The 164672-nt window shown below is 73.4% G+C and carries 134 protein-coding genes, 3 tRNA genes and 1 pseudogene; 95 read left to right on the forward strand and 43 right to left on the reverse strand.

Translation table 11 applies throughout. The features are described 5' to 3' along the window. Window positions 1-129, forward strand: a pseudogene (locus PUR56_RS42400) (IS5/IS1182 family transposase); the annotation flags it as partial. Window positions 130-138: 9 nt separating this feature from the next. On the opposite strand, the gene PUR56_RS42405 reads toward PUR56_RS42400, so the two are convergent. Then, window positions 139-804: a DUF4097 family beta strand repeat-containing protein gene (locus PUR56_RS42405; RefSeq protein WP_329952933.1), complete on the reverse strand. Its 666-nt coding sequence runs from the start codon at window positions 802-804 to the stop codon at window positions 139-141. Window positions 805-1025: 221 nt separating this feature from the next. Between PUR56_RS42405 and PUR56_RS42410 the strand changes: the two genes are divergently transcribed. After that, window positions 1026-1760: a GbsR/MarR family transcriptional regulator gene (locus tag PUR56_RS42410; protein WP_329952934.1), complete on the forward strand. Its 735-nt coding sequence runs from the start codon at window positions 1026-1028 to the stop codon at window positions 1758-1760. Window positions 1761-1969: 209 nt separating this feature from the next. Here the strand turns inward: PUR56_RS42410 and PUR56_RS42415 are convergent, their stop codons facing one another. Continuing rightward, on the reverse strand, window positions 1970-2419 hold the full coding sequence (locus PUR56_RS42415) for a VOC family protein (protein WP_329952935.1): 450 nt from the start codon (window positions 2417-2419) through the stop codon (window positions 1970-1972). A 132-nt stretch (window positions 2420-2551) separates the two neighbouring features. Here PUR56_RS42415 and PUR56_RS42420 point away from each other — a divergent pair, with 132 nt between their 5' ends. Further along, window positions 2552-3475, forward strand: coding sequence for a DUF4231 domain-containing protein (locus PUR56_RS42420; protein WP_329883247.1), 924 nt, complete (start codon window positions 2552-2554; stop codon window positions 3473-3475). A gap of 135 nt (window positions 3476-3610) precedes the next feature. Here the strand turns inward: PUR56_RS42420 and PUR56_RS42425 are convergent, their stop codons facing one another. After that, a complete protein-coding gene (locus PUR56_RS42425) occupies window positions 3611-4009 on the reverse strand; it encodes a VOC family protein (RefSeq protein WP_329952936.1) in 399 nt (132 codons plus the stop codon). A 176-nt stretch (window positions 4010-4185) separates the two neighbouring features. On the opposite strand from PUR56_RS42425, the gene PUR56_RS42430 reads away from it, so the two are divergent. Beyond that, the gene (locus PUR56_RS42430) at window positions 4186-4620 is read left to right on the forward strand and encodes a MarR family winged helix-turn-helix transcriptional regulator (RefSeq protein ID WP_329883249.1); all 435 of its coding nucleotides are present in this window, start codon (window positions 4186-4188) and stop codon (window positions 4618-4620) included. An 86-nt stretch (window positions 4621-4706) separates the two neighbouring features. After that, complete coding sequence (locus tag PUR56_RS42435) at window positions 4707-6338, forward strand: MFS transporter (protein WP_380362759.1); 1632 nt, start codon at window positions 4707-4709, stop codon at window positions 6336-6338. Window positions 6339-6452: 114 nt separating this feature from the next. Here the strand turns inward: PUR56_RS42435 and PUR56_RS42440 are convergent, their stop codons facing one another. Continuing rightward, a complete protein-coding gene (locus PUR56_RS42440) occupies window positions 6453-6971 on the reverse strand; it encodes a GNAT family N-acetyltransferase (protein WP_329952937.1) in 519 nt (172 codons plus the stop codon). A 45-nt stretch (window positions 6972-7016) separates the two neighbouring features. Between PUR56_RS42440 and thpR the strand changes: the two genes are divergently transcribed. After that, entirely contained in the window at window positions 7017-7604 is a 588-nt protein-coding gene (thpR, locus tag PUR56_RS42445; protein ID WP_329952938.1) for an RNA 2',3'-cyclic phosphodiesterase, read from the forward strand. Between the two features lie 105 nt (window positions 7605-7709). Here the strand turns inward: thpR and PUR56_RS42450 are convergent, their stop codons facing one another. Beyond that, window positions 7710-8375 carry a TetR/AcrR family transcriptional regulator gene (locus tag PUR56_RS42450; protein ID WP_329952939.1) on the reverse strand — a complete coding sequence of 222 codons (666 nt, stop codon included), beginning with the start codon at window positions 8373-8375 and terminating at the stop codon, window positions 7710-7712. Between the two features lie 84 nt (window positions 8376-8459). On the opposite strand from PUR56_RS42450, the gene PUR56_RS42455 reads away from it, so the two are divergent. After that, window positions 8460-9284: an SDR family oxidoreductase gene (locus PUR56_RS42455; RefSeq protein ID WP_329952940.1), complete on the forward strand. Its 825-nt coding sequence runs from the start codon at window positions 8460-8462 to the stop codon at window positions 9282-9284. A gap of 218 nt (window positions 9285-9502) precedes the next feature. Here PUR56_RS42455 and serC read toward each other — a convergent pair whose 3' ends face one another. Both serC and PUR56_RS42465 read right to left on the reverse strand, forming a co-directional pair. Next, window positions 9503-10621 (reverse strand): phosphoserine transaminase, encoded by a 1119-nt coding sequence (gene serC / locus PUR56_RS42460; protein WP_329883254.1) that lies wholly within the window; start codon window positions 10619-10621, stop codon window positions 9503-9505. Between the two features lie 300 nt (window positions 10622-10921). Then, complete coding sequence (locus PUR56_RS42465) at window positions 10922-12022, reverse strand: citrate synthase 2 (RefSeq protein ID WP_329952941.1); 1101 nt, start codon at window positions 12020-12022, stop codon at window positions 10922-10924. A 416-nt stretch (window positions 12023-12438) separates the two neighbouring features. Here PUR56_RS42465 and pdxH point away from each other — a divergent pair, with 416 nt between their 5' ends. The 9 genes from pdxH (at window position 12439) to PUR56_RS42510 (ending at window position 25414) form a co-directional block, all read left to right on the forward strand. Beyond that, a complete protein-coding gene (gene pdxH, locus PUR56_RS42470; RefSeq protein WP_329883362.1) occupies window positions 12439-13071 on the forward strand; it encodes a pyridoxamine 5'-phosphate oxidase in 633 nt (210 codons plus the stop codon). A 125-nt stretch (window positions 13072-13196) separates the two neighbouring features. Next, a complete protein-coding gene (fxsA, locus tag PUR56_RS42475) occupies window positions 13197-13382 on the forward strand; it encodes an FxSxx-COOH cyclophane-containing RiPP peptide (RefSeq protein WP_329952942.1) in 186 nt (61 codons plus the stop codon). Between the two features lie 135 nt (window positions 13383-13517). Continuing rightward, complete coding sequence (locus tag PUR56_RS42480; RefSeq protein WP_329952943.1) at window positions 13518-14921, forward strand: TIR-like protein FxsC; 1404 nt, start codon at window positions 13518-13520, stop codon at window positions 14919-14921. Continuing rightward, window positions 14911-18921, forward strand: a complete 4011-nt coding sequence (gene fxsT, locus PUR56_RS42485) for an FxSxx-COOH system tetratricopeptide repeat protein (RefSeq protein WP_329952944.1) — start codon at window positions 14911-14913, stop codon at window positions 18919-18921. Before PUR56_RS42480 ends, fxsT (PUR56_RS42485) begins: the two co-directional genes overlap by 11 nt. A gap of 54 nt (window positions 18922-18975) precedes the next feature. Then, window positions 18976-20199, forward strand: coding sequence for an FxsB family cyclophane-forming radical SAM/SPASM peptide maturase (locus tag PUR56_RS42490; RefSeq protein WP_329952945.1), 1224 nt, complete (start codon window positions 18976-18978; stop codon window positions 20197-20199). After that, window positions 20199-21305: an aKG-HExxH-type peptide beta-hydroxylase gene (locus PUR56_RS42495; RefSeq protein WP_329952946.1), complete on the forward strand. Its 1107-nt coding sequence runs from the start codon at window positions 20199-20201 to the stop codon at window positions 21303-21305. Before PUR56_RS42490 ends, PUR56_RS42495 begins: the two co-directional genes overlap by 1 nt. Before the next feature lie 321 nt (window positions 21306-21626). Next, on the forward strand, window positions 21627-21776 hold the full coding sequence (gene fxsA / locus PUR56_RS42500) for an FxSxx-COOH cyclophane-containing RiPP peptide (protein WP_329952947.1): 150 nt from the start codon (window positions 21627-21629) through the stop codon (window positions 21774-21776). A 54-nt stretch (window positions 21777-21830) separates the two neighbouring features. Beyond that, window positions 21831-24284, forward strand: coding sequence for an FxsB family cyclophane-forming radical SAM/SPASM peptide maturase (locus tag PUR56_RS42505; RefSeq protein ID WP_329952948.1), 2454 nt, complete (start codon window positions 21831-21833; stop codon window positions 24282-24284). A gap of 224 nt (window positions 24285-24508) precedes the next feature. Next, a complete protein-coding gene (locus PUR56_RS42510; RefSeq protein WP_329952949.1) occupies window positions 24509-25414 on the forward strand; it encodes an aminoglycoside N(3)-acetyltransferase in 906 nt (301 codons plus the stop codon). 128 nt (window positions 25415-25542) lie between these two features. Here PUR56_RS42510 and aspS read toward each other — a convergent pair whose 3' ends face one another. Further along, window positions 25543-26820 carry an aspartate--tRNA(Asn) ligase gene (gene aspS, locus PUR56_RS42515; protein WP_329952950.1) on the reverse strand — a complete coding sequence of 426 codons (1278 nt, stop codon included), beginning with the start codon at window positions 26818-26820 and terminating at the stop codon, window positions 25543-25545. Between the two features lie 640 nt (window positions 26821-27460). Here aspS and PUR56_RS42520 point away from each other — a divergent pair. The 3 genes from PUR56_RS42520 (at window position 27461) to PUR56_RS42530 (ending at window position 33949) form a co-directional block, all read left to right on the forward strand. Beyond that, window positions 27461-28852 carry a TIR-like protein FxsC gene (locus PUR56_RS42520; RefSeq protein ID WP_329952951.1) on the forward strand — a complete coding sequence of 464 codons (1392 nt, stop codon included), beginning with the start codon at window positions 27461-27463 and terminating at the stop codon, window positions 28850-28852. Further along, window positions 28849-32841 (forward strand): FxSxx-COOH system tetratricopeptide repeat protein, encoded by a 3993-nt coding sequence (fxsT, locus tag PUR56_RS42525; protein ID WP_380357513.1) that lies wholly within the window; start codon window positions 28849-28851, stop codon window positions 32839-32841. The genes PUR56_RS42520 and fxsT (PUR56_RS42525) overlap by 4 nt, the downstream gene beginning before the upstream one ends. A 133-nt stretch (window positions 32842-32974) precedes the next feature. Further along, on the forward strand, window positions 32975-33949 hold the full coding sequence (locus tag PUR56_RS42530; RefSeq protein WP_329952952.1) for a 2-hydroxyacid dehydrogenase: 975 nt from the start codon (window positions 32975-32977) through the stop codon (window positions 33947-33949). Between the two features lie 6 nt (window positions 33950-33955). Here the strand turns inward: PUR56_RS42530 and PUR56_RS42535 are convergent, their stop codons facing one another. The 3 genes from PUR56_RS42535 to PUR56_RS42545 all read right to left on the reverse strand — a co-directional run bounded on the left by PUR56_RS42535 (window position 33956) and on the right by PUR56_RS42545 (window position 36920). Next, window positions 33956-34825, reverse strand: coding sequence for an alpha/beta fold hydrolase (locus PUR56_RS42535; protein ID WP_329953014.1), 870 nt, complete (start codon window positions 34823-34825; stop codon window positions 33956-33958). Between the two features lie 149 nt (window positions 34826-34974). Then, window positions 34975-35919, reverse strand: coding sequence for a DUF4231 domain-containing protein (locus PUR56_RS42540; protein ID WP_329952953.1), 945 nt, complete (start codon window positions 35917-35919; stop codon window positions 34975-34977). A 236-nt stretch (window positions 35920-36155) separates the two neighbouring features. Beyond that, complete coding sequence (locus tag PUR56_RS42545) at window positions 36156-36920, reverse strand: SIS domain-containing protein (RefSeq protein WP_329952954.1); 765 nt, start codon at window positions 36918-36920, stop codon at window positions 36156-36158. A gap of 220 nt (window positions 36921-37140) precedes the next feature. Here PUR56_RS42545 and PUR56_RS42550 point away from each other — a divergent pair, with 220 nt between their 5' ends. Next, window positions 37141-37833 (forward strand): metal-dependent transcriptional regulator, encoded by a 693-nt coding sequence (locus PUR56_RS42550; protein WP_329883267.1) that lies wholly within the window; start codon window positions 37141-37143, stop codon window positions 37831-37833. Between the two features lie 499 nt (window positions 37834-38332). On the opposite strand, the gene PUR56_RS42555 is transcribed toward PUR56_RS42550, so the two are convergent. After that, a complete protein-coding gene (locus tag PUR56_RS42555; RefSeq protein ID WP_329883268.1) occupies window positions 38333-39040 on the reverse strand; it encodes a bifunctional DNA primase/polymerase in 708 nt (235 codons plus the stop codon). Between the two features lie 317 nt (window positions 39041-39357). Here PUR56_RS42555 and PUR56_RS42560 point away from each other — a divergent pair, with 317 nt between their 5' ends. Further along, entirely contained in the window at window positions 39358-40734 is a 1377-nt protein-coding gene (locus PUR56_RS42560) for a transcriptional regulator (protein WP_329952955.1), read from the forward strand. A gap of 174 nt (window positions 40735-40908) precedes the next feature. After that, window positions 40909-42084, forward strand: a complete 1176-nt coding sequence (locus tag PUR56_RS42565; protein ID WP_329952956.1) for a hypothetical protein — start codon at window positions 40909-40911, stop codon at window positions 42082-42084. Window positions 42085-42189: 105 nt separating this feature from the next. On the opposite strand, the gene PUR56_RS42570 is transcribed toward PUR56_RS42565, so the two are convergent. Then, window positions 42190-43491, reverse strand: coding sequence for an ABC transporter substrate-binding protein (locus PUR56_RS42570; RefSeq protein ID WP_329952957.1), 1302 nt, complete (start codon window positions 43489-43491; stop codon window positions 42190-42192). Window positions 43492-43664: 173 nt separating this feature from the next. Here PUR56_RS42570 and PUR56_RS42575 point away from each other — a divergent pair, with 173 nt between their 5' ends. Beyond that, a complete protein-coding gene (locus PUR56_RS42575; protein ID WP_329883271.1) occupies window positions 43665-44180 on the forward strand; it encodes an SCO4402 family protein in 516 nt (171 codons plus the stop codon). A gap of 157 nt (window positions 44181-44337) precedes the next feature. After that, entirely contained in the window at window positions 44338-45204 is an 867-nt protein-coding gene (gene purU, locus PUR56_RS42580) for a formyltetrahydrofolate deformylase (protein WP_329883272.1), read from the forward strand. A gap of 52 nt (window positions 45205-45256) precedes the next feature. Here the strand turns inward: purU and PUR56_RS42585 are convergent, their stop codons facing one another. Together PUR56_RS42585 and PUR56_RS42590 are read right to left on the reverse strand one after the other, a co-directional pair. Beyond that, on the reverse strand, window positions 45257-46459 hold the full coding sequence (locus tag PUR56_RS42585; RefSeq protein ID WP_329952958.1) for a zf-HC2 domain-containing protein: 1203 nt from the start codon (window positions 46457-46459) through the stop codon (window positions 45257-45259). Continuing rightward, window positions 46456-47097 carry a sigma-70 family RNA polymerase sigma factor gene (locus tag PUR56_RS42590; RefSeq protein WP_329952959.1) on the reverse strand — a complete coding sequence of 214 codons (642 nt, stop codon included), beginning with the start codon at window positions 47095-47097 and terminating at the stop codon, window positions 46456-46458. Before PUR56_RS42590 ends, PUR56_RS42585 begins: the two co-directional genes overlap by 4 nt. A gap of 586 nt (window positions 47098-47683) precedes the next feature. Here PUR56_RS42590 and PUR56_RS42595 point away from each other — a divergent pair. The 6 genes from PUR56_RS42595 to PUR56_RS42620 all read left to right on the forward strand — a co-directional run bounded on the left by PUR56_RS42595 (window position 47684) and on the right by PUR56_RS42620 (window position 55898). Continuing rightward, the gene (locus tag PUR56_RS42595) at window positions 47684-48184 is read left to right on the forward strand and encodes an ATP-binding protein (protein WP_329952960.1); all 501 of its coding nucleotides are present in this window, start codon (window positions 47684-47686) and stop codon (window positions 48182-48184) included. Between the two features lie 578 nt (window positions 48185-48762). Then, a complete protein-coding gene (locus PUR56_RS42600; RefSeq protein ID WP_443034637.1) occupies window positions 48763-50088 on the forward strand; it encodes an MFS transporter in 1326 nt (441 codons plus the stop codon). A 139-nt stretch (window positions 50089-50227) separates the two neighbouring features. Then, complete coding sequence (locus PUR56_RS42605; protein WP_329883276.1) at window positions 50228-50755, forward strand: GNAT family N-acetyltransferase; 528 nt, start codon at window positions 50228-50230, stop codon at window positions 50753-50755. A gap of 119 nt (window positions 50756-50874) precedes the next feature. Further along, window positions 50875-51240, forward strand: coding sequence for a DUF4229 domain-containing protein (locus PUR56_RS42610; RefSeq protein ID WP_329883277.1), 366 nt, complete (start codon window positions 50875-50877; stop codon window positions 51238-51240). Window positions 51241-51254: 14 nt separating this feature from the next. Further along, entirely contained in the window at window positions 51255-52430 is a 1176-nt protein-coding gene (locus tag PUR56_RS42615; protein WP_329952961.1) for a LacI family DNA-binding transcriptional regulator, read from the forward strand. A 114-nt stretch (window positions 52431-52544) separates the two neighbouring features. Continuing rightward, entirely contained in the window at window positions 52545-55898 is a 3354-nt protein-coding gene (locus tag PUR56_RS42620) for an SdrD B-like domain-containing protein (RefSeq protein ID WP_329952962.1), read from the forward strand. 80 nt (window positions 55899-55978) lie between these two features. Here PUR56_RS42620 and PUR56_RS42625 read toward each other — a convergent pair whose 3' ends face one another. Beyond that, the gene (locus PUR56_RS42625; RefSeq protein ID WP_329952963.1) at window positions 55979-57223 is read right to left on the reverse strand and encodes an MFS transporter; all 1245 of its coding nucleotides are present in this window, start codon (window positions 57221-57223) and stop codon (window positions 55979-55981) included. A 443-nt stretch (window positions 57224-57666) separates the two neighbouring features. Here PUR56_RS42625 and PUR56_RS42630 point away from each other — a divergent pair, with 443 nt between their 5' ends. Next, window positions 57667-59013, forward strand: coding sequence for a dicarboxylate/amino acid:cation symporter (locus PUR56_RS42630; RefSeq protein ID WP_329952964.1), 1347 nt, complete (start codon window positions 57667-57669; stop codon window positions 59011-59013). A gap of 211 nt (window positions 59014-59224) precedes the next feature. On the opposite strand, the gene PUR56_RS42635 is transcribed toward PUR56_RS42630, so the two are convergent. Then, on the reverse strand, window positions 59225-59428 hold the full coding sequence (locus tag PUR56_RS42635; RefSeq protein WP_329883282.1) for a cold-shock protein: 204 nt from the start codon (window positions 59426-59428) through the stop codon (window positions 59225-59227). A 447-nt stretch (window positions 59429-59875) separates the two neighbouring features. On the opposite strand from PUR56_RS42635, the gene PUR56_RS42640 reads away from it, so the two are divergent. The 7 genes from PUR56_RS42640 (at window position 59876) to PUR56_RS42670 (ending at window position 67848) form a co-directional block, all read left to right on the forward strand. Continuing rightward, the gene (locus PUR56_RS42640) at window positions 59876-60775 is read left to right on the forward strand and encodes a menaquinone biosynthetic enzyme MqnA/MqnD family protein (RefSeq protein WP_329883283.1); all 900 of its coding nucleotides are present in this window, start codon (window positions 59876-59878) and stop codon (window positions 60773-60775) included. 146 nt (window positions 60776-60921) lie between these two features. Further along, window positions 60922-62625 (forward strand): serine/threonine-protein kinase, encoded by a 1704-nt coding sequence (locus PUR56_RS42645; RefSeq protein WP_329952965.1) that lies wholly within the window; start codon window positions 60922-60924, stop codon window positions 62623-62625. Window positions 62626-62785: 160 nt separating this feature from the next. Continuing rightward, window positions 62786-64009 (forward strand): cyclic dehypoxanthinyl futalosine synthase, encoded by a 1224-nt coding sequence (mqnC, locus tag PUR56_RS42650; protein WP_329952966.1) that lies wholly within the window; start codon window positions 62786-62788, stop codon window positions 64007-64009. 14 nt (window positions 64010-64023) lie between these two features. Next, complete coding sequence (locus tag PUR56_RS42655; RefSeq protein ID WP_443034638.1) at window positions 64024-64653, forward strand: amidohydrolase family protein; 630 nt, start codon at window positions 64024-64026, stop codon at window positions 64651-64653. A gap of 312 nt (window positions 64654-64965) precedes the next feature. Beyond that, a complete protein-coding gene (locus PUR56_RS42660) occupies window positions 64966-65553 on the forward strand; it encodes a hypothetical protein (RefSeq protein WP_329883286.1) in 588 nt (195 codons plus the stop codon). Window positions 65554-65711: 158 nt separating this feature from the next. Then, window positions 65712-66404: a demethylmenaquinone methyltransferase gene (locus tag PUR56_RS42665; RefSeq protein ID WP_329952967.1), complete on the forward strand. Its 693-nt coding sequence runs from the start codon at window positions 65712-65714 to the stop codon at window positions 66402-66404. 160 nt (window positions 66405-66564) lie between these two features. Next, window positions 66565-67848, forward strand: a complete 1284-nt coding sequence (locus tag PUR56_RS42670; protein WP_329953017.1) for a geranylgeranyl reductase family protein — start codon at window positions 66565-66567, stop codon at window positions 67846-67848. A gap of 110 nt (window positions 67849-67958) precedes the next feature. Here PUR56_RS42670 and PUR56_RS42675 read toward each other — a convergent pair whose 3' ends face one another. Further along, on the reverse strand, window positions 67959-68360 hold the full coding sequence (locus tag PUR56_RS42675; RefSeq protein WP_329883288.1) for a MazG-like family protein: 402 nt from the start codon (window positions 68358-68360) through the stop codon (window positions 67959-67961). A 122-nt stretch (window positions 68361-68482) separates the two neighbouring features. After that, entirely contained in the window at window positions 68483-69193 is a 711-nt protein-coding gene (locus tag PUR56_RS42680) for a peptidylprolyl isomerase (RefSeq protein ID WP_329952968.1), read from the reverse strand. Between the two features lie 214 nt (window positions 69194-69407). Here PUR56_RS42680 and PUR56_RS42685 point away from each other — a divergent pair, with 214 nt between their 5' ends. From PUR56_RS42685 to PUR56_RS42775, 19 genes are all read left to right on the forward strand, one after another. Further along, window positions 69408-70409, forward strand: coding sequence for a DMT family transporter (locus tag PUR56_RS42685; RefSeq protein WP_329952969.1), 1002 nt, complete (start codon window positions 69408-69410; stop codon window positions 70407-70409). Between the two features lie 578 nt (window positions 70410-70987). Next, window positions 70988-71347 (forward strand): NADH-quinone oxidoreductase subunit A, encoded by a 360-nt coding sequence (locus PUR56_RS42690; protein ID WP_014137597.1) that lies wholly within the window; start codon window positions 70988-70990, stop codon window positions 71345-71347. A 108-nt stretch (window positions 71348-71455) separates the two neighbouring features. After that, window positions 71456-72010: a NuoB/complex I 20 kDa subunit family protein gene (locus tag PUR56_RS42695; RefSeq protein ID WP_266271098.1), complete on the forward strand. Its 555-nt coding sequence runs from the start codon at window positions 71456-71458 to the stop codon at window positions 72008-72010. Beyond that, window positions 72007-72720, forward strand: coding sequence for an NADH-quinone oxidoreductase subunit C (locus tag PUR56_RS42700; RefSeq protein WP_329952970.1), 714 nt, complete (start codon window positions 72007-72009; stop codon window positions 72718-72720). Before PUR56_RS42695 ends, PUR56_RS42700 begins: the two co-directional genes overlap by 4 nt. After that, the gene (locus PUR56_RS42705) at window positions 72720-74072 is read left to right on the forward strand and encodes an NADH-quinone oxidoreductase subunit D (RefSeq protein WP_329883292.1); all 1353 of its coding nucleotides are present in this window, start codon (window positions 72720-72722) and stop codon (window positions 74070-74072) included. Before PUR56_RS42700 ends, PUR56_RS42705 begins: the two co-directional genes overlap by 1 nt. Further along, window positions 74069-74809: an NADH-quinone oxidoreductase subunit NuoE gene (nuoE, locus tag PUR56_RS42710; RefSeq protein ID WP_329883293.1), complete on the forward strand. Its 741-nt coding sequence runs from the start codon at window positions 74069-74071 to the stop codon at window positions 74807-74809. Before PUR56_RS42705 ends, nuoE begins: the two co-directional genes overlap by 4 nt. Then, window positions 74809-76170, forward strand: coding sequence for an NADH-quinone oxidoreductase subunit NuoF (nuoF, locus tag PUR56_RS42715; protein ID WP_329883294.1), 1362 nt, complete (start codon window positions 74809-74811; stop codon window positions 76168-76170). Before nuoE ends, nuoF begins: the two co-directional genes overlap by 1 nt. After that, complete coding sequence (locus tag PUR56_RS42720; RefSeq protein ID WP_329952971.1) at window positions 76167-78644, forward strand: NADH-quinone oxidoreductase subunit G; 2478 nt, start codon at window positions 76167-76169, stop codon at window positions 78642-78644. Before nuoF ends, PUR56_RS42720 begins: the two co-directional genes overlap by 4 nt. 44 nt (window positions 78645-78688) lie before the next feature. Next, on the forward strand, window positions 78689-80059 hold the full coding sequence (gene nuoH / locus PUR56_RS42725; protein WP_443034640.1) for an NADH-quinone oxidoreductase subunit NuoH: 1371 nt from the start codon (window positions 78689-78691) through the stop codon (window positions 80057-80059). 6 nt (window positions 80060-80065) lie between these two features. Continuing rightward, the gene (gene nuoI / locus PUR56_RS42730; RefSeq protein ID WP_329883297.1) at window positions 80066-80677 is read left to right on the forward strand and encodes an NADH-quinone oxidoreductase subunit NuoI; all 612 of its coding nucleotides are present in this window, start codon (window positions 80066-80068) and stop codon (window positions 80675-80677) included. Further along, a complete protein-coding gene (locus PUR56_RS42735; RefSeq protein WP_329952973.1) occupies window positions 80674-81612 on the forward strand; it encodes an NADH-quinone oxidoreductase subunit J in 939 nt (312 codons plus the stop codon). Before nuoI ends, PUR56_RS42735 begins: the two co-directional genes overlap by 4 nt. Next, window positions 81609-81908, forward strand: coding sequence for an NADH-quinone oxidoreductase subunit NuoK (nuoK, locus tag PUR56_RS42740; RefSeq protein WP_329883299.1), 300 nt, complete (start codon window positions 81609-81611; stop codon window positions 81906-81908). The genes PUR56_RS42735 and nuoK overlap by 4 nt, the downstream gene beginning before the upstream one ends. 14 nt (window positions 81909-81922) lie before the next feature. Then, complete coding sequence (nuoL, locus tag PUR56_RS42745; protein ID WP_329883300.1) at window positions 81923-83818, forward strand: NADH-quinone oxidoreductase subunit L; 1896 nt, start codon at window positions 81923-81925, stop codon at window positions 83816-83818. A gap of 37 nt (window positions 83819-83855) precedes the next feature. Beyond that, complete coding sequence (locus PUR56_RS42750) at window positions 83856-85532, forward strand: NADH-quinone oxidoreductase subunit M (RefSeq protein ID WP_329952974.1); 1677 nt, start codon at window positions 83856-83858, stop codon at window positions 85530-85532. After that, window positions 85529-87166 (forward strand): NADH-quinone oxidoreductase subunit NuoN, encoded by a 1638-nt coding sequence (gene nuoN, locus PUR56_RS42755; protein WP_329952975.1) that lies wholly within the window; start codon window positions 85529-85531, stop codon window positions 87164-87166. Before PUR56_RS42750 ends, nuoN begins: the two co-directional genes overlap by 4 nt. Before the next feature lie 221 nt (window positions 87167-87387). Further along, window positions 87388-88401, forward strand: a complete 1014-nt coding sequence (locus PUR56_RS42760; RefSeq protein WP_329883303.1) for a polyprenyl synthetase family protein — start codon at window positions 87388-87390, stop codon at window positions 88399-88401. A gap of 146 nt (window positions 88402-88547) precedes the next feature. Then, complete coding sequence (locus PUR56_RS42765; RefSeq protein WP_329952976.1) at window positions 88548-89210, forward strand: response regulator transcription factor; 663 nt, start codon at window positions 88548-88550, stop codon at window positions 89208-89210. Window positions 89211-89454: 244 nt separating this feature from the next. After that, window positions 89455-91434, forward strand: coding sequence for a 2-oxoacid:acceptor oxidoreductase subunit alpha (locus PUR56_RS42770; protein WP_329883305.1), 1980 nt, complete (start codon window positions 89455-89457; stop codon window positions 91432-91434). Further along, complete coding sequence (locus tag PUR56_RS42775) at window positions 91431-92483, forward strand: thiamine pyrophosphate-dependent enzyme (protein ID WP_329883306.1); 1053 nt, start codon at window positions 91431-91433, stop codon at window positions 92481-92483. Before PUR56_RS42770 ends, PUR56_RS42775 begins: the two co-directional genes overlap by 4 nt. An 82-nt stretch (window positions 92484-92565) precedes the next feature. Here PUR56_RS42775 and PUR56_RS42780 read toward each other — a convergent pair whose 3' ends face one another. Then, window positions 92566-92949: a VOC family protein gene (locus PUR56_RS42780; protein ID WP_329883307.1), complete on the reverse strand. Its 384-nt coding sequence runs from the start codon at window positions 92947-92949 to the stop codon at window positions 92566-92568. 196 nt (window positions 92950-93145) lie between these two features. Then, window positions 93146-93367: a DUF6011 domain-containing protein gene (locus tag PUR56_RS42785; protein ID WP_329883308.1), complete on the reverse strand. Its 222-nt coding sequence runs from the start codon at window positions 93365-93367 to the stop codon at window positions 93146-93148. A gap of 52 nt (window positions 93368-93419) precedes the next feature. Here PUR56_RS42785 and PUR56_RS42790 point away from each other — a divergent pair, with 52 nt between their 5' ends. Next, a complete protein-coding gene (locus tag PUR56_RS42790; RefSeq protein ID WP_329952977.1) occupies window positions 93420-94196 on the forward strand; it encodes a TetR/AcrR family transcriptional regulator C-terminal domain-containing protein in 777 nt (258 codons plus the stop codon). Window positions 94197-94206: 10 nt separating this feature from the next. On the opposite strand, the gene PUR56_RS42795 is transcribed toward PUR56_RS42790, so the two are convergent. Next, the gene (locus PUR56_RS42795) at window positions 94207-94542 is read right to left on the reverse strand and encodes a winged helix-turn-helix transcriptional regulator (RefSeq protein WP_329883368.1); all 336 of its coding nucleotides are present in this window, start codon (window positions 94540-94542) and stop codon (window positions 94207-94209) included. Window positions 94543-94774: 232 nt separating this feature from the next. On the opposite strand from PUR56_RS42795, the gene PUR56_RS42800 reads away from it, so the two are divergent. Further along, window positions 94775-95626 (forward strand): SDR family oxidoreductase, encoded by an 852-nt coding sequence (locus PUR56_RS42800; RefSeq protein ID WP_329883369.1) that lies wholly within the window; start codon window positions 94775-94777, stop codon window positions 95624-95626. A 197-nt stretch (window positions 95627-95823) separates the two neighbouring features. Next, window positions 95824-96861, forward strand: coding sequence for an EamA family transporter RarD (gene rarD / locus PUR56_RS42805; protein WP_329952978.1), 1038 nt, complete (start codon window positions 95824-95826; stop codon window positions 96859-96861). A gap of 163 nt (window positions 96862-97024) precedes the next feature. On the opposite strand, the gene PUR56_RS42810 is transcribed toward rarD, so the two are convergent. The 3 genes from PUR56_RS42810 to PUR56_RS42820 all read right to left on the reverse strand — a co-directional run bounded on the left by PUR56_RS42810 (window position 97025) and on the right by PUR56_RS42820 (window position 100358). Beyond that, entirely contained in the window at window positions 97025-97972 is a 948-nt protein-coding gene (locus tag PUR56_RS42810; protein WP_443034639.1) for an ABC transporter permease, read from the reverse strand. Beyond that, window positions 97959-98891: an ABC transporter ATP-binding protein gene (locus tag PUR56_RS42815; protein WP_329883312.1), complete on the reverse strand. Its 933-nt coding sequence runs from the start codon at window positions 98889-98891 to the stop codon at window positions 97959-97961. Before PUR56_RS42815 ends, PUR56_RS42810 begins: the two co-directional genes overlap by 14 nt. A 153-nt stretch (window positions 98892-99044) precedes the next feature. After that, window positions 99045-100358 carry a LolA family protein gene (locus PUR56_RS42820; protein ID WP_329952979.1) on the reverse strand — a complete coding sequence of 438 codons (1314 nt, stop codon included), beginning with the start codon at window positions 100356-100358 and terminating at the stop codon, window positions 99045-99047. 190 nt (window positions 100359-100548) lie between these two features. On the opposite strand from PUR56_RS42820, the gene PUR56_RS42825 reads away from it, so the two are divergent. Then, window positions 100549-103134, forward strand: coding sequence for a bifunctional FO biosynthesis protein CofGH (locus PUR56_RS42825; protein WP_329883314.1), 2586 nt, complete (start codon window positions 100549-100551; stop codon window positions 103132-103134). 117 nt (window positions 103135-103251) lie between these two features. Here the strand turns inward: PUR56_RS42825 and PUR56_RS42830 are convergent, their stop codons facing one another. Then, complete coding sequence (locus tag PUR56_RS42830) at window positions 103252-104376, reverse strand: tyrosine-protein phosphatase (protein ID WP_329952980.1); 1125 nt, start codon at window positions 104374-104376, stop codon at window positions 103252-103254. 191 nt (window positions 104377-104567) lie between these two features. Between PUR56_RS42830 and PUR56_RS42835 the strand changes: the two genes are divergently transcribed. After that, window positions 104568-105683: an ADP-ribosylglycohydrolase family protein gene (locus PUR56_RS42835; RefSeq protein WP_329952981.1), complete on the forward strand. Its 1116-nt coding sequence runs from the start codon at window positions 104568-104570 to the stop codon at window positions 105681-105683. A gap of 170 nt (window positions 105684-105853) precedes the next feature. Here the strand turns inward: PUR56_RS42835 and PUR56_RS42840 are convergent, their stop codons facing one another. The 3 genes from PUR56_RS42840 to PUR56_RS42850 form a co-directional block, all read right to left on the reverse strand. Then, the gene (locus tag PUR56_RS42840; RefSeq protein WP_329952982.1) at window positions 105854-106063 is read right to left on the reverse strand and encodes a DUF397 domain-containing protein; all 210 of its coding nucleotides are present in this window, start codon (window positions 106061-106063) and stop codon (window positions 105854-105856) included. Then, window positions 106060-106923 (reverse strand): helix-turn-helix domain-containing protein, encoded by an 864-nt coding sequence (locus tag PUR56_RS42845; RefSeq protein WP_329883318.1) that lies wholly within the window; start codon window positions 106921-106923, stop codon window positions 106060-106062. Before PUR56_RS42845 ends, PUR56_RS42840 begins: the two co-directional genes overlap by 4 nt. 567 nt (window positions 106924-107490) lie before the next feature. Further along, a complete protein-coding gene (locus PUR56_RS42850; RefSeq protein ID WP_329883319.1) occupies window positions 107491-108246 on the reverse strand; it encodes a GOLPH3/VPS74 family protein in 756 nt (251 codons plus the stop codon). A gap of 299 nt (window positions 108247-108545) precedes the next feature. Between PUR56_RS42850 and PUR56_RS42855 the strand changes: the two genes are divergently transcribed. Continuing rightward, entirely contained in the window at window positions 108546-110882 is a 2337-nt protein-coding gene (locus PUR56_RS42855; protein ID WP_329952983.1) for a hypothetical protein, read from the forward strand. A 44-nt stretch (window positions 110883-110926) separates the two neighbouring features. On the opposite strand, the gene PUR56_RS42860 is transcribed toward PUR56_RS42855, so the two are convergent. Next, a complete protein-coding gene (locus PUR56_RS42860) occupies window positions 110927-111841 on the reverse strand; it encodes a YhjD/YihY/BrkB family envelope integrity protein (RefSeq protein WP_329883321.1) in 915 nt (304 codons plus the stop codon). A gap of 212 nt (window positions 111842-112053) precedes the next feature. Continuing rightward, a complete protein-coding gene (locus PUR56_RS42865) occupies window positions 112054-113598 on the reverse strand; it encodes a glycosyltransferase family 39 protein (RefSeq protein WP_329952984.1) in 1545 nt (514 codons plus the stop codon). A gap of 247 nt (window positions 113599-113845) precedes the next feature. On the opposite strand from PUR56_RS42865, the gene PUR56_RS42870 reads away from it, so the two are divergent. After that, window positions 113846-113918, forward strand: a tRNA-Arg gene (locus PUR56_RS42870). 265 nt (window positions 113919-114183) lie between these two features. Here PUR56_RS42870 and PUR56_RS42875 read toward each other — a convergent pair. Continuing rightward, window positions 114184-114984, reverse strand: coding sequence for a phosphatase PAP2 family protein (locus PUR56_RS42875; protein ID WP_329883323.1), 801 nt, complete (start codon window positions 114982-114984; stop codon window positions 114184-114186). A 442-nt stretch (window positions 114985-115426) separates the two neighbouring features. Here PUR56_RS42875 and PUR56_RS42880 point away from each other — a divergent pair, with 442 nt between their 5' ends. Together PUR56_RS42880 and PUR56_RS42885 are read left to right on the forward strand one after the other, a co-directional pair. Beyond that, a complete protein-coding gene (locus tag PUR56_RS42880; RefSeq protein WP_329883324.1) occupies window positions 115427-116398 on the forward strand; it encodes a sigma-70 family RNA polymerase sigma factor in 972 nt (323 codons plus the stop codon). 139 nt (window positions 116399-116537) lie between these two features. Next, window positions 116538-116825, forward strand: a complete 288-nt coding sequence (locus PUR56_RS42885) for a hypothetical protein (protein ID WP_329952985.1) — start codon at window positions 116538-116540, stop codon at window positions 116823-116825. 23 nt (window positions 116826-116848) lie between these two features. On the opposite strand, the gene mscL is transcribed toward PUR56_RS42885, so the two are convergent. The 4 genes from mscL to PUR56_RS42905 all read right to left on the reverse strand — a co-directional run bounded on the left by mscL (window position 116849) and on the right by PUR56_RS42905 (window position 121592). After that, a complete protein-coding gene (gene mscL / locus PUR56_RS42890; RefSeq protein WP_329952986.1) occupies window positions 116849-117268 on the reverse strand; it encodes a large conductance mechanosensitive channel protein MscL in 420 nt (139 codons plus the stop codon). Between the two features lie 638 nt (window positions 117269-117906). After that, window positions 117907-118203: an FmdB family zinc ribbon protein gene (locus PUR56_RS42895; RefSeq protein ID WP_329952987.1), complete on the reverse strand. Its 297-nt coding sequence runs from the start codon at window positions 118201-118203 to the stop codon at window positions 117907-117909. 138 nt (window positions 118204-118341) lie between these two features. Further along, a complete protein-coding gene (locus PUR56_RS42900) occupies window positions 118342-119688 on the reverse strand; it encodes an MFS transporter (protein WP_329953018.1) in 1347 nt (448 codons plus the stop codon). A gap of 416 nt (window positions 119689-120104) precedes the next feature. Next, complete coding sequence (locus PUR56_RS42905) at window positions 120105-121592, reverse strand: potassium/proton antiporter (protein WP_329952988.1); 1488 nt, start codon at window positions 121590-121592, stop codon at window positions 120105-120107. Window positions 121593-121907: 315 nt separating this feature from the next. On the opposite strand from PUR56_RS42905, the gene PUR56_RS42910 reads away from it, so the two are divergent. Then, window positions 121908-124631 carry a penicillin acylase family protein gene (locus PUR56_RS42910; protein WP_329952989.1) on the forward strand — a complete coding sequence of 908 codons (2724 nt, stop codon included), beginning with the start codon at window positions 121908-121910 and terminating at the stop codon, window positions 124629-124631. Between the two features lie 89 nt (window positions 124632-124720). On the opposite strand, the gene PUR56_RS42915 is transcribed toward PUR56_RS42910, so the two are convergent. Further along, window positions 124721-125296, reverse strand: a complete 576-nt coding sequence (locus tag PUR56_RS42915) for a 5-formyltetrahydrofolate cyclo-ligase (RefSeq protein WP_329952990.1) — start codon at window positions 125294-125296, stop codon at window positions 124721-124723. 107 nt (window positions 125297-125403) lie between these two features. Between PUR56_RS42915 and PUR56_RS42920 the strand changes: the two genes are divergently transcribed. The 8 genes from PUR56_RS42920 (at window position 125404) to PUR56_RS42955 (ending at window position 131993) form a co-directional block, all read left to right on the forward strand. Then, on the forward strand, window positions 125404-126513 hold the full coding sequence (locus PUR56_RS42920) for a GGDEF domain-containing protein (RefSeq protein WP_329952991.1): 1110 nt from the start codon (window positions 125404-125406) through the stop codon (window positions 126511-126513). A gap of 12 nt (window positions 126514-126525) precedes the next feature. Beyond that, on the forward strand, window positions 126526-127446 hold the full coding sequence (gene galU / locus PUR56_RS42925) for a UTP--glucose-1-phosphate uridylyltransferase GalU (protein WP_329883332.1): 921 nt from the start codon (window positions 126526-126528) through the stop codon (window positions 127444-127446). Between the two features lie 26 nt (window positions 127447-127472). After that, complete coding sequence (gene glp / locus PUR56_RS42930) at window positions 127473-128837, forward strand: molybdotransferase-like divisome protein Glp (protein WP_329952992.1); 1365 nt, start codon at window positions 127473-127475, stop codon at window positions 128835-128837. 201 nt (window positions 128838-129038) lie between these two features. Then, the gene (gene moaC / locus PUR56_RS42935; RefSeq protein WP_380358372.1) at window positions 129039-129479 is read left to right on the forward strand and encodes a cyclic pyranopterin monophosphate synthase MoaC; all 441 of its coding nucleotides are present in this window, start codon (window positions 129039-129041) and stop codon (window positions 129477-129479) included. Beyond that, window positions 129476-129979, forward strand: coding sequence for a MogA/MoaB family molybdenum cofactor biosynthesis protein (locus tag PUR56_RS42940; RefSeq protein ID WP_329883335.1), 504 nt, complete (start codon window positions 129476-129478; stop codon window positions 129977-129979). The genes moaC and PUR56_RS42940 overlap by 4 nt, the downstream gene beginning before the upstream one ends. Then, window positions 129976-130602, forward strand: a complete 627-nt coding sequence (locus PUR56_RS42945; protein WP_329953019.1) for a GNAT family N-acetyltransferase — start codon at window positions 129976-129978, stop codon at window positions 130600-130602. The genes PUR56_RS42940 and PUR56_RS42945 overlap by 4 nt, the downstream gene beginning before the upstream one ends. 151 nt (window positions 130603-130753) lie before the next feature. Then, complete coding sequence (sepX, locus tag PUR56_RS42950) at window positions 130754-131827, forward strand: divisome protein SepX/GlpR (protein ID WP_329952994.1); 1074 nt, start codon at window positions 130754-130756, stop codon at window positions 131825-131827. Window positions 131828-131919: 92 nt separating this feature from the next. Beyond that, window positions 131920-131993 (forward strand) — tRNA-Ala (locus PUR56_RS42955). Between the two features lie 222 nt (window positions 131994-132215). On the opposite strand, the gene PUR56_RS42960 is transcribed toward PUR56_RS42955, so the two are convergent. The 3 genes from PUR56_RS42960 to PUR56_RS42970 form a co-directional block, all read right to left on the reverse strand. Continuing rightward, window positions 132216-132653: a universal stress protein gene (locus PUR56_RS42960; protein ID WP_329952995.1), complete on the reverse strand. Its 438-nt coding sequence runs from the start codon at window positions 132651-132653 to the stop codon at window positions 132216-132218. Between the two features lie 89 nt (window positions 132654-132742). Next, window positions 132743-133627 (reverse strand): peptidase, encoded by an 885-nt coding sequence (locus PUR56_RS42965; RefSeq protein ID WP_329883338.1) that lies wholly within the window; start codon window positions 133625-133627, stop codon window positions 132743-132745. Window positions 133628-133629: 2 nt separating this feature from the next. Next, a complete protein-coding gene (locus PUR56_RS42970) occupies window positions 133630-134946 on the reverse strand; it encodes a VWA domain-containing protein (RefSeq protein WP_329883339.1) in 1317 nt (438 codons plus the stop codon). 288 nt (window positions 134947-135234) lie between these two features. On the opposite strand from PUR56_RS42970, the gene PUR56_RS42975 reads away from it, so the two are divergent. The 5 genes from PUR56_RS42975 to PUR56_RS42995 all read left to right on the forward strand — a co-directional run bounded on the left by PUR56_RS42975 (window position 135235) and on the right by PUR56_RS42995 (window position 142143). After that, window positions 135235-135747: a DUF1269 domain-containing protein gene (locus tag PUR56_RS42975; protein ID WP_329952996.1), complete on the forward strand. Its 513-nt coding sequence runs from the start codon at window positions 135235-135237 to the stop codon at window positions 135745-135747. 198 nt (window positions 135748-135945) lie between these two features. Continuing rightward, on the forward strand, window positions 135946-137274 hold the full coding sequence (locus tag PUR56_RS42980) for an FtsW/RodA/SpoVE family cell cycle protein (protein WP_329952997.1): 1329 nt from the start codon (window positions 135946-135948) through the stop codon (window positions 137272-137274). Beyond that, window positions 137274-138824, forward strand: a complete 1551-nt coding sequence (locus PUR56_RS42985) for a penicillin-binding transpeptidase domain-containing protein (RefSeq protein ID WP_329952998.1) — start codon at window positions 137274-137276, stop codon at window positions 138822-138824. Before PUR56_RS42980 ends, PUR56_RS42985 begins: the two co-directional genes overlap by 1 nt. Window positions 138825-139109: 285 nt before the next feature. Then, window positions 139110-140609, forward strand: a complete 1500-nt coding sequence (locus PUR56_RS42990; RefSeq protein ID WP_329952999.1) for an amino acid permease — start codon at window positions 139110-139112, stop codon at window positions 140607-140609. A 124-nt stretch (window positions 140610-140733) separates the two neighbouring features. Continuing rightward, window positions 140734-142143 (forward strand): glycosyltransferase 87 family protein, encoded by a 1410-nt coding sequence (locus PUR56_RS42995; protein WP_329953000.1) that lies wholly within the window; start codon window positions 140734-140736, stop codon window positions 142141-142143. Window positions 142144-142248: 105 nt separating this feature from the next. Here the strand turns inward: PUR56_RS42995 and PUR56_RS43000 are convergent, their stop codons facing one another. Together PUR56_RS43000 and PUR56_RS43005 are read right to left on the reverse strand one after the other, a co-directional pair. Next, complete coding sequence (locus tag PUR56_RS43000) at window positions 142249-144027, reverse strand: penicillin-binding transpeptidase domain-containing protein (protein ID WP_329953001.1); 1779 nt, start codon at window positions 144025-144027, stop codon at window positions 142249-142251. A 179-nt stretch (window positions 144028-144206) separates the two neighbouring features. Then, on the reverse strand, window positions 144207-145973 hold the full coding sequence (locus PUR56_RS43005) for a dolichyl-phosphate-mannose--protein mannosyltransferase (RefSeq protein WP_443034641.1): 1767 nt from the start codon (window positions 145971-145973) through the stop codon (window positions 144207-144209). 289 nt (window positions 145974-146262) lie between these two features. Here PUR56_RS43005 and rsmI point away from each other — a divergent pair, with 289 nt between their 5' ends. The 7 genes from rsmI (at window position 146263) to PUR56_RS43040 (ending at window position 154843) form a co-directional block, all read left to right on the forward strand. Beyond that, window positions 146263-147129, forward strand: a complete 867-nt coding sequence (rsmI, locus tag PUR56_RS43010) for a 16S rRNA (cytidine(1402)-2'-O)-methyltransferase (RefSeq protein ID WP_329883347.1) — start codon at window positions 146263-146265, stop codon at window positions 147127-147129. 369 nt (window positions 147130-147498) lie between these two features. After that, window positions 147499-147966, forward strand: coding sequence for a hypothetical protein (locus tag PUR56_RS43015; protein ID WP_329953003.1), 468 nt, complete (start codon window positions 147499-147501; stop codon window positions 147964-147966). 276 nt (window positions 147967-148242) lie between these two features. Beyond that, window positions 148243-149868 carry a methionine--tRNA ligase gene (gene metG / locus PUR56_RS43020; protein ID WP_329883349.1) on the forward strand — a complete coding sequence of 542 codons (1626 nt, stop codon included), beginning with the start codon at window positions 148243-148245 and terminating at the stop codon, window positions 149866-149868. 37 nt (window positions 149869-149905) lie between these two features. After that, entirely contained in the window at window positions 149906-150784 is an 879-nt protein-coding gene (locus PUR56_RS43025; RefSeq protein ID WP_329953004.1) for a TatD family hydrolase, read from the forward strand. Window positions 150785-151051: 267 nt separating this feature from the next. Beyond that, window positions 151052-151921 (forward strand): 16S rRNA (adenine(1518)-N(6)/adenine(1519)-N(6))-dimethyltransferase RsmA, encoded by an 870-nt coding sequence (gene rsmA / locus PUR56_RS43030; RefSeq protein ID WP_329883351.1) that lies wholly within the window; start codon window positions 151052-151054, stop codon window positions 151919-151921. Between the two features lie 9 nt (window positions 151922-151930). Beyond that, complete coding sequence (locus PUR56_RS43035) at window positions 151931-152863, forward strand: 4-(cytidine 5'-diphospho)-2-C-methyl-D-erythritol kinase (protein ID WP_329953005.1); 933 nt, start codon at window positions 151931-151933, stop codon at window positions 152861-152863. A 165-nt stretch (window positions 152864-153028) separates the two neighbouring features. Continuing rightward, a complete protein-coding gene (locus PUR56_RS43040) occupies window positions 153029-154843 on the forward strand; it encodes an ABC-F family ATP-binding cassette domain-containing protein (RefSeq protein WP_329883353.1) in 1815 nt (604 codons plus the stop codon). A 169-nt stretch (window positions 154844-155012) separates the two neighbouring features. Here the strand turns inward: PUR56_RS43040 and PUR56_RS43045 are convergent, their stop codons facing one another. After that, window positions 155013-157019, reverse strand: coding sequence for an FUSC family protein (locus PUR56_RS43045; RefSeq protein WP_329953006.1), 2007 nt, complete (start codon window positions 157017-157019; stop codon window positions 155013-155015). 386 nt (window positions 157020-157405) lie between these two features. On the opposite strand from PUR56_RS43045, the gene PUR56_RS43050 reads away from it, so the two are divergent. The 8 genes from PUR56_RS43050 to PUR56_RS43085 form a co-directional block, all read left to right on the forward strand. Further along, a complete protein-coding gene (locus tag PUR56_RS43050; RefSeq protein ID WP_329953007.1) occupies window positions 157406-157957 on the forward strand; it encodes a hypothetical protein in 552 nt (183 codons plus the stop codon). A gap of 44 nt (window positions 157958-158001) precedes the next feature. Continuing rightward, window positions 158002-159633 (forward strand): WXG100 family type VII secretion target, encoded by a 1632-nt coding sequence (locus PUR56_RS43055; RefSeq protein ID WP_329953008.1) that lies wholly within the window; start codon window positions 158002-158004, stop codon window positions 159631-159633. A 218-nt stretch (window positions 159634-159851) separates the two neighbouring features. Then, entirely contained in the window at window positions 159852-161021 is a 1170-nt protein-coding gene (mycP, locus tag PUR56_RS43060; protein WP_329953009.1) for a type VII secretion-associated serine protease mycosin, read from the forward strand. Between the two features lie 158 nt (window positions 161022-161179). Then, window positions 161180-162520, forward strand: a complete 1341-nt coding sequence (locus PUR56_RS43065; protein ID WP_329953010.1) for an MFS transporter — start codon at window positions 161180-161182, stop codon at window positions 162518-162520. A 228-nt stretch (window positions 162521-162748) separates the two neighbouring features. Then, window positions 162749-163159, forward strand: a complete 411-nt coding sequence (locus tag PUR56_RS43070; protein ID WP_329953011.1) for a winged helix-turn-helix transcriptional regulator — start codon at window positions 162749-162751, stop codon at window positions 163157-163159. Between the two features lie 109 nt (window positions 163160-163268). Further along, window positions 163269-163341, forward strand: a tRNA-Thr gene (locus tag PUR56_RS43075). A 169-nt stretch (window positions 163342-163510) separates the two neighbouring features. Then, window positions 163511-164179, forward strand: coding sequence for a response regulator transcription factor (locus PUR56_RS43080; RefSeq protein WP_329883360.1), 669 nt, complete (start codon window positions 163511-163513; stop codon window positions 164177-164179). 344 nt (window positions 164180-164523) lie between these two features. Next, a partial coding sequence (locus tag PUR56_RS43085; RefSeq protein WP_329883372.1) for an NAD-dependent epimerase/dehydratase family protein occupies window positions 164524-164672 on the forward strand: 149 nt, incomplete at its 3' end.

The raw sequence follows: 164672 nt of genomic DNA on the forward strand, positions 1-164672 counted from the left end.
GAGCGCACCGTCGCCTGGCTCGGCGGCTTCCGCCGGCTGCACCGCCGCTACGAACGCAAGGCCGACCACTTCGCAGCCTTCGCCAGCATCGCCGCAGCCCTCATCTGCACCCGACGGCTATCCAAATGAGATGTCTTCTTAGAGGCTGCGGGCGGTGATGTCGCCGTGGCCGGTGGTCGCGTGGACGGTCAGGTCGGCGGCGCCGTCGGCGTTCCGGAGTGCGTTGTGGATCCGGCCGTGGCCGGTGCCGGCGTTCAGGGCGGCGGAGACTCCGCGGGCGGCGCCGACCTCGATCCCGCCGGCCTCGGTGCGCAGCGTGACGGTGCCCTGGACGGCCTCGGTGATCCGGATGTCGCCCTTGCGGGTGCTGATCTCGGCGGGGCCGCCGAGGCGGGTGACCGAGATGTCGCCGGCGAGGAGGGTGAGGTGGGCGCCGGCGGTCTCGTCGAGTTCGACCGAGCCGTGGGAGAGCTCGACGGTGACGTCGCCGAGGCGTCCGGTGCTGCGGAGTTCGGCGGTGGCGGCCTTGGCGTCGACGCGGGAGCCGGCGGGCAGGTGAACGGTCACCTCGACGTGGCCGGAGGAGCCGAGGAGCCGGTTGTCGGCCGAGGTCCGGATCCGCAGGGCGCCGTCGGCGTACTCGACGGTGGTCTGCTCGGCGGCCTTCACGTCGCGGCTCTTCGAGGGGTCGGCGGGGAGGATCGCGACCGTGGTGTCGGCCCGGTCGGCGGCGATGAGCCGGATGCGTCCTGCGGGGATGTCGAGGACGGTGGCGACCGGGGCGGGGGTGTCGAACTTCTGCATGATGCTGTCCTTCGGCTTGTCGTTTCTGACGATGGAAAAGCTACGTTGCTTTCCAAGTCTCGGCAACAAGCTCGTTGCGCAGAAATCCTATTGATGCAGATAGAAGGCTTGAGATCGTTGCGAAGGCTTCGAATCAAATGCAACGATCACCAGCGGGTGCGTTGCAATGATTTGGATGTGAACGCTATGCTGGGGCATCACCGACCATGAAGGAGGCCGCGATGCCGGGAGGCAGGCTCACCCAGCAGGAACGCCAGCAGATCGCGTCGGGGGTGGCCGACGGGCTTGCCTACGCGGAGATCGCCAGGCGCCTCGACCGCCCTACCTCGACCGTCACGCGCGAGGTGATGCGCAACGGCGGCCCCACCGCCTACCGGGCCGACCTGGCCCACCGCGCCACCGAACGCCGGGCCCACCGGCGCACGCCGACCGCCCCCCGGGGCGCGCAGGAGCCCGCGCAGGCCCACGGCCGCGACGCCGAGGCGGTGCGCGAGTACGAGGAGACGTTCACCACCGTCCTGATGGCTTCGGGCATGCCCAAGATGATGTCGCGGGTGATGGCCTGTCTCACCCTCACCGACACGGGCAGCCTCACCGCGTCCGAACTCGCCCAGCGCCTCCAGGTCAGCCCGGCGTCCGTCTCCAAGGCGGTCACGTTCCTCGACAGCCAGGGCCTCGTCCGCCGGGAGCGCGACGAACGCCGGCGCGAGCGCTACGTCGTCGACGACGACGTCTGGTACCAGACGATGATCGCCAGCGCCCGCGCCACCGCCCAACTCGTCGAGATCGCACGGCAGGGTGTCGGCATCCTCGGCGCCGACACCCCGGCCGCGGCGCGCCTGGAGAACATCGCCCGCTTCGTCGACTTCGTCAGCGAGAGCATCACCCGGGCCGCCGAGCAGGCCCGCGAGATCCTCCACACGCGGGTCGAGCCGGGGGCGGGCGGTACGACCTGAGGGCCCGGCCCGCGCCGCACGGCTCGGCCGGTGTCGAGCGGGCCGGCCGGTCGGCCCTCGGTGAACCGCACGGAACGCGGAGAGCCGCAGCCGGCCGGCGGTGCGCCTGCGGCTCTCGTCCGGTCCCGGTCCGACGCTCCCGCGGCAGGGCCGGCGGGGCGGGCGGATCGCCCCTGCGGCCGCACCGGAGCTCGCCCGGCGGACAGGCTCTAGTGGACGCAGAACTCGTTGCCCTCGGGGTCCTGCATGACGACCCACGAACCGGCCGGCTCGTCGACGCGGGTGAGGACGGTGGCGCCGAGGGCCCGGAGGCGCTCGACGGCGTCGTCGCGGGTGCCGGGCTCCGGATGCACGTCGAGGTGCAGGCGGTTCTTGCCCTGCTTCGGTTCGGGGACCTGCTGGAAGAGGAGGCGGCGGCCGAGCCCGGTGTCGGTGGCCGGGTCGTGCGGGTCCTCGGGGTGGCGGACGGCGGCCAGGGTGCGCCAGGCGTGGCGGCCCCCGACCTCGGTGACGAGGTCGGGGCCGGCGGCTCCGGCGGCCAGCAGGCGGTCGATCAGGGCGCTGTGGTCCTCGACCGTGTAGTCGAGGGCGGCGGCCCAGAAGGCGGCCTGGCGGTGCGGGTCGGCACAGTCGATGACGAGCTTCCAGTGCAGTGGCATGTAACCGGTTATACCGGTAATCATGGGTGACGGGCAATCACCGTTCGGCGCGGGGTGTCAAAAAGGTGGCCGTGTAGGGCAGTTGGTGGAGGGAATACTGGCTGGACGGAGAGCGGGGAGGGGGATCGGCTGATGGTGCGAGAAGACCCGCCGGCGGGGGTGGAGGCGCAGTTGCTGCCGGAGCTGTTCCGGACGGCGGACCGGGCGTCCCTGGAGGGGCAGCAGCAGACACTGCGCTGGTACCGGGGCCTGATCGGGATGCTGGTGCTCGCGGCCGCGGTCGGGGCGCTGCCCGGTCCGGACGATCCGGACGAGGGCAGCCTCGTCCCGCTCTTCTCGGTGGTGGCGTTCCTGATCGCGGGCTATTTCTGGTCACGGCTTCGCCGAAGCAACCCGCAGGGGCGGTGGTACGAGGCGCGGGCGGCGGCCGAGTCGGTGAAGACGCTGGCCTGGAAGTACTCCGTACGGGCCGGGCCGTTCGAGGGTGACGCGGATTCGGCCGACGTCGACCGGGGCTACCTGCTCCAGATGGAGGACGTGCTGCGGGCGTTCGAGGACCCGGAGATCGTGCCGCCGGGGACGGCGGCCGAGATCACGCCGGAGATGCGCCGGGTGCGGGCGGAGTCGCTGACGGCCCGGCGGACGCTGTACCTGCGCACCCGGGTGGAGGGGCAGCGGACGTGGTACCGCTCGCGGGCCGAGTCCTGCGAGTCGCAGGCGGTCACCTGGGGGCTGGGCATCGCGACGCTGATCATCATCGGCGCCGCCGCGGCGATCGCGCAGGCGACCGGCGCACTGCAGGTGCACGTCTTCGGGGCGAGCTCGGCGGCGGCCGCGTCGATCATCGCCTGGACCCAGCTGAAGCAGCTCCGCCCGCTGGCGGCCGCGTACCAGCTGGCGGCGCGCGAGCTGGAGAACGTCGGCAACCAGCTCTCCGACCTCGACGTGCGGGCTCCGGACGCCGAGCAGCGCTGGGCCCGGCTGGCGGCCGAGGCGGAGGACGCGGTGTCGCGCGAGCACACCACCTGGCGTGCGCGCCGGGCCTTCCCGCGCTGACGGGGCCGCCGGCCGGACGGATGCGGGAGGCGCGGGAGGCGCGGGAGGCAGGAGAAGGGCGAGGGGCCCGGCCGCGTCGGCGGCGGGCCCCGTCGGCGTGCGCGGGCGGCGGTCCGGCGGGGGTCGCCGGCGCGGTCAGGAGTCCAGGGGCGCTAGACCGAACGGGTGGCCGGCCGGGTCGATCAGGACCTTGAGCGTCCGGCCGTGCTGGTACGTGGGCTCGGTCGCGCCGAGGGCCAGCGCGCGGGCGGTGGTCGCCTCCAGGTCGTCGACGTAGAAGTCCAGGTGGAAGTGCTTGCCGCCGTCCGGCTCGGTCCAGGGCTCCGGCCGGTAGCCGTTGACGCGCCCGAAGCCGAGCGGGCTGCCGCCCTCCGGGTTGTCCAGGATCGCGAACCGCTCGTCCGCGTGCCGCGTCTCCCACCCGAGCAGCTCACCGTAGAAGGCGGCCAGCGCGACCGGGTCGGCGCAGTCGATGGTGACCATGGCGAGCCGGGCGAAGCCGGTGTCGTTCTGCTCGGTGGCGAGGTCGGACATGGTCTGGTCGGCCCTTCTCCTGAGGGATGGGTGGGTACCCGTGCTTCCAGCATCGCGCTCGGCGCGGCCCACGGCACGGCGGGCCGGACCGCGAGCCGGCCCCGGGCGGGGTGGTGGACGGCAGGAGGGCGGGAAACCGGTTTTCTTTAGCGAGAGTAATGACGTAGGCTAAGGACATGCCCGAGATGTCCGAGCAGGACCTCGTAGCCATCAGTCAGCTGCGATCGTCCGCCATGCGCCTCTCCCGTCGCCTGCGTCACCAGCGGGTCGAGGAGTCGCTCAGCCCTACCGAGATCGGAGTGCTGGGCACCCTCGCACGGTGCGGGAAGGCCACACCGGGTGAGCTCGCCCGGAAGGAGCACGTACAGCCGCCCTCGATGACCAGGATCGTCGCGATGCTGGAGGAGAAGGGCCTCGTGCGGCGAGAGCCGCACCCGGAGGACCGCCGTCAGGTGGTCGTCAGCAGTACCGAACAGGCCGAGACGATCCTGGCGGAGAGCCGAAGCCGCCGGAACGCCTGGCTCGCCGAGCTCGCCGAGGGGCTCGACGAGGAGGAATGGGCCGTCCTGCGCGAGGCCGCGCCCGTGCTCTACAAGCTCGCACACCTCTAGGCACCGCCGTTCCGGTCAGCCGCCGGAGGACGAAGGAGAACCGCATCACCGCAGGACCGACCACCGAAACCAGGAGCGCGACGGCCATGCCACGGGCCGTCGCGCCGCGAGGGGAGACCACCGTGACACCGCCGGCCGCAGCCAGCGCCGCCATCCGCACCGACGACCACCGGACCGCCGACCCCGCCGCAGCGGGCGCCGCGGCAGCCGACGCCGAGGCGCCCGCCCCGACGGGGCTGCCGGGCAACGGCGACGACGACCCCGACGAACGCACCGCGGCGGAGGACCCCGCCGCTCCCGGACGCGCCCACCCGGCGCCCGCCGCCACCCCTCCCGCGGCGCGCCCCGCGCGGCCCCTCTCCGAGGCCACGCCTCCCACGGCGGAGGCCGACGCACCGGCCGGTGCCCGTTTCACCCGGCCCGGGGGGATGTTCTCCTCCCTGCGCGTCCGCAACTACCGCTACTACTTCGCCGGTCAGGTGGTGTCCAACACCGGTACCTGGATGCAGCGGATCGCCCAGGACTGGCTGGTGCTCAGCCTCACCGGCAGCCCGCTCGCCGTCGGCATCACCACCGCCATGCAGTTCCTGCCGATGCTGCTGCTCGGCCTGTTCGGCGGGGTGCTCGCGGACCGGATGCCCAAGCGCCGGCTGCTGATCTTCACCCAGGGGGCGATGGGCCTGCTCGCCGCCGGCCTCGCCGTGCTGACCGTCGGCGGCGTCGTGACCCCGTACTACGTGTACGTCTTCGCGCTGCTGCTCGGCCTGGTCACCGTGGTGGACAACCCGACCCGGCAGGCCTTCGTCTCCGAGATGGTCGGCCCGAAGGACCTCGCCAACGCGGTCAGCCTGAACGCCGCCAACTTCCAGACCGCCCGGCTGGTCGGCCCCGCCGTGGCGGGCCTGCTGATCGCCGCGGTCGGCAGCGGCTGGGCGTTCGCGGTGAACGCGCTCTCCTTCGCCGCCGTGATCGGCGGGCTGCTCGCCATGCGGCCGGGCGAACTGCGCCCGACCGCGCCGATCGCCCGTGAGAAGGGCCAGCTGCGCGAGGGCCTGCGGTACGTGAAGGAGCGGCCGGAACTGCTCTGGCCCATGGTGCTGGCCGGGTTCATCGGCACCTTCGGATTCAACTTCCCGACGCTGCTCTCCGGCTTCGCGACCGACACCTTCCACGTCGGCGCCGGGCAGTACGGCCTGCTGAACACCGCGATGGCGGTCGGCTCGCTGACCGGCGCGCTGATCGCGGCCCGGCGCGGCGCGCCCAGGCTGCGCCGGCTGGTGGGCGCCGCGCTGGCCTTCGGCCTGCTGGAGGTGGTGGCCGCGTTCGCGCCCGGCTACTGGACCTTCGCCGCGCTGCTCACCCTGATCGGCGTGTTCGGGCTGAGCTTCAACACCTCGGTCAACGCCGCGCTCCAGCTGGCCACCGAGCCCGCGATGCGCGGCCGGGTGATGGGCCTGCTGGTGCTGGTGTTCACCGGTGGCACGCCGATCGGCGCGCCGATCGTCGGCTGGGTCACCGCCTCGTACGGGCCCAGGCTCGGGCTGCTGGCCTGTGGACTGGTCTCGGCCCTGGCGGCCGGTGTGGTCGGCCTGGTGCTGGCCCGCAGCGCCGACCTGCGGCTCCGCTTCGCCCTGCACCCGGGGCACGGCGGCCGGGTGGTGGCCCTCGTGCCGCGCACCGCGGCGCCGGCCAAGTCCGAGCTCGCCGCCGCCTGCTGACGCCGCACCGGCCCGGACCCCGCGGAGGGGGCCGGGCCGGCGGCGGACTGGGCCGGGCGGAGGGGGCCGGACCGGGGCGGGCGCCGTCCGGCGGGCTCGTGCCGGGCCGGCGGCTCAGACCCTGATCGCGAGGATCTGGCCCTGCCAGGGGCCGGCCGGCTGCTCGACCTCGAAGGACTCCGTCTCGGTGAAGCCGAGCGCCCGGTACTGGCCGACCAGCTTGCGGTCGCCCCCGGCGAAGCAGTCCACCCGGAGCAGGCCGATGCCCCGGCGGCGGGTCTCCTCGATCGCGTCGGCGATCAGCGCGGCGCCGATCCCCGAGCCCTTCCGGGACCGGTCGGTCACCAGGTTGCGGATGTACACCTCGGGCTCGTCCACCGGGGTGGCGTAGTCGGGCCGCTCCTCGGAGAGGACGCAGGAGCCGACCGCCCGGCCGTCGTCGGCCACCGCGAGCCGGATCAGGTACGGCTCGGCGCCGTACTTCGCGATGTGCTCCACCCTGGCCTGGGTGCCGCTGAACGAGTGACTGCCCCACTGCCGCGTCCGGCCCTGGGAGGCGAGCCAGGCGACGGCGCCGTCGAGCAGGGCGAGGATGTCGGGGATGTCCTCGGGACCCCCGTTGCGGATCTTCATGAAAACCGTTCTAGCCCAAACCGTCGTGCGCGGGAAGATGGCCCCATGAGGCTCTTTGTGGCGGTGCTGCCGCCGGTGGAGGCATTGCAGGGGCTGGTCGACGCGGTGGCGCCGGTGCGCGAGCTGCCCGGGGCCGACCGGCTCCGCTGGACGGCGGTCGAGGGCTGGCACCTGACGCTGGCGTTCCTCGGTGAGGTGCCGGTCGAGCGGGTGCCGGAGCTCGAAACGGGTCTGGCCGGGGTGGCCGAGGTGCACGCGGCGCACCCGCTGCGGCTGGCCGGCGCCGGCCGGTTCGGGGACCGGGTGCTCTGGGCCGGGGTGGAGGGCCGGACCTGGGCGCTGCGCCGGCTGGCCGAAGCGGTGAACGACGCCACCGCCGGGGTGGTGGGTGAGGTGGACGCGTTCAGCTTCCACCCGCATCTGACCCTGGCCCGGGCCGGCTCGACGCGCGGGCACCGGCGGGCGGTGCAGCGGGCGGCGGCGGCGGAGCTGGACGGGCTGGCACTGGCGCTCGGGGAGTACCGGGGGCCGGAGTGGGAGGCCGCCGAGCTGCACCTGATGAAGAGCGAGCAGGACGGCGGGTTCGCGCACTACGAGACGGTCCGCTCCTGGCCGCTGGCCCGCTGGAGCTGAGAGCCGGACGGCGGGCCCGGTTCCCGCAGGCCCGGTTCCCGCGGGCCGGGTTCCCGCGGGCCGGGGCAGGCCGGAACCGGGCGGGCCGGGGCCGAGGGGGCCCGGTCAGGGCCACACGCGCATCGCGTCGGCGGCGACCCGCTCCAGCTCGGCGCGGGTCGCGCCGTCGCGGGCGCGCTGCGACATGCCCTGGACCACGGTCGCGGTGAACTGGGCCAGCGCCGCCGGGTCGGCCCCGGCGGGCTCGTGCCCGGCCGCGACGTCGGCCCGGATCAGCGACTCCAGGGCCCGGACGTTGGCGTTGCGCAGCGCCCGGACGGCCTCGACCACCTCCGGCGAGGTGCAGTTGACCGTCGAGCTGATCAGCAGGCAGCCCCACGGGTGGTCGGGGTCGGTGGCCTCGGCGGCGGCCTCGCGCAGCATCCGGGCCACCCCCGCCCGGGCGGTGGGCTCCTCGGCGAGCGCGCGGGCGGAGTAGGCGCCGTGGCTCTCCCGGTAGCGGGCGACCACCTCGTCGAAGAGCGCGCGCTTGTCGCCGAAGGCGGCGTAGAGGCTCGGCGGGCGGATGCCCATGACGGCGGTGAGGTCGGCGACCGAGGTCGCCTCGTAGCCGCGTTCCCAGAACAGCCGCAACGCCTGCTCCAGGGCGGCCTCGCGGTCGAAGGAGCGGGGCCGGCCGCGCTGCGCGGCGCCGGCCCGGGCGCCGGCGGTCGGTGCGGCGCCCGCTCCCGTCGTGGTGGTGCCGCTCTTCGCGCTGCTCGTCGTCGCCATGGGGTGATTCTATATCGACCACTACAGAAGGCGTGCTACGGTTCCTTTCATTAGCGACCGCTACATAAATGGGAGGGCGTAGCCATGGGGACGTCGACGGGCAGGCTGGCGGGGAGGACGGCGCTGGTCACGGGCGGCAGCCGGGGCATCGGGCGGGGGATCGCCGAGCGGCTGGGGCGGGACGGCGCCCTGGTCGCCGTCCACTACGGACGGAACGCGGCGGCGGCCGAGGAGGTCGTCAAGACGATCGAGCACGCCGGCGGCCGGGCCTTCGCGGTCGGTGCCGAGCTGGGCGTCCCCGGCGACGCCGAAGCGCTCTGGGCAGCCTTCGACGCGGGGCTGGCAGGGCAGAGGGCGGCGGGGGAAGGGGCAGAAGGCCGGGGGCCGGCCGGGCAGGGGGCGGCGGGCAGCCTGGACATCCTGGTCAACAACGCCGGGATCGGCCAGTACGGGCGGATCCACGAGGTGGCCGAGGCCGACTTCGACAAGGTGTTCGCGGTCAACGCGCGGGCGCCGTTCTTCGTCGTCCGGCACGGCCTGGAGCGGCTGCGCGACGGCGGCCGGATCGTCAACGTCTCCTCCGGCGTCACCCGGGTGGCGTTCCCGACGGCGATCGCCTACGCGATGACCAAGGGAGCGCTGAACACCCTGACGCTCACCCTCGCCGAGGAGCTGGGACCGCGCGGGATCACCGTCAACGCGGTGCTGCCGGGCGTGGTCGCCACGGACGTCAACCCCTGGCTGGACGACCCGCGGGCGCGCGCCCGGGTCGCCGCCTACTCGGCCTTCGACCGGGTCGGCGAGGCGTCCGACGTGGCGGACGTCGTCGCGTTCCTCGCCTCCGACGACGCCCGCTGGGTCACCGGCCAGAACCTGGACGCGAGCGGGGGGTCCAACCTCGGCGTCTGACCGCCGGCGGGCCGGGGGTACGCTCGTTGACCGTGGATCCCAAGACTCGTATGCGTATCGTGACCGGAGCCCTGGTGCTGCTGCTGGTCGTCGTGCTGATCAGCTCACTGGTCGGCCAGTAGCGTCCCCGGCGAGGGGGCCGCAGACGTCCCCGGAGAACGGGAAGGGCCACCGCCCGGAGGCGGTGGCCCTTCGTCCGTCGTGCCGACCGGTCGGGATCAGAGCTGTCCGACCACGTAGTCGATGCAGGCGGTGAGCGCCTCGACGTCGGCCGGGTCGACGGCCGGGAACATCGCGACGCGCAGCTGGTTGCGGCCCAGCTTGCGGTACGGCTCGGTGTCGACGATGCCGTTGGCACGCAGTGCCTTGGCGACGGCGGCGGCATCCACGGCGTCGTCGAAGTCGATCGTGCCGACCACCTGCGAACGCTCGTCCGGGTTCGCCACGAACGGGCTGGCGAACGAGGACTTCTCGGCCCAGCCGTACAGGCGGGACGAGGAATCAGCCGTACGGGCGACGGCCCAGTCGAGCCCGCCGTTGCCGTTGAGCCACTCCAGCTGGTCGGCCAGGAGGAACAGGGTGGCGATCGACGGGGTGTTGTACGTCTGGTCCTTCGACGAGTTGTCGATGGCCGTCGGCAGGTCGAAGAACGGCGGGATGTAGCGGCCGGAGCCGGCGATCTCGGCGGCGCGCTCCAGCGCGGCCGGGGAGAAGGTCGCCAGCCAGAGGCCGCCCTCGGCGGCGAAGGACTTCTGCGGGGCGAAGTAGTAGACGTCGGTCTCGGTGATGTCCACCGGCAGGCCGCCGGCACCCGAGGTGGCGTCCACCAGGACCAGCGAGCCCTGGTCGCCGCCGGCCGGACGCGCGATGGGCATCGCGACACCGGTCGAGGTCTCGTTGTGGGTGAGCGCGTAGACGTCCACGCCCGCCTCGGCGACCGGCAGCGGGTGGGTGCCCGGGGCGGTCTTGATCACGCTCGGCTCGGCGAGCCACGGCGCGGCCTTGACCGAGGAGGCGAACTTGGAGGAGAACTCACCGAAGTCGAGGTGCTGGGACTTCTCCCGCACCAGGCCGAAAGCCGCGATGTCCCAGAAGGCGGTGGACCCGCCGTTGCCGAGGACCACCTCGTACCCCTCGGGGAGGGAGAAGAGGCTGCTCACGCCCTCGCGCACGCGCTTGACCAGGTTCTTGACCGGGGCCTGGCGGTGCGAGGTGCCGAGCAGGGAGGTCTCGGTGGCGGCGAGGGCACTCAGGGCCTCGGGGCGCACCTTGGACGGGCCGCAGCCGAAACGGCCGTCTGCGGGCTTGATGTCAGCGGGGATCTGGATCTGAGCCACGGGCGGCAGCCTACCGGCCGGGTCGACCGGGAATCGACGGGAGTCCGCCCGCTGAGATGCGATCTTCCCGGCCGCGAGCTGCGGAAACAGCGGGTCCGGTCGGTACCGGACCCGCTGTTTCGCAGGGGCTCAGTTCAGGGCGGTCGGGGTGGCCGGGGGGCGTGCAGGGCGCGCGGTGCACGCGGGGCGCGGAGTGCCCCGCGCCGTGAGCGGCGAAATCAGCCGGCTCGGCGGCTCGGCGGCCCGGCGGCCTGGTGACCTGGTGGCCCGGCGGCCTGGTGGCCCGGCGGCCCGGTGGACTCAGCGGGCGATGGCCTCGTAGCCCTCGATGTCGTGGGGGCTGCGCGGGTTGGGGCCGATGTAGCGCGCAGCGGGGCGCACGAGCCGGCCCGTGCGCTTCTGCTCCAGGATGTGCGCCGACCAGCCGGCGGTCCGGGCACAGGTGAACATCGAGGTGAACATGTGTGCGGGGACCTCGGCGAAGTCCAGCATGATGGCGGCCCAGAACTCGACGTTGGTGGCCAGCACACGGTCCGGACGGCGGTTGTGCAGCTCCTCCAGCGCGGCCTTCTCCAGCGCCTCGGCGACCTCGAAGCGCGGCGCGCCGAGCTCCTTGGCGGTGCGGCGCAGCACGCGGGCACGCGGGTCCTCGGCGCGGTAGACGCGGTGGCCGAAGCCCATCAGGCGCTCGCCCTTGTCCAGCGCGTTCTTGACCCAGGTGGTGGCGTCGCCGGTGCGCTCGATCTCCTCGATCATGCCGAGCACCCGGGACGGCGCGCCGCCGTGCAGCGGGCCGGACATCGCGCCGACCGCGCCGGAGAGGGCGGCCGCGACGTCGGCGCCGGTGGAGGCGATGACGCGGGCGGTGAAGGTGGAGGCGTTCATGCCGTGCTCGGCGGCGGACGTCCAGTAGGCGTCGATGGCCTTGACGTGCTTCGGGTCGGGCTCGCCCCGCCAGCGGATCATGAACCGCTCGACGACCGTCTCGGCCTTGTCGATCTCGCTCTGCGGGACCATCGGCAGACCCTGGCCGCGGGCGGACTGGGCCACGTAGGAGAGGGCCATGACGGCGGCGCGCGCGAGGTCGTCGCGGGCCTGCGCGGCGTCGATGTCCAGCAGCGGCTTGAGGCCCCAGACCGGGGCGAGCATGGCGAGGGCGGACTGCACGTCCACCCGGATGTCGCCGGAGTGGACGGGGATCGGGAAGGGTTCGGCGGCCGGCAGGCCGGGGTTGAACTTGCCGTCGACCAGCAGGCCCCAGACATGGCCGAAGGAGACGTGGCCGACCAGGTCGTCGATGTCGACGCCTCGGTACCGCAGGGCGCCGCCTTCACGGTCGGGTTCGGCGATCTCGCTCTCGAAAGCGACGACACCTTCGAGCCCGGGTACGAAGTCGGACATGCACGGCTCCTTCAGTTCTGCGATCGGCGGGCCGCCGTGGTGGGGAGGCACGCCTGTGACCGAATGGTGGTTGGCACTCGGTGCCAGGGTGACAGGCACGGGGTGCATTACGCCATACACCACCGTGCTGATGTTTTCCGGGGGCCCGCTTGACTTTTCGCCCGAAGACCGGTCGTGTCCGGCGAATCTCCGGAACCGCGGCCCAGATTCCGGACAAATCACCGTACGACGGGCGGCCGAACGGTGGCGAGTCACCTTATCTCCCACCGGGGTTTGTCCGGAGGTAGCGGTGCCGGTTGCTTGTCGTACGGGATGATGTTGACGTGCAGACCCCGGACCGCGCCCAGTCGACGCCCCTGACCCCCGTCACCCGGATCCTGGCCGACGAGGCCCGCCCCGGACCGGACCTCACCGTGATGCGCAAGCACTACGCGCACGAGGGACTGGTCGAGGAGCGGCTCGCCGCGGAGCCGGTCGCCCAGTTCACCCGGTGGTTCCACGACGCGGACGAGGCCGGGGTGGTGGAGCCCAACGCCATGGTGCTCTCCACCGCCGACGCCGAGGGGCGGCCCGGCTCGCGGACGGTCCTGCTCAAGGGCTTCGACGCCCGCGGCTTCGTCTTCTTCACCAACTACGGCTCGCGCAAGGGCACCGAGCTGGCCGCCAATCCGCACGCGGCGCTGCTCTTCCCGTGGATCGCGCTGGCCCGCCAGGTGATCGTCCAGGGCCGGGTGGAGAAGGTCGGCCGGGACGAGACCGCCGCCTACTTCCGGACGCGCCCGCACGGCTCGCAGCTCGGCGCCTGGGCCAGCGAGCAGTCCAGCCCGGTCGCCTCCCGCGAGGTGCTGGAGCAGCGGTACGCGGAGCTGGAGCGGCGCTACCCGGAGGGCGAGGGGGTGCCGGTGCCGCCGTTCTGGGGCGGCTACCGGGTGGTGCCGGAGATCGTCGAGTTCTGGCAGGGCCGGGAGAACCGGCTGCACGACCGGCTGCGCTACCTGGCCGACCCGGCCGCGCCGACCGGCTGGCGGGTGGAGCGGCTCTGCCCGTGAAGCCTGGCGCGGCGCCCGCAGCGGAACTGATGGCCCGTCAAGATCAGGTGTAGGATGCGCGTCGCAGGCCGGGCCTCCGGCCCGGCCGCCGGCCCCCCGGGCCGAGACGATCGAGTGAGGGACTGATGGGCGTCACCGGCGCGGAAACCGCCTCTGGGCTCGGCTCTGACCTGGTCGACGTCACCGCCCTGCCGCTCGGCGAGCTCGACGCGCTGCCCGACACCGTGCTCGGCGAACTCCTGCGCCGGGTCGTCGCGGATGCCCTGGCCCCCGGTGCGGAGCCCTTCGCGGCCTTCCAATCCGCGCTGTAGCCGTCCCGGTTCCCGCCGCGGCCGTCCCGTTCCTCGCGGTCGGGTTTGCCGACTCGCCCGCGCGACCGGTGGAGTTCGCGACATGCTGGGTATGACACCAGCGCAGGCGCGGCACAGTCAGGTCCGGGGGATGTCATGCGACCGTACTTCTTCTTCAGCTACGCGCGTCGCGACTACGAGGCCGAGGACGCCTTCGTCGACCAGTTCTTCAACGACCTGAGGGACGAGCTCGGCCTGATCGAGCCCGCCGCCGGCGCCGACGAGATCGCCTACCGGGACACCGAGCGGCTGCGCCTCGGCGACAACTGGGAGCAGCAGCTGGCCCGCATGCTGGCCCGCTGCCGGACCATGGTGGCGCTCTACTCCCCGGCCTACTTCGCGAGCCTCTACTGCGGCAAGGAGTGGACGGCCTTCCGCGGCCGGGTCCGCCGGCACGAGGAGCTGGCCGGTGACGTCGTCCCGGCGCTCGTCCCGGTGCTCTGGGAGTCCCTGCCGGACGCGCTGCCCGACGAGGTCCTGAAGATTCAGTACGTCCAGCAGGGCATGGGCGAGACCTACGTCCGCTCGGGCCTTCGCGACCTGCTGCGCACGGACCCGCTCGGCGCCGAGTACCGGCAGGTGGTGCGGGTGGTGGCCGAGCGGATCAGGGACGCCGCCGCCCGCCGGCTCACCGAGCTGCCCGACTTCGACCTCGGCGCCGTCCGCGGCTACTTCCCGGTGGCGCCCCCCGTGCGGCCCGCGCCCACGGCCGGGATGGTCCGGCTCTTCGTCGCCGCGGGGCGGGCCTCCGACCCGCCGCCCGGCCGGGGCGCGGAACGGGCGCCCGACGGCGCGGTCCCCGGCCAGGCCGGGCCCGGTGCCGTCCCCGCCCAGCCCGGACCCGCCCGCCGGGGCGGCTGGTACGGCGCCAAACCCTGGCACTGGGCCCCGTACCATCCGCCGACCCACCCGTCGCTGGTGGTCCGGGCCCAGCAGGTGATCACCGCGGCCGGGCACACCACCACCCTGGAGGAGGTCGCCCCCGGCCTCGGCGAGTGGCTCGACCGGGCCCGTGAGGACAACCAGGTGAGCGTGCTGCTGGTGGACCCGTGGGTGGCCGGCAGCGACGCCTACCGGACGGCGCTGCGCGAGTACGACGAGCAGAACCACCCGGTCACCGGGGTGATGGTCCCGGTCGGCAGCGGCGACCCGGCCGCCGGCCCGGAGCGCGACGCGCTCTGGGCCGGCGTGCGCGGAGTGTTCCGCCGGAGCTGGCTGCGCCGGAGCGACCCGGAGCAGTTGTTCCGCGTCGCGGTGCCCCGGGAGAGCTTCGACAACCAGCTCACCATCATGGTGACGATCGCTCAGAACAAGCTCATGGACGACAACTTCGATTGGGGGGACGATGGCGACGGTGCCGTCTTCGGCCTCGGTCCGGGCGGTGCGGAAGCCGGTCCGGCGATGCCCGGGCTGGCCGTTCCGGCGTGGCCACCGGGCCCGCGCCGCAGCCCGGACGGCGCGGCAGTGCCGCTGAAGGGGGATCAGGACGATGTTCGCTGAGCCCGGCCTGGAGCCGGAGCGGACCGGACCGGGAACGGTCGTCACCTTCTACTCCTTCAAGGGCGGCACCGGCAGAACCATGGCCCTGGCCAACGTCGGCTGGATCCTCGCCAGCCGCGGCCTGCGCGTCCTCGTGGTCGACTGGGACCTGGAGGCGCCCGGCCTGCACCGCTACTACCACCCGCTGCTGGTCGACCCGGAGCTGCACGCCACCGACGGCCTGATCGACCTGCTGCGCGCCTACGTCAAGCAGGCGCTGCCCTCCGCGGTGGGGCCGGCCGGCCTCGCCCCCGGTGCCTGGCTGGACGAGCCGGGCCGGCTCGACGCCTACATCTGCGGACTCGCGCTCGACCTGCCGGACGGCGGTCGCCTCGACTTCCTGCCCGCCGGCCGGCAGAACGCCGCGTACCCCGCCGCCGTGACCAGCTTCAACTGGCGCAGCTTCTACCACGGCCGGGACATCCGGGGCGGAGAGTTCCTGCGCGAGCTGCGCGAACGCTGGGCGCTGGCCTACGACTACGTGCTGATCGACAGCCGCACCGGGGTCAGCGACACCTCCGGCATCTGCACCGTGCTGATGCCCGACACCGTCGTCGACTGCTTCACCTTCAGTGCCCAGAACATCCGCGGCGGGGTCGACGCCGCGCGCACCATCGCCGAGGCCGAGGAGCGGGCGATCCGGGTCCTGCCCGTCCCGATGCGGGTCGAGGACGCCGAACAGGAGCGGCTGGAGGCCGGCCGGGACTACGCCCGCGAGGCCTTCGCCCCCTACCTCGGCCGCTGGCTCCCGGCCGACCGCCGGGTCGGCTACTGGAGCGACGTCGAAGTCCCCTACAAGCCCTTCTACGCGTACGAGGAGGTGCCCGCCACCGTCGCCGACCGACCGCAGGAGGCGCGCAGCCTGCTCAACGCCTTCGAACGGCTGGCCGCCTGGATCACCGACGGCCGGGTCCGCGCGCTGCGCCCGCTCACCGGCGAGGCCCGCCGCCGGCTGTACGGCGCCTACCTGCGCTCCACCCGCACCACGCCCCGCCAGGTGTACGTCAGCTACGCCCCCGAGGACCGGATGTGGGCCGAGTGGGCCGCGGCCACCCTCACCGGCTTCGGCTACCAGACCTCGCTGCACAACGCCGCGGAGACGCACACCGGGCCGCCCCCGGAGGCCGCCGGCCCGCTGGACGGGCAGGGCCGGATGCTCGCCCTGCTCTCGCCCGAGTACACCGCGCTGGCCCGCGCCGCCGAGGCCTGGCAGCTGCTCGGCGGGCGCGATCCGGTCAGCGGTTCACCGCTGCTGGTCGCGCTGCGGCTCCAGGGCTCGGACGAGCCGGTGCCCCGCCCGTTCGTCGGCCCGGCCGCGCCCGACCTCGTCCGCTCCTCCGCCCTGCTCGCGGAGTCCCAGCTCTACAACGAGCTCGGTCCGCCGCCCGGGTCGAGCCGTCAACCGGACACCGACAGCGGCGAGTTCGCCACTCCTGCGCGCTTCCCCGGGGCCGCGCCGCGGATCCAGGAGGTGCCCTCGCGCAACGCCTCCTTCACCGGTCGCGGCCGGCTCCTCGAACTGCTCCGCAACCGCTTCACCGCCGGGTCCGCCGCCGTCCTCAGCCAGGTGCTGTACGGCTTCGGCGGCGCGGGCAAGTCGCAGATCGCGGCCGAGTACGCGCACCGCTTCAAGGCCGCCTACGACGTCGTCTGGTGGGTGCCCGCCGAGGAACCCGCCAACATCCCGCAGAAGCTCGCCGAGCTGGCGCCCCGGCTCGGGGTGGAGAGCAGCGACGACGTCGCGCACACCGCCGCCGCCGTGCTCGACGCGCTGCGCCGCGGCCAGCCCCACGGGCGCTGGCTGCTGGTCTACGACAACGCCGGCACCCCCGACGAGCTCGCGCCCTGGCTGCCGGCCGGCCCCTCCGGCGGCCACGTGCTGATCACCTCCCGCAACCAGGGCTGGTCCAAGCACGCCGGGCTGGCGGAGGTCGACGTGTTCCTCCGGGAGGAGAGCATCCGGTTGCTGCGCCGCTTCAACACCGGTCTCGCCCCCGCCGACGCCGACCAGGTCGCCGACCGGCTCGGCGACCTCCCGCTCGCCATCGGGCAGGCCGCCGTCTGGCTGCAGGAGACCTCGATGCCGTTCTCCACCTACCTGGAACTGCTCGACGACGCCCTCACCGAGATGCTGGAGCGCACCCGGCTCCGCCCCGCCGAGTACCCGCACTCCGCCGCCGCGACCTGGCGGATCTCGGTGGAGGAGCTGCGCGGCGTCAACGCGCCGGCCGCCCAGATCCTGGAGATCTGTGCCTTCTTCGGCCCGGACGCCATCCCGATGCGGCTGCTCTACAGCCGGCCGGTGACCCACGCCCTGCGCCTGCCGCCCCGCGCGCCCCGCGACAAGCTGGCGATCGGCGAGTTCCTGCGCGCGATCAACCGGTACGGCCTGGCCCGTACCGACCAGGGCAGCGGGACCATCACCGTGCACCGGCTGGTCCAGGCGGTGCTCCGCGACCAGGTGGACGGGCACGAGCGGTCCGAGATCCGGGGCGTGGTGCACGCCGCGCTCGCAGCCGCCAACCCCGGCGAGCCCGACGTCCCCGCCAACTGGCCGCAGTACGCCGCCCTGCTGCCCCACCTCTGGCCGTCCGCCGCGACCGGGAGCGCCGACGAGGACGTCCGGCAGTGGATCATCGACTCGGTGCGCTACCAGTGGAAGCGCAGCCTGCACGAGTCCGGCCGCGAGCTCGCCGAGCGCACCCTGGAGCACTGGCGGCGGCCCGGCTTCGGCGGCCCCGGCTTCGACGCCGACAACGACGCGCAGACCCTGATGCTGCGCACCCAGCTCAGCAACATCCGGCGCTCCCAGGGCGCCCTGCACGAGGCGTACGCGATGGACAAGGACATCCTGGAGCGGTTCACCGACACCCTCGGCCCGGAGCACTCCCACACCCTCGCCGTCGCCAACAGCCTCGGCGCCGACCTGCGCTCGCTCGGCCGCTACCGGGAGGCCCGGGCGCTGGACCGCCGGACGCTGGACGCGGCCCGGCGCACGCTCGGACCCGACCACCCGCGCACCCTCATGATCACCAACAACCTGGCCGTCTCCGACTACCTCGCGGGGGACCGCCGGGCCGCCCTGGAACGCCACCGCAGCAACTACCTCCAGCAGCGGGAGGCGCTCGGGGCGCACAGCCTCTACGCGCTTTCCTCGGCCTCCAACTACGCCCGCGACCTGCGCGAGACCGGCCGGCTGCGGGAGGCGCTGGACCTGCTGGAGGAGACCGTCCGGATCTACCAGCAGACCATCGGCGACGGCCACACCGACACCCTGCGCGCCCGCAAGAACCTCGCCGTCGCGCTGCGCCGGGCCGGCCGCTACAACGAGGCGCTGGAGATCGACGAGGACATCTACCAGCGCTACCTCGACATCAACGGGCCCGAGCACCCCGACACCCTGGCCGCCGCGACCAACCTGGCCAGCGACCTCAACGCGCTCGGCGACACCGACCGGGCCATCCAGCTCGCCGAGCGGGCCCTCGCCCGGTACCGGGACTACCTCGGGGAGGACCACCCGGTCACCCTGGCCGGCGCCAACAACCTCTCCGTCTACCTCCGGCTCGCCGGCCGCGGCCAGGAGGCCCGCGAGCTCTCCGGGCGGACGCTGGACCAGTTCCGGGCCGTCCTCGGCGACGGTCACCTCTACATCCCGATCGCGATGATGAACCACGCCAACGACCTGGTGCTGGTGGGGGAGCCCGCCGCCGCCCTCGCCCTGGAGGAGGAGGCCCGGCCGCTCATGGTCGAGACCCTCGGCCCGGACCACTACGACGCCATCGGCATCGGCTCCAACCTCGCGCTCTCGCTCGTCGCCGCGGGCGAACGGGAGCGCGCGGCCCAGTTGCGCGCCGACTGCGCCCGGCGGGCGCGGCGCACCCTGGGGGACGAACACCCGACGACCGTGGCGGTCCTGGCGGGCCTGCGGCTGGACTCGGACATCGAGCCGCCGTCCGTGTGACCGGCCGTCGGATCGCCTGCGGGTCGCGGTCGCCGCGGCGCTAGGCTCGCCTCCATGGTGCCGTTCCGGCAGTATCTGCTGAAGATCCACAGTCGGTGCAACCTGGCCTGTGACTACTGCTACATGTACGAGGCGGCGGACCAGAGTTGGCGCGACCGGCCGCGGCGGATGGCGATCGGGACGGTCCGGCGGACGGCCCGCCGGATCGCCGAGCACACGGAGCGCCACGGGCTCGACGAGGTCGGCGTGATCCTGCACGGCGGCGAGCCGCTGCTCGTCGGTGCGGACCATCTCGAATCCGTGCTGGCGGAGTTGACGGCCTGCGCGCCGCGCGTCCGGTTCAGCCTGCAGACCAACGGACTGCGGCTGCTCACCGAGCCCGCGCTGTGGGAGGTGTTGCACCGGCACCGTGTCGGCGTCGGCGTCTCGCTGGACGGCGCGCCCGCCGATCACGACCGGCACCGGCGGTTCCGCTCCGGCGCGGGCAGCTGGGAACGCACGGCGGAGGCGGTCCGACTGCTGGGGTCCGCCGAGCACCGGGAGCTGTTCGCCGGACTGCTCTGCGTGGTGGACCTCGCCGCCGACCCCGTGGCCACCTACGAGGCCCTGCTGGAGTTCGCGCCGCCCCGGGTCGACCTGCTGCTGCCGCACGGCACCTGGGAGACCCAGCCGCCCGGACTGCGGCGGACGGCGCCCTCGGCCCCGCCGGGCCCGGCCGGGGACGACGGACCGACGCCGTACGCCCGGTGGCTGATCGCCGCCTTCGACCGCTGGTACGGCGCGCCGCACCGGGAGACCGGCGTACGGCTCTTCGAGGAGCTCGCCGTGCTGCTGCTCGGCGGGCGGGCCGCCAGCGAGGCCGTCGGCCTGGCCCCGGTGGACCTGGTGGTGGTCGAGACGGACGGCGCGATCGAGCAGGCGGACAGCCTCAAGGCCGCGTACGACGGTGCGCCCGGGACGGGCCTGGACGTGTGGCGCCACGACTTCGCGACCGCCGCCGCCCACCCGGCCTTCCGGGCCCGTCAGCGCGGCTTGGCCGGGCTCGGCCCGGTCTGCGCCGCCTGTCCGCTGGCGACGGTCTGCGGCGGCGGCCTCTACGCCCACCGCTACGGCGACGGGCACTTCGGGCGGCCCTCGGTGTACTGCGCGGACCTGGCCCGGCTGATCCACCACATCGCGGGGCGGCTGCGGGAGGACGTGGCAGGGCTGGGCCGTGCGCCGGTATCGGGAGCGGTGTCGGGTGCGGTGGCGGGTGCGACGGGTCGAGGAGGCCGGTGATGGGTGCGACGACGGGCGCGCATGCGGTGGGCGGCTCTGCCGGGGTGGGTGGGCCGGCGCCCGGGGTGCCCGCCGCCAGGGGAGGGGCCGGGCTGCCCCGGCACGGGGTGGACACGGAGACCTTCCGGGCGCTCGCCGCCGCGCGCGGGGGGACCGGCGCCGTCCGGCTGCTGCGGGCCGGGCAGGTGAGCAAGCGGGCGCTGCTGCTGCTCGCCCTGCGGCGGGCGATCCCGGCGGCCGACGGCGGCTTCGCGGCTGCCTACGAGGAACTCGCGGAGCTCCGCGGGAGCGATCGGGAGCGCTGGGAACAGGTCTTGCTGCTACCGGAGTTGGACGCGTGGGCGGCCGACTGCCTGCGCGTCCTGGCGGCCGGCGGGGCCACCGGGGGCGGAGCCCCGCTCGGCGTGCTGGGGGAGTTCGTCCGGGGCGGGCCGGCCGGCGAGCCCGTCCCGTTGGAGTGCGACGGGCTGCGCTGGACCCCGCTGCTCGATCACACCGGCCCGCGCCGGGCCGGCTACGGGCGGCCCGTGACGGGGCCGCTCGGATCCGCCGAACTCGCCTCCTGGGGAGTGATGCTGGCCGGAGCGTGGGAGATCCTGGTGCGCCGCCACCGCACGCACGCCGAGGCGGTGGCCGCCTGCGTCACCACCCTCGTGCCGCTGCTGCCGGCGCCGGACGGGTCGGCGGTCAGCGGCGCCGCCCGGCGCGCGCACGGCGCGGTGGCGGCCTCCCTCCCGGCCGAGCCGGTGCTGCTGGCGCTGGCCCTGGTACACGAGTTCCTGCACGTCCAACTCGGCGCCCTGATGGACCTGGTGCCGCTCCACCGGCCGAACGGGGCCGCCGTCCACCACGCCCCCTGGCGGCAGGACCTGCGGCCGGCGGGCGCTCTGCTCCAGGGCGCCTACGCGCACCTGGGCGTCACGGACTTCTGGCGGGCCGAGCTCGCGGCCGGCGCGCCGGACCGGGACCGGGCCGAGCGCGAGCACGTCCGGTGGCGGGTGCACACCGGGGCCGCCCTGCGCACCCTGGCGGGGAGCGGCGAACTCACGGCCGCCGGCGACGCGTTCGTGGCGGAGATGGCGCGCGTGGTGCGCGTGTTCGAGTGACCGGGTGGGGGCGTGGGGCCGCCCCCGGTCGCGGCGCGGCTCCGGGGCGGCCCGGGCCCCGTCCGTGGCGGCCCCGCGGGCGGGGCGAGAGGTCCCGGGGCGTAGGAATCGGCGGGCGCGCGACCGCTGGACGGGTGAATTTCCGGGGTGCAGGGGCCCGGCACCTGGGTCGACGCCGATTCGTGCGATGCGAGGTACCGCGCCGGGCCTTTCCAGCCACTACATTGATCGAGCAAGTGGAGTACCCACTGTCGGCAGGTTCTAACCGCGCCAGAAGGAACGAATATGACACCGGTAACCAGCACCAGGCCAGGCACCGAAATGACGATCCATCAGGACAAGGTCGAGCGCCTCTCGCTCGCCGATCTGTCCGCACTCGGTGCGGAGGAACTCGCCGCCCGTCTGCGTCGCGCCCTGCCGGGGGCGGACTCCGGACTGGTGCCGGTAGCCGCCTTCAATTCCTCGATCTGACCGACCCGACCCCCTCCGGGCCGGCTGCCCTCCGAGCGAATCCGACCGAATCCGATGCCGCTAACTCCGGTGCCGCTGACGCAATTCGTCGTCAAGGTGCACAGCCGATGCGACCTGGCCTGCGACCACTGCTACGTCTACGAGCACGCTGACACCAGCTGGCGGTCCAGGCCGAAGACCGTCGCCGACGCCGTCCTGGCCAGGGCCGCCGAACGTGTCGGCGAGCACGCGGCCACGCATCGGCTGCCGTCCGTCCGGGTCGTCCTGCACGGGGGGGAACCCCTGCTGGCCGGCCCGGAACGGCTGCGGCGCGCCGCCGAGGAGTTCCGGGCGGCCCTGCCGCCCGGCTGTTCCCTCGACCTGCGGATCCACACCAACGGTGTGCTCCTGAGCCCCGCCTTCTGCGACCTCTTCGCCGAACTGGACGTCAGGGTCGGGATCTCGCTGGACGGCGACCGTGCCGCCAACGACCGCCACCGGCGCTACGCCGACGGCCGCTCCAGCCACCCGCAGGTGCTCCGCGCGGTGGCGCTCCTCCGCCGACCCGAGTACCGGTACCTCTACGCCGGCCTGCTCTGCACCGTCGACGTCGAGAACGACCCGGTCGCGGTCTACCGGGCGCTCGCCGAACTCGAACCCCCGGCCGTCGACTTCCTGCTCCCGCACGCCACCTGGGAGCAGCCGCCGAAGCGCCCCGCCGGACGTGGTCCGGCCCCGTACGCGGACTGGCTGCTCACCGTCTACGACCACTGGGAGGCGGACGGCCGCCCGTTCGCCGTCCGGACCTTCGACTCCGTCCACCGCACCCGGCACGGACTCTCCAGCCTCACCGAGTCGCTCGGTCTGGAACCCTCCGCCCTGGTGGTCCTGGAGACCGACGGCACCTTCGAGCAGGCCGACAGCCTGAAGACCGCGTACGACGGAGCCCCCGCCACCGGGTTGGACGTCTTCACCCACAGCCTCGACGAGGTCGCCCTCCACCCCGGGATGGCCGCCCGGCAGACCGGCCTGGCCGGACTCGGCGCGACCTGCCGGGCCTGTCCGGTGGTCCGTTCCTGCGGGGGTGGTCTGTACGCCCACCGGTACGGCGGCGGCAGCTTCGACCACCCGTCCGTCTACTGCGGGGACCTCATGAACCTGATCAACGGCATCGCCGACCGGTCCGACGGCCCCGGCCGTCCGGGTGGTCCCGACCGTCCTGGCGGTCCCGGCGCCACCGTCCCCGCGGCCCTGCCGGTGCAGGCCGGCGCGCCGGAGGTGCCGGCCGGGCTCACCGGGGCGCAGCTCGACGAGCTGGCCCGCGGCCACGGCGGAGCGGACACCGTCCGCGCCCTGAACCGTTCCCAACTCGCCATCACACGCGCGATGCTGGCCGCCGTGCGGAGCACCTCCGGGCTGGCCCGCTCGGCCGCCTGGGAGCTGCTCGCCGAGCTCGACTCGGCCGCGCCCGCCGCGGTGGACGCGGTGCTCGCCCACCCCTACGCCCGCGCGTGGGCCGCCCGGCGGCTGGGCGGCGACCCGGCCGCCGGGCTCGGGCCGCTGGCCGGGCTGGCCGCCGCCGCCGCGGTCCGGGCCGGGCGCGGGGACGCCGTCGCCGTCCCGCTCCGGGACGGCGCGCTGCACCTGCCCACGCTCGGCCGGCTGGACCTCGGTGCCGGGGCCCGCGAAGCGGTGGTCACCGGCGAGGCGCGGGGGTTCGCCGTCCGCGCCGACGACGGTTCGTCCGCCCGCCCCGGTGAGGGGGACCCGCGCTGGCGGCCGGTCCGCCGGGTCGCGCTGGCCGGTGGTTGGACGCTCGCCCTGGAGGACGTCGACCCGCAGCGGGACAGCCACCAGTGGCCGGTCTCCGACCGGTTGGACGATCCCGAACTCACGGCCTGGAGCTGGGCGTTGCGGGAGGCCGTCGAACTGCTGGACCGCGACCTCCCCGAGTACGCCGTCGGCCTGCGGGCCGGCCTGACCACCGTCACCCCGTTGCGTCCGGGCCCGCCCGGCAGGGACGTCAGTGCCGCCGCCCGGCAGGCCTTCGGCGCGGTCGGGATCGCCCGCCCGGCGACCGCGCCCACCCTCGCGCTCCTGCTGGCGCACGAGTTCCAGCACGTCAAGCTGGGTGCGGTGCTCGACCGGGCGGACCTCTACGACCCGGCCGACACGGGGCTGTACGACGCTCCCTGGCGGCCCGACCCGCGCCCGTTGGAGGGGCTGTTCCAGGGCACCTACGCCCATCTGGCGGTGACGGCGTACTGGGGGACGAGGGTCCGGGCCCACGACGGTCTGCCCGGTTCGGCCGCCGACCACGCCCGGGCCCAGTTCGCGCTGTGGCGCCGGTACACCGCCGAGGCGGTGGAGCGGCTGGCCGGCTCCGGCTCGCTGACCGCCCTCGGCCTGCGCTTCGCCGAGGGCATGGGAGCGACCGTCGGCCCCTGGTCGGCCGTCCCGCTGCCGCGGGCAGCCGAGGAGGCCGCCGACCGGGCCCGCCGGGACCGCTCGCCGACGGTGGCGGGCTGACCGCCCGGTCGGTACCCGGCGGGGCCCGGGGCCCGGCCCGCCGGGTGCCGACGCCCGACGCCCGGCCCGCCCGACGCCCGGCCCGCCCGAGGCCCGGCCCGTCGGACGCCCGGCGCACGCCGGGGCCCGGACGCCGGGCGCCGGTGCCCCGTTCCCAGCCGCGCCCCCGCCCACTACCCTGGCCGCGGATCCCCCGTCCGTGGCCGTCACCCCCGGGACATGCCATGACCACCGAGACCCGCGTCGCCGTCGCCCCCGCGACCGTGACCGCCCCCACGACCGCCCCCGTGACCGCCCCACCCCCGCACGTCGTGACCGCCGGTCGCGCGGCGCCGGCCGACGCGCCGCCGCCGACCCGCGACCGGCTCGCCCGCCGGTTCGCCGCGCTCGGGGTCCGGCCGGGCGGCGTCCTGCTCGTACAGGCCTCGCTGCGGGCCCTCGGCCCGGTCGACGGCGGCGCCGCGACCGTCACCGACGCCCTGCTGGACGCCCTCGGCGGACCGTCGCACGGCACCCTCGTCGCCTACACCGCGACCCCGGAGAACTCCTCGACCTCCCGCCTGCACCTGGCCGCCGTGGCCGGACTCACCGAGGCCGAGGCCGCCGCGCACCGGGCCCGGATGCCGCGCTTCGACCCGGCCACCACGCCCTGCTCGCCGACCGTGGGCGCGCTCTCCGAGGAGATCCGGACCCGGCCGGGCGCCCGCCGCAGCGCCCACCCGCAGACCTCCTTCGCCGCGCTGGGCGCCCGGGCCGAGGAGATCGTCCGCCGTCACGACCTCACCTCCCACCTCGGGCCGGACTCCCCGCTCGGCCGGCTGTACGAGCTGGACGCCCGGGTGCTGATGATGGGTGTCCCGATGTCCCGCTTCACCGCCTTCCACCTGGCCGATCTGCGGATGCCCGGCGTCCGGCTGCGCGAGTACCGCTGTTCCGGCCCCGACGGCTGGGTCACCTTCACCGCGCCCGACCTGGACGACCTCCACTTCGCGGAGCTGGGGGCCGAAGTGCTCTCCCGTGCAGCGGGGCTGACGGAGCGCCGGATCGGCGGCGCGGACTGCCGGCTGGTCCCGGTGCGCGAGGCCGTCGACCTGGCGGTCGAAGCGCTCCGGGAACTCCGCGGCCGGTAGGCGGGGTGGCACCCGCCGGGGATTCCCGGGCAGCCACCGGGCGCGCCACCGGAGGGCACCACCGGGCGCGCCACCGGAAAGGCCACCGACCGCGCCCGGAGCGCCCGGAGCGGACGGCCGGCGAGGCGTCAGGGCGACAGGCGGTGCAGGTCGCGCGGGAAGAGGGTGCTGGACCGGATGTTGTCGGACCGGGTGAGCCGGGCGGTCCACCGTTCGAGGCCGAGGGCGAACCCCCCGTGCGGCGGCATCCCGTGGGCGAAGGCGCTGAGGTAGCCCGCGTACGGCTCCGGGGACTCGCCGCGGGCCGCGAGGGCGGCGAGGTAGTCCTCGTGCCGGTGCAGGCGCTGCCCGCCGGTGACGAGCTCCAGGCCCCGGAACACCAGGTCGAAGCTGTTGGAGTACGCGGGCCGTCCCGGCTCCGGGTGGGTGTAGAACGGGCGCTTGCGCATCGGGTAGCCCACCACGAACAGGAACTCGCTGCCGTGCTCGCGCAGCGCCCACGCGCCGAGCTCGCGCTCGTGGGCGGGGGAGAGGTCCGGCTCGTCGGCGCCCAGCACGCGCATGGCCTCCGCGAAGTGGATCTGAGGGATCTCCGCCGGGACCTCCGGGAGGTCCACCGCCAGTGCGCCGACCGCCCCGGCGGCACGCGAGGCCACGGCGGCGACCATCCCGGCGACGGCCTCGCGGACGACGGCCATCACCTCGCGGTGGTCGGCGATGAAGCCCAGCTCGGCGTCCAGGCTGGTGTACTGGGCCAGGTGGCGGGCGGTGTCGTGCGGTTCGGCCCGGAAGACGGGACCGGTCTCGTAGACCCGTTCGAAGACCCCGACCATGGTCTGTTTGAAGAACTGCGGGGACTGCGCGAGGTAGGCCCGCTCGCCGAACCAGTCCAGGGCGAAGACGTTCGCCCCGGACTCGGTGGCCGAGGCGACCACCTTCGGGGTCTGGATCTCGGTGAAGCCGAGGCCGTCCAGCGTCGACCGGAAGCCGGCCACCGAGGCGGCCGAGATCCGGTGGACGGCGCTGAGCCGCGGGTGCCGCAGGGCCACCGGCGCGTGGTCCAGGACGACCGGCAGCGTGGCCGGCACCGTCGGCCGGAACAGGCTGAACGGCGGGGGTTCGGCGAGGCTGGACAGGACCTCGATCTCCGGCGAGGTGAGTTCGACCCCGGCGGGCGCCTGGGAGTTGACGGTGACCGTCCCCCGAATGCGCAGGACGGTCTCCTCCGGGTAGTCGGCGCCGTTCCCGGCGGTCACGACCTGGGCGAGACCGGAGCGGTCCCGGAGGACGAGGAAGGTGACGGACTTGAGCCCGCGGCGGCGGTGCAGCCAGCCGCTGACTTCGACGGATTCGCCTACGCGGCCGGGTAGTTCCGCAGCCAGGACGCGGGTCGTCGGGTGGATCATCGCAGCCCTCCAGGGGCGTTGCCGTGATCCCTTCGGAGTGCGGGCGAGAAGGGGCAACTCGCGGTGCCACCGCACTTTCGCCGGCACCCCGGAGGGCGCCGGCCTCGTTCTGGCCCGGTGACGGGGGCCGGCCGACGGGGCATTTCCTCCCCGCACTCAGGAGTGTCTTCCCTCCGGGGCGTGAGGCCGCCTTCCCAGCTGCCGGCGGCTCTCTCGGCCCACGGTGACCCGGGGGTACTCGTCTCCGTCCACGTGTTCCGTCGAGGGTAGGTCGGGTCGGCCGCCCCCGGCAACGCGTTTCCCCGGCACGGCGTCTCCCCGGTGCCGACGGCCTCCCGGGCGCCGCGGCGCGCCTCCGGGCAGCGTGGCGCGTCGCCGGGGTCGTCGGGGGTGGGCGGGGTCGTCGGGGGTCGTCGGGGTCGCCGGGGGTGGGCGGGGGTTGTCCGGCGTCACCGGACGCCGGACAAGTGCTCCGGCCGCCCGCGCGTGCGTGCGACCGTGCGCCCCCGGTCGTTTCGGTCATGTCAATCCGGGTGGCCCTTCGTGCTATTCCCATGCCCCCCGGGTCGTTCCTACACTGAAGCCCCGCGATCGGGGACGCGAGGGGTGGCGGTTGCCGGGGGGCCAGGGGGAGGCGCGTGTGAACGACCATGGCTGGGACGAGGACGCGGCCCGGCCGTACTTCTTCCTCAGTTACGCGCACACCCCGAAGGCGGGCGCGCGCGGCGCCGGCGACCCCAACCACTGGGTCCGCCAGCTCTACCGGGACCTCTGCGAGGCGGTGCTCCAGCTCACGGCCGTGCCCGCCGGCGTGCCGGTCGGCTTCATGGACGAGTCCATGCACCAGGGCGAGCTGTGGGCCGAACGGCTCTCCGAGGAGCTGGCCGCCTGCCGGGTGTTCGTGCCGCTCTACTCGCCGCGCTACTTCAACAGCATCCCGTGCGGCCAGGAGTGGCACTCCTTCACCCGCCGCCCGGTCTACCCGGCGACCATCGACGCCGAGCGGACCAGCGGCATCGTCCCGGTCCTCTGGGCGCCGATGAGCCGCTACAAGCTGCCCAAGGTGGCCGGCGAACTCCAGTTCAACCACGCCAGCTTCGGCCCCGACTACGCCACCGAGGGCCTGTACGCCCTGATGAAGCTCAGCTACTTCCGTTCCGCGTACGAGCTGGCCGTGCACCGGCTGGCCGCGCGGATCGTCGAGGTGGCGGAGGAGACCGTCATCCCGGTCGGGCGACCGCTCGACTTCAACGCCCAGCCAAGCGCCTTCGACGTCGCCGCGCCGACCAAACGCCTGCGGATCTCCGTCCTCTCGTACCACCGGAGCGAGGTGCCGGCCGACCGCAACCCGGACTACTACGGCACCCGCCGCACCGACTGGCACCCCTACCGGCCGGTCGCCAACCGCCCGCTCGCCGAGCACGCGGTGCGCCTGGCCCGGCAGCTGGGGTTCCAGCCGACCGTGCACGAGTTCGACGAGGAGGCCGAGGCGCTGCTCGGGGGCGGCGAGCCCACCGCCCCCGGACTGCTGCTGCTCGACCGCTGGGCCCTCTGCGACGAGCAGCGCCGCGAGCTGGTCCGGCGGTTCGACCGGTCGGACTCGGCCTGGGTGAGCGTGCTGGAACCCTGGAACGCGGACGATCCCGACTGCGTCGAACACCACCGCGACATGGCCGACCTCGCGGACCAGGTCCTGCGGTTGACCCACCGGGCGGCGCGCCCCAGCTTCCTCGGCGTGCTCGGCGGTACCCCCGGACTGGCCAGCCTGGAGGAGTTCGACGACGCGCTGCCCAGAGCCGCGATGAAGGCCAAGTACGCCTTCGAGGGCCGGACGAGGACCGAACCGGACGAGCCGCCGACCCCCCGCCCGAGCCTGCGCGGCGCGTTCCGGCCGCAGGGCGGACGGGCCGGCCCGGACCGGTACGGCGGGGACCCCTTCGGACCGGACGAGCCCTTCGGTGACGACGACCACCCAGCACGCCAGAGAGGCGACCGCCCGGACGACGGGACGCCCGGGGGAGGAACCACATGAGCGAGGACCGCACCAGGAACCTCCGCATCGGAGGGCTCACCGCCGAGGCGCTCGCCGCCCAGCGCGAGGCGGAGCGCGACCGGCACGGCCGGATCATCACGTTCTACTCGTACAAGGGCGGCACCGGCCGCACCATGGCGCTCGCCAACACCGCCTGGATCCTGGCCGCCAACGGCTTCCGCGTGCTCACCGTGGACTGGGACCTGGAGGCGCCGGGCCTGGCCAAGTTCTTCCACCCCTTCCTCGACCAGGCCGCCCTCGCCGGCACCACCGGGATGATGGACCTGATCGCCGAGTACCGGGAGGAGGCGCTGCGCCCCGTCGAGCACGCCGAGGGCTGGCACCTGGACTTCGCCCGGGTGCACCCGCACGCGCTCTCGCTCTCCTGGCCGCTCTTCCCGCCCGGCGGCAGCCTGGACTTCCTCTCCGCCGGCCAGTTCAACCGGGACTACTCCGAGGCCGTCACCCACCTCGACTGGGACATCTTCTACGACCGTTTCGACGGCGGGCAGTTCTTCGACGCCCTGCGCGCCGACATGAGCAAGCACTACGACTACGTGCTGATCGACTCCCGGACCGGCCTCTCCGACATCGCCGAGATCTGCACCGTCCAGATGCCCGACGACCTGGTCGTCTGCTTCACCCTCAGCGACCAGTCCATCGACGGCGCCTCGCGGATCGCCCAGCACATCCACGACCGCTACCGCGAGCGCGGCATCCGCATCCTGCCGGTGCCGATGCGGATCGACGAGGGCGAGAAGGAGAAGGCCGACGCCGGCCGGGCGCTCGCCCGGATCCGCTTCGACGGCCTCCCCGCCGGCCTCGACGGCGACGAACTCGCCCACTACTGGGGCTCGGTGGAGATCCCGTACCGGCCGTTCTACGCCTACGAGGAGATCCTCGCCACCTTCGGCGACCAGGGCGGCGCCCAGACCTCCATGCTGGCCGCCTGTGAGCGGCTCACCTCGGCGATCACCGAGAGCCGGGTCCGCTCGCTGCCGGCCGTCGACGAGGAGATCCGCCTCCGGTACGTGGACGCCTTCACCCGGCGCCGCCCGTCCGTCCCGGCCGACCTCTACCTCTCGTACGTCCCCGAGGACCGGATGTGGGCGGACTGGATCGAGTCGGTGCTCACCCGGGCCGGCTTCCGGGTGCTGCCCCGCGACCTCAGCGCCGGCGCCGAACCGCGCCAGGACACCGAGCGCGGCATCGACGCCGCCCACCGGACGGTCGCCGTCCTCTCGCCCGCCTACCTGCGCTCGCCGCAGGCCCGCGCGCTCTGGGAGTCGGTGGTCAGCTCCGACCCGTCCGGCACCCGCCGTCAGCTGGTCCCGGTCCGGGTCGGCGACGTCCGGCTCACCGCGCCGTTCTCCAACCGCAACCCCGTCGACCTCGTCGGGCGCGACGAGGCGCAGTCCGTACAGACCCTGCTCCGCGCGCTCGGCCGCGGCGACGTCGCCCTCGCCGAGGCCCCGGCCGGCGGCCCCCGGTTCCCCGGCAGCAAGCCCCAGGTCTGGGACGTCCCGCCCCGCAACCCCTCCTTCACCGGGCGCTCCGCCGTCCTGGAGCAGCTCCGCAACCAGCTGCGCGGCGGCATGGCGGCCGTCCTGCCCACCCCGCAGACCCTCTACGGGCTCGGCGGCGTCGGAAAGACCCAGGTCGCCCTGGAGTACGCACACCGCTTCATGTCCGACTACGACCTGGTCTGGTGGATCGACGCCGAACAGACCGAACTCGTCGCCCCCGCCCTCGCCGACCTCGCCCGCCGACTCGGCCTGCGCGTCGGCGACTCCGTCACCGAAGCCGCCGAAGCCGCCCGCGAGGCGCTGCGCCGCGGGGTGCCCACCTCGCGCTGGCTGCTGATCTTCGACAACGCCGACGAACCCACCGAGATCCGCCGCTTCTTCCCCGGCGGCTCCGGCCACATCCTGGTCACCTCCCGCAACCAGGCCTGGTCCGGCCACGCCGAGGCCCTGGAAGTGGACGTCTTCACCCGCGGCGAGAGCGTCGAACACCTCTGCCGCCGCGCCCGCGGCCTCTCCCGCCCCGACGCCGACCGCGTCGCCGAGGCGGTCGGCGACCTGCCGCTCGCGGTCGAGGTCGCCGCCGCCTGGCTCGACACCACCGGCACCCCGGTCGACACCTACGTCGCCCAGCTCCAGGCCGAAGCGGCCCGCGCCCTCGCCGGCACCCGCCCCGCCGACTACCCCACCCCCGTCGGCGCCACCTGGAACGTCTCCATCGCCCGGCTCCGCGAGCAGTCCCCGGCCGCCGTCCGGCTGCTCCAGCTCTGCGCGTTCTTCGCGCCCGAGCCGATCTCCATGAACCTCTTCTACAGCGACCAGATGATCCGTGCGCTCGTCCAGTACGACGCGGACCTGAGCGACAAGTTCATGCTCGGCAAGGTGATCCAGGCGATCGGCCGGTACGCGCTCGCCAAGGTCGACGCCGGCACCAATAGCTTCCAGGTGCACCGCCTCGTCCAGGCCGTCATCCGTGCCGAGATGACCGACGACGAGCAGGAGGTCGCCGTCCACGAGGTGCACCGCATCCTCACCGGCGCCCGGCCCTCCCTCGGCGACACCGACGACCCGGCCAACTGGCCCGCGTTCGACGAGATCTGGCCCCACCTGTCGCCCTCCAAGGCCCACAACTGCGACGAGGCCGACACCCGCCAGCTCCTCATCGACCGCGTCCGCTACCTGTGGAAGCGCGGCGAGCTCGACCGCGCCCGCGACCTCGGCCACGCCCTCGACGACGAGTGGACCCGCAAGCTCGGCGAGAACGACCGCCAGACCCTGCTGCTCCGCTTCCAGCTCGCCAACGTCCTGCGCTCGCAGGGCAACTACGCCGAGGCCCTGGCCCTGGACGAATCGACCCTGGAGCGTCAGCGGGCCCTGCTCGGCGAGCACCACCCCTACACCCTGATGACGGCGGGCTCCCTCGGCGCCGACCGCCGGGCCCTCGGCCGGTTCCAGGCCGCCCTCGACCTCGACCGCGAAATCCTGGACCAGTTCCGCGAGTTGTTCGGTGACGACAACCCGCGCACGCTCTCCATGGCGAACAACCTCGCCATCGACTACCGCCTCGTCGGGGACAGCGAAGCCGCCCGCGAACTCGACCAGGAGACCCTCGACCGGCGCACCGCGGTGCTCGGGCCGCGCCACCCGTACACCCTCTCCACCAAGTCCAACCTCGCCCGCGACCTGCGGGAACTCGGCGACTACCAGGGCTCGGTGGAACTCCTCCAGGAAGTCACCAACGACCTCGGCGGCGTCCTCGACCCGGACCTCCCGGAGAACCTGCGCAACGCCAAGTCCCTGGCCGTCTCCCTGCGCCGGATCGGACAGCTGGCCGAGGCCCGCCGGATCACCAAGGAGACCTACGAGCGCTACCTGGAGCGGTACGGCGCCGACGCCCCGGACGCGCTGGCCTGCGCGCTCAACCTGGCCGCCGACCACAGCGCGTCCGGCGACAAGGAGACCGCCCGCGACCTGTGCGCCACCGTCTACGAGGGCCACCGCCGACTGTTCGGCGACGAGCACCCGTTCTCCCTGGCCTGCGCGAACAACCTCGGCATCTACCTGCGCGGCAGCGGCGACGTGCCCGGGGCGATCGCCCGCGGCCTGGCCACCGTGGACGGCCTCACCCGCTCGGTGGGGCCGGACCACCCGTACACCCTGATCGCGATGATCAACCTGGCCAACGCCCACGGCGACGACGGCCGGACCGACCTCGCCGAGGAGCTCGGCCGCGCCGCGTACGAGGGCCTCTGCCGCCGCTACTCGGCGCGCCACCCCGACGCGGTGGCCTGCGAGGCCAACCTGGCCGTCACCCTGCGGGTGGCCGGCCGGCACACCCCGGCCGCCGAACACCGGGCCCGGGCGATCGCCGAGCTGATCCGCCAGTTCGGCGAGGAGCACCCCAACACCGTCGCGGCCCGGGGCTGGAAGCGGATCAACCGCGACCTCGAACCGCAGCCGGTGTGACCGGCCCGGGCGGTGTGCGGGTCGGCCGCACACCGCAGGGGCGCACACCGCCGGGGCCGGCCCTCGCGGAGGCCGGTCGCCGGCGTCGGCCGTCCGCGGTGCGCTCCGGCCCGCCGCGTATGCTTCGGGCCTGATGAACGAGCAGCCTCCGGTCCTGGTCACCCGCCGTCTCGCCCCCGGCGTCGTCGAACGGCTCACCGCGCACCACGCGGCCACCGTGCACGACTCCGAACTGCCGCTGCCGCGCGCCGAACTGCTGGCCGCCGTCCGCGGCCGGACGGCCGTGATCACCACCCTCGACGACGTGGTCGACGCCGAACTCCTCGACGCGGCCGGCCCCGGCCTCCGGGTGGTGGCCAACCACGCGGTCGGCCACCACAACATCGACCTCGCCGCCTGCGCCGACCGCGGGGTCCTGGTGACCAACACCCCCGGCGTGCTCACCGCCGCCACCGCCGACATGGCGTGGGCGCTGCTGCTGTCCGCCACCCGCCGGCTCGGCGAGGGCGAGCGCCTGCTGCGCTCCGGCCGGCCGTGGGCCTGGGCCCCCACCTTCATGCTCGGCCTGGAACTCGCCGGCACCCCGCTGGGCATCCTCGGCATGGGCCGGATCGGCCGGGCGGTGGCCCGCCGGGCCCGCGCGTTCGACATGCCCGTCAGCTACCACAACCGCCACCCGCTGCCGCCCGAGCAGGCCGAGGGCGCCGACTGGCTGCCGCTGGACGACCTGCTCGCCGCCTCCACCGTGCTGGTGGTCACCTGCCCGCTCGGCGACGCCACCCGGCACCTGCTGGACGCCCGCAGGCTCGCCCTGCTGCCGCCCGGCGCGGTGGTGGTGTCGATGACCGCCGGAGTCGTCGACGAGGAGGCGCTCGCCGCCGCCCTGGAGTCCGGCGCGCTGTTCGCCGCCGCCGTCGACAACTTCGAGAACGAGCCGGCCGTCCCCGCCGCGCTGCTCGCCCAGGACCGGGCCGTGCTCGCGCCGCACCTCGGCAGCGCCACCGTCCGCACCCGGCAGGCCATGGGCGGCCTCGCGGTCGACAACGTCCTCGCCGTCCTGGCCGGCGACCCCCCGGTGACGCCGGTCGCGCCGGTCACCCCCCGGTGACGCCGGTCACCCGCCGGGAGCCCGGCCCGCCGCCCAGTTGAGAGCCGTGGCCATCACCCGGAACGCGCCGAAGTGGGCGGCACCGGGTTCCAGGAACAGCTCGGAGCCGGGGATGTGGTCGGCCAGCCAGCGGGAGTGGTCGACGGGGGAGAACTGGTCGTCGGCGCCGTGCCAGAGCCAGGTCGGCACCCCGATGTCCCCGACCTGGAAGCCCCAGCCGGCGGTGAAGGCCAGCACGTCGTCGATCCAGCCGTCGGCGCCGTGCCGGAACGCCTCCCGGTAGTTGCTCTGCAGCATCCGCCGCAACCCGGTGTCGGCCACCACCTCCCGGTCGGTGGCCGGCAGTTCGGGCCGCAGTCCCTTGAGCAGGCTGACCGGGTCGGCCCGGATCTGCTGCGAGCGGAAGAGCATGCCGGCGGCGATCCGGTCGTGCCCGCGCTCGGCCTCCCGGTACGCCCGGACGTTGGACGGCGTCATCCCGCCGTACCAGTCCAGACCGGCGGCGTCGCGGGGGGCCAGGCCGACCAGGACGGCGGCCCGGGTGACCCGCTCCGGCAGCAGCGCCGCGCAGGCCAGCGCGTGCGGACCGCCGCCGGAACGGCCGAGCACCGCGAAGGCGTCGATACCGAGATCGTCGGCGATGGTCCGGACGTCCACGGCCGCGGCGGCCACCCGGCGGCCGGGCAGCCGGGTGGAGTCGCCGTACCCGGGCCGGTCGAAGGAGACCAGCCGGACGCCGAGCCGGTACAGCACGGTGCTGCGCGGGTGCGGGCCGACCCGGCTGCCGGGCATGCCGTGCAGCAGGAAGACCGGGCGACCGCGCGGGTCGCCGTGGGTCTCGACCGCGAGTGCGCGGCCGTCCGCCGCCTTGACCATCCGTAGCGCCACGCACGACCTCCTCGGCTCTCGGGGTCCGGCCGGTCGGCCGGCGGCCCCGGTCGGCGGGCCGGCCCGGATTCAGGTGGGTTGATCCCCGGGCGGCCCCGGCGGGTCGATCCGGGCGTCGGGCCCGGTCGACCGCCCGTTCAGTGGTCCCGGTCGGTCGTGCCGCGGACCTCGCGGCGGGCCTGCCAGGTGGTGTGCTCGCGGGAGACGGCGTCCTCGGCGTCCCGGGCGAGCCGGGCCCAGAGCTCCTCGGCGTCGGCCGAACCCACGTCCAGCCGGGCGAGCTGGTTGCTGATCAGCTCCAGCTCGTGGGCGGCCAGGCCGTACGCGGCGGCCAGCGGCCGGTACTGGCGCAGCTGCGCCCAGGCGGCGACCGAGGCGGCGACGGCGGAGACGGTACCGAGCGCGTCGTAGGAGAACTCGCCCATCGCCCGCAGCGCCGCCAGCACCAGGCCGAGCAGCGGCAGCACCACACCGAGCACACCGGCCCAGAACCCGGCCCGGGCGCAGTACCGCGCCTTGGACCGGTACCAGTCGTGCTGGACCCGTATCCGCTCGCGCAGGTAGACGTCCCGGCGGACCGCCAGCGGCTGGTCCCGCAGCCCGCGCATCGCCTCGGTGATCTGGGTGTCGGCGGGCCGGGTGCCCAGGCCGGGGCCGACCGCGCGGCTGTCCCGGAAGGCGTTCAGCACCCGGCCCAGCTGGAAGCCGTAGAGGCCCTCGGCGTCCGGCAGGCTGCGCGGCGGCGGCTGGAAGGCGTCGGCCCGGACGGCGAACTTCCAGGCGAGGGTCTTCACCGACTCGGCGGCGGCCCGGCCCTCGTACCAGAGGCCCTGCGGGTTCTGCCGGCTGATCACCACGGCCAGGCAGATCGCCCCGAGGTAGGCCGCGGCCGCGAGCCAGGCCCAGAGGCCGCCGTCGGCGGAGCCGGCCGCGGCGGCGGCGACCAGCAGCACCAGTTCCCAGGCGGAGAGCCGGACGGCCCGCCGCTGCCCCTGCCGGGAGGCCGAGTCGGCGGCCCAGAACAGTTCGGGCAGCAGCTCGCGCTCCTGCACCCGGGCCAGCGGCCCCCCACCCGACGCCATGCTCGGCCCCCACCAGTCGCTCCGGTCGCACGCTGTCCTGCCCCGGCGGCCGGGCCGGTACGCCTGCGCGGGCCCCGGCCCGTCCGCTTTGGCCGGGAAACCGCCGGAGTTTGTCCCGTATATCGGTGCTCCCGCGACCGCGCCGGCGCCCGGGAGCCGCATCTCCCGGGCCCGCGCCGGGCCCGCGCGCCGGCCGGGCCCGCGCCCCCGGGCCCCGCGAGCGCCGGAGCCCCGACTCAGTAGGTGTAGAAGATCCGGTCCGTGTTGTCGGCCATCTGCTTGGCGTTCCACTCGGTCCCGCCGGGCACGTTGCCGGAGCGGAAGAGCGGCGGGGCGGCGCCGTCGCCGGCCGCCGCGGCGTCGGCCAGCCGGCCCACCGCCGAGGCGACCACGGCCTGCATCAGCGCGCTGGTGACGATGGTGGAGACCGGCCCGAAGGTGGCCTCGGCGCCCGGGTGGGTCAGCTCGCCGTCGCCCACCGCGATCTTGTTGTCCAGGACGACGTCGCAGTGGTCCTTCAGGTAGGTGCCCGACGGGTGCGCCGAGGGGACCTCGCCGGGGTAGGCGAGCGAGGTGAGCCCGATCACCCGCAGGCCCCGGCCGCGGGCGTGCTGCGCCAGCTCGACCGGCATCACCTGGCGGCCGGAGAGCGAGATCACGAAGAGCAGGTCGCCGGCGGTGGCGGGGGTCAGGTCCAGGGTGGTGGTGGCCAGTCCGGAGACCCGCTCCAGCGCGCTGGAGAGCGGTGCGGGCATCACCGTCACCCCGGCCATCCCGGGGACCTCCAGGAGGTTGATGGGAACCAGCCCGCCGGCCCGGTAGACCACGTCCTGGGCCGCCAGCGAGGAGTGGCCGGCGCCGAAGGTGAAGATTCTGCGTCCTTCGGAGATCGCCGCGGCCAGCAGGGCGGCAGCCGCCTCGATGGTGTCCGCCTCCTCCGTCCGGACCCGCTGGAGGTGGGCGATCGCGGCGTCGAAGTACCGGCCGACCAGCTCGCTCATCTGCTGCCTTCGCTCTCTGCCGGTGGGGGAGCCGGCCGGGTGGGGCGGCTCCGGAGGTCCGGGCCGCCGATGGAGAAAGCTACGGCGAGCACCGTGCTGCCTCACCGGGGCCGCTGTCAACAGCCACGAAACCCACGCCCGGGACCCTTGCGCGGGCCCGGTCGTCGGCCCGGTAGGTCAGAATTGGCGATGAGGACACCGAGGAACGGAGCCAGCGGCGATGTCTGGGCTGATCGACACCACTGAGATGTACCTTCGCACCATCCTGGAACTGGAGGAGGAGGGCATCACCCCGATGCGCGCCCGGATCGCCGAGCGCCTGGAGCAGAGCGGCCCCACCGTGAGCCAGACGGTCGGCCGGATGGAGCGCGACGGACTGCTCCAGGTCGCGGGCGACCGCCACCTCGAACTCACCGAGGAGGGACGACGGCTCGCGGTGCGGGTGATGCGCAAGCACCGCATCGCCGAGTGCCTGCTGGTCGACGTGATCGGACTGGAGTGGGAGCAGGTGCACGAGGAGGCCTGCCGTTGGGAGCACGTGATGAGCGAGACGGTCGAGCGCAAGGTGCTCGCCATGCTCGGCCACCCCACCCAGTCCCCGTACGGCAACCCGATCCCGGGTCTGGAGGAGCTGGGCGACGCCAAGGCCGAGGGCGAGGGCTTCGACGCCGGGCTCGTCCCGCTCGACTCGGTGAAGCCCGGGGACGACGGCGCCAGCGTGATCGTCCGCCGGATCGGCGAGCCGATCCAGATGGACGGCGACCTCATGCGCACGCTGCGCCGGGCCGGGGTCCGGCCGGGCTCCACGGTGCGGGTCACCGCCGGGGTCGGCGGGGTGCTCGTGGGCTCCGGGGAGAACGCCGCGGAGCTGGGCAAGGAGATCGCCGCGCACGTGTTCGTCGCGCAGCCCTGACGGGGCGCCCCGACGGGGCGTGAGTCAGCCCGGGCCCTGTCGGCCCCGTCCCCGTTGGTCCGGGACGGCCGACAGGGCCCGGTGCTTTCCCCGAGCACCGGGCCCTGCTGGTCCCTCCCTCACCTGCCCTCCGTGCCACCGGCCTCCCCGAACCCGGCCGGTGACACGGCCCCCGCCTCCCTCCCGTCCCCTCCGTCCCTCCCGCTCCGCCTCGCCCGGCTTCCCCGTCCGAGCGCCCCGTCCTGCGGCCCCTCACAGGTGGATTCCTCCCCTCGGTCGATCATGGCAATCCTTGAGCGTTGTCACTCGTACGAGGGGCTTTCGCCTGTGACCAGCGGGTACACCGAAGCCTTATCCGGACATGCGTATGACGGGCCCCGTCTCCGGTGGGAGACAAGGCCCGTCACTCGCGCGCGGGGTCTCGCGCATCGCGCGCCCTCACCCGATAGGCGTAGGGCGGCCGTTCGGGGGCGACCGGCGGGCGGCTCGGCCGGGCGGCTCAGCGCACCGCCGCCGGCTGGGCCGAGCGGTCCGGGAGCGAGGGCGCCTCGCGGCCGCACGCGTACGCCAGCGGACTGATCAGCTCGGCGGCGTCCGGCAGCCAGCGGTTCAGGGCGGAGGGCGAGCGGGCCCACTGGGCGAACCCGGTCGGGCCGACCCGGGACGGCGGGGCGACCGTCCAGTCCCCCTCGCCGCGGGCCACCAGGTCCAGCCGGCCGGTCGGCCAGCCGAGCTTGCGGAGCATCTCCGGAAGCTTGGCCGCCACGCCCGGCAGGACCAGGAAGTGCAGCCGCCGACCGTACCGCCCCGACGAGGCCGGGGCGACGACCACCGGGCCGAGCTGGAGGCCCATCCGCTCCATCCGGGCCAGCGCCAGGCAGCCCGCCACCTCCGGCACGTCCAGCACGTCGAAGGACCGGCCGGTGGGCAGCAGGATCGACGCCTCCGGCCGCTCCGTCCACCAGCGCCGCACCGCGCCCGGCCCGGCGCTCGCCTTGCGCGCCCAGTCCGAGTCGATCGGGTGGGCGCCGGGCAGCGGGCAGCGCGGGTCCGCGCAGGAGCAGCGGGCCGGGCCGTCACCGTCGATCAGCCAGGCGCCCGGCGCGACCTCCCAGTGACGGTTCTCGGCGTAGCCGACGGCTTCGATGAGCAGCGGGGGCAGTCCGGCGTTGCCGCCCTGGTCGGGGGAGTCGGGGGTGTCTTCCACGGGCTGCTCAACTACCGTGCGTGAGGCTGGTTACGGTCCGGTGCGGGACGTTCCGCCGGGCGGGGGCAATTCACCCGAACCGGTGAGGCGAACCGTGTGGAAGAGCGCCGGGGGGAGGCGAGGTGGGCGCAGTGGGGGCGCACGGGAGCATATTCCCGGGCGCGTGGGGGGTGGGGATCGTCACCGTGGGTATCCCGCTGGCGTTGCTGATCGCTAACCTGATGTCAGATTCCTTTGACGGTCGGACAGTCGGCAACAGAGATCAGCAGAAAGCGTCGCCCGCCGGCCGGACCGGAGGGTGTGGGGAGGCGAAGCCAATGGCCGCGAGACCACTTGTCGCACGACAGCCCAACGAGCGTCTGCAGCAGCTGATCCAGGAGGCCAGCTGCTCCAACGCCGGTCTGGCACGGAGAGTCAACCTCTGCGGTGCCGAACACGGCCTGGACCTGCGCTACGACAAGACCTCCGTCGCGCGCTGGCTCCGCGGCCAGCAGCCGCGGGGGCAGGCACCGGCGGTGATCGCCGAGGCGCTCGGCCGCAAGCTGGGGCGGAGCGTGTCGGTCGAGGAGATCGGCATGGCCGACGGCAAGAACCTCAGCTCCGGGATCGGGTTGCAGTTCGCGCCGACGCTGGGTGCCGCACTGGAGCAGGTCTGCGAGCTGTGGCGCAGCGACGTCGGCCGCCGGGACTTCCTGACCGGGGCGACGGTGGCGGCCTCCGCCCTGGTCGAGCCCAGCCGGGACTGGCTGATCACCCCGCCCGACCCGGTGGTGGCGCGGACCGGCGGCACGCGGGTCGGCCCGACCGACGTCGCGGCCATCAAGGCGACCACCGCGATGCTGGTCGACCTGGACCACAGGTTCGGCAGCGGCCACGTCCGCCCGGTGGTGGTGCACTACCTCAACAGCGTGGTCTCCGGCCTGCTCGGCGGTGCCTACCGCGAGGAGACCGGACGCCAACTCTTCGCCGCGGTAGCGCGGTTGACGGAGCTGGCGGGCTACATGGCGGTGGACACCGGCCAGCCCGGCCTGGCCCAGCGCTACTACATCCAGGCGCTGCGGCTGGCGCAGGCCGCCGACGACCGCGGCTACGGCGGGTACGTGCTGGCGGCCTCGATGAGCCACCTGGCGGCGACCCTCGGCAACCCGCGGGAGATCGCCCAGCTCGCCCGCGCCGCCCAGGAGGGCGCCCGTTCGGTGGCCACTCCGACGGCGATGGCGATGTTCCTCGCGGCGGAGGCGCGCGGGCACGCCCTGCTCGGCGACGCCCGGGCCTGCGAGGCGGTGGCCGCCAAGGCGCTGGAGATGATGGAGAAGCGCCGCCCGGAGGACGACCCGGACTGGATCGTCCACTTCGACGACGCCTACCTCGCGGACGAGCTGGCCCACTGCCACCGCGACCTCGAACAGGCCGGCCAGGCCGAGCACTACGCCCGCCGGGCGCTCGACCTGCACCCGCCGACCCGGGTCCGGCGCCGCGCGGTGGACCTGGTCCTGCTGGCGACGGCGCAGCTGCAGCAGCGGGACGTCGAACGGGCCTGCGAGACCGGGGCCCAGGCGGTCCGGCTGCTGAGCGGGCTGCGGTCCAACCGGGGCGTGGAGTACCTGGACGAGTTCCGGCGCAGGCTGGAGCCGTTCCGGGAGCAGCGGGTGGTCCGCGAGTTCCAGGCCCGGGCCGAGGCGGAGGCCGCCTGAGCGGAAGGTCGGCGGGGCGCGTGCAGGGTCGGTGAGGGACGGACCGCCCACGTGGTCGGCCGGTTCGTCGAACCGGTAGCGTGGGCGCGACGTCCAAGGAACTGTGATGCTCCCAAGAACCGACGAGATGTGGTCCGCCGTCAGCGCGCGGTCCTGCACAGGTGAGGAATCGCGTTGAGCCAGCGCCGCTCGTACCCCAACTCGGGTGACTTCAACCTGGACGACCTGTTCCGCCCGGAGCCCGGCCAGCAGCAGGGGCAGCAACAGGGCCAGCCGGGGCAGCCGCAGGGCCAACCCCCGGTGCCCCCGGGCCAGCTCGCCGGCCCCCCGCAGGGCCACCCGCAGCCGGGCCGGCCCTCCGGGCAGCCCGAGTACCTCGGCGACAGCGCGTTGCCGACCCAGGCCATCCCCGCGCAGTCGGGCACCTGGGGCGGTGCGCCGCAGCCCGGTTACCCCGGCACGCCGCCGCCCGATCCGGCCCCGGCGACGCAGTACCTGCCGCCGTACCCGACCGGCGGCCCGCCGGCGCCGGGCGGCTACCCGGCCGCCGGGCCCGGCTACGCCCCGCCGGCGCAGGCGTACCCGCACCAGCCCGAGCCGGGCTACCAGGGCTACCCGCCGGCCGCGCAGGACTACCCGGGGCAGGAGTACCGGGAGCACCCGACCCAGGAGACCTCGGGGGGCCCGGGCGGCGGCCGTGGCGGGCGTTCGTCCACCAAGCTGATCGTCGGCGCGGTGGTGGCCGGTTGCCTGGCGGCGGCCGTCCTGGTCGCCGTGCTGATGGACAAGGACGAGCCGACCGGCCAGGAGCCGAAGGCCACCCCCGTGGCCACCGGCGGCGCCGCCGCCGGCAGCGCGGGCCCCACCCCGACCGCCGGTCCGTCGACGGCCACCGTCAGCCCCGAGGTCAAGGCCCAGGCGCAGGCGCTCTCCGACCTGCTGGGCACCGCCAACGACAGCCGCCAGGCGGTGGTGAGCGCGGTCGGTTCGGTGCAGAAGTGCGAGAAGCTGCCCGAGTCGCAGCAGGCGCTGACGGCCGCCGCCGGCCAGCGGCGGGAGCTGCAGACCAAGCTCGCCGCGCTGAAGACGGACAAGCTGCCCGGTGGTCAGCAGCTGGTCGAGCAGCTCAACGCGGCCTGGCAGGCCTCGGCGGGTGCCGACGACGAGTACGCGGCCTGGGCCGGGGACGCGCAGGGCGGCTGCGAGCCCAGGAAGACCGACAACCAGCACTACAAGAACGCCGTGCAGGCCAGTGGCACCGCCACCACCGCCAAGAAGCAGGCGGCCGGGCTCTGGAACACCGTCGCCGGTCAGACCGGCCTGCCGACCCGCACCGACGGCGACCTCTGAGCCGTCCGCGGCCGGACCGCCCGCCCCCGTCGGCCCGCCCCGCGGCGCCCGGGCACGCCGGAGGGCCCGGACCGGGCGGTCCGGGCCCTCCGGGACGGGCGTGGGTCAGGCCGGCGGCTTGCCCCCGGTGAGGACCCAGCGCACGTCCACGAAGCCGGGCCGCTGCAGGGTCATCTGGCCGCCCTTGACCACCTGGTAGGTGACCCAGGTGTTCACCAGCCGGGGGGACTCGGTGCTGGGCAGCATGTTGGTGGTGCCCCAGTTCAGCGGCGGGGTGAGCCCGACGTCGATCTGCTCGCCGCTGTCCAGCAGCGCGGAGACGGCCTTGCTGCCGATCGGCCGGCCGGCCGCGTTCAGCCGCTCGGCGATCTGCCTGAACACCTGGTAGGCGACCCAGGTGGTCTGCACCCCGGGGTCGGCGGCGTCGATGGTCCGGCCGTTGGCGGTGTCGGCCTGGATCACGGCGCGCAGGCCGTCCCAGACCTTGGCCGACTCCGGCGGGTACCAGCCGGTCACGAAGGCGCCGGACAGCGGGCCGGAGTCGCCGCCGGTGGAGTTGACCACCGACTGCTGCACGCTCCCGATCACCGAGGCGATCCGGGTGTTCTTCGGACCGACCCGGCGGTAGGCGTCGAGCAGGTTGCCGGTCGGCTCGGCGCCCAGCGCGCTGGTGACGCAGTTGCCCGGCTGGTCGGTGCCGATCGCCTTGCGAACGGTCGGGCTGTAGTCGTTGGACTTCTCCGGCGCCTTGACGTCCAGCAGCTTGATCCCGGCCGGCTTGAGCGCGTTGCCCAGGTACCCGAGCAGGTTGTCACCGGCCGGGGTGTCCGGACGGATCAGGGCGACCGCCTTGCAGCCGGCCTCCACCAGCTGGCGGCCGCTGCCGCCGATCAGGGCCGGCATGCCGCCGCCCACCGGGTAGGAGAGCGGGCTGCTGAACTCCGGCTGGGAGAGCCCGTAGCCGCCGATCAGCGGGATGCCGGCCCGCTCCAGGGCGGGCATGAAGTCGTCGCCGTACTGGCTGTAGGAGCCGATCACCGCGACCGCCTTGGCGTCCACCGCCTGCTGCGCGCAGGCCTTGGCCCCGTCGGAGCTGTTGTGCTCGTTGCAGGTGATCACACGGAGCCGGCGGCCGTGGAGGCCGCCCTTGAGGTTGATGTCCCGGCCGATCGCCTCGGCCAGGGCGGTCATCCCGGGGCGGTCGGCCGCGCCGGTGTCGGCCGGGGCCCACGTCATCACGGTGAGTTCGCCGCTGCCGGTGGCGGCGTCGGCCGGTCCGCCGCACGCGGAGGCCGAGAAGAGGGTTGGGAGCAGCGCCGCGGTGGTGGCGGCGGCAGCGATCGGGCGCCGGCGGCGCCGTCCCGCGTTCGGGTGCATGTCCTGGGACGAGCCTCGTCGGCCGGTCATCGGTCTTCCCTCCCTGGGCGCCGTACTGCGCACGGGGACCAGCCAAGCCTTGACGCCGCAAGCCGAGAGGGCCGAAAAGCGAACGGACGGGAAACGACAGCAGAACTCGGGGCACGGACGCGTGTAGAGCGGGAGTGGAGTACGAACGGTGGGGGAACGTACGATCGTCGTTCATGTCCGCCAGCACAGATTCTTCGTATCGGTCTGCCCGAAACCCTTCTCGTCCGGGCCACCGCTCCAGCACGATGGGCGGCATGTCGCTCAACGACCTGCCCTGGTGGCGCTGGCGGGCCCGCCTCCGCTCGGCGCTCCACATGCTTTCCGACCCCGGGTTCCAGCAGGACACCTGGCTGACCGGCCGGGAGGGGTACGGCGACGTGACCGACGCCGTCTACCGGCTGGTCGAGGACACCTGGCTGGACCGCTGGTCGGCCGAGAAGTACGTCGGAACGATCTTCCGGGACTCCGCCGAGGCCGCGCTGGTCGACGTGGCGGTGCTGCGGGTGGTGCAGATCCTGCACCAGGTCGGTGCGGACGCCCCGACCTCCGCGTACCTGGCGCACCAGGACTGGCCGGAGGCGGTCCGGGCGGCCCGCGAGGCGCACGTCAGGCTCGCGGCCGGCGACGGCGACGACCCGGACGCCCCGCCGCGTTCGCTGGACGTGCTGCGGATCCTGACCCAGGTCTGAGGCCCGTCCGGGGAGCGGTCCGCGCCCCGTCGGGCCGGGTCCGGGGCCCGTCGCGCAGGCCCGTCTTGGAGTGCGGGCAGCCGGACCGGGCCCGTCCCGGAGTGTGAAACGCTGGACCATTCACACTCGCACGAGCTCAGGACGGGACACCACCACCGTGGAACAGCAGCCGGCCAGCGCCCAGTACGTCCTCACGCTGTCCTGCCCCGACAAGCAGGGCATCGTCCACGCGGTCTCCAGTTACCTCTTCATGACCGGGTGCAACATCATCGACAGCCAGCAGTTCGGTGACGGGGACAGCGGTCTGTTCTTCATGCGGGTGCACTTCTCCGCCGTCGAGCCGGTGACGGCCGACAAGCTCCGGGCCAGTTTCGCCGCGATCGGGGCCTCGTTCGGGATGGACTGGCAGATCCACCCGAGCGAGGACCGGCTCCGGATCGTCCTGATGGTCAGCAAGTTCGGGCACTGCCTCAACGACCTGCTGTTCCGCACCCGGATCGGCGCGCTGCCGGTGGAGATCGCCGCGGTGGTCTCCAACCACACCGACTTCCAGGACCTGACCGAGGGCTACGGCATCCCGTTCCACCACATCCCGGTCACCCGGGACACCAAGGACGACGCCGAGCAGCAGCTGCTGGACCTGGTCGCCAAGGAGAACGTCGAACTGGTCGTGCTCGCCCGCTACATGCAGGTGCTCTCGGACCGCCTCTGCACGGAGCTCTCCGGCAAGGTGATCAACATCCACCACTCCTTCCTGCCGAGCTTCAAGGGCGCCAAGCCGTACCACCAGGCGCACGCCCGGGGCGTGAAGCTGATCGGCGCCACGGCGCACTACGTGACCGCCGACCTCGACGAGGGCCCGATCATCGAGCAGGAGGTGGCCCGGGTGACCCACGACGTCACCCCGGACCAGCTGGTCGCGCTCGGCCGGGACGTCGAGTGCCAGGCGCTGGCCCGAGCGGTGAAGTGGCACAGCGAGCGCCGGGTGCTGCTGAACGGGACGCGCACCGTCGTCTTCACCTGATCCTCCGGGGTACCGGCCCCCGGCGGTCCGGTACCGCCGGGGCCGTTCGCGGTCAGGGCCGCGAGAGCAGCGGCGTCGCGCGCAGCACCTCACGGATCGCGGCCCGGTCGCCGTGCTCGCCGACCGGTACCCGGTCCGGGTCGCGGTGCGCGGCGGCCAGCTGGCAGAACTCCAGCCCGTCCAGCACCAGGGCGGCCACCGGCTCGCCCCCGGGCGGACCGGACTCCGGTCCGTCCAGCGGTATCAGCCACTCGCCGGCGGCCGGGCCGTCGATCACCAGCCTGACCCGTCGTCCGGTCCGCTCGTCGCCGGTCCGGCCCTCCGCCCGGCTCTCGGGCGCGCCCGCGGGCGCCCCGGCGTGCTCGGGGCGGGCCGCGCGCTGCCCGGCCAGGGCGAACGGCAGCATCCGGACGGCCAGGTCGATCATCTGCCGCAGGTGCTGCGGGGCCGGCGGGTCGTACGGGTAGGCGACCGCCCGGGCCACGTCCTCGCCGTGCACGTAGCACTCGAAGGCCCGGTCGACGAAGGCGTCCCGCAGCGGGACGGTCGCGAAGCCGAAGTCGACCGGGGTGTTGCCCTGCGGGGCGAGCGCGGCGGAGCGGACCAGCTCGTGGCAGTGCCGGCGCCACCTGGCGCGCACCCGCTGCGGCGGCTGCCCGGCCTGCTCGGCGGTCAGCCGGGCGGTCCGCTCGGTGATCCCGGCCCAGCGCGGGACGCCCTGCGGCGGCACCCGGGGGAGCGGCGGGACGGCCTCCTGCGGCGGCACCCGCCGGGCGACGGCCGGTGCGACGCCGCCCGGGACGGGGTCGGGCAGGCCGAGGGCGACGGCCAGGTAGCCGTCCACGGCGGCGAGGTGGCAGAGCACCTCGGCCGGCCGCAGGTACTCGGTGCCGCCGTGCCAGGGGAGTTCGGCCACCTCCTGCCACTCCTCCGGGCCGAGGTCGCGGAGCAGCGCGTCGAGCTTGGCGGTCTCGGCCGTGTAGGGCGCGCCCCAGACCGGGACGGGCAGGTCGGCCGGGCGGCGGGCGAGGCACCAGTCGAGCACCTGCTGGCGCAGCGGGCCGGGCTGGTCGAGGGGCTCCTCCACGCCGAGCCAGCCGGCCGCCTCGCGCAGCCGGGCCGCCTCCGCGGCGCACCCCGGGCAGGCCCGCAGGTGCTCTTCCAGTTCGGCGGCCTCGCGGTGCGGGACGGCGCCGAGGGCCCAGGCACCGAGCAGGGAGCGCAGGGCCTCGTGCCGGTCGTCGGCGATCGTCACGCCTCCCCGCCCTCCTTCCGCTGCCCGTTGCCGCAGTCCCGGCCGTCCGTGCCGCCATGGTCCCCCGGCGCCGGGGTGCGCCGGTGGCGGGAGCGTTCCTCTTCGAGTTCGGTGGCCAGGAGCTCCAGACCGAGCCGCATCCGCTGTTTGGCGGTCTGTTCGCTGATGCCGAGCCGGTGGGCGGTCTCCTGGTAGGTGCGGCCGTCGTAGTAGGACTCGGCGATGGTCTCACGCAGGGGTTGCGGCAGGGAGGCGACCACGTACTGGACGCGGGCGGCGGTGGCCACCGTCCGGATCTCCTCCTCGGCGGCGCCGTCCTCACCGGCTGCGGCCGGTCCGGCCTCGGCGGCGCGGCGGGCCCGCAGCCGGTCCACGGCGCGGCGGTGGGTGAGTGCGCCGAGCCAGGAGCGGAGCGAGCCGCGGGCCGGGTCGAAGGCCTCGGGGTGCTCCCAGACGTGGGCGAATATCTCCCGCGTGAGCTGGGCGGCGGCCGTCTGGTCGGCGAGTATCCGGCCGGCCAACCCGTGCACCATCGGCGCGAGTTGGTCGTACAGCTCGCCGAGGGCGGTCTCCTCGCCGCGGGCCAGGCGCCGCTGGAGCTGTTCGTCCCAGCGAGGGGCGCCGTCGGTGGTGGCCATCGGTCACCACCCCTCCTGCCGTGCGGACCGCTGACGTGCCCCACGGTATCCCGCGCTGTTCGGGCGGTGGAGGGATTCGGTGAAGAACGGAGGAGCCGGTTTCGGATGGTCGGATCGTGGGATCTGCCGTCGATCCGGCCGTCGCGCCGGGCCTGTTCGAAGGTGGCTGGACATATGTTGCACGGGTGGTTCGCGAGTGGCGGGAGCGGCGGCGGGGGCGGGCGGCGGTAGGTTCACCACTGCATCCCCGGCCGGTCGGGCCGGGCCGGGCGATCGCCGGTCCGAGGCTCGCCAGAGTGAGCGGGACAGTATGCCCTGCGCTGTCCCCCGATCGCTGGAATATGCCCGAAGCGCTTGCTGCGGCCGGTCCGCCGAATCATCCTGAGGCGTGTTCGTGTCGCGGCCGGTGCGCGACGGACGAGGTGACGCGGGTGCGTCGTACCGGGTGTGACGTGCGGCGGCCCGACGGGCGGCTGCCGACCCGGGGGACGGCGACCCGATGGGCGGCCCGGTGTGTGCCCGGGCAGGCCGGGTGATCAGGCCAGGCCGGGACGATGGCCGAACTGCGAGTGCAGGTGGTGGAGCAGTGCAGGTTCTACAGGTACAGCTGGCGGTGCAGGCGGACCCCGCCGAGGTCGGCCGGGCCCGCCGGTGGGTGCGCTCACGGCTGCTCAACCACGGCGTCGACCCGGACGCGCCCATCGCCGAGACGGTCGTGCTGGTGGTCTCCGAACTGGTGACCAACGCGGTGGTGCACACCGGCTGTCCGGCCGTGCTGAGGCTCTGCTTCCCGATCGGCGGGGGCCCGGCCGAGGCCGCACCGGCCGCCGGGGTGCGTGAGGCGGCGACGGTCGGCCCGCTGCGGGTCGAGGTCGCCGACGCCAGCCAGGCCGCCCCCGCCCCCCGGCACGCCGGGCCGGACGTGGACGCCACCAACGGCCGGGGCCTGGAGCTGGTCGAGCTGCTCTGCGACCGCTGGGGCTGGTACCCGGACGGGGCCGGCAAACGGGTCTGGTGCGAGATCAGCCCGGACTCCCGGCCGACGGACCCGCTGGCCGCCGTGGACTGGGCCGCGCTGGTCCAGTAGTGACGGGTGCTCACCCGGCACCCGGCCGTCGTGCACGGCTGCGGAGGCCCGACGGAGCCCCGACGGAGCCCCGACGGAGCCCCGACGGAGCGTCCGAACGGGGCGTGCGGCGGCCCGGTGATCGTCGGGCCGAAAGCTGACGCAACCATTCCGAATTTCGGACAACCCATTGACGTGACGTATCCGACTGATCACGCTTGGGTGCAGCTCTTCGTTGCGAGGGGACGCCGAGGGAACACCCGAACGCCGCTGCGGTGCTGCTGTCCAGGGGGATCACGTCAGCAGGGGGGCCGCGGTCTGTCGTCGTGTGCTGGCTCCTTGGCGAGTGCGGAGGGTGCGGCGCGGGTTCAGGGCCCGTGCGTCGAGGTTGGATGGCGGCCGGCCGTGCCGTGCTCGGGGTGCGTGCGGCCCGCCGTCATCCGATCTGCCCGTGGGGGCGGTTGTTTTCGGCCACCGGGGCCGCCGGCCGAACGACCGGTTCCGGTCGGCCGGTTCCTGCCCCTCACTGGCCCGATTCCGACGAAATTCGGCAGTCCCGCCCCTCGTCGCCCGCCGGTCCCTTCGGGAGACTCTGGCGGGTGAACGAACCGCCCGCCCCCGCCCGCCCCACCGCCCCCGGTTCCGCCCGGGTGCTCCCCGCCGCCCGTGCGCCCCGGGTGCACTACGCCTGGGTGGTGGCCGCCGTCTCGCTGGTGGTGCTGCTCGGCTCGGCCGGATTCCGCTCCACGCCCAGCCTGATGATGGATGCGCTGCACCACGAGTTCGGCTGGTCGACGGGCACGATATCCAGCGCCACCTCGGTCAACCTCACCCTCTACGGACTCACCGCCCCCTTCGCCGCCGCGCTGATGGACCGGTTCGGCGTGCGGCTGGTGGTGGTCTGCGCGCTGCTGACCATCTCGGTCGGCGCCGGTCTGACCATGCTGATGCGCGAGCCCTGGCAACTGGTGCTCTGCTGGGGAGTGCTGGTGGGTCTCGGCAGCGGCTCGATGGCCGGCGCGTTCGCCACCACGATCACCGGCCGCTGGTTCCAGGCCCGGCAGGGGCTGGTCACCGGGGTGCTGACGGCCGCCGGCGCGGCGGGCAACCTGGTCTTCCTGCCGGTCGGCGCCTGGCTGGTCGAGCAGCACGGCTGGCGTTCGGCCGTCGTGGTGGTCTCGCTGGCGGCGACCGCCGTCGCCGTCCCGGTGCTGCTCCTGATGCGTGAGCGGCCCGCCGACCTGGGCCTGCTCCCGTACGGCGCGACCGAGGAGCCCCCCGCCCCGGCGGCCGACGGGCGGGCGCTGGCCCGTTCGCTGCGGGTGCTCCGCACGGCGTCCCGGAGCCGGGCGTTCTGGCTGCTGGCCTCCTCCTTCGCGATCTGCGGCGCGACCACCGCCGGCCTGGTCGGCACCCACTTCATCCCGGCCGCCCACGACCACGGTCTGCCGGTCACCACGGCGGCGAGCCTGCTGGCGCTGATCGGCGTCTTCGACGTGGTCGGCACCGTCGCCAGCGGCTGGTTCACCGACCGCTTCGACGCCGGCCGGCTGCTGGTCGTCTACTACGCGCTGCGCGGGCTCTCGCTGCTCCTGCTGCCGCAGTTGTTCGCGGGTACGCCGGAGCCGCCGATCCTGGCCTTCGTGATCTTCTACGGGCTGGACTGGGTGGCCACCGTGCCGCCGACCGTCGCGCTCTGCCGTCACCACTTCGGCGCCGACGCACCGATCGTGTTCGGCTGGGTGCTGGCCTGCCACCAGATCGGCGCGGCCGTGGTCGCCGGGCTGGCTGGGCTCTCCCGGGACGCGTTCGGCGACTACGACCTCGCCTGGTACGCGGCCGGGGGACTCTGCGCGATCGCCGTCGCCCTCTGCCTGGCGCTCCGGGATGCCCGGCCGGATCGGATCGACCCGGCGCTGTCGTGAGGGGCCCTTCGTGAGGGCGGCCCACCCTGAGCACGGCCCACCGTGAGGGCGGACTGCCGGGGGCTGCCGGGGTGTCCTCCCGGAGGGTGGCGGCCTGTCGCCGGGGTCATGTCGTAAGGGGCGACTAGGCTTCGCGCCCATGACGCTCATCTTCACCCTCGACCCCGACCTCGACCCCGGTCTGCGCGGCGAGATCACCCGGCTGTGGACCGAGGCCAGCAACGCCGGCGGCGCGGTGGGCTTCGTGCCCCCGGTCACCGAGGACGAGGTCTGGGTCACCGCCGAGAAGCAGTTCGCCGGAATCGCGCCGGCCGGGCCGGACCGGCTGCTGGTGGCCCGGGAGGCCGGGACGGGACGGCTGGCCGGTCTGCTGGTCTTCGAGTCGATGCGCTTCGAACTGATGGAGCACTGGCGGGTGCTCTCCCGGGTGATGGTGCACCCCGAGCTCCAGGGGCGCGGCTACGGCGCGGTGCTGATGGCCGAGGCCGAACGGATCGCCCGGGAGTGGGGCCTGGCAGGTCTGCGGCTCCACCTGCGCGGCGGGCTCGGCCTGGAGTCGTTCTACGGGCGCAGCGGCTACACCGAGGCCGGCCGGGTCCCGGGTGCCATCCGGATCGCGCCCGGTGACGACCGCGACGAGGTCACCATGTGGCTCGACCTGCGCTGACCGCACCCCCGGCGGAGCGCCGTCCGCCCGGGGACGGCGGACCCGTTCCCCGGCGGGCCGCCCGGGCATGCTTCACTGGGAGACCGGCCAGCCCCCGCGCAGAGAAGGACGTGTCCCCGGTGAGCAGCACTGTGAGCAAGAAGTCGCACGCCACACTCCGCTACACCTCCATGCGGGTCTCCATCTTCCTCGGCTGCCTGCTGGTCGCCCTGCTGCTGGGGCACTTCCAGGTGATCCCGGTCAAGGGCCAGTCCGGCACGGTCTTCCTGTTCCTGCTGGCCGCCCTCGTCTCGGCGCCGCTCAGCTACGTGCTGCTGCACAGGCAGCGCGACGACATGTCGGCCGAGATCTCCGGCCGGGTGGACGGCATCCGGACGCGGACGGCGCAGAAGATCGCCGCCCAGAACGCCGAGGAGGACGCGGCCGACGACGCCGCCCGCTCGGCGGCGGCCACGTCCGCCCGGACCGCCGCCGCGCCGAACTGACCAGCGCCGCCGACGTGCCCCGCTCCGGTCCCGCCACGCCCGGCGCCGTCCCCGACGACGCCGGGCCCGGTGACGTCGTACCGCCGGGGACGCCGGCCGGTGCGACGGGTCCGCCCGGTGCCGCCGGGGACGGGTCCCCGGAGCACGCGGTCGAGGGCGACGGGCCCGCGGCCGGTACCTGGCCGGCCCCCGTCCGGCGGCCCACCGGCCGGGACGTGGCACGGCTCGCCGGGGTCTCCCAGGCCACCGTCTCGCTGGTGTTCTCCGGCTCGGAGGCGGGCCGCCGGGTCTCCGACGCCACCCGGGAACGGGTCCGCGAGGCCGCACGCGGGCTCGGCTACCGCCCGCAGGCGGCCGGCCGGCAGCTGCGCCTCGGCCGCAGCGGCATGATCCTGCTGGCCGTGCCGAACATCCTCGGCCCGTTCTTCGGCCGGGTGCTGGAGGGCGTCCACGAGGAGGCGGGCAAGCACGGCCTGGCCGTCGTGGTCAGCTCCGGCTGGGGGAGCGCGACCCTCGCCGAGGCCGCCACCACCAGCCGGTTCGACGGCCTGCTGATCTGCTCCCCGGACGACAGCCAGCTCGGCGAACTGCCCGCCGACACCCCCGCGGTCTTCCTGGACGCCGACCCGGGCACCGACCGCGCCCGCCCGACGGTCGAGCTGGACGTGGCCGGCGGCATGCGCGCCGCCGTCGAGCACCTGGCGGCCCTGGGCCACCGCCGGATCGGCCGGCTCCGCTCCACCCACTCCGCCTACACCTTCCGGGTCCGCCAGGCCGCCTTCGAGGAGGCCGTCCGGTCGCTCGGCCTGGACGTGCTCGAACTGGGCGTCAGCCTGAACGAGGGCCAGTCCGCGGCGCGCGTCGCCGCCCACCGGCTGCTGGAGCACCCGGCCCGTCCGCGGGCGGTGATCTGCGACGACGACGTGGTCGCCTCGGGCGTCTACCAGGCCGCCGCCGAACTCGGCCTGCGGGTGCCCGCCGACCTCTCGGTGGTCGGTATCGACAACGTCCCGGTGGCCGCGCTGCTCGCCCCGCCGCTCACCACCGTCGACCTGCCGGGCGAGGAACTGGGCCGGGCCGGTGTCGCGGCGCTCGCCCGGCTGCTCCGCGGCGAGCCGGTGGCGCCGGTGGCGCCGCTCGCCACCTCGCTGGTGCTGCGGTCCTCCACCGCTCCGGGGCGGACGGACTGACCGTCCGTTCCGGAGCGGTGGACCGCTCGACCGGGCTGGGCCCGACGGGTGAAATATCGTCATACGGACTCGCGCCGACGCCGTGGCCGGCTGGGCGGGCGATGAGATTCCGATATGTGGACGTTTCGACCTAAACCCTCACGCCTGCCACTTCTGGCCGCATCCCTGGGCCTGATCGGTGGCACCCTGCTGACCGGCACCCTGACCGCCCCGCCCGCCGAGGCCGCCGTCACCTTCACGAAGTCGGTGGACAAGCCCAACCCGGTACCCGGCGAGAACGTCACCTACACACTGCGCTACACCTGCTCGGTCAGCGACTGCGTCAACGGGCAGATCGTCGACACGCTCCCGGCCGGGATGGAGTTCGTCGGCTGGACTCCGGACGCCTCCACCGTCGACGTCCCCAACTCCACCGTCCCGGCGCCCGGCACCGTGGGCGGCACCCTCACGGCCAAGCTGCAGGACCTCACCCCGGGGACCACCGCCACCATCAACGTGGTCCTGAGGTACCCCAACTTCACCACCGCCAACGGCACCCAGAGCACCAACTCGGCCACCCTCACCGCCGACGGGGAACAGCCCCAGACCGGTACGGCCGGCACCACCGCCGTGGTCCAGCCCAGCTACACCACCACCAAGGGTGTCCAGGGCAGCAGCCAGGACGGCCGCTCGGTCACCTACCAGTTCAGCGCCTGCTCGACCGCCAACGTGCCCAACGTCGACCTGGACGGCAGCCGGCTGGTCGACACCCTGCCGCCCGGTGCGGTGGTGGACACCGGCCGCTCCCCGGGCTGGGTCAACGACCCGGCGGGCTCGACCACCTGGGTGTACGACATCGGCGCCTTCCGGGCCGGCAACGGCCAGGCCGGCTGCCGGATCCCCGGCGTCCTGGTGGTCAACTACCCCGACCCGACGTTCCCCAGCGGCACCACCTCCACCAACACCGTGACGCTCCAGGGCGACCCGCTCGGCCCCGAACCGCAGCGGGACCTCTCCACCGCCACCGCCGAGACCCCGGTCTTCCAGCCGCCCGTCACCGGCATCCAGGTCGGCGCCTCCAAGGTGTGGCAGACGACCTCGGTCTCCGGCGACCTCACCTCCTTCAGCCTGCGCCCCAGCAACGTCGCCGGTCCGATCACCAGCCTGGTGGTGACCGACCCGGGCACCGGCACCACCGCCAACCTGTACAACTGGCTGATCCCGCAGTCCATCCAGCTGGAGGCGTGGAACCCGACCTCGATCGGTCTCGCCCTGGAGTACCGGCTGGACGGCGACCCCGCCTGGCAGACCTTCACCCCGGGCACCCCGCTGAACGGGTCCGGCACCCGCCGGATCACCTTCGCCACGGGCGCCGGCGACCCGGCCAACGACGTGATCGGCATCCCGGCCGGCCGCTACCTCGACGGCCTGCGGTTCACCTGGACCGGCCCGATCCCGACCGGCTGGAGCCCCGGCAACTCCGTCCAGCTGCTCGCCCAGACCATCACCCCCGGCCACGACGGGCGCCCCGCGCCCGTCCCGCTGCGCAACTGCGTCGACGTGGTCGGCACCGACGCGGCCGGCGACACCTCGGCCGCCAACGACTGCGCCGACTCCACCGTCACCGCCGCCACCAACCTGGGTGCCGCCAAGACCATCGTGGCCGGCGCCGTGCTCTCCCCCGGCGGGGTGGCCACCTTCCAGATCACCCCGTACAACCGGACCGGCCGCACCCTCGACCGTCCGCTCGTCCTCTACGACCTGCTGCCGCCCGGCATGGTCTACGTCGAGGGCAGTGCGCGCCCTGACCCCGCCTACGCGGAGTCGGTCGCCCCGGAGTCCGTCGCGGTGCTGCCCGGTCCCGACGGGCGGCAGCTGCTCAAGCTGACCTGGCCGGCCGGAAGCCCCGACATGATGTACCTGAACGACCACCGGGCCTACCGGACCCTGATCGACGTCCAGGTGGCCGGCAGCGCCCGCCCCGGCACCCTGACCAACGACGTGTACGTCACCACCGAGGGCAGCGGCCCCCCGGTCGCCTGCTTCTACTTCGGCAGTGACAGCGGGGTGCAGGACGCCCAGGACCTCGACAAGGACGGCGACGCCACCGAGACCCTGTGCCACGCCTCCTCGCAGGTCGAGGTGCAGGTGCCGGCCGTGCTGCGGTCCTACAAGGAGGTCAGGGGCGACCTCGACCCCGACTACACCACCACCGGAACCACCCGGCCCGGCGGCGGCATCTCCTACCGGCTGACCGTCCGCAACGACTCCGCCGACCCGGTCACCGAGTTCGTCGCGTACGACAAGCTGCCCACCCCCGGCGACGGGTACGTGCTGCGGCCGGACACCCCGCGCAGCTCGGCCTGGACACCCTCCCTGGTGGAGCCGCTGACCTCCAGCGACCCGACCGTGGTGATCGAGTACACCACCTCGCCCGACCCCTGCCTGCCCGCCGACTTCGCGGTGCCCGGCCCGTGCGACGCCGGCGCGCAGTGGAGCACGGCCTTCCCCGGCCCCGGCACCGCCACCTGGTTCCGGGTGGCCCGCCCCGGCACGCTCGCCCCCGGCGCACTGTTCACCCTGACCTGGCCCATGGTCGCCTCGTTCGACGCGGGCGCGGACGAGTTCGCCTGGAACAGCTTCGCCTACTCCGCCACCGACGCCTCCGGCCGTCCGTTCCTGCCCGCCGAACCGGCCAAGGTCGGGGTCGGCGTCGAGCAGGCCGTCCCGCCGGCCAACGCGCTCGGCGACTTCGTCTGGAACGACCTCAACGGCGACGGCATCCAGCAGCCCGGTGAACCCGGCGTCCCCGGCGTGCGGGTCGAGCTGCTGGACGGCGAGGGCCGGGCGGTCCGGGACAAGAGCGGCCGGCCGGTCGCCGCGGTCACGGACGCGAGCGGGCACTACCTGTTCGAGCAGCTGCCGGACGGGGTGTACGCGGTGCGGTTCGACCTGACCACGCTGCCCGAGGGGGCCACGGTGACCCGGCGGGCCGCCGGGGCGGACCGGGAGCTGGACTCGGACGCGGACCCGACGACCGGAGTGACCCAGACGGTCACGCTGGCCGGCGGGACGCGGGACCTCGGCCTGGACCTGGGACTGGTGCTTCCCACACCGTCGCCCTCGCCCTCGCCGTCCCCGTCGGTCTCCCCGTCGCCGACCGTCTCGCCGTCCCCGACCGTCTCGCCGTCGCCGACGGTCTCCCCGTCACCGACGGTGTCGCCCACCTCGTCGACGTCCACGGCCGTTCCCTCGCCGTCGCCGACGGTCGAGCCCTCGTCGCCGACGCACTCGCCGACGCACCGGCCCACGACCCACCACCCCACGACCCACCATCCGAAGCCGACGCACTCGTCCGGCCACGGCGGTGAGCTGCCCGACACCGGCGGCGGACCGGGCACCCTGATCGGCATCCTCGCGGCCGCCGTGCTCGGTACCGGCCTGCTGCTCGCCCTGATCGTCTGGGGAGGCCGAGGCCGCCACAGCTGAGGCACCGGCCAGGAGAAAGTGACTGCGCCCGTCGGCCGGACCACCGGCCCGACGGGCGCAGCCACGTCTTCGGGGCGGGCTCAGCCCACCGGCACCGGCACCGGTCCGGCGTCGGCGGGCGCGCCGGAGCCCGCCGGGCCGGCGGCGGGGACGACCCGGAACCAGCGGCGGGCGCCGAACAGCAGCAGCCCGCCCAGGCCGATGCCGCCCGCCGCACAGAGCGCCACCGAGCGCAGCGATCCCTCGGCGAGGTGGCCCGAGACCGCGTAGCCGAGCGAGTTGCCGGTCGCGAAGAGCGTGACCAGCCAGGCGAAGGCCTCGGTCACGGTGCCGACCGGGGCCAGCTCGGCGACCAGGACGAACGCCGCCGCCAGCAGCGGGGCGAGGGCGATCCCGGAGACGAACGCCAGTCCGGCCATCGCGGCCGGTCCCGGAACCAGGAGCAGCGGCAGGTAGGAGGCGGCCATGCCGAGCGCCATCAGCCCGGTGCGGGTGGCGGTGGAGCTGCGCCACTTCACTGCGCCGTAGGCGAGCGCCCCGAGCAGCCCGCCGAGCGCGGCCAGCGCCAGCAGGGTGCCCGCGCCGCCCGGGAGCCCGTCCGTCCGCTCGTGGGCCTCCGCGTAGGCGATGAACAGCACGTTCTGCGCACCGACCGCCCAGCCGGCGCCGGCCAGGCCGACCAGCAGCAGCACCAGTCCGGGGGAGCGGAGCGGTCCGAGCAGGCCCGCCGAGTGCTCGCGCGGCGGCGCCTGCCAGGCCCGGGCCGGTGCGGTGGTGGCCACGATCAGGGCCCCGGCCAGCCCCAGCCCGGCCGCCACCCAGAGTGCCGCGACCGGGCTGACCGCGCCGGCGATCCCGGCCACCGCGAGCGGACCGGCGACGTAGAGGATCTGCTGGGCGGCGGAGTCGAACGCGTAAGCGGTGTCGAGCTGTTCGTCCTCGACGACGTCCGGCCAGAGCGAGCGGAGGCAGGGTTCGAGCGGCGGCATGGCCAGGCCAGCGATCGCGGCGCCGACCGGCGCGGCCAGGGCCGATCCGGGAGCCAGCGCGAGCAGGGTGTACCCGCCGCCGGCGACCACGGCGGAGAGGAGCAGGACGCGGGGCTGCCCCGTCCGGTCCACGATCCGGCCGAGCACCGGTCCGCCGACCGCCGCCGCGATCGCGTACGCGGCGGTGGCCAGGCCGATCCGGCTGTACGGCGCGCCGGCCTCGCGCAGGGCGAGCGCGATCACCAGGGCGGTCATGCCGGCCGGGAGGCGGCCGAGCAGGGTACCGAGGAGCAGGCGGCCGACGTGCGGGGCGCGGAGCAGGGCGAGGTAGCCCATGGGCGGGGTTCTCCGGTCTGGGCGGTGGGCGTGGAGGGGGCGCCATCCAAGTTATACGTATAACCGGCAGGCGGTCAATCGGGGCGGGCGGTCGATCTGATGGGGCGTCAGCTTCGTTCGTGTCCGGACTCCGGCCGGGCCGCGAGTGGGTGCATGTCCGGAACTCAAACAACTACTTTGAACATCTCAAACCTTTACTGCTAACGTATCGGCCATGACCACCTCAGACGCACTCCGGATGCACGGCCTGGGCTCGCAGCCCGGCGCCGCCCGCGGGTGCCGTCTGCCCGGTGCTGTGGACAGCCCGCGCCGTTGTCGCGCGATGAGCTGTATTCCGGCGGCACGCCCCTGACCGGGGCCGGTCCTCCTCCCCCGGCCCCCGCCGTGTCGCCTTCCCCGCCCCGCCTCACCGTCAGCAACGCCTCCCCCGGAGCCGCACCGTCATGTCCACAGCGCCCGAGGCGACCTCGTCGCCGTCCGTGCTCGCCAGAATCCGCAAGACCCCCTTCTGGGTCCAGATCGTCGCCGGCCTCGTGCTCGGCATCGGGCTCGGTTACCTGGCCCGCGCGGCCGACATCTCCTGGCTGGCCACCACCCTGGAGACGATCGGCAAGATCTTCGTCCAGCTGCTGAAGCTCGCCGTCCCCCCGCTGGTCTTCACCGCGATCCTGGTGAGCGTCGCCAACCTGCGCAACGTGACCAACGCGGCCCGCCTGGCCGTCCGCACGCTGCTCTGGTTCCTGATCACCTCGCTGATCGCGGTGGCCATCGGCCTCGGCCTCGGCCTGCTGACCAACCCGGGCGAGGGCACCGACCTCAAGACCGAGGGCCTCAAGGCGCCGAAGTCCACCGGCAGCTGGATCGACTTCCTGACCGGGATCTTCCCGACCAACATCGTCACCGCGTTCACCGAGGTCGAGGTCCTGCAGATCGTCTTCCTGGCGGTCGTGGCCGGCGCGGCGATCCTCAAGCTCGGCGCGAAGGCCGAGCCCGTCCTCAAGCTCAGCGAGTCCGTCCTGGAGCTGATCCAGACCGCCCTGTGGTGGGTCATCCGGCTCTCGCCGCTCGGCACCCTCGGCCTCATCGGCAAGTCCGTCGCCAAGTACGGCTGGGACCTGCTGAAGCCCTTCACCGTCCTGACCGTCGACATCTACGTCGGTTGCGCGCTGGTGCTGTTCGTCGTCTACTCCCTGCTGCTGAAGTTCGCCGCCGGCCTCAACCCGCTGAACTTCTTCAAGGGCGCCTGGCCCGCCATCCAGCTGGCCTTCGTCTCCCGCTCCTCGGTCGGCACCCTGCCGGTCACCCGTCGCGTCACCGAGCGCCTCGGCGTGCCGAGCGAGTACGCCTCGTTCGCGGTGCCGTTCGGTGCCACCACGAAGATGGACGGCTGCGCCGCGATCTACCCGTCGCTGGCCGCGATCTTCGTCGCCCAGGTCTACGGCATCGACCTCGGCATCAAGGACTACCTGCTGATCGCCTTCGTCTCGGTCGTCGGCTCGGCCGCCACGGCCGGTCTCACCGGCGCGATCGTGATGCTGACCCTGACCCTCTCCACCCTGGGCCTGCCCCTGGAGGGCGTCGGCCTGCTGCTGGCGATCGACCCGATCCTCGACATGATCCGCACCGCGACCAACGTCGCCGGCCAGGCCCTCGTGCCGATCGTGGTCGCCGCCCGGGAGAAGACCCTCGACCTGGTGGCCTACAACAACCCCACCGGCGACCTCTACGCGGACGCCCCGGCGGCCGTCGTCCCGGCGCAGTCCGGCCCGAAGGCCGCGGCCACGGCCTGACCGGTTCCACGCAGGGCCCCCTCCCCGCCGGGGAGGGGGCCCTGCGCATGCCCGCGGAGGGGGCGCGGCACAGCCCCCGGCGCCGGAAGAGGCAGGGGGCCCACCGAAAACGGCGGGCCCCCTTGGGTGTTGCTCTCTTGTGCTCTGGTGACGGCCGACGGCCGTCGGCGGACCCGAGGGGTCCCGAGCGATCAGAACATCGTGAGGATGGTCAGATAAGGGTGACGTTCTCCGCCTGCGGGCCCTTCGGGCCCTGAGTGACGTCGAAGCTGACCGCCTGGTTCTCCTCCAGCGAGCGGAAACCGCTCGCGTTGATGGCGGAGTAGTGGACGAAGACGTCGGGGCCGCCGCCCTCCTGGGCGATGAAGCCGAAGCCCTTCTCAGCGTTGAACCACTTGACGGTTCCCTGAGCCATGCCGTTCTCCTTGCGAGGGACGTGTCGGGGACCACACCGTGTGGCACCCGGTCCGCTGCGCTGATCGCCCTGCCTCCGGACGGGTCCGGAGTTTTTCGATATTGCTGAAAAACTACAAAAAGCCTGCGGTTACATGCTCCGCAGGCTTCAAGTACTGCAAGGGGAATCAAACTGCAACTGAGGGCAACGCTAGCATGCGGCTGCTGTGACGACCAGGGGTGACTTGCAGGCCGGACCGCACGTGTCGAAAGCCCGGATCAGCGGTGTCCGCCGGGCTGTTGGGCCCGTCGTGCACGGCCCGTCGGGACCGGTGGACGCGGCCCGTCGCGGCAGCGGACGCGGAGCGGGCCGGCACGCCGTGCGCGCGTGTCGGAAGGCCGGTGCCGGGCTTCCGGAACCTCGGGCATACCCTGCGGGGAGGCGCACGAACAGCAAGGGAGCGGCGCAGTGGCACCACCGGATGCGGAAACACGGGATCCCGAGGGGCACCCCCCGGTCCGGCCGCGGGTCGGGCACATCCAGTTCCTGAACTGCGTACCCCTCTACTGGGGACTGGCCAGGACCGGGAACCTGCTCGACCTCGACCTCACCAAGGACACCCCGGAGAAGCTCAGCGACCAACTGGTCCGCGGTTCGCTCGACATCGGGCCGATCACCTGCGTGGAGTACCTCCGGCACGCGGACGAACTGCTGGTGATGCCCGACATCGCGGTCGGCAGCGACGGCCCCGTGATGTCCTGCGTGATCGTCAGCAAGGTGCCGCTGGCCGACCTGGACGGCCGACGGGTCGCCCTCGGCTCCACCAGCCGGACCTCGGTACGGCTCGCCCGGCTGCTGCTGGAGGAGCGCGAAGGCGTGCGCCCGGAGTACTTCAGCTGCCCGCCCGACCTGGACGCCATGCTCGCCGAGGCCGACGCGGCCGTCCTGATCGGCGACCCGGCGCTGCGCGCCTACCTCGGCCAGGCGGCCGCGCAGGGCCTGGCCGTGCACGACCTCGGCGAGATGTGGAAGGAGTGGACCGGACTGCCGTTCGTCTTCGCGGTCTGGGCCGCCCGCCGCGACTTCGCGGAGCGCCGGCCCGAGCTGACCGCGGCGGTGCACCGGGCCTTCCTGGAGTCCCGGGACCTCTCCCTGGTGGAGGCCCGCGAGGTCGCCGCGCACGCGGCCCGCTGGGAGACGTTCGACGCCGGCGTGCTGGAGCGGTACTTCAGCGAGGCGCTGGACTTCTCGCTCGGCGAGCGGCAGCTGGCCGGACTGGCCGAGTTCGCCCGCCGGGTCGCGTCCGACAGCGGTTTCGCGCCGGACGTGGCGGTCCGGCTGCTGGAACCGGCGCCCGTCGTGGCCTGACCGCCGGTCTCCTCGCCCGCGCCCCGGATCGTGGCCCGGATCGTGGCCCGGGTTGTGGCCCTCCACCGCCCCGCCGCCCGGTAGCGTCTGCACCCGGTATCCGTGTCCCGGAGGCGGGGCCATGCGGCGAGGGGAGCGTGCGGGGGATGCAGGCACTGGGATCGGACGATCCGCGCCGGGTGGGCGCCTACCGGCTGCTGCGCCGGCTCGGTGCGGGCGGCATGGGCCGGGTCTACCTCGGCCGGACCGCGGGCGGCCGCACGGTGGCGGTCAAGGTGGTCCGCGGCGAACTGGCCGAGGACGCCGAGTTCCGCGCCCGGTTCCGGCAGGAGGTGGACGCCGCCCGCCGGGTCGGCGGCTCCTGGACGGCACCGGTCCTGGACGCGGACACCGAGGGCGAACGCCCCTGGGTGGCCACCGGCTACATCGCCGGCCCCGCGCTCGGCGCCGCCGTCACGGAGCACGGGCCGCTGCCCGAGCCGGCGGTCCGGACCCTCGGGGCCGGCCTCGCCGAGGCGCTCGACCACGTCCACGGCCTCGGGCTGGTCCACCGCGACGTCAAACCGTCCAACGTGCTGCTGACCCTGGACGGTCCGCGGCTGATCGACTTCGGCATCGCCCGCGCGCTGGACGCCGCCAGCGGGCTCACCCAGTCCGGCTACGTGGTCGGCTCACCCGGCTTCATGTCCCCCGAGCAGGCGAACGGGCAGCTCGCCGGACCGCCCAGCGACGTCTTCTCGCTGGGCGCCGTGCTCGGCTACGCCGCGACCGGGGTGCACCCCTTCGGCGAGGGCGTGAGCGCCGCCGTCCTCCTCTACCGGGTGGTGCACGAGGAACCGGACCTCTCCGGGCTGACCGACGGGTCGTTGCGCTCGGCCGTGCTCGCCTGCCTGGCCAAGGACCCGGCGGCCCGCCCGACCCCGCGCGAGCTGCGCGCCTGGCTGGACCCGGACGGCTCGGCCGCCGCCCGGCTGGGGCGGGGCGGCTGGCTGCCGGCGGCGCTGGCGGCGGCGGTCGGGCGGAGTGCGGTGCAACTGCTGGACCTGGAGGCCGAGGTCTCCTCGGTGGGAGCGGGCCCGCCGTTTCCGGGGGCGCCGGGAGCGGACCGGACGCCGACCTACGTCCCCGGCGCGGGGGCCGACGTGCGCGGCGGGCCGGGTACGGGGGAGACCCCGGCGGTCGGGGCCGCCTCCCGGCGCCGGTACGGGCCCTGGCTCCTGGCGGGTGCGCTGCTGCTGGCGGCGGGGGCCGGCTACGGCGCCTACCGGGTGTGGGGGCCGGAGGACCCGCCCGCCGTGGTCACCGCGACGGGGACGGGCTCGCCGAGCGCCCCGGCCACCGGGGGCGCCACCCGGCCGCCGCCGTCGACCGTGACCGGCGGGCCGTCCGGCGGGCCGTCGCCGTCGGGAGGGCCCTCGGGCGGGACGGCGACCGGGGGGACGCCGTCCGCTGGCGCATCCGGGAGCGGTGCCCCGACGACCGGGCCGAGCGTCGTCCCGGAACGCTTCCTCGGCACCTGGCGCGGGGAGATGAACACCCAGAAGGGGGTGCCCGCCGGCACCACCACCCTGGTCATCGGAAAGGCGGCGCTCGGTCAGGAGGCCACCACCAGCCGCAACGAGCTCAGCGGGCTGCTCTCGGTGAGCTGCGAGGGCGCCTGGACGCTCACCTCGGCCGAACCGGAGAAGCTGGTGTTCACCTCCCGGCTGGTCCGCTCCTCACTGCCCGGGGCCTGCACCGGCGGCTCGTACTCCGAGACGCTCACCCTGCAGAAGGACGGCGCGATCCTCTTCACCTCGGCCGACCCGAAGGCCGGGAACCCGTCCGGGACGCTACGGCGGGCGGGCTGACGCGGGGCGGCGGAGGCGCTGGCGTAGGCTGAACCGGATGCGGCGGGGGTCCGACCTGGCGGTTCGATCCGCCGGCACGACCCCGGGGCGCAACCCGGAACCGTGCCCGTCCGGCAGGGCCCGCAAGACCAGCAGTACCCGAGAGAGAGAAGGCCGTCAGGTGTCCGAGCTCGCAGCGACCACCCTCGATGCGCCCAGCACCGACCTGCAGGCCGTGCTCGACCGGGCGGCCGGCGGCGGCCGGATCAGCCCGGAGGAGGCGCTGGAGCTCTACCGCTCGGCCCCGCTGCACGCGCTCGGCTCGGCGGCCGACGCGGTGCGCCGCCGGCGCTACGCCGGTACCGAGCACATCGCGACGTACATCATCGAGCGCAACATCAACTACACCAACGTCTGTGTGACGGCGTGCAAGTTCTGCGCCTTCTACGTGGCGCCGAAGAGCACCAAGGGCTGGTCCCGCGACCTCGACGAGATCCTGCGCCGCTGCGCGGAGACGGTCGAGCTGGGCGGCACCCAGATCATGTTCCAGGGCGGCCACCACCCGGACTACGGCGTGGAGTACTACGAGCGCGCCTTCTCGGCGATCAAGACGGACTTCCCGCAGCTGGTGATCCACTCGCTGGGCGCGTCCGAGGTCGAGCACATGGCCCGGATCTCGGGCGTCTCGATCGAGGAGGCCGTCACCCGGATCCACAAGGCAGGTCTCGACTCCTTCGCCGGTGCCGGCGCCGAGCTGCTGCCGGAGCGTCCGCGCAAGGCGATCGCCCCGCTCAAGGAGTCCGGCGAGCGCTGGCTGGAGATCATGGAGACCGCCCACGGCCTGGGCGTCGAGTCCACCTCCACCATGCTGATGGGCACCGGCGAGACCAACGCCGAGCGGATCGAGCACCTGCGGATGATCCGCGAGGTGCAGGACCGCACCGGCGGGTTCCGCGCCTTCATCCCGTACACCTACCAGCCGCAGAACAACCACCTGAAGGGGTCGACCCAGGCGACCGTCTTCGAGTACCTGCGGATGATCGCCATCGCCCGCCTCTTCCTGGACAACATCGCCCACATCCAGGGCTCCTGGCTGACCACCGGCAAGGAGGCCGGCCAGCTGTCGCTCCACTACGGCGCGGACGACCTGGGCTCGGTGATGCTGGAGGAGAACGTCGTCTCGGCGGCCGGCGCCAAGCACCGCTCCAACCTCACCGAGCTGATCCACCTGATCCGGGCGGCGGACCGCGTCCCCGCGCAGCGCTCGACCACCTACGAGCACCTGCGGGTGCTGGACGACCCGGCCGACGACCCGGTCGACCCGCGGGTCGCCTCGCACATCGCCTCCACCGCGATCGAGGGCGGCACGGCGCACCCCGAGCTGAAGATCCTCGACAACGGCTGAGCGCCTCCACTGCCGTGCTGACCCTGCACCGGGCGGCCCGTGTGCTGCCCGACCCGGCCGATCCCACCGCCCCGTCCTACGCCGACGGGGCGGTGCTCGTGCGTGGCGAGCTGATCGCCGTTGTCGGCCCGTACGACGGACTGGCGGCGGAGCACCCGGCGGCCCGGGTGCGGGACTGGGGCGACGGACTGCTCACCCCCGGTCTCCGCAACCCGTACGGGCGCTGGCTGCTGGAGCGTGCGTACCATCCGGACCCGCGTGAGGGGATCGGGGACGAGCCGGTGCCCGGAGGGCCGGAGGGGCTCGGGGGACCGGCCGACGAGGCGCGGTGCGGCGCGAGCGCCCGGCGCGGGCTCCAGCGGATGCTCGGGTTCGGGGTGACCGCGGTGGCCGGGCCGTTCGAACGCGCCTCGGTGCGGACGGCGGTGGCCCGGTCGGGGCTGGGCGTACCGGGCGGTGCGGGGGTCGAGGAGGGTCCGCTGGACCCGCTCGCGGTGCTCCCGTTCGTCGAGGCCGTGCACGGCCGTCTGGGGGTCGGGGGCCGGGCCGACTTCGCCGTGTTCGCACCCGGTGCGGACGGCCCGCGGGCCGGGGGCTGCCTGGCCACGGTGCTGGCCGGTCGACTGGTGTTCCGCCGACGGTGAGCTGCCCGCCGCGACCCGGCTCCGGGGACCGGCACGGGGTGGACGCCCGGATGCTACTCATTGGTAGTCATACCGTCATACTGCTGTTTTCCGCTTCCCGGTGATCCCCCCTTGTGCCGCAGGGGAGTTGCTTCGTGTGCCGTCGAACTGCACCCCCGGCGAGGGTGTCTGATTCCCCCTTCGCCGTGACCTGAGGGCCCGCCAGCGGATAGCATCCCGCTCAGCTCAGTCCGTACCCTCACCACACTCCGCCCGTGCCCTCGGGCGGCGGGGCCCCGTCCCAGGCCCCGAACGCAAGCCAGGACAGGAACCATGCGATCCGCGACCGTCCCCCCGCCGCGCACCCCGCGGTTGGGCCGTGTTTGGTACCTCACCGCCGTGCTCAGCGCCGTACTGGCCGTCGGCATGTGCCTGCTGGGCTGGCGTCAGGCCGAGCAGGCCGACCGGATCGGCGCGCACCCGGTGACGGTCGAGGGCACGGTCACCCAGCTCCCCGCCGGCGGCGGCTCCTACAGCACCGTCAGCTACCGGGCCGTCGGCCAGCAGCACACCGCGGCGGCGCTGCCGCTCGCCGACGGCGTGAAGGTCGGTGACACGGTCTGCCTGGAGCACGCGGCCGACGACGCGGGCGCGGTCCGGGTCTGCGGCGACACCTACCCGCAACCGGTCGGCGTCGGGCTGGCCCGGTTCAGCGTCCCGGTGGCGGTGGTGCTCTTCGCCGTCTGCATGCTGAGGATCCGCAGGCACCGGCGCGACCTCGCCGTCCGGAGCGGGCAGAACCGGATCGCCACCACGGTGGCCATGGCGACCGGCGCGCTGGCCGAGGGGATGCCGGCGATAACCCACGGCAAGCGCTCGCGCCGCAAGCGCCGCTCCGGCGGGCGGCGCGGCCTGCACTGACGCTCCGCCCGCGCCGGGGTGAGGGCGTGTCGGGCGAGGACCGCGCCGGACCACGACGACGCAGGCCCCGTCCGGCCGCGGCCCGGCCGCACCGTCCGGGATCGCGCCGGACGTGCCCCGTTGCCCGGATCGTCCGGGCCAGGGTGAACAATGGGGTCGTGACCCGAGCCTCTCTGGACAAGCAGCCGCACGAAGTCGCCGCCATGTTCGACGACGTCGCGGCCAAGTACGACCGCACCAACGACGTGCTCTCCCTCGGCCAGGCCCGCGCCTGGCGCCGGGCGGTGGCCGAGGCCGTGGACGCCGGGCCGGGGGACCTCGTCCTCGACCTCGGGGCCGGCACCGGCACCTCCTCGCTGCCGTTCCGGGAGGCCGGGGCCGAGGTCGTCCCCTGCGACTTCTCGGTCGGCATGCTGACCGAGGGCAAGCGCCGCCACCCCGAGCTGGCGCTGACGGCCGGGGACGCCACCCGGCTGCCGTTCGCCGACGGCACCTTCGACTCGGTGACGATCTCCTTCGCGCTGCGCAACGTCCACGAGACCGAGGCGGCGCTGCGCGAGATGCACCGGGTCACCAAGCCCGGCGGCAAGCTGGTGATCTGCGAGTTCTCCACGCCGACCTGGACGCCGTTCCGGACGGTGTACACCGAGTACCTGATGCGCGCGCTGCCGCCGGTCGCCACCGCGGTCAGCAGCAACCCGGACGCCTACGTCTACCTCGCCGAGTCCATCCGGGCCTGGCCCGACCAGCCCGCTCTGGCGGGGCTGCTCCAGGAGGCCGGCTGGTCCAAGGTGGCCTGGCGCAACCTGACCGGCGGGATCGTCGCCCTGCACCGGGCGTACAAGGTCTGATCCCCGGGTCGGGCCGCCCCGGACCCGCCGGAGCCGACCGCGGTTCCGGCCGGGGCCCGGTCCGCAGCTCGTAGACTCGTCCAAGCCCAGCCGCGCCGGCCCCCGACGGCCGGCCGACCCCAGCAGGAGTGTGCCCACCGTGTCCGAGACCGCCGTCGACCTGAACGCAGGCGTTGTGGAGAGCACCGCGGACGTCATCGTGGTCGGCGCGGGCCCGGCCGGCTCCGCCACGGCGTACTACCTGGCCCAGGCGGGCCTGGACGTGCTGCTGCTGGAGAAGACCTCCTTCCCCCGGGAGAAGGTCTGCGGCGACGGACTCACCCCGCGCGCCACCAAGCAGCTCGTCGACATGGGCATCGACGTGTCGACGGCGAACGGCTGGCTGCACAACAAGGGGCTGCGGATCATCGGCGGCGGCGTCCGGCTGGAGCTGGACTGGCCCGAGCTGTCGGCGTTCCCCGACTACGGACTGGTCCGCAAGCGGGCCGACTTCGACGAGCTGCTCGCCCGTCAGGCCGAGAAGGCGGGTGCCCGGCTCTACGAGCGCTGCAACGTCAGCGGCCCGGTGCTGGACGAGCGGACCGGCCGGATCATCGGCGTCACCGCCCGGCTCGGCGAGGAGAAGCGGCCGGTGACCTTCCGGGCCCCGCTGGTGGTGGCCGCCGACGGCAACTCCACCCGGCTCTCGCTGGCCATGGGCCTGCACCGCCGCGAGGACCGGCCGATGGGCGTCGCCTACCGGACCTACTTCACCTCCCCGCGCCACGACGACGACTACCTGGAGTCGTGGCTGGAGCTGTGGGACACCCGCGGCGCCGAGCGGAAGCTGCTGCCCGGCTACGGCTGGGTCTTCGGCATGGGCGACGGCACCTCCAACGTCGGCCTCGGCATCCTCAACTCCTCGCCCGCCTTCGGCGAGCTGGACTGGCGCGAGGTCCTCAAGGCCTGGTGCGCCAGCATGCCGGAGGAATGGGGCTACACCCCCGAGAACATGACCGACCCGATCCGCGGTGCCGCGCTCCCGATGGCCTTCAACCGCCAGCCGCACTACACCCGCGGCCTGCTGCTGGTCGGCGACGCCGGAGGCATGGTCAACCCGTTCAACGGCGAGGGCATCGCCTATGCGATGGAATCCGGCCAGATCGCCGCCGGAGTCATCGTGCAGGCCCACGCCCGGCTGACCGACGCCGGCCGCGAGCGCGCCCTCCAGGCATACCCGCGCATCCTCAAGGACGTCTACGGCGGCTACTACACGCTCGGCCGCGCCTTCGTGAAGCTCATCGGCAACCCGAAGGTCATGCAGCTCGCCACCCAGCGGGGCCTGACCCACCCCGTCCTGATGAAGTTCGTCCTGAAGATGCTGGCCAACCTCACCGACCCCCAGGGCGGCGACGCGATGGACCGCATCATCAACGGCCTCGCCAAGGCCGCCCCCAACGCCTGACCCACGGGCCGGCGGCACCGTACCCCGGCGGCCCTTGACCCCGGCGGTACCGGACCCGGGCCCCGGCGGCCGGGAGCCCGAAGGCTCCGGCGCCGTGGGCCGCCCCGGGGTCAGCGCCGATCGGCCTCGGGCCGGTCCGCGTCCGGTCGAGCCGTCTCCGGTCGACCTGTCGCGGGCTGACCTGTCGCGGGCCGCCGGCCGGCGGCGGAGCGGCGTTCGACGTAGGCGAGGCGTTCGGCGAAGACCCGGGCCGCGTCGGGGGTGAGCGTCCGGAGGGCGACCAAGGCCGAGAAGACGACGTCGCAGAGCTCGTGCTGGACGTCGTCCCAGGTGTGGGTGACCCCCTTGCGCGGGTTCTGACCGGTGGCGCCGATCACGGCGGCGCTCACCTCACCGACCTCCTCGGAGAGTTTGAGGATCCGGGCCAGCCGTTCCTCCTGCGGAGGGAGCGGGCTCTCCTCGTCGAGCCAGGTGACGAGGTGGTCGACGCTCTCCCAGATCCTGCTGTCCATGCGGTGCTGCTCCCGTACGGTGTCGATGGCGTGGTCCACCGTACGGGAGCGGTGGCGTGCGGCGGCCGACCGCGGTGGGGGCCGGGCGGGGCCGGGGCTGCGGACGGGGCCCCGGCGGGAGGTCAGCGCTTGGCGATCCGGACGTCGCGGATCTTGACGAAGAGGTTCGGGTAGCCGTCGCCGGGGTTGTTCTGGTCGTCCTCGCCGGCGGCGGCGATCTTCTGGAGGACGTCCAGCCCCGCGGTGATCCGGCCGAAGGGCGTGTAGGCGGGGGAGAGCTTGGTGTCCTTCCAGACGAAGAAGAACTGGCTGCCGTTGGTGTTCGGCCCGGCGTTGGCCATGGCGACGGTTCCGGCGGGGTAGGTGGCGCCCTCCAGGTTCTCGTCGGGGAACGAGTAGCCCGGGCCTCCGCTGCCGGTGCCGGTCGGGTCGCCGCACTGCAGGACGAAGATCCGCTGGGTGGTGAGCCGGTGGCAGTGGCTGCGGTCGTAGTAGTCGTGCTCGGCGAGGAACCGGAACGAGAACGTGGTGCAGGGGGCCTTGTCGGTCAGCGCCTGGAAGGTGATCGCCCCCTGGGAGGTCTTCAGCGTCGCGCTGTAGGGCTTGGCGGCCTTCTTGGCGTCGAAGACCGGGATGCCCTTGAAGTTGTCGGCCGGGACCGCCGGGGTGTAGGTGCAGGCGGCGCCGGCGGCGGTGCCGGTCGACGGGGTCTCCGCGACGGCGGTGCCGGTGCTCACGGCGAGCGGCAGGACGGTGGCGGCGGCGATCAACGCCCAGTGTTTCCGCTTCACTTGACGGGCCTTCCGGTGGACGGGGGACGGCTGCGTTGTCATGGCGACATCATCCATGGCGGGGTGGGGATCCGGTAGGGGTGGAATGCCGTTGATCGTCCGGCCTCCGGTGCGCGACGATGGCGGACCCCTGTTCCGCCCGACCGGGCCCCGCGCCCGGTCGCCTGCTCGGCTCGTTGCTCAGCCCCGGGATCCGTCCGACGTCGTGCGGGACTCTCGTGTGCCGGTTCCCGTTCGCTCCGAAGAGGTCCTGCCCATGCGTGTTTCGTCGTCCGTTCTCCGAGATGTGCCGGTCCTGCTGGTGGCGGTGGTGTGGGGGTCGAGCTTCCTGGCGGTGCAGCGGGTGGCCGAGCCGGGGACGGTGGTGGCCATGCTGGTGCTGCGGTTCGGCCTCGTCCTGCCGTTGCTCGGGGTGTTCGCCTGGCGGGGGCTGCGGCGGATGGGGCGGGCGGAGTGGGCGGGCGGGGCGTCCCTGGGCCTCGTGCTCGGCGCGATCTTCCTCCTGGAGACCTTCGGCGCGGTCCACACCTCGGCGACCAACGCCGGCCTGATCATCAGCCTCACGATCGTGTTCACCCCGCTCGCGGAGAGCGTGCTCACCCGGACACCGCTGCCGCGCCCGTTCGTCGCGGCGGCCGGACTGGCGGTGGTGGGCATCGCCCTGCTCACCGGGGACGGCGGGCTGCGGGCGCCGGCGTCGGGTGACCTCCTGGTGCTCGGCGCGGCCGTGGTGCGGACGGTCAACGTCCTGGCCACCTCCCGGGTCCGGGCGATCCGGGACACCGACACGCTGGCCGTCACCTGGGTGCAACTCGCCACCGCGACCCTGGTGTTCGCCGTCGTCGCGCCCTTCACCGGGCCGCTGCCCTGGACGGTCGCCGCCGCGTACGGGCCGGCCGAGTGGGGCTGGCTGCTGCATCTCGCGCTGCTCTGCACGCTGTTCGCGTTCTTCGTGCAGATGTGGGCGGTCCGCACCACCTCGCCCTCGCGGGTCAGCCTGCTGCTCGGTACCGAACCGCTCTGGGCGGCGGTCTTCGGGATCACGCTCGCCGGCAACCACCTCGGCCCGCTCGCCCTGGCGGGCGGCGCCCTCGTCCTGGTCGCCACCGAGTGGGGGCGCCGGACCGCGGTGGCACCGCTCCGGGAGGGCGCGCCCGCGGGACGCGCGGGGGAGCCGGGTGCGGGGGAGTCGGACGCCGGGGAGCCGGGTGCGGCGGGGCCGGGCGTGGAGACGGCGCCGGAGCGGGCCTCGGCCTGACCGACGGGCGCGGCCGCGGACGTCCGGCCGCCGGCGTTCACCGCCGTACACCGCCGTACACCGTGCGGGCGGGCACCTTCCGGTGCCCGCCCGCACGTCTCCGTGCCCGCCCGCCGGTACCGTCCGCGCCCCAACTCGGCTTCCCGTTCGCGCGCTTGTGAACGAAGGGTCAAGCGGGCGTTCGGGAGGCCGCCACCCCTGCGGGTGAGCCGACATAACACGTCAACCCGGCGCTCTGAAATTTGCCCCGGACCGCGCATAGTTGATATAGGAGCGCGGCTCTGACCTGCCGCTTCGCAGATAAATGCGACGGGTTGTGATCGTTTGACTTCTTTGTGTCGACAACTCTCGCCATGTTCACTTTCGCCACCATTCGAGAGGTGGCGGAGATCACAAAGATCGTCTTGAACTGCGTGTCGCAGATCACAAGCTGACGGGCATAGGATGCGCTCGTTCCAGGCTTTGTGAACTGCCTCACATGAGGTGGATCACGGGAACTGGAACACCGGGTTCACCGCAGTGTGACCCGTCGGTTCCGATCTGCAGTCAAGGACGACTGGACGGAGGGAGCGGGGGCTATGAATGCCTACGCGCCGATCCTCGTACTCGGTGCCATCGCGGCGGCGTTCGCGGTCGGCTCCGTCGTGATGGCCTCACTGACCGGGCCCAAGCGGTACAACCGGGCCAAGTTGGAGGCGTACGAGTGCGGCATCGAACCGACCCCGCAGCCCGTGGGCGGCGGTCGGTTCCCGATCAAGTACTACCTGACGGCGATGCTCTTCATCGTCTTCGACATCGAGATCGTCTTTCTCTATCCGTGGGCGGTGAGCTTCGACGCCCTGGGGATCTTCGGACTGGTCGAGATGCTCCTGTTCATCGCCACTGTCTTCGTTGCGTACGCCTACGTCTGGCGGCGCGGCGGTCTGGAGTGGGACTGAGCCTGGAGCGGGACCGGGTGCCGGGCGGCCGCCGGAGCTTGTGAACGGGCGGACAAAGCCTGAACGGGCGGATGAACCACAGGACTTGAGGGCATTGAGAGGGATCTGATGGGAATCGAGGAGAAGCTGCCGAGCGGCTTTCTGCTCACGAGCGTGGAGACGGCCGCCGGCTGGGTGCGCAAGGCGTCGCTCTTCCCGGCCACCTTCGGGCTCGCCTGCTGCGCGATCGAGATGATGACCACGGGCGCGGGCCGCTACGACCTGGCCCGGTTCGGCATGGAGGTCTTCCGGGGCTCGCCCCGGCAGGCCGATCTCATGATCGTGGCAGGTCGCGTGAGCCAGAAGATGGCCCCGGTGCTGCGCCAGGTGTACGACCAGATGGCCAACCCGAAGTGGGTCATCTCGATGGGCGTCTGCGCCTCGTCGGGGGGGATGTTCAACAACTACGCGATCGTGCAGGGCGTCGACCACATCGTCCCGGTCGACATCTACCTGCCGGGCTGTCCGCCCCGCCCGGAGATGCTGATGGACGCGATCCTGAAGCTGCACGACAAGATCCAGCACGAGCCGCTCGGCGCGAACAAGCGCCGTGCCGAGGAGTTGGGCGAGGCGCTCGCGCTGCAGGCCACCCCGGTGAGCGAGATGCGGGGGCTGCTGCGATGAGCGACCAGGTACCCGAGACCCGGCGCGAGGAGCCGCGCCGCGAGATCCCGGTCGAGGTGGTCGGGCGCCGGCAGGGCATGTTCGGCGCCCAGGGCAGCGGTGACACCTCCGGCTTCGGCGGGCTGGTCGCCCCGATCGCGCTGCCGCCGGCCAGCGGACGCCCGTACGGCGGCTGGTTCGACGAGGTGGCCGACGAGCTGGAGGGCGCACTGGAGGAGCAGGGGCTCGACCCGGCCGACGTGATCGAGAAGACCGTCGTCGACCGTGCCGAGCTCACCTTCCACATCGCCCGCGAGCACCTGCTCCGCACCGCCCGCACCCTGCGCGACGACCCGGCCCTCCGGTTCGAGCTCTGTCTCGGTGTGAGCGGCGTGCACTACCCGGGCGACTCCGGGCGCGAGTTGCACGCGGTCTACCACCTGCGCTCGATCACCCACGGCCGGCTGATCCGGCTGGAGGTCACCGCACCGGACGCCGACCCGCGCGTCCCGTCCGTGGTGAGCGTCTACCCGACCAACGACTGGCACGAGCGCGAGGCCTACGACTTCTTCGGCCTGGTCTTCGAGGACCACCCGGCGCTCACCCGGATCATGATGCCGGACGACTGGCTGGGCCACCCGCAGCGCAAGGACTACCCGCTCGGCGGCATCCCCGTCGAGTACAAGGGCGCCCAGATCCCGGCGCCCGACCAGCGGAGGTCGTACAGCTGATGAGCACCCAGCACTACGAAGAGGCGCACCAGGAGGCGGCGGAGGCCGCAGCCCGGGAGACCACCGAGGGCCGGGTCTTCACGGTCACCGGCGGTGACTGGGGCGAGGTGGTCGAGGCCGTCGGCCGGGCCGACGACGAACGCATCATCGTCAACATGGGTCCCCAACACCCGTCCACCCACGGCGTGTTGCGACTCATCCTGGAGATCGACGGCGAGACGGTGACCGAGGCCCGCTGCGGCATCGGCTACCTCCACACCGGCATCGAGAAGAACATGGAGTTCCGCAACTGGGTCCAGGGCACCACCTTCGTGACCCGCATGGACTACCTGACTCCGCTGTTCAACGAGACCGCCTACTGCCTGGCGGTCGAGAAGCTGCTCGGCATCACCGACGACGTCCCGGACCGGGCCAGCGTCATCCGCGTCCTGATGATGGAGCTCAACCGGATCTCCTCCCACCTGGTCTGCCTGGCCACCGGCGGCATGGAGATCGGCTCCACCACGCTGATGATCTACGGCTTCCGGGACCGCGAACTGATCCTGGACGTCTTCGAGCTGGTCACCGGCCTGCGGATGAACCACGCGTACGTCCGCCCCGGGGGCCTCGCCCAGGACCTCCCGCCCGGCGCGGTGGACCAGATCCGCGAGGCCGTGAAGACCATCCGCTCCCGGATGCACGAGTACGACAAGCTCGCCACCGGCAACCCGGTCTTCAAGGCCCGCCTGGTCGACGTCGGATTCCTCGACCTGCCCGGCTGCCTCGCGCTCGGCGCCACCGGTCCGATCCTGCGCGCCACCGGCCTGCCCCACGACCTGCGCAAGACCGACCCGTACTGCGGCTACGAGAACTACGACTTCGAGGTCGCGGTCGCCGACGGCGCCGACTCCTACGGCCGCTTCCTGATCCGCCTGGAGGAGATGAAGGAGTCGCTGCGGATCGTCGAGCAGTGCCTGGACCGGCTCCGCCCCGGCCCGGTCATGGTGGCCGACAAGAAGATCGCCTGGCCGGCCCAGCTCGCCGTCGGCCCGGACGGGATGGGCAACTCGCTCGACCACATCCGGAAGATCATGGGCACCTCGATGGAGGCCCTGATCCACCACTTCAAGCTGGTCACCGAGGGCTTCCGGGTCCCGGCCGGCCAGGCGTACGCGGCCGTCGAGTCACCCAAGGGCGAGCTCGGCGTGCACGTGGTCAGCGACGGCGGGACGAGGCCGTACCGGGTCCACTTCCGGGACCCGTCGTTCACCAATCTGCAGACGATGGCGGCGATGTGCGAGGGCGGCCAAGTGGCCGACGTGATCGTCGCGGTGGCCGGGATCGACCCGGTGATGGGAGGCGTGGACCGGTGACAGACGTCCAGTTGGGGATGCCGGCGCTGCCGGCCGGGCCGTACCCCGAGGAGGTGCACGCCAGGCTGGCGGCCGACGCGAAGGAGCTGATCGGGCGCTACCCGGTGGCCCGGTCCGCGCTGCTGCCGCTGCTGCACCTGGTGCAGTCCGAGGAGGGCTTCGTCAGCCCGACCGGCATCCGGTTCTGCGCCGAGCAGTTGGACCTCACCACCGCCGAGGTCACCGCCGTCGCCACCTTCTACACCATGTACCGGCGCCGGCCCGCGGGCGAGTACCACGTCGGGGTCTGCACCAACACGCTCTGCGCGGTGCTCGGCGGCGACCAGATCTTCGAGGAGCTCCAGCAGCACCTCGACGTCACGAACAACGAGACCACCGAGGACGGCCGGATCTCGATCGAGCACATCGAGTGCAACGCGGCCTGCGACTACGCGCCCGTGGTGATGGTCAACTGGGAGTTCTTCGACAACCAGACCCCGGAGAGCGCCAAGCAGCTGGTCGACGACCTGCGGGCGGGCCGGGAGGCCCGGCCCACCCGCGGTGCCAAGCTCTGCTCCTTCAAGGAGACCGCCCGCATCCTGGCCGGCTTCCCGGACGAGCGCACCGGGGCCGTCGACGAGTCCGGCGCCGGCGGCGCCCCCTCGCTGGCCGGCCTGCGGCTGGCCCGCGGTGAGGCCCTGCCCGGCACCGGCGGTACCCGCGTCGTCTCGCCCCGTCACGAAGGGACCGAAGCGTGATGACCTCCGCCGAGCCGGCCGAGAAGCTGCTCACCCCGGTGCTCTCCGCCTCCTGGGACGACACCAGGCCATGGACCCTCGCCACCTACCGCCGCCACGCCGGGTACGAGGGGCTGAAGGCGGCCCTCGCGATGGCCCCGGACGAGGTGATCGCGCTGGTCAAGGACGCCGGCCTGCGCGGTCGCGGCGGCGCCGGGTTCCCCACCGGCATGAAGTGGCAGTTCATCCCCCAGAACGACGGCAAGCCGCACTACCTGGTGGTCAACGCGGACGAGTCGGAGCCGGGGACCTGCAAGGACATCCCCCTGCTCTTCGCCAACCCGCACTCGCTGATCGAGGGCATGATCATCGCGTCCTACGCGATCCGCTGCGACCACGCCTTCATCTACCTGCGCGGCGAGGTCGTCCCGGTGCTGCGCCGGCTGCAGGCCGCCGTCGCCGAGGCGTACGAGGCCGGGCTGCTCGGCAAGGACGCCCTCGGACCCGGCCTGGACCTGGACATCACCGTCCACGCCGGCGCCGGCGCGTACATCTGCGGCGAGGAGACGGCCCTGCTCGACTCGCTGGAGGGGCGCCGCGGCCAGCCGAGGCTGCGCCCGCCGTTCCCGGCCATCGCCGGTCTCTACGCCTGCCCGACGGTGGTCAACAACGTCGAGTCGATCGCGTCGGTGCCGCCGATCCTGGCCAAGGGCAAGGAGTGGTTCAAGGGCCTGGGCACCGAGAAGTCCCCCGGCTTCACGCTCTACTCGCTCTCCGGCCACGTCACCAACCCCGGCCAGTACGAGGCCCCGCTGGGCATCACCCTGCGCCAGCTGCTCGACATCAGCGGCGGCATCCGGTCCGGCCACCGGCTCAAGTTCTGGACCCCGGGCGGTTCCTCCACCCCGATGTTCACCGACGAGCACCTCGACGTCCCGCTCGACTACGAGGGGGTCGGCGCGGCCGGCTCGATGCTGGGCACCAAGGCGCTGCAGATCTTCGACGAGACCACCTGCGTGGTCCGTGCGGTCACCCGCTGGACGGAGTTCTACGCCCACGAGTCCTGCGGCAAGTGCACCCCCTGCCGCGAGGGCACCTACTGGCTGGTCCAGCTGCTCCGGCGGATCGAGGCCGGCGAAGGCGTCGCGGGGGACCTCGACAAGCTCCTCGACATCGCCGACAACATCAACGGCAAGTCCTTCTGCGCGCTGGGGGACGGTGCGGCCAGCCCGATCGTCTCCTCGCTCCAGCACTTCCGGGCCGAGTACGAGCAGCACCTCGCGGAGCGCCGCTGCCCCTTCGACCCGACCGCCTCCACCGTCTGGGCCGACGGCCCCCGCCCCGGCCACCAGTCCGCCACCGAAAGGGAGGTGCACGCGTGACGATCACAGAGCCAGCCACCTCCAAGGCCGCGGTCGAACTGGTCGCGCTCACCATCGACGGCGTCGAAGTGCAGGTCCCCAAGGGGACGTTGGTGATCCGGGCCGCCGAGCAGGTGGGCACCCAGATCCCGCGCTTCTGCGACCACCCGCTGCTCGACCCGGCCGGCGCCTGCCGCCAGTGCATCGTCGAGATCGAGGGCCAGCGCAAGCCGGTCGCCTCGTGCACCATCCCGGTGGCCGAGGGCATGGTGGTCCGGACGCAGGTCAGCTCGCCGGTCGCCGAGAAGGCGCAGCGCGGCGTGATGGAACTGCTGCTGATCAACCACCCGCTGGACTGCCCGGTCTGCGACAAGGGCGGTGAGTGCCCGCTGCAGAACCAGGCGATGTCGACCGGTGACACCGACTCCCGTTTCGAGGGGATGAAGCGCACCTACGAGAAGCCGGTCCCGATCAGCACCCAGGTGCTGCTGGACCGCGAGCGGTGCGTGCTCTGCGCCCGCTGCACCCGCTTCTCCCAGCAGATCGCCGGCGACCCGTTCATCGACCTGGTCGAGCGCGGCGCGCTCCAGCAGGTCGGTACCGGTGAGGGTGACGACTTCGCGTCGTACTTCTCCGGCAACACCATCCAGATCTGTCCGGTCGGCGCCCTCACCTCGGCGGCTTATCGTTTCCGCTCCCGCCCGTTCGACCTGGTCTCGTCGCCGAGCGTCTGCGAGCACTGCTCGGCGGGCTGCGCCCAGCGCACCGACCACCGGCGCGGCAAGGTGCTCCGCCGGCTGGCCGGCGAGGACCCGGCGGTCAACGAGGAGTGGAACTGCGACAAGGGCCGGTTCGCCTTCCGCTACGCCCAGCAGCGTGACCGGATCACCACCCCGCTGGTCCGCAAGGACGGCGAACTGGTCACCGCCTCCTGGCCGGAGGCGCTGGCGAGGGCGGCCGAGGGACTGCGCGGCGCCCGGGCCGGCGTGCTGACCGGCGGCCGGGTCACCGTCGAGGACGCCTACGCGTACGCGAAGTTCGCCCGCGTGGTGCTCGGCACCAACGACGTGGACTTCCGGTCCCGCCCGCACAGCGGTGAGGAGGCGGACTTCCTGGCCGCCGCCGTCGCCGGCCGCGGCGTCGACGTGGACGGCACCGGCGTCTCCTACGACGAGCTGGAGGCGGCGCCGGGCGTGCTGCTCGCCGGCCTGGAGCCGGAGGAGGAGTCGCCGATCGTCTTCCTGCGGCTGCGCAAGGCGAGCCTCGCCCGCGGACTGCGGGTCTTCTCGATCGCCACGCACGCGTCCCGGGGCCTGGCCAAGCTGCGCGGTGCGCTGCTGCCGGCGGCCCCCGGCACCGAGGCCGAGTGGCTGGCGGCGCTCGCCGCCGACGAGCCGCTCAACGACGACGCGGGCCGGGCCGCCGAACTGCTCCGCACCCCGGGCTCGGTCATCCTGGTCGGTGAGCGGCTGTCCGCCGCCCCCGGCGCGCTCACCGCGGCGCTCCGGCTGGCGCACGCCACCGGTGCCCGGATCGCCTGGGTCCCGCGTCGGGCCGGCGAGCGCGGTGCGGTCGAGGCGGGGGCGCTGCCCGGTCTGCTGCCGGGCGGCCGTCCGGTCGCCGCCCCGGCGGCCCGGGCCGAGGCCGCCGCCGCCTGGGGAGTGGCCGAACTCCCCTCCCGGCTGGGCCGGGACACCGAGCAGATCCTCGCGGCCGCCGCCCACGGCGAGCTGGACGCACTGCTGGTCGGCGGCGTCGACCCGGACGACCTGCCCGACCCGGCGCTGGCCGAGGAGGCGCTGGCCGCCGCACGGTTCGTGGTGTCGCTGGAGCTGCGGCCGTCCGCCGTCACCGCGCACGCGGACGTGGTGCTGCCGGTCGCCGCCGTCGCCGAGAAGGCCGGCACCTTCCTGGACTGGGAGGGCCGGGTGCGGATGTTCGAGGCCGCGCTCAAGCCGGACCAGCAGATGGGCCGCCACCTGCACCCGGACCTGCGGGTGCTGACCATGCTCGCCGACGCGCTGGGCCACCGGCTGGGGCTGCCCGACGTCCGGGCCGTCCGGTCGGAACTGGACCGGTTCGCGCCCTGGACCGGTGACCGTCCGGCCGCCCCGGCGGCCCACCCGGGTCTGCTGCCGCGGCCGGCCGCCGGCCAGGCGGTCCTGGCCGGCTGGCGGCTGCTGCTCGACCGCGGCACCCTCCAGCAGGGTGACCCGCACCTGGCCGGCACCCGGCACCCGGCGGTCGCCCGGATCTCGCCGACCACCGCAGAGGAGCTCGGCGCCGACGGCCCGCCCGTCGCGCTGCGGCTGACCGGCCCGGCCGGCTCGTTCGTCCTGCCGCTGGAGATCACCAAGGAGATGCCGGACCGCACGGTCTGGATCCCGCTCAACTCCACCCCGGGCGGCGCCTACCGCGCGCTCGGCACCACCATCGGCCACCTGGTCACCATCGCCGCGGCGGAGGCCATCGAGCCCGACGAGGAGGAGAAGTGAGTCTCGCCGCACTCGACGTCTCGGCGTTCGACGCCGCCGCGTCCCTGCTCGCGTCCCACGACGTCACCGCGTCCGCGGCGGCGGCCCAGGAGGTCGCCGCGTACGGGACGCTCGGCTTCTTCGGGCGCGACCCCTGGTGGCTGGTGCTGCTCAAGGCGGTCTTCTGCTTCGCCTTCCTGGTCGGCACGGTGCTCGTGGCGATCGTCTGGGAGCGCAAGGTGGTGGCCTGGATGCAGTTGCGCATCGGGCCCAACCGGCACGGCCCGTGGGGCCTGCTGCAGTCGCTCGCCGACGGGGTGAAGCTGGCGCTCAAGGAAGACCTGGTGGTCAAGAACGCCGACAAGGCGGTCTACATCCTGGCCCCGATCGTCTGCGCCATCCCCGCCTTCATGGCCTTCGCGGTGATCCCGTTCGGTCCGGCCGGTGACGAGGTGTCGATCTTCGGCACCCGGACGCCGCTCCAGCTGACCGACTTCCCGGTGGCGCTGCTCTACATCCTGGCCACCGCCTCGGTCGGTATCTACGGCATCGTGCTGGCGGGCTGGTCCTCCGGCTCGACGTACCCGCTGCTCGGCGGGATCCGCTCCTCGGCCCAGATGATCAGCTACGAGATCGCGATGGGCCTGTCCTTCGCGGCGGTGTTCATCTACTCGGGCTCGATGTCCACGTCGGAGATCGTCTCCTCGCAACAGCCGACCTGGTTCGCGGTGCTGCTGCCGGTGTCGTTCATCGTCTACATCATCGCGATGGTCGGGGAGACCAACCGGGCGCCGTTCGACCTCCCGGAGGCCGAGGGCGAGCTGGTCGGCGGCTTCAACACCGAGTACTCCTCGCTGAAGTTCGCGATGTTCATGCTCGCCGAGTACGTGAACATGGTGACCGTGTCGGCCGTCGCCTCCACGCTGTTCCTGGGTGGCTGGCGGGCTCCCTGGCCGGTCTCCACCTTCTGGGAGGGCGCCAACCACGGCTGGTGGCCGATGCTCTGGATCATCCTCAAGATCCAGCTGCTGCTCTTCTTCTTCATCTGGCTGCGCGGCACCCTGCCCCGGCTCCGCTACGACCAGTTCATGAAGCTGGGCTGGAAGGTGCTGATCCCGGTCTCGCTGGTCTGGCTGGTGATGGTGGCCAGTGTCCGGGCCCTGCGCAACGAGGGCTACGAGTTCGGCCAGGTGGTGCTCTACGTCGGAGCCCCGGTCGGCGTCCTCCTGCTGCTCGGCCTGCTCCGGGACGTCGTGCAGCGCAAGCCCGAACCCGAACAGGACGCCCCGGAACCCGTGTTCGACCCGATGGCGGGTGGGTACCCGGTGCCGCCGCTGCCCGGTCAGCAGCTTCCGCCGGTCCCGCGCCGGCGCAGCCGCGCCCCGAAGCAACTCCAGGACGCCCTCAACGGGGCCGACCATTCCGAAGGGAGCTGAACCGAGATGTCGTCCGACCAGAACGCCCGGGCCGACCGGCCCGAACCGACCGAGAAGCCGTCCGTCCTCGGGCCGGCCGCCGGCTTCGGCGTGACCTTCAAGGCCATGTTCAAGAAGCGGCTCACCGAGCAGTACCCGGAGCAGAAGAAGCCCACCGCTCCGCGCTTCCACGGCCGCCACCAGCTGAACCGGCACCCGGACGGTCTGGAGAAGTGCGTCGGCTGCGAGCTCTGCGCGTGGGCCTGCCCGGCCGACGCGATCTACGTCGAGGGCGCCGACAACCGGGACGACGAGCGCTACTCGCCCGGTGAGCGGTACGGCGCGGTCTACCAGATCAACTACGCGCGCTGCATCCTCTGCGGTCTCTGCATCGAGGCCTGTCCGACCCGTGCGCTCACCATGACCAACGAGTACGAGCTGGCGGACTCCTCCCGCGCCGACCTCATCTTCACCAAGGAACAGCTGCTGGTCGGCCTCTCCGAGGGCATGGTCGACAGCCCGCACTCGATCTTCCCGGGCACCGACGAGGGTGCGTACTACCGGGGCGAGATCACCGCGGCGGCGCCCGGGACGGTCCAGCAGGAGCGCACCGACCGGGAGAGGGAGGAGCTGTCGTGACCACCGCCCCCGCCACTCTCGCCGCCGTCACGGGCGCGACCTCCACCGGCGAGGCCGTGCAGTTCTGGGTCCTCGCGGTGATCGCCGTCGGCGGCGCGCTCGGCATGCTGCTGATGAAGAAGGCCGTGCACAGCGCGCTCTGCCTGGCCGCCACCATGCTCGCCCTGGCGGTCTGCTACATGGCCCAGGGCGCGGTCTTCCTGGGCGTGGTGCAGATCGTCGTCTACACCGGCGCGATCATGATGCTCTTCCTCTTCGTGGTGATGCTGGTCGGCGTGACCAGCGCGGACTCGCTGAAGGAACAGCTGAAGGGCCAGCGGTTCGCCGCCGTGTTCTGCGGCCTGGGCTTCGGGGTGCTGCTGCTCGCCGGGGTCGCCAACGCCAAGCTGGACACCTTCGTCGGCCTCGGCGAGGCCAACGCCGAGGGCAACGTCCAGGGCCTGGCCCGGCTGATCTTCACCAAGTACGTCTGGGCCTTCGAGGTCACCGGCGCACTGCTGATCACCGCCGCGATCGGCGCCATGGTGCTGACCCACCGCGAGCACGTGAAGCCGCCGAAGACCCAGCGCGAGCTGGCCGACCAGCGGGTCAGGGACAACCTCCAGCTCCCGCCGAAGCCGGCGCCCGGCGTCTACGCCCGGCACAACGCGGTCGACATCCCGGCCCTGCTGCCGGACGGTTCCATCGCCGAGGACTCGGTGATGGCGACCCTCCGCGAGCGCGGCCAGATCCGCGACGTCAGCCACGAGATGCTGGCGCGGATGGCCGAGCTGGAGTCCGCCACCGCCGACTGGCTGGGCCGCCCGCCGTCCGAGCGCCCGCCGGTGACCGGCCCGCGCAAGGCGCTGGAGCAGCCGGAGAACCGGCGCAGGACCCTTGAGCCGGTCCCGAACAACCACCCGGCACCCGACCACGACGAGGAGGGGGCGGAGTGAATCCGGTCAACTACCTCTATCTCTCCGCCCTGTTGTTCACCATCGGCGCCTCCGGTGTACTGCTCCGGCGGAACGCGATCGTCCTGTTCATGTGCGTCGAGCTGATGCTCAACGCCTCCAACCTGGCGCTGGTCACGTTCTCCCGCCTGCACGGCAACCTGGACGGCCAGATCATCGCGTTCTTCACCATGGTGGTCGCGGCGGCCGAGGTCGTCGTCGGCCTCGCCATCATCGTCTCCATCTTCCGGACCAGGCACTCCGCTTCGGTCGATGACAGCAACCTCATGAAGCTGTAGGCGGAGGGCCTTCGGTGAACTCACTCATTCCGCTGCTGGTCGCGGCTCCGCTGGCCGGCGCCGCCCTGCTCCTGCTCGGCGGCCGGGTATTCGACCGGTTCGGCCACTGGCTGGCCACCGCGCTCGCCGCCCTCTCCTTCGGCTTCGGCGTCGTCCTCTTCTCGGACATGCTGGGCCGGGAGGCCGAGGACCGCGCGCTCACCGAGCACCTGTTCAGCTGGATCCCGGTGAACGGCTTCCAGGCCGACATCGCCTTCCGGCTCGACCAGCTCTCGATGACCTTCGTCCTGCTGATCACCGGCGTGGGCACCCTGATCCACCTCTACTCGGTGGGTTACATGGCGCACGACGAGCGCAGGCGCCGGTTCTTCGCCTACCTGAACCTCTTCCTGTCGGCCATGCTGCTGCTGGTGACCGCCGACAACTACCTCCTGCTGTACTTCGGTTGGGAGGGCGTCGGGCTCGCCTCGTACCTGCTGATCGGCTTCTGGCAGCACAAGCCGAGCGCCGCCACCGCCGCGAAGAAGGCGTTCATCGTCAACCGCGTCGGTGACATGGGCCTCTCGATCGCGATCATGCTGATGTTCGTCGAGTTCGGCTCCTTCGCGTTCGAGCCGGTCTTCGGCGCCGCGGACCAGGCGAGCGAGGGCAAGCTGACCGCGATCGGCCTGATGCTGCTGCTCGCCGCCTGCGGCAAGTCCGCCCAGGTGCCGCTGCAGTCCTGGCTCGGGGACGCCATGGAGGGTCCGACCCCGGTCTCCGCCCTGATCCACGCGGCCACCATGGTGACCGCCGGCGTCTACCTGATCACCCGTTCCGGGGCGATCTTCAACCTGGCGCCGGACGCCCAGACCGCCGTGGTGGTGGTCGGCACGGTCACCCTGCTGTTCGGGGCGATCGTCGGTTGCGCCAAGGACGACATCAAGAAGGCGCTGGCCGGCTCGACCATGTCGCAGATCGGCTACATGATCCTCGCGGCCGGCCTCGGCCCGATCGGGTACGCCTTCGCGATCATGCACCTGGTGACCCACGGCTTCTTCAAGGCGGGGCTCTTCCTCGGCGCCGGGTCGGTCATGCACGGCATGAACGACGAGGTGAACATGCGTCACTACGGCGGTCTGCGGAAGTTCATGCCGATCACCTTCGTGACCTTCGGCCTCGGCTACCTGGCGATCATCGGGTTCCCCGGCCTCTCCGGGTTCTTCTCCAAGGACAAGATCATCGAGGCGGCCTTCGCCAAGGGCGGCACCGAGGGCTGGATCCTCGGTCTCTGCACCCTGCTCGGCGCCGCCGTCACCGCGTTCTACATGACCCGGGTGATGATCCTGACGTTCTTCGGCGAGCGCCGCTGGCAGCCGGACACCGAGGGCAACGACCCGCACCCGCACGAGTCCCCGAAGACCATGACCGCCCCGATGATCGTGCTGGCCTTCGGCTCGGTCTTCGCCGGTGCGATCTTCGCCTACAACAGCTCCTTCGTCACCTGGCTGGAGCCGGTCACCGGCCACTCCCACGGCGACTCGCCGCTCGGCGAGCTCACCGTCACCCTGCTCACCACCGCCTGCATGGTGGTCGGCGTCGCGGTCTCGTACCTGGTGTACGGCCGCTCCGCCGTCCCGGTGGTGCCGCCGTACGGCTCCCCGCTCACCCGGGCCGCCCGTCGGGACCTCCTCCAGGACGACTTCAACCACGCCGTCCTGGTCCGCCCCGGCTCGGCGCTCACCGCGGCGCTGGTCTACTTCGACAGCCGCGGCCTGGACGGCTTCGTCAACGGCCTGGCCGCCACCATCGGCGGCATCTCCAGCAGGCTGCGCCGGATCCAGAACGGCTACGTCCGGTCGTACGCGCTCTCCATGTTCGGCGGCACGCTGGTGCTGGTCGCCACGACTCTCCTGATGAGGTCCGTCTGATGGATTGGGATTACACACACCGTCGGGAGGTCCGGACATGAGCGCCCTGCTCACCGCCACGTGTGCCGTCCCGGCGGCCGGCGCGGTGCTCACCGCCGCCCTGCCCGCCGGGTCCACCGACGCCAGGCGGCGCACCACCAAGACCGTCGCGCTGGTCGTCTCCGCCGTCACCCTGGCGCTGGCCGTCGCGGTGACCGCGCAGTTCGACCCGGACGGCGCGCGCTACCAGCTGACCGAGTCGTACAGCTGGATCCGCTCCTTCGGCATCACCTTCTCGCTCGGCGTGGACGGCATCGGCGCGGTCCTGGCCCTGCTCACCGCCGTCCTGGTGCCGATCGTGATGCTCGCCTCCTGGCACGACGCCGACCCGGCGCCCGCCGGCCCGGACGGCACCTTCGAGAACAGGCGGCGCACCCAGGGCTTCTTCGCCCTGATCCTGGCGGTGGAGGCGATGGTCATCGTCTCCTTCTACGCCACCGACGTCTTCCTGTTCTACGTCTTCTTCGAAGCCATGCTGATCCCGATGTACTTCCTGATCGGCGGCTTCGGCGACCGGGCGGGCGGACCGGAGTCCGCCCGTCAGCGGTCCTACGCGGCCGTCAAGTTCCTGCTGTACAACCTGCTCGGCGGCCTGGTCATGCTGGCCGCGGTGATCGGCCTGTACGTGATCGCACAGGAGCAGGGCTTCGGCACCTTCGACCTGCAGACGCTGACCGGCGCGATCGCCGAGGGCCGGCTCCAGCTCAGCGGCACCGCAGAGAAGGCGCTCTTCCTGGGCTTCTTCTTCGCCTTCGCCGTGAAGGCCCCGCTCTGGCCGCTGCACACCTGGCTGCCGAACGCGATGGGCGAGTCCACCGCCGGGACGGCCGTCCTGATCACCGCCGTGGTGGACAAGGTCGGCACCTTCGCGATGCTCCGCTTCTGCCTCGGACTCTTCCCGGACGCCTCGAAGACCTTCGCCCCGGCGATCCTCGTCCTCTCGGTGATCGGGATCATCTACGGCGCGCTGCTGGCGATCGGCCAGAAGGACATCAAGCGGCTGGTCGCCTACGCCTCGATCTCGCACTTCGGCTTCATCATCATGGGCATCTTCGCGATGACCAGCCAGGGCCAGAGCGGCGCCACCCTCTACATGGTCAACCACGGCATCTCCACCGCCGCGTGGATGCTGGTGGCCGGCTTCCTGATCTCCCGTCGCGGCTCGCGGCTGATCGCCGACTACGGCGGCGTCCAGAAGGTCGCCCCGGTGCTCGCCGGGACGTTCCTGATCGGTGGCCTGGCCACCCTCTCGCTGCCCGGACTCGCCCCCTTCGTCAGCGAGTTCCTCGTCCTGGTGGGCACCTTCACCCGGTACCCCGCGGTCGGCATCGTCGCCACCTTCGGCATCGTGCTCGCCGCGCTGTACGCGCTGCTGCTGTACCAGCGCACCATGACCGGCCCGGTCAAGGCCGGGGTGGGCGGCATGCCGGACCTCAAGGTGCGCGAGCTCGTCGTCGTCACGCCGCTGCTGGCACTGACCGTCCTGCTCGGCGTCTACCCGAAGCCGCTCACCGACATCGTCAACCCGGCGGTCGACGCGACCCTCTCGCAGGTCCACCAGACCGACCCGGCGCCGGTCCACCCGGTCGCCGCCGACAACGCCACCGGCCACGGGACCTCCGGCAACGGGGCACCCGGGAGCGGGTCCGCCACCCCAGGAGGTGAGCACAAGTGAGCACCACCGGATGGCTCGCCGCCGCCGGCGGCAACACCCAGAGCATCCCCGCGCCGCATGTCGAGTACGGCCAGCTCTCGCCGATGCTGGTGGTGTTCGGCACCGCCGTGGCCGGCATCCTGCTGGAGGCCTTCCTGCCCCGCCGGTACCGGCACCGGGCCCAGGTTGTCCTCGCCCTGGTCGGTCTGGTCGGCGCGTTCACCGCCGTGGTGGTGCTCGCCTCGCAGGGCTACGGCTCCACCAAGTTCGACCTGCTCGCGATGGGCGCGGTGGCCCTGGACGGCCCGGCGCTCTTCCTCCAGGGCGTGATCCTGCTCGTCGCGGTGGTCGCGGTGCTGACCTACGCCGAGCGCGGCCTGGAGCCGAAGGCCGGGGGCGAACCGGCCGACGCGTTCGCGTCCCAGGCCTCCGCCACCCCCGGCGGTGAGCAGGAGCGCGCCGCGATCCGGGCCGGCTTCGCCACCAGCGAGGTCTTCCCGCTCACCATGTTCGCGGTCGGCGGCATGCTGCTCTTCCCCGCCGCCAACGACCTGCTGACCATGTTCGTCGCGCTGGAGGTCTTCTCCCTCCCGCTCTACCTGCTCTGCGCGCTGGCCCGGCGCCGCCGGCTGCTCTCCCAGGAGGCGGCGGTCAAGTACTTCCTGCTCGGCGCCTTCGCCTCGGCGTTCTTCCTGTTCGGCACCGCCCTGCTGTACGGGTTCGCGGGCACCGTGCGGCTCGGCGAGATCTCGGACGTCATCTCCGGCAAGGCACTGGCCACCCCGGCGCTGCTCTCCACCACCCAGAACGACGCGCTGCTGCTGGTCGGCCTGGCGCTGCTGGCGGTCGGCCTGCTCTTCAAGGTCGGCGCGGTGCCGTTCCACTCCTGGACCCCGGACGTCTACCAGGGCGCGCCGACCCCGGTCACCGGCTTCATGGCCGCCGCGACCAAGGTGGCCGCGTTCGGTGCGGTGCTGCGGCTGTTCTACGTGGCCTTCCCCGCCCTGCGGCTGGACTGGCGGCCGGTGATGTGGGGGGTGGCGATCCTCACCATGGTGGTCGGCGCGGTCCTGGCCGTCACCCAGCAGGACGTCAAGCGGCTGCTCGCCTACTCCTCGATCGCGCACGCCGGGTTCATCCTCACCGGCGTGATCGCCACCAACAAGCAGGGCCTGAGCTCGGTGCTCTTCTACCTGCTGGCGTACTCCTTCGTGACGCTCGGTGCCTTCGCCGTGGTCACCCTGGTGCGCGACTCCAAGGGCGAGGCGACCCACCTGTCGAGCTGGGCCGGCCTGGGCCGGCGTTCGCCGCTGGTCGCGGCGGTCTTCGCGCTCTTCCTACTGGCCTTCGCGGGGATCCCGCTCACCTCCGGCTTCACCGGCAAGTTCGCGGTCTTCCAGGCCGCCGCGGCCGGCGGGGCCACCCCGCTGGTGATCGTCGGTGTGCTCAGCTCCGCGGTGGCGGCGTTCTTCTACATCAGGGTCATCGTGCTGATGTTCTTCTCGGACCCGCAGCCGGGCGGTCCGACCGTCGCCATCCCGAGCGCCTTCACGGCGACCGCGATCGCCATCGGGGTCCTCGCCACGCTCGGCCTCGGACTGCTCCCGCAGTACTTCCTGGACCTGGCGTCGAAGGCCTCGATCTTCGTCGGCTGAGCGCGCGCCGAGCGCTCACCGGCCGTCCGGGCCGCGCCCCTTGCGCGCGGCCCGGACGCGTCGTCCCGGCATCCCCGCTGGCCAGCGCGGACGCCCCGACCATGACAGACCCGCACGCCCGTGCAGTGATCCACTCGCGACCGGATACCCTGCCTGTATGGCCAGCGGCGGCACTCAGGGACCAGGCCGCTAGATCGACCAGGGACAGAGGAGTGGTCTTCGTGACCGTCGTGGGACCCTTTGGGCTCAGCGTGCAGGACCGCGATCTGACCCGCGACGTCCAGGCCGGGATGGACGCGGTGGAGGTCGCGCTCGCCGAGGCAGTGAAGAGCGACGTCCCGTTCATCACGGTCACCGCCAGCCACCTCATGGCCGCCGGCGGCAAGCGGTTCCGCCCGCTGCTGGTGCTGCTCGCCGCCCAGTTCGGCGACGCCAACGCCCCCGGTGTCGTCCCGGCCGCCGTCGTCGTCGAGCTCACCCACCTCGCCACGCTCTACCACGACGACGTCATGGACGAGGCCCCGGTGCGCCGCGGCGCCGCCAGCGCCAACTCGCGCTGGGACAACTCGGTCGCCATCCTCACCGGCGACTTCCTCTTCTCCCGCGCCTCGCAGGTGCTCGCGGACCTCGGCCCCGAGGCGGTCCGCGTCCAGGCCGACGCCTTCGAGCGGCTGGTCACCGGTCAGATCCTGGAGACGGTCGGCCCGGCCGCGGACGCCGACCCGCTCCGCCACTACCTCGACGTACTGGCCGGCAAGACCGGTTCGCTGATCGCCGTCGCCTGCCGGATAGGAGCATTGCTGGCCGGTGCCGAACCCTGGGTGATCGACACCCTCAGCGCCTACGGCGAGCGCATCGGCATCGCCTTCCAGCTGGCCGACGACGTCCTGGACATCGCCAGCGACGGCCACGAGTCCGGCAAGACCCCCGGCACCGACCTGCGCGAGGGCGTGCCGACCCTGCCGACCCTGCTGCTGCGCCAGATGCCGGCCGACGGCGCCGACCCGTCCGACGCACGACTGCGCGAGCTGCTCAACCGCGACCTCAGCGGTGACGACGAGCTGCACGCCGAGGCGCTGCGGCTGCTGCGCCGCCACCCGGCGCTGGAGCGCGCGCGCCGGGAGACGCTGCGGCACGCCGAGGAGGCCCGCGCGCTGCTCGACCCGCTGCCGGACGGCCCGGCCAAGGAAGCGCTCCAGGCGCTCTGCGACTCGGTGGCCATCCGCACCATGTGAGGCCGGTGCGGGCTTGCCCGTACGGCCGGCGTCCGTTGCCCCCGCGGTCGGCGCGAATTCCCGACCGGCCGCCCCGGGGCGCGCGCGGATGGGGGAGACTGACCTTCGTCAGCTCCGCCCGCACTTCGCCCATCCGGAAGGCCGCCATGCTTCGCGTCGTCATCGCCGAGGACTCCGTACTTCTGCGGGAGGGCCTGACCCGGCTGCTCACCGACCGCGGCCTGGAGGTCGTGGCGGGCGTCGGGGACGGCGACGCCCTGATCAAGACCGTCCACGACCTCGCCGCCGCCGACGCGCTGCCGGACGTGGTGGTCTCCGACGTCCGGATGCCGCCCGACCACACCGACGAGGGCCTGCGCGCCTGTGTCACGCTCCGTGGTCTCTACCCGGCCCTGGGCGTGCTGGTGCTGTCGCAGTTCGTCGAGGAGCGCTACGCCTCCGAACTGCTGGCCGGATCCACCCGGGGCGTCGGCTACCTGCTGAAGGACCGGGTCGCCGAGGTCCGCGAGTTCGTCGACGCGGTGGTCCGGGTGGCCGAGGGCGGAACCGCCCTGGACCCCGAGGTCGTGCAGCAGCTGCTCAGCCGCAGCCGCAAGGGCGACGTGCTGGCCGGGCTGACGCCCCGCGAGCGCGAGGTGTTGGGGCTGATGGCCGAGGGGCGGACCAACACCGCAGTGGCGAAGCAGCTGGTCGTGTCGGAGGGGGCGGTGGAGAAGCACGTCAGCAACATCTTCCTCAAGCTCGGCCTCGCGCAGAGCCCCGGCGATCACCGCCGCGTGCTGGCGGTGCTCACTTATCTGAATTCCTGAATGGGCCGCCCCCCGGCCGGGTGTGCATTCTCGAACATTTTGTTGGCATTCGAACCGACCTTCTCCGTCCGGGCACGGGCCGGGCCGCCCCCTGTGTTGTACCGGTATGCGGCGGTGATTTTCCGCCGCATCGGGTAGTTCCGTCCCAGGCAATCCTTACCCGCATAGGATGCGAGAGGTGCACCAGGCGGACGGGGCACACGGCTCACGCCCGCGGCTGGTGCCCACGAGGAGGTCCGCGGCAGTGACCAGTCAGGTCGATCAGTCAGAAGCAGTGGACGGCTCGGACGGCGACGAGGGCCGGTCCGGGCCCGGCGGTGGCCGCTCCGGCGGTGCCGTGCCGGTCGGTCCACAGCCCGGGCGCGCCAAGCCGATCCGCAAGTTGGACCGGGTGATCATCAGATTCGCCGGAGACTCCGGCGACGGAATGCAGCTCACCGGCGACCGTTTCACCTCCGAGACGGCGTCCTTCGGCAACGACCTCTCCACCCTGCCCAACTTCCCGGCCGAGATCCGCGCACCCGCCGGAACCCTGCCGGGCGTCTCGTCCTTCCAGCTCCACTTCGCCGACCACGACATCCTGACCCCCGGGGACGCGCCCAACGTCCTGGTGGCGATGAACCCGGCCGCGCTCAAGGCCAACCTGGCGGACCTCCCGCGCGGCGCGGAGATCATCGTCAACACCGACGAGTTCACCAAGCGCGCGCTGGCCAAGGTCGGTTACGGGGCGGACCCGCTGGACGACGGCTCGCTGGAGGCCTACCACCTGCACAAGGTGCCGCTCACCACGCTCACCCTGGAGGCGCTCAAGGACAGCGGACTGGCCCGCAAGGACGCCGAACGGGCGAAGAACATGTTCGCGCTCGGCCTGCTCTCCTGGATGTACCACCGGCCGACGCACAACACCGAGACCTTCCTCCGCAGCAAGTTCGCCAAGAAGCCCCTGATCGCCGAGGCCAACATCGTCGCCTTCCGGGCCGGGTGGAACTTCGGCGAGACGACCGAGTCGTTCGCGGTCTCCTACGAGGTGTCGCCGGCCAAGCTGCCGCCCGGCCGCTACCGCAACATCTCCGGGAACCTGGCCCTGTCCTACGGACTGATCGCCGCCGCCCGGCGCTCCGGGCTGCCGCTCTACCTGGGCTCGTACCCGATCACCCCGGCCTCGGACATCCTGCACGAGCTCAGCAGGCACAAGAACTACGACGTGCGCACCTTCCAGGCCGAGGACGAGATCGCCGGCATCGGTGCGGCGCTCGGTGCGGCCTTCGGCGGTGCGCTCGGCGTGACCACCACGTCCGGCCCGGGTGTGGCGCTGAAGAGCGAGACCATCGGCCTGGCCGTCTCGCTCGAACTGCCCCTGCTGGTGGTCGACATCCAGCGTGGCGGGCCGTCCACCGGCCTGCCGACCAAGACCGAGCAGGCCGACCTGCTGCAGGCGATGTTCGGCCGCAACGGCGAGGCCCCGGTGCCGATCGTGGCCCCGGCCACCCCGGCCGAGTGCTTCGACGCGGCGCTGGAGGCGGCCCGGATCGCGGTCACCTACCGCACCCCCGTCTTCCTCCTGTCGGACGGCTACCTGGCCAACGGATCCGAGCCCTGGCGGATCCCGGAGGTCGACGAACTTCCCGAGATCGCACCGGACTTCGCCACCGGCCCGAATCGCGAGGACGGCACCTTCTGGCCGTACCTGCGCGATCCGCAGACGCTGGCCCGGCCGTGGGCGGTCCCCGGAACGCCCGGTCTGGAGCACCGGATCGGTGGCATCGAGAAGCAGGACGGCACCGGCAACATCTCCTACGACCCGGCCAACCACGACTTCATGGTCCGCACCCGCCAGGCCAAGGTGGACGGCATCACCGTCCCCGAGGCCGAGGTCGACGACCCGTCCGGCGAGGCCCGGGTGCTGGTCATCGGCTGGGGTTCGACCTACGGCCCGATCACGGCGGCGGTCCGCCGGGTCCGGGCGGACGGCGGCGAGATCGCCCAGACGCACCTGCGCAACCTCAACCCCTTCCCCGCCAACCTCGGCACGGTGCTGCGGAGTTACGACAAGATCATCGTTCCGGAGATGAACCTCGGCCAGCTGGCGCTGCTGCTGCGCGCCAAGTACCTGGTGGACGCCCAGTCCTACAACCAGGTGCGTGGACTTCCGTTCAAGGCGGCCCAGTTGGCGGACGTGCTGTGGGCGGCTATCGGCAACCTGGACGAGGAGGACAACCGATGACCAGGCAGTTCCCCTCGTTGAAGTTGGTGCCGAAGGCCGACGCGCCGCAGACCGCCAAGGAGTTCAAGACCGACCAGGAGGTGCGCTGGTGCCCCGGGTGCGGTGACTACGCGATCCTGGCCGCGGTACAGGCGTTCATGCCGGAGCTGGGGATCAGACGGGAGAACACCGTCTTCGTCTCCGGTATCGGCTGCTCGTCCCGCTTCCCGTACTACATGAACACCTACGGGGTGCACTCGATCCACGGCCGCGCGCCGGCGATCGCCACCGGGCTGGCCTCCTCCCGGCGCGACCTCAGCGTCTGGGTGGTGACCGGCGACGGTGACGCGCTCTCGATCGGCGGCAACCATCTGATCCACGCGCTGCGCCGGAACGTGAATCTGAAGATCCTGCTGTTCAACAACCGCATCTACGGACTGACCAAGGGGCAGTACTCGCCCACCAGCGAGCTCGGCAAGATCACCAAATCCACGCCGATGGGTTCGCTGGACGCCCCGTTCAACCCGCTCTCCCTGGCGATCGGTGCGGAGGCGAGCTTCGTCGCCCGCACCATCGACTCCGACCGCCAGCACCTCCAGTCGGTGCTGCGGGCGGCGGCCGAGCACGAGGGCACGGCTCTGGTCGAGATCTACCAGAACTGCAACATCTTCAACGACGGCGCCTTCGAGGTGCTGAAGGAGGCCGGCACCCGTGACGAGGCGCTGATCCGCCTGGAGGACGGACAGCCGATCCGCTTCGGCACCGACCGTGCCCAGGGCGTCTTCCGCGGTGCCGACGGCGAGCTGTTCGTCGACGCCGTCACCGCCTCCAACGAGTCCGCCGTCCTGGTCCACGACGCCCACGCCGCCAGTCCGGCCACGGCGTTCGCGCTCTCCCGGATCGCCGATGCGGACACCCTGCACCACACCCCGATCGGTGTGCTGCGGAGTGTCCGCCGCCCCGTGTACGACGAACTGATGACCAGCCAGCTGGTCGCCGCAGCCGCCCAGCAGGGCCCGGGCGACCTCGCCGCACTGCTCGCCGGCAACGACACCTGGACGGTCGACTGAGCGCGGGCCCCGCATGACGGAGCGACGCCCCCGGCCGTCCGGCCGGGGGCGTCGCTCCGTCATGCGGCCGGAAGGCGGCCCGTCACGACTGTTCCGCCCACTCCACGAGCTGGATCACCACCCCGTTCGGGTCGGTGACCTGGAACAGCTTCTCGCCCCACGGCTCCTCGCGCAGGGCCATGGTGATCTCCGCGCCCTCGGCCCGCAGCCGGGCCTCCTCGGCGGCCACGTCGGTGACCACGAAGGCCAGGATCAGTCCGGCGGCGACCTGGTCGCGGAAGCCCTCCGGCAGCACCTCGATCCCGCGCCGCAGGAAGACCACGTTCAGCCCGGCGTCCTCCCGCCCGAGGGAGACGAACCCGTCCGACGCCATCTGCTCGGTGAACCCGAAGTGCTTCCGGAGGAACGACGCCGAGGCGTCCACGTCCTCGACGGTGAGCGAAACGGCGGAGGAGGTGATCTGCATGCTGGTCCCTCTCGTCGGCGATTATCCCGCACGCAGTACACTATACATAGTACGGAGAATTGCGCAAGGGCCGCCCCGGGCCGCCCAGGCTCGATCGGGAGGCCGGTCCCGGAGCGGGCGCGCCCGGCCGGGTCGGCCGGGGCGGGCTGGGTCGGCCGGCTGGGGCCGGGGCGGGCCGTCGGGGCGGGCCGCCGGGTTACGGCCGGCGGTCCGAGGCCCCGTCGAGCCCCGGCAGCGGGTCCTGGTCGACGTCGTGGCGGGCGACGCGATCCGCCGGGTCCCGGCATTCGGGGCCGAGGCGGAGGATGCGGGACTCGGGGTCGTGCAGGGGGCGGTGGCAGCGGCGGCAGGTGACCCGGGGGCGGACGAGGCCGGGGGTGTCGGTGAGCGGGAGGGGTTCGGGGGCGCGGTCGGTCATGGGGGCGACGGTAGCCCGGCGGCCGGGGCGGCGGGCGTGAAAGGATCGGCGCATGGCCAGTGACCGCAGCAGCGCAGGTGACCCGGCGCGGACCCTCGCGCTGCTCTGGGGCGTGACGGCGGAGGAGCGGCCCGGCCGCCGCGGGCCGCGTCAGGCGAAGTCCCCGGTGGAGATCGCGGCCGCGGCGATCGCGATCGCCGACGCCGAGGGCGTGGACGCCGTCACGATGCGGCGGGTCTCCCAGGACCTCGGGGTCTCGCCGATGGCGCTGTACACCTACGTACCGGGCAAGGCCGAGCTGCTCGACCTGATGCTGGACACCGTCTACGCGGCCATGCCCCGGAGCGTCCCCGCCGACGCGGGCTGGCGGTCGCGGGTCACCGCCGTCGCCGAGGACAACCGCGCGCTGCACCGGGCCCACCCGTGGACGGTGGCGGTCGCCACCAGCCGCCCGCCGCTCGGGCCGGGGCTGATGGCCAAGTACGAGTACGAGCTGGGGGCCCTGGCCGGAACCGGGCTGCCGGACGTCGAGCTGGACGCCGCGCTGACGCACCTGCTGGGCTTCGTCGAGACCTGCGCCCGGATGGCCGCCGACGGGCGGGCCGCGCGGCAGGAGAGCGCGATGTCCGACGCCCAGTGGTGGACCGCCAACGCCGCGCTGCTGGCCCGGGTCTTCGACGCCGAGCGGTATCCGGTGGCGGCCCGGGTGGGGAGCGCCGCCGGCGAGGCGTACGGCGGCGCGTACAACCCGGACCACGCGTACGCCTTCGGGCTGGCCCGGGTGCTGGACGGGCTGGCGGCGCTGATCGAGGAGCGTCGCGAGGGCTGAGCCCGCAGGCTCAGCGCCCGCGTGCGTCGTACTCGTCGCGGGCGGCCAGGACGGCGCCCACCCGCGCCTCCGACCAGTGCGCCAGGCCGGCGACCAGTCGGGCGGCCTCCCGGCCGAGCGGGGTCAGGCTGTAGTCGACCCGGGGCGGGATGACCGGGTGCGCCTCGCGCAGGACGAAGCCGTCGCGCTCCAGGGTCTGCAGGGTCTGCGCGAGCATCTTCTCGCTCACCCCGGAGATCCGGCGGCGCAGTTCGCTGAAGCGGTAGCCGCGTTCGTCGAGCGCACCCAGGACCAGCACGCCCCACCGGCTGGTGACGTGCTCCAGCACGCCCCGGGACGGGCACATGCGGTCGAAGACGTCGGCCGGGGGCAGGGCGCGGTGCGGCGTGGCGAGTGGTCCGGCCAGGGGCTCGGCCAGGGGCTCGGCCGGAGGTCCGGCCGCGGTGCGGGCGTCGGTGGAGTTCATTACCTGCATGTCAGTACCCTACTTTGAAGTGCGTACTTACGAAAGGTTAGTGCCGCCCCTAGAGTGAGTGTCGAAGGCAGAAGTTCAACGGGCAACCACCACAGGGAGCAGCATCATGTACGTCGTCACCGGTGCCACCGGACAGCTCGGCCGCCTCGTCGTCGAGGGCCTGCTGGCCAAGGTCCCCGCGAGCGAGGTGGCGGTGGCCGTCCGTTCCGCGGAGAAGGCCGCGGACCTCGCGGAGCGCGGCGTGGCCGTCCGGGTGGTCGACTACAACCGGCCGGAGAGCCTGGAGAGCGCCTTCGCGGCCGGCGACCGGGTGCTGCTGATCTCGGGCAGCGAGGTCGGCCACCGGATCCCGCAGCACACCGCCGTCGTCGAGGCGGCGCGCGCCGCCGGTGTCGCGCTGTTCGCCTACACCAGCGCGCCGGGCGTGGCCACCTTCAAGCTGGCCGACGAGCACAAGGCCACCGAGGCGGTCATCCGCGAGTCCGGACTCCCGTTCGCCCTCCTCCGCAACGGCTGGTACACCGAGAACTACCTGGGCGACGCGGCCGGCACGGCCGAGCGCGGCGTGGTGGTCGGCAGCGCGGGTGAGGGCCGGATCGCCTCCGCCCCGCGCCGGGACTACGCCGACGCCGCGGTGGCCGTCCTCACCGGCGAGGGCCACGAGAACGCGGTGTACGAGCTCAGCGGCGACGTCGCGTGGAGCCTCCCGGAGCTGGCGGCCGAGCTGGCGCAGGTCTCGGGCAAGCCGGTCGAGCACCGTGACGTGACCCCCGCCGAGCACCTCGCCGTGCTGGTCGGCGCCGGGCTGCCGGAGGGCTTCGCCGGGATCCTGGTCGACGTGGACGCCGGCATCGCGCGTGGCGAGCTGGCCGGCACCCCGGGCGACCTGGCCCGGCTGATCGGTCGTCCGACCGCCCCGCTGGCGGAGAGCGTGAAGGTGGCGCTCGGGGCCTGAGCCCTTCGCGCGGGCGCCCGCCCCGGGCGCCCGCCCGTCGCACCGGGTGGCCAGGTGAGCGGGCGGCTGCGATGCTGCGCCGCCGTGCCCCCGTCGCGACGACTGTCATGACCAAAATCCGAATACGGAGATGACAGCCTGCCCCCGTGCCCGCTACCGTCGCCTCGACACAGGCGCGCGCGGAGAGCAGGCGGTCCATGCCAGAGACAACCCAGCAGGAAGCCGGCCGAGGGCTCTGGTTCGGCGTCGCGGCGTACGGGATCTGGGGGCTCTTCCCGCTGTTCTGGCCGCTGCTGGAGCCCGGTGCCGCCGACGACATCCTCGCCAACCGGATGGTCTGGTCACTGGTCGCGGTGGTGCTCCTGCTCCTGGTCCAGCGCCACTGGGGCTGGATACGCCCGCTGCTGGGCCAGCCCCGCCGGCTCGCCATGCTGGGCGGGGCCGCCGTGGTGATCTCGGTCAACTGGGGCGTCTACATCTGGGCCGTCAACGCCGGTCACGTGGTGGAGACCAGCCTCGGCTACTTCATCAACCCGCTGGTCACCATCGCCTTCGGCGTGCTGGTGCTCAAGGAGCGGCTGCGCAGGGCGCAGTGGGTCGCGGTGGGCATCGGCGCGCTCGCGGTGGCGGTGCTGACCGTCGGGTACGGGCGCCTGCCGTGGATCGCGCTGACCCTGGCGCTCTCCTTCGCCACCTACGGCCTGCTGAAGAAGACGGTCGGGCTGAGCGGCTTGGAGAGCCTGGCGGCGGAGAGCGCCTTCATGTTCCCCTTCGCGCTCGGCTACCTGGTGTACCTGCAGGTCAGTGGCCGTGGCACCTTCGGGCACACGGTCGCCGGCTCGTTCGGCTGGGGTCACTCGGGGCTGCTGGTGCTCAGCGGGGTGATCACCGCGATCCCGTTGCTCTGCTTCGGTGCGGCAGCGGTCCGGGTGCCCCTGACCGTGCTCGGGCTGCTGCAGTACCTGGCGCCGATGTTCCAGTTCCTGATCGGTGTCACGGTCTTCCACGAGTCCATGCCGCCCGCCCGCTGGGCCGGGTTCGCCCTGGTGTGGGCCGCGCTCGCGGTGCTCACCTGGGACGCCCTGCGGCGCGTCCGGGCGGACCGGACGGACCGGGCCGCCGCCCAGGCCCGGACGGCGGCCGCCGCGGCCGCCTCCGCAGCCGTGGCCCCGGCCGACGCGGTGCCCTCCGGCACGACGCCGACCACCGGGCCCGCCCGGGCCACCACCGGCTGAGCCCGGTCACCCGCCGAACGGGGCGGCCGCGCCCTCGGCCCCGTCCCGAGGCCGTCCCGCGAGCGGCCCGGTCCCTCGTGACCGGGCCCCGCGACCCCCGCCGCCGGGCCCGCCACCGCCACCGTCCGCCGAGCGGACCGGTCCCGGCGCCGGTCCGGCCCCTTCAGGCCGTGATGTCCCGCGCGGTGAACCGGGACCACGCGGCCGAACCGAACACCGCCACGTAGCCGGCCTGCAGCCCGAGGTTCTTCAGCACGCCGTCCCAGTACATCGGCTCCCGCAGCAGGTCGCCGAAGGTGAGCCAGTGGTGGGTGAAGAGGAACGGCTGGATCGCGTGCAGCTGCGGGAAGCTGTCCAGGATCTGCACGGTGATCACCAGTCCGACGGTCGCCGCCATCGCCGCGATGCCGCTGCCGGTGAGCGTCGAGACGAACAGCCCGATCGCGACCAGCCCGGCCAGCGAGGCGGCCACCACGGCCGCCACCAGGACCGCCCGCAGCAGTGCGGAGCCCAGGCCGATCGTCTCCCCGGAGATCAGCGTGACGTCGCCGACCGGGAACAGCGCCGCCCCGGTGGCCACGGCCGCGAGCGCCACCGTCACGGTGGCCGCCAGGCAGAAGACCAGTCCGGCGGTGAACTTGGCGGCCAGCAGCCGGGTCCGCCCGGCCGGGGCGACCAGCAGGTAGCGCAGGGTGCCGGTGGCGGACTCACCGGCCACCGAGTCCCCGGCGACCACGCCGACCGTCATCGGCAGGAAGACCGGCAGGGCCACGGCGAGCGCCGTGAACACCAGGAACAGCCCGTTCTGGGTGACCTGCGCGATGAAGGCCGGACCCTCGCCGCCGCGCGGCCCGTCCGTCTCGATCCTGACGACCGTGCCGATCAGGATCGGCAGCACCGCCAGGATCCCCAGCAGCACGATGGTCCGCACCCGGCGGAAGGTCAGCACCAGCTCGCTGCGGAACAGCGCCAGGAACCCGGCCGCCGTCTGCGGCCGCCGCCCGGGCGCCGGTCGCACCGCAGCCGCCGCGACACCGGACACCGGAGTCCCCGGAGCCGGTGCCCCGGACGGCACAGCCGCTGCCTTCTCCGGCACCTCAGCCCGCGACATCGAAGCCCTCCCCGGTCAGCGCCACGAAGGCGTCCTCCAACGTGCCCCGCTCCACCCCGAAGCCGTGCACCCGCACCTCGGCCGCGACGAGCGCCGCGCAGAGACCGGGCAGCGCGTCCTCGGCCAGGGTGCCCAGCTCGCCGTCGACCCGTTCCTCGCCGACCTGCACGCCGGCGACCTCGTGCGCGAGCAGCACCTCGGCCGCCCGGTGGGTGTCCGGGGTCCGGACCACCAGCCGGCCCCGGGCCCGGGCGGCGAGTTCGGCGACGGTGCCCTGCACCACCAGCCGGCCGCGCGACATCACCGCCGCGTGCGTGCAGACCTGCTCGATCTCGTCCAGCAGGTGGGAGGAGAGGAAGACGGTCGTCCCCTCCGCCGCGACCTCCCGGATCAGCGCGCGGATCTCCCGCATGCCCTGCGGGTCCAGGCCGTTGGTCGGTTCGTCCAGGACGAGCAGCTCGCGCGGCTGGAGCAGGGCGGCCGCCAGGCCGAGCCGCTGCTTCATGCCCAGGGAGTAGGCCCGGGCCTTCTTGCCGGCGGCGGCGGTCAGGCCGACCCGGTCCAGCGCCTCGGTCACCCGCTGCGCCCGGGTCCGCGGGTCGGCGGTCGGATCGGCCGCGTCGAACCGGGCCAGGTTGTCCCGGCCGGAGAGGAAGCCGTAGAGCGCCGGTCCCTCGATCAGCGCGCCGACCCGGGGGAGCACGGTGGAGACCGACTGCGGCATCGACTCGCCGAGCACGGTCGCCACGCCGGAGCTGGGGGAGATCAGGCCCATCAGCATCCGGATGGTGGTGGTCTTGCCGGAGCCGTTGGGTCCGAGGAAGCCGAAGACCGACCCCCGGGGGACGGTCAGGTCCAGCCCGTCCACGGCGAGCTGGCCGCCACGGAACCGCTTGGTCAGCCCCCTGGCTCTGATCACGTCGTCGGAGGAGGCGGAGGACGCGGGAGAGGAGGAGTGCGTCGATGTCGTCGATGTCGCGGAGGGCGAAGCGGCAACGGGGGCCGGGCGCGTCGTCGCGCCCCGGCCCCCGGCCGGCTCCGTAACGTCCCCCGTTACCGGAGCCTGGGTCACTTACTTCACCCCGGCCGCACTCTGCAGCACCGGCAGGGTCACCGCGCCCGCGAAGACCCGGCCGTCGTCGGTGACCAGCACGTTCAGCACCTTGGTGCTGATCAGCGATCCCCCGGCGACGGGCTTGCCGAGCGACTTGACCAGCGCCAGCGGGTTCTGCGCGTTGCCCTCGCTGGCGCCCGGCCCGCGCCCGCCCTTGCCGCGCGGGCCCCTGCCCTCGGCCGGGACGAACACGTCGCCGCTGGGCAGCGCGGCGGAGAGCACCGCGGTCCAGCCCTCGCCGACCACGTTCAGGCCCTCCGCGGCGGCCTTCGCCCCGGGCGGGACCTCGGCCTTCGCGTCCGCGCCCGTCCGGTCCTCCGACGCCTTCTTCTCCGTCACCTTGGCGCCCTTGGGCACGGTGAACTCGAAGGTCTTGGCGGCGGGCCTGGCGAACGACACGTCGGTGAAGTGGACGTCCAGCACGGTGCTGCCGTCGGAGCCCCTGACCACCACGGCCAGCGGGACGCCGTTGTCGGCGGCCACCGCGATCCGCACCTCGCCGATGGTCGAGCCGGGCTGGGTGGGCTTCACGCTCAGCTGGTACGCCTTCTGCCCGGCCACGCTCGCGGTGCCGTCCACGGCCACGGCGGTGGTGCCCGCGCTCGCGGTGAGGAACAGCCGGGCCGCCTCCTGCGGGGTGGTCGGTGCCCCGGTCAGCGGCGTCCTGGCCTCGTGGCCGGCTCCCGGCTGCCCGGCCGGGCCGTCGGACCGGACCCCGCTCAGGTGGACCGCCTCGTTGGTGGCGCTGTCCCAGGCCCAGGCCTGGTCGCCGTTGCGGACCAGCTCGTACCCGGAGAGGTGCTCCAGGAGGCCGATCCGCTGCTTGTCCGGACCGTCGACCGCGACCCGCAGCGTGTGCTCACCGCCCAGCAGACCGGTCAGCTTGGACTCCGGCGAGGCCCCCGACGACTTGCCGCCACCGGGGCCGCCCGAGCCGATCCCGCCGGCCGCGGCGCCGAGCAGCTGGCTCGGCACGCCCAGGTCGGCCGAGACCGACACGGTGCCGGAGAGCGTCTCGGCCTGCGAGCCGAGGGCCTTCGCCACCACCTGTTCCGCCGTCAGCGTCGGAAGGTCCGGGGGCGAGGAGTCCGCCAGCGCCGGCCCCAGCCCCACACCGGCGGCGATCGTGGCGGCCACCGCCAGCGGAACCGCCACCCTGATCATCGTCCGGCGGCCCGACCGGTACGGCACGCCCTCCCGGAGCCCGTCCTGGAAGTCGTCCCGGAACCCGTCCGCCGAACCACCCACCGCGGTCGTCCTGTCGTCCGTCATCGCGTCCAACCCCTCCGTCAGTGACCGACTGTCCCTGTGTCTCCATTAGACGTCCCCGGACCGTTTCCGTCATCGCCCTGCAGGGCCAGATCCGGGTCGGTCTCGCGGCGCAGCCGACCCTGACAGCACCTCAGGGTCGGCTCCTCCGAACGTACGAGGAACGTGCGGGAACTGGCGTAGGGTCGCGAGCATGGACGCAACCAACATCCCGACCGCCAACGCGATGCGGCGAGCCCTGCGGCGGGCCCGGGACGGTGTCGCGCTCGACGCGACCGAGGCGGCGGTACTCCTCCGGGCCAGGGGCGAGGACCTGCGCGACCTCTGTGCGAGCGCCGCCCGGGTGCGCGACGCGGGCCTCGAAGCGACCGGCCGCCCCGGCGTCATCACCTACTCCAAGAGCGTGTTCATCCCGCTCACCCGGCTCTGCCGGGACAAGTGCCACTACTGCACCTTCGTGACCGTCCCCGGCAAGCTCCGCCGGGCCGGCCACGGGATGTTCATGTCCCCGGACGAGGTGCTGGAGGTCGCCCGCCGGGGCGCCGAGCTCGGGTGCAAGGAAGCGCTGATCACCCTCGGCGACAAGCCGGAGGACCGCTGGCCGGAGGCCCGCGAGTGGCTCGACGCGCACGGCTACGACGACACCATCGCCTACGTCCGCGCGATGTCGATCCGTATCCTGGAGGAGACCGGTCTGCTCCCGCACCTCAACCCCGGGGTGCTGAGCTGGACCGACTTCCAGCGGCTCAAGCCGGTCTCGGCCTCGATGGGCATGATGCTGGAGACCACCGCCACCCGGCTCTGGAGCGAGCCCGGCGGCCCGCACCACGGTTCGCCCGACAAGGAGCCGGCCGTCCGGCTGCGGGTGCTGGAGGACGCGGGCCGCAGCTCGGTGCCGTTCACCAGCGGCCTGCTGATCGGCATCGGCGAGACGTACGAGGAGCGCGCCGAGTCGCTGTTCGCGCTGCGCCGCGTCTCCCGGGCCTACCACGGCATCCAGGAGCTGATCCTGCAGAACTTCCGCGCCAAGCCGGACACCGCGATGCGCGGGATGCCGGACGCGGAGCTGGACGAGCTGGTCGCCACCGTCGCGGTGGCCCGGCACATCATGGGCCCGTCCGCCTGCCTCCAGGCCCCGCCGAACCTGGTGGACGGCGAGTACGAGCGGCTGATCGGCGCCGGCATCGACGACTGGGGCGGCGTCTCGCCGCTGACCCCCGACCACGTCAACCCCGAGCGTCCCTGGCCCCAGATCGAGAAGCTCGCCGAGCACGCGGCGGCGGCCGGCTTCGAGCTGCGCGAGCGCCTCGCCGTCTACCCCGAGTACGTGCGGCACGGCGAGCCCTGGCTCGACCCCCGGGTGCTGCCGCACGTCCGGGCGCTGGCCGACCCGGACACCGGCCTGGCCCGCCCGGACGCGGTGGTCACCGGGCTTCCCTGGCAGGAGCCGGAGGACCTGCCGGAGTCGTACGGGCGCACCGACCTGCACACCGCCGTCGACAGGGAGGGCCGGACCGGCGACCGCCGGGCCGACTTCGAGGACGTCTACGGCGACTGGGAGGTACTGCGCGAGCAGGCGGCCTCCGTCCCCGGGCCGGCCGGGGCGCCGGAGCGCCTCGACGCCGACGTCCGGGCGGCCCTCGCGGTGGCCGCCGACGACCCGACCGGGCTGACGGACGCGCAGGCGCTGGCCCTGTTCCACGCGGACGGCCCGGCGCTGGACGCGCTCTGCCGGATCGCCGACGCGGTGCGCCGCGACACGGTCGGGGACGAGGTCACCTACTGCGTCACCCGGAACATCAACTTCACCAACGTCTGCTACACCGGCTGCCGGTTCTGCGCCTTCGCCCAGCGCCGCACCGACGCGGACGCGTACAGCCTCTCGCTGGACCAGGTGGCCGACCGGGCCGCCCAGGCCTGGGAGGTGGGCGCCACCGAGGTCTGCATGCAGGGCGGCATCCACCCGGACCTGCCCGGCACCGCCTACTTCGACATCGCGCGCGCGGTGAAGGAACGGGTCCCCGGCATCCACGTGCACGCGTTCTCGCCGATGGAGGTGGTCAACGGCGCCACCCGGACCGGCCTCTCGATCCGCGACTGGCTGCAGCGGGCCCAGGAGTCCGGTCTGGACACCATCCCGGGCACGGCCGCCGAGATCCTGGACGACGAGGTCCGCTGGGTGCTCACCAAGGGCAAGCTGCCGGCCGCGACCTGGGTGGAGGTCGTCAGCACCGCGCACGAGCTGGGGATCCGCTCCTCGTCCACGATGATGTACGGGCACGTGGACACCCCGGCGCACTGGCTCGGCCACCTGCGGCTGCTCGCCGGGATCCAGCAGCGGACCGGCGGCTTCACCGAGTTCGTGACGCTGCCGTTCATCCACACCAACGCCCCGGTCTACCTGGCCGGCATCGCGCGGCCGGGCCCCACCGCCCGGGACAACCGGGCGGTGGTCGCGATGGCCCGGCTGCTGCTCCACCCGCACATCCCCAACATCCAGACCAGCTGGGTGAAGCTGGGCGCGGAGGGCGCGGCCGAGATGCTCCGCTCGGGCGCCAACGACCTTGGCGGCACGCTGATGGAGGAGACCATCTCGCGGATGGCCGGCTCGGCGTACGGCAGCTACAAGTCGGTCCGGGACCTCCAGGCGATCGCCGAGGCGGTCGGCCGCCCGCACCGGCAGCGCACCACGACCTACGGCGAGGTGCCGGCCGAGCGGCGGGCCGCCGCGCTCGCCTCGGACGGGCACCTTCCCGAGCTGCTGCCGCTGGTGGACTGACGGCCGAACCGTCCGGGGCCGTCCGGGCCCGTCCGGCCCGCCGTCCGCCTCGCGTCGGGCGGCGGGCATTCTCGGACAGTCGGACGGGGGCCGGAGGTCCGGGGGCCGGGGCCGGCCTCAGCCGACGAGAAGCTGGCTGCGCAGGTCGCGCAGGTCCCGCTGGTCCAGGCCGAGGCCGGACTTCAGGTAGCCGTCGAAGGAGCCGAACCGCTGCCGCACCTCGTCGAAGCCGGCGTTCAGGTACTCGGGCCGGACGTCCAGCAGCGGCTTGTAGACCGCCTGGTAGGCGGGCGGCAACTGGGCCAGGGTGGCGGCGATCTCCGCGGCCCGGTAGGTGTTGCTGGCGAGGTAGTCGGCCTCGACCGTCTCGCGCGGCACGCCGAGCGCGGTGAGCAGGGCGGCGGAGGCCCAGCCGGTGCGGTCCTTGCCGGCGGTGCAGTGGAACAGGATGCCCTCGTCGTCACGCTCCACCAGGGAGTCGAGCACCGATCGGTAGGCGGTCCGGGCACTGTCGGCGGAGACCATGGTGCGCTCGGCGTCCACCATCGCCTGGACGGCGGCCTGCGGGGTGGTGACGTTGAACGCGCCGGTGTCGGCGGCGCCGAGCACGTTGGCGGAGACGGCGGTGGCACCGGCGGGGAGCCGGTCCGGGGCGGCCTTCTGCTCGGCCGGGGTCCGCAGGTCGAAGACGGTGCGGATGCCGAGGCGGCGGAGCTTGGCGAGGTCCTGGTCGGTGAGCCTGGAGAGGTCGCCGGAGCGGTAGACCACGCCCGTCCGCACCCAGCGGCCGTCGGTGGTGCGGTAGCCGCCCGCGTCGCGGAAGTTGGGTGCGGAGGCGAGGTGCAGCGAGCGGTCGGCGATCACCAGCGGGGCGCCGCGGTCGGGGACGAGCTCGAAGTACCAGCGGTCGGCGGCGGGCAGGCCGGTGACCGTCACGGTCGCGCTGCCGGCGCCCCCGGCGACGGGCCTGCGGTGGCGGATGTCCTCCGGGTCGGTGCCGGCGTAGACGGTGACGCCGCGGGCGCCGGGGGCGGTCCAGGTGAGGCTGAAGCTCCCGTCGGCCTGCTGGGTGGCGGTGGCGGCGGTGAACGGGACGGCGCGGGCGGCGTGGTGGGCGGCGTGGTGGGCGGCGGCCGGGGCGGGGGAGCCGGCCGGCGCGGCCGCGGCGAGCGCCGGGGTGCCGAGCGTCAGTGCGCAGGTCAGGGCGACGGCCGCGGTCAGGCGGGTGCGGGAGATGGTCATGGCCCGGGACGGTAGGCAGCCCGGGGTGGCGGTCCGTGGACGAGGCATGGCGGACCGGCGACATCGGGTGGAAGTGCTGGTGTTCCAGGGAGGCCCGCGACCCGTTCGGGCCTTCGAATACAGTGCGAGGGCGCGCGACCGGCCGTGCGTCGCGCGGTCCGCCCGCTTTCGTACGAAAGGCGCCCGTCGTGATGCCACTGTGGTCACGCGCACAGCAACAGGACTTCCGCAGCCGGGTGCGGGGCTGTCTGCTCGGCGGGGCGATCGGGGACGCGCTCGGCGCCGGCATCGAGTTCGACTCGCTGGAGAAGATCCGCGCCGCGCACGGCCCGCGCGGTGTGACCGGCTACGTCCCCGCGTACGGGCGGTTGGGGGCGGTCACCGACGACACCCAGATGGTGCTGTTCACCGTCGACGGCCTGATCCGCGCCCACATCCGCCGGGACACCGGCAGCTGGCACCCGCCCACCGACGTCCACCGCGCCTATCTGCGCTGGGCCGCCACCCAACGGGACTGGGGACCGGACGAACGCCGGTCCGACCTCGGCTGGCTCGGCCGGGAGGAGTGGCTGTACGCGCAGCGGGCGCCCGGGCAGGCCTGCCTGTCCGGGCTCTCGGGGGTGGACGCCGACCGGCTGGGCACCCTGGAGTCGCCGAAGAACCCGCACTCCAAGGGGTGCGGCACGGTGATGCGGGCGGCGCCGTTCGGGCTGCTCACCACCTGGGAGCCGGGGCTGGTGTTCCAGCTGGCGGTGGAGTGCTCGGTGCTGACCCACGGCCACCCCACCGGCTACCTCTCGGCGGGTGCGCTGGCGGTGATCGTCCAGACCGTGGCCCGGGGCGGCACCCTGGAGGAGGGGGTGCACCTGGCGCTCGCCCTGCTCTCGGAGCGGCCGGCGCACGAGGAGACGACGGCCGCGCTGCGGGCGGCACTGGACGCGGTGCGGGCCGGGGAGCCGTCCGCCGAGCGGGTGGAGGCGCTGGGGGAGGGCTGGGTCGCCGAGGAGGCACTGGCGATCGGGGTGTACTGCGCACTGGTCGCGCACGACGTCCGGTCCGGGCTGCTGCTGGCGGTGAACCACTCGGGGGACAGCGACTCCACCGGCGCGATCTGCGGCAACCTGCTGGGAGTGCTGCACGGTGACACCGCGCTGCCGCCCGGCCTGGTGGTGGGCCTGGAGGGGCGGGGGGCGCTGCTGGAGCTGGCGGACGACTTCGTCCTGGAACTCCTGCACGGGCCCGAACTGCACAGAGCACGGACCCCGGAGGGCGAGGCCTGGTCGGCCCGCTACCCGGTGCTCGGCTGAGGCCGTCGGGCGGCGGGGCCGTCGAGCGACCGGGCCGTCGTGCGGCGGGGTCCGGTCTTGACGGGTGCATGGCTCCGGACGCCCAGATGCCCGTAGCGGTGTCCGCCGCCCGGGAGGGGGCGACGGACACCGCTACGGGCACCTGGGCCGAGAAGCGGTGCGACGCGAGGTCAGAACCCGCCGAACACCCCGGCTCCGGCCTCGGTGGCGAAGACGTTCCAGGCCTCGGCGGAGAAACGCAGTTGCGGACCTTCGGGATCCTTGGAATCCCGGACCGCCACCGCGTCGGCGGTGGGCACCCTGATCTCCACACAGGCGCCGTTGCCGCCGCTGTGACTGCTCTTGTACCAGGTCGTCCCGTTCTCGAAGGTGGTGCTCATCCGTGGTATCCCTCTTCAATCGTGGCTATCAGCGACCGGCTCTCCGTCACCCCGAGCGCGGCTGCCCGCAGGTGGTCGTAGAGACTGGTATAGCGGCGCACGTCGGCTTCCTTCTCCAGGTAGAGATCGCTCGTCACCCCTTCGAAGTAGACAACCGTGGAATCGGCTGACTCGGGGAACTCCAGCAGGGAGAATGTCCCGGTCATGCCGGGGTGGGCGCCGTGCGCGAACGGGATGACCTGGATGGTGATGTTGGGGCGCTGGCTCAGTTCCAGCATGTGCTTCAGCTGGTCGGCCATCACGTCGCGGCTGCCGACCTCCCGGCGCAGCACCGCCTCGTCTATGACGGTCCAGAGGCTGCCCAGCTGGTTCTCGCCCTGGACGCGGTCCTGGCGCTTCATCCGGACCTGGACCCGGCGCTGGACGGAGAGCGCGTCGGTGTCCGGCTGGGTGCCCTCGACCACGGCCTGCGCGTACTGCTCGGTCTGCAGCAGCCCGGGGACGAAGGAGGACTCGTACGCCCGGATCGAGGAGGCCTCGGCCTCCAGCCCGATGTACACGCTGTAGGGGGTCGGCATGTCGTTGAAGTCGTGCCACCAGCCGCGCTGCCGGGACTCCCGGGCCATCTCCATCAGGCTGGCCCGCATCGCCTCGTCGGTGACGTTGTAGACGTCGCAGAGGTCACGGACGTCCCGCTGGCTGATGGAGCGGCGGCCGTTCTCCAGTCGGCTGATCTTCGACTGGGAGACCATCAGCCGGCCGGCGACCTCCTCGGCCGTCATGCTGAGGCCCTCGCGGAGCTTGCGCAGTTCCGAACCGAGGCGCCGACGGCGCACCGTGGGATTGATGTTCGCGGACACGTCGGCCTCCGGTCGGACTTCTGGTGATCGTTGGAACGGCAGTCCTCGGAACACTGTGGAAATCGGGATCAACCCCCCTGACGTTGTGCAGCATGTCACCTTGGATCAGGTCGGCGCCGGGTTATCACAGGAGCGCAGTAGAACAGATCATCGGAAAAGCGCTTCGGTGAGACAACGGACCCCCCGGAGTGGTAATGCGACTCCGCGGCCCGTTCCGGTGGTGCTGCGACGGCGGTGCGGACATCGTGCGGACGCGGCGCGGGGCCGCGCAAGTGCGGGTGGCACGTGCGGGGGCGGTATGCGGCCGAGGTGCGGACGACGTTCTGCGGGGGATCGGGCCGGGCCGAGTGGGGTCGGACCGCCCGTGGGGACGGCGGAGGGGCGGTCGCCGGCGACTTCCGTCGCGGGCGACCGCCCCTTCTCACTGCTGGTTGCTCAGCGCCGCCGTGCGGCGCGAGCGATGCGGCGAGCGCCGCTCTGCGCGCCGGTGAGTTCCCTGCGCGCGGGTGGTTCGCGTGCCGGTCCGGCAACCGGTCCTACCCGGCCGGCCGGACCTGCCCCGTCGGGTCAGCGGACGCCGACGCGAGGGGCCGCGACCCGTCCGCCGGACCCGCGTGCGGGCGCCGAGCGTGGGGCCGGACGGCCGTTGCTCGCGGCCGGGGCCGCGCCGCCGCTCTGGGCGGAACGGTTCTGCTGGCTCGGCAGGCCGTTCTGCACGTCCATCACGGCGTGCGCGACCATCCCGCCCAGCGGGTCGTACCGGATCAGGTCGCGCAGCCGGGACCGTGACGACCGGCCCTCGTTGCCCGGGTAGAGGTGCTTGCCCAGCCCCACCGAGTGCGCCAGCGCGGCGAGCGCCGCGGTCCGCGGGTCCGGCGGCACGCCGGTGCGGATCGCGGTGTCCAACCGCTGCTTGATCGCAGCGTTGGTGCAGTCGTCGGACGCCTGATAGCGCGTCGTCGGCAGCACCCCGCACACCTGGCCCGGCACGGCCGTGACCATGCCGCACCGTTCGAGGTGCGCCAGATAGGTCTGCCGGAGCCCCAGTCGGGGCCCGCCGATCCAGTGCGCGGCGCGGACCGGACTGCCACGTCGCCGCAACAGCTCCAGCGCGTGGTCGAGTGTCGGGTCACCGGTGGGCCGTGGCAGTACCACGGCGATGCGGTCTCCCTCCGGAACGATCCGTCCGGCCAGGGACAGCTCGACGAGCTGGGCCCCGGCGAGTCCGAGGTCGAGGGTCTGCGGCTGCGCAGTGGTGCCCGTGGCCGGGTCCAAAGCGAGCAGCAAGAGTTCCTCGGGAATAGTTCTGCGGCTCTTGCCCATCCAAGCCTCCCCGCGTGGATGGGAAACAGCGTGACGCCTCTCACACGGGCTTGTCGAGTACGCCTCCGAATCGTGACCTTGCGATCGAGCGGGGGAACCGGCCGTGGCGGGCCCGGCGTCTGACCGTTGAACAGGCCGCAGTGCGGCCGCGCCACGGCAATAACCGCCGGTCGGGCGGGGTGTGGGCGACCGCAAACGGTCGCGGGTGGCGGAGACTGTACAGGTACACGGGGCGGGGTACCGGCTTCCCGAAATCGGGTCTGCCGGTGCCCCGCCGGGCGTTGAGGAGGCTGGGTTACGTGGGCGAGTCCCCCGACAGGGTGCTGCGGGACGGCGAGCGGGCGCGGGAGCGGGACGGGGAACGGACCGCTGCCGCCGCGGCCTCCGAGGAGGTTGCCGCGGCGGCGGTCGGTGCCGGCGGAGGCGCCGCCGCCGGGTCGGCCGCGGCCGGCTCCGCACCCGAGTCCGGCGAGCCCGCGACCGCGTCTGGATCCGTGTCCGCGTCCGGCTCCGACGCCGTGACCGCTTCCGAGCCCGGGCCGGCTTCCGAGACCGGGTCGGAGGCTGGGTCCGAGGCCGGGTCGGAGGCCGGGTCGGCCGGTGCGGAGCGCTCCGGTGCCACCGCCTCCGGCGCGTCGGGCGCGCCCCGGGGCGGCACCACCGCCCACCTCCGTGTCCGGGATGCGGACATCCGGACGACGATGCTGCGCCTGCCGTCGGACAAGGCGACCACCTCCCTGCGACTGCCCGCCGACGACGCGACCACCGCCCTGCGGCTCCCCGCCGACGAGGCCACGACCGCGTTGCGCCTGCCGGAGGAGCTGGTGGAACCCCTCGGGACCGGTGGCGTGCGGGGCGGGGACGGGCCGGCGAAGCGCCCGGCCGCCGTCGACCCCCGTCTTGCCATGCGGACGGACGGCGGGGGTGCCGCCGGGGCCGCGACCGCCGACTCCTCGACCGCCGGACCCACCGGGAGCGCCGCCGCCGGAGCCGCCCCGGACACCGGCAGGCCCGAGCGGACGGACCGGCCCGAGCAGACGGAGCAGACGGAGAAGTTCGAGAAGCCGGACCACGCGGAGCGGACCCGGGCCCTTCGGGCCTTCCGCGCCCCCGCGGCCCCCGGTGCGGGCACCGTCCCCGCGCCGCCGGCGCCGCGCCCGCTGCCCGAGCCCGAGCCGACCCCCGACCCGGAACCGCTGCCCCGGCCCGCACCCGCACCCCCCGCCCCGGAGCCCGGGCCCACCCCGGCCCCCGAACCGCTGCCCACCCCCGACCGCCGGCCGGTGCCGCCCGCGCCGCCGCTGCCGCAGCCCGAACCGCTCCCCGCCCCGGAGCCCGTTCCCGCCCCGGAGCCATCGCCGGAGTCGACCTCCGAGGCGATGGAGGTCCTGGCCGCACTCAGCGCCCGCCCGGTCTCCCCGCTGCGCCGCGCCCTCAAGCGGATCACCATCTGGACCCTGTTCCTGGCCGTCGTCCTCGGCGCGGCGGTGACCGCCCAGCTGCTCCGCCCGCTGCCGGACGGCAAGGTGCGGCTCACCGCCCCGGGCGGCTTCACCTTCGCCGGTGACCCGCTCGACCTGGCCTGGCCGGCCAAGGGCCAGTCGGCCGCCGAGGTGGTCGGTGTCGGCAGCCTGGGCAGCTCCGGTCAGGAGACGCCCGCCTCGATCGCCAGCGTCACCAAGGTCATGAACGCCTACCTGATCCTCCAGTCGCACCCGCTCAAGAAGGGCGAGAGCGGGCCGAAGATCACCGTCGACAAGCAGGCGGCCCAGGAGTCCGGCAACGTCGACGAGTCCCGCGCCACCCTGGTCGAGGGCCAGCAGATCAGCCAGTACCAGGCCCTGGAACTGCTGATGCTGCCGTCGGCCAACAACGTGGCCCGGCTGCTGGCCCGCTGGGACGCCGGTTCGGAGGAGGCGTTCGTCAGGAAGATGAACGACACCGCCGCCAGGTTCGGCATGACCAACACGACCTACACCGACCCGGCCGGATTCAGCCCGGACACCAAGAGCACCGCCAAGGACCAGCTGAAGCTGGCCGGCCAGGTCATGCAGGACGAGATCTTCCGGCAGATCGTCTCGACCCCGGACACCACCTTCAACAACCAGAAGATCTCCAACACCAACACCCTGATCTCCCCCAAGAACGGCATCATCGGGGTCAAGACCGGCTCCAGCACCCCGGCCGGCGGCTGCCTGATGTGGGCCGCCTACAAGGAGGTCGGCGGGGTGCGCCGGCTGATCCTCGGCGTCACCCTCGGCCAGCCGGCGACCACCGCCGAGCCCAGCATCCTCAAGATGGTCCAGAACGTCAGCGCCAAGCAGATCCAGGCCGCCCAGAACGGGCTGACCGGACAGAGCCTCGCCAAGCAGGGCGAGGTGGTCGGCCGGGTCGAGGACGGGCTCGGCGGCACCGTCCCGGTCGTCGCGGGCAAGGACCTCACCGTGGCCGGATTCCCCGGCATCACCGCGACCCTCGTGCTGGACCCGGTGAAGGTCGGCCACACCGCCAGGGCGGGCGACAAGGTCGGCGTGCTGCGCTCGGGCGAGGGCGACAACCGGATCGAGGTCCCGGTCGTGCTCCAGTCCGACCTGAACCCGCCGTCCATCGCCTCCCGGCTCACCCGCGCCCTCTGAGCGACACCCCGGGCGGAGCGGCAGGCACCCGCTCCGCCCGGGGCTCAGAACCGTGCGCCGCCCCAGCGGCCGGGTTCGGTCCGCGAACCCAACAGCCCCGCGACCGACTCCTCCTCGGACACCACCCGGCCCAGCGCGATCGACAGCGTCAGCCCGGCGAACATGACGATCAGCCAGGACAGCCCGGTGAAGACCACCCCGTACGGCCCGAACTGGCCGATGCTGCGAGCCATCGCGCCCGGCAGGTAGACGCGCGAGGCCACCCCGAGGCCCACCACCACCGTCCCGCAGAGCAGCGCCCCCGGCAGCAGCGGCAGCCAGCGCACCCGGGCGCCCAGCAGCAGGTGCTGCGTCCACCACCAGATCGCCGTCCCGTCCAGGAACGTCAGCGGGATCCCCAGCCAGGCCCCCAACCCGAAGCCGTCCCGGACCGGCGTCTGCAGCACCAGGGTGACCAGCCAGACCGCCAGCCAGACCAGCCAGCGCCAGGCCGCCACCCTCGTCCCCGACTTCGGCAGTTCCCAGCAGCGCTCGCAGACCCGCTGCATCGCCCGGCTCAGCGCCGTCGCCGACAACAGCGTCACCAGCGCGCCGAGCAGTCCGAACCCGGTGTCCTGCTCGTGGCCGGTCCCGAGCAACTGCTGCACCGACTGCGCCGCGTCGCCCTCCAGACCCAGCTCCTTGCGCAGCGACCGCACCACGCCCTCCCGGATCGCCGCCGGGGTGAAGACCGCCACCACGAACAGTGCCGGCAGTGCGCTCAGGAACGCCTGGGCGGCCAGCCGGGTCGCGCAGTCCAGCAGGTTGACCCGGATCAGATGGTGCAGGGCCCGGCCCACCATCGGCACGTGCTCGGGCAGTCCGCGCGCGTATCCGGTCAGCTCGGCCGACCGCGTCCTCCACCGCGCCCTCCGCCGGGCCTTCCGCCGGGTCCTCCGGCCGGTCGGCTGCTCGCTCACGGGCCCGTCCTCCCGACCTGGTCACTGCGCACCATGGTCGCCCGCCCTCCGGGAGCGCGCATCCGGGGGCGACGGGGGCACGGCGCGCGGGCGGCACGGCGGCGTGGCCCGGAACATCCGGCCGCGACGTGCCCGGGGGAGGGAGGGACGTGCGAGGCGGGCGAGGAGTGACCGCTGACCGCGCTCCGGAGGGTACGAGCGGCGCTACGGCGTCAGCGCGTGCCGTCCAGCAGGGCCAGGGTCACCCCGCCGAGCGGCGTCACCCGGTCCGGCGGGCCGTACCGTTCGCGCAGGGCCGCCACCTGGTCGCCGGGCAGCACGGCCAGCGGATCGGCGGTGTCCCCGAGCACCAGCAGCCAGGCCCGCCGCCCGGGCCCCGTGCAGTCGGCGGGCCGCGGGCACGCCACCGGGAAGAGGTCCTCGGCCTGGGCGGCACTGCGTTCGACGAACACCGGGTACGGCTGCACCCGGTCCGGCAGGTAGTAGGAGACACCCGGTCCCACCATCGACCAGGCCTGGTCGCCGAGCGGCACGACCAGCCCGTCACCGGGACGGTAGCCGGCGGCTATCAGCCCGGCCGCCGCCTGGTACGGCTCCTTCGACTGCGAGTGCGAACCCTGGTAGCGGACCAGCGACTGCCGGGGCAGGGCCACCACTCCCGCCGTCGCGACCAGCCCGAGCGCCAGCAGCAGCCCCGCCACCCGCAGCTCCCGGGGCGTCCGGGTCCGCCGGGCGACCGCCACCACCGCGCCGTACACGGCACGGATCCCGCCGCCGGCCAGCGCCGCCCAGGCGGGCACCGTGAACAGCAGGTACCGGTCGAGGAAGTACGAGGTCGAGCCGCGCGACATCACCCAGACCGCCAGCACCGGCAGTACCGCGAGCAGCAGCAGCTGGACCGCGGGCCGCCGGCGTCCGGGCAGGGCCAGGGCCAGCAGCCCGAGCACCACGAAGACGTGGAACACCCGGGCCGAACCGAAGAGCGGCTCGCCGAAGTGCCACAGCTGGTCCAGGCTCGGCCGGGCGAGCCAGCCCAACTGGCGCCCGGACTGCCGGTTGCCCAGCACCGCCACCGGCAGCGCGGCCAGCGCCGCGACGGCCACCGCCAGGGGGAGCCGCCACAGCAGCCGTCGCCGCGCCGCGCCGCGGCGGACCAGGTACGGCGTCACCAGGGCGAGTTGTCCGACCAGGGTGCTCAGCGAGACCAGGTGTCCCGCCCCCGCGACCGCCATCGCCACGCAGTACGGCGCCCACCGCCGCAGCGTCGGTTCGTCCAGCGCCCGGAGCAGGAACCAGGTCGCGGCCGCGACCGCACAGGTCACCAGCGCGTAGGAGCGGGCCTCCTGCGCGTACCGGGAGACCAGTGGCACGACCGCGAAGAGCGCCCCGGCGGACATCCCCGCGACCCGGCCGCCGAACAGCCGCTCGGCGGTGAGCGCCACGAACCCGGCCGCACCGGCCATGGCCAGCACCGACGGCAGCCGCAGGGAGATCACCGAGTCGCCGAACACCGCCGTCCAGCCGTGGAGGAGCACGTAGTAGGTGCCGTTGCTGGCATCGACGTGCTGCAGCATCCGCAGCAGGTCCCCGAGCGGGCGGGTGGCCGCCGTCCAGCTCGCCACCTCGTCCCGCCAGAGGTCGGGCGTGCCGAGCCGGTACCCGCCCACGACCAGCATGATCAGCGCCGGCCAGAGCCACACCGTCTGCAGCAGCCGAAGAACGGCGGGCCGGTACCGTTGTTGGTCCCCCGACGTCATGCTGGCGCGCCCCGTCCTCGCTGTGGTCCTCCCCGGTGGACGCCAATGCCCCCACCGGCACGTTTGTTCACCCAGGCTATCCGCCGCCCCTGCGGAGTGATCAGCTCGGGGGGTGATCACCGGTGACCCCCGCTCCGCACCCGGGCTCCGTCCTCCCGGCGGAGCTGACTCCCCGTCGGTCCGGCCGCCCGCCTCGTACCGCCACCCCTCCCTCCGCCGATCCGCTAGGCTGTCAGCGGTCATCCCCGCCTCAGTAGCTCAGGGGATAGAGCACGGCTCTCCTAAAGCCGGTGTCGCAGGTTCGAATCCTGCCTGGGGCACAGCGCCGATCACGGCGGATGACGTGAGAAGGGCCGGTTCACGAGGGGATCCTCGGAGCCGGCCCTTCGTCGTCACGTGTCACCGGCCGCTCAGCGTTGCCTGTGCTCGGCCCGGCTCGGACACGGTCGGTCCCCGCCACCACGGTCCGGCAGGCAGGGATTTGGGCGCCGACCGACGCAGAGCGCCCGGAGCTCGACCCGGCCCGGCCAGATCCGTGCCGGGAGCGGGCGGAGTGTGCCGGCGGAGGTGGCTCCGAGGGGCGTGTCAGCGGATCAGTTCGTCGGGGTGACCGCTGGGTTCCGCGGCGTCGTCGGGCAGGCCGGTGGGAGAGACGAGGACGCGCTGGACCCGGGGGCGGGTGCGCCAGTCCACCCGTCGGACGTCGCGGGCCAGCGCGCCGGGACGCGACAGCTCGATGACGACCGTCACGGCGCCGAGGACGATACCGGCGGCGAGCCAGCCGGCGAGGACGTCGCTGGGCCAGTGGACGCCGAGGGCGACCCTGGTGAAGCCGACCGCCAGCACGGTGAGGGCGGCGACCGAGCAGGCGGCGATCCGGCCGGATCGGCGGACCCGGGGCCAGAGCAGGCCGACCAGGACGGCACAGGTGATCGCGGAGGCCATCGCGTGGCCGGAGGGGAGGGCCGGGCCGCCGGCGTGCGAGACCGGCTCGGGGAACGTGGGCCGCTCGCGGCCGAACGAGAGCTTCAGGACCCACAGGCCGCCCCAGCCGATCAGGGTCTGCGCCGCCACCCAGCCGGCCAGCACCCGTGCGCCGATCAGCCAGAGCCAGACCGCGACCAGGCCGAGCACCGTCCGCATGGTGACGGTGCCGCCGATGTTGGAGAACATCTGCACCGCGGCGGTCCACACGGTGTGCTCCGTGGCGTAGTGGTGCAGGTCGCCGACCGACGCGTGGTCGAAGCGGGCGAGCGGGCGCCAGGCCGTCTGCACCAGGGCCGCCAGCACGGCGAACAGCGCGGCACAGCCGACCGCGAGAGCCGCGTGCCGAAGCAGGTGGCGATCACGCGGGGTGATGGTGGGCGAGCTGTTGGTCAGGTGCATGGCTGACACCTTCCCAGCCGGTCGTGCCGATCGAGCGCTGGACCGATAGCGATTTGGCATCTTTTGTGCGGAGGACCTGCGTGCGCCCGGGGGCGGGCGCGGCCCGTGGGGAACGCGGGCGCCGGCCCGGAGGTTCACGAGAAGAGGGGCGGTGCGCGGGAGTGCGCCGCGGGTCGCGGCGAGGGCGTCGACCCGCCGTCCGCCCCGGGCCGGCCCGGCTTCGGAGCCGACACCTCAGGTGTCCGAGCGGTCACCCTCCGTCCAGCATCGCGGTGAAATCCGGCAGGATACTGCATCGCCGGAAGAATCTGAGCGACTTGGGAATGTTGTCCGGAATCTGTTCGTTGGATCGTTACGTGTGAGGCCCCGCGGGGGCCCCCGCTTCTTGCCCGCTCCGGGCAGGCAGGCAGACCTCGGCAACACCAGCAAAGGGAGCACAAGCATGGCCACCCGTGCCGTCGTTCGCGACAGGGCCGACCGGACTCGCGCGGCCCGCCCGACCAACTTCGAGGCCGACCGTGACCTGGTCGGCATGTACCTCGACGAGATCGCCAGGACGCCCCTGCTCGATGCCGCCGAGGAGGTCGAGCTCTCACTGCGGATCGAGGCCGGTGTGTACGCCCAGCACCTGCTGGAGGAGGACGAGCTCCCCGCGAGCGTGCAGCGCGACGAGCTGGAGGCGATAGCCGAGGACGCCGAGCGCGCCAAGGACGTCTTCATCCGGTCCAACCTCCGTCTCGTGGTGGCCGTCGCCCGGCGCTACCCGCGCAGCGGCCTGCCGCTCCTGGACCTCATCCAGGAGGGCAACGCGGGCCTGGTGAGGGCGGTCGAGAAGTTCGACTACGCCAAGGGCTTCAAGTTCTCCACCTACGCCACGTGGTGGATCCGGCAGGCGATCACCCGGTCGATCGCCGACCAGTCGCGCACGATCCGGCTTCCCGTCCACCTGGTGGAGGAGCTGGGCCGGATCCGGCGGGTGCAGCGGGAGAAGTCCAAGGAGCTGGGCCGGGAGGCCGACCCGTCCGAGATCGCGGCCGAGCTGGACACCACCGAGGCCCGGATCAAGGACGTGCTGGACTGGGCACGTGACCCGGTCAGTCTGAACATGTCGGTCGACGACGAGGGCGAGACGCAGTTCGGCGACCTCGTCGAGGACACCGGGGCGACCTCGCCGGAGGATGCCGTGATGGTCATGCTCCGCCGCGAGGAGCTGGACGACCTGATCGGGCGGTTGGACGACCGCACGGCCTCGATCATCCGGTCGCGGTACGGGATGGAGGACGGCCGCGAGCGCACTCTGACCGAGGTGGGCAAGCAGCACGGCCTGACCCGGGAGCGGATTCGCCAGATCGAGAAGCACGCGCTGGCCGAGCTGAAGAAGATCGCCGACCACGCGGGCTTCGAGGCGGCGTGACGGCCGACGGTCGGGAGAACGGGGCGTGGTGGGCCCGGTGCGGAGCGCTCCGCACCGGGCCCACGTGCGTCCGCGGCGGCGGGGCAGGGCCTTCTAGGCTGTAGGGACGGGCGGGGGATCGGCGAAGGCGGTGGACGGCATGGGTGACGGTGTGAGCGGCATGGACGGCGGAGACGCGGCGGTGGAGAAGGATCCGGCGGGCGGAGCCGTGGCGGACGGGGTGTCGGCGGACGGTCGGGAGCAGGCCCGGGGCGCCCGGGCGGGCGCGGGGGCGGACCGGGCGCGGTTGGTCTTCCGGGACCCGCTGGACCAGCAGTCCCGGGACGACACCGACGCGGGCTGGGGCAGCCGCCCGGAGGCGGGGGAGAGCGGTGGGCGGGGGCTGGACTGGTACCTGAGCCAGCGCCCGCCGCACCACGGCGACTGACCGGCGGCCGGGCCCGGTTCGCCTCAGAGGGTCCGGGTGACCAGGGCGTCGCGGATCTCGGTGAGCAGGAGGACCTCCTTGGCCTCGGCCTCCGCCCGGATCTCGGCCGGCGTCTTGCGCCGGGCGGCATAGGTGGTCATCGGCAGGATCAGGCAGAAGTAGACGACGGCGGCGGTGATCAGGAACTGCAGGACCGCGCTCAGCACGCTGCCCCAGAGGATGAGGATGCCGGTGGTGACCTCACCGGCCGCGGTCACCTCACAGGGCCCCTTGAGGCAGGAGGTGTAGGCCGCGAGATCCTTGGCGCCGAACACGCCGACGATCGGGTTGATCACGCCTTTGACGAAGGCGTTGACGATGTTGGTGAAAGCGGCGCCGATGACCACGGCGACGGCCAGCTCGACGACATTTCCACGCAGCAGGAATTCCTTGAAGCCTTTCATGCCGCGTGAACGACGAAGTCGAAATCCGGTTACGGGTGATCTTCAGTTCCCTCTGATTGACAACCCGTTCGGTGGACGGAGGCCGTCTCCGGCGGTGGCAGGCCCGCTCGCGCGGGGCCGAAGGTGAGTGCCACGGCCGCCGCGAGCACGAGGACGGCCAGGGCCCCTGGGCCCTGCCGGAGCGCCTGTCGGAGCCGGTGTCCGCGCCCGGCTCCGCGTCTGATCGGCGGGAACGACGGCACCGGCTGTCGTGGCGGGACGCTCGGCGCGGGCAGTGGCGGCAGCGGGAAGGGGAGCGGGCGGGAGGGGTTCCTGGTCGGCACGGGCACCACCGGTGGTCGCAGGGTGCCGGCCCCCACCGGGTCCGTTTCCGGGTGGCGGCGGGCCGGCTTCTCGTGACGCACACTCTGGGCCGCCGGCCCGGTGGTCGGAAGCCCCTTTCCCTGCCCTGTGGAAAACTCGGGCCCGGGGAGGACCGGCCTCCGTCGAACGGGTGCACTTCTGCGCCGTTCGGGGGAATTGAGAGAATCCAGGAATGCGAACGGCCCGCCGGACCCGCATATTGCGGGTCGACGGGCCGTTCGGTCGTTCTGTCTCGGCAGTCCGGCAGTCCGGCAGTCCGGGCTTCGTCGGGGCGGTCAGCCCGCTGCGGGAGCGGGGCTCGCCGCGGGCGCGGAGCCGCCCGACGAGGAGGACGACGACGAGGTCGACGTCGACGAGGGGGTCGACGAGCCGGTGCTCACCGAGCTGCTGGAGGAGGAGCGGCTGTCGGTCCGGTAGAAACCGGAGCCCTTGAAGACCACACCCACGGCGGAGAAGATCTTGCGCAGGCGCCCCTCGCAGTCGGGGCAGGTGGTCAGCGGCTCGTCGGTGAACTTCTGCACCGCCTCCAGGCCGTTGCCGCACTCGGTGCACTGGTACTGGTACGTGGGCACTTGTCTTCCTCCTGGCACTCTCGCCTGATGAGTGCTAACGATGGTCAATGATGCGGCATTCCGCTGGATCAGTCCAGCGACTCGGGTGTGAGATGAGTCCGGCCCGTCGGCGGGACGCCGTCCCGCGCCGCCCGGCGATCAGCCCTTGGCGGCGCCCACCAGCTGCGGAGCGGCGCCCGTGCCCGTGCCCGGACCGGGCGCGGCGCCCGCGTCGGCGGTTGCCGCGCTCCGGGTCCCAGGCGCGACCAGCAGCCCCCGCAGGGAGACCAGCGCGGCCAGGCCCAGCCCGGCGCCGGCCACCGGCACCAGGAACCCGGCCGACGGGCCGCTCCCGTCGACCAGCTGCCCGGCGACCATCGACCCGACCGCCAGGCCCAGCCCGATGGCGCCGGTCAGCCAGGTGAACGCCTCGGTCTTGGCGCCGTCCTCGACCAGCGTCTCGACCAGCGTGTAGCCGGTGATCAGGGTCGGTGCGATGGCGAGACCGCAGAACAGGCCGGCGACGGCCAGCGAGACCAGGTTGGGCATCGCCCAGAGCGTCGAGCAGCCGATGACCAGGAGGGCGTAGCTGGCGAGCATCCGGTGCCGGGCGGCGTGCCGCCAGGCGATCATGCCGTACAGCACGCCGGCCAGCATCGACCCGCCGGCGAAGATCCCGTACACGGTGCCGCTGGCCCCGGGCTGTCCGGCCGACTCGGTGAACGCGGCGACGGAGACCTGCATCGCGCCGAAGACGGTGCCGACGCCCAGGAACGCGCCGGCCAGCAGTCGGACGCCGGGCGAGGCGAGGGCGGAGACCCGGCGGGCGCCCGGAACGGCCGGGTGCAGCGCGGGCGCGGTGCGTCGCTGGGCGGCGAAGGCGAGCCCGCCGACGACGGTCAGCGTGGCCTCGACGATCAGTCCGGAGGCCGGGTTGACCGTGGTGGCGATGGCGGAGGCCAGCACCGGGCCGATCACGAAGGTGAACTCGTCGGTCACGGACTCGAAGGCGAAGGCGGTGTTCAGCTTGGCCGGCGGCGTGCCCTCCGCCGACAGCCTGGCCACCCAGCGGGCCCGGACCATCGCGCCGATCTGCGGCACGGAGGCGCCGGCCGCCGCGGCGGCGAGGAAGAGGCTCCAGACCGGCGCGTGGCCGAGTGCCAGGGCGATCAGCGCACCGACCGAGACGGCGTGCACCACGACGGTCGGCACCAGGACGGCGGCCTGGCCGAGGCGGTCGGCCAGCCGGCCGGTCTGCGGCCCGACCAGGGCCTGGGCGACGGCCGAGACGGCGGCGGCGGTGCCGGCGGTGCCGTAGGAGCCGTGGGTGTCGCGGATCAGCAGCAGGATGCCGAGGCTGAGCATCGCGTAGGGGAGCCGGGCGGCGAAGGCGGGGACGAGGAACGTCCACACGCCGGGGGTGCGCAGCAGCGCGCCGTACCCGACCCGGGTGGGGGCGGCGTCGGCGCGGTCCCCGGGCGCGGCGGGCAGGTCGTGCCCGGGCATGGTGTCGTCGACCGTTCGGCGGGCCGTCACGGTCGGTCCTTCCTACTGCCTGGTAGCGCGGCAGGGCATGAAAAAGCCCCGACGGCGCCGAGAGTCGTCCTCTCGCGCGTCGACCGGGGTAGATACCGGGCCGGCCGCGGGGTCGCCGAGGGCCGGACCGCGGCCGCCGAACGGTCGCGCCAACTCTGCATCAGGCAGATGCTGGGTGTGTCATTCCGAGTAGCTATACGCGCGTAGATGGCGCGCTTACCTCCACAATACAGGGCTCGTCCAAAACTGTCCTGTCGATCGAAGGTGAACGCCGGCCGAACACCCCACGGCGTCGGCCGGGCCGGACGGTCGGGCCGGCGTCACCCGCCCCCGCCCCCGGCGTCCGGCGCCCCGCCCCGACCCCCGGCGCCCATGAGCCCGGGGGCTCACTCCCGCCCGTACAGCCACCCGGCGAGCTTGCCGCCACGGTCCACGGCCCGCAGCCGCCGCTCCGCGGCCTCGCTCACCTCGTCGGTGGTCACCACCAGCAGCTCGTCCCCGCCGCGCAGCACCGTGTCCTTGTCCGGCACGAAGCTGTTGCCCTCGCGGACGACCAGGGTCACCGCCGCGCCGGCCGGCAGCCGCAGTTCGCCGATCTCCACTCCGGACATCCGGGAGGTCGGCGTCAGCGCCACCGACAGCAGGTGGCCGTGCAGCTTCTCCAGCGGCGCCGACTCGATGCCGAGGTCCTGGCCCATCGAGCCCTCGCCGATCCGCAGCCACTTGGCGACCCAGGGCAGGGTCGGCCCCTGGAGCAGGGTGAAGACCACGACCAGGATGAAGACGATGTTGAAGACCTCCTGGGCCATCGGCGCGCCGGCGACCAGGGGGATGGTGGCGAGCACGATCGGCACCGCCCCGCGCAGGCCGGCCCAGCTCAGCAGGGCCTGTTCACGGACCGGCAGCCGGAACGGCGTGAGGGTGGTCACCACCGAGAGCGGCCGGGCCACGAAGACCAGCACCGCGCCGATCACCAGCGCCGGCACCACGGCCGAGCCCATCGTCTCGGGGGTGCAGAGCAGGCCCAGCAGCACGAACATCCCGATCTGCCCGATCCAGGCCAGGCCGTCGGCGAAGCCGCGGACGGCGGGTCCGTGCGGCAGCTTGGCGTTGCCCAGGACGACGGCGCTGACGTAGACGGCGAGGAAGCCGGAACCGTGCAGCATCGCGCCGCCGGCGTAGGCGAGCACGGTGAGCGCCATGACGGCGATCGGGTAGAGCCCGGAGGACGGCAGGGCGACGTGCTTGATCCCGTAGGCGCCGACCTTGCCGACCGCCAGGCCGACCGCGAGGCCGATCGCGAGTTCGGCGAGGATGGTGCCGATCAGGACGTACCAGGAGTCCAGCTCCCCGGTGGTGGCGAAGGCGACGACCAGGATCACGACGGGCGCGTCGTTGAAGCCGGACTCGGCCTCCAGCAGGCCGGTCAGCCGGTGCGGCAGCGGGACCATCCGCAGGACGGAGAAGACGGCCGCGGCGTCGGTCGAGGAGACGATCGCGCCGAGCAGCAGCGAGGTCCGCCAGTCGAGGCCGACCAGCCAGTGCGCGCCGGCGGCGGTGACGAAGACGCTGACGCCGACGCCGACGGTGGCGAGCACGGTGGCGGCCGGCATCATCGGCCGGACCTCGCGCCAGTTGGTCTTGAGGCCGCCCTCGGCGAGGATCACCACCAGGGCGGCGTAGCCGAGCACCTGGGTGAGCTCGGCGTTGTTGAACGTGATGCCGAGCCCGTTCTGGCCGAGCGCCACGCCGATGCCGAGGTAGATCAGCAGGCTGGGCAGCCCGGATTTGGTCGAGATGCGCACGGCGACCACCGCGACCAGCAGGATCACGGAGAATTCGAGGAGCAGCTGGTTCAGGTGGTCGACATTCACGCAGGGGCACCTCGGGCTGGCAGGGGCGGACGGGGTGTCTGGTGGCGGTGAGGCCGGGAGCGTTCGATCGACAGGGGCGGGGGCGGCCGGCGCCGATTACTCCCCTTACGGATCGTTACGCAGTCTAACATTTTGCCATATCTTTAGGTTTCCCGGCTGTGCGGCCCGTCACCTCGGGTTCTGACCTCCTCCGATTCCACCGTGAGCGTCCCCCGTGCACGCCCGCCAGCCGAGTCGGCCTAATGTGGTGCCCTGTCACGGCCCCGTGCTCCTGACATGTCCGCCCGCCCCCCAGTGAGGACCGCAAGGACCCAGATGCCCCGCTCGAAGAAGTTCCGGCGCGCCCGTCTGATCGTGATCGTGCTGGTCGTGCTGCTGGTGGCCGGCGCCGGCTACGGCGGCTACCGAGGGGTGGCCGCGGTCCGCGCGTCCTTCCCGGAGGTCGACGGCAGCGTCAAGGTGGCGGGCCTGAGCGCGCCGGTCGACGTCAAGCGGGACGCCAACGGCATCCCCCAGCTCTACGCCGACACCTCCGAGGACCTCTTCCGCGCCCAGGGCTACGTCCAGGCGCAGGACCGGTTCTGGGAGATGGACGTCCGGCGGCACATCACCGCGGGCCGACTGTCCGAGATGTTCGGCGACGGCCAGGTCGAGACCGACTCCTTCATCCGCACCATGGGCTGGCGCCAGGTGGCCCAGAAGGAGTTCGACACCCAGCTCTCGGCCGAGACCAAGAAGTACCTCCAGGCCTACGCGGACGGTGTCAACGCCTGGCTCGTCGAGCACCCGGGCGGGTCGCGCGCCTCCCTGGAGTACACCCTGCTCGGCGTCGTCAACGGCGACTACGAGCCCGAGCAGTGGACCCCGGTCGACTCGGTGGCCTGGCTCAAGGCGATGGCCTGGGACCTCTCCGGGAACCTCCAGGAGGAGATCGACCGCGCGCTGCTCGCCCAGGACTTCAGCCCGGAGAAGATCGCCGAGCTGTACCCGGACTACCCGTACGCCCGCAACGGCACGATCGTGAAGACCGGCACCGTCAGCAGCGACACCTACCGCCCCGCCGACGGCTCCGCCCCGGCCGGCACCCCGGGCACCGGCACCGGCACCGCGCAGGGCGCGACGACCACCGAGGCGCTGCTCAAGGGCGTCACCACCCGGCTCGACGCGCTGCCCGAGATGCTCGGCCGCAACGGCCAGGGCATCGGCTCCAACTCCTGGGTGGTCGCCGGGACCCACACCACCACCGGCAAGCCGCTGCTGGCCAACGACCCGCACCTCGGCCCCGGCCTGCCCTCGGTCTGGTACCAGATGGGCCTGCACTGCCGGACCGCCTCGCCCAGCTGCCAGTACGACGTCTCCGGGTTCACCTTCGCGGGCATGCCCGGCGTGGTGATCGGCCACAACAAGGACATCGCCTGGGGCCTCACCAACCTCGGCGCCGACGTCACCGACCTCTTCCTGGAGAAGGTGACCGGCCCGGAGACCTACCTGGTGGACGGCAAGGAGGAGAAGTTCGAGCTCCGCAAGGAGACCATCAAGGTCGCCGGCGGCGACGACCGCACCATCACCGTCCGCACCACCCGGACCGGCGCCCCGCTGATCTCCGACCCCAGCACCGAGCAGCAGAACGTCGGCAAGTACGCGCCCAACGGCACCTCCGCCCCGGACCGCGGCACCACCGGCTACGGCGTCGCCCTGCAGTGGGCCGCGCTCATCCCCGGGAAGACCATGGACGCCGTCTTCGGGCTCGACCGTGCGAAGAACTGGGACGAGTTCCGGGGGGCCGCCAAGGACTTCGCCGTCCCGGCCCAGAACCTGATCTACGCCGACGCCAGGAACATCGGCTACCAGGCCCCCGGGTACGTCCCGGTCCGCGGCAACGGCGACGGCCGCAACCCGGCACCGGGCTGGGACTCCTCCTACCAGTGGAAGAAGGACCCGGTCCCGTTCAACGCCCTGCCGTACAGCTTCAACCCGTCCGGCGGCTACATCGTCACCGCCAACCAGGCCGTGGTCGACCCGTCGTACAAGTACCTGCTGACCAAGGACTGGGAGTACGGCACCCGGGCCAAGGAGATCACCGAGCAGATCGACGCCCGGCTCAAGAACAACGGCAAGATCTCGCCGGACGACATGCAGGAGATGCAGCTCGACAACACCAGCATCCTCGCGAAGACGCTGGTCCCGAGGCTGCTCAAGGTCGAGATCGACGACCCCTACGTGCGCGAGGCGCAGGACCTGCTGAAGGACTGGAACTACCACCAGGACGCCGACTCGGCCGCCGCCGCCTACTACAACGGCGTCTGGCGCCAGCTGCTCACGCTCGCCTTCGGCCAGAAGTTCCCGGCCGACCTGCGGGCCGAGGACAACTGCCTGCTGGTGCGCCAGCAGGCCGACCCGACCAAGCCGGACAGCAAGTCGGACATCGTCACCGAGTGCGGCACCCGTGACCCGGGCAAGGCCCAGCCGGACGGCGGCGACCGCTGGACCGAGGTGGTCCGGCAGCAGCTGGAGAAGCCCGACAGCGGCTGGTGGACGTACATCGACTCCCAGCACAAGGAGCAGAAGGGCCTGGACAACCTCCTCCGCGAGGCGATGAAGAACGCCCGCCAGGAGCTCACCTCGCTGCTCACCAAGGACATCTCCACCTGGAGCTGGGGCCGCCTGCACAAGCTGGAGCTGCGCGAGCGCACCCTCGGCTCGGACGACTCCTCGATCGCCTCCGGCGCCGTCCACAAGCTGCTCAACCGCGGCCCGTACCGCCTCTCCGGCGGTTCGGCGGCGGTCGACGCGGCCGGCTGGAACGCGGCCGCCGGGTACCAGGTCGACTGGATCCCGTCGATGCGGATGGTGATCGACCTGAGCGATCTCGACGCGTCCCGCTGGATCAACGTCGGCGGTGCCTCGGGCCACGCCTATCACCCCAACTACAACGACCAGACCGACCTCTGGCTCAAGGGCAAGCTCCTGACCTGGTCGTTCTCGCCGGACGCGGTCGAGAGGTCGGCGAAGCACAAGCTGACGCTGACCAACGGCTGACGCCCGACGGCCGGCTTCCGCCACGACGGCCCCGCGCCCCCGGACCTCCGGGGGCGCGGGGCCGTCGACGTACGCCCGCGGGTGGCCGCTCACCCCAAGCGGTGGGGCCCCGACGGGGTCAGCGCGAGGTCCACCGGCCGGTCGTGCGGCTCCGCCGGCACCCGGTCCAGCAGCTCGTGCTCGTAGAGCAGCACCGCCAGCACCGGCCGCACCCCGGCCCGCTCCAGCCTGGCCAGCACCCGGTCGTACGAGCCCCCGCCCCGCCCCAGCCGCAGCCCCCGGCGGTCCACCGCCAACCCCGGCAGCAGCACCAGTGCCGCCCCGTTCACGGCCTCCGGCCCGAGCCGCTCGCCGACCGGCTCCAGCAGCCCGCGCCCGGCCGGGGCCAGCTCCTGCGGGCCCGCGTACTCCGCCCAGTCGAGGTCGTTGTCGGCCAGCAGGACCGGCAGCAGCACCCGCGCCCCGCGCGCCCGGAGCGCGTCCAGCAGGGGCCGGGTGCCCGGCTCGGCGCCCACCGAGACGTACGCGGCCACCGTGGCGCCCGGCCCGGCCAGTTCCCCGGCGTGCCCGGCCAGCGCCGTGGCGGCCCGCTCCCGGGCCTCTGCCGCCAGCGCCCGACGTTCGGACAGCAGCCGTGTCCTCAGCGCGCCCTTCTCGTTGTGCATGGGATGCTCCACCGCTCCTCCACCGCTCCGATCCCCGCCCCGCCCATCGCTCCGACCCGTGCTCCGGGCCCGTGACGCTCAGAGCCTGACATGCGGAAGGCGCCCCGATGTCCACCCCGCTGCTGGTCCAGGCCCTGGCCGTGCTGAGCGCCCCCGCGCTGGCCGGTGCCGCCCTGCTCGGCGCCCGCCTGCGGCGCGGCGCGTCCGGCGCGGCCGACCGCGAGGCCGGGCTCCGCGAGCGGATCGCCGAACTGGAGGCCCGCTGCGCCGAGCTGGAACGCACCGCCTCGTGCGACCCGCTCACCGGCGTCTGGAACTACCGGCACCTCCAGCTCACCCTGGACCGGGAGATCGAGCGGGCCCGCCGGGCCGAGCAGCACGGACAGCACGGACAGCAGGACGGGCCCCGGCCGCTGGCGGTCCTGCTGCTGGAGATCGCGGGCTTCGACGCGGTGGTCGCCGAGCACGGCCGGGCCCGCGCGGGGACGGTCCTGCGCGACCTCGCCCAGCGGCTCGGCATGGAGATCCGCCGCTCCGACACCCTGGGCCGGTACAGCGGGGAGGAGTTCCTGGTCGTCCTGCCGGACACCGGAGCCGAGGGCGCGGCCCAGGTGGCCGACCGGCTGGTCTGGTCGGTCCGCCGCCACCTGCTGCTGGACTGGTCCTCGGGCAGCCGGGAGGGCCGCCACCCGGAGGGCAACGGGCTCACCGCGGCGGTCGGTCTGGCCGTCCTGCCCGAGGACGGCGCCCACGCGGCCGTGCTGCTCCGGGCCGCGGACCGGGCGCTGGCGGTGGCCCGCGGGGCCGGCGGCGACTGCTGGCGGGGGACCTCCGCCCCGGCCGGCTCGCCGACCACCTCGCCGACCACCTCGCCGGACTCCGCCCCGGCCGCCGCGTCCGCTGCCGCCCCGACCACCTCGCCGACCGCCCCGACCGTTGCCCCGACCGCCTTCCGGAGGACCTCCGCGGACCGTTCCGGAGCCGTCCCCGCAGGCGTTTCCCCGGGTGCCTCCCCGGCCTTCCCCGCGCGTCCGGACGGTGTCTTCGCAGCCGAACGTAACCGTTCGGAAAAGCCGGGTAGTCTGTCGCCCTGTGCCGGAGGGGACCCCCTCGCCCCACCCGTCACGTCCCCTTTGCCTGCCATTGCGGCCGGGTCTGGCGACGTGCTGTCCCAGCACCGCTCAACGACGCCCGGCCAGGCGAAACACGTGCCTTAGTAAGGTAAACGCATGACGACGTCGAAGTCCCGAATCCCGGTAACCAAGGCCGTGGTCCCCGCGGCAGGACTGGGCACCCGCTTCCTGCCGGCCACCAAGGCCACTCCGAAGGAGATGCTGCCCGTCGTCGACAAGCCGGCGATCCAGTACGTCGTCGAGGAGGCAGCCGCCGCAGGGCTGTCCGACATACTGATGGTCACCGGCCGTAACAAGCGCGCGCTGGAGGACCACTTCGACCGCGCCTACGAGCTGGAGGAGCTGCTCGCCCGCAAGGGCGACCAGGACCGTCTCCGCCGGGTCCGCGAGTCCGTCGACCTCGCCAACATGCACTACGTCCGCCAGGGCGACCCGAAGGGCCTCGGCCACGCCGTCTCGGTCGCCGAGCAGCACGTCGCCGGCCAGCCGTTCGCCGTCCTGCTGGGCGACGACCTGATCGACCCGCGCGACCCGCTGCTGGCCCGCATGATCGAGGTCCAGCAGGAGCTCGGCGGCTCGGTCGTCGCGCTCATGGAGGTCGACCCCTCCCAGATCCACCTGTACGGCTGCGCCGCCGTCAAGCCGAACGGCTTCGGCGAGGACGTCTTCCAGGTGACCGACCTGGTCGAGAAGCCGGAGACCGCCGACGCGCCGTCGAACTACGCGGTCATCGGCCGGTACGTCCTCGACCCCTCCGTCTTCGACGTGCTGCGCGAGACCCCGCCGGGCCGCGGCGGCGAGATCCAGCTCACCGACGCCCTGCGCGAGCTCGCCACCCGCGACGCCGCGGTCGGCGGCCAGGTGCACGGCGTGCTCTTCAAGGGCCGCCGCTACGACACCGGCGACCGCGCCGACTACCTGCGCGCTATCGTCCGACTGGCCTCCGAGCGCGAGGACCTGGGCCCGGGCTTCCGCAGCTGGCTGCGCGAGTTCGTGGCCACCGAGCTGCAGGACTGACACACCGACCGAGAGCGAGCGCGCCGATGACCGGGTCCACGGAGAGCGGTACCACCCCCGCAGCCTGCTGCGACGGCTCCGCGGACCCGGCACCGGGCGCCCGCCCGGCGGTCGGCCCGTCCGGTCCGGCCGCCCTCTGGACGGTCGACGAGCACCTCGCCGACGTCCTGGCCGCCGTCGGCCCGCTGCCCGCCATCGAGCTCCAGCTGCTCGACGCGCAGGGCTGCCGGCTGGCCGAGGACGTGGTCGCCGAGGGTGACCTGCCGTCCTTCGACAACAGCTCGATGGACGGCTACGCCCTCCGCACCGCCGACACCGCCGGCGCGACCACCGAGTACCCCTCGGTGCTCGCCGTGGTCGGCGACATCGCCGCCGGTGCCGACGCACTCCCCAAGGTCGGCCCCGGCCAGGCCGCCCGGATCATGACCGGCGCCCCCGTGCCGCCCGGCGCCCAGGCCGTCGCCCCGGTCGAGTGGACCGACGGCGGCACCGGCACCGGCCGCGCCGCCGACTCGATGGCCGCGCCGGTCGAGGGCGAGGAGGTCCGGGTGCTGCGCCCGGTCACCGAGGGCGCCCACGTCCGCCGCCGCGGCAGCGACATCGCCGCCGGCACCCGGGTCCTGACCGCCGGTACCCGGCTCGGCCCCGCCCAGCTCGGCCTGCTCGCCGCGGTCGGCCGGCCCACCGTCACCGTCCGCCCCCGCCCGCGGGTCGTGGTGCTGTCCACCGGCAGCGAGCTGGTCCAGCCCGGCGACCCGGTCGGCCCCGGGCAGATCGCGGACTCCAACAGCTTCACCCTCACCGCCGCCGCCCGCGACGCCGGCGCGATCGCCTACCGGGTCGGCGGCGTCCCCGACGACGCGGCCCGGCTGCGCGCCGTCCTGGAGGACCAGCTCGGCCGGGCCGACCTGATCGTCACCAGCGGCGGCGTCAGCGTCGGCGCGTACGACGTGGTCAAGGAGGTCTTCGCCGAGTACGGCGGGGTGGACTTCCGACGGCTGCGGATGCAGCCCGGCAAGCCGCAGGGCTTCGGCCGGATCGGCCCCGGGGCCGGAGTGCCGCTGATGGCGCTGCCCGGCAACCCGGTCAGCGCGTACATCTCCTTCGAGCTGTTCGTCCGTCCGGCGATCCGGACCATGCTCGGCGCCGACGACGTCAACCGTCCGGTCGTCCGGGCCCACTGCCCGGTGGCGCTGCGCTCGCCCGCCGGACGGCGGCAGTTCCTGCGCGGCCGGTACTCCGCGGTCGACGGCGCGGTGGAGCCGGTCGGCGGCGAGGGATCGCACCTGGTCGGCGCGCTGGCGAGGGCGGACTGCCTGATCACCGTCCCCGAGGACGTCACCGAACTGCCGGCCGGCAGCGCGGTGGACGTGGTCCTGCTCGGCGGCTGAACCCCGGGGCCGGTCGTACCGCGGGCCGGCCCGGATCCCACCGCGGCGGGCCGTCTCACCGGCGCGGCCCGTCCCACGCCCCGGCCGGGGCGAGGAGTACGGTAGCGCGGTATTCGACCTGCGCGCCCCCTGGAGCCACCCGTGACCACCTCACCCCCCGGCGACCGCCTCACCCATGTCGACGAACAGGGCGCGGCCCGGATGGTCGACATCTCCGAGAAGGCCGTCACCGCGCGCACCGCCGTCGCGGCCGGCCGGGTCCGGGTCGCTCCCCGGGTGGTCGAACTGCTCCGCGGCGAGGGCGTCCCCAAGGGCGACGCGCTGGCCGTCGCCCGGATCGCCGGGATCATGGGCGCCAAGAAGACGCCCGAACTGATCCCGCTCTGCCACCCGATCGCCCTCTCCGGCGTCACGGTGGAACTCTCCGTCGCCGACGACGCGGTCGAGATCACCGCCACCGTGCGGACCACCGACCGGACCGGTGTCGAGATGGAGGCGCTGACCGCCGTGGCGGTGGCCGGGCTGACCGTGATCGACATGGTCAAGGCCGTCGACAAGGGCGCGGCCATCGAGTCCGTCCGCGTGCTCGGCAAGACCGGCGGCAAGAGCGGCGACTGGAGCACCCCCGAGGTGTCCGCGTGAGGGCGCTCGCCGTCACCGTCTCCAACCGCGCCTCGGCCGGCGTGTACGAGGACAAGGGCGGCCCGCTGCTGGTCGCCGGTCTGCGCGGGGCGGGCTTCACCGTCGACGGCCCCCGGGTCGTCCCGGACGGCGAACCGGTCGAGGCCGTCCTGCGCGAGGCCGTCGCGGCCGGGTACGACGTGGTGCTGACCACCGGCGGCACCGGCATCTCCCCGACGGACCTCACCCCCGAGATGACGGCCCGCGTCCTCGACCGCGAGATCCCCGGCATCCCCGAGGCGATCCGGGCCCACGGGCGGGAGAAGGTGCCGACCGCGGCGCTCTCCCGCGGGCTGGCCGGCCTCGCCGGACGTACCCTGATCGTCAACCTGCCGGGCTCGACCGGCGGCGTCAAGGACGGCCTGGCGGTCCTGGAGCCGCTGCTCGCGCACGCCGTCGACCAGCTCGGCGGCGGCGACCACCCCCGGCCCGACGCACCAGCTTCCGGGAGAGCGCACTGAACGCCGGCTGGCCGGTAGAGCTCCACGAGGGGGACGTCGCGCTGCGCCCGATCAGGGCCCGCGACCAGGGCGACTGGCAGGAGGTCAGCCGGCGCAACCGGGACTGGCTGCGGCGCTGGGAGGCGACGGTGCCCCCGGGCCCGGCGGCCCACGGCGCCGGCCGTCGCCCGACCTACCGGCAGATGGTCCGTTACCTGCGCAGCGAGGCCGCGGCCGGCCGGATGCTGCCCTTCGTCGTCCTCCACAAGGGCCGGCTGGTCGGTCAGCTGACCGTCGGCGGGATCACCTGGGGCTCGATGTGCTCGGCCAACGTCGGCTACTGGATCGACGAGGCGGTGGCGGGGCGGGGCATCATGCCGGCCGCGGTCGCGCTCTCGGTGGACCACTGCTTCCGCACCCTCGGCCTGCACCGGATCGAGGTCTGCATCCGGCCGGAGAACACTCCGAGCCGGCGGGTGGTGGAAAAGCTGGGCTTCCGCTCGGAGGGAATGCGGCCGCGCTATCTGCACATCGACGGCGACTGGCGGGACCACCTGGTGTTCGCGCTGACCGCCGACGAGGTGCCGGAGGGGATGCTGGACCGCTGGCGGGCCCTCAGTTCGGTGCGTCGGCCCAGAAATTGAATGTATGTTCGAAAAGAAATATCGATATGGCATCGGCGTGGCGACGGACGGGCACAAATGACGGCAAATTAGTCGGAGAATCAGCTTGATCACACGACACGCCGTGCCAAATTGCTACCGGCCCTTCCCCCGCGCCCGTACGGTGTGAAACGTGAGCAGTAGCGGCCTTATCTACGCCGTCATCGTAGGGGCCTGGGCCGCCTATCTGGTGCCGATGTGGCTCCGCAGGCAGGACGAGCTCAACGAGGCGCGCCCGACGGAACGCTTCAGCACCGCCATCCGCCTGCTGGCCGGGCGTTCGGCGCTGGAGCGGCGGGCGTCCCGGGCCCTGAGCGACGAACCGCGTGACGACGAGCAGAGCAGCGACGACGGCCCTCCCGAACGGGACGGGGCCGCGGTCGGGGACCCCTCCGACGAGCCCTCCGGTGGCCTCGCCGGCGACCTCGCCGACGATCCCTCCACCGGTTCTCCGGCCGGGGGCGGATCGGCGGACGAGCCGGCGCCCCGCCCGGCGGAGCGCACCGAGGGACGGTCCGCAGGTACGGCCGGCGGCCCCGAGCGGCGGGCCCGGTTGCTGGCCCGGCGTCGCCGGATGGTCACCGTCCTCTTCCTGGTCTTCGCCGTCGGCGCGGTGGTCGCGGCGGTGGCCGGACTGGCCTTCCTCTGGGTCCCCGCGGTCCCGGCGGCTCTGCTCACCCTCTACATCGGGCACCTGCGCCGGCTGGAGCGCCAGCGGTACGCCGTGAAGCTGGACCGGGTCCGCGCGGCCCAGGCCGCCGAGCGGCTGCGCAAGCGCGAGAAGCAGCGCGCCGAGGCCGCCCGCGTCGCCGCCGAGGCTCCGGCCCCGGTGGCCGAGCCGGAGCCCGCGCCGCGGACCGGACGCGGCCGTCCGCACCTGCGGCTGGCCACCGATGCCGACGCCGCCCGGGCGACCGCCGCACCCGGTTCGGCCTCGGCCGTCGCGGAGGCGACCGAGCACGAGGAGTGGGTCGACGGCATGCGCGAGCGCGGCGCGGCCGGCCCGGACTCCTGGGAGCCGGTGCCCGTCCCGCTGCCGACCTACGTGACCGCGCCGGTGGCCCCCCGGGTCAGCCGTGGTCTCGACCTGTCGGCGCCCGGCACCTGGACCGCCGGTCGTCCGGCCGAGGCCCGCAACACCCCGCTCTTCGACCAGTACGCCGAGCCCTCCGCCGCGGAGTCCCGGCCCCGCGCGGCCAACGAGTGACCGGTCGGGGGTGCCGCGGCACCCCCGACCTGGGACGCCGCCCGGGGGTGGTCACGAGCCCCCTCCGAAAGGTGCTAGAGTTTCTTCTCGTTGGGGCTGTGGCGCAGTCCGGTAGCGCACCTCGTTCGCATCGAGGGGGTCAGGGGTTCGAATCCCCTCAGCTCCACCCAACGGACCGGTTCCGACCGGTTCACGAAATCCCGCCCGGTGGACTCCACCGGGCGGGATTTCGCGTTGTGCGGGCGGCGCCGGCCCCGGTCGTGCGGTCAGGGTGACGCCGGACCCGGCCTGCTGAGTGCCGGTCACCCCGGGGCCGGGCGGGACGCCGGTGCCCGGCCCGGCGGCGCACCGCTGCGGACGGCCGCCGCGCGGCACGGCTCGCCGGCGGTCACTCCTTCACGACGACCACGGTGCAGCGCGCGTGGTGGACGCAGTAGTGGCTGGTGGTGCCGAGCGGGGCGCCGGGCGGGGCGGTGCGGCCGCGGCTGCCGAGGACGAGCACGGCGGCGCCCTCGGCGGCGGCGGTCAGGGCGGGGCCCGGCGGGCCGGCCTTGAGGTGGCGCAGGACGGCCGGGGCGGTGGGGGAGAGGGCGGCGGAGAGGGACTCGTCGAGGATCCGGGCGGCGCGGCGCTCGGACTCGAACCCGTCCAGCGCGGGCGGGACCAGACCGCGCTCGTCCTGCCGCAGGGGGAACTCCCAGACGGTGACCGCCTCCAGCGGGCCGCCGGTGAAGCCCGCCAGCCGGGCGGCCCAGCGGACGGCGGCGAGGGAGAGCCGGGAGCCGTCCACGCCGACCACGATCCTGCCGTCCGGTCGCGGGGTCATGGTCCGAGCGTAGGACGGCCCGGAGGGGACGGCGAGACGGCCGAGGGCCGGCCGAGCGGGTGCTCGGCCGGCCCTCGGGGCGGGGTCGGTCAGGGCTGGCCGGAGCCGGCGTACGGGCCCGGCTGCGGTGCGCCGGACTGTGGCGGCACCGAGCCGTAGCGGGCCGGGCGACGGCCGCGCGGGTGCCGGGTGAGGGTGTAGCCGGCGACACCGGCCAGAGCGGCGAGGATGCCGCCGGCCAGGGTCCAGAACCAGCGGCTGTTCCAGCCGGAGAACCAGCCGGTGTACCAGTGGTCCTCGGGCTCCTCGGGCGCCGCCGCCTTGACGGTCGCGGCGCCGCCGCCGGCCGGCGGGACCAGCGGGGCCTTGAGCTCGCCGCCCTCGGGCTGGGCGTTGTCGGCGTCGCCCTTGGCCGCCACGTGCAGCTTGACCGAGGCGGCCAGGCCGAGGTCGGGCTGCGGGGCGTCGGCGACCGAGAGCCGCACGTAGTAGGTGCCGGGCAGCGGGTCGCCGGACCAGGGCTCGGCCCAGGAGCGGACCTCGCGCAGGGTGCAGCTCAGCGCGAGCGAGGCGGTGGCCTGCTCGGCGGTCGAGACCTGGGTGCCGGCGGTGCAGGACTGGCGGCGGCGCAGCCCGTCGAACACCTCGACGCTCCAGGTCTGCGGGCCGTGCCGGTCCGCGGACGGGGGCAGGGTGACCGACAGGCCGACCGTCGGGGTCTGGCCCTCGGAGGCGCCGAACGCCCAGTACAGGTAGTCGCCGGTGGAGGCGGCGACGGCGGCGTCCTGGCCGGGGGCCAGGTTGACGGCGGTCAGGAAGGAGGTGCCGGCCTTGTTGGCCGGGGCCGGGGTGCCGCTCGCGCTCGGGGAGGGCGAGGCGGCGGAGGCGGCCGGGGCCGCGAGGGTGAGTGCGGGGAGCAGGGCCAGCGCGGCCACCGCGCCGCGCAGGGAGGCGCGGATCGTCGAGTGGGTCATGGTCAGTTCTCCTGCCAGACAGCGATCCGCCAGCGGGCGATCCAACCGAACAGCAGGCCGGTCAGCAGGCCGGCCAGGGTGAGCACGAGCAGCAGGATCCAGCCGCGGCCGAGGCCCATCGCGGGGCCGTCCGGGGAGGGCGAGGCGGCGGTCAGGTCGACCGTCAGCTCCAGCGGCAGGCCGGGGTCGGCCGCGATGCCGGGCTGTGCGGCCAGCGAGTTGGAGATCACCAGGCAGACGGTGGTCTCCGGCTTGCCGCTCGCCGAGGCGGACGGGGTCGCGGTGGCGTAGCCCTTGGAGTCGTCGGTGGACCAGCGCAGGCCGGTGGAGATCACGTCGGTCCGGCCGCTTCCGGCGTCGGTGCCGCGGACCAGCTCCTGGCCGGTGGTGCTGGTGGCCTGGAGCAGGACCCCGTAGTCGCGGGCCACCGGGCGGTCCAGGGCGACGCTGACGGAGGCGCGCAGCTCCTGGCCGGCCTTGACCGGGACGCGGTAGGTGCGGTGCTCGGAGAACTTCTCGCGGTCGCTGTAGACGCCGGGGGCGAGGACCGGCGCCGACTCGCACTTGTCGGTGCCGGTGGTCTTCACCGGGGCCACCGTGTAGGTGTCGTTGGAGCGGTCGACGAGCTGCTTCACCTTCTCGGTGAGCTGCTCCTGGGTGCGTACGTCGGTGTAGGTGCCGCCGGTGGCGTTGGCGATGCAGAGCAGCTGCTGACGGGTCTTGTCGTCGTGGGCCAGGCCGAGCGTGTCGATCACCAGGTGGATGCCCTGGGCGGCGAGTTCGCGGGCGACGTCGCACGGGTCGGGCGGGGCGCAGGAGTCCTCGCCGTCGGTGATCAGCACCACCCGGCGGGTGGTCTCGCCCTTGCCGAGGTCCTCGGCCGCGCCGCGCAGGGCCAGGCCGATCGGGGTCCAGCCGGTGGGCCGCAGGGTGGCGACGGCCGTCTTGGCCTCGGTCTTGTTGGTCTTGCCGACGGGGAAGAGCTGCTTGGTGTCCAGGCAGCCCTGCGCCTTGTCGTTGCCGGGGTAGTTGGCGCCGAGGGTGCGGATGCCGAAGTCGGTTTCGGCGGGCAGGGCGTCGATCACCTCGTTCAGCGACTGCTGGGCCACCGCGATGCGGCTCTTGCCCTGGATGTCGGCTTCCCGCATGGAGCCGCTGACATCCAGGACGAGGTCGACCCGGGGTGCTTCCTTGCCGGCGGAGCCGGCTGATGGTTCGTCGGCATGGGCGGGCAGGCCGCTGAGCAGCGCCCCGCCCGTTATCGCCAGGGCGGCCAGCAGGCTGCCGAGCCTGGCCTTCGGTCGTCGTCCGGTAGTCACCCGTCGATCCTAGGGATCATCAGTTCCCCGTGGCCAACACGGTCCGGTGCGCGAACCGCCGGACACCGGCGCGAACTCGTGGGCGCCGGTGGGGGATCGGGGCGGGGGCGCCCGGTCGTGCGCCGGTCGCGCGGATACCGGGCGGGCCTGGCGGGCAATCCGGGACACACCGGACGGATGAACCGATAAATATGGATAGCGCTCGTTAGGGTGACGAGCGGGCCGCGGGGGCCGCCGCACCGGCGCCCGGGCCCGGCCGGAACGTCCGACTGAGGGAAGGACCCGCACGTGAGCAACCTCTTCGCGATCGCCTATCCGGATCTGGCCACCGCCAAGGCGGTGCGCAACGCGGCGGTCGGGCTGCAGACGCAGAAGCTGATCGAACTGGAGGACGCGGTCGTCGTCGAACGCCGCGAGGACGGCAGGATCAAGCTGCACCAGCAGGTGAGCACCACCGGGGCGGGCGCCGCGTCGGGCGCGCTCTGGGGCGGGGTGATCGGCCTGCTGTTCTTCATGCCGTTCCTCGGCGCGGCCGTCGGCGGCGCGGCCGGTGCCGCGGTCGGGGCCTCCACCGACATCGGGGTGGACGACGACTTCATGCGCCAGGTCGGCGAGCACCTCCAGCCGGGCACCGCCGCGGTGTTCCTGCTGGTCCGCAAGGCGACCGCGGACAAGGTCGTGCCCGAGCTGGCCCAGTACGGCGGGAAGATCATCCAGACCTCGCTCTCGTCGGCCGCCGAGGCCGAGCTGAAGGCGACCGTCGAGGCCGCCCGGGCGAACGCCGCACCGGCTCCCGTCTGAGCCCTCGGCGCACGGGGCCGGCCGGCCCCCACCTGACCAGCCGCTCACGTCGGGGCGGACGGGCCCGCCGCCCGTCCGCCCCGATCGTCACCTCCCGGCGGTCCGGAGCCCGGGACCCGGGCTCCCGCGCCGGGCCGACCCGAAGCAGGAACTCCCGCAGATCGACACCCAGGACGGTCCGTGGCGACACCCTCCGCCGTGACGACAACCGCCCGCCGGCCGCGCCGGACGGTGCGGACCCGGCGCAACACCGAACTCGCGCTGGTCCTGGCCGCGGTGCTGACCGCCGTCCTCGGGTACGCCGAAGTCGGCCTCAACATCGACGGCACGGTGCCCGCCGACGCGGGCGAGTACGGGGCCGCGCTCGGCGTGCTCGCCCTGCTGGCGCACGCCGCGGTCCGCTGGAAGGCGCCGTACGCGGATCCGCTCCCGCTGCCGATCGGGGTGCTGCTGAACGGCATCGGACTGGTCGTCATCTACCGGCTGGACCGTTCCACCCCGGGTGACGCGGCGCCCACCCAGCTGCTCTGGTCCACGCTCGGGGTGGGCCTGTTCATCCTGGTGCTGTTCCTGCTGCGGGACCACAAGCGGCTTCAGCGCTACGCGTACATCGGGGCGCTGGCGGCGCTCGTCCTGCTGGTGCTGCCGATCTTCTTCCCCCCGGTGTACGGCTCGCGGATCTGGATCACCCTGGGGCCGCTCTCCTTCCAGCCGGGCGAGTTCGCGAAGATCCTGCTGGCGGTCTTCTTCGCCGCCTACCTGGCGGTGCACCGGGACGCGCTGGCGCTCACCGGGCGGCGGGTCTGGCGGTTCCAGTTACCGCGCGGACGGGTGCTCGCGCCGGTCCTGGTGATCTGGGCGGCGTTCGTCGGCGTGCTGGTGCTGGAGACCGACCTCGGCACCTCGCTGCTCTTCTTCGGCCTCTTCGTGGTGATGCTGTACGTGGCGACCGCGCGGACCGGCTGGATCGCCATCGGGCTCTTCCTGGCGGGGATCGCCGCGGTCGGGGTGGGCCTGCTCTCGCCCCACGTGCACAGCCGGGTCAACGACTGGCTGGACCCGCTCGGATCGATCGCCGCCGGGCGGGGGGCCAACCAGATCGCCCAGTCGCTGTTCGCCTTCGCCTGGGGCGGGGAGCTCGGTGCCGGGCTGGGCAACGGCCACTCGGCGCTGATCGGCTTCGCCGCCAAGTCCGACTTCATCCTCGCGACCATCGGCGAGGAACTCGGGCTGACCGGGCTGGTCGCGCTCTTCCTGCTCTACGCGCTGCTGGTCTCGCGCGGGTTCCGGACCGGGATCGCGCTGCGGGACCCGTTCGGGAGGCTGCTGGCGATCGGGCTGGCGGCGATCGTCGGCCTCCAGGTGTTCGTGGTGGCGGGCGGGGTGCTCGACCTGATCCCGCTGACCGGGATGACCCTGCCGTTCGTCGCCCAGGGCGGCTCCTCGGTCGTCACCAACTGGATCATCGTCGCGCTGCTGGTGCGGATGAGCGACATCGCCCGGCGGCCCGCCCCCGGGGAGGCCTGATGGCGCGCGACCGCGCCGGCGGCGGGGGGCCCGCCGGCGACCGGCCGGGGGGAGGCCGGCCGGGGGACGGGCCGCAGGGCCTGCCGGGGATCTCCGTCACCGGCCGCCGGGCCGGCACGTTCTGCCTGCTGCTGATCGTGGTGCTCTGCGCCCAGGCCACCAGGGTGCAGGTGTTCCGGGCCGGGGAACTGAACCACAACAGCGCCAACCAGCGACTCACCATCGAGCGCTACTCCCAGCCGCGCGGCGACATCCGCGTCGGCGCCGACACCGTCACCGGTTCCGAGCCCACCGGCGGGCGCTACGACTACAAGCGCACCTACACCGACGGTCCGCTGTACGCGGCGGTCACCGGCTACTCCTCGCAGACCTACGGCAACACCCAGCTGGAGGGGACCGAGGACGAGCTGCTCTCCGGCACCGACCTCCGGCTGGCGAGCTGGGCGGTCTGGGACGCGGTGGCGCGCCGGCAGAACCCCGGCGGGGACGTCCACACCACCGTCGACCGGGCCGCCCAGCAGGCCGCGATGCGGGGGCTGGGCCGGCAGAAGGGCGCGGTCGCCGCGATCGAGCCCGCCACCGGGCGGATCCTGGCGCTGGCCTCCACACCGTCGTACGACCCGGGGAGCTTCGCCGGCACCTCGGCCGACGACCAGGAGGCCTGGAACCGGCTGCAGGCCGACGCCGATCAGCCGATGCTCAACCGGGCGCTGCGGCAGACCTACCCGCCCGGCTCGACGTTCAAGGTGGTGACCGCGGCCGCGGCGCTGGAGAGCGGCGTGGTCACCGACATCGACGCGCCCACCGACGCGCCCTTCCCGTACGTCATGCCGGGCACCACCACGCCGCTGGTCAACGACACCCGGGCCTGCGACGAGCCCGGGCAGTCGCTGGACGCGGCGATGGTCCGCAGCTGCAACAGCGTGCTGGGCCACCTCGGTGTGCAGGTCGGGCTGGAGCGGATGACGGCGATGGCGGAGGCCTTCGGCTTCAACGACGCCGGGCTGGACACCCCGGTGCGGGCGGCCCGCTCGAACTTCGACACCCGGATGAACGCGTCGCAGCTGGCGCTCTCCTCGATCGGCCAGTTCGACACCGCCGCCACCCCGCTGGTGATGGCGATGGTCGCCGCGGGGGTGGCCAACAACGGCACCGTGATGAGTCCCCAGCTCGTCGACAAGCTGACCAAGAGCGACGGCACCGCCGTCCAGCTGATGAAGCCGTCCGTGTACCGGCAGGCGATGAGCCCGGGAACGGCCGGGCAGGTGCAGCGGCTGATGACGGACGTGGTGGAGAACGGCACCGGACGGAACGCCCGGATCGACGGCGCGGTGGTCGGCGGCAAGACCGGCACCGCCCAGCACGGGCCGGACAACAGCGGGACGCCGTACGCCTGGTTCGTCTCCTGGGCCAAGCCGGCCGGTTCCGGCGGGGTACCGCCGGTGGCGGTCGCCGTGGTGATCGCGGACAGTGACGCCACGGACGTCACGGGTGGCGGGCTCGCGGCGCCGGTCGCCCGCGCGGTGATGCAGGCGGTGCTCGCCGGATGAGGCCCTTACCTCCCCGTGTCGGCCCCGCGTCCACCGGGTTGACCTGCTGCTTTATCTGCTCGATGGCAGATCCGCCGTTTGCGAAGTGTCCGGTTTGTGTAGGCGGATGTGACGGTTCGTACAATGCGCGCCGCGGGACTGTTCGTTTGCAACACTGGTGCTTTCGCGCGGTCCTGTCCCATCTTTGTTCGGTTGGTCCCCGATGGCACCCCACGGCGCGTCGAGTGACCGGCCGCTAGGACACCCTCCCTGGGACACCCTCCCTCGCCTAGAAGGACCCTCGTTTTGGCCAGCAACACCCTCGGCGCGCGCCTCATGAGGCGCAAGCCCGTCTCCACCCTGATCGCCGAGAGCGAAGGCCGCGACGGCCCGCCCGCCGGTGCGCCCGAGGAGGGCGGACGCTCCGGCATCCACCTGCGACGCTCGATCGGGCTCTGGCAGCTGTCCGCCATCGGCATCGGCGCCACCATCGGCACCGGCATCTTCTTCGTGCTCAGCACGGCGGTGCCCTCGGCCGGCCCGGCCGTGATCCTCTCCTTCGTGATCGCCGCCGTCACCGCCGGCCTCACCGCGCTCTGCTACGCCGAGATGGCCTCCGCCATCCCGGTCTCCGGGTCCTCCTACTCGTACGCCTACGCCACCCTCGGCGAGGGCGTCGCGTTCGGCGTCGGCATCTGCCTGCTGATGGAGTACGGGGTCTCGGCCTCCGCGATCGCGGTCAGCTGGGCCGAGTACCTGAACAAGTTCTTCGACCTGGCCTTCGGGTTCCAGATCCCGGAGGCGCTCTCCGGCGCGCCCGGGAACGGGCACTGGTTCAACCTGCCCGCGCTGCTGCTGGTCGCCATGGTGTGCTTCCTGCTGATCCGCGGCGTCAGCGAGTCGGTGAAGGTCAACGCGGCCATGGTGGGCATCAAGATCCTCATCCTGCTGCTCTTCATCGGCGTCGCGCTGACCGGCTTCCACTCCGGCAACCTGACCCCGTTCATGCCGCTGGGCATCGGCGGCGTGCAGGTCGCGGCCTCCAGCATCTTCTTCTCCTTCATCGGGCTGGACGCCGTGTCCACCGCCGGTGAGGAGGTCAAGAACCCGCGCCGCACCCTGCCGATGGCGATCATCATCTCGCTGGTCGTGGTCACCGTCCTGTACATCCTGGTGGCCGTCGCCGGCATCGGTGCCCAGCCCTGGGAGAAGTTCGACGGCCAGGAGGCCGGCCTCGCCCAGATCCTCCAGGACATCACCGGCCAGAGCTGGCCCGCGATGGTCTTCGCGTTCGGCGCGATCATCTCGATCTTCTCGATCACCCTCGTGGTGATCTACGGCCAGACCCGCATCCTGTACTCGATGGGCCGCGACGGGATGCTCCCCAAGCGCTTCGCCCAGCTCTCGCCGCGGACCGGCACCCCGGTCTGGAACACCATCGTGGTCGGTATCGGCGTCGGTGCGCTGGCCGCCTTCATCCCGCTCAACGTCCTGGCCGACATCACCAGCCTCGGCACCCTGATCGCCTTCTCGGTGGTCTCGATCGGCGTGATCATCCTGCGCCGCACCCAGCCCGACCTGCCGCGCGGTTTCCGGGTGCCCGGCTACCCGGTCGTCCCGCTGATCAGCATCGGCTTCTGCGTCTACCTGATCACCGGCCTGCACGCGGACACCTTCCGGGCCGGTGCGATCGCCCTGGTCGTCGCGGTCGTCGTGTACTTCGGCTACAGCATCAAGCACTCCAAGCTGGAGCGGGCCGGGCGGCCGGCCGGTCCGGGGCAGCCGACCGACACGAACGCCGGCTGAGTCCCTTGAGCAGAGAACCGGGCCGTCCGGGGGTTCCGTCCCCCGGACGGCCCCGTTCGCACCTGCGGATACTCGCGGCGCAGACATGGCGACAGGGCGCAGCCCCCGGCCCTAACCTTCCACCATGGTGAGCACCCGCACGCCCGGCTACTCCCGCCCGCGCGGCCGCTTCACCGGTCGGGGCGGGACCCCGGACCCGCCCGGCCCCGACGTCCCCCCGGCCAGACCCGCCCGGCTGCGGGGCCGTCCGCCCCGTCGTCCGTTCCCCCACCAGCGCGGCGAGAGCGGTCCGCCGGTCCCGCTCGATCGGCTGAATCCGGCCCGGCTCGCCGGGCACCGGGGCGTCCAACTGCTCGGCTGTCTGGTCGCGGCCGGCTGGGCCGCCGCCTTCCCGGTCGTCTCCGACCTGCCCAACCAGAGGCTCTGGGGCGCCGTCGCCGCCCCCTCCTACCTCCTCGCCGGGCTGTTCTGCCTGGCCCTCCCGCGCCGCGTCGCCGCCCGGAGCGCAGCCGCGGTCGCCCTGCTCGGCGCCGTCCTGGTGCCGCTGGCCGTGCTCGCCCTCCAGGGCCGCCACCAGTCCGAGGTGATGGTGGTCGAACGCTCGGCGCACCTGCTGTTCACCACCGGCAGCCCGTACCTGCCGGACCCGGTGACGGTCACCGACTACAACCCGTACCTGCCGGGGATGGCGGTGTTCGGGGTGCCGCGCGCGCTGCTCGGCGACGGCAACGCGGTGGCGCGGCTGGCCGGGGACGCCCGGATCTGGTTCGCGCTGGCCTTCGTGGCCTGCCTGGTGGCGGGCTGGCGGCTGCTGCGGCCGTCCCGGGACCGTGCGCCGCTGCTGCCGCTGACCGTGCTCACCGCCTCGCCGCTGATCGCCCTCGCGCTGGTCGGCGGCGGCGTGGACCTGCCGTTGATCGGGCTCTGCTGCCTGGCCATGGCCCTGGCCGAGCGTGACCGCACCGTCCCCGCCGGACTGGTGCTGGCGCTCGCCGGCACCCTCAAGTGGACCGTCTGGCCGGCGCTGCCGGTGGCCGTCCTGCTGCTCTGGCGGCTCTACGGGCGGCGGCCGGCCGGCAAGGCCGGGCTCACCGCCCTCGGCGCCGGCCTGGTCGTCATGGCCCCGATCGCGCTGGTCCGGGCGGACGCGCTGCGCGAGCAGGTGGTGCGGTTCCCGCTCGGGCTGACCGCGATCCAGACACCGGCGGGCAGCCCGCTGCCCGGCAAGGTGCTGGCCGGGTTCGGGCCGACCGGGCACACCGCCTCGCTGGTCCTGCTGACGGTGGGCGGGCTCGGTGTGGCGATCTGGCTGCTGGCCCGTCCGCCGGTCTCCGCGATCGCCGCCGCCGACCTGCTGGCCGCCGGGCTGGCGATCGCGTTCATGCTGGCCCCGGCCGGACGGTTCGGGTACCTGGCGCTGCCGGTGGTGCTCATGATCTGGCCCCGGCTGGCGGCCCGGCGGTGGACCGCCCGGCCGCCCCGCCCGGTCGGCTGCCTGCTGGCCCGGCCGGAACCCGCCCTCCCGGGGCGCTGAGAAGCCGGAGCCCCGGGGCCGGTCGGGCCTCCGGGGCGCGGGCGGGACGGGCGGGTCCGGGGAGGGCGGGTGCGGAGCGGCCGCGGTGCGGCTGCGGTGCGCGGCTCAGCGGTTGCCGGCCGCCTTGATGACGGAGGCGACGGCCGGTCCGGCCGCGTCCACACCGTGACCGCCGCCCTCGACCTCGGCGGCGACGGCGATGTTGCCCCGGAAGGCGGTGAACCAGCTGTTGGTGGTGGTGATGCCGGTCGCCTCGGCGGAGCCGGTCTTGGCACCGGCGTTGTCCGAGATCCCGGCCATCACGTCCTTGGCGGTGCCGTCCTTGGCGGTGGCCGCCATCATGGCCTTCAGCTTCGCGGCGGCGTCGGGGGAGAGGTCGCGGGCGGCCTTCTGCTGCGGCAGCTCGGCGACCAGGATCGGCTGCTTGAACGTGCCGCTCTGCACGGTGGCGGCCACCGAGGCGATGGCCAGCGGGTTCATCTGGACCTTGCCCTGGCCGATCGACTGCATGGCCTGCTCGTCCTTGTTGGTGCCGGCGTCCGGCACCTGGGCGTCACTGCTGCGCAGGCCGGTCTGCCAGTTCAGGCCGAGGCCGAAGACGTCCTTGGCGGTGGTGGTCAGCGCACCCGGCTTGAGGCTGGCCAGGCCCTGGTCGATGAAGGCGGTGTTGCAGGAGATCATGAAGTCCTGCTGGAGGGTGTTGTTCGGGTACACCTCCTTGAACGAGTTCGGGATCGCCTGCGGGTTGCTGCTCTTCGCCGGGCAGGCCACCACGGTGTCCGGGTTGACCCCGGCCTCCAGCAGCGCGGCCGAGGTGACGATCTTCATCGTGGAACCCGGGGCGAGCTGACCCTGGAAGGCCCGGTTCTGACCGGTCACGGGCGCGTTGGCGAAGGCCAGGATCTGGCCGGTGCTCGGCTCGATGGCGATGATCGAGCCCTTCTTGCCCCCGAGGTCGGTCATCGCCTTCTCGGCCGCCGCCTGCAGGGTGGCGTCGACGGTCAGCTTGAACGGCTTGGCGGGCTTGGGCTCGACGATGGTGAACAGCCGGTCCACGGCGCTGTTCGGGTCGGCGGGGTTGGTGATCACCACGCCGCTGCCCGCGTCGCTCTGGTCCTTGTTCTGCTCCGCGAGGAGCTTCTGGACCTTCGTCTGCGCCTCGGTGACCAGCGACGCGGTGATCGAGGGGCTGTTCAGCGCCTTGTTGTTGCGGTCCACGACGTTGCCGGGCGGGGCGAGGACCGGCTGGGTGGCGATCACCTCGCCGGGGGCCAGGTGCGGGTGCAGGACCGTCGGCGCCCAGTGCACGGCCGGGGTGTCGTCGCTCATCTTCACGACGTTGAGGAAGCCGTTGTAGTCCCAGACCCGGTTGGTGCCCTCGAACTCGGCGCGGGCCTTGAAGCCCATCAGCACGCCGGTCGGCCCGGGCGTCGCCGCCGCCGACGGCGTGTCGGTGGCGGCGGCGGCGGCGGTCGGCGCGGCCGTGCCGGAGGCGGCGGGGGCCGACGGCTTCGCCGGAGAGGGGGTGCCGGTCGCCGAGGCGAAGGCCGCCGGGGTGGCCGGGCCGGCCGGCGCGAGGGTCAGCCCGCTCGGCTTCACCTGGTCCCGGAAGGCGGTCAGCGCCGTGGTCGCGGTCGCCGGGTCGTCGGTCAGCGAGGCCGCCTTGGCGAGGTCGCCCGCCGCCCAGGCCGCCAGGAAGTCCTTGGCGCCGGCCGCCGCCTGCTCGGCGCTCGGGGGCTCGGCGACCACCGTGCGCGGCTTCTTGGCGGGTGCCTCGTCCGAGTCGCCCGAGCCGCCGACGAGGCTGTACGCCCCGTAGCCGCCCGCCGCCAGCATGGCGACGGCCACGCCGGTGATGATGCCGGTCTTCGCGCCACTGCGCATGGTGCTGCTCCCCCAAGGGTCGGGCGATCGGGCCGCAGCCGGAGGTGGCCGGATGCGCGTTCGGTGCCCAGCCTAGGCAGCCGAACTCCGTGCGCCGACGAAACGCCCGGGTCTTGTGACGGATCTGGTACGTGTCGCACACCGCTCCGGTACCCTCCCCGCCCCGCGCCCGGGGTCCGTCAGATCCAGCTGTTGAACCACATCCGCTGTCGCCAGTCGTCCATCGGAATCGTCTCGCCCGTATACAGGGGGTAGAAGAAGAGAAAGTTCCACATGATCAGCAGGACGAGCAGACCGGCACCGGCCGAGCCGATGATCCGGCGGTCCCGGGAGGCTCCCGCGGGCCCGATCATCGCACCGATCAGCATGGTCACCGCGAGCACCAGGAACGGCACGAAGCAGACCGCGTAGAACAGGAAGATGGTCCGCTGCTGGTAGACGAACCAGGGGAGGTAGCCGGCCGCCAGGCCGCAGAGCACGGCGCCGGCCCGCCAGTCGCGGCGGACCGCCCAGCGCCAGAGGCAGTAGACCAGGGCGACGGCGCCGGTCCACCAGAGCAGCGGGGTGCCGATGCCCAGCACCTCGCGGGCGCACTCGCTGACCGTGCACCCGGCCTGGCCCTGCTTCGGCGACTCGTAGAAGAACGAGACCGGCCGGCCCACCACCAGCCAGCTCCACGGGTTCGACTGGTAGGTGTGCGGGTCGCTCAGGTGGGTGTGGAAGTCGTAGACCGTCGAGTGGTAGTGCCAGAGCGCGCGCAGGCCCTCCGGGATCCAGGGGAAGTCGGTGGACCGGCCGACCGCCCAGTCCCGCCCGTAGCCGCCCTGGTTGGGGACGGTGCTGCTGGCGAACCAGCCCCACCAGGAGGTGATGTAGACGACCACCGAGGTGCCCACGATCGAGACGAAGGCGGGCACCGCGTCGCGCACCAGCGTCCACAGGTACGGGCGGCTCGCGCCGGCCAGCCGGCGCGAGCCCACGTCCCACAGCACCGTCAGCAGGCCGAAGGCCGCCGCCACGTACAGGCCGCTCCACTTGGTCGCGCAGGTCAGGCCCACGCAGACGCCGGCCGCGATCCGGTACGGGCGCCAGCCCAGGTTGAGCCGGTGGGCGAGCCCCGTGTCCGGGCCGTCGCCGATCCGGGCGGCGATCCGGGCCCTGGTGCGGTCGCGGTCCAGCAGCAGGCAGCCGAAGGCGGCGAGGATCCAGAACATCACCACCAGGTCCAGCAGGGCGGACCGGCTGAGCACGAAGTGCAGGCCGTCCACCGCGAGCAGCAGCCCGGCCACGCAGCCCAGCAGGGTGGAGCGGAAGAGCCGGCGGGCGATCCGGGCCACCATCAGCACCGAGAGGGTGCCGAGCAGGGCCACCGCGAACCGCCAGCCGAAGGGGTTCATCCCGAACAGCTGCTCGCCGGCCCCGATGATCCACTTGCCGACCGGCGGATGCACCACGTACGAGGGGTTCGACTGGTACGGGACCCCGGCGCCCGCCATGATCTTGTCGTTGGCGCCCTCCGGCCAGCTGATCTCGTAGCCGCCGTGCCAGAGCGCGTAGGCGTCCTTGGCGTAGTACGTCTCGTCGAAGATGATCGCGTTCGGCTGCCCGAGGCCGGTGAACCGGAGCAGTCCGGCGAACAGGGCCACCGCGAGCGGGCCGAGCCAGCCCGCCCAGCGACAGAGCCAGGACCAGAGCGGCGCCGGCAGGGATATGCCCAGGCGGAGCAGGAGCGGCGAGGGCGGGACCCGCTTCGGCGTCACGCCCCGGCCGTCCGGCATCGGCGGCGCCAGGCGCTCGGCCTGCGAGGCCTTGAGCGCCGGGGTGTAGCCGAACCGGGCGAGACCGCGCAGCCAGGCCGGGCGCGGTTCCCGGGCGCCGTCGGCCTCGGCGTCGCCGGCGGTGTCGCTGGCGGTACTCGTGACGGTGCTCGTGCCGGTGCCGGCCAACGGCTCGGGGCCCTCGGCGTGGCCCCGAACGCGGTCGGAGACGGGGCCGGGGCCGGGGTCGTCCCCCGGGGCGGCCTCGCGCGGACCCGGCAGGGCGGACGACGGCTGGTCCGTCAGGACCGGCACGCCGACGTCACCTCGCGGGGTGTGGTCTGTACCAGTAGGCGTCTGGGCCGCCGTGTCGCCATTCACCAGCCACATGGTAGGGGTGTGCCGTGAGCGTGGGACGGCTCCCTCCGAAGCTGCCCGAATCGTCACCAAAAGCGCCCGGGCGCCGGTTGCTGGAAGGATGGGGTCCGTGACAGGAGTACTCGTTCTCGCAGGCACCCCCATCGGCGACGTCTCTGACGCCCCTCCCCGGCTGCTCACCGAGCTGGCCACCGCGGACGTGATCGCCGCCGAGGACACCCGGCGGTTGCGCCGGCTCACCCAGGCGCTCGGGGTGACCACGGCCGGGCGGGTCGTCTCCTACTTCGAGGGCAACGAGGTCGGCCGCACCCCCGAGCTGGTCGAGGCGCTGCTCGGCGGCGCCCGCGTGCTGCTGGTCACCGACGCCGGGATGCCGTCGGTGTCCGACCCCGGCTACCGGCTGGTCGCCGCCGCGGTCACCGCCGACATCAAGGTCACCGCCGTGCCCGGGCCGTCCGCCGTGCTCACCGCGCTGGCGCTGTCCGGCCTGCCGGTGGACCGCTTCACCTTCGAGGGCTTCCTGCCCCGCAAGACCGGGGACCGGGCCCGGCAGCTCGCCACCGTCGCCGCCGAGCCGCGCACGATGGTCTTCTTCGAGGCCCCGCACCGGATCGCCGAGGCGCTGGCCGCGATGGCCGAGGCGTTCGGGGCCGACCGGCCCGCGGCCGTCTGCCGCGAGCTGACCAAGACCTACGAGGAGGTCAAGCGCGGGCCGATCGGCGAGCTGGCGGCCTGGGCGGCCGAGGGCGTGCGGGGGGAGATCACCGTGGTGGTGGCCGGCGCCCCGCCGGCCGCGCCGCAGGAGCTGACCCCGGCCGAGCTGGCCCGGCTGGTGGCCGTCCGGGAGGAGGCCGGCGAGCGGCGCAAGGAGGCGATCGCGGCGGTCGCGGCCGAGCTGGCGCTGCCCAAGCGGGACGTGTTCGACGCCGTGGTGGCGGCGAAGAACGCGGCGGCGGCCGGGGCCTGAACCAGGAGCCTGGTTCAGGGGCTTGGTTCGGGGGCTTGGTTCAGGGGCTTGGTTCAGGGGTTGAGCCGGGGCCCGGGTCGGGGCCGGGGCGGTGCGCCGTGGCGGGCCGGACCCCGGCGCCGCCCCGGCCGTCCGGCGCGGGGGTGCCGGTGGACGGACCGGCGCGTACCTTGGAGAGAAGGCCCCGGTAAACGCCCACCCAGCTGAAGTTTCGGTCGAGGTTTTCGGGCAGGAACCACCCTTTCGTATAGGGATTCCCAACCCGCCTCCAAGTCTTCACAAGACGGGCATCGGCGGGGAGGTTCCGGGCATTTCCTGGGATGGAAAGACCCAGCCGGGCGAGCGTCCGGCGGGCGCTGGGAGACGGCTATGAGCGAGACGATCGGTAGCCCCCGCGGCGGCAACGCCCTGAGCGACCCCGGCCCGAGCAGCCCCGGCCCGACCGGCCGGCCGCACACTCCCGTCGAGACCGTCCGGGAGGCCTACTCCTTCGCGTGCCTGAGCTGCGGGTACGGGTGGGAGCAGGCGTACGACATCGAGCACCACGTGGCCCGTGACGGGCACGTCGTGTTCGAGTACCACGCCAACGGTGTCCGGGTGCCGTCGCCGCTGCTCAAGCCGACCTGCCCGGGCTGCGGCGGCCACACCGTGCGGATCATGCGCGAGGGCCGGGTGGCCGTCGCCGAGCGGACCGGCCAGCACGCCCCCGGCTACCCCGACCACGCCGAGCCCGCCGGGCCGGTCGTCGCCCGGCCGGTCCGGGCGCGCGGGGCGGCGGAGGGTGCCGGCGCGGAGGGAGGAGCCTGGTCGCGGTTCTGGGCGCGGCTGCGGGGCTGATCGGCCGCGAGGCCGCGGGGAGCGAAGGAACCGAAGGGATCGAAGGGTTCTCGGGGCTCGCGCGGGCTTACGGGGCTTACGGGGCTTACGGGGCTTACGGGGCTCGCGGGGCTCGCGGGGTTCTAGGGTTGAACGGCCGGAGGGCCGGGCAGTGGTGGCCGGGCGGTCGCGCGGGCGGTCCGGCCCCTCGGACGGGTCCTGCCCGAGGCTGCGGCGAGGCCCCTCGCCGAGCGGCCGGTCGAGGGCGGTCCGCGCACCCGACTAAGCTTTCCGACCATGGCGGCCACTGCAGACCACAGCACCAGCAGCACCGGGGGCACCACCTCCGCGTACTACGTCACCACCCCGATCTACTACGTGAACGATCGCCCCCATCTCGGCCACGCGTACACCACCGTGGCGGGCGACGTCCTCACCCGCTGGCACCGCCAGCGGGGCGAGAAGGTGTGGTACCTGACCGGCACCGACGAGCACGGTCAGAAGATCCTGCGCACCGCCGAGGCCAACGGCGTCACCCCGCAGGAGTGGTGCGACAAGCTGGTCGAGGAGGCGTGGAAGCCGCTCTGGCAGCACCTGGAGATCGCCAACGACGACTTCATCCGCACCACCCAGGAGCGGCACACCGCCCGGGTGCAGGAGTTCGTCCAGGACCTGTACGACAAGGGCGAGATCTACAAGGGCGGCTACTCCGGCCCGTACTGCGTCGGCTGCGAGGAGTACAAGCTCCCCGCCGAGCTGCTCGACGGTGCGACCGAGGACGAGAAGCTTTGCCCGATCCACAAGAAGCCGGTCGAGTGGCTGGAGGAGGAGAACTACTTCTTCCGCCTCTCCGCGTACGGCCCGAAGCTGCTGGAGTTCTACGCGGAGAACCCCGGCTTCATCGCCCCCGAGACGGCCCGCAACGAGGTGCTGCGCTTCGTCGAGCAGGGCCTGCAGGACCTCTCCATCTCCCGCTCCACCTTCAACTGGGGCGTCCCGCTGCCCTGGGACGAGAAGCACGTCCTCTACGTGTGGGTCGACGCGCTGCAGAACTACATCACCGCGGCCGGCTACGGCGCCGACCCGGAGCGGTTCGCCGAGCTGTGGCCCGCCTCCGTGCACCTCGTCGGCAAGGACATCCTCCGCTTCCACGCGGTGATCTGGCCCGCGATGCTGATGGCCGCCGGGCTGCCGCTGCCCAAGCGGGTCGTCGCCAACGGCTGGCTGATGGTCGGCGGCGAGAAGATGTCCAAGTCCAACCTGACCGGCATCTCCCCGACCGACCTGACCTCGCACTTCGGCGTCGACGCGTACCGCTACTACTTCCTGCGGGCGATCCCGTTCGGCACCGACGGTTCGTTCTCCTGGGAGGACTTCGCCGCCCGGTACACCTCCGAGCTGGCCAACGACTTCGGCAACCTCGCCTCCCGGGTGGCGGCGATGGTCGGCAAGTACTACGACGGCGCGCTCCCGGCCGCGACCGCCCACGGCGACGCCGAGCAGGCCGTCGCGGACGGCCTCGCGGCGGCGGTGCGGACCGCCGACCGGAAGATCGGCGAGGAGCTGGACTTCGCCGGCGGGCTCGCGGCGATCTTCGAGTTCGTCAAGCAGGTCAACGGCTACCTCACCGAGCAGGCGCCGTGGAAGGTCGCCAAGGACGAGTCGGCCGAGGGCCGGGCCCGCCTGGCCACCATCCTCTACACCGCCGCCGAGTCCCTGCGCGCCACCGCCGTGCTGCTCAACCCGGTGATGCCGGCCACCGCCGAGAAGCTCTGGCTCTCGCTGGGCGCGGCCGAGGGCCTGGGCGCGCTCGCGGAGCAGGACGTCGTCGGTGCCGCCCGATGGGGCCTGCTGCCCGTCGGCTCGACCGTCACCAAGGGCGACATCCTGTTCCCGCGGCTCGAAGAGAAGCCGGCCTCCTGAGGCCTGCCCTCGCGGCAGAGAAGAAGGACGACGACTGATGCCGAAGAAGGACGACGACCGGTCGACCCCGCCTCCGCTGCCGGCCCCGCTGGCGGTGGCGGTGGCCGACTCGCACACGCACCTGGACATGCAGTCGGGCACCCCCGCCGACGGCCTGGCGCGCGCCGCCTCGGTCGGGGTGACCACCGTCGTCCAGGTCGGGTGCGACGTGCCCGGCTCGCGCTGGGCCGCCGAGCTGGCGGCCCAGTACGAGCAGGTGCACGCGGCCGTCGCGCTGCACCCCAACGAGGCGCCGCGGATCTTCCTCGGCGACCCGGACGGCTGGTCCGGTCAGCGGCGGGCCCCGGGAGGGGCCGCCGCCCTGGACGCGGCGCTGGCCGAGATCGACGCGCTCGCCGCGCTGCCGCAGGTCGTCGCGGTCGGCGAGACCGGCCTCGACTACTTCCGTACCGGGCCGGAGGGCGTGGAGATCCAGAAGGAGTCGTTCCGCCGCCACATCGAGATGGCCAAGCGCCACGGCAAGGCCCTGGTGATCCACGACCGGGACGCGCACGAGGACGTCATCGCCGTCCTGCTGGCGGAGGGCGCCCCCGAGCGGACCGTCTTCCACTGCTACTCCGGCGACGCCGGGATGGCCGAGGTCTGCGCCGAGCACGGCTGGTACCTGTCGTTCGCCGGACCGGTCACCTTCAAGGCCAACCAGCCGCTGCGCGACGCGCTGGCCGCCACCCCGCTCGACCGGATCCTGGTCGAGACGGACGCGCCCTTCCTCACCCCGCACCCCTACCGCGGCCGCCCCAACGCCCCGTACCTGATCCCGGTCACGGTGCGGTCGATGGCGGACACCCTGGGGCTGCACGAGGACGAGCTGTCCACGGCCCTCGCGGCGAACACGGCCCGGGCGTTCGGGTACTGATCCGATCGAACGAACATCGGGTTCCGGAGGAACGATTCGGCACTCCCGGGGCACTCCTGGGCTGACCGGCATCAGTGCAGTGAGGGAGCCGCGGCGTCGACAACCTGCCGATCGTCCACGAGTTCCACCGGGACGCGGAGAAGGGCGTCCACCTGCCCGTCGCGCAGCACGAGGGCGTGCTGCGGACCCCGGCGCCGTACCCCGTGGAGATCGACCTCGCGGCGGTCCTCGAACTCCGAGCACCCTCCGCGCCCGTATCCTTGGCGCGTGAGCACCACCGACCCCACCCCTGACAGCCATCTGCTCGGCGCCGCGGACATCCGGGCCCTGGCGGAAGCGTTCGGCGTCAAGCCGACCAAGCAGCGCGGGCAGAACTTCGTCATCGACGGCAACACCGTGCGGCGGATCGTCCGGGCCGCGGGGGTGACCGCCGAGGACGCGGTGGTCGAGGTCGGGCCCGGGCTCGGGTCGCTGACCCTGGCCCTGCTGGAGGCCGCCCGGCACGTCACCGCGGTCGAGATCGACCCGGTGCTCGCCCGGCACCTGCCGGACACCGTCGCCGCCCGGATGCCCGGCAAGGCCGACGCCTTCGACCTGGTCCTCAGCGACGCCATGGTGGTCACCGAGCTGCCCGGCCCCGCGCCGACCGCGCTGGTCGCCAACCTCCCGTACAACGTGGCCGTGCCGGTGCTGCTGCACATGCTCGCCACCTTCCCCAGCATCGAACGGACGCTGGTGATGGTGCAGAGCGAGGTCGCCGACCGGCTCGCCGCCAAGCCGGGCAACAAGGTGTACGGCGTGCCGTCCGTCAAGGCCAACTGGTACGCCGACGTGAAGCGGTCCGGGGCCATCGGGCGGAACGTGTTCTGGCCCGCGCCCAACGTCGACTCCGGGCTGGTCTCGCTGATCCGCCACGAGCCCCCCGTCACCACCGCCACCCGGGACGAGGTGTTCGCGGTCGTCGACGCCGCGTTCGCCCAGCGCCGCAAGACCCTGCGCGCCGCACTCGCCGGCTGGGCAGGCTCCCCCGCCGCCGCCGAGCAGGCACTCGCCGGCGCCGGGATCGACCACAAGCTGCGCGGCGAGATGCTGACGGTGGAGCAGTTCGCCGCGATCGCCGAACACAAACCGGAGTAAGGGCCCTCAGTGAGCGTCACGGTACGAGTCCCCGCCAAGGTCAACGTCCAGCTGGGAGTCGGCGGACTGCGCGCCGACGGCTTCCACGACCTGGCCAACGTCTTCTTCGCAGTCGCCCTCGGCGACGAGGTGACGGCGACCCCGGGCGAGCCCGGGCAGGGCGTCACGCTCGGCTGCACCGGTCCGGACGCCGACGCCGTCCCGCTGGACGGGAACAACCTCGCCGCCCGCGCCGCCCGGCTGCTCGCCGCCCACCACGGCCTCGCCGAGCCCGACGTCCACCTGCACATCGCCAAGGCCATCCCGGTGGCCGGCGGCATGGCCGGCGGCAGCGCCGACGGTGCGGCGGCGCTGGTCGCCTGCGACGCCCTGTGGGGCCTGGACACGCCTGCGGACGTGCTGCTCGACCTGGCGGCGGAGCTCGGCTCGGACGTGCCGTTCGCCCTGGCCGGCGGCGTCGCCCTGGGCCGCGGCCGCGGCGAGATCCTCGAAGCGCTGCCCGTCACCGGGACCTTCCACTGGGTCTTCGCGGTCGCCGACGGCGGCCTCTCCACCCCCGCCGTCTTCCGCGAGTGCGACCGCCTCCGCGAGGAGGCCGGCACCGGCTCCGCCGCCACCGAGGTACCCACCCCCGACGCCGACCCCGCCCTGCTCGCCGCCCTCGCCGGCGGTGACGCCGTCGCCCTCGCCGGGGCGCTCGCCAACGACCTCCAGCCCGCCGCGCTCTCCCTGCGGCCGGCCCTGGCCGACACCCTGCGGGCCGGCACCGAGGCGGGCGCGCTCGGGGCCCTGGTCTCCGGTTCCGGACCGACCTGCGCCTTCCTGGCCAAGGACGCCGACGCGGCCGAGGCCGTCGCCGCCGCGCTGCGCGCCTCCGGCAGCTGCCGGGCCGCGCACGCCACCCACGGGCCGGTGCCCGGGGCGGCGGTCCTCGCCGGGTGAGGCGGCCGGGGGCTTCGTCCCGCGGGGCGCGGACGGCTCCGAGCGGGGCGGGCCCCGCCCCGGCGAACCGCTCGGCGGCCGGGTCGGCCGAGGCGGCCCACTAGGCTGGGGAGGATCGGGGCTCCGCCCGAGCCCCGATTCCTCGAACCCTGGAGCGCAGCACACGTGGCCGTCAACCTCGCCACCATCGAGTCCGTCACGAAGGTCTACGGCACCCGGGCCCTTCTGGACGGGGTCAGCCTCGGCGTCAGCGAGGGCGACCGGATCGGCGTCGTCGGACGCAACGGGGACGGCAAGACCACCCTGATCCGGATGCTCGCCAAGCTGGAGGAACCGGACGGCGGACGGATCACCCACTCCGGCGGCCTCCAGCTCGCCGTCCTCACCCAGCACGACTCGCTCGACCCCGAGGCCACCATCCGGCACGAGGTCATCGCCGGCCGCGCCGACCACGAGTGGCTCGGCGACGCGCGCATCCGCGACATCATCGAGGGACTCTTCGGCGGACTCGACCTGCCCGGCTTCCCCAACGGCCTGGACACCGTCATCGGCCCGCTCTCCGGCGGCGAGCGCCGCCGGATCGCCCTCGCCAAGCTGCTGCTCGGCTCGCCCGACCTGATCGTCCTCGACGAGCCCACCAACCACCTCGACGTCGAGGGCATCGCCTGGCTCGCCAAGCACCTCCAGGCGCGCCGCTCCGGACTCGTCTGCGTCACCCACGACCGCTGGTTCCTCGACCAGGTCTGCACCCGCATGTGGGACGTCCAGAACGGCGCCGTCCACGAGTACGAGGGCGGCTACTCCGACTACGTCTTCGCGCGCGCCGAGCGGTCCCGGATCGAGGCCGTCGAGGAGCAGAAGCGCCAGAACCTGGCCCGCAAGGAGCTCGCCTGGCTGCGCCGCGGCGCCCCCGCCCGCACCTCCAAGCCGCGCTACCGGATCGAGGCCGCCAACGCCCTGATCGCCGACGTCCCCGACCCGCGGGACAAGAGCGAGCTGATGAAGTTCGCCAACGCCCGCCTCGGCCGGACCGTCTTCGAGCTGGAGGGCGTGACCGTCAAGGCCGGGCCCAAGCTGCTCCTGGAGAACCTGACCTGGCAGCTCGGCCCCGGCGACCGGATCGGCCTGCTCGGCGTCAACGGCGCCGGCAAGACCTCGCTGCTGCGCGCGATGCGCGACGCGTACGCCTCGGAGGGCGACGTCCAGCCCGCGTCCGGCGTGATCAAGGTCGGCAAGACGGTCCGACTGGCCTACCTCTCCCAGGAGGTCGTCGAGCTCGACCCGGACATCCGGGTCCTCCAGGCCGTCGAGCAGGTCCGCTCGCGGGTCGACCTCGGCAAGGGCCGGGAGATGAGCGCCGGCCAGCTCTGCGAGCAGTTCGGCTTCGGCAAGGACAAGCAGTGGACGCCGGTCGGCGACCTGTCGGGCGGCGAGCGGCGCCGGCTACAGCTGCTCCGGCTGCTCATGGACGAGCCCAACGTGCTCTTCCTGGACGAGCCCACCAACGACCTCGACATCGAGACGCTCAACCAGCTGGAGGACCTCCTCGACGGCTGGCCCGGCTCCATGGTCGTCATCAGCCACGACCGCTTCTTCATCGAGCGGACCACGGACGTCACGCACGCGCTGCTCGGCGACCAGCGGATGCGGATGCTGCCGAACGGCGTCGACGAGTACCTGGAGCGGAGGGCCCGGATGGCCGCCGCCTCGGCCCCGGCCGTCCCCGCTGCGGCCTCCGGCTCCGCCACCGACGCCACCGGGCTGTCGTCCGGCGACGCCCGGGCGGCGAAGAAGGAGATGCAGAAGCTGGAGCGGCAGATCGCCAAGCTGGACCAGAAGGAGTCCAAGCTGCACTCCCAGCTCGCGGAGCACGCCGCGGACTTCTCCAAGGTCGCCGAGCTGGACACCCAGCTGCGGGCGGTGCGGGAGGAGAAGGAGGAGCTGGAGCTGAGCTGGCTGGAGCTGGCCGAGCAGGTCTAGGCCGGTACCAGGCCGGCTCTAGGCCGGATCTGGGTCGGTACTAGGCCGGTACCAGGCCGGTACTGGGTCGGCTCTGGGTCGGTCCACGTCCGGCGAGGGCGGCCCCCGGCGCCCTGCGGGTGCCGGGCCGGTGGCGTCCGCCTGCCCTCTGCGGTCGGCCTGCGGGTGCCTACCGGCCACCGTCGGGCCGACCATTGCCGAGAAGCGTGTCCAGCTCGTCCGCCGCACGGCCCAGCGCGCTGCGCGTCGGGTCGTGCGGCCGGGTCGGCCGCACCGCCGCGCGCGTGGGCGGACGATGCGCGCGGGCCGCCGCCGTCAGATCGTCCAGCGCCCGCCGGACCCGCGCCACCTCGACCGGATCCGGCACCCGGCCGCCGTACCGGCGCTGCGCCGCGAACGCCGCCACCGCGCCGCTCAGCCGCTCCAGCGCGGCCGTCGCCGGCAGCCACTGCGCGGCCAGCCGCCCGGTCGGCGGAGGCTCGGAGAGCCCCCGCTCCACCTCCGACCGGGCGTCGGCCAGCGCCCGGTAGGCGGTCCGGCGCAACCACACCTCGGCGAGCGGCTGGGGACCGTCCGGCTGCGCCACGGAGGCCAGGTAGGACTCCAGCGCCGCAGCCGCCGTCACCAGGCGCGGCTCGATCCGGTGACGCGCACGCTCCGGCCAGAGCAGGTAGCCGAACAGCAGCACGATCGCGCTGGCCAGCACGGTGTCCAGCAGCCGGGGCCAGAACTCGGCCGCCCCGCTCTGCCCGCCCAACTGCAACAGGACCAACGCCATCGGCGTCATCACCACGGTGTTGAGCCCGTAGTGCGCCGCCGTCGCGTACGGCAGCAGGGCCACACAGAGCGCGGCGATCCCGGTCAGCGCCCAGGCGTCGGTGGTCAGCGAGAGCAGACCCGCCGTCACCGCCACCCCGAGGACCGTTCCGACCGAGCGGCTCACCGCACGCAGGAACACCGACCCGAGGTCAGGCTTCAGCACGAAGGCGATCGTCATCGGCACCCAGTAGCTCTTGCTGAGCGGCAGCGACGCCGTGACGGCCGAGCCGACCGCGATGCAGAGCGCCACCCGCAGCCCGTACCGGACCGAGGCGGCCGACAGCAGCCGCACCCGCAGCCGCCACGGATCCGGCGGCGGGGCGGGCGCGGTGCCCGGCGCCGCCTCGCGGCCCGCGACCGTCTCCGAGGCCGCCCGCAGAGCCACGTCCAACGCCCGCCGCGACGGCGTGTCCGGCAGCCAGTCCGGCACCGGCACCTCGCCGCCGCCGCGCTCCACGGCCCGCGCCAGCCGGGCAGGCACCTCCGCCACCTCGGCCGGGACCGGCCGCCACGCCCACAGCAGACCGGCCGCCGCCTCGGTCGCCGCCAGCGCCGCCTCGTACATCCGGCGGAGCCGGACCGTGCGCGGTGAATCGGGCAGACGGGGGCGGGGCGGGGGCAGCAGGTCCTGCACCTGGTTCAGACGGGCCGTCAGCACCTGGCGGGAGGCCGCGCCCTGCGGCGTACCGAGATCGGCCAGCACCCGGCCCAGCGCGTCGTACGCGGCCGCCAGCGCGCGGTTGCGGGGATCCGCCGCGGGCCGCCGGTAACTGCGCGACGGCAGGCCCAGCAGGACCACGAACGCCGCACCGGCCAGCATCATCGGCGCCGCCGCCCACCAGGGGTGAGGCAGCGGCATGCCACTGCCCAATGCCGCCGACACCAACAGCAGCATGCCGGCCGCCGAACCCCGCGGGCCGGTCGCGCTCAGCGCCCCCGAGACGAAGGCCGTGACGGTCAACACGGCGCCCAGCGTGAGCGCAGCCGGCTGGAGGTGCTGCAGCGCGGTGCCGATCAGCATGCCGAGTGCCGACGCGAGGACGGCTCCGCCGATCCGCGGGGCGCGCAGCCGGACCGGCTCGATCCGGTCGTTCATGGTGGCGTGCATCGCACCCAGCCCGGCGAACACGCCGAGGTCCACCCGGTGCGTGAGCAGGCCGACCGCCAGCGGCACCGCCATGCCGAACGCGGCGCGCACCATCAGCGCGAGCGGCAGCGGAGGCCGCGCCGGCCGGGCGGCGCGGGCCCACCAGGGGGCGTCGGCGGGCGGGGCGGCGGTCACGAGGCTGCGTCCGATCTGCTGCGGGGCCTGCCCCGGGTGGAGAGCGGGGCGGCCCGGATCGCTGCTGTGCGACATTGCGCGGCAGATGAGGTCGTATCCGGCGGAACCGGACCCGATCAGTCTAACCGTCGGGGCGGGGCGTCCTCCGGGTGCGCCCGCCGGGTGTCCCCGGCTGTCGGGGGCCGCGGGCGGGGCCACGGGCGGGCCTGCCCCGGGGCGCGGGGCCCCTCGCCGTGTGTCACGTTCGTACCGATCGCATACAGGCGGGCCATGGTCCCTGCCCGTCCGGCGGGGCGGTGGCTACCATGGCCGGGGCGGCACCCGGCCTACGGGCGGACGGGTGCGCCCGGGCGGGACGATGCCGGTCGTCGGGCCCGTTCCGCTTGCACGGCCGTGTAGTTGACGGTACGTCGCGGCGTGGCGCCGGGGGCGCCCCGCGAACGGGGGAGAGGTGGACTGCTGTGCCAGGCGAGGCTGGACCGGGCGGCGCGGGCTGGGCGGACGGCCCCAACGGCGAAGTGAAGCCGTGGTCGCTCGACAACAGTTGGATCGGCAGGACGGCCAGTCAGGTCCAGGTCGACGTCAGCGCCACAGCGCTGGTGGCGGCGTTCGGATCCAAGGACGTCAAGGTCGAACTCGACACGCTGATCAACTTCAAGAAGAAGGTCGACGCGTTGCTGGCCTCCCTGGAGGGGTCGGAGGCCGCCCAGCACAAGGTCAAGGAACAGAAACTGGCGGAGGGGAACCTCGGCACCGGCTTCAGTGAGTCCAAGGACCTGATGGCCGCGTACGACAAGACGCACGCGGCGATCGCCCAGCTCTCGAAGGCCTTCGCCGACCAGATCGGCAGGATGAGCGCGGCGGTCGCCCAGACGGCGGGCACGTACGGGAGCAACGAGGAACACCAGACGGCGGCGGTCAAGGCGGTCGCGAAGAACGCCGACACCTACATTCCGGCGGCCGGACCGCACGGACCGGCGCCGAAGCAGGGCGGTGGCGGGTCTTTCTCATGACGCCGCTCCGGGGGAAGAGTTCCAGTGACACGGGGGAGCAACTGATGGCAGGCGGGACGAACTTCGAGGGAATCGAGCACGCCAGACTCAAGTCGATGGTCATCAACAGCGATCCGACGAAGGTGACCAGCCGGGGTAACCAGCTCAAGGCGGCCAGCCGGGTCCTGGACGACCTCAGTCGGGCGCTGGCCGCCCACCTCGGCCAGATCCAGTGGGAAGGCCCGGCCGCCGAGAGCTTCAAGACCTGGGCCACGGACCTGAACAGGTCGGCGGCGATGATCAGCGAGTACTCGAAGGGTGCCGGCGACGCGATGGTCCAGGCCGGCGAGGCGCTGAGCACCGCGAAGACCGGCGTGCCGGAACCGCCGAAGACCGACATCGACACGGTGGACCGCCACTCCAAGCAGCCCTGTCTGAAGCCCTCGACGGTGAGCGTGGCCGGGATCGGCAACCCGTCCGTGATGACCGACGCGATCATGAAGAAGGAGGACCCGACCTGGGTCTCCTACGCGGAGGCCGCGGCGGCCCACAAACGCGTCGAGGCCGCGCACCAGGAAGCCATTCACCAGATGGAGAAGTTGGGGCAGGCGTACGAGGCCGCGACCACCAAGCTGAACGGCCTCAAGCTGCCTGAGCTGCCGGGCGAATCAAGCCATGGCGCACGCAACAGTGAGGAGAACGTCACGATTGGTGGTGGTGCGTACGTAGGATCCGGTGGCTCCACGGGCGGTTCGCGAAGTGGTGGTGGCTACCGCGGTGGTAGCCACAGCCCAGCAGGTACCGGCTACGTCGCTGGTGGCGGCTCCATGGCGAGTCATCCGTCTGCGTCGGCTTCGCAGGGGGCCGGCCCTTTGGGCCACGTCCCACCGAGTTCGTCTCCCGGTGGATCGGCGCCGCTGCCGCGATACCCAAGCGAGTCGGGAGCGTCCCCGTCCCCGTGGTACCCCACTGACCGGCCCGGTACCGGCCTCGACGGCCTTCCGCCCGCGCCGACTCCGACCGGCTCTGCGGGCCCTGGCCATGGCGGTTCCGTGTCATCGCACGGCCAAGGGGGCGTGCCCGGGTATCCGACCACCCCCGGCAACGATCCCGTCCTTCACCCCGTTGGTGGGCCTGCCCCGTTCGGAGGGACCGGTCCGTTCGGTGGCGCTGTCGCGCCCGTCAAGGGTGGTGGCGGATCTGTCCCGCCGAACCGCGCAGGCACCTTCGGAGGCGGGAACCTTCCTGCGGGAAACAGTGGTTCGGGACCGAGTGGGTCCGGCCCGCTCTTCGGGACGCGCGAGGCTCAGGGTCGGGCGGGCACGGCCGGTGGTCAGGGCGGAGGTGTTCAACCGGGCATGGGCGGTTTTGGCGGCGGCAGTGTGGTGGGAGGTGGCTCGCGTGGACGTGGCTCCGGTTCCACCGGGGGCGGTGTCATCGGTGAGCAGAGCGGCCCGGTGGCCGGCGGGGAGTTCACGCCTGGCGGGAGTGGCCTACGGAACCGGGCTCCAGGCATTGGGGCTGCTGCCGAGGGCGGGGCGCGTCAGGTCCAGAACGGCATGATGGGGCCGGGCATGATGGGCGGTACGGCGGAGCGGAGCGGGCGCGATCGCCGCAAGCGGGCCGACTACCTGCACGAGGACGAGGAGACCTGGACCAGCGGTACTCCGAGGAGCAATCCGGGCGTGATCGAGTAGCGCGGGAACGATCGCCCGGCCGTTGGGCTCACCCCGGTGGCCGGTGCGGACCTGACGGCGAGACCGACGAGGGAGCTGTGATGCGGCGGACGAGCGTATGGGTGCGTGGGCGGGGGGTCACTGCGACGGTGCTCGCGGCAGGGATCGTCGCCGGTCCGGTGGCGGGACCTGCACTTGCTGTGGAATCGATCCGAGAGCAGCAATGGCACCTTGATGTCATGAAGGTGCCCGAGATCTGGACGACCAGCAAAGGCCAGGGCATCACAGTCGCTGTCATTGACGGTGGTTTCAACTTTGAGCATCCGGACCTTCTGGGCCAGCTCTTACCGGGGAAAGACTTTAGCGGTCTGCCAGGCGGGGTGGGGACCTCCTCTGATGGGCATGGCACCGGTATTGCCAGTCTCATTGCTGGATCCGGCAAGGGGATGGGTGGTAAGGGGGCATTCGGCCTGGCCCCAGGCGCAAGGGTTCTGCCTTTGAAGATCAAGAACGACTCGAACGCGGGTCGGGTTGCCACGACGGAGTTCTTCAAGCAGATCGGACATGCCATTACGTATGCGGCTGACCAGGGTGCCAAGGTCATCAACATCTCTCAGGGCGGCACCTTGGCTGGCGCGTCGGAGGCCGACATGGCGGCGATGACGGGTGCCGTCTCGCACGCAGCCGCCAAGGGTGCCTTGGTGGTCGCCAGCGTCGGGAACTCGGCGCAGTCGGGCAATCCGATCGAGTATCCAGGAGCATTGCCGGGAGTGGTCGGTGTCGGGGCGGTGGACCGGAACGGCTGGGTTGCGCCGGAGTCGGAACAGGGGCCGCAGGTCGATGTTGCTGCACCCGGTGTCGACATGTACAACGCGTGTATTGGGCCTTCGGGGTACTGCAAGACTCACGGAACGTCCGATGCCGCAGCGATCGTCTCGGCTTCCGCTGCTCTGCTGTGGGCGGTTCACCCTGAATGGAGTGCCAATCAAGTTGTGCGGGTACTCATCAACACCGCCGGGAAGCCGACGGACGGGTCCGATCGGAATGACATCGTCGGATACGGCATTGTGCGCCCGCGAGTTGCCCTGACCGAGCCCGGGGATCCGGGGCCGGCGGATGTGTATCCGATTCCGGAGCGGGCGGTCGGTGAATCCTCACCCGCTCCGTCCTCGGCCGCTCCGGCGGTTCCGGCGGCTCCGGTGAGCCCGGCGGGTTCCTCGGGTGTTCCGGGGGAGGGTAAGGCGGTCGGCGAAGCGGCCGGCTCGGGTGGTGTGGTGCCGGTGGTTGCGGCGGTGGCCGGCGGGTTGGTGCTGGTGGCCGGTGGGGTGGCGTTCGTGGTGGTGCGGCGGCGGTCGGCGCGGCCCGGGGCGGCCGGGGTGCCGCCGAGTGGCAACCCGTACGTGCGGTAGCCCGACGGCAGGTGTGCTCCGCGCCTTGGGCGGTACGCGGCCTTCTCCGGGCGGGAGTTCGGACCGGCGTGCGGGGCGGCGCGTGGTGGGGGCGAGGGCGCCGGTGTCACTCGGGTGGAGGCTGGTCCGGGGCGTCGGGAGGTCGCCAGGGTGGTGGTATGGGTGCGAAGGGACAGATGCGGCGGGCTGCGGCTGCGGCGCTGATCGGTACGGCGATCGAGTTCTACGACTTCTTTATCTACGGGACGGCGGCCGCGCTCGTCTTCGGCGGGGTTTTCTTCCCCGAACTGGGCACGGTGGGGGCGCTGTTGGCGGCGTTCTCGGTGTACGCGGTGGCGTTCCTGGCCCGGCCGCTGGGGGCGGTGGCGTTCGGGCACTTCGGGGACCGGCTGGGGCGGAAGACGACGCTGGTGGTGTCGTTGCTGCTGATGGGGCTGTCGACGGCCGCGGTGGGACTGCTGCCGGGGTTCGCGGTGTGGGGGTGGTGGGCGCCGGTGGCGCTGGTGGTGCTGCGGGTGTGCCAGGGGGTGGGTCTGGGCGGCGAGTGGGGCGGTGCGGCGCTGCTGGTGGCGGAGAACGCGCCGGCCGGGCAGCGCGGGCGGTACGGGGCGTATCTGCAGTTGGGGCCGACGAGTGGCTTCGTGCTGGCCAACGGGGTGTTCCTGGCGCTCCAACTGGGCCTGGACGAGGCTGCGTTCCGGTCCTGGGGTTGGCGGGTGCCGTTCCTGGCGTCGTTGGCGCTGGTGGCGGTGGGGCTCTTCGTGCGGCTGCGGCTGGAGGAGACGCCGTTGTTCAAGGGGGAGGTGCGGACGGGGGCGGAGCGGGCGCCGGTGATGGAGGTGCTGCGCGGGCACTGGCGGACGGTGCTGCTCGGCTGCGGCGCGATCACCGTGGGGTACGCGCTGTTCTACCTGACCACCACGTACGCGCTGGCGTACGCCACGACGGGACTCGGGGTGCCGAGCACGCTGGTGCTGTCGATGCTGCTGGCGGGCGCGGCGGGGAAGGGCGTGACGGTGTGGCTGAGCGCGCGGCGCAGTGACGTGTGGGGGCGGCGGTGGACGCTGCAGCTGGCGACGGTGCTGGCGGTGGCGTGGGGTCTGGTGCTGTTCCCGCTGCTGGAGACGGTGCGCCGGCCGCTGATGTTCCTGGCGCTGGCGGGCGCGATGGTGGTGCTGGGGTGCCTGCTGGGTCCGCTGGCGGCGTTCCTGCCGGAGCTGTTCCCGACCCGGGTGCGGTACACGGGGGCGGCGCTCACCTACAACCTGGGCGGGGTGGTGGGCGGGGCGACCACCCCGTTGATCGCGACCAGGCTGACGGAGGCGTACGGGACGGCGGAGCCGGTCGGCTGGTACCTGGCGGTGTGGGGGGTGGTGGCGCTGCTCTGCCTGCGGCTGCTGCCGGAGACGAGCGGGACGGACCTGGCGGTGGCCGGGGCGCACGGCGGGCGTCGCCGGGTGACCGGCCGCCTGGGGGCGGAGGCGGACCCGGCGGCGTAGCGCGCGCGGTGGCGGGGGTCGGCCGGGGGCCGGCGCAGGCGCGGTGGCCGGGGCCGTGCTCCGGTCGCCGCTCCCGGAGGCCGAGTTGATGAGGCCGAGTTGGTGAGGCCGGTGGCGGCGAGCCCGTGCCGCCGGGTAGGAAGGGAAGGCGGAGTGTCCGGGCGGGGGACCGGGTCCCCCCTCTGGTGACCGAGGGGGATCGGGGGCCCGGATCGCTACGCTGGCGGCATGACGACACAGGAGCGCCGTCCGGCGGTGGTCGGGCAGGCGCAGGGGCTCGATGTCTTCGCCCGGCTCTGTCCCAGCCGGGTCGTCTTCGCCGTCCTGGCGGACAAGTGGGCCCTGCTGATCGTGATGAGCCTCGGCGAGCTGGGCGGGCAGCGGTTCTCCGAGGTGCGGCGAGCCGTCGACGGGATCAGTCGCAAGATGCTCACCCAGTCGTTGCGCACGCTGGAGCGGCACGGGCTGGTCCGGCGCACGGTGTACCCGGAGACGCCGCCGCGGGTGGTCTACGAGCTGCTGCCGCTCGGCCTGCAGCTGGCCGATCTGGTCGCGCCGCTCGGTCGCTGGACCGAGGAGCACGCCCCGGCGATGCTGGCCGTCCGGGAGGGGGTCGACCGGGCGAACGGGGAGGGCTGAACGCGGCCGGATCCCGGCCCGGGTCGATTTCCCTTTCCGGCGCCGGGCCGTGTAGTGTCTTCCTTGTTCGAGCGGGCAGTGGTCAGGCTGGCGCGGACGAGGTGAACAAGCCCCTATAGCTCAGTCGGTAGAGCGTCTCCATGGTAAGGAGAAGGTCTGCGGTTCGATTCCGCATGGGGGCTCGGCAAAGGACCTCCGCCATCAGGCGGGGGTCTTTTTCGTGTGTCCGCCCTCGCGGTGGCGGTGAGACGGCCTAGCAAGTCGGGTACGGAATGCGCTGTGATGGTGCGTCATCGGCCACCTGTCCCGAGCGGGCGGGGGCGCGGGCCGGACGCCGACCTGGAGGGCCTCATGGGTGTTCGACTCGTGGTGGTCGACGACCACCGGCTACTGGCGGAGGCGCTGGCCACCGCGCTCCAGTTACGTGGTCACCGGGTGCTCGCGGTCGGCTCGCCGGCGGGGTCGGCGGCCGACCTGGTGGCGGGCCGGCGGCCGGAGGTGTGCCTGCTGGGCGTGTCCGCGCCGGCCGATCCGGGGGCCTTCGAGGGGCTGCGCCGGATCCGCCGGGAGCGGCCCGAGGTGGCGGTCATCGTTCTCGGTCCGGTTGGTGAACTGCGGGGAGTGGCAGGGGCGTTCGCCGCTGGTGCGGCCGGCTACGTGCCGAGCGACGAGCGGATCGAGGTGGTCGAGCGGGCCATCGCCCGGGCCCGGGCGGGTGAGGCGGCGGTCACCGTGGAGGTGCTCCGGGGCGCCTTCGACCAGTTGCTCAGGCCGGCGGCGGAGCCGGACGACGAGGCGGTCCGGCTGCTGCGGCTGCTGACCCGGCGTGAGGTCCAGGTGCTGGCGCGGATCGCGGACGGCGAGGACACCGCGGCGATCGCGGCGGGGATGCGGATCGCCGCGAGCACGGCGCGGACGCACGTCCAGCGGGTGCTGATGAAGCTCGGTGCCCGGACCCGCCTGGAGGCGGCGGCGGTCGCGGCGCGCACCGGGCTGCTGGACCGGATGGCCCGGCCCTGAGCGTGGCGCGGCGCCGATTCCGCCCCGGTTCCACGCCCCGGTTCCACGGCCCGGGTCCCGTCTCCGGGCGCCCGGCCCGGGCCCGGCTCCGGCCTCCGCGGCGGGCCCCGGAGCGGGGTGCTCCGCCGTTCGGGAACGCGCGGCCCGGCTGCGGGCGCGAAGCCCGAAGTGTCGTGCGGGCGTACGGGGCTCGTACGGGCATCCGGAACCGGGTCAAACCTGGCATAGGGTGGCCGTCCCGATGGTCCGGAGCACCCTGGGGGCCAGGGAGAATGGGCCGCAGTCGTACGTACGTCTCCGATGGCCCGCCGACGGCGGAAACCATCGTCCGCTGGAGGTCGAGCATGAGTAAGTACCTGGTCACGGGTGGCGCCGGCTATGTCGGCAGTGTGGTGGCCGCCCACCTGCTGGAGGCGGGTCACCAGGTGACCGTCCTGGACGATCTCTCCACGGGCTTCCGTGCGGGCGTGCCGTCCGGTGCGGAGTTCGTCGA

Source organism: Streptomyces sp. BE303, from assembly GCF_036290945.1.
GTDB lineage: Bacteria > Actinomycetota > Actinomycetes > Streptomycetales > Streptomycetaceae > Kitasatospora.

Bases quoted from the DNA above. Each gene is read 5' to 3' on its own strand.
- PUR56_RS42405 (WP_329952933.1), bottom strand. From the start codon at position 804: ATGCAGAAGTTCGACACCCCCGCCCCGGTCGCCACCGTCCTCGACATC.
- PUR56_RS42410 (WP_329952934.1), top strand. From the start codon at position 1,026: ATGCCGGGAGGCAGGCTCACCCAGCAGGAACGCCAGCAGATCGCGTCG.
- PUR56_RS42415 (WP_329952935.1), bottom strand. From the start codon at position 2,419: ATGCCACTGCACTGGAAGCTCGTCATCGACTGTGCCGACCCGCACCGC.
- PUR56_RS42420 (WP_329883247.1), top strand. From the start codon at position 2,552: ATGGTGCGAGAAGACCCGCCGGCGGGGGTGGAGGCGCAGTTGCTGCCG.
- PUR56_RS42425 (WP_329952936.1), bottom strand. From the start codon at position 4,009: ATGTCCGACCTCGCCACCGAGCAGAACGACACCGGCTTCGCCCGGCTC.
- PUR56_RS42430 (WP_329883249.1), top strand. From the start codon at position 4,186: ATGCCCGAGATGTCCGAGCAGGACCTCGTAGCCATCAGTCAGCTGCGA.
- PUR56_RS42435 (WP_380362759.1), top strand. From the start codon at position 4,707: ATGCCACGGGCCGTCGCGCCGCGAGGGGAGACCACCGTGACACCGCCG.
- PUR56_RS42440 (WP_329952937.1), bottom strand. From the start codon at position 6,971: ATGAAGATCCGCAACGGGGGTCCCGAGGACATCCCCGACATCCTCGCC.
- thpR (WP_329952938.1), top strand. From the start codon at position 7,017: ATGAGGCTCTTTGTGGCGGTGCTGCCGCCGGTGGAGGCATTGCAGGGG.
- PUR56_RS42450 (WP_329952939.1), bottom strand. From the start codon at position 8,375: ATGGCGACGACGAGCAGCGCGAAGAGCGGCACCACCACGACGGGAGCG.
- PUR56_RS42455 (WP_329952940.1), top strand. From the start codon at position 8,460: ATGGGGACGTCGACGGGCAGGCTGGCGGGGAGGACGGCGCTGGTCACG.
- PUR56_RS42465 (WP_329952941.1), bottom strand. From the start codon at position 12,022: ATGTCCGACTTCGTACCCGGGCTCGAAGGTGTCGTCGCTTTCGAGAGC.
- pdxH (WP_329883362.1), top strand. From the start codon at position 12,439: ATGCGCAAGCACTACGCGCACGAGGGACTGGTCGAGGAGCGGCTCGCC.
- fxsA (WP_329952942.1), top strand. From the start codon at position 13,197: ATGGGCGTCACCGGCGCGGAAACCGCCTCTGGGCTCGGCTCTGACCTG.
- PUR56_RS42480 (WP_329952943.1), top strand. From the start codon at position 13,518: ATGCGACCGTACTTCTTCTTCAGCTACGCGCGTCGCGACTACGAGGCC.
- fxsT (WP_329952944.1), top strand. From the start codon at position 14,911: ATGTTCGCTGAGCCCGGCCTGGAGCCGGAGCGGACCGGACCGGGAACG.
- PUR56_RS42490 (WP_329952945.1), top strand. From the start codon at position 18,976: ATGGTGCCGTTCCGGCAGTATCTGCTGAAGATCCACAGTCGGTGCAAC.
- PUR56_RS42495 (WP_329952946.1), top strand. From the start codon at position 20,199: ATGGGTGCGACGACGGGCGCGCATGCGGTGGGCGGCTCTGCCGGGGTG.
- fxsA (WP_329952947.1), top strand. From the start codon at position 21,627: ATGACGATCCATCAGGACAAGGTCGAGCGCCTCTCGCTCGCCGATCTG.
- PUR56_RS42505 (WP_329952948.1), top strand. From the start codon at position 21,831: ATGCCGCTAACTCCGGTGCCGCTGACGCAATTCGTCGTCAAGGTGCAC.
- PUR56_RS42510 (WP_329952949.1), top strand. From the start codon at position 24,509: ATGACCACCGAGACCCGCGTCGCCGTCGCCCCCGCGACCGTGACCGCC.
- aspS (WP_329952950.1), bottom strand. From the start codon at position 26,820: ATGATCCACCCGACGACCCGCGTCCTGGCTGCGGAACTACCCGGCCGC.
- fxsT (WP_380357513.1), top strand. From the start codon at position 28,849: ATGAGCGAGGACCGCACCAGGAACCTCCGCATCGGAGGGCTCACCGCC.
- PUR56_RS42530 (WP_329952952.1), top strand. From the start codon at position 32,975: ATGAACGAGCAGCCTCCGGTCCTGGTCACCCGCCGTCTCGCCCCCGGC.
- PUR56_RS42535 (WP_329953014.1), bottom strand. From the start codon at position 34,825: ATGGTCAAGGCGGCGGACGGCCGCGCACTCGCGGTCGAGACCCACGGC.
- PUR56_RS42540 (WP_329952953.1), bottom strand. From the start codon at position 35,919: ATGGCGTCGGGTGGGGGGCCGCTGGCCCGGGTGCAGGAGCGCGAGCTG.
- PUR56_RS42545 (WP_329952954.1), bottom strand. From the start codon at position 36,920: ATGAGCGAGCTGGTCGGCCGGTACTTCGACGCCGCGATCGCCCACCTC.
- PUR56_RS42550 (WP_329883267.1), top strand. From the start codon at position 37,141: ATGTCTGGGCTGATCGACACCACTGAGATGTACCTTCGCACCATCCTG.
- PUR56_RS42560 (WP_329952955.1), top strand. From the start codon at position 39,358: ATGGCCGCGAGACCACTTGTCGCACGACAGCCCAACGAGCGTCTGCAG.
- PUR56_RS42570 (WP_329952957.1), bottom strand. From the start codon at position 43,491: ATGACCGGCCGACGAGGCTCGTCCCAGGACATGCACCCGAACGCGGGA.
- PUR56_RS42575 (WP_329883271.1), top strand. From the start codon at position 43,665: ATGTCCGCCAGCACAGATTCTTCGTATCGGTCTGCCCGAAACCCTTCT.
- PUR56_RS42590 (WP_329952959.1), bottom strand. From the start codon at position 47,097: ATGGCCACCACCGACGGCGCCCCTCGCTGGGACGAACAGCTCCAGCGG.
- PUR56_RS42605 (WP_329883276.1), top strand. From the start codon at position 50,228: ATGACGCTCATCTTCACCCTCGACCCCGACCTCGACCCCGGTCTGCGC.
- PUR56_RS42620 (WP_329952962.1), top strand. From the start codon at position 52,545: ATGTGGACGTTTCGACCTAAACCCTCACGCCTGCCACTTCTGGCCGCA.
- PUR56_RS42625 (WP_329952963.1), bottom strand. From the start codon at position 57,223: ATGGGCTACCTCGCCCTGCTCCGCGCCCCGCACGTCGGCCGCCTGCTC.
- PUR56_RS42630 (WP_329952964.1), top strand. From the start codon at position 57,667: ATGTCCACAGCGCCCGAGGCGACCTCGTCGCCGTCCGTGCTCGCCAGA.
- PUR56_RS42635 (WP_329883282.1), bottom strand. From the start codon at position 59,428: ATGGCTCAGGGAACCGTCAAGTGGTTCAACGCTGAGAAGGGCTTCGGC.
- PUR56_RS42645 (WP_329952965.1), top strand. From the start codon at position 60,922: ATGCAGGCACTGGGATCGGACGATCCGCGCCGGGTGGGCGCCTACCGG.
- PUR56_RS42660 (WP_329883286.1), top strand. From the start codon at position 64,966: ATGCGATCCGCGACCGTCCCCCCGCCGCGCACCCCGCGGTTGGGCCGT.
- PUR56_RS42675 (WP_329883288.1), bottom strand. From the start codon at position 68,360: ATGGACAGCAGGATCTGGGAGAGCGTCGACCACCTCGTCACCTGGCTC.
- PUR56_RS42680 (WP_329952968.1), bottom strand. From the start codon at position 69,193: ATGACAACGCAGCCGTCCCCCGTCCACCGGAAGGCCCGTCAAGTGAAG.
- PUR56_RS42685 (WP_329952969.1), top strand. From the start codon at position 69,408: ATGCGTGTTTCGTCGTCCGTTCTCCGAGATGTGCCGGTCCTGCTGGTG.
- PUR56_RS42690 (WP_014137597.1), top strand. From the start codon at position 70,988: ATGAATGCCTACGCGCCGATCCTCGTACTCGGTGCCATCGCGGCGGCG.
- PUR56_RS42695 (WP_266271098.1), top strand. From the start codon at position 71,456: ATGGGAATCGAGGAGAAGCTGCCGAGCGGCTTTCTGCTCACGAGCGTG.
- PUR56_RS42700 (WP_329952970.1), top strand. From the start codon at position 72,007: ATGAGCGACCAGGTACCCGAGACCCGGCGCGAGGAGCCGCGCCGCGAG.
- PUR56_RS42705 (WP_329883292.1), top strand. From the start codon at position 72,720: ATGAGCACCCAGCACTACGAAGAGGCGCACCAGGAGGCGGCGGAGGCC.
- nuoF (WP_329883294.1), top strand. From the start codon at position 74,809: ATGACCTCCGCCGAGCCGGCCGAGAAGCTGCTCACCCCGGTGCTCTCC.
- nuoI (WP_329883297.1), top strand. From the start codon at position 80,066: ATGTCGTCCGACCAGAACGCCCGGGCCGACCGGCCCGAACCGACCGAG.
- PUR56_RS42750 (WP_329952974.1), top strand. From the start codon at position 83,856: ATGAGCGCCCTGCTCACCGCCACGTGTGCCGTCCCGGCGGCCGGCGCG.
- PUR56_RS42765 (WP_329952976.1), top strand. From the start codon at position 88,548: ATGCTTCGCGTCGTCATCGCCGAGGACTCCGTACTTCTGCGGGAGGGC.
- PUR56_RS42775 (WP_329883306.1), top strand. From the start codon at position 91,431: ATGACCAGGCAGTTCCCCTCGTTGAAGTTGGTGCCGAAGGCCGACGCG.
- PUR56_RS42780 (WP_329883307.1), bottom strand. From the start codon at position 92,949: ATGCAGATCACCTCCTCCGCCGTTTCGCTCACCGTCGAGGACGTGGAC.
- PUR56_RS42785 (WP_329883308.1), bottom strand. From the start codon at position 93,367: ATGACCGACCGCGCCCCCGAACCCCTCCCGCTCACCGACACCCCCGGC.
- PUR56_RS42790 (WP_329952977.1), top strand. From the start codon at position 93,420: ATGGCCAGTGACCGCAGCAGCGCAGGTGACCCGGCGCGGACCCTCGCG.
- PUR56_RS42795 (WP_329883368.1), bottom strand. From the start codon at position 94,542: ATGTGCCCGTCCCGGGGCGTGCTGGAGCACGTCACCAGCCGGTGGGGC.
- rarD (WP_329952978.1), top strand. From the start codon at position 95,824: ATGCCAGAGACAACCCAGCAGGAAGCCGGCCGAGGGCTCTGGTTCGGC.
- PUR56_RS42810 (WP_443034639.1), bottom strand. From the start codon at position 97,972: ATGTCGCGGGCTGAGGTGCCGGAGAAGGCAGCGGCTGTGCCGTCCGGG.
- PUR56_RS42820 (WP_329952979.1), bottom strand. From the start codon at position 100,358: ATGACGGACGACAGGACGACCGCGGTGGGTGGTTCGGCGGACGGGTTC.
- PUR56_RS42825 (WP_329883314.1), top strand. From the start codon at position 100,549: ATGGACGCAACCAACATCCCGACCGCCAACGCGATGCGGCGAGCCCTG.
- PUR56_RS42830 (WP_329952980.1), bottom strand. From the start codon at position 104,376: ATGACCATCTCCCGCACCCGCCTGACCGCGGCCGTCGCCCTGACCTGC.
- PUR56_RS42835 (WP_329952981.1), top strand. From the start codon at position 104,568: ATGCCACTGTGGTCACGCGCACAGCAACAGGACTTCCGCAGCCGGGTG.
- PUR56_RS42840 (WP_329952982.1), bottom strand. From the start codon at position 106,063: ATGAGCACCACCTTCGAGAACGGGACGACCTGGTACAAGAGCAGTCAC.
- PUR56_RS42850 (WP_329883319.1), bottom strand. From the start codon at position 108,246: ATGGGCAAGAGCCGCAGAACTATTCCCGAGGAACTCTTGCTGCTCGCT.
- PUR56_RS42865 (WP_329952984.1), bottom strand. From the start codon at position 113,598: ATGACGTCGGGGGACCAACAACGGTACCGGCCCGCCGTTCTTCGGCTG.
- PUR56_RS42875 (WP_329883323.1), bottom strand. From the start codon at position 114,984: ATGCACCTGACCAACAGCTCGCCCACCATCACCCCGCGTGATCGCCAC.
- PUR56_RS42880 (WP_329883324.1), top strand. From the start codon at position 115,427: ATGGCCACCCGTGCCGTCGTTCGCGACAGGGCCGACCGGACTCGCGCG.
- PUR56_RS42885 (WP_329952985.1), top strand. From the start codon at position 116,538: ATGGGTGACGGTGTGAGCGGCATGGACGGCGGAGACGCGGCGGTGGAG.
- mscL (WP_329952986.1), bottom strand. From the start codon at position 117,268: ATGAAAGGCTTCAAGGAATTCCTGCTGCGTGGAAATGTCGTCGAGCTG.
- PUR56_RS42900 (WP_329953018.1), bottom strand. From the start codon at position 119,688: ATGCCCGGGCACGACCTGCCCGCCGCGCCCGGGGACCGCGCCGACGCC.
- PUR56_RS42910 (WP_329952989.1), top strand. From the start codon at position 121,908: ATGCCCCGCTCGAAGAAGTTCCGGCGCGCCCGTCTGATCGTGATCGTG.
- PUR56_RS42915 (WP_329952990.1), bottom strand. From the start codon at position 125,296: ATGCACAACGAGAAGGGCGCGCTGAGGACACGGCTGCTGTCCGAACGT.
- PUR56_RS42920 (WP_329952991.1), top strand. From the start codon at position 125,404: ATGTCCACCCCGCTGCTGGTCCAGGCCCTGGCCGTGCTGAGCGCCCCC.
- galU (WP_329883332.1), top strand. From the start codon at position 126,526: ATGACGACGTCGAAGTCCCGAATCCCGGTAACCAAGGCCGTGGTCCCC.
- glp (WP_329952992.1), top strand. From the start codon at position 127,473: ATGACCGGGTCCACGGAGAGCGGTACCACCCCCGCAGCCTGCTGCGAC.
- moaC (WP_380358372.1), top strand. From the start codon at position 129,039: ATGGTCGACATCTCCGAGAAGGCCGTCACCGCGCGCACCGCCGTCGCG.
- PUR56_RS42960 (WP_329952995.1), bottom strand. From the start codon at position 132,653: ATGACCCCGCGACCGGACGGCAGGATCGTGGTCGGCGTGGACGGCTCC.
- PUR56_RS42965 (WP_329883338.1), bottom strand. From the start codon at position 133,627: ATGACCCACTCGACGATCCGCGCCTCCCTGCGCGGCGCGGTGGCCGCG.
- PUR56_RS42985 (WP_329952998.1), top strand. From the start codon at position 137,274: ATGGCGCGCGACCGCGCCGGCGGCGGGGGGCCCGCCGGCGACCGGCCG.
- PUR56_RS42995 (WP_329953000.1), top strand. From the start codon at position 140,734: ATGGTGAGCACCCGCACGCCCGGCTACTCCCGCCCGCGCGGCCGCTTC.
- PUR56_RS43000 (WP_329953001.1), bottom strand. From the start codon at position 144,027: ATGCGCAGTGGCGCGAAGACCGGCATCATCACCGGCGTGGCCGTCGCC.
- rsmI (WP_329883347.1), top strand. From the start codon at position 146,263: ATGGGGTCCGTGACAGGAGTACTCGTTCTCGCAGGCACCCCCATCGGC.
- PUR56_RS43015 (WP_329953003.1), top strand. From the start codon at position 147,499: ATGAGCGAGACGATCGGTAGCCCCCGCGGCGGCAACGCCCTGAGCGAC.
- metG (WP_329883349.1), top strand. From the start codon at position 148,243: ATGGCGGCCACTGCAGACCACAGCACCAGCAGCACCGGGGGCACCACC.
- PUR56_RS43025 (WP_329953004.1), top strand. From the start codon at position 149,906: ATGCCGAAGAAGGACGACGACCGGTCGACCCCGCCTCCGCTGCCGGCC.
- PUR56_RS43045 (WP_329953006.1), bottom strand. From the start codon at position 157,019: ATGTCGCACAGCAGCGATCCGGGCCGCCCCGCTCTCCACCCGGGGCAG.
- PUR56_RS43055 (WP_329953008.1), top strand. From the start codon at position 158,002: ATGGCAGGCGGGACGAACTTCGAGGGAATCGAGCACGCCAGACTCAAG.
- mycP (WP_329953009.1), top strand. From the start codon at position 159,852: ATGAAGGTGCCCGAGATCTGGACGACCAGCAAAGGCCAGGGCATCACA.
- PUR56_RS43065 (WP_329953010.1), top strand. From the start codon at position 161,180: ATGGGTGCGAAGGGACAGATGCGGCGGGCTGCGGCTGCGGCGCTGATC.
- PUR56_RS43070 (WP_329953011.1), top strand. From the start codon at position 162,749: ATGACGACACAGGAGCGCCGTCCGGCGGTGGTCGGGCAGGCGCAGGGG.
- PUR56_RS43080 (WP_329883360.1), top strand. From the start codon at position 163,511: ATGGGTGTTCGACTCGTGGTGGTCGACGACCACCGGCTACTGGCGGAG.